General features: G+C 66.7%; 197 protein-coding genes, 1 pseudogene and 2 riboswitches (1 of these 200 running past the window's edge). Of the genes and pseudogenes, 85 read left to right on the forward strand and 113 right to left on the reverse strand.

Going from position 1 to position 230,686, the window contains the following annotated elements:
- Positions 1 to 17 precede the first annotated feature (17 nt).
- Complete coding sequence (locus DIE03_RS03155) at positions 18 to 923, reverse strand: LysR family transcriptional regulator (protein ID WP_124447399.1); 906 nt, start codon at positions 921 to 923, stop codon at positions 18 to 20.
- 118 nt (positions 924 to 1,041) lie between these two features.
- Between DIE03_RS03155 and DIE03_RS03160 the strand changes: the two genes are divergently transcribed.
- Positions 1,042 to 1,623, forward strand: coding sequence for a flavodoxin family protein (locus DIE03_RS03160; protein WP_124447401.1), 582 nt, complete (start codon positions 1,042 to 1,044; stop codon positions 1,621 to 1,623).
- 83 nt (positions 1,624 to 1,706) lie between these two features.
- The gene (locus DIE03_RS03165; RefSeq protein ID WP_124447403.1) at positions 1,707 to 2,762 is read left to right on the forward strand and encodes an aldo/keto reductase; all 1,056 of its coding nucleotides are present in this window, start codon (positions 1,707 to 1,709) and stop codon (positions 2,760 to 2,762) included.
- A 279-nt stretch (positions 2,763 to 3,041) separates the two neighbouring features.
- On the opposite strand, the gene DIE03_RS03170 is transcribed toward DIE03_RS03165, so the two are convergent.
- On the reverse strand, positions 3,042 to 3,869 hold the full coding sequence (locus tag DIE03_RS03170) for a tetratricopeptide repeat protein (RefSeq protein WP_124447405.1): 828 nt from the start codon (positions 3,867 to 3,869) through the stop codon (positions 3,042 to 3,044).
- A 48-nt stretch (positions 3,870 to 3,917) separates the two neighbouring features.
- Here DIE03_RS03170 and DIE03_RS03175 point away from each other — a divergent pair, with 48 nt between their 5' ends.
- On the forward strand, positions 3,918 to 4,193 hold the full coding sequence (locus DIE03_RS03175) for a hypothetical protein (protein ID WP_124447407.1): 276 nt from the start codon (positions 3,918 to 3,920) through the stop codon (positions 4,191 to 4,193).
- A gap of 119 nt (positions 4,194 to 4,312) precedes the next feature.
- On the opposite strand, the gene DIE03_RS03180 is transcribed toward DIE03_RS03175, so the two are convergent.
- Both DIE03_RS03180 and DIE03_RS03185 read right to left on the reverse strand, forming a co-directional pair.
- Positions 4,313 to 4,588 carry a hypothetical protein gene (locus tag DIE03_RS03180; protein ID WP_124447409.1) on the reverse strand — a complete coding sequence of 92 codons (276 nt, stop codon included), beginning with the start codon at positions 4,586 to 4,588 and terminating at the stop codon, positions 4,313 to 4,315.
- 253 nt (positions 4,589 to 4,841) lie between these two features.
- Positions 4,842 to 6,389, reverse strand: coding sequence for a sensor domain-containing diguanylate cyclase (locus DIE03_RS03185; protein ID WP_124447411.1), 1,548 nt, complete (start codon positions 6,387 to 6,389; stop codon positions 4,842 to 4,844).
- Positions 6,390 to 6,888: 499 nt separating this feature from the next.
- On the opposite strand from DIE03_RS03185, the gene DIE03_RS03190 reads away from it, so the two are divergent.
- The 3 genes from DIE03_RS03190 to DIE03_RS03200 are packed head-to-tail and all read left to right on the forward strand — an operon-like array spanning position 6,889 to position 11,716.
- Complete coding sequence (locus DIE03_RS03190; RefSeq protein ID WP_124447413.1) at positions 6,889 to 9,768, forward strand: xanthine dehydrogenase family protein molybdopterin-binding subunit; 2,880 nt, start codon at positions 6,889 to 6,891, stop codon at positions 9,766 to 9,768.
- Entirely contained in the window at positions 9,765 to 10,460 is a 696-nt protein-coding gene (locus tag DIE03_RS03195; protein WP_124447415.1) for a (2Fe-2S)-binding protein, read from the forward strand. Before DIE03_RS03190 ends, DIE03_RS03195 begins: the two co-directional genes overlap by 4 nt.
- Complete coding sequence (locus DIE03_RS03200; protein WP_124447417.1) at positions 10,457 to 11,716, forward strand: cytochrome c; 1,260 nt, start codon at positions 10,457 to 10,459, stop codon at positions 11,714 to 11,716. Before DIE03_RS03195 ends, DIE03_RS03200 begins: the two co-directional genes overlap by 4 nt.
- 89 nt (positions 11,717 to 11,805) lie before the next feature.
- On the opposite strand, the gene DIE03_RS38110 is transcribed toward DIE03_RS03200, so the two are convergent.
- On the reverse strand, positions 11,806 to 11,973 hold the full coding sequence (locus DIE03_RS38110; RefSeq protein ID WP_185658090.1) for a hypothetical protein: 168 nt from the start codon (positions 11,971 to 11,973) through the stop codon (positions 11,806 to 11,808).
- A gap of 202 nt (positions 11,974 to 12,175) precedes the next feature.
- Between DIE03_RS38110 and DIE03_RS03205 the strand changes: the two genes are divergently transcribed.
- Entirely contained in the window at positions 12,176 to 12,649 is a 474-nt protein-coding gene (locus DIE03_RS03205; protein WP_124447419.1) for a hypothetical protein, read from the forward strand.
- A gap of 141 nt (positions 12,650 to 12,790) precedes the next feature.
- Here DIE03_RS03205 and pal read toward each other — a convergent pair whose 3' ends face one another.
- The 3 genes from pal to DIE03_RS03225 all read right to left on the reverse strand — a co-directional run bounded on the left by pal (position 12,791) and on the right by DIE03_RS03225 (position 16,127).
- Positions 12,791 to 13,282 carry a peptidoglycan-associated lipoprotein Pal gene (pal, locus tag DIE03_RS03210; protein ID WP_124447421.1) on the reverse strand — a complete coding sequence of 164 codons (492 nt, stop codon included), beginning with the start codon at positions 13,280 to 13,282 and terminating at the stop codon, positions 12,791 to 12,793.
- Between the two features lie 356 nt (positions 13,283 to 13,638).
- Complete coding sequence (locus DIE03_RS03220; protein WP_124447423.1) at positions 13,639 to 14,850, reverse strand: porin; 1,212 nt, start codon at positions 14,848 to 14,850, stop codon at positions 13,639 to 13,641.
- A gap of 254 nt (positions 14,851 to 15,104) precedes the next feature.
- The gene (locus tag DIE03_RS03225) at positions 15,105 to 16,127 is read right to left on the reverse strand and encodes an ABC transporter substrate-binding protein (RefSeq protein ID WP_124447425.1); all 1,023 of its coding nucleotides are present in this window, start codon (positions 16,125 to 16,127) and stop codon (positions 15,105 to 15,107) included.
- A 138-nt stretch (positions 16,128 to 16,265) separates the two neighbouring features.
- Positions 16,266 to 16,387, reverse strand: a riboswitch (guanidine-I (ykkC/yxkD leader).
- Between the two features lie 434 nt (positions 16,388 to 16,821).
- Positions 16,822 to 16,955: riboswitch (guanidine-I (ykkC/yxkD leader) on the forward strand.
- Between the two features lie 57 nt (positions 16,956 to 17,012).
- Here DIE03_RS03225 and DIE03_RS03235 point away from each other — a divergent pair.
- The 6 genes from DIE03_RS03235 to DIE03_RS03260 all read left to right on the forward strand — a co-directional run bounded on the left by DIE03_RS03235 (position 17,013) and on the right by DIE03_RS03260 (position 25,952).
- A complete protein-coding gene (locus DIE03_RS03235; protein ID WP_124447427.1) occupies positions 17,013 to 17,768 on the forward strand; it encodes an urea amidolyase associated protein UAAP1 in 756 nt (251 codons plus the stop codon).
- Between the two features lie 11 nt (positions 17,769 to 17,779).
- Positions 17,780 to 18,436 carry an urea amidolyase associated protein UAAP2 gene (locus DIE03_RS03240; RefSeq protein WP_124447429.1) on the forward strand — a complete coding sequence of 219 codons (657 nt, stop codon included), beginning with the start codon at positions 17,780 to 17,782 and terminating at the stop codon, positions 18,434 to 18,436.
- A gap of 82 nt (positions 18,437 to 18,518) precedes the next feature.
- Complete coding sequence (gene uca / locus DIE03_RS03245) at positions 18,519 to 22,091, forward strand: urea carboxylase (protein ID WP_124447431.1); 3,573 nt, start codon at positions 18,519 to 18,521, stop codon at positions 22,089 to 22,091.
- Entirely contained in the window at positions 22,088 to 23,956 is a 1,869-nt protein-coding gene (atzF, locus tag DIE03_RS03250) for an allophanate hydrolase (protein WP_124447433.1), read from the forward strand. The genes uca and atzF overlap by 4 nt, the downstream gene beginning before the upstream one ends.
- Positions 23,957 to 24,020: 64 nt before the next feature.
- The gene (locus DIE03_RS03255; RefSeq protein ID WP_124447435.1) at positions 24,021 to 24,995 is read left to right on the forward strand and encodes an ABC transporter permease; all 975 of its coding nucleotides are present in this window, start codon (positions 24,021 to 24,023) and stop codon (positions 24,993 to 24,995) included.
- Positions 24,996 to 25,040: 45 nt separating this feature from the next.
- A complete protein-coding gene (locus DIE03_RS03260; protein ID WP_124447437.1) occupies positions 25,041 to 25,952 on the forward strand; it encodes an ABC transporter ATP-binding protein in 912 nt (303 codons plus the stop codon).
- 33 nt (positions 25,953 to 25,985) lie between these two features.
- Here DIE03_RS03260 and DIE03_RS03265 read toward each other — a convergent pair whose 3' ends face one another.
- Positions 25,986 to 26,567, reverse strand: a complete 582-nt coding sequence (locus DIE03_RS03265) for a hypothetical protein (protein ID WP_124447439.1) — start codon at positions 26,565 to 26,567, stop codon at positions 25,986 to 25,988.
- A gap of 111 nt (positions 26,568 to 26,678) precedes the next feature.
- Positions 26,679 to 27,971 carry an NRAMP family divalent metal transporter gene (locus DIE03_RS03270; protein ID WP_124447441.1) on the reverse strand — a complete coding sequence of 431 codons (1,293 nt, stop codon included), beginning with the start codon at positions 27,969 to 27,971 and terminating at the stop codon, positions 26,679 to 26,681.
- Between the two features lie 193 nt (positions 27,972 to 28,164).
- Between DIE03_RS03270 and DIE03_RS03275 the strand changes: the two genes are divergently transcribed.
- The gene (locus DIE03_RS03275; protein WP_124448121.1) at positions 28,165 to 28,311 is read left to right on the forward strand and encodes a DUF3096 domain-containing protein; all 147 of its coding nucleotides are present in this window, start codon (positions 28,165 to 28,167) and stop codon (positions 28,309 to 28,311) included.
- A 33-nt stretch (positions 28,312 to 28,344) separates the two neighbouring features.
- Here DIE03_RS03275 and DIE03_RS03280 read toward each other — a convergent pair whose 3' ends face one another.
- A complete protein-coding gene (locus DIE03_RS03280; protein ID WP_124447443.1) occupies positions 28,345 to 30,147 on the reverse strand; it encodes an alkaline phosphatase in 1,803 nt (600 codons plus the stop codon).
- A 248-nt stretch (positions 30,148 to 30,395) separates the two neighbouring features.
- Here DIE03_RS03280 and DIE03_RS03285 point away from each other — a divergent pair, with 248 nt between their 5' ends.
- Positions 30,396 to 32,873 (forward strand): AsmA family protein, encoded by a 2,478-nt coding sequence (locus DIE03_RS03285; RefSeq protein WP_124447445.1) that lies wholly within the window; start codon positions 30,396 to 30,398, stop codon positions 32,871 to 32,873.
- Between the two features lie 52 nt (positions 32,874 to 32,925).
- Here DIE03_RS03285 and DIE03_RS03290 read toward each other — a convergent pair whose 3' ends face one another.
- From DIE03_RS03290 to DIE03_RS03300, 3 genes are all read right to left on the reverse strand, one after another.
- Positions 32,926 to 33,480, reverse strand: a complete 555-nt coding sequence (locus DIE03_RS03290; protein ID WP_124447446.1) for a phasin family protein — start codon at positions 33,478 to 33,480, stop codon at positions 32,926 to 32,928.
- An 84-nt stretch (positions 33,481 to 33,564) separates the two neighbouring features.
- Positions 33,565 to 33,762 (reverse strand): hypothetical protein, encoded by a 198-nt coding sequence (locus DIE03_RS03295; protein ID WP_124447448.1) that lies wholly within the window; start codon positions 33,760 to 33,762, stop codon positions 33,565 to 33,567.
- A gap of 100 nt (positions 33,763 to 33,862) precedes the next feature.
- Positions 33,863 to 34,330, reverse strand: coding sequence for a hypothetical protein (locus DIE03_RS03300; protein WP_124447450.1), 468 nt, complete (start codon positions 34,328 to 34,330; stop codon positions 33,863 to 33,865).
- A gap of 221 nt (positions 34,331 to 34,551) precedes the next feature.
- Here DIE03_RS03300 and DIE03_RS03305 point away from each other — a divergent pair, with 221 nt between their 5' ends.
- The 7 genes from DIE03_RS03305 (at position 34,552) to DIE03_RS03335 (ending at position 43,169) form a co-directional block, all read left to right on the forward strand.
- Entirely contained in the window at positions 34,552 to 35,214 is a 663-nt protein-coding gene (locus DIE03_RS03305; RefSeq protein ID WP_260434787.1) for a chemotaxis protein CheB, read from the forward strand.
- 398 nt (positions 35,215 to 35,612) lie between these two features.
- On the forward strand, positions 35,613 to 39,698 hold the full coding sequence (locus DIE03_RS03310; RefSeq protein WP_124447452.1) for a CheR family methyltransferase: 4,086 nt from the start codon (positions 35,613 to 35,615) through the stop codon (positions 39,696 to 39,698).
- Positions 39,699 to 39,713: 15 nt separating this feature from the next.
- Positions 39,714 to 40,292 (forward strand): hypothetical protein, encoded by a 579-nt coding sequence (locus DIE03_RS03315; protein WP_124447454.1) that lies wholly within the window; start codon positions 39,714 to 39,716, stop codon positions 40,290 to 40,292.
- 49 nt (positions 40,293 to 40,341) lie between these two features.
- Complete coding sequence (locus DIE03_RS03320; protein ID WP_124447456.1) at positions 40,342 to 40,938, forward strand: helix-turn-helix domain-containing protein; 597 nt, start codon at positions 40,342 to 40,344, stop codon at positions 40,936 to 40,938.
- Between the two features lie 165 nt (positions 40,939 to 41,103).
- Positions 41,104 to 41,697 (forward strand): cytochrome b/b6 domain-containing protein, encoded by a 594-nt coding sequence (locus DIE03_RS03325; protein WP_260434788.1) that lies wholly within the window; start codon positions 41,104 to 41,106, stop codon positions 41,695 to 41,697.
- A gap of 2 nt (positions 41,698 to 41,699) precedes the next feature.
- Positions 41,700 to 42,491, forward strand: coding sequence for a molybdopterin-dependent oxidoreductase (locus DIE03_RS03330; RefSeq protein ID WP_124447460.1), 792 nt, complete (start codon positions 41,700 to 41,702; stop codon positions 42,489 to 42,491).
- A 63-nt stretch (positions 42,492 to 42,554) separates the two neighbouring features.
- Positions 42,555 to 43,169 (forward strand): hypothetical protein, encoded by a 615-nt coding sequence (locus DIE03_RS03335; RefSeq protein WP_124447462.1) that lies wholly within the window; start codon positions 42,555 to 42,557, stop codon positions 43,167 to 43,169.
- A gap of 135 nt (positions 43,170 to 43,304) precedes the next feature.
- On the opposite strand, the gene DIE03_RS03340 is transcribed toward DIE03_RS03335, so the two are convergent.
- The gene (locus DIE03_RS03340) at positions 43,305 to 44,213 is read right to left on the reverse strand and encodes an oxidoreductase (protein ID WP_260434789.1); all 909 of its coding nucleotides are present in this window, start codon (positions 44,211 to 44,213) and stop codon (positions 43,305 to 43,307) included.
- A 129-nt stretch (positions 44,214 to 44,342) separates the two neighbouring features.
- Here DIE03_RS03340 and DIE03_RS03345 point away from each other — a divergent pair, with 129 nt between their 5' ends.
- From DIE03_RS03345 to DIE03_RS03375, 8 genes and pseudogenes are all read left to right on the forward strand, one after another.
- Complete coding sequence (locus DIE03_RS03345) at positions 44,343 to 45,212, forward strand: LysR family transcriptional regulator (RefSeq protein WP_124447463.1); 870 nt, start codon at positions 44,343 to 44,345, stop codon at positions 45,210 to 45,212.
- A 302-nt stretch (positions 45,213 to 45,514) separates the two neighbouring features.
- Positions 45,515 to 46,384 (forward strand): LD-carboxypeptidase, encoded by an 870-nt coding sequence (locus tag DIE03_RS03350; protein WP_124447465.1) that lies wholly within the window; start codon positions 45,515 to 45,517, stop codon positions 46,382 to 46,384.
- A 23-nt stretch (positions 46,385 to 46,407) separates the two neighbouring features.
- Positions 46,408 to 46,503 (forward strand): annotated as a pseudogene (locus DIE03_RS39050) (IS6 family transposase); the annotation flags it as partial.
- A gap of 215 nt (positions 46,504 to 46,718) precedes the next feature.
- Positions 46,719 to 47,618, forward strand: coding sequence for a LysR substrate-binding domain-containing protein (locus tag DIE03_RS03355; RefSeq protein ID WP_124447467.1), 900 nt, complete (start codon positions 46,719 to 46,721; stop codon positions 47,616 to 47,618).
- 164 nt (positions 47,619 to 47,782) lie between these two features.
- Complete coding sequence (locus DIE03_RS03360; RefSeq protein ID WP_124447469.1) at positions 47,783 to 48,532, forward strand: SDR family NAD(P)-dependent oxidoreductase; 750 nt, start codon at positions 47,783 to 47,785, stop codon at positions 48,530 to 48,532.
- A 74-nt stretch (positions 48,533 to 48,606) separates the two neighbouring features.
- The gene (locus tag DIE03_RS03365; RefSeq protein ID WP_124447471.1) at positions 48,607 to 49,932 is read left to right on the forward strand and encodes an MFS transporter; all 1,326 of its coding nucleotides are present in this window, start codon (positions 48,607 to 48,609) and stop codon (positions 49,930 to 49,932) included.
- A gap of 47 nt (positions 49,933 to 49,979) precedes the next feature.
- On the forward strand, positions 49,980 to 50,825 hold the full coding sequence (locus tag DIE03_RS03370) for a transketolase (RefSeq protein WP_124447473.1): 846 nt from the start codon (positions 49,980 to 49,982) through the stop codon (positions 50,823 to 50,825).
- On the forward strand, positions 50,822 to 51,820 hold the full coding sequence (locus DIE03_RS03375) for a transketolase family protein (RefSeq protein WP_124447475.1): 999 nt from the start codon (positions 50,822 to 50,824) through the stop codon (positions 51,818 to 51,820). Before DIE03_RS03370 ends, DIE03_RS03375 begins: the two co-directional genes overlap by 4 nt.
- A 419-nt stretch (positions 51,821 to 52,239) precedes the next feature.
- Here DIE03_RS03375 and DIE03_RS03380 read toward each other — a convergent pair whose 3' ends face one another.
- From DIE03_RS03380 to DIE03_RS03390, 3 genes are read right to left on the reverse strand one after another with little or no spacing between them, the layout of a single operon-like run.
- Positions 52,240 to 52,548 (reverse strand): YciI family protein, encoded by a 309-nt coding sequence (locus tag DIE03_RS03380; protein WP_124447477.1) that lies wholly within the window; start codon positions 52,546 to 52,548, stop codon positions 52,240 to 52,242.
- Between the two features lie 12 nt (positions 52,549 to 52,560).
- On the reverse strand, positions 52,561 to 53,205 hold the full coding sequence (locus DIE03_RS03385) for an FMN-dependent NADH-azoreductase (RefSeq protein ID WP_124447479.1): 645 nt from the start codon (positions 53,203 to 53,205) through the stop codon (positions 52,561 to 52,563).
- Positions 53,206 to 53,256: 51 nt separating this feature from the next.
- Positions 53,257 to 54,087: an alpha/beta fold hydrolase gene (locus tag DIE03_RS03390; protein ID WP_124447481.1), complete on the reverse strand. Its 831-nt coding sequence runs from the start codon at positions 54,085 to 54,087 to the stop codon at positions 53,257 to 53,259.
- Between the two features lie 122 nt (positions 54,088 to 54,209).
- Here DIE03_RS03390 and DIE03_RS03395 point away from each other — a divergent pair, with 122 nt between their 5' ends.
- Positions 54,210 to 55,256, forward strand: coding sequence for a GlxA family transcriptional regulator (locus DIE03_RS03395; RefSeq protein WP_124447483.1), 1,047 nt, complete (start codon positions 54,210 to 54,212; stop codon positions 55,254 to 55,256).
- A 336-nt stretch (positions 55,257 to 55,592) separates the two neighbouring features.
- Complete coding sequence (locus DIE03_RS03400) at positions 55,593 to 56,189, forward strand: plasmid pRiA4b ORF-3 family protein (RefSeq protein WP_124447485.1); 597 nt, start codon at positions 55,593 to 55,595, stop codon at positions 56,187 to 56,189.
- Positions 56,190 to 56,441: 252 nt separating this feature from the next.
- Here the strand turns inward: DIE03_RS03400 and DIE03_RS03405 are convergent, their stop codons facing one another.
- The 17 genes from DIE03_RS03405 to tssJ all read right to left on the reverse strand — a co-directional run bounded on the left by DIE03_RS03405 (position 56,442) and on the right by tssJ (position 84,122).
- Complete coding sequence (locus DIE03_RS03405; protein WP_124447487.1) at positions 56,442 to 61,031, reverse strand: RHS repeat-associated core domain-containing protein; 4,590 nt, start codon at positions 61,029 to 61,031, stop codon at positions 56,442 to 56,444.
- 12 nt (positions 61,032 to 61,043) lie between these two features.
- Complete coding sequence (locus DIE03_RS03410; protein ID WP_124447488.1) at positions 61,044 to 62,309, reverse strand: hypothetical protein; 1,266 nt, start codon at positions 62,307 to 62,309, stop codon at positions 61,044 to 61,046.
- Between the two features lie 14 nt (positions 62,310 to 62,323).
- A complete protein-coding gene (gene tssI / locus DIE03_RS03415; RefSeq protein WP_124447490.1) occupies positions 62,324 to 64,528 on the reverse strand; it encodes a type VI secretion system tip protein VgrG in 2,205 nt (734 codons plus the stop codon).
- A complete protein-coding gene (tssH, locus tag DIE03_RS03420) occupies positions 64,525 to 67,182 on the reverse strand; it encodes a type VI secretion system ATPase TssH (protein WP_124447492.1) in 2,658 nt (885 codons plus the stop codon). The genes tssI and tssH overlap by 4 nt, the downstream gene beginning before the upstream one ends.
- Before the next feature lie 12 nt (positions 67,183 to 67,194).
- Positions 67,195 to 68,286, reverse strand: a complete 1,092-nt coding sequence (gene tssG / locus DIE03_RS03425; protein ID WP_124448125.1) for a type VI secretion system baseplate subunit TssG — start codon at positions 68,284 to 68,286, stop codon at positions 67,195 to 67,197.
- Complete coding sequence (gene tssF, locus DIE03_RS03430) at positions 68,283 to 70,154, reverse strand: type VI secretion system baseplate subunit TssF (RefSeq protein WP_124447494.1); 1,872 nt, start codon at positions 70,152 to 70,154, stop codon at positions 68,283 to 68,285. The genes tssG and tssF overlap by 4 nt, the downstream gene beginning before the upstream one ends.
- 4 nt (positions 70,155 to 70,158) lie before the next feature.
- The gene (gene tssE, locus DIE03_RS03435) at positions 70,159 to 70,707 is read right to left on the reverse strand and encodes a type VI secretion system baseplate subunit TssE (protein WP_124447496.1); all 549 of its coding nucleotides are present in this window, start codon (positions 70,705 to 70,707) and stop codon (positions 70,159 to 70,161) included.
- Positions 70,708 to 70,723: 16 nt separating this feature from the next.
- Entirely contained in the window at positions 70,724 to 71,215 is a 492-nt protein-coding gene (locus DIE03_RS03440; protein ID WP_027791618.1) for a type VI secretion system tube protein Hcp, read from the reverse strand.
- A gap of 71 nt (positions 71,216 to 71,286) precedes the next feature.
- Positions 71,287 to 72,795 carry a type VI secretion system contractile sheath large subunit gene (gene tssC / locus DIE03_RS03445; protein WP_124447498.1) on the reverse strand — a complete coding sequence of 503 codons (1,509 nt, stop codon included), beginning with the start codon at positions 72,793 to 72,795 and terminating at the stop codon, positions 71,287 to 71,289.
- Positions 72,788 to 73,333, reverse strand: a complete 546-nt coding sequence (gene tssB, locus DIE03_RS03450; protein WP_124447500.1) for a type VI secretion system contractile sheath small subunit — start codon at positions 73,331 to 73,333, stop codon at positions 72,788 to 72,790. The genes tssC and tssB overlap by 8 nt, the downstream gene beginning before the upstream one ends.
- A gap of 70 nt (positions 73,334 to 73,403) precedes the next feature.
- A complete protein-coding gene (tssA, locus tag DIE03_RS03455; RefSeq protein WP_124447502.1) occupies positions 73,404 to 74,516 on the reverse strand; it encodes a type VI secretion system protein TssA in 1,113 nt (370 codons plus the stop codon).
- Positions 74,503 to 76,503, reverse strand: a complete 2,001-nt coding sequence (locus DIE03_RS03460; RefSeq protein ID WP_124447505.1) for a serine/threonine-protein kinase — start codon at positions 76,501 to 76,503, stop codon at positions 74,503 to 74,505. The genes tssA and DIE03_RS03460 overlap by 14 nt, the downstream gene beginning before the upstream one ends.
- A gap of 72 nt (positions 76,504 to 76,575) precedes the next feature.
- Positions 76,576 to 77,274 (reverse strand): type VI secretion system-associated protein TagF, encoded by a 699-nt coding sequence (gene tagF / locus DIE03_RS03465; RefSeq protein WP_124447507.1) that lies wholly within the window; start codon positions 77,272 to 77,274, stop codon positions 76,576 to 76,578.
- Complete coding sequence (gene tssM, locus DIE03_RS03470) at positions 77,256 to 80,879, reverse strand: type VI secretion system membrane subunit TssM (RefSeq protein ID WP_124447509.1); 3,624 nt, start codon at positions 80,877 to 80,879, stop codon at positions 77,256 to 77,258. The genes tagF and tssM overlap by 19 nt, the downstream gene beginning before the upstream one ends.
- 1 nt (position 80,880) lies before the next feature.
- On the reverse strand, positions 80,881 to 82,197 hold the full coding sequence (locus tag DIE03_RS03475) for a DotU family type VI secretion system protein (protein WP_124447511.1): 1,317 nt from the start codon (positions 82,195 to 82,197) through the stop codon (positions 80,881 to 80,883).
- Positions 82,198 to 82,212: 15 nt separating this feature from the next.
- Entirely contained in the window at positions 82,213 to 83,610 is a 1,398-nt protein-coding gene (tssK, locus tag DIE03_RS03480; protein ID WP_124447513.1) for a type VI secretion system baseplate subunit TssK, read from the reverse strand.
- Positions 83,607 to 84,122, reverse strand: a complete 516-nt coding sequence (gene tssJ, locus DIE03_RS03485; protein WP_124447515.1) for a type VI secretion system lipoprotein TssJ — start codon at positions 84,120 to 84,122, stop codon at positions 83,607 to 83,609. The genes tssK and tssJ overlap by 4 nt, the downstream gene beginning before the upstream one ends.
- Before the next feature lie 630 nt (positions 84,123 to 84,752).
- On the opposite strand from tssJ, the gene DIE03_RS03490 reads away from it, so the two are divergent.
- Both DIE03_RS03490 and tagH read left to right on the forward strand, forming a co-directional pair.
- Positions 84,753 to 85,139, forward strand: coding sequence for a TssQ family T6SS-associated lipoprotein (locus DIE03_RS03490; RefSeq protein ID WP_124448126.1), 387 nt, complete (start codon positions 84,753 to 84,755; stop codon positions 85,137 to 85,139).
- Positions 85,140 to 85,187: 48 nt separating this feature from the next.
- Entirely contained in the window at positions 85,188 to 86,630 is a 1,443-nt protein-coding gene (gene tagH, locus DIE03_RS03495; RefSeq protein WP_124447517.1) for a type VI secretion system-associated FHA domain protein TagH, read from the forward strand.
- A 57-nt stretch (positions 86,631 to 86,687) separates the two neighbouring features.
- Here the strand turns inward: tagH and DIE03_RS03500 are convergent, their stop codons facing one another.
- From DIE03_RS03500 to DIE03_RS03535, 8 genes are all read right to left on the reverse strand, one after another.
- Positions 86,688 to 87,089 carry a DUF4430 domain-containing protein gene (locus DIE03_RS03500; protein WP_148092900.1) on the reverse strand — a complete coding sequence of 134 codons (402 nt, stop codon included), beginning with the start codon at positions 87,087 to 87,089 and terminating at the stop codon, positions 86,688 to 86,690.
- A gap of 316 nt (positions 87,090 to 87,405) precedes the next feature.
- Entirely contained in the window at positions 87,406 to 88,851 is a 1,446-nt protein-coding gene (locus DIE03_RS03505) for an NAD-dependent succinate-semialdehyde dehydrogenase (RefSeq protein ID WP_124447521.1), read from the reverse strand.
- Between the two features lie 153 nt (positions 88,852 to 89,004).
- On the reverse strand, positions 89,005 to 90,303 hold the full coding sequence (locus DIE03_RS03510; RefSeq protein WP_124447523.1) for a cytochrome c: 1,299 nt from the start codon (positions 90,301 to 90,303) through the stop codon (positions 89,005 to 89,007).
- A gap of 14 nt (positions 90,304 to 90,317) precedes the next feature.
- Positions 90,318 to 92,537: a xanthine dehydrogenase family protein molybdopterin-binding subunit gene (locus DIE03_RS03515; RefSeq protein WP_124447525.1), complete on the reverse strand. Its 2,220-nt coding sequence runs from the start codon at positions 92,535 to 92,537 to the stop codon at positions 90,318 to 90,320.
- Between the two features lies 1 nt (position 92,538).
- Positions 92,539 to 92,994 (reverse strand): (2Fe-2S)-binding protein, encoded by a 456-nt coding sequence (locus DIE03_RS03520; protein ID WP_124447527.1) that lies wholly within the window; start codon positions 92,992 to 92,994, stop codon positions 92,539 to 92,541.
- Positions 92,995 to 93,145: 151 nt separating this feature from the next.
- The gene (locus DIE03_RS03525) at positions 93,146 to 93,445 is read right to left on the reverse strand and encodes a putative quinol monooxygenase (RefSeq protein ID WP_124447529.1); all 300 of its coding nucleotides are present in this window, start codon (positions 93,443 to 93,445) and stop codon (positions 93,146 to 93,148) included.
- 93 nt (positions 93,446 to 93,538) lie between these two features.
- Positions 93,539 to 94,597, reverse strand: a complete 1,059-nt coding sequence (locus DIE03_RS03530) for an NADP-dependent oxidoreductase (protein WP_124447531.1) — start codon at positions 94,595 to 94,597, stop codon at positions 93,539 to 93,541.
- Between the two features lie 234 nt (positions 94,598 to 94,831).
- On the reverse strand, positions 94,832 to 95,452 hold the full coding sequence (locus DIE03_RS03535) for a TetR/AcrR family transcriptional regulator (protein WP_124447533.1): 621 nt from the start codon (positions 95,450 to 95,452) through the stop codon (positions 94,832 to 94,834).
- Positions 95,453 to 95,749: 297 nt separating this feature from the next.
- On the opposite strand from DIE03_RS03535, the gene DIE03_RS03540 reads away from it, so the two are divergent.
- Positions 95,750 to 97,321, forward strand: coding sequence for a hypothetical protein (locus DIE03_RS03540; RefSeq protein ID WP_124447535.1), 1,572 nt, complete (start codon positions 95,750 to 95,752; stop codon positions 97,319 to 97,321).
- A 111-nt stretch (positions 97,322 to 97,432) separates the two neighbouring features.
- Here the strand turns inward: DIE03_RS03540 and DIE03_RS03545 are convergent, their stop codons facing one another.
- Entirely contained in the window at positions 97,433 to 98,452 is a 1,020-nt protein-coding gene (locus DIE03_RS03545) for a DNA-binding protein (protein ID WP_124448127.1), read from the reverse strand.
- Positions 98,453 to 98,976: 524 nt separating this feature from the next.
- Positions 98,977 to 99,834 (reverse strand): phage tail tip lysozyme, encoded by an 858-nt coding sequence (locus DIE03_RS03550; protein WP_124447537.1) that lies wholly within the window; start codon positions 99,832 to 99,834, stop codon positions 98,977 to 98,979.
- Positions 99,835 to 100,158: 324 nt separating this feature from the next.
- Here DIE03_RS03550 and DIE03_RS03555 point away from each other — a divergent pair, with 324 nt between their 5' ends.
- Positions 100,159 to 101,052, forward strand: coding sequence for a hypothetical protein (locus DIE03_RS03555; RefSeq protein ID WP_124447539.1), 894 nt, complete (start codon positions 100,159 to 100,161; stop codon positions 101,050 to 101,052).
- Between the two features lie 47 nt (positions 101,053 to 101,099).
- Here the strand turns inward: DIE03_RS03555 and sctC are convergent, their stop codons facing one another.
- The 10 genes from sctC to DIE03_RS03605 form a co-directional block, all read right to left on the reverse strand.
- Positions 101,100 to 102,884, reverse strand: coding sequence for a type III secretion system outer membrane ring subunit SctC (sctC, locus tag DIE03_RS03560; protein WP_124447541.1), 1,785 nt, complete (start codon positions 102,882 to 102,884; stop codon positions 101,100 to 101,102).
- A gap of 39 nt (positions 102,885 to 102,923) precedes the next feature.
- Positions 102,924 to 104,387 (reverse strand): helix-turn-helix transcriptional regulator, encoded by a 1,464-nt coding sequence (locus DIE03_RS03565; RefSeq protein WP_124447543.1) that lies wholly within the window; start codon positions 104,385 to 104,387, stop codon positions 102,924 to 102,926.
- Positions 104,388 to 104,521: 134 nt separating this feature from the next.
- Positions 104,522 to 105,349 carry a type III secretion system export apparatus subunit SctT gene (sctT, locus tag DIE03_RS03570; RefSeq protein ID WP_124447545.1) on the reverse strand — a complete coding sequence of 276 codons (828 nt, stop codon included), beginning with the start codon at positions 105,347 to 105,349 and terminating at the stop codon, positions 104,522 to 104,524.
- A 6-nt stretch (positions 105,350 to 105,355) separates the two neighbouring features.
- Positions 105,356 to 105,871, reverse strand: coding sequence for a type III secretion protein SctO (locus tag DIE03_RS03575; RefSeq protein WP_124447547.1), 516 nt, complete (start codon positions 105,869 to 105,871; stop codon positions 105,356 to 105,358).
- The gene (sctN, locus tag DIE03_RS03580) at positions 105,871 to 107,217 is read right to left on the reverse strand and encodes a type III secretion system ATPase SctN (protein ID WP_124447549.1); all 1,347 of its coding nucleotides are present in this window, start codon (positions 107,215 to 107,217) and stop codon (positions 105,871 to 105,873) included. The genes DIE03_RS03575 and sctN overlap by 1 nt, the downstream gene beginning before the upstream one ends.
- Complete coding sequence (sctL, locus tag DIE03_RS03585; RefSeq protein WP_124447551.1) at positions 107,214 to 108,020, reverse strand: type III secretion system stator protein SctL; 807 nt, start codon at positions 108,018 to 108,020, stop codon at positions 107,214 to 107,216. Before sctL ends, sctN begins: the two co-directional genes overlap by 4 nt.
- On the reverse strand, positions 108,005 to 108,775 hold the full coding sequence (locus DIE03_RS03590) for a type III secretion protein HrpB4 (protein WP_124447553.1): 771 nt from the start codon (positions 108,773 to 108,775) through the stop codon (positions 108,005 to 108,007). The genes sctL and DIE03_RS03590 overlap by 16 nt, the downstream gene beginning before the upstream one ends.
- A gap of 3 nt (positions 108,776 to 108,778) precedes the next feature.
- Entirely contained in the window at positions 108,779 to 109,573 is a 795-nt protein-coding gene (gene sctJ, locus DIE03_RS03595; RefSeq protein WP_124447555.1) for a type III secretion system inner membrane ring lipoprotein SctJ, read from the reverse strand.
- Between the two features lie 71 nt (positions 109,574 to 109,644).
- Positions 109,645 to 110,037 (reverse strand): type III secretion protein HrpB2, encoded by a 393-nt coding sequence (locus DIE03_RS03600; RefSeq protein ID WP_124447557.1) that lies wholly within the window; start codon positions 110,035 to 110,037, stop codon positions 109,645 to 109,647.
- Between the two features lie 15 nt (positions 110,038 to 110,052).
- Positions 110,053 to 110,625 (reverse strand): HrpB1 family type III secretion system apparatus protein, encoded by a 573-nt coding sequence (locus DIE03_RS03605; RefSeq protein WP_124447559.1) that lies wholly within the window; start codon positions 110,623 to 110,625, stop codon positions 110,053 to 110,055.
- 311 nt (positions 110,626 to 110,936) lie between these two features.
- Here DIE03_RS03605 and sctU point away from each other — a divergent pair, with 311 nt between their 5' ends.
- From sctU to DIE03_RS03660, 11 genes are all read left to right on the forward strand, one after another.
- Positions 110,937 to 111,998 carry a type III secretion system export apparatus subunit SctU gene (gene sctU, locus DIE03_RS03610; RefSeq protein WP_124447561.1) on the forward strand — a complete coding sequence of 354 codons (1,062 nt, stop codon included), beginning with the start codon at positions 110,937 to 110,939 and terminating at the stop codon, positions 111,996 to 111,998.
- A gap of 8 nt (positions 111,999 to 112,006) precedes the next feature.
- Entirely contained in the window at positions 112,007 to 114,100 is a 2,094-nt protein-coding gene (gene sctV / locus DIE03_RS03615; RefSeq protein WP_124447563.1) for a type III secretion system export apparatus subunit SctV, read from the forward strand.
- Between the two features lie 9 nt (positions 114,101 to 114,109).
- Positions 114,110 to 114,760: a type III secretion system protein SctP gene (gene sctP / locus DIE03_RS03620; protein WP_124447565.1), complete on the forward strand. Its 651-nt coding sequence runs from the start codon at positions 114,110 to 114,112 to the stop codon at positions 114,758 to 114,760.
- Between the two features lie 80 nt (positions 114,761 to 114,840).
- Entirely contained in the window at positions 114,841 to 116,007 is a 1,167-nt protein-coding gene (sctQ, locus tag DIE03_RS03625) for a type III secretion system cytoplasmic ring protein SctQ (protein ID WP_124447567.1), read from the forward strand.
- On the forward strand, positions 115,991 to 116,641 hold the full coding sequence (gene sctR, locus DIE03_RS03630) for a type III secretion system export apparatus subunit SctR (RefSeq protein ID WP_124447569.1): 651 nt from the start codon (positions 115,991 to 115,993) through the stop codon (positions 116,639 to 116,641). The genes sctQ and sctR overlap by 17 nt, the downstream gene beginning before the upstream one ends.
- Positions 116,642 to 116,652: 11 nt before the next feature.
- Positions 116,653 to 116,916: a type III secretion system export apparatus subunit SctS gene (gene sctS, locus DIE03_RS03635; RefSeq protein WP_124447571.1), complete on the forward strand. Its 264-nt coding sequence runs from the start codon at positions 116,653 to 116,655 to the stop codon at positions 116,914 to 116,916.
- A 12-nt stretch (positions 116,917 to 116,928) separates the two neighbouring features.
- Complete coding sequence (locus DIE03_RS03640; RefSeq protein WP_124447573.1) at positions 116,929 to 117,762, forward strand: hypothetical protein; 834 nt, start codon at positions 116,929 to 116,931, stop codon at positions 117,760 to 117,762.
- A gap of 164 nt (positions 117,763 to 117,926) precedes the next feature.
- Complete coding sequence (locus DIE03_RS03645) at positions 117,927 to 119,036, forward strand: secretion protein (protein ID WP_124447575.1); 1,110 nt, start codon at positions 117,927 to 117,929, stop codon at positions 119,034 to 119,036.
- Positions 119,037 to 119,066: 30 nt separating this feature from the next.
- Positions 119,067 to 119,297, forward strand: coding sequence for a type III secretion protein (locus DIE03_RS03650; protein WP_124447577.1), 231 nt, complete (start codon positions 119,067 to 119,069; stop codon positions 119,295 to 119,297).
- Positions 119,298 to 119,390: 93 nt separating this feature from the next.
- Entirely contained in the window at positions 119,391 to 119,594 is a 204-nt protein-coding gene (locus DIE03_RS03655; RefSeq protein WP_046547807.1) for a hypothetical protein, read from the forward strand.
- Positions 119,595 to 119,717: 123 nt separating this feature from the next.
- Complete coding sequence (locus DIE03_RS03660; protein WP_124447579.1) at positions 119,718 to 120,173, forward strand: CesT family type III secretion system chaperone; 456 nt, start codon at positions 119,718 to 119,720, stop codon at positions 120,171 to 120,173.
- A 49-nt stretch (positions 120,174 to 120,222) separates the two neighbouring features.
- On the opposite strand, the gene DIE03_RS03665 is transcribed toward DIE03_RS03660, so the two are convergent.
- Positions 120,223 to 121,077, reverse strand: a complete 855-nt coding sequence (locus DIE03_RS03665; protein ID WP_124447581.1) for a methionyl-tRNA formyltransferase — start codon at positions 121,075 to 121,077, stop codon at positions 120,223 to 120,225.
- Positions 121,078 to 121,309: 232 nt separating this feature from the next.
- On the opposite strand from DIE03_RS03665, the gene DIE03_RS03670 reads away from it, so the two are divergent.
- Positions 121,310 to 121,939, forward strand: coding sequence for a GNAT family N-acetyltransferase (locus tag DIE03_RS03670; RefSeq protein WP_124447583.1), 630 nt, complete (start codon positions 121,310 to 121,312; stop codon positions 121,937 to 121,939).
- Between the two features lie 37 nt (positions 121,940 to 121,976).
- Here DIE03_RS03670 and DIE03_RS03675 read toward each other — a convergent pair whose 3' ends face one another.
- The 6 genes from DIE03_RS03675 to DIE03_RS03695 all read right to left on the reverse strand — a co-directional run bounded on the left by DIE03_RS03675 (position 121,977) and on the right by DIE03_RS03695 (position 129,611).
- Complete coding sequence (locus tag DIE03_RS03675; protein ID WP_185658091.1) at positions 121,977 to 122,408, reverse strand: outer membrane protein assembly factor BamE; 432 nt, start codon at positions 122,406 to 122,408, stop codon at positions 121,977 to 121,979.
- 49 nt (positions 122,409 to 122,457) lie between these two features.
- Positions 122,458 to 123,738, reverse strand: a complete 1,281-nt coding sequence (locus tag DIE03_RS38115; protein WP_185658092.1) for a hypothetical protein — start codon at positions 123,736 to 123,738, stop codon at positions 122,458 to 122,460.
- Between the two features lie 106 nt (positions 123,739 to 123,844).
- Positions 123,845 to 124,642 carry a response regulator transcription factor gene (locus DIE03_RS03680; RefSeq protein WP_185658093.1) on the reverse strand — a complete coding sequence of 266 codons (798 nt, stop codon included), beginning with the start codon at positions 124,640 to 124,642 and terminating at the stop codon, positions 123,845 to 123,847.
- 511 nt (positions 124,643 to 125,153) lie between these two features.
- A complete protein-coding gene (locus DIE03_RS03685) occupies positions 125,154 to 125,627 on the reverse strand; it encodes a GNAT family N-acetyltransferase (protein ID WP_124447588.1) in 474 nt (157 codons plus the stop codon).
- Between the two features lie 87 nt (positions 125,628 to 125,714).
- Complete coding sequence (locus tag DIE03_RS03690) at positions 125,715 to 126,809, reverse strand: hypothetical protein (protein ID WP_124447590.1); 1,095 nt, start codon at positions 126,807 to 126,809, stop codon at positions 125,715 to 125,717.
- 237 nt (positions 126,810 to 127,046) lie between these two features.
- The gene (locus tag DIE03_RS03695; RefSeq protein WP_124447593.1) at positions 127,047 to 129,611 is read right to left on the reverse strand and encodes a hypothetical protein; all 2,565 of its coding nucleotides are present in this window, start codon (positions 129,609 to 129,611) and stop codon (positions 127,047 to 127,049) included.
- Between the two features lie 242 nt (positions 129,612 to 129,853).
- Here DIE03_RS03695 and DIE03_RS03700 point away from each other — a divergent pair, with 242 nt between their 5' ends.
- Positions 129,854 to 130,519, forward strand: coding sequence for a cation diffusion facilitator family transporter (locus tag DIE03_RS03700; RefSeq protein ID WP_124447595.1), 666 nt, complete (start codon positions 129,854 to 129,856; stop codon positions 130,517 to 130,519).
- Between the two features lie 203 nt (positions 130,520 to 130,722).
- Here the strand turns inward: DIE03_RS03700 and DIE03_RS03705 are convergent, their stop codons facing one another.
- A complete protein-coding gene (locus DIE03_RS03705) occupies positions 130,723 to 131,913 on the reverse strand; it encodes a LuxR family transcriptional regulator (RefSeq protein ID WP_124447597.1) in 1,191 nt (396 codons plus the stop codon).
- A 280-nt stretch (positions 131,914 to 132,193) separates the two neighbouring features.
- On the opposite strand from DIE03_RS03705, the gene DIE03_RS03710 reads away from it, so the two are divergent.
- From DIE03_RS03710 to DIE03_RS03725, 4 genes are all read left to right on the forward strand, one after another.
- A complete protein-coding gene (locus tag DIE03_RS03710; RefSeq protein ID WP_124447599.1) occupies positions 132,194 to 133,132 on the forward strand; it encodes an alpha/beta hydrolase in 939 nt (312 codons plus the stop codon).
- Entirely contained in the window at positions 133,129 to 134,253 is a 1,125-nt protein-coding gene (gene ribBA / locus DIE03_RS03715) for a bifunctional 3,4-dihydroxy-2-butanone-4-phosphate synthase/GTP cyclohydrolase II (RefSeq protein WP_124447601.1), read from the forward strand. The genes DIE03_RS03710 and ribBA overlap by 4 nt, the downstream gene beginning before the upstream one ends.
- Positions 134,254 to 134,432: 179 nt before the next feature.
- The gene (locus tag DIE03_RS03720) at positions 134,433 to 134,840 is read left to right on the forward strand and encodes a helix-turn-helix transcriptional regulator (RefSeq protein WP_124447603.1); all 408 of its coding nucleotides are present in this window, start codon (positions 134,433 to 134,435) and stop codon (positions 134,838 to 134,840) included.
- 2 nt (positions 134,841 to 134,842) lie between these two features.
- On the forward strand, positions 134,843 to 136,183 hold the full coding sequence (locus DIE03_RS03725; protein WP_124447605.1) for a type II toxin-antitoxin system HipA family toxin: 1,341 nt from the start codon (positions 134,843 to 134,845) through the stop codon (positions 136,181 to 136,183).
- 98 nt (positions 136,184 to 136,281) lie between these two features.
- On the opposite strand, the gene DIE03_RS03730 is transcribed toward DIE03_RS03725, so the two are convergent.
- Entirely contained in the window at positions 136,282 to 137,409 is a 1,128-nt protein-coding gene (locus DIE03_RS03730) for a 4-hydroxyphenylpyruvate dioxygenase family protein (RefSeq protein ID WP_124447607.1), read from the reverse strand.
- 357 nt (positions 137,410 to 137,766) lie between these two features.
- Between DIE03_RS03730 and shiA the strand changes: the two genes are divergently transcribed.
- The 3 genes from shiA to DIE03_RS03750 all read left to right on the forward strand — a co-directional run bounded on the left by shiA (position 137,767) and on the right by DIE03_RS03750 (position 141,306).
- Positions 137,767 to 139,074 carry a shikimate transporter gene (gene shiA, locus DIE03_RS03740; protein WP_124447609.1) on the forward strand — a complete coding sequence of 436 codons (1,308 nt, stop codon included), beginning with the start codon at positions 137,767 to 137,769 and terminating at the stop codon, positions 139,072 to 139,074.
- A gap of 206 nt (positions 139,075 to 139,280) precedes the next feature.
- Positions 139,281 to 140,582 carry a UDP-N-acetylglucosamine 1-carboxyvinyltransferase gene (locus DIE03_RS03745; protein ID WP_047903294.1) on the forward strand — a complete coding sequence of 434 codons (1,302 nt, stop codon included), beginning with the start codon at positions 139,281 to 139,283 and terminating at the stop codon, positions 140,580 to 140,582.
- Positions 140,583 to 140,937: 355 nt separating this feature from the next.
- Positions 140,938 to 141,306 (forward strand): DUF4440 domain-containing protein, encoded by a 369-nt coding sequence (locus DIE03_RS03750; RefSeq protein WP_124447611.1) that lies wholly within the window; start codon positions 140,938 to 140,940, stop codon positions 141,304 to 141,306.
- Between the two features lie 51 nt (positions 141,307 to 141,357).
- Here the strand turns inward: DIE03_RS03750 and DIE03_RS03755 are convergent, their stop codons facing one another.
- Positions 141,358 to 141,585 (reverse strand): AbrB/MazE/SpoVT family DNA-binding domain-containing protein, encoded by a 228-nt coding sequence (locus DIE03_RS03755; protein WP_124447613.1) that lies wholly within the window; start codon positions 141,583 to 141,585, stop codon positions 141,358 to 141,360.
- A 152-nt stretch (positions 141,586 to 141,737) separates the two neighbouring features.
- Between DIE03_RS03755 and DIE03_RS03760 the strand changes: the two genes are divergently transcribed.
- A complete protein-coding gene (locus DIE03_RS03760; RefSeq protein ID WP_124447615.1) occupies positions 141,738 to 142,508 on the forward strand; it encodes an IclR family transcriptional regulator C-terminal domain-containing protein in 771 nt (256 codons plus the stop codon).
- Between the two features lie 30 nt (positions 142,509 to 142,538).
- Here DIE03_RS03760 and DIE03_RS03765 read toward each other — a convergent pair whose 3' ends face one another.
- The 6 genes from DIE03_RS03765 to DIE03_RS03790 form a co-directional block, all read right to left on the reverse strand.
- Positions 142,539 to 144,839 carry an ATP-dependent DNA helicase gene (locus tag DIE03_RS03765; RefSeq protein WP_124447617.1) on the reverse strand — a complete coding sequence of 767 codons (2,301 nt, stop codon included), beginning with the start codon at positions 144,837 to 144,839 and terminating at the stop codon, positions 142,539 to 142,541.
- Entirely contained in the window at positions 144,836 to 146,530 is a 1,695-nt protein-coding gene (locus tag DIE03_RS03770; RefSeq protein ID WP_124447619.1) for a VRR-NUC domain-containing protein, read from the reverse strand. The genes DIE03_RS03765 and DIE03_RS03770 overlap by 4 nt, the downstream gene beginning before the upstream one ends.
- A 97-nt stretch (positions 146,531 to 146,627) precedes the next feature.
- Positions 146,628 to 147,506: a MipA/OmpV family protein gene (locus tag DIE03_RS03775; protein WP_124447621.1), complete on the reverse strand. Its 879-nt coding sequence runs from the start codon at positions 147,504 to 147,506 to the stop codon at positions 146,628 to 146,630.
- A 205-nt stretch (positions 147,507 to 147,711) separates the two neighbouring features.
- Positions 147,712 to 148,023 carry a hypothetical protein gene (locus DIE03_RS03780; RefSeq protein ID WP_041492268.1) on the reverse strand — a complete coding sequence of 104 codons (312 nt, stop codon included), beginning with the start codon at positions 148,021 to 148,023 and terminating at the stop codon, positions 147,712 to 147,714.
- A 14-nt stretch (positions 148,024 to 148,037) separates the two neighbouring features.
- A complete protein-coding gene (locus DIE03_RS03785; RefSeq protein WP_124447623.1) occupies positions 148,038 to 148,235 on the reverse strand; it encodes a hypothetical protein in 198 nt (65 codons plus the stop codon).
- Between the two features lie 90 nt (positions 148,236 to 148,325).
- Positions 148,326 to 148,625, reverse strand: a complete 300-nt coding sequence (locus DIE03_RS03790) for a hypothetical protein (RefSeq protein ID WP_124447625.1) — start codon at positions 148,623 to 148,625, stop codon at positions 148,326 to 148,328.
- Positions 148,626 to 148,768: 143 nt separating this feature from the next.
- Here DIE03_RS03790 and DIE03_RS03795 point away from each other — a divergent pair, with 143 nt between their 5' ends.
- The 3 genes from DIE03_RS03795 (at position 148,769) to DIE03_RS03805 (ending at position 150,327) form a co-directional block, all read left to right on the forward strand.
- Positions 148,769 to 149,017: a hypothetical protein gene (locus tag DIE03_RS03795; RefSeq protein WP_124447627.1), complete on the forward strand. Its 249-nt coding sequence runs from the start codon at positions 148,769 to 148,771 to the stop codon at positions 149,015 to 149,017.
- A gap of 338 nt (positions 149,018 to 149,355) precedes the next feature.
- The gene (locus DIE03_RS03800; RefSeq protein WP_124447629.1) at positions 149,356 to 149,787 is read left to right on the forward strand and encodes a CBS domain-containing protein; all 432 of its coding nucleotides are present in this window, start codon (positions 149,356 to 149,358) and stop codon (positions 149,785 to 149,787) included.
- A gap of 30 nt (positions 149,788 to 149,817) precedes the next feature.
- Positions 149,818 to 150,327, forward strand: coding sequence for a PRC-barrel domain-containing protein (locus DIE03_RS03805; protein ID WP_124447631.1), 510 nt, complete (start codon positions 149,818 to 149,820; stop codon positions 150,325 to 150,327).
- A 6-nt stretch (positions 150,328 to 150,333) separates the two neighbouring features.
- Here DIE03_RS03805 and DIE03_RS03810 read toward each other — a convergent pair whose 3' ends face one another.
- Positions 150,334 to 150,957, reverse strand: a complete 624-nt coding sequence (locus tag DIE03_RS03810) for a DUF4142 domain-containing protein (protein WP_124447633.1) — start codon at positions 150,955 to 150,957, stop codon at positions 150,334 to 150,336.
- A 49-nt stretch (positions 150,958 to 151,006) separates the two neighbouring features.
- Positions 151,007 to 152,974, reverse strand: coding sequence for an ATP-binding protein (locus DIE03_RS03815; RefSeq protein WP_124447635.1), 1,968 nt, complete (start codon positions 152,972 to 152,974; stop codon positions 151,007 to 151,009).
- 372 nt (positions 152,975 to 153,346) lie between these two features.
- On the opposite strand from DIE03_RS03815, the gene DIE03_RS03820 reads away from it, so the two are divergent.
- Positions 153,347 to 154,384 (forward strand): sigma-54-dependent Fis family transcriptional regulator, encoded by a 1,038-nt coding sequence (locus tag DIE03_RS03820; RefSeq protein WP_124448128.1) that lies wholly within the window; start codon positions 153,347 to 153,349, stop codon positions 154,382 to 154,384.
- Between the two features lie 28 nt (positions 154,385 to 154,412).
- Here the strand turns inward: DIE03_RS03820 and DIE03_RS03825 are convergent, their stop codons facing one another.
- Positions 154,413 to 156,212, reverse strand: coding sequence for a methyl-accepting chemotaxis protein (locus tag DIE03_RS03825; protein WP_124447637.1), 1,800 nt, complete (start codon positions 156,210 to 156,212; stop codon positions 154,413 to 154,415).
- A gap of 246 nt (positions 156,213 to 156,458) precedes the next feature.
- Entirely contained in the window at positions 156,459 to 156,713 is a 255-nt protein-coding gene (locus tag DIE03_RS03830) for a DUF3562 domain-containing protein (protein ID WP_124447639.1), read from the reverse strand.
- Positions 156,714 to 157,278: 565 nt separating this feature from the next.
- Between DIE03_RS03830 and DIE03_RS03835 the strand changes: the two genes are divergently transcribed.
- Positions 157,279 to 157,719, forward strand: coding sequence for a hypothetical protein (locus tag DIE03_RS03835; protein ID WP_124447641.1), 441 nt, complete (start codon positions 157,279 to 157,281; stop codon positions 157,717 to 157,719).
- A 539-nt stretch (positions 157,720 to 158,258) separates the two neighbouring features.
- Here the strand turns inward: DIE03_RS03835 and DIE03_RS03840 are convergent.
- The 9 genes from DIE03_RS03840 to DIE03_RS03885 form a co-directional block, all read right to left on the reverse strand.
- Positions 158,259 to 159,194, reverse strand: coding sequence for a universal stress protein (locus DIE03_RS03840; protein WP_124447643.1), 936 nt, complete (start codon positions 159,192 to 159,194; stop codon positions 158,259 to 158,261).
- A 209-nt stretch (positions 159,195 to 159,403) separates the two neighbouring features.
- Positions 159,404 to 160,786, reverse strand: coding sequence for an amino acid permease (locus tag DIE03_RS03845; protein WP_124447645.1), 1,383 nt, complete (start codon positions 160,784 to 160,786; stop codon positions 159,404 to 159,406).
- Between the two features lie 501 nt (positions 160,787 to 161,287).
- On the reverse strand, positions 161,288 to 161,902 hold the full coding sequence (locus DIE03_RS03855) for a hypothetical protein (protein WP_124447647.1): 615 nt from the start codon (positions 161,900 to 161,902) through the stop codon (positions 161,288 to 161,290).
- Positions 161,903 to 162,071: 169 nt separating this feature from the next.
- Positions 162,072 to 163,808 (reverse strand): ShlB/FhaC/HecB family hemolysin secretion/activation protein, encoded by a 1,737-nt coding sequence (locus DIE03_RS03860; RefSeq protein ID WP_260434792.1) that lies wholly within the window; start codon positions 163,806 to 163,808, stop codon positions 162,072 to 162,074.
- A gap of 104 nt (positions 163,809 to 163,912) precedes the next feature.
- Complete coding sequence (locus tag DIE03_RS03865; RefSeq protein ID WP_185658094.1) at positions 163,913 to 164,413, reverse strand: SMI1/KNR4 family protein; 501 nt, start codon at positions 164,411 to 164,413, stop codon at positions 163,913 to 163,915.
- Position 164,414: 1 nt separating this feature from the next.
- On the reverse strand, positions 164,415 to 173,987 hold the full coding sequence (locus DIE03_RS03870) for a hemagglutinin repeat-containing protein (RefSeq protein ID WP_124447651.1): 9,573 nt from the start codon (positions 173,985 to 173,987) through the stop codon (positions 164,415 to 164,417).
- A gap of 540 nt (positions 173,988 to 174,527) precedes the next feature.
- Complete coding sequence (locus DIE03_RS03875) at positions 174,528 to 175,553, reverse strand: DedA family protein/thiosulfate sulfurtransferase GlpE (protein WP_124447653.1); 1,026 nt, start codon at positions 175,551 to 175,553, stop codon at positions 174,528 to 174,530.
- Positions 175,554 to 175,738: 185 nt separating this feature from the next.
- Entirely contained in the window at positions 175,739 to 176,245 is a 507-nt protein-coding gene (locus DIE03_RS03880; RefSeq protein WP_124447655.1) for a cupin domain-containing protein, read from the reverse strand.
- 363 nt (positions 176,246 to 176,608) lie between these two features.
- Positions 176,609 to 177,079: a universal stress protein gene (locus tag DIE03_RS03885; protein WP_124447657.1), complete on the reverse strand. Its 471-nt coding sequence runs from the start codon at positions 177,077 to 177,079 to the stop codon at positions 176,609 to 176,611.
- 320 nt (positions 177,080 to 177,399) lie between these two features.
- On the opposite strand from DIE03_RS03885, the gene DIE03_RS03890 reads away from it, so the two are divergent.
- Together DIE03_RS03890 and DIE03_RS03895 are read left to right on the forward strand one after the other, a co-directional pair.
- On the forward strand, positions 177,400 to 179,502 hold the full coding sequence (locus DIE03_RS03890; protein WP_124447659.1) for a PAS domain S-box protein: 2,103 nt from the start codon (positions 177,400 to 177,402) through the stop codon (positions 179,500 to 179,502).
- The gene (locus tag DIE03_RS03895) at positions 179,499 to 180,146 is read left to right on the forward strand and encodes a response regulator transcription factor (RefSeq protein WP_124447661.1); all 648 of its coding nucleotides are present in this window, start codon (positions 179,499 to 179,501) and stop codon (positions 180,144 to 180,146) included. The genes DIE03_RS03890 and DIE03_RS03895 overlap by 4 nt, the downstream gene beginning before the upstream one ends.
- Positions 180,147 to 180,200: 54 nt before the next feature.
- Here DIE03_RS03895 and DIE03_RS03900 read toward each other — a convergent pair whose 3' ends face one another.
- The 7 genes from DIE03_RS03900 to DIE03_RS03930 form a co-directional block, all read right to left on the reverse strand.
- On the reverse strand, positions 180,201 to 180,605 hold the full coding sequence (locus DIE03_RS03900) for a lysozyme inhibitor LprI family protein (RefSeq protein WP_124447663.1): 405 nt from the start codon (positions 180,603 to 180,605) through the stop codon (positions 180,201 to 180,203).
- 307 nt (positions 180,606 to 180,912) lie between these two features.
- Positions 180,913 to 181,242, reverse strand: a complete 330-nt coding sequence (locus DIE03_RS03905; RefSeq protein ID WP_124447665.1) for a DUF4148 domain-containing protein — start codon at positions 181,240 to 181,242, stop codon at positions 180,913 to 180,915.
- Positions 181,243 to 181,466: 224 nt separating this feature from the next.
- A complete protein-coding gene (locus DIE03_RS03910) occupies positions 181,467 to 182,342 on the reverse strand; it encodes a PilZ domain-containing protein (protein WP_124447667.1) in 876 nt (291 codons plus the stop codon).
- Positions 182,343 to 182,421: 79 nt separating this feature from the next.
- Entirely contained in the window at positions 182,422 to 184,998 is a 2,577-nt protein-coding gene (locus DIE03_RS03915) for a penicillin-binding protein 1A (protein ID WP_124447669.1), read from the reverse strand.
- A gap of 174 nt (positions 184,999 to 185,172) precedes the next feature.
- Positions 185,173 to 186,180 carry a trans-3-hydroxy-L-proline dehydratase gene (gene lhpH / locus DIE03_RS03920; RefSeq protein WP_124447671.1) on the reverse strand — a complete coding sequence of 336 codons (1,008 nt, stop codon included), beginning with the start codon at positions 186,178 to 186,180 and terminating at the stop codon, positions 185,173 to 185,175.
- 68 nt (positions 186,181 to 186,248) lie between these two features.
- Positions 186,249 to 187,370: a branched-chain amino acid ABC transporter substrate-binding protein gene (locus DIE03_RS03925; RefSeq protein WP_124447673.1), complete on the reverse strand. Its 1,122-nt coding sequence runs from the start codon at positions 187,368 to 187,370 to the stop codon at positions 186,249 to 186,251.
- A gap of 127 nt (positions 187,371 to 187,497) precedes the next feature.
- A complete protein-coding gene (locus DIE03_RS03930; protein ID WP_124447675.1) occupies positions 187,498 to 188,235 on the reverse strand; it encodes a FadR/GntR family transcriptional regulator in 738 nt (245 codons plus the stop codon).
- A gap of 262 nt (positions 188,236 to 188,497) precedes the next feature.
- On the opposite strand from DIE03_RS03930, the gene lhpI reads away from it, so the two are divergent.
- The 3 genes from lhpI (at position 188,498) to DIE03_RS03945 (ending at position 190,801) form a co-directional block, all read left to right on the forward strand.
- Entirely contained in the window at positions 188,498 to 189,433 is a 936-nt protein-coding gene (lhpI, locus tag DIE03_RS03935; RefSeq protein WP_124447677.1) for a bifunctional Delta(1)-pyrroline-2-carboxylate/Delta(1)-piperideine-2-carboxylate reductase, read from the forward strand.
- 167 nt (positions 189,434 to 189,600) lie between these two features.
- Positions 189,601 to 190,005, forward strand: a complete 405-nt coding sequence (locus DIE03_RS03940; RefSeq protein WP_124447679.1) for a response regulator transcription factor — start codon at positions 189,601 to 189,603, stop codon at positions 190,003 to 190,005.
- A gap of 16 nt (positions 190,006 to 190,021) precedes the next feature.
- A complete protein-coding gene (locus tag DIE03_RS03945) occupies positions 190,022 to 190,801 on the forward strand; it encodes a helix-turn-helix domain-containing protein (protein ID WP_124447681.1) in 780 nt (259 codons plus the stop codon).
- 14 nt (positions 190,802 to 190,815) lie between these two features.
- Here the strand turns inward: DIE03_RS03945 and DIE03_RS03950 are convergent, their stop codons facing one another.
- From DIE03_RS03950 to DIE03_RS03975, 6 genes are all read right to left on the reverse strand, one after another.
- Positions 190,816 to 191,142 (reverse strand): metal ABC transporter ATPase, encoded by a 327-nt coding sequence (locus DIE03_RS03950; protein WP_124447683.1) that lies wholly within the window; start codon positions 191,140 to 191,142, stop codon positions 190,816 to 190,818.
- A gap of 153 nt (positions 191,143 to 191,295) precedes the next feature.
- Positions 191,296 to 191,535, reverse strand: coding sequence for a UDP-glucose 4-epimerase (locus DIE03_RS03955; protein WP_124447685.1), 240 nt, complete (start codon positions 191,533 to 191,535; stop codon positions 191,296 to 191,298).
- A gap of 16 nt (positions 191,536 to 191,551) precedes the next feature.
- Positions 191,552 to 191,842: a DUF1488 domain-containing protein gene (locus DIE03_RS03960; RefSeq protein ID WP_124447687.1), complete on the reverse strand. Its 291-nt coding sequence runs from the start codon at positions 191,840 to 191,842 to the stop codon at positions 191,552 to 191,554.
- 111 nt (positions 191,843 to 191,953) lie between these two features.
- Complete coding sequence (locus DIE03_RS03965) at positions 191,954 to 192,352, reverse strand: DUF488 domain-containing protein (RefSeq protein ID WP_124447689.1); 399 nt, start codon at positions 192,350 to 192,352, stop codon at positions 191,954 to 191,956.
- 175 nt (positions 192,353 to 192,527) lie between these two features.
- On the reverse strand, positions 192,528 to 193,730 hold the full coding sequence (locus DIE03_RS03970; RefSeq protein ID WP_124447691.1) for an amino acid aminotransferase: 1,203 nt from the start codon (positions 193,728 to 193,730) through the stop codon (positions 192,528 to 192,530).
- A 46-nt stretch (positions 193,731 to 193,776) separates the two neighbouring features.
- The gene (locus tag DIE03_RS03975) at positions 193,777 to 195,162 is read right to left on the reverse strand and encodes an amino acid permease (RefSeq protein WP_124447693.1); all 1,386 of its coding nucleotides are present in this window, start codon (positions 195,160 to 195,162) and stop codon (positions 193,777 to 193,779) included.
- A gap of 324 nt (positions 195,163 to 195,486) precedes the next feature.
- Between DIE03_RS03975 and DIE03_RS03980 the strand changes: the two genes are divergently transcribed.
- The 3 genes from DIE03_RS03980 (at position 195,487) to DIE03_RS03990 (ending at position 197,467) form a co-directional block, all read left to right on the forward strand.
- Positions 195,487 to 195,960 carry an Lrp/AsnC family transcriptional regulator gene (locus DIE03_RS03980; protein ID WP_069748155.1) on the forward strand — a complete coding sequence of 158 codons (474 nt, stop codon included), beginning with the start codon at positions 195,487 to 195,489 and terminating at the stop codon, positions 195,958 to 195,960.
- A 305-nt stretch (positions 195,961 to 196,265) separates the two neighbouring features.
- Positions 196,266 to 196,979, forward strand: coding sequence for a M35 family metallo-endopeptidase (locus DIE03_RS03985; RefSeq protein ID WP_260434793.1), 714 nt, complete (start codon positions 196,266 to 196,268; stop codon positions 196,977 to 196,979).
- Positions 196,976 to 197,467, forward strand: coding sequence for a hypothetical protein (locus tag DIE03_RS03990; protein ID WP_124447695.1), 492 nt, complete (start codon positions 196,976 to 196,978; stop codon positions 197,465 to 197,467). The genes DIE03_RS03985 and DIE03_RS03990 overlap by 4 nt, the downstream gene beginning before the upstream one ends.
- Positions 197,468 to 197,537: 70 nt before the next feature.
- Here the strand turns inward: DIE03_RS03990 and DIE03_RS03995 are convergent, their stop codons facing one another.
- Positions 197,538 to 198,395, reverse strand: a complete 858-nt coding sequence (locus DIE03_RS03995) for an EamA family transporter (protein ID WP_124447697.1) — start codon at positions 198,393 to 198,395, stop codon at positions 197,538 to 197,540.
- 401 nt (positions 198,396 to 198,796) lie between these two features.
- Here DIE03_RS03995 and DIE03_RS04000 point away from each other — a divergent pair, with 401 nt between their 5' ends.
- Both DIE03_RS04000 and DIE03_RS04005 read left to right on the forward strand, forming a co-directional pair.
- Positions 198,797 to 200,470 (forward strand): phospholipase C, encoded by a 1,674-nt coding sequence (locus DIE03_RS04000; RefSeq protein ID WP_124447699.1) that lies wholly within the window; start codon positions 198,797 to 198,799, stop codon positions 200,468 to 200,470.
- Positions 200,471 to 200,566: 96 nt separating this feature from the next.
- On the forward strand, positions 200,567 to 201,988 hold the full coding sequence (locus DIE03_RS04005; RefSeq protein WP_124447701.1) for a cytochrome-c peroxidase: 1,422 nt from the start codon (positions 200,567 to 200,569) through the stop codon (positions 201,986 to 201,988).
- A 24-nt stretch (positions 201,989 to 202,012) separates the two neighbouring features.
- Here DIE03_RS04005 and DIE03_RS04010 read toward each other — a convergent pair whose 3' ends face one another.
- The 5 genes from DIE03_RS04010 to DIE03_RS04030 form a co-directional block, all read right to left on the reverse strand.
- The gene (locus DIE03_RS04010; protein WP_124447703.1) at positions 202,013 to 202,753 is read right to left on the reverse strand and encodes a class I SAM-dependent methyltransferase; all 741 of its coding nucleotides are present in this window, start codon (positions 202,751 to 202,753) and stop codon (positions 202,013 to 202,015) included.
- Positions 202,754 to 202,830: 77 nt separating this feature from the next.
- Entirely contained in the window at positions 202,831 to 204,141 is a 1,311-nt protein-coding gene (locus tag DIE03_RS04015) for an FAD-binding oxidoreductase (protein ID WP_124447705.1), read from the reverse strand.
- Positions 204,138 to 204,893, reverse strand: a complete 756-nt coding sequence (locus DIE03_RS04020) for an amino acid ABC transporter ATP-binding protein (RefSeq protein WP_124447707.1) — start codon at positions 204,891 to 204,893, stop codon at positions 204,138 to 204,140. The genes DIE03_RS04015 and DIE03_RS04020 overlap by 4 nt, the downstream gene beginning before the upstream one ends.
- On the reverse strand, positions 204,890 to 205,546 hold the full coding sequence (locus DIE03_RS04025; RefSeq protein WP_124447708.1) for an amino acid ABC transporter permease: 657 nt from the start codon (positions 205,544 to 205,546) through the stop codon (positions 204,890 to 204,892). The genes DIE03_RS04020 and DIE03_RS04025 overlap by 4 nt, the downstream gene beginning before the upstream one ends.
- Positions 205,547 to 205,634: 88 nt before the next feature.
- A complete protein-coding gene (locus DIE03_RS04030; protein WP_124447713.1) occupies positions 205,635 to 206,411 on the reverse strand; it encodes an ABC transporter substrate-binding protein in 777 nt (258 codons plus the stop codon).
- A gap of 160 nt (positions 206,412 to 206,571) precedes the next feature.
- Between DIE03_RS04030 and DIE03_RS04035 the strand changes: the two genes are divergently transcribed.
- A complete protein-coding gene (locus DIE03_RS04035; RefSeq protein WP_124447715.1) occupies positions 206,572 to 207,363 on the forward strand; it encodes an IclR family transcriptional regulator in 792 nt (263 codons plus the stop codon).
- A 54-nt stretch (positions 207,364 to 207,417) separates the two neighbouring features.
- Here the strand turns inward: DIE03_RS04035 and DIE03_RS04040 are convergent, their stop codons facing one another.
- The gene (locus DIE03_RS04040) at positions 207,418 to 207,870 is read right to left on the reverse strand and encodes a type VI secretion system amidase immunity protein Tai4 (RefSeq protein WP_124447717.1); all 453 of its coding nucleotides are present in this window, start codon (positions 207,868 to 207,870) and stop codon (positions 207,418 to 207,420) included.
- 295 nt (positions 207,871 to 208,165) lie between these two features.
- On the opposite strand from DIE03_RS04040, the gene DIE03_RS04050 reads away from it, so the two are divergent.
- The 4 genes from DIE03_RS04050 to DIE03_RS04065 all read left to right on the forward strand — a co-directional run bounded on the left by DIE03_RS04050 (position 208,166) and on the right by DIE03_RS04065 (position 212,271).
- A complete protein-coding gene (locus DIE03_RS04050; RefSeq protein ID WP_124447721.1) occupies positions 208,166 to 208,876 on the forward strand; it encodes a GntR family transcriptional regulator in 711 nt (236 codons plus the stop codon).
- Positions 208,877 to 208,944: 68 nt separating this feature from the next.
- Positions 208,945 to 209,751 (forward strand): SDR family oxidoreductase, encoded by an 807-nt coding sequence (locus DIE03_RS04055; RefSeq protein WP_124447723.1) that lies wholly within the window; start codon positions 208,945 to 208,947, stop codon positions 209,749 to 209,751.
- Positions 209,752 to 209,786: 35 nt separating this feature from the next.
- Positions 209,787 to 210,719 (forward strand): 3-keto-5-aminohexanoate cleavage protein, encoded by a 933-nt coding sequence (locus tag DIE03_RS04060; RefSeq protein ID WP_006482842.1) that lies wholly within the window; start codon positions 209,787 to 209,789, stop codon positions 210,717 to 210,719.
- A 223-nt stretch (positions 210,720 to 210,942) separates the two neighbouring features.
- Positions 210,943 to 212,271, forward strand: a complete 1,329-nt coding sequence (locus tag DIE03_RS04065; RefSeq protein WP_124447725.1) for an MFS transporter — start codon at positions 210,943 to 210,945, stop codon at positions 212,269 to 212,271.
- A 62-nt stretch (positions 212,272 to 212,333) separates the two neighbouring features.
- Here the strand turns inward: DIE03_RS04065 and DIE03_RS04070 are convergent, their stop codons facing one another.
- The 4 genes from DIE03_RS04070 to DIE03_RS04085 form a co-directional block, all read right to left on the reverse strand.
- Positions 212,334 to 213,656 (reverse strand): TIGR00366 family protein, encoded by a 1,323-nt coding sequence (locus DIE03_RS04070; protein ID WP_124448132.1) that lies wholly within the window; start codon positions 213,654 to 213,656, stop codon positions 212,334 to 212,336.
- 211 nt (positions 213,657 to 213,867) lie between these two features.
- Positions 213,868 to 215,202 carry a chloride channel protein gene (locus tag DIE03_RS04075; RefSeq protein WP_124447727.1) on the reverse strand — a complete coding sequence of 445 codons (1,335 nt, stop codon included), beginning with the start codon at positions 215,200 to 215,202 and terminating at the stop codon, positions 213,868 to 213,870.
- A 165-nt stretch (positions 215,203 to 215,367) separates the two neighbouring features.
- Positions 215,368 to 216,609 (reverse strand): cytosine deaminase, encoded by a 1,242-nt coding sequence (gene codA / locus DIE03_RS04080; RefSeq protein ID WP_124447729.1) that lies wholly within the window; start codon positions 216,607 to 216,609, stop codon positions 215,368 to 215,370.
- A 74-nt stretch (positions 216,610 to 216,683) separates the two neighbouring features.
- Positions 216,684 to 217,148, reverse strand: a complete 465-nt coding sequence (locus tag DIE03_RS04085; RefSeq protein WP_124448134.1) for a VOC family protein — start codon at positions 217,146 to 217,148, stop codon at positions 216,684 to 216,686.
- 310 nt (positions 217,149 to 217,458) lie between these two features.
- Between DIE03_RS04085 and DIE03_RS04090 the strand changes: the two genes are divergently transcribed.
- Together DIE03_RS04090 and DIE03_RS04095 are read left to right on the forward strand one after the other, a co-directional pair.
- Complete coding sequence (locus tag DIE03_RS04090) at positions 217,459 to 218,601, forward strand: porin (RefSeq protein WP_124447731.1); 1,143 nt, start codon at positions 217,459 to 217,461, stop codon at positions 218,599 to 218,601.
- A gap of 206 nt (positions 218,602 to 218,807) precedes the next feature.
- Positions 218,808 to 219,110 carry a DUF4148 domain-containing protein gene (locus tag DIE03_RS04095; protein WP_124447733.1) on the forward strand — a complete coding sequence of 101 codons (303 nt, stop codon included), beginning with the start codon at positions 218,808 to 218,810 and terminating at the stop codon, positions 219,108 to 219,110.
- A gap of 123 nt (positions 219,111 to 219,233) precedes the next feature.
- Here the strand turns inward: DIE03_RS04095 and DIE03_RS04100 are convergent, their stop codons facing one another.
- Complete coding sequence (locus DIE03_RS04100) at positions 219,234 to 220,181, reverse strand: LysR family transcriptional regulator (RefSeq protein ID WP_124447735.1); 948 nt, start codon at positions 220,179 to 220,181, stop codon at positions 219,234 to 219,236.
- A 202-nt stretch (positions 220,182 to 220,383) separates the two neighbouring features.
- Between DIE03_RS04100 and DIE03_RS04105 the strand changes: the two genes are divergently transcribed.
- Positions 220,384 to 222,567, forward strand: coding sequence for an FUSC family protein (locus DIE03_RS04105; protein WP_124447738.1), 2,184 nt, complete (start codon positions 220,384 to 220,386; stop codon positions 222,565 to 222,567).
- Positions 222,568 to 222,704: 137 nt separating this feature from the next.
- A complete protein-coding gene (locus tag DIE03_RS04110) occupies positions 222,705 to 222,917 on the forward strand; it encodes a hypothetical protein (RefSeq protein WP_124447740.1) in 213 nt (70 codons plus the stop codon).
- A 138-nt stretch (positions 222,918 to 223,055) separates the two neighbouring features.
- Here the strand turns inward: DIE03_RS04110 and DIE03_RS04115 are convergent, their stop codons facing one another.
- Positions 223,056 to 224,165, reverse strand: a complete 1,110-nt coding sequence (locus DIE03_RS04115) for a P1 family peptidase (protein ID WP_124447742.1) — start codon at positions 224,163 to 224,165, stop codon at positions 223,056 to 223,058.
- Between the two features lie 64 nt (positions 224,166 to 224,229).
- Complete coding sequence (locus DIE03_RS04120) at positions 224,230 to 225,636, reverse strand: APC family permease (protein WP_124447744.1); 1,407 nt, start codon at positions 225,634 to 225,636, stop codon at positions 224,230 to 224,232.
- 132 nt (positions 225,637 to 225,768) lie between these two features.
- Here DIE03_RS04120 and DIE03_RS04125 point away from each other — a divergent pair, with 132 nt between their 5' ends.
- Together DIE03_RS04125 and DIE03_RS04130 are read left to right on the forward strand one after the other, a co-directional pair.
- Complete coding sequence (locus DIE03_RS04125; protein WP_124447746.1) at positions 225,769 to 226,569, forward strand: LuxR C-terminal-related transcriptional regulator; 801 nt, start codon at positions 225,769 to 225,771, stop codon at positions 226,567 to 226,569.
- A gap of 137 nt (positions 226,570 to 226,706) precedes the next feature.
- On the forward strand, positions 226,707 to 227,090 hold the full coding sequence (locus DIE03_RS04130; protein ID WP_124447748.1) for a hypothetical protein: 384 nt from the start codon (positions 226,707 to 226,709) through the stop codon (positions 227,088 to 227,090).
- A gap of 73 nt (positions 227,091 to 227,163) precedes the next feature.
- Here the strand turns inward: DIE03_RS04130 and DIE03_RS04135 are convergent, their stop codons facing one another.
- Together DIE03_RS04135 and DIE03_RS04140 are read right to left on the reverse strand one after the other, a co-directional pair.
- Positions 227,164 to 227,469 (reverse strand): panthothenate synthetase, encoded by a 306-nt coding sequence (locus DIE03_RS04135; protein WP_124447749.1) that lies wholly within the window; start codon positions 227,467 to 227,469, stop codon positions 227,164 to 227,166.
- A gap of 92 nt (positions 227,470 to 227,561) precedes the next feature.
- On the reverse strand, positions 227,562 to 229,001 hold the full coding sequence (locus tag DIE03_RS04140) for a cytochrome P450 (RefSeq protein ID WP_124447751.1): 1,440 nt from the start codon (positions 228,999 to 229,001) through the stop codon (positions 227,562 to 227,564).
- A gap of 87 nt (positions 229,002 to 229,088) precedes the next feature.
- Between DIE03_RS04140 and DIE03_RS04145 the strand changes: the two genes are divergently transcribed.
- Positions 229,089 to 230,024 (forward strand): AraC family transcriptional regulator, encoded by a 936-nt coding sequence (locus tag DIE03_RS04145; protein ID WP_124447753.1) that lies wholly within the window; start codon positions 229,089 to 229,091, stop codon positions 230,022 to 230,024.
- 350 nt (positions 230,025 to 230,374) lie between these two features.
- Positions 230,375 to 230,686 carry the 5' portion of a hypothetical protein gene (locus DIE03_RS04150; RefSeq protein ID WP_124447755.1) on the forward strand. 63 nt of this gene lie beyond the right edge of the window, so only the first 312 of its 375 coding nucleotides appear in the window; the start codon lies at positions 230,375 to 230,377; its stop codon lies beyond the right edge, outside the window.

The raw sequence follows: 230,686 nt of genomic DNA on the forward strand, positions 1-230,686 counted from the left end.
CGAACGTCCGCACGCCCTCAAGCGAAATACGGCTCCAGTACCGGTTCGATCCAGTCCATGAACGCCCGCACGCGCGGCGACAGATTGCGCCGATGAGCCACGACGAGCGACGCGGCGAGCGGTTCCGGACGCAGGTCGGGCAGCACTTCCACCAGCGCGCCGCTTGCGACGTGATTCGCGACCCCTGAATAGCCGGCCTGGATCAACCCGATGCCGGCCAGCCCGGCCGCGTGATAGGTCTGCACGTTGTTGACCTGCATCGCGCTCGGCAGCGCAAGCGTCGCATAGCCGTCACCGCTCGGATATTCCCAGCCGGCGTGCCTGGCACCGAGTGTCAGCGAGTAGTGGACCATCCGGTGCCCCTGGCCGAGCAGATCGTCGAGCGTATGCGGCACGCCATGCCGCGCGAGATAGTCGGGACTTGCCGCATTGATCATGCGCAGCCGGCCCAGCGGCCTGGCAATCAGCGTCTCGTCCACGATCGGACCGAGGCGGATCACGCAATCGAATCCTTCCTGCACGAGATCGACGCGCCGGTCGGTGCTCGACAGCTCCAGTTCCAGCTCCGGATGCGCGGCCATCAGTTGCGGGAGCGCGGGCACGACGACGCTGCGTGCCAGCTCGGTCGGCATGTCGACGCGCAACCTTCCCCGGATGCGCGTGCCGTCGCCGGAGAACATCGATTGCAGCGCCTGGACGTCGGCCAGCAGGTCCCGTGCGCGCGAATAGAACGCGCGGCCGTCGTCGGTCAGTTGCACGCTCCGCGTCGTTCGATGCAGCAGCGCAACCCCTACGTCGCGTTCGAGTTGCCGGATCACCATCGAGACACGTCCTTTCTGGATGCCCAGGCTTTCGGCCGCCCGCGTGAAGCTCGCCATTTCGGCGACACGCGCAAAGATCAGAAGCGCATCGAGGTTTTGCATTGTTCACTCACGGAGTAACAGAACGTTCAATCGATCGTCATTTATAACTCAGTTTCGACCCAGTAGAGTGCTTTCCGACGTCGTCACCCGACGACGACCTCAACGGAAGGGCACACGCATGACGCAACACACTTCTCCGGTCAGAACGGCCGTGGTCTACCACTCCGGCTATGGACATACCCAGCGGTTGGCCGCGGCGGTCGCCGAGGGGGCCGCCGCCGCACTCGTCGCCATCAACGCCGACGGCAACCTGGCCGACGACGCATGGGACACGCTGGCTGGCGCCGATGCGATCCTGTTCGGTTCGCCGACCTACATGGGCGGGCCCAGCTGGCAGTTCAAGAAGTTCGCCGATGCGTCGTCGAAGGCATGGTTCGACGGTGCATGGCGCAACAAGATCTTCGGCGGCTTTACCAACAGCGCGAGCCTGAACGGCGACAAGCTCAATACGCTCGAGTACTTCGTCTTGCTGGCCGGGCAGCACGGGGGTATCTGGGTGAGCATGGACATCAAGCCGGCGAACCTGAAGGCGTCGGCGCGCGACGACCTGAATCGCATGGGCTCCTATATCGCGCCGATGGCGCAGACGCCGGCCGATGCGTCGCCTGACGAGATGTCGCCGGGGGATCTCGAGACCGCACGCCGCTATGGCGCCCGCGTCGCGGCGATCGCCGGACAGTTTCGGGCCGGGCAGTCCTGAATCAATTGAAGTCCTGGCATGTGCGGCGCGCCGGACCGGCCGCCGCCGCATTTTTTTCGAGCCGAGCCTGAAGGAACACGACCATGAAATACAAGCGACTGGGCCGCACCGGCCTGTATGTCTCCGAGCTGTGCCTCGGCACGATGACGCTGGGCGGCAATGCGGATGCCGGCATGTGGGCGGCGATCGGCACGCTGGATCAGCGCGACGCGACCCGGCTGATTTCCCGTGCGCTGGACGCGGGCATCAACTTCATCGATACCGCCGACGTCTACTCGTTCGGCCAGTCCGAACGCCTCGTCGGACAGGCGCTCCGGGACCTCGGCGTCCCGCGCAACGAGATCGTGCTGGCGACCAAGACGGCCGGTGCGATGGGGCCGAAGCCCAACGACCAGGGCGCGTCGCGCGGCCACATCATGGATTCCGTGCAGCGTAGCCTGGAACGCCTCCAGGTCGACCATATCGACCTTTACCAGATACACGCCAACGATTCCGTCACGCCGATCGAAGAGACGTTGCGGGCGCTCGACGACCTGACGCGCCAGGGGCTGGTTCGCTACGTGGGCGTCTCGAACTGGCGCGCCGGAAAAATCGGCAAGGCGCTCGGCCTCAGCCAGGCGCTCCATGCGACGCGCTTCGAGACGCTGCAGGCCTACTATTCGATCGCCGGACGCGACGTGGAACGTGAATTGGTGCCGCTCGCGATCGACGAGCAGATGGGGCTGCTGGTCTGGTCGCCGCTCGCCGGCGGGCTGCTGTCGGGAAAGTTCGGTCCCGGTGCGCCCACCGAGGAAGGCGCGCGACGCAGCCATTTCGACTTTCCGCCGGTCGACCTGGAACGCGCGTGGCCGTGCGTTGCCGCGATGCGTTCCATCGCCGACGCGCATGGGGTATCGGTTGCGCGGATTGCGCTCGCGTGGTTGCTGGCGAAGCCGCATGTCACGAGCGTCATCGTCGGCGCCAAACGGGTCGAGCAACTCGAAGACAATCTCGGCGCGGTCGATGTCGTGCTGAGCGAGGACGAGCTTGCGTGTCTCGATACCGTGAGTGCGTTGCCGGCCGCGTACCCCGGCTGGATGATCGAGCGCCAGGACGCGGGCAGGGTGCCGCGGGCTTTTATGGGCGTCGCGTTGAAATGAGACGGTGATGTCACGTTCGAGCCGGGTGATTGCAAAACCGCCCGGTGTCGAACATGAGGGAGGCAATCCGGTTGGGAGGCGGCGCGCACGAGCGGTTGGTGACGGCCAGCTTCGGTCATTTACCTGAGCGCTTGGATGGGTACTCGAACGTCACGCCGATGCGGATCGCTAACCTCTGTCGGTCGATTGCGGCCTCCGCGCCATCCGTTTTTGCGGACAGTCGCTCGGAATCCGATGCCGCTTTCCGCGTATGACTGCTTCCGCGCGAGCAGCGCTTCGCTATCCCTGCAACGCCCACGCAAGATTTTTTTCGGCATCTTTGTTGCCTTGTTCCGCGGCGCGGCGAAACAACTTGATCGCACGCTCCTTGTCACGGGGCACTGAAATTCCGAACCAATAGAACTTGCCCAATTCATTTTCGGAGAAGTCATCTCCCAGCTCGGCGGCCTTTTCGTAGTCTTTAAGCGCTCGTTCCGACTGTTTCATGCCTTGATAAATGGCGCCCCTTCTTGAAAGAGCGTAACTGTTGCTCGAGTCCATGCTGATCAGCTTCGACAAAGGTTCAACTGCTTGCTCGTACTTGTTCTCGCGAACGAGTACGTTGCTCATTTGTGTCAGCATGTCCCGGTCGTTCGGCATCAGCGCGAGCGCCTGGGCATAGGCCTTTTCTGCGCCGGAATCGTCTCCGTCGCGATACATGACCCATCCTCTATCTGCAATGGCCATCGCTTCGAACTCTCGTAGCGCCGCTGCCGGTAGAGAGGCCCGCCGACACTCATCGACAAAGGCCGCCATCCGTTTAGGGCTCCCGCCCCATCTTGTCTGTATCGAAATGAGATAGGTACGCCTGACCACGATGTTCCCGGGGTCCTTTTTGATGGACTGGTCGAGCAGTTCGCGGCTTTCCTTGTTCGTGCCAGCAAGCGCCTTCCAGATCTCGATCTCCTCCATATATGACACGGTGGGCTTTGCAGTCAGTCCAGTCGACTTCGACAGATCGCGCAGAGCCATGCTGTGATAGGCCCGCATTCCGGCGAACTGTCGCTCGTTGGTGCTCCGGGCATATGCGCTGCCGCGCCTGACCCATCCCATCGCCTCGTAGTACATTCCGCGCGCCAACAACGCCGCATACGATTGCGGAAACCGAGCAACCCATTGATCGAACTTTGGTTCCAGGTCGGGGTCGGCGAAGTAAAGGGCACGGAATGCTTCGACTACTCGCTCGTCGCTTATCGAGCCATGCTCAAATGCCTGCTAAACGGCGGTCATTGCATGATCCAGCTCGGCAAATCGGCCTTCCTTGAGCAGGGCGAGCTTCTGCGTCGCATCGGGCGCAGTCGTCTCCGCCGTGCACTCGACAGTATGAAACGCGAGCCATATCCAGCTACAGAGCAAGATTCTTCGAATCATTTCAGGCGCCTGTACCAGTGAATGCGAGCCCACGCGGATGTTGCAGCGATGAACACATGCCGGCGCGCGGGCCGGCTGCGTTCGTGTGTTGGAATTCGCGCCGATCCCTTGCCGCAACAGGGCCGGCGCGTGCAACCGGCTTACCGTCCGGATGTTTCAGCTTCGAGACGTCCTTCTTCCCACAGTGCCCAGAAACGGCTGCCGGCACGATACGGATTCGCGCGTCGCGTGCCGTGATCGGCGACGCCCTGGCGGAACGCGCCGTACAGCGTCAGCGGCGGATTGTCGATGCAGGCGGTTTCGCGTGCGGCCGGCACGCGGCGTTCGGACACGAGCCGGCGGATCAGCGATGCGCCGTCGATCACATCCAGTTCGTCGACGGTTTCGCTGCGGCTGAGGACTTCGACGGTATTCATGTTGGGTCTCCCTGACAACCTGTTTCCCTGACAGGGAGCAATAAGAGTGCCAACCACGAAAAGCCTTGCGCTGCGTCGATCGTGCCGGCTTCTGCGGCCAACGTGACGCGCGGCGAGCAGCGATGTTACGGAACACGTCACGTGACACGCGCATGCGCGACGCCACGTGCGAACGCGCAAGGTGTTTCGGAATTGAATCGTCGGGAGGAAGCGGCAGGCAGGAAAAAGACGGAGCGGTGCGTGCGTCGCCGGGTCAGCTCGCGGCGACCGGCGCCACGCGGCGGCTGCCGCTCGAGTAGAAGCAGTAGATGCCCTTGCCGGCGGACTTCGCGTCGTACAGCGCGCTGTCGGCCTGGCGGATCAGGTCGTCGGGCGAGCCGTGCCCGTCGTCGAGCGCGATGCCGATGCTGATGCCAATGGAGACGGTCTCGCCGATCGACAGCGCGTACGGCGCCGAGATCTGCCGGATGATCCGCGCGGCGAGGATCGAGCATGCCTGCATCGTCGTGTCGTCGATCGCGACGACGAACTCGTCGCCGCCGATGCGCGCCGCGAGCTCGCCGGGCGGCAGCGTCTTGCCGAGCCGCTCGGCGACCTGCGTGAGCACCTCGTCGCCGGCCTGGTGACCGAAGCGGTCGTTGATCGCCTTGAAGCCGTCGAGGTCGAGATACATGACGGCGAACGCGGGGCTCGGCAGGCGCGGCCGGCGCGCGAGCCTCCGCTTGAGCTCCGCATGCAGTTCGTGGCGGTTCGGCAAACCCGTCAGCGCGTCGTGCCGCGCGAGGTGCCGGATGTGCTGTTCGGTCCGGCGGCGCGTCGTGACATCCTCGACGATGATCACCGCATTGCCGTCCGGCACGCGATGGCGCGTCAGTTCGAGCTGGCGGCCGTCGTCGAGCACGATGTCGAACGGCACCGGTTCGACGCGGCGCAGCCACGCGTCGCATTGGGCGGCGAGCCCGTCGCCGGGACCGGTCACGGCGCTCGCGCCGAGCGCGGCAACGACGTCGGGCAGCGGCGTATCGAGCATGATTTCGCGCGGCGAGCCGAACAGCTGCGCGGTGCGCCGGTTCGCGACGATCACGCGGCTGTCGCCGTCGATCATGCACAGGCCATGCGGCATGTAAGTGAGCGCGGCGTCGAAGTGCGCGACGAGCTCGGCGTTGCGCTGGCGTGCGGCGAGCAGCGCGACGAGCACGCGATAGTGGCGCTGGACGACCGTGCGCATCGCGGCGAGATAGATCGCGAGCGGCGGCAGCAGCAGCCACGCGCCCGAGCGGTGGGCGAGCAGCGCGCCGACACCGATCGGCAGCACGCCGAGCGTGACCTGCGTCATCGCGAGCCGCGGCAGCGCCGAATTGCGTGACGCGATCCCGCCGAACACGCCGCCGGCGACCATCACCGACAGCGTGCCGAGCTCGACGTCGACGGCCTGCACGCAGCCCATCACGCCGAGCCCGAGCACGAAGCACGCGACGAGCGAGACAGGCGCATAGCGCAACGCCCAGTATTCGGCGCGGTCGTCGCCGGCGTTGCGCTGCACGGTGTACGCGCGCGCGATCGCGAGCCTCGCGATGAGCAGGCCGAAGTCGGCGATGAGCCAGGCGAGGCACCAGAGCTGTTGCAGCCGCATCAGGGCAACGGCCGCAACGAAGCTGCTCGCGAGCCCGGACAGCGCCATCGGGCGCACGTCCTCGAACAGCGTCACGAGCATCGACGGGCGCAGCGCGGCCGTCACGCGGTGGTTGCCGGAGGCGGGAGTGGCGAGAACGGAGTTCAGGAGAAAGGTCCTGACTGCCATGGTTTTTGACCTCGACACGATGTCGCGATGGCCGGCGGCGCCCGCACGGCACGTGGCGGAAGCGCCGGCCCGGCCGGATGCGCACGACATTACCATGAAAGATGGACGGCGCGGCAGGGCGGGAGGACCCGATGCCGAGCCGGCTGCTGGTCGTCAACCACGCCGGCGAAAGGCTTGCGCATCCGTCGGCGCGGGGGCAGCATCGTTGCGAACGGGACGATGCGCGGCGGCCGACCGGAGACCGGCCGCGATGCATGGCGCGCATGCCTGCCGCATGCCGTCGATACGTCCCGGGCCGGAGCGAACCGGGGTAAACCAGGCGATGTACGCCCCGCGACCGCCCGCCGCAGGCCGGCTGAATCCCGTTATAAGGAATTCAATAAGTATTTCATGCGGGAAATACTATAGGCGATATATCTAAAACAATGCCAGAATGCGCGCCGCTCCGAACGTCGCGACACCCGATCGCCGTCCGAGCCGCATCAGGAGGTTCCCCCCAATGAAAAACCACGGCCTGTCACGGCGGGGTTTTCTGAAAGCCAGCGTGCTGGCGGGCGTCGCGGTGTATGTCGCGCCCCTGGGCAGCCGCGCATTCGCGGCGCTCTTCGAAGAAAAACTCCTCACCCCTGTCAAATGGGATAGCGTCACCGGCATCCCCCAATCCCGCATCGACGGCATCGCGAAGGTCACGGGCTCGAAAGTGTTCGCCCGCGACGTGCGTGCCGCCGACATGCCGCACTGGCCGCAGCAGCAGTCGCATGCGCTGATCCTGCGCGTCACGCAGGCCGATCGCACGTACGAAGGCTTCGACCTGTCGCTGCTCGGCGACGACCTGAAGCCGGACCGCGTGGTCACGGCCGACGATCTCGCGCGCGACGGCGTCGCGTTCCCGACGTTCTACGGCGACGACATGCTGTTGCCGGCCGGCAAGACGCCCGCGTATCTCGGCCATGCGGTCGCGATCCTGATCTATCACGACTTCGCGCGCTTCCGCTTCGCGAAGAACGCGCTCAAGTTCCGCGACGACGTGATCCGCTACGGCGCGGTCACGGGCCCGCTCGAGCGCGACCCGTGGGGCACCTTCCGTTACGTGCGCGTGGGCGGCAAGACGGCCTACGACGACGACGTCTATTCGAGCCTGAAGGACGCGCCGATCTTCCCGAGCATGATGCGTAAGCACCTGCCGGTTTGGCCGGACGGCAAGGAGCACGGCAAGCTCGACGAGCAGGGCATGTTCCTGGCCGGGCAGATCGCCAGCGAGCTCGACCATCCGTCGGCCGACTGGCTCGTGTTCGATCGCGAATACAACACGCAGTCGGTCGATACGGCCGCGCTCGAACCCGACAACGCGAACTGCTGGTACGACGCCGCGACGCAGTCGCTGCACCTCGTGGTGCCGACGCAGTCGCCGCTCGAAGTGTCGGAGAACGCGGCCGCGATGGTCGCGAAATGCCGCTTCCCGGTGAAGAAGCTGTTTGTGCATCCGTGCTACACGGTCGGCTACGGCTCGAAGGATCACTTCAACGTGCCGTTCTACGGCCTCGTCTGCGCGCTGTATGCGGACGGCCGTCCGGTGCGTTTCGCGAACGACCGCTACGAGCAGTTCCAGACGTCGCTGAAGCGCCACGCGTTCAAGATGCACTACCGGATCGCGGTCGACCGCAACACGGGCCTGCTGCAGTCGTTCAAGGGCGACTTCGAGGCGAACGGCGGCGGCCGCTCGAACTTCTCGCCGTCGGTCGCGATGGTCGGCGCCACGGCCGCGCAATCGATCTACTACTTCCCGAAGAGCGACCTGGCCGCGGTCGCGATCGCGTCGCGTGCGATCGACGCCGGTTCGGCACGCGGCTACGGCACGCTGCAGAGCATGGCTGCGACCGAGATGGCGATCGACGAGATCGCCGCGCAGCTGAACCTCGATCCGATCGATTTCCGTCTGCGCAACGCGCTGCGTTCGGGGATGAAGAACACGCAGGGTGCGATTCCCGCCGGCGCGCTGCGCGTCGACGAGGTGCTGGAGCGCGCGAAGCAGCATCCGCTGTGGACGCATCGTGTCGCGCGCAAGGCCGAATTCGAGGCCGCGAACCCGGGCAAGCGCTACGGCGTCGGCTTCGCTTGCGTGCAGAAGGATTTCGGCACGGGCGCGGAAGCGTCGTTCGCGAAGGTCGAGTTCGACGAGAACGGCAAGGTGTCGCTGCAGCACACGGCTGCCGAGATCGGCACCGGGATGTCGACGTCGCAGGCCGTCGCGGTCGCGAAATGGCTGGGCCGTCCGGCAACGGAAGTGCGCGTAGCCGTGACCGAATGGCCCGACCTGCCGGTCGAGACGAGCGGCGACCCGTACCTGATGTCGCAGGCCGACCAGGATCGCCTGAGTGCGAACCCGCGCTGGTCGCCGGGCTATGCGTCGCCGTCGAGCGCGACGAACTCCGCGTACTACTTCACGCACAGCACGCGCGAAGCCGCACGGGCGGTATTCCGCTACGGCCTGTGGCCGGCCGCGATGTCGATCTGGACGCGCGGCCTCGGCGGCGGCCAGGCCGCGCCGTACGCGATCCGCATCGAGGATGCGCGCTGGGTCGACGGCAAGCTGACGGCCGACGGCCTCGAGCCGCTGACGTTCGAACAGCTCGCGAAGCAGGCGCATGCGCTCGGCCTGCCGACCGGCGCCGTCGTGCACGTGTTCAATCGCTGGCAGTGGACCGACGCCGAGTTCGACGTGGGCGGCACGGTCGAACGTCTGCCGATCGACGGGCTGTCGCTGCGCATCGGCGCGCCGAAGACGGGCGCCGACAACGGCCCGCTGCCGGGCACCGCCGCGCCGGCCGGCGCGACCGCGATGCGCGGCACGCTGGCGCCGACCGCGAACGGCTACCGCGTGCTGGACCGCAAGCGCGTGTTCATCCCGCCGACGAGCCGCAACAACGCGGCCGTCACGTACTACACGGCGGTCGGCACGCTCGTCGAGCTGGCCGTGCACGAAGCGACCGGCAAGGTCGAACTGCTGACGCACCACTCGATCATGGAGTGCGGCAACCAGATTTCGCCGCAGCTCGTGTCGGGCCAGTTGCAGGGCGGCCTCGCGATGGGCATCGGCCATGCGCTGCACGAGTACCTGCCGCTCTACGAGGACGGCCCCGGCAACGGCACGTGGAACTTCAACCGCTACCAGCTGCCGCGCGCGTCCGACGTCGCCGTGTGGACGCAGACGGGCGACGTGCTGCCGCCGCTGTCCGAGACCGATCCGCCGAAGGGCGTCGCCGAAGTGGTGATGATCCCCGTCGTCGGCGCGATCGTGAACGGCATCGCGCATGCGATCGGCCATCGTTTCACCGATTTGCCGGTGACCCCGCAAAAGATCCAGGAGGTGCTCGCATGACGACCGCCCAAACCGCGGCTTCGGCCGCGAGCGCCAGCGCGGCTGCGACCGGCGCTTCCGCGCCGGCGGCAGCTTCGGCCGCACCGGCATCCGTTCCTTCCGCGCCGGCATCGGCTCCGGCCGCCGTCGAGCGTCTGCTCGTCCGGTTCCAGCAGAAGCCGCTGTCGGTGAACATCAACGGCAAGTCCGTCGGCCCGATGCAGGTGCCGGAAGGGCTGATGATGATCGAGTTCCTGCACGAGTACGCAGGCCTCACCGGTTCGCGGCTCGGCTGCGGGCAGGGCGTCTGCCACGCGTGCGTCGTGATCGTCGACAAGCCGGACGGCACGAGCGAGGAAATGCGCACCTGCATCACCGGCGCGCACTTCTTCCACGGCCGTTCGATCCGCACGATCGAAGGCCACGCGAAGCGCAACGAAGCCGGCGAAGTGGTCGAGCTGTCGCCGATCCAGCAGAAGTTCCTCGAGCACTTCAGCTTCCAGTGCGGCTACTGCACGCCGGGCTTCGTCAACGCGGCGACCGTGCTGATCGAACGCCTGAAGCGCGAGCCGGTCGCGAAGGCCGACGTCGAACGCACGATCACCGAGGCGCTCGACGCGCACCTCTGCCGCTGCACGGGCTATGTCCGTTACTACGCAGCCGTGAAGGACGTGATTTTGACGACGCCGGGACTCGTCAAGGAGTCCGCATGAAGCGCACACTCGCTCATCGTGTCGCGCGGGCTGCGGGCCTGCCCGCGCTCGCCGCGGCCTGCGCGCTGCTGCTCGCCGCGTGCGGCGTCCACGACGCGCCGGCCTCGAACGCGGCTTCCGGCGCGCCCGGCGCCGACCAGGTCGCGCGCGGCCGCTATCTCGTCAAGGCCGCCGACTGCGCGGCGTGCCACACCGCGAAGGACGGCGCGCCGTTCGCCGGCGGCGCGGCGCTCGAATCGCCGTTCGGCACGTTCTACGGCTCGAACATCACGCCCGACAAGGATCACGGGATCGGCAGCTGGAGCGCGGACGATTTCTACGCCGCGCTGCACGACGGCAAGGCGCCGGGCAAGCGCCTGTATCCGTCGATGCCGTACACGTCGTACCGGCAGCTCACGCGTGCCGACGCCGACGCGATGTACGCGTACCTGATGACGGTCAAGCCCGTCGCACAGGAAAACCGCGCGCACGACCTGAAGTTCCCGTACAACCTGCGCTTCGGCATGGTGTTCTGGGACATGATGTTCCTGAAGGACAGCCTGCCGGATGCGTCGGCCGGACGATCCGCCGACTGGCAGCGCGGCCGCTATCTCGCGGGCGCGCTCGGCCACTGCGCGGAATGCCACACGCCGCGCGCATTCACGGGCCAGCTCGACGGTGCGAAGCCGTTCGCCGGTGCCGCGCTCGGCCGCGTGGCGGCGCCCGACATCACGCCGGCGGGCCTCGCCGCGCGCGGCTGGACGGGCACCGACCTGCAGGCGTTCTTCGGCGTCGGCATCGCGCCGCAGGGCTCGGCGTTCGGCGAGATGTATCCGGTCGTGCACCTGAGCACGCAATACCTGGCGAAGGACGACCTGCGCGCGCTGTCGGTGTACCTGCTTGGCGACACGCCGCCCGCGCCGCAACCGGTGAAGCCGGTATCGGCCGATGCCGCGCAGCTCGCGGCCGGCCGGTCGGTGTATCTCGCGGTGTGTGCTGGCTGTCACGGCTTCAACGGCGAGGGCAAGCCGCACGTGGCCGTGCCGATGAACGGCAACTCGACGGTACGTCAGGGCGATCCGCGCAACCTGCTGGTCGCGATGCTCGACGGCATCGGCGAGCAGAAGTTCGCCGGTTTCGAGAACCTGCAGCCGATGCCGGGCTTCGCGCACACGCTGAGCGACGACGAGCTTGCCCAGCTCTCGAACTACCTGCGCGCGACGTGGGGCGGCCAGCCTGCGAGCGTCACGCCGGCCGACGTGAAGGCGATGCGTTAAGTCGTGCTGCGGGGCGGGGCGTCGTGCGCGAGGCAGCCGGTTTCCGGCGCTTGCGTGCGGCGCGCCGCGCCGCTTTTTTCGGTGGCGCTTCAGTAGCCGCCGCCCCCTCCGCCACCGCCTCCACTGCCTCCCGAGCCGCCGCCGTACCGGCTCATACCCGGCCCTTGCGACACGCCGCTGCCGGACGACGAACATCCCGCCGTCAGCGCGAGCACCAGTGCCGCGATCAGCGCCGCGGCCAACGTTGCCGATTTCATTGCAATCTCCTCGCAACGCGCAGGTCACAGGAAAAGGCGGTTCGCATGAACCGCGCGACTGCGCGATGACGAAACGCGGCGGGCCGGCCGTTTATTCCATGCTTTTTGCGTATCGCCGTGCGCGAAGGGGCCGGAATCGAGGCATGGCGCGGCGACTTGGTACACTCCGGCACGCCGCCATTCCGATTCCGACTACAGAAAAATGAGTGCTACCCTCGAGCGCCCCGGGCGCCATTCGTCCAGCCTGTCCAGTCGTGCCGTGTTCGGCTGCCTGACGTTCGCCGTCGGCGGCCCGCTGGTCGCGTCGCTCGTCTGGCCGGCGGTGATGCTGATCGCATGGACGTTGATCGACGGCCCGTCATGGGACGTGCTGAAAGTCAGCGCAGGCATGGTGCCGCTGATCTTCTTTGCGTCGTTTCTGTTCGGCTATTTCCTGCCCGCGATGGTGACCGGCGGCATCCTGGGCGCGATCGGCACACGCATCCGGCGGCGCTGGTTCGTGTTGCTGGGCATGGTCGTGGGCGCCGGCACGATGATCGGCTACGTGCTGCTCGTCGCCTGGATGCTCAAGTCGGACAAGGTGGGCGATATCAACGCGATCGCAACGCTCGATGCAATCGTGACGTCCGCGGTGCTGTCGCACTGGCTGCATCGGCGGCTCGAACGCCGGCGTTGAGTGCGGTGCGCCGCGCATCGCGCGCTTGACCGACGAGCGAGCACGATCCGGCAGACCGGACGGCACTGCGCGGCCGTGACGACGGTCAACGGCCTGCGTGACTTTCCCTCATGCGGGGGCCGCCGTCGCGGCGGCAGCAGATCAACGATAGACGAGATCGGCGCGACGGTTCTGCGCCCACGCATCCTCGTCATGACCGAGCGCGACCGGCTTTTCCTTGCCGAGACTGACGGCCTCGAGCTGCGTCGCCGGCACGCCGAGCGTCTGGAGCGCGCTGAACACCGCCTGCGAGCGGCGCTGGCCGAGCGCGAGGTTGTATTCGGACGTGCCGCGTTCGTCGGTGTTGCCCTGGATCAGCACATGCCGTGCCGGATGGCTGCGCAGGTAATCGGCGTGCGCCTGCAGCAGCGACTGGAACTCGGGCTTCACGCTGTACTGGTCGAAGTCGAAATAGATGCTGCGCTTCGCGAGCGGGCTGTTCGGATTGTCGAGATCGTCGGCCGTCACCGTTGCGACGGCTTCGCTCGACGGCGTCGGCGGCGTGCCGGCGTTCTCGGGCGTTTTCGCCGCGTTGTGGCAACCGGCCAGTAGTACGAAGGTTGCCAGGACCGCAAACCGGTTCATTTTGCTCATCGTTCTTCTCCAGCGGTTGACTGCGTTGAAAGCGTGGCGCATGCCGTCGGCACGCGCGTATCCGGCCGCAATGGCGCGAAAAGTCCGGCTTCGTCGACGTGATGCGTGTTCGTAAGCCGGCGGTGCGCCATATGAAAGGGTGTTGCGTCCGGAGCGCCGAAATACGGCGTCGCTGCAAACAGATTAGGAAAAATGTCACATCGCGACCAGTTTCTTCGCATTTTTTGCGCGGACGCGACAGTCGGGCAGGCATTCTTGCTCTCGGCGGCGCCATGCGGTCCAGGCTGCCACAACGAAAAGGCCGCGCACGGGCGCGGCCTGATGGGGGCGAGTCACGACGATCGCACGGCGCGCCGTCAGAACTTGTGCCGCAGTCCCAGCGCGACGACCACCTGATTGCTGTTCGCCGAAGGCGTCAGCGTCCAGACCGTCGCATTGAACGCAGGAATGCCGTTGCCGCCGCTCACGCTCTGGTAAACGCCTTCGAGATACGCGTCGGTGCGTTTCGACAGCGCGTAGTCGGCCTGCGCGACGACCTGGCTCCATTTCGGGCGCGTCTGGCCCGTGCGTGCGTCGAAGCGGCCCATCGTGTACGTGTACGCGGCGGCGACGCTCAACGCACGTGTGACGAAGTAGCGCCCGTCGACCGTGAAGTTGTCGAAGACCAGCGATTCGCCCTTCAGCGGCGCGATGTTGCCGCCCTGGAGCACGCCCGTCACGCCGTCGGTGGTCGAGTGCGACCATGCGGCGCCGACCGAATGCGGCCCGAACGCATAACGGCCGGCCATGGCCCAGATCTGCTGGTTGCCGCCCGTGATCGTCGCCGATCCGTCGACCGTGCTCAGCGCACCGTCCGGGTTCGGCGAGTTGCGGTCGCGGCTGATCTTCAGGTAGCCGGCGCCGAGCTTCAGCGGCCCGTTCGCATACGACACGCCCGCGCTCAACGCCGCGTTGTTCGCGAACTGGCCGGCCGTGTTCGAGAAGCCGACCATCGCGCCGAACGTCAGCCCGCGAACCGTCGGGCTCGTGTACTTCACCGCATTGTTGATGCGGATGTTGCGGTTCGAATCGTCGTTGTCGTACGGATGGACCGCGAGATTGCCGCCCCAGCCGGGGCCGGACGCGCCGAGCGGCGTCACGAAATCGAGGATCAGGTCGTACTGGCGGCCGAAGGTGAGCGTGCCGGCCGTCTTCGAACTCACGCCGACCCACGCCTGACGGCCGAACATGTCGACACCTTTCTGCGACAGCTTGCCGTTCGTGCCCGAGAAGCCGTTCTCGAGCGCGAAGACCGCGGCCATTCCGCCGCCGAGATCTTGGCGGCCGCGCAGCCCCCAGCGCGACGCGTTCAGTGCACCGCTCGTCAGCGCGACGGTGCCGCTGCCGGGTGAGCCCGCACCGTGCGTGCGCTGGTTGGTCGCATAGGTGATCGACGTATCGATCAGGCCGTAGAGCGTCACGCTGCTCTGTGCGTGCGCGATGCCCGGTGCGATGGCGGTCAGGCATGCGGCAATGACGGTCCCCGCGACGCGTGCGCCGGCATGCTGGTTAATCTGGTAGGAATGCATAGGATTTTTTATCGTTGGCCCGGCACGATGGCGGGCGGGTCGCGTCGGCGGACTGGCCGACGGATCGAGCGGCCATTATTGGAGATCGTGCGGCGGTCGATTAAGGCGCTGCACAGGAAAGGTCCTGTGCGGAATCGAGCAGAATCGCGGGGAGCGGGGAAGCCGGCCGTCGTTCGGCCGGCCGGTGCATGCGGTGGGCGATGTCGCGGCAAGCGCCTCTTGCCTGCTGTCCGCGACACCGGCTCGGGCCGTGGTCAGTGCGGCGCCACCAGGCGCGGATCGATGTACGCGTCGATGTCCTGCGACTGCTTGTACACGCCGTTGCGCACATTGAACGCATTCGCGTTGTGCGTCGAGCCGTAGATCGAATCCAGCCCGTCGCCCTTGCGGAACGCGCGTTTCGCGGCAGCCTCGTCGAGCAGGTGCGTGCCCTTCAGCAGCGGCAGGTATTGCTCGGGCGCGAGCCCGACGCGGGCCGACATGATCCTGACCGCGTCGGCCTGCGTCTTCGGATCGTTGATGTACGCGACGCAGCGATACCAGACCTTGATCACCTTGGCCCAGTCGGCCCGGCGCGCGGCGAGGCTCGCGGGCGCGACCGTGATCGCGTCGTAGATCAGCCCCGGTGCATCGGCCGACGTGAAGATCGCGCGTGCGCCCGGTGCGCGTTTCAGCGCCTCGCCCGCGTTCGGCTGCCAGGCGGCCACCGCGGCGATGTCGGCCGACGAGCCGAGCACCTGCGGCAGCTCGTTGGTCTTCGCATTGACCAGCGTCACGTCGCCGTCCTTCAGGCCGTGCTTCTGCAGCGCGGTTTCAAGCAGCAGGTGATCGACGAGGCCGAGCTCGACGCCGACCTTCTTGCCCTTCAGCGCCTCGACGCTGCGCAGCGGCGGCTTCGCGACGATCATGTCGTTGCCGGCGGAATAGTCGGTCAGCAGGATCATCACGTTCTTCGCGCCGGACGCGCCCGTCACGAGCGCATCGCCGTTGGTGGCCGCGACCGCGTCGAGCTTGCCCGCGGAAAACGCGTCGAGCGACGCCGAGTAATCGAACCATTCGAAATCGACGTCGACGCCGGCCTCCTTGAACCAGCCCTTGTCGAGCGCGACCTGGAACGCGACCCAGCCGGGCCAGTCGCTATAGCCGATCTTCAGCGGCGCGGCCGCGTGCGCGGCGGGCGCCGCGAGCAGCGTCGCGGCCGTGGCGGCGGCGCCCAATGCATGACGGATGGAACGGAAGGACAGCAGGCGGCGAAGCGCCGGGGCGGGACGGGTCATCGTGTTTCTCCAGGAGACCGGGATCGGGATCGTCGATACGGACCGTGCCTGTGCACGGTCCGGCCGCGTGGCCGGTTCCTGCGGATGCGGAACGAACGAAACGGCCACGGAGAGGCGCGACGGCCGTTGCCATCGCCAATCTCCCGGGCTTTTGTCCCGCCGTGTAGCGCGTGCGCGCCCGCTCTCGCGATCGGGCAAACACGTGCCGGGCTGCTCTCGGACCAGACGTTCGATGAACCGGAACCCTAGCACCCCTAAGATGCGACGCCGCCGCACCTCTCGGCGTCATGCCGAGCGAGAACCGTGCCAGCGACGCGCGACGAGGGCGGTTCAGCGTCGGCGCGCGGCGCGCTGCAGCTCGATGAAGCGGGCGGAGAAGAGGGCGGTCAGCACGCGCCGGAGCAGGTCGAGCTTGTTCATGAACGATGGCGTATCGAGTGAGGGTGCCTCCGTCGATGCAATGCCCGTGCCACTGCGGATCGTGCCGTGCCTGCGCGTGCGGCACGCACTGCAGCGGTGCGGGATCGCGTTCGCTTGGTGCGCCGCACGCCCGCGGCGCGGGCAAGCGGCCGCCGCAATGTCGTGCACGCAGCGCGTCCGCGCACCGCCGCACCTTGTTGTGCGGCCATTCCGTCCACGCTGGCACGAAACTCGCTTAATCGTTGCCCGAGAGGTGCGAAGCAATTTGCATCATCTTCAGGATCGCTAGGGTTCCGGTCGTGCGGCGTTCGCGCCGCACGATGCCTGGTCCGAGAGCAATCCGGTCTTGCCTTCGCCTCGATTCGAGGAAACGGCGAGGCTCCACGGAGGGATAAAAGCCCGGGAGGTCGCGATGTCGTTCGGTCGCCCTCTCACGCCTTTTATCCAACCGACCACGGAGCCGCCATGTCGCCGAGCCCCCAAGCCGTCCTCGCCCCACCGCCGCACGTCGCGTGGGAAACGCTGATTCCCGCCGGAACCCACTGGTCCGGCATCCTGCGCCGCGGCCTCGCGCTGCGCATCGTCGATGTCGAAGGCGGCGCGAACCTGTCCGCCGTGTTTCATCGCCAGGAAGACCCTCTCGAACGCTACAACATGGCCGATACGCTGAAGGCGCAGCACACCGCGCATCTCACGCGCGGCCATGCGCTGTACACGGACATGGGGCGCGTGATCGCGTCGATCACGGCCGACACGCTCGGCTGGCACGACCCGCTCGGCGGCGTCGGCGACGCGCGCCTGTTCGCGCACAAGTACGGGACGACGACGTATCAGGCCGATCGCAACGCGATGATCCGCAACGGCCGCGACAGCCTCGTGCTCGAACTCGCGAAATACGGGCTGTCGGCGCGCGACCTCGTCGCGAACGTCAATTTCTTCAGCAAGCTCGAGACGCGCGACGACGGCGCGCTCGACTTCGTCCCCGGGCATTCGACGGCCGGCAGTGCCGTCGACCTGCGCTTCGAGATGAATACGCTCGCGGCATTCTCGACCGCGCCGCATCCGCTCGATCCACGCGCGGACTATGCGCCGAAGCCGGTGAAGCTGATCGCGTACCGCGCGTATCCGGCGGACGGCGCCGCGCCCGAAGACGATCCGTGCCGGCACGCGTGCGCCGAGAACACGCGCGGCTTCATCAACACCGACCGCCTGTTCGCGTAAGGAGCCGAGCCATGCCGATCATCGAAAGCCGACTCGACACGCGCGACGCGATCCACGACGTCACGCTGAACGCGGGCGAACCGTGGCTGCACGACCTGAAGCGCGGGCAGGTCTTCCGCATCCTCGACCTGGAAGGCAACCAGGCCGTCGACACGCTGTTCTACCGGTCCGACGACCCGGAGGAGCGCTACAGCGCACAGGACACGATCCGTGCGCAGCGCAACCTGTACCTGAGCGCCGGCAGCGTGCTGCTGTCGAGCCGGGGCAACCCGATGGCGACGATCGTCGCCGACACCTGCGGCCGCCACGACACGCTCGGCGGCGCGTGCGCGGCCGAGAGCAACACGGTGCGCTATGCGCTCGACAAGCGTCACATGCACAACTGCCGCGACAGCTTCCTCAATGCGATCGCGCACTGCACGTGCGGCGCGGGCGCGCGGCTCACGAAGCGCGATCTCGTCGGCAACGTCAACTTCTTCATGAACGTGCCTGTCACGCCGCTCGGCCGGCTGACGTTCGAGGACGGCATTTCCGCGCCCGGCAAGTACGTCGAGATGCGTGCGGAGATGGACGTCACGGTGCTGATCTCGAACTGCCCGCAGCTCAACAACCCGTGCAACGGCTACAACCCGACGCCCGTGCGCCTCACGATCTGGGAGGCGGCATGAACGACCGCCACGCTCACCTGCCTTGCATGGGACCGGAGGGCGCGCTGACGCGCTGCTCCGGCGCCGCTCAGCGGGAGGCAACATGAGATTCGCCAAAGTCCTCGTCGCGAACCGCGGCGAAATCGCGTGCCGCGTGATCCGTACGCTGAAACGGCTCGGCATTGCGTCGGTCGCGATCTACTCGGATGCCGACCGCGATGCGCGCCACGTGACGCTCGCCGACGAAGCCGTGCGGGTCGGCCCCGCGCCGGCGGCGGAGAGCTACCTGAACGTCGCGGCGATCCTCGCCGCCGCGCGCGAGACCGGTGCACAGGCCGTGCATCCCGGCTACGGCTTCCTGTCCGAGCATGCGGGCTTCGCCGATGCCTGCGAAGCGGCGGGCCTGCGCTTCATCGGGCCGCGCGGCGACCAGATGCGCGCGTTCGGCCTCAAGCACACCGCGCGCGAGCTCGCGGCCTCGCAGGGCGTCGCGCTGCTGCCGGGCACGGGCCTGCTCGACGACGTGGCGACCGCGCTCGCCGAAGCCGGCGAGATCGACTATCCGGTGATGCTGAAAAGCACGGCCGGCGGCGGCGGGATCGGCATGTCGCTGTGCCGCGACGCCGCGCAGCTCGAGGCCGCCTTCGAATCCGTCGTTCGGCTCGGCAACGCGAACTTCGCGCATGCGGGCGTGTATCTCGAGAAGTTCGTCGAACACGCGCGGCATATCGAAGTGCAGATCTTCGGCGACGGGCGCGGCGAGGCGATCGCGCTCGGCGAACGCGACTGCTCGGTGCAGCGCCGCAACCAGAAAGTGATCGAGGAAACGCCCGCGCCGGACCTGACCGATGCGGAGCGCGACGCACTGCACGCGAGCGCGGTGCGACTCGCCCGCGCGGTCGGCTACGCATCGGCCGGCACGGTCGAATTCGTGTTCGACGCGAGCACGCGGCGGTTCTATTTCCTCGAAGTGAATACGCGGCTGCAGGTCGAGCATTGCGTGACCGAGGCGGTCACGGGCATCGATCTCGTGGAATGGATGATCCTGCAGGCCGAAGGCGACCTGCCGCCGCTCGACACGCTCGCCGTCGAGCCGCGCGGCGCGAGCATCCAGGTGCGGCTCTATGCGGAGGACCCGCACAAGCAGTTCCTGCCGAGCGCGGGCCTGCTCACGCACGTCGCCTTTCCGGACGACGTGCGCGTCGACGGCTGGATCGAAGCGGGGACCGAGGTCAGCGCGCATTACGATCCGCTGCTCGCGAAGCTGATCGTGCGCGGCGATACGCGCCGCGACGCGCTGGCCGCACTGCAGGCCGCGCTGGCGCGCACCGAGCTGTACGGGATCGAAACCAACCTCGACTACCTGCGCGCGATCGCCGGCTCGGACACGTTCGCGCGCGGCGCGCCGACGACGGCTTTCCTGTCGCGCTTCGCGTTCGCGCCGCATACGATCGACGTGCTCGACGGCGGCGTGCAGACCACCGTGCAGCAGGCGCCCGGGCGCGTCGGCTACTGGAGCGTCGGCGTGCCGCCGTCCGGTCCGATGGACGACCGCGCGTTCGATCTGGCGAACGCGCTGCTCGGTAATGCAAGCGACGCGGCCGGGCTGGAATTCACGATGGTCGGCGCGACGCTGCGCTTCAACACCGCGACGCTGTTCGTGCTCGGCGGCGCACCGCTCGCGGCCGCGCTCGATGGCGAGCCCGCGCCGTTCTGGCAGGTGCTGCGTGCGCGGCCCGGTTCGGTACTGAAGCTCGGCGGCGTGACGGGCGCGGGCGTGCGCGCCTGCCTGGCCGTGAAAGGCGGGCTGCAGGTGCCCGACTATCTCGGCAGCAAGGCGACCTTCACGCTCGGCCAGTTCGGCGGCCACGCGGGGCGCGCGTTGCGCAAGGGCGACGTGCTGCACCTGCATGCGGACGCGGGGCGCGGCGATGCCGGCGCGACGCTGGCCGACGCCGACATCCCCGCCTTGACGCACGCGTGGACGCTCGGCGTGCTGGACGGCCCGCACGGCGCGCCGGACTTCTTCACGCCGGACGACATCGCGATGCTGTACGGCACGCAGTGGACGGTCCACTACAACTCGAGCCGGACCGGCGTCCGGCTGCTCGGGCCGAAACCGCAATGGGCGCGCGCGGACGGCGGCGAGGCCGGCCTGCATCCGTCGAACATCCACGACAACGCGTATGCGATCGGCGCGGTCGATTTCACCGGCGACATGCCCGTGATCCTCGGCCCGGACGGTCCGAGCCTCGGCGGCTTCGTGTGTCCGGTGACGGTCGTGCGCGACGAGCTGTGGAAGCTCGGGCAGTTGCGCCCCGGCGATACCGTGCAGTTCGTGCGCGCCCGCGTGCCGGCCGGCCATGCCGCGGCGACGGCCGGCACGCCGGACGATTGCGTGCTGCATCGCGACCCGTCGGCCGGCGGCGGCATCGGCGTCGTCTACCGCCGCTCGGGCGACCGCAACGTGCTGGTCGAATACGGGCCGCTGATGCTCGACCTGAACCTGCGCTTTCGCGTGCACGCGCTGATGTGCTGGCTCGACGCGCACCGGCTGCCCGGCATGCTGGACCTGACGCCGGGGATCCGTTCGCTGCAGATCCAGTTCGACGCGCGGACGCTGCCGCTCGCCGCGCTGCTCGCGCATCTGCAGGCCGCCGAGCGCGAACTGCCCGACGTGGCCGACATGCGCGTGCCGAATCGCATCGTGCACCTGCCGCTGTCGTGGGACGACCCGTCGACGCGTGTCGCGATCGAGCGCTACATGCAGTCGGTGCGGCCCGACGCGCCGTGGTGCCCGAGCAATATCGAGTTCATCCGGCGGATCAACGGGCTGGCCAGCATCGACGACGTGAAGCGCATCGTGTTCGATGCGCGCTATCTGGTGATGGGGCTCGGCGACGTCTACCTCGGCGCGCCGGTCGCGACGCCGATCGATCCGAGGCACCGGCTCGTGACGACGAAGTACAACCCGGCGCGCACCTGGACGCCCGAGAACGCGGTCGGCATCGGCGGCGCGTATTTGTGCGTGTACGGCATGGAAGGGCCGGGCGGCTACCAGTTCGTCGGCCGTACCGTCCAGATGTGGAACCGTCACCGCACGACGCGTGAATTCGAAACCGGCAAGCCGTGGCTGCTGCGCTTCTTCGACGAGATCCGTTTCTACGAAGTCAGCGAGGCCGAGCTGACCGCACTGCGCGCGGATTTCATCGCGGGCCGCGCGGCGCTGAGGATCGAGGAATCCGTGTTCGACCTGGGCGCGTACAACCGCTTCCTGCGCGACGAGGCGGAATCGATCGCGACGTTCAAGGCCACGCAGCAAACCGCGTTCGAAGCCGAGCGCGACCGGTGGCGGGCGGCCGGGCACGCGGAGTACGTCGGCGAGGCGGAGCAGGGTGACGCGCAGGCGGCACGCGGCGCGGGTGCGCTCGACGACACGCAGCGCGCGATTGCCGCGGACGTGTCGGGCAGCGTGTGGAAGGTGCTGGTGGAACCCGGCGAGCGCGTGACCGAGGGGCAGGTCGTCGCGATCGTCGAATCGATGAAGATGGAGGTGGCGGTGACGGCAACGGAAGACGGCATGATCGAGACGGTCGATTGCGCACCGGGCGTGGCTGTGGTGGCCGGCCAGCGGCTGATGGTGCTGAAGGCGGGTGCCGCCGAGGAGGTCGCATGAGCACGACGCCACGCTCGCTCCTGCCCGGGCTTCGCTCGATGGCCGCGCTGCGGGCGCGCTACGAGGCCGGCCACCTGACACCGCATGCGCTCGTCGACGCGATCGCCGCGCATTTCGACGCCGGCGATCCGCATCACGCGTGGATCCGGCCGCTGACCCGGGCCGAGATGACGGCCTACGCGGACGCGCTGGCCGGGCGCGACATCGCGTCGTTGCCGCTTTACGGCGTGCCGTTCGCGATCAAGGACAACATCGACCTCGCCGGCATCCCGACGACAGCGGCCTGTCCGGCGTATGCGTACACGCCGGCACGCAGCGCGCCCGTGGTCGAGCGGCTGATCGCGGCCGGCGCGATTCCGGTCGGCAAGACCAATCTCGACCAGTTCGCGACCGGGCTGTCGGGGCAGCGCTCGCCGTACGGCGCGTGCCGCAACGCGCTCGATCCGCGCTACGCATCGGGCGGGTCGAGTTCCGGGTCGGCGGTGGCGGTCGCGCTCGGCGTCGCGACGTTCTCGCTGGGCACCGACACGGCCGGTTCCGGGCGCGTGCCGGCCGCGTTTCACGGGCTCGTCGGGCTCAAGCCGACCCGCGGCGTACTGAGTACGCTCGGTGTGGTGCCGGCCTGCCGGTCGCTCGATTGCGTGTCGGTGTTCGCACATTCGGCGGCCGACGTACGGTCGGTGTTCGCCGCCGCGCATGGCACGACCGAAGGCGATCCGTACGGGCGCGCGTGGCAGCCGCTGCTGGCGGCCGACGGGCTGCGTGCGGACGCGGCACGGCCGCTCGCGCAGTCGGCCTTCGGCGTGCCGCGTGCCGACCAGCTCGAATTCTTCGGCGACGCATCGTACCGCGCGGCATGGGGCGCGGCGCTCGAACGCCTGCGGGCGACCGGCGCGCGGATCGTCGAGATCGACTTCAGCCCGTTCCTGGCCGCAGCACGGCTGCTCTACGAGGGGCCGTGGGTGGCCGAGCGGCTCGCCGCGCTCGGCGCGTTCGCTGCGCGGGAACCCGAGGCGCTGCATCCGGTGATTCGCACGATCGTCGGCGGCGCGTCGCGCTTCAGCGCGGCCGACGCGTTCGCCGCGTTCGACCGGCTCGCGACGCTGCGCGTCGAGGCTGCCCGCGCATGGAACGGACTCGACGCGATCGTGATGCCGACCTCGGCCACGACCGCGACCGTCGATGCGCTCGAAGCCGATCCGATCGCCATCAATTCGCGCTTCGGCTACTACACGAACTTCGTCAACCTGCTCGACCTGTCGGCGATCGCGGTGCCTGCCGGTTTCTGCGCGACCGGGCCGCACGCGGGGTTGCCGTTCGGGATCACGTTCGTCGGCCGCGCGCACGACGATGCGCGGTTGCTCGATCTCGCCCAGGCGTGGGGCGGCGGCGATCCGGCTGCCGGCGACGCACGGGCCCCGGCGATCGTTGCGCCTGCCGCATCCGCCGGCGTGGTGCGCGTGGCCGTCGTCGGTGCGCATCTGCGCGGCGAGCCGTTGAACGGGCAGCTCACGCAGCGCGGCGCGCGCTTCGTTGCCGCGACGACGACGGCGGCTGCCTATCGGCTGTACGCACTGTCCGACGCGGCATCCGGCGGCGGGGTCGCCAAGCCGGGGCTCGTGCGCGTGCCGGACGGCGGCGCGCCGATTGCCGTCGAGATCTGGGAGATGCCGGTCGCGGCGTACGGCAGCTTCGTCGCGGGCATTGCGGCGCCGCTCGGCATCGGCACGCTGACGCTCGCGGACGGCGCGCGCGTGCAGGGCTTCCTGTGCGAAAGCGCGGCGCTCGACGATGCGACGGACATCACGCGGTTCGGCGGCTGGCGGGCTTACCGCGCACACGCCGCGAGCAGCGCGCTGCAATGAACGCCCGGTCGCGCGATGCCACGAGCGTCGCGCGGCCGGCACCCGAAACGATACGGAGATTCCCATGTCAATGACCCGCAACACGACCGGATGGCTGGCCGTGCGCCGAGAGCTGACGACGCGCGGCAAATGGACGCTCGGCCTCGCGTCCTTCCTGCTGCCGTTCGCCGTCTGGTGCCTGATCAGTTATGTGCCGTTCGTCTGGCATCCGCAGATGCGCATCACGAATCCCGGCAGCGTCGACTATTTCCAGACCGGCATGCAGATCGACCGCGACGTGTTCGACGACGAGCTCGCGCATGCGCGGGCAACGCACGCGGCCGTGCCGGAAGGCGTGCGCGCGAATCCGGTCTACCTGCCCGCGCCGCACGAGGTGCTGCGCGCGTTCTACACGGCATTCACGACGCCGCCTGCCTCGCGAGACGGCGTATGGTTGCACGAGAGCCTGTGGCACAGCATCCGGATCATCTTCTGGGGCTTCGTGATCTCGTCCGCGATCGGCGTGCCGCTCGGCATCGTCTGCGGCACCTTCAGCGCGCTCGCGCGGCTGCAGGAGCCGTTCCTGGAATTCTTCCGCTACCTGCCCGCACCGGCGTTCGGCGCGCTGATGGTCGCGATCCTCGGGATCTACGACGCGCCGAAGATCGCGATCATCGTGATCGGGACGCTGTTCCAGCAGGTGCTGATCGTCGCGAACACGACGCGCAAGCTCGAATACGGGCTGTTCGAGGCCGCGATGACGCTCGGCACGAAGAAGCTCAAGCTGCTCACGCACGTCGTGATTCCCGGCGTGCTGCCGGACCTGTATCGCGACCAGCGGATCCTGCTCGGCTGGGCGTGGACCTACCTGATCGTTGCCGAACTCGTCGGCACGAGCTCGGGCATCACGTGGTACATCAGCCAGCAGGCGCGCTACCAGCATTTCGACAACGTGTATGCGGCGATCCTGATGATCGGGATCATCGGCCTCGGCACCGACATCGTGCTCGGGTTGCTCGGCCGCAAGCTGTTTCCGTGGGATCGCACGCTGAAAGCGTGACGCCCGTTGATTCGCATCCATCGACCGATTTCCGCAGAGGGCATCATGCAGAACCCGCAAGCCGTTCCCGATTACCTGATCCAGTCCGACGCGGTGCGCGAGCGCTTCGCGCGGCTGAAAACCCGCGACGTGATACTCGACGTGCGCCACGTCGGCAAGCGTTTCACGACGCCGCAAGGCGAGTGCGTCGCGCTCGACGACATCAGCTTCCGTACGCACCGGCGCGAATTCGTGTGCGTGATCGGCCCGTCCGGATGCGGCAAGTCGACGTTGATCCGCATCCTGGCGGGGCTCGACGCGCAGACGAGCGGCGAGGTGCTGCTGGACGGCCAGCCCGTGCAGGGGCCGGGCGCCGATCGCGGGATGGTGTTCCAGGGCTACACGCTGTTTCCGTGGCTCACCGTGAAGAAGAACGTGATGTTCGGACTCCGGATGAATGGAAGCAGCAGCGGCGAAGCCGAGCGTGAAGCGCTGCAATGGCTCGATCTCGTGGGGCTGACGCGTTTCGCCGACGTGTATCCGCACCAGTTGTCGGGTGGGATGAAGCAGCGCGTGGCGATCGCCCGCGCGCTCGCGAACCGCCCGCGCATCCTGCTGATGGACGAGCCGTTCGGTGCGCTCGATGCGCAGACGCGTGCACGGATGCAGACGCACCTGCTCGACATCTGGCGCAACATCGACGTGACGATCCTGTTCATCACGCACGATCTCGACGAGGCGATTTTCCTGGCGGACCGGATTCTCGTGCTGAAGGCGAATCCGGGGGGCGTGCAGGAACTGATCGAGGTGCCGGTGCCGAGGCCGCGCGACTATTCGCAGGTCAATTCACCGGCGTTCATCGCGACGAAGGCGCGGCTCGAAGCGCTGATTCATCCGAAGGAGGCCGTGTCTGCCGACGACGACGGCGTACGGCCGCACATGATCCGGATGACGGATGTGTCGGACAACGTCGAGTAGGCCGCGACGGGCACGGCCGGCGCGCGCTGCGAACTAGCCGCGGGCGATCGCCAGTGCCGCCGCGACATCGCCCCGGCGATACGCGGCACGGACGGCCGCGGCCGTGGCCGCCACGGCGTCGGGTGGCGGCAGCCTGCGCAGGCGCACGGCCACGCGCGGCAGCGACGCGAGCTGTTGTCGAAGGTCGACGATCAGCCGGGCACAGGGGTACCGCGACGACGACGCCTCCCGGTGCACGGCGGCTTCGGCCAGGCCGGCCGCCCACGCGACACCGCGATGGTGCCTGGCCTTGTCGAGATGCGGCAGATAGCGCGTGTTGCCCGACAACGCGATCAGCAGGGCGGCCCAGTGCGCGCCGCGCCATCCGAGCGGCGGCAGGTCGCATGTCAGGTCGGCCAGCAGCGTGTCGTCGAGCACGGACAGGCTCTGCTGGCACAGGTAGTGGAAGTCGAGCGGCTGGCAGCGGACCAGCGGGTAGTCGCGCAGCACGTGCCCGAATGCGATGCCGGCCTCGACGGCGCCAGCCAGGAACGATTCGGCCGGCGCCGGGCGGTTCAGGTGCAGCGTCGACACGGATCGGAACAGCCGGACGATGTCGTCGGGGTGGTAGTGCATGGCGAATGTCTTCGTGGTGGCCCGAAGCAACGTTAGCAGATTGCGTGCGAGGGTCACGCCGGTGACGGTGGCTGCGTTGCGGCTGCGCCTCGGTCGGACGCACAGCCGGTGTCACGAGGGCACCAGCATACCAACGGCTGCGAGCGCCATGACGAATGTGGCAGACCACCCACCCCAGGCAAGCGGTCCCTTGATCGCGAATTCGCCCATGACTCGTTTGCTCTGCGCCATCAGCATCATGACGACCATGATGGGCGACGCAGTGACGCCGTTGATGACGGCACTCCAATAGAGTGCCCGGATCGGATCGAAATGCATGAAAGTCATCGCCAGGCCTCCGGCGACCGCCAACGCAATCACGGCATAGAACGGCACCGCGACCGGTGCCCGCAGCGCGAGGCTGTTGTGCCAGCGGAACGTGCCCGCCATCGCGTATGCCGTTGAACCGGCCAGCACCGGTAGCGCCAGCAGGCCTGTACCGATGATGCCGAGCGCAAACAGCACGTACGCAAACTGGCCGGCAATCGGCGCGAGCGCCCGCGCGGCGTCCGCCGACGTGTTCACGACGATATGGTGCGCATGCAGTGTGGCCGCCGCCGTCAACACGATGAAGAAAGCGATGATGTTCGAGACGCCCATTCCGAACCAGGTGTCGAAGTTGATACGGCGCAGTTGTGCGGGCGCCTGATGGGGGACTCGGCGTAGCGGCTGGTCGCGCGGCACGGCCAACAGCTCCTCGACCTCCTGGGAGGCCTGCCAGAAGAACAGATACGGGCTGATGGTCGTGCCGAGGACTGCGACCACGGTGGTCAGGTAGCCCGAGCTTATCTGGATGTGCGGCAGTATGATCGCCCGGCCCACCTCGGCCCATGGAATCGGGACGACCAGTGCGACAGCGACATAGGCGAACAGCACCAGCGCGGTCCATTTGAGCAATCGCGCGTATCGCTCGTACGGAATCAGAATCTGCAGCACGACCGACACGAGGCCCAGCGAGACGACATAAAGGTGTTGAGGCCCGGCAAGAAGCAAATTGGCGGCCGCACCCATTGCCGACAGATCGGCCGCGATATTGATCACGTTGGCGATCGTCAGCAGTGCGACTGCACCATCGAGGAGCCACATCGGATAGTGGGTTCGGATGTTCGACGCGAGACCTTTACCGGTCACCCGCCCGATACGCGCGCTCACCAACTGGATAGCCGCCATGAGCGGATAGGTGAGCAGCAGGGTCCAGAGCAGTTCGAAGCCGAACTGAGCACCGGCCTGCGAATAGGTCCCGATGCCGGACGGATCATCATCCGCTGCTCCGGTCGTCAAGCCCGGACCGAGGCGGCGAAGCCAGCTCGGATCGTTTTCATCCGCGGTCGCGGATTCGTGCTCGCCCAGACGTTGATCGTTCATCGCAGTTGCCCCCTATTTGACGGGGCCCCGCAATTGTCATTCCCGTCGAAGCGAAGACTTGTATCAGTCGAAAAACGACAGTGGTCGCATCGCTGTCAGCCGCCAATTTGAAGAAGCGATGCACCATGCGTTGCGCCGGGCACGCAAATCGCTCCGAAGCGCAAACAAAAGCTGCTTGTCAGGAGGCAACGCCATGCACGTATTCACCAACCTGAGCCCATTGGTCTCGCTGATCGCCGGAATTCTTATTCTGGTGGTACCGCGCCTGCTGAACTACATTGTCGCAATCTACCTGATCGTCATTGGATTGCTCGGGCTTTTTGGCGGACATTACCACTGACGAGCCGCCTGGGGCGGCCCTGTGCTATGCCATCTAGATGTGCTCGACGCGTACTTCGGCCGAGTCCCTGGGAACGGTCAATCGTGTGCGACGAAGCAGTGCATCCGCGGGCGCCGTGCCGTCCGGGTTTAACGGCTTCACCTTGTTGAACGTGACGGAGAAATGCTCCGGCGTGACGGTGGCCGATGCATAACCCTGCGCATCGTGGTCGGCATGGCACAGATCGGGGTTGTTCGCCATCAGGAAGCTGTCGAGTCTGCCTGGGGTGGCCACCATCGTCGCCAGCGGTGTGCCGGTCCATACTGCTTTCAGGTTGGAATAGAAGGACGAACTGCTGATGCCGGCGCAAACGAAATCGACGATGACCGGCACCCCCGTCGCGGGATCGGGGTCGTCCCGCACGACGCCGCATTGAAATGCATGCAGATCGCCGGTGATCGCGACCACGTTACGGATCTGGTGCTCCCTCAAGTAAGCGAGCAGTTCGTGCTTGTGTGCGGGATAACCGTCCCAGGCGTCGCAATCGGCCACGAGGCGCGCCGCTGGTGTCTTGGGCGCGCCCGGCATCTGGAACCACAGACGGTTCAGCATCACTTCGTTGCCCCATACCTTCCAGGTTGCGGGCGAGTCCTTCATCATGGCTTTCCACCATAGTGTCTGTTCCGGGCCCAGCATCGACGGCGGGCGACCAAGCCGCCTGGTATCGCTAGCCTCGTATCGTTGCAGCACATCCTGCTGCACGAAATAGCGCGAGCCGGCTGCGTCGTCTCCATGCACCGGGTCGTGCCCATGCAGGCGCGCGATAGCTGCCTCGCTGACGACATGATCGTCGCGATACAGCCGCTCGTCCGTCATCACGAGGTGCATCAGCATGCCGAAGCGAAAATCGCGGTAGATGCGAATGTTCGTGTACGACGGATTGTCCGGATCGAATCGCACATCGCCCCAATCCACCGGCATGTACTCTGCCCACGCGCGACTGGCGCTGCGGCGGCGCCGGGTTTCCTGCCGCTCCTCGTTGGTATAGACCTGATGATCCTGCCAGCAGTCGTCGGAAAATTCGTGGTCGTCCCAGATCGCTATCATCGGAAGGCGCTGGTGCAGCATCTGCAGGCGCGGATCGGTGCGATAGGTGCGATAGAGCGTCCGGTAGTCTTCGAGCGTATCGGCATACGCGCGGCCGTCCGCGAGCAGCTTTCCGTCGGGCAAGCGCAGCGGAGGGTGCGCCGGCTCGGCACGGCCGGGAGGAGATGTCCCGACCGTTTCATAGATGTAGTCGCCCACATGCACGAAGAAATCGAGATCGCGCTCGGCGGCCAGCAGCGTCATCGCTTGCCAATGGTTGACGCTCCAGTCCTGGCACGTGAGCCACGCGAAGCGAACCTGTTCGTTTGCCTCGGTGACTTCCGGCGCCGTACGCGCGATACCCGTCATGCTGACGTCGTTGCCGGCGACGAACCGGTAGTGGTAGGTAGTCTTCGGCGAGAGCGCCGTCACCTTTGCGCGCACGGTGAAGTCGTAGGTGGCCAGCGCCGTCAGCGGTACGCTTGCGACGAGCGTCGAGAAATCCGGCAGGGTCGACACTTCCAGTCGCAGCGGCACCGCCCGCGCGACACCTTTTGCGCGTGGCGTGCCGCTCCCGGGTACCGGCACGCATCGCGTCCAGAATACGATCGAGCGATCGTGCGGATCGCCGCTGGCGACACCTTGCGGGAATCGATCAAGGTTCTTGCGCGCGGCACCGACAGGTATGACCGCCGGTGAGACGCTGTGCGGAGCGGTGGCAGCCGCAATGGTAAAAAAGACCGACGACTCGAGGAAACGGCGACGATCCATTGATCCTCCCGATCGACATGTCATGGCCGCAGCAGGCGTCCGTTTCTCTCGCTCGACATGCTTGGCACTGCCGCACACCACGAGCAGGCGGAGAAGTCGATTCGTCACATTACTGCGACGATCGACGTGCGAACAGTCGTGAGAACCCCATTTCGACGTGCACGTCGATATCGTCAGACATCTCCATCCGATGCGCATTCAGGAACACGAATTGCGCGACACCGTACAGCAAATTCGGGGAGTGAGACATGCACATCGGCCACACCGTCGGCAAGGCGGCCGCGTGGCTTGCCGCGATCGTCGCGCTGGCGCTTGCAGCGCTGGTTGTCGTCATTGTGACGTTCGACTGGAATCGGGCCCGCCCTTGGATCGATGACAAGGTGTCGGACGCGATCGGGCGGCAATTCGCGATCAACGGCGATCTGAGTGTCGGGTGGCATAAGCCCGTGGCCGAGCGAGGCTGGCGCGCATGGGTACCATGGCCGCGATTCACCGCTCGCAACGTCACGATTTCCAACCCGGACTGGGCGCGGTCAAGGTATTTCGTCGCGCTGGACGCGATCAGCTTCGAGGTCGAGGCGCTGCCGCTGATGGCACGCCGCATCGTGATTCCGGCGATCGATCTGGTCAATCCTTCCGTCGACCTCGAACGTCTCGGCGACGGGCGAGCCAACTGGACGTTCAAGTTCAAGAAGCTCGCGCAGCCGGGCCAATGGACGCTCGATCTGCATCAGGTCGCGTTCGCCCGAGGCAGTCTCGGCTACTACGACCAGCAAAAGCGATTCGATCTGAGCGCGACGATCGACACGCTTGGCCAGCCGATCCCGTTCGGTGTCGCGATGAAACAGCAAGAGGCGTTGGCGCGCCATGAATCGGCAAAGGCCGTCGGGCCGGCGGGTCAAAAGAAACTCGCGGCCCAGGCGCACGCCGGCCAGGTGCAACCGGTGGTTCCGGCGTCGGGTGCCGATGCGGCGTCCCGCGCATCGGCAGCGGCTTCGCAAGCGCTGGCCGCGGCGTCGCGTACCGCAGGGATGAAATCCGGCACCACAATGGCCCCGGCAGCATCGGGCGCACCGGTTGCATCGAACGCCTCCGCGGCTGCCGCACCGGGCGCAACGTCCGCTGCGACGACGAGTGCATCGGCGGGACCGGCGCCGGCGGAATCTGCTGGCGCCGGCACTTACATGATCGGCTGGACCGTCAAGGGAACCTACAAGAAGAGCAATGTCGCCGGCACCGGCAAGATCGGCAATTTGCTGGAGGTGCAGGGCACGTCGCGGCCATTTCCGGTGCAGGCCGACATGCGCTTTGGCGATACGCATCTGGCGTTCGTCGGCACGCTGACCGATCCGGCTCACCTGGCCGCGGTCGATCTCCGGCTTTGGCTCGCAGGCACCACGATGGCCCATCTGTATGAAGTCACGGGCATCACGTTACCCGAAACCTCGCCTTATGCGACCGACGGCCGATTGATCGGCCAATTCCGGGCGTCCGGCGATGTCTTCAAGTACGAAGACTTCACGGGACGCGTCGGCGGCAGCGATCTCAACGGCACGCTGGTGTACGTTTCGCGCGAACCGAGGCCGCTCTTGTCCGGCACGCTGGAGTCCAGGCTGTTGCAGTTCTCCGACCTTGCACCGCTTATCGGCGCCGACACGAATGCCAGGAAGGCGCGGCGCGGTGCCGCAGTCGCGCAGCCCGCGAACAAGTCGTTGCCTGTCGAGACATTCCGAACCGACCGCTGGAAGAAGATCGACGCCGACGTTCGATTTACCGGGCGACGCATCGTCAAGACCTCGAGCTTGCCGATCACCGACCTGTCGACCCACATCGTCATGCGTGACGGGGTTCTGATGCTCAACCCGCTGAACTTTGGCGTCGCGGGCGGGACGCTGGCTTCCAACATTCATCTGGATGGCAGCGGCGTGCCGCTCAAGGGGCGATTCTCGCTGCAGGCGAGACACCTGAAACTCAAGCAGCTGTTCCCGACATTCTCGGTGATGCAAACGGCGCTCGGCGAGGTCAACGGCGATGCCGAGTTGTCAGCCACCGGCAATTCGCCGGCGGCACTCGCGGCGACTTCCAACGGGGAAGTGAAGACATTGATCACCGACGGCACGGTGAGCCTCCTGCTGATGGAAGCTGCAGGCCTGAACGTCGCCAACGTGGTTTACGAGAAATTGTTCGGCACTCGCGACGTAAAGATCAACTGCGGCGTGGCCGACCTGGTGGCCACCAATGGCGTGCTCGACTCGCGCGTGTTCGCACTCGACACCGACGATGCGGTGATCGGAATGGAGGGCAACGTGAACCTGCGGGACGAGACCATGAATCTGACGCTGCATCCCCATACCAAGGGGTTCAGGGTGATATCGCTGCGCTCGCCGCTGTATGTCACCGGGTCCTTCAAGCAGCCGCACGTCGGCGTGAAGGCAGGAGCACTGATCGCACGTGGCGGTGCGGCGATCGGGCTGGGCTTGTTGAATCCGCTCGCAAGTCTGCTCGCGTTGGTGCAACCGGGCCGCAGCAGCCCGTTGCCGTGCCGGCAGATGCTGGCCGACATGGAGCGGCGCCCGACGGCGCCGCCGCCGGGAATCCGAAAGGAGAAGAAGCCTCCACCGGCGTACATGAACGCGCTGTCGGCTGCGTCGGCAGCCTCCGCGCCGACTGGTGCCGAACCCGGGTATGCGGAGCGCGCGAGCGGGGCTTCCTCTCATAACCGGTAACACGGCTGGCAAGATCGCCTGCGACAACCTGTCGAGGCGCTTGCATCGACTGCTATCGCTTTGCCGCGTGCTGTTCCTCGTCAACCGCACGTTTGGCGTGCTTCGACGCTGCCACGACGGCGACGTCGAAATTGCCGCGCGCGGCTTCGGCAGCTTGCTGGCCCGTGCTGCCGAGGGTCCGGTACAGCGAATTCGCAGCGACGATCGCGGAGTTCCAGGCCGCTACGGTTGCCTCGGAGCCGGACGGCGCGAATTTTGCCGCATCATTGACGAACGCTTGTATCCGATGCACGTATTGATCGCTGCCGGCTTGGGCGACTTCGATCACGTCGGCATGGCAGGACGACACGATACCGAGCCACTCGCTGTTGTAGGACTGAAGCTTCTCGGCCAGCGGCTCGGTGAGCGCGCGCTGGATGGGCGTCCAGTCCTGCGGTGTTTCAATCGCGCTTTCGGCGACCGCCCACGCGTCCTTCAGCGACGATCGTGCAAATCGCGCATTGAGTTCGGCCAGTTTCCCGACTTCATCGAGTAACGCGCCAGCCAGACCGAATACGAAGTCGAGATTGGCGTGTTGCGCGCTCGAAACCAGCTCCCGGGTTTTCATGATCGACGATCTCCTGAATGGAATTGGGTGCCGCTGTTTGATCGCTTCGTCGGCCCATGCGTCGCTGCACTGGCCGGGTGCCGATCAATACGTTTGCGTAACGATGCGAAGCAGTGTTTCGCCGTTATGCGTCATGCGCAGGCGATGCGCGCCGGAAGCAAGTGTCTCGAGTTCCACGAGTTGTTGCTCGCGCAGCGTGTCGAATTCTTCGCTGCTCGTGTCGATCTGGTCGGGTGAAGCCTTGACCAGCATGAGCGCGGCGATTTCATGAGGGCTCAGCATGCTTGTCTCCTGGATGGCTGGATACGCAATCTTTACCGCTTCGCCCCGAATGGGCCGGGAGGGTATTACCTGGCAGAAGCGGCTTGCGCGTCGCATGCAATCAGTCTCGTTTGGAATGTGCGACGTGGCGGGTGATATCCCTGACCAGCGTCAGCCTCGGATGTGAACGAACGATGGCGATCGAATTCGCTGCCTCGCGCATACGATCCTCGTTGGGCTCCCGTGTGACCGAAGAATTCGTCACCACGGCCATATGAAACAGCGTGACAGTCAATTGCAAGGATGAATCATCGAGCATCGTCTTGATGTCGTCTGCAAGCAGCAAATCCGATCCGACGATATCGACCGTCATCGATTCGATGCCCGACCGCTGGTCGACATGCATGCCCCAGCGGCATACGCGTATGCCGCTTCGCCACAGGCATCGCCACACCGTGATGACTTGCAGCTTGCCTGCAGCAGCGCGAAATGAAAGTCTCTGGACGACCATTCCTTCACCTGTGAAGTAACGAAACCGGCAGGGAAACGACCGTTCCAAGCTTATGTCAGCCGCGATGGGAAAGTACATCGCAAACAAATGTCCGTATATCGTGCTTTACGGACATCGTATCGGATGATGAACGAGAGCAGAATGCGACCCGAAATCGGACGCGCCGGAGGTGCGGAACAGGAATTGCGGCAGCTATTCTTCTGAGCTGTATGGACGCGTGGTGAATACGTTTTCAATGAAGTGACGAATGCACCGGCGATCCAGGTCTACACTTGAAGCAGCGGGAATAGGGGGGCAAAGTGGCTCATCGGGACTTCATCGCAATCGGTACGTCGTCGGGTGGTGTCGATACGCTCTGCGCGCTGGTTTCTCGACTTCCGCGCAACTTGCCGGCCGCGGTCGCGATCGTTCTGCATATCGGAGCGCACGACAGTTTCCTGCCATCCCTCCTGAGTTCGGCCGGCCCGCTTCATGCAGTGCACGCAAAAGATGGCGATACCTACCTGCCGGGCAGAATTTACGTGGCTCCGCCGGATCGGCATCTGATCGTCGAAGGCGAGGTGCTGCGCCTCACGCGCGGCGCCAAGGAGAATTTTGCAAGACCGGCGATCGATCCGCTGTTTCGCAGCGTCGCGGCCGAAATGGGGCGGCGCGCCATCGGGGTGATCCTGACCGGCCTGCTGGACGACGGTGCCGCTGGCCTCGATGCGATCCGGTTGTGCGGGGGCGCCACGATCGTCCAGGATCCCGCGGAAGCGTTTGCGTCCGACATGCCGCTGCATGCCGAGCCTTATGCGGATTTCGTCTTGCCGCTCGACGGGCTGGCACGGCGGCTGATCGAACTGACGGCGAGCCCGCTGAGCGGATCGGCTGACAACGAGATCGCCAGACAACGCGCCGTCGAGCACATCGCCAAAAAGCAGCGCTCATGGATCGCCGACCGCCGGCGCTCGACCCACTGAACCGCCTTGCGGAGTCCACTACGCCGGCCTGAACGGGAGGCGGCGATACGCTTTCGCGACTGACGAATTCAGGCCGGTTCCGCTATTGGCGACAGACAGGGCACGCCACATTCGCCGTTTCCCCTGTCCCGATGCAAGCGCGAAGATGTCGAGCGTGCGCCAAGCGAAAGGGAGATGAAACGTCGCATGCTCGATGCGCGTCCCGGCGGATCCAGCCTCGAGGCTTCGCGGAGGCGTCAAGAGGAAGCCGCACACCCCGCTGGCGACGCGGCAAAATTCTTGCAGTCAATGCTGTTGGAGCGATAATAGCGATCCACGCGTATCTTGGCGCAAGCGGGCCATGCGCCTGCCCGACCTTGGCCGCGAACACGATTATTCTTTCAACAGGACACGCAGCGATGTCGAAAAGACGCGGGCAGACTCTCCCGGGCCAGGCAAATCATCCTGTCGTCGGAATCGGCGCGTCGGCTGGCGGTTTGGGTGCGCTCCTCGAGTTCTTCGAAGCCTTGCCGGCGCGCACGTCGATGGCATTCGTCGTGGTCATGCATTTGGCACCGGATCATGAAAGCAATCTGGCCAGCCTGTTGCAGAAGGCCACCGGAATGCCCGTGCTGGAAGTCACGAGTGCCACGCCGATCGAGCCCGACCACGTCTACCTGATCGCGCCCTCCCTCGAACTGACCATGGTCGACGATTTTCTGCGCGTCGCTCCCCATCGACCGGAAGAGGGCGGCCGACGGGCTGCCGTCGATCTCTTTTTCCGGACGCTCGCTGAAGCCCATCGCGCACGCGCAATCGGCATCGTGCTGTCCGGCGCAGGCTCGGACGGCTCCGTCGGGCTGTCGAGGATCAAGGAAATGGGCGGTATCACCTTCGCCCAGGAGCCGGCGGAAGCGGAATACGACAGCATGCCGCGCAGTGCCATCGCGACAGGCATGGTCGACTTCGTGACCACCGCCGCGGAAATGCCGCAACGGCTGATGGACCTGTGGGTGACCGCGAAGGAAATCCACCTGCCCGTCACCGAAAGCGAGGAGCGCCAGGAAGAACTGGTCAACGAGGCAGCCGAGCGTGCATTGCGCGAGATCATGATCATCCTGCGTATGCGCACCGCGCATGATTTCCGGCATTACAAGCGGGCGACAGTACTGCGGCGGATCGAACGCCGCCTGCAGGTCAACGGCATCACCGATCTCCAGGCGTACCGCGACTTTCTCCATCTGCATCCGGAGGAAACCCAGGCGCTTCTGCAGGACATGCTGATCAGTGTCACGAACTTCTTCCGCGACAAGGAAGCGTTCGATGCACTGGACCGCGACGTCCTGCCCCATTTCTTCGAAGGGCGCGGTGAGCAGGATCGCATTCGCGTGTGGTCGGTTGGCTGCGCGACCGGGGAAGAGGCCTATTCGCTCGCGATGTTGCTGCAGGAGCGGTCGCTGAAATCAGCCGAAGGCGTTTCGTTCCAGGTCTTCGCGACCGACATCGACGAGCGGGCCATCTCGTTTGCACGCACCGGCTTGTACCCCGATTCGATTCTCGCCGACGTGGCGCCGAACCGCGTGCGCCAGTTCTTCGCGAAAGACGCCGCGCACTACCGCGTCAAGAAAGAGCTGCGAGAGCACATGCTGTTCGCGCATCACAACGTGCTGAGCGACCCGCCATTCTCGCGGCTCGACCTGATCTGCTGCCGCAATCTGCTGATTTATCTGGACCGGGAAGCGCAGATCGAAATTCTGAAGATGTTCCACTTCGCGCTGCGTCCCGGTGGCGTGCTGTTTCTCGGCAGCTCTGAATCGGCCGACAGCGTGAGTTCCATGTTCTCGGTCGTCGACAAGCGCAACCGAATCTACCGCGCGAACATGGCAGTGCGTGGCGATACCCCGGTGCCGGTCGCCATTTCCGGAACGATGAGCGCACGGCCCGTCGTGACGACCATTCAGCCGCCGGGCCGTCGCCGCTTCTCGTTCGGCGACTTGCACCAACGCCTCGTCGAGCAGCACGCGCCGCCTAGCGTGCTCGTCAGCCGCGATTCCGAAATCGTTCACCTGTCCGATCGGGCTGGACGCTTCCTGCGATATTCCGGCGGCGAACCCTCTCACAACATCATTGCGGTGGTGCGCCCCGAATTGCGTCTCGAGCTGCGCACGGCGATCTATCAGGCACTGCACACCAATCGCAGCGTCGAGGCGCGGCGCGTGAGGGTCGAGCGCGACGCGCGCTCGTATTTCGTCAATATGACCGCGCGCCCCGTGCATGATCCGGAGGCCAATGCGGACTTCGTGCTGGTGCTGTTCGACGAAGTCGAAGACAGCATGAGCGGTTCCGAAACCGCGACGGTCGACGTGCAGAAAGACCCGATCATCAGCCAGCTCGAACGCGAGCTGCAGCGCACGAAGGAGCAGCTTCAGTCGACCATCGAGCAATCGGAAACGTCCACGGAAGAGTTGAAAGCATCCAACGAGGAGTTGCAGGCGATCAACGAGGAGCTGCGTTCGGCGACGGAAGAACTCGAGACCAGCAAAGAAGAGCTGCAGTCGATCAACGAAGAGCTGACCACCGTCAATGCGGAGCTCAAGTCGAAGGTCGAGGAAACCGGCAAGATCAACGACGACCTGCAGAATCTGATCGCAGCCAACGATATCGGCACGATCTTCGTCGACCGGAATATCTGCATCAAGCGCTACACGCCGCGGGCGACGGACGTTTTCAGCATCATTCCGTCGGATATTGGCCGATCGCTGCTGGACATCACGCATCGGCTCGAGTACGACAAGCTCTCCGACGACGCGGCCGAGGCTTTCGATTCGCTCCGCCTGATCGAGCGTGAACTGCGGAGCAACGACGGACGCTGGTATCTCGCGCGCTTCGTGCCCTACCGGACAACGGAGGACCGAATCGACGGCGCGGTGCTTTCCTTCATCGATGTCACTGACCGCCGAAGGGCGGAAGACCGGCTGCGCGAAGGTGAGCGGCTGATGCGCATCGTGGCCGAAGGCACCAAGGACTACGCGATCATCACGTTCGATGACAACGGCATCGTCACCAGCTGGAATGCCGGCGCGGAGCGGATCTTCGGGTATACCGAGGCCGAAATGATCGGGCAGTCTGCCGATCTCCTGTCGACCGAAGAGGATCGTACCAATCAGGTTGCACAGCGCGAATTCGCGGAGGCCCGGCTGAACGGACGCACCGAAGAGGAACGCTGGCATCTGCGCAAGGACGGCACCCGCTTCTTTGCGAGCGGGGTGCTGTCGCGCCTCGACGAACCGGGCATCAGCGGGTTTGCGAAGATCGCGCGTGATCTCGGGGAATTCGCGCCGGCGGCCATGGCTGGCCGCCATGCGCCGGCCGAGCCGCTTGGCGAAACGGGTGAACGGAATGAGGTGCGGCGCCGCGACGAGTTCCTTGCCGTGGTGTCGCATGAACTCAAGAATCCACTCAACCTCATTTCGGCGAGCGCGGAACTGATCGCGCGCGCGCCGGAATCCCGGCAAAACCTGAACATTTCGCGTGCCGCCGATACGATCCGGCGCACCGTCATCGGCCAGGCGCAGATCATCGACGATCTGCTCGACATTTCGCGCGTGCGAACCGGGAAGCTGTCCGTCGTGCGCACGCCCGTCGACATGCGCGAAATCGTGAAGCGCGTCACACATGCCGTCCAGGACGAAGCGAGCCAGCGCGGCCTCGCACTCAACGTCGCGATACCCGCCGCGCCCGTCATCATTCATGCCGACCTTACGCGCATCGAACAGATCGTCTGGAACCTGATCAGCAATGCGCTGAAGTTCACCAGTCGCGGGTCTGTGGACGTGTCGCTGCAGGTTGACGAGCATGAGGAGGCCGTACTGCGTGTGGCTGATACCGGGAACGGCATCGAGGCTGCATTGTTGCCTCACGTCTTCGACATGTTCCGGCAAAGCCGGGATTCGAATGCGCGCCGCCCGGGTCTCGGAATTGGCCTTGCACTGGTCAAGGACCTGGTGAACCTGCATGGCGGCATCGTGCAGGCGGAATCGAAGGGTGCGGGTCTCGGTGCGGCGTTCACGGTAACGCTGCCGACGCACCGCGTGCTCACCGACGCGCATTCGACCAGAAGAGGACCGGTCGAGTCCTTGCAGGGCTTGCATGTGCTGATGGTGGACGATGACGCGGACACGGTTGAGACGTTCAAGCTCCTGCTGGAAGGCGAGGGTGCCATCGTCCGGACGGCAATGAGCGGTGAGGAGGCATTGTCGACGCTCGACGGTCATGTGCCGGACGTCGTGCTGTCCGACATCGGCATGCCCGGCATGGATGGGCTGGTCTTCGTTGAAAAGCTGCGCGAAGCGCCGGCACTGAAATCGGTGCTCTGTATTGCGCTGAGCGGCTACGCTCAGGACGAAGACGTGAGGCAGGCGGAGAAGGCTGGCTTCGATGCTCACCTGAAGAAACCAGTGTCGCTTGACGACCTGATGGCCATCTTCACGCGGCTTCGCAGTTAACACGCGAAACAAGACATGGAGGAAGGGATCGACAGCCACAACGGGAAGGCAAAGGCACGCTTCGACGAAGCAGACCGGCGGCTCGGGGTGGCCGAGGCGCGCATCCGGGCGCTTTTCGCCAATCCGCTCGCGGACGAGGCCCTCAAGCAATCTGCGCTGGAAGCCTATCGGGAAGCACGTCTGCTCTGGTTGAGTGCGGACGCCGTATTGCGCAGTTCATCGGTCACCGACAAGCCGCTGCGGCTCGCGGGCCGCCGCATCGTGATTCTTCGAGGAAACGCGCATGTCGGGGAATCGGTTGCCCTGTTGTTGCGGCTGCGCGGATTCAGCACGACCGTGGTGCCCGCGCACCGCGCCGAAGAAGCGATTTCGCATGGCCCGGCCTCGGCGGTTGTCGTCGACGTGGAGCGTGATCCCGACAACGCTTGCAAGTTCGCTGTCGACACGGTCAGCTTGCACCCGCGCACGCGTATCGTCGCCATGGTTCCGCCGACACTGGGAAGCTACGCGTGGCGCGGGTTCGATGCCATTCTCGTGAAACCGGTTTCGATCGACGCGATCGCGCACGCGATCATGGGCGATAGCGGGGCGTAGTGACGGAGGCGGTGCATCCGCCGGCAACCTTGCACGCATCGGAGGGCGGATGAGCCGTACCTTTCTTTACATCAACAGCCCGATCGGGAGTCTGTTCCCCGAGCAGGAGCTGATTGCGTTCGACAAGGCCGGCCACACCGTCGTACTCAATCGCGTCGCCATCGACCGCGTCCCACCGTATGTCACCGCAGCCGAGCGACCGGAACTGGCTGGTACCCTGAGGCGCGCCGTACCTGGTGACTCGCTGGTGGTACTGGAAATTGCTGCGCTCGGCTGCAGCGCACGCGACGCCCTTTCGACTCTCATGCAATGCCGCAACAGGAGGATCGTGGTCCAGTGCGTCGAGGTCGGCAACGTCGATCTTGCGAGCCGCCCCGAACCGCCGGCGATCAAGATGCTCCGTGCGGTGATCCGACTGGAGACCTCGGTCAGGAGCCAGCGTGGCAAAACGGGTGTGAAATCCGCACAAGACAACGGGCAGCGCGTCGGTCGGCCATCGTCGCTTGGCCGGCAAGATCGCGAGCGCGTGATGCGCTCCCTCGACAAAGGACTGTCGGTGAGCGAGATCGCACGCAGGTTCGGGACGTCGCGTCAGACCATCATGCGGATCCGGGCATCGTTTTCGCTTACGGCTGAGGAGCACTGATAGTCCAGGAGTTCCGCCGTACCCCCAACGTACCCGCGGCTGCCCGACCGGGGTCGGTCGTTCGACCGATACCGGTACGTCGACGCAATTGCGATCCTTCTCGTCACGCGCATGTCACCACGGCATGGCGCGTGCACCATCCGCAAGGTTACGAGGAAGTTCGCTTTGAGACGCTCGACGATTCATCCGCTGTGGGTTCGTCTTTTCCACTGGCTCAATGCCGCCGCAGTCATCGCCATGTGCCTGAGCGGCTGGCAGGTCTACAACGCGTCGCCGATTTTCAGGGCGGTCACGTTTCCGCCTTCCATCACGCTGGGAGGCTGGCTGGGCGGTGCGCTCCTCTGGCACTTCGCGGCGATGTGGATCCTGGTCGGCAACCTGTTCGCCTATCTCGTGCTCGGCATTGCAACAGGGCGGTTGCGCAGGAAGCTGTTGCCGCTCGGCATGCGCGCGCTCCTTTCCGACCTCGCCGCCGCGCTGCGCGGAAAGCTGGTCCACGATGATCCCGCCCGGTACAACGCCGTGCAGAAATTCGCGTATCTCGGCGCGCTCGCCGATATCGTGCTGCTCGTTCTCTCGGGGCTCGCCATCTGGAAACCGGTGCAGTTTGCGGTCCTGAGGACAATGATGGGCGGATTCGACAACGCGCGCATCGTTCATTTCGTCGCGATGAGCGTGCTCGTCGGTTTCTTTGCCGTTCACGTCGTGATGGTCGCGCTCGTTCCGCGCTCACTGCTCACGATGATTCGAGGGCGCTGATCATGAATGAACCCAAACGTTCGCCGCGTGCCGACCGCGTCGCGCAGCTCGATTCACATGCGATCGTCAAGGATGCGCGCAACGCACTCCAGTCGACGCAACGCCGCCTGTTCGGCAAGCGGATCCTTACGCTAGGCGGCCTGATGCTGCTTTCCGGCTGCGACCTGACCGACGACCAATCGGTCAATACGATGCTGCGCCGCGTGTCGTCGTTCAACGACGACGTGCAGGCGGCGCTCTTCGATCCGCGCAAGCTTGCGCCGACGTATCCGGAGTCGATGATCACGCGGCCCTTTCCGTTCAATGCGTACTACGACATCGACCAGGTGCCGGACGTGGATGCGGCGAGATATCGGCTCCAGCTCGGCGGGCTGGTCAAGGGCAAGCGTGCGTGGACGCTCGACGAGCTCCATGCGCTGCCGCAGGAAAGCCAGGTTACGCGGCATATCTGCATCGAAGGGTGGAGCGCGATCGGGAAGTGGGGCGGCGTGCGATTTTCCGACTTCCTGTTGCGCGCCGGCGCCGACACCACCGCGAAGTACGTCGCGCTGCATTGCGCCGACAACTACTGGACGAGCATCGACATGCCGACTGCGCTCCATCCGCAAACACTGCTGACGCTCACCTATGACGGCAGCGTCTTGCCGGCGAAGTACGGCTTCCCGATGAAGCTGCGCATGCCGACCAAGCTCGGCTACAAGAATCCCAAACACATCGTCGCCATCACGGTGACCAACGCATTCCCGGGCGGTTATTGGGAAAACCAGGGATACAACTGGTTTGGCGGCTCCTGAGCTTCCGGCCCAGGAGCCCGCGCCGGTGACGTTCTCGATCGCAACCTCTTCACAGGAGCATTCATGTCCATTCGACTCAAACTCGTTGTCTCCGTCGTCGCGGCTACGCTGGCCGGCACTGCGTTCGCGCAATCCGCCGCGGTCAAGCCCGAGCGCATTCGCGGCGACATCGTCTCGTTTTCCGGAGACAGTCTGAAGGTACACCGCCGCAGCGGCGATACCGTGCTCATCAATATCGCAGCGTCGGCCAACGTGAACGCGGTGAAAGCGATTCAGCTTTCCGATATCAAGCCCGGTTCCTACGTGGGCGCGGCAGCCATGCCGGGCGAGAACGGCAAGTTGATCGCGAAGGAAGTGCTGGTATTCCCCGAAGCCGCGCGCGGCATGGGTGAAGGCCACTACGCATGGGATCTCGGCGCGAACAGCTCGATGACGAACGCGAATGTGGATACCGTCGTTCAAGGCACGAGCGGGCGAGATCTCAAGCTTTCGTACAAGGGCGGCAGCAACACGATCAACGTGCCGCCCGACGCACCGGTCGTGACGCTGGTCCCGGCGACGCGCGCCGATTTGTCGACGGGCAAGAAGATCTTCGTCGTGGCTACGCCGGGCAAGGACGGGGCGTACGACGGACGCCAGATCGTGGTCGAGAAGGATGGGGTAGCGCCTCCGATGTAAGCCGGCCGCCCGGCGAGCGACTTGTCGTTCGCCGGCGTGCAACCGGACGGCGGTTGCCGAACCGATGCTCGAGGACCGGCCGCGTGTCCGCGCTTCGTTTTGTTTCGGGCCGACCGTTGCGTCGGCCCGGGACCGTCAATCGAAGTCGGTCGCGATGGAGCGCGCGCGCCACGCGTCGATGTCCTGGCGGAACGCCTTCAGCTTGCGCTCCGCAATTGCATGGGCACTCGGTCCGATCGGCAGGTGCAAGGGTGGATCGTCCGAGTCGATCGCCTGGATGATCACCGCGGCGGCTTTGGCCGGATCGCCTGCCTGATGTCCGTCGTTGCTGTCGCGATAGCTGCGCGCGGAGCCCGCGGTTGCCGAATAGGCGCTGATTTGCTGCTTGGCGACCGCGATCGAGCGCCCCAGGAATTCGGTTCGAAACGGGCCGGGCTCCACGATGACCACGCGAATGCCCATCGGTTCGACTTCCTGCGCAAGGGCCTCCGACAGGCCTTCGACTGCGAACTTCGTCGCGTTGTAATAGCCGCGGCCCCCCGAGCCGGCGATGCCCGCACCGGACGACAGGTTCACGATCCTGCCGCCTCCGGTGCGCCGCATCAGCGGCAACGCCGCACGCGTCGTCTCGATGAGCCCGAACACGTTCACATCGAATAACGGCCGGTATTCCTCCGGCGTGCCTTCTTCGATTGCGCCCATGAAGCCATGGCCGGCGTTATTGACGAGCACGTCCAGCCTGCCGAACGTTTCGGTCGTCAAGGCAATGGCCGCTTGTATCGTCTCCGGCTTCGTCACGTCCAGTGCTGCGACACGCAGCGTGTCCGGATAACGCCGTGCCAGATCGCGTAGCGTTTCCGGCGTACGCGCCGTTGCCACCACGTGGTCGCCGCGCGCGGCTGCCGCGCGTGCGAGATGCAGGCCGAAGCCGCCGGAGCAGCCGGTAATCAACCAGGTTTTGTTCATGTGTTTCTCCTTTTGCTCGATTCCGCGTTTCGATACGCTCGACGGGGCACGCCGACATGCGTTTGCCCATGTCTTCACACTCCGCAGACGCCGGCCCCGAGCGGGCCGGTTCGATTGATGAACACCACCATGGTGAGACGTACACAATTGTTTGTGAATGGTCGTTCTTGTATATTGAGCGTACATTTTTGAACGAAGGTTCCTCGCATGGAATGGAGTGATGTCCGGGTCTTTCTGGCCGTCAAGCGGGGCGGATCTTTCGGTGCGGCAGCCCGAGGCCTGGGTGTGAGCCATCCGACGATCGGCCGCCGGATCAAGGCGCTGGAGGATGAAGCCGGGCAGGCGTTGTTCCGCAGGACCGCGGATGGGCTGGTGCTCACGGACGCCGGGGATACCGTGCTCGGCATGGCCGAAGCGATGGAAAACGCCGCGCTGGCCATGGAGCGGCGTCTGGCCGGTAATCACGATCGCCTCGAAGGCATCTTGCGCATCTCGTGCGCAGAGTGGTTCGCCGGCTACGTGCTGACGCCTGTGCTGGCGGAACTGGTGCGCCGTCATCCGGCCGTGGTGCCGGAAGTGATCGCGAGCTACCGATTGCTGAGCCTGTCGCGTCGCGAGGCCGACCTGGCGTTCCGGATCGTTCCTTTCACCGAACCGGACATTGTCCAGCGCCGCCTGATGACCGTTCCGTACGGTCTTTACGGCACGGCCGAAACCATACGTGCGTTGCGGCGCGATCCTGCTTCGGTGGGGTTGATCGTGATGAACACGGCGCAGTCTCATTTCCCCGACGTCGCCTGGCTGCTCGACAGGTTCCCGCAGTCGCGGCGCGTGTTCACCAGCACGAGCCGAGCCGTTCAGGCCCGGATGTGCGCGGCAGGCATGGGCATCGCGGTGCTGCCGCGACCGCTGGGCGACGCGGTACCGGCAGTGCAGCGCATCGAGACGCCGGAACCGCCTCCATCCAGAGACATATGGGTGGGTTACCACCATGACCTTCGGCATATGGATCGCTTGCGCGCGATGCTCGATATCGCCGATACGATGCTGAGCGAATCACCGATTGCCGCTCGCTGAATCGAACGTCGTGGTTCGCGCACGTATCCGGTACGGCAATGCGGATCGGCAAAGGCCACGTCCACGTGGTCGGGGAGGGCGGCGCGCGAGTTCGGTGCCCGGGCCTGTTCCCGGTGTGGGATCCGCATCGATCGGCCGGCGATTTTGCATCGACTGTGATTCTCAAGCGGTGGAAGCGAATCGGATTCGCGGGCGACGGAGAATGGCCTCTCCCCGCGTTCAAGGTCGCCTCGCAGGTGTGAGCGGCTCGCGAGAGGTGTCAGGTATATTCAGCGGGTTCTTATCCTCACGGTATCCGTTCAATGGAATCGAGACGCAAGACAGTGCGCATCGTCGCGCCCGCGGGTGTGCCCGATCCGCAAGGAATCGAGCGCGGCATCGCGCTCGTCGAAAGCTGGGGCTTCAAGGTCACGACGAGCGCACATCTCGGCAGCCGGTACCGCTATTTCGCCGGTACCGCCGAGGAGCGCGCGGGCGATCTGCGGCGCGCCTTGATGGATCCGTCAATCGATATCGTCTGGCTCGCGCGAGGGGGATTCGGTTGCGCGCATTTGCTTGAGCACCTGCCGGACGAGATCGCGACGCCGAAGACGATCATCGGTTTTTCCGACGCGACGTCGCTATTCTGCGCGCTTGCAGACCGGCCCGGCGTGCGCTTGTTGCATGGTCCGACGTTCCACAGCCTGGCGACCAATGTCGACGACGCGACGCGTGCCGACATGCGCGCCGTGCTGACCGGTGGCAAACGCGCGCCGCTGAGCCTGCGGCATTTGTCCGGCGCCCCTGATGCGGTGCGGGGACGTCTGTGCGGCGGCAACGTGACGGTGCTCGCGAGCGTCGCGGGTACACGCTGGTCGCTTCGCTCACGCGACGCGATCGTACTGCTGGAGGACGTGACGGAATTCGGCTACCGGCTCGACCGCAGCCTGACGCAACTGCGTCTGAGCGGTGCGTTCGACGGGGCCCGCGCGTTCGTGCTCGGGCAATTCACGCGCTGCCCGATCCCGGACGGCGCGGATTTCACGCTCGAGCAGATGCTTGTCGACGTGCTGGGCGGCTTCGGCCTGCCGATCTACTCGGGTCTGCCGATCGGACATGAACACCGCAACATCACTTGGCAATACGGCAACCAGGCTGCCATCGAGAACAGCGCGATCCGGTTCGTCGCGTAGCGTCGAATCTGGAAGGACAGGAGCGTGTAGTGCTCGGCGGCACCGAAGTAATGCATATGATCCGAAAAGGGCAAATGAAGTCGACTCGCAAGAATCAGACAACTGCGGAGCAATTCTATTATTCACAAGGGTTCCGGGCTTCCGGGCGACTGCGAACCGGCGAAGTGACATCTTTACTTCGCAAACCGTGACAACTTTGTTTTGGTCTATGGCGCACGGAGGTCCTCCCGCGCCCTAGAATTGACACTTGATATATTGGACTGGCTTTGCTTGGATGATCGCTCGAACGCGATATCGCTTTGCCGACGTTCTGCAAATTTCCCAAGACTCCAACATGCGTATCCCGCCGCTCAAGGCCATCATCGCGTTCGAAAGCGTTGCCCGGACCAAAAGCGTCAATCGCGCGGCGGAAGAACTCGGCCTGACCGCGTCCGCCGTCAGCCATCAGCTCAGCAACCTCGAATCGCAGATAGGTCAGCCGCTGTTTCAGCGCTCGGGGCGCGGCCTCGTGCTCACGCCGACCGGCGAACGCTACCTGGCCGACGTCACGGGCTCGCTCGCCGATCTCAGCCGCGCGACCGAGCGCGCGTCGAGCCGCACCGAAGTCGATATCCTGCGCGTGCATTCGAGCCCGAGCTTCGGGCTGATGTGGCTGCTGCCGCGGCTGTCGTCGTTTCAGGAGGCGAACGGCGATATTCAGCTGAACCTTGCGTGCTCTTACGAAAACGTGTCGTTCTCGAATGGGTTCTACGATATCGATGTCCGGCACGGCTACGGCAACTGGGACAACCTCGAGGTCCGAACCGTGCGCGGCGAGTTCATCGCGCCGCTCGCGTCGCCGCGCTATCTCGAACGGCATCCGGTGAACACGCCGGAAGACCTGCTCGCACATCGGCTGATCTATTCCGAAACGCCGCTGGTCCAGTGGAAGCAATGGTTTGGCCGGACCGGCGTACCGCTTGCCGCCCAGAAGACCTTCGACTTTTCGTTCGACCGCTCGTACATGTCGCTCGAAACCGCCGCGCTGGGCCTCGGCATCGCGCTCGAAAGCCTGATGCTTGCATCGGTGAAGATCCGAGAAGGGCTGCTGATGCCGGTGTTCGACGCCGCCCATGCGGTGGAAGTCAGCGCGCATCACCTCGTTTACCCGCGGCAGAACGCGGAGCTGCCGCGCGTGAAGCGCTTCCTCGCGTGGATCGAGCGCGAGGTCGCCACGCAGGGCGGGGCAAGCTGAACGTCGCGCATCGGGCCCGCGCGCGATATTGCGTTGCAGCACGCCGCGGTGGACCGCGCGGCGACATCTGAAATTTTCTCAACTATGGCTGAGCGTTTCCGCGTTGATGCGAGTGTCGGGCGAGCCGACACTCTGTACACACACATCAATACAGGAGACGAACGATGTTGCTCGACCATAAGACCATCATCGTGACCGGCGCCGCGTCGCCACGTGGAATCGGCAAGGCCACGGCTCGCGCACTGGCGGCCCACGGCGCACGCATTGCGATCCTCGACCTGCGCCGAGAAGACGCGGAGGCCGCCGCCGCCGATCTCGGCCCGGGCCATCTCGGCCTGGCCTGCGACGTAACCGACCGCGACGCGTGCGTGTCGGCAGCCCGGGCAACGCTGGAGCGCTTCGGCCGCATCGACGGCCTTGTGAACAATGCCGGCATCACACAACCCGTGCGGACGCTGGACATTGCCGCGCGCGACTTCGATGCGATCGTCGACGTGAACCTGCGCGGCACGCTGTACATGTCACAGGCGGTGCTGCCGGCGATGAAGGAGCAGCGCGGCGGCAGCATCGTCTGCATGTCGTCGGTCTCAGCGCAACGCGGCGGCGGCATCTTCGGCGGCCCGCACTACAGCGCCGCGAAGGCCGGCGTGCTCGGCCTCGCGAAGGCGATGGCGCGCGAATTCGGCGCTGACCATATCCGGATCAATTCGATCACGCCGGGCCTGATCCAGACCGACATCACGGGCGACAAGCTGACGCCCGCGATGCGCGAGGACATCATCAAGGGCATTCCGCTCGGCCGCCTCGGCGAGGCCGATGACGTTGCCAATGCGTGCCTGTTCCTGCTGAGCGATCTGTCGAGCTATCTGACCGGCATCACGCTCGACGTCAATGGCGGGATGCTGATCCACTGAAAACGGCGCCGCCACGCGTGCGGCGCCGCCCATCATGCACCCGGGACAACCCGGGGCCGTGGCAGGAGACAAACATGAGAGCAAAGTATCCCGCATCTCCGGTTCAGCCCGAGATGCTGCACCGGGACGATGCGCAGACGTTCGAAGCGGCGACCTATGCGAAGGTCGCGCGCCGGCTGATCCCGTTCCTGATGTTGTGCTATCTCGGCGCCTATCTCGACCGCGTCAACGTCGGGTTCGCGAAGCTGCAGATGCTGAGCGACCTGCGTTTCAGCGAGACGGTGTACGGGATGGGCGCGGGCATCTTCTTTCTCGGCTACTTTCTGTTCGAAGTGCCGAGCAACCTGATCCTGCATCGCGTCGGTGCGCGCCGCTGGCTCGCGCGCATCATGCTGACGTGGGCCGTGATTTCCGCGAGCTTCGTGTTCGTGAAGTCGCCCACCGTGTTCTACGTGCTGCGGTTTCTGCTCGGTGTCGCCGAAGCGGGTTTTGCGCCGGGCGTAATCCTGTACCTCACGTACTGGTTCCCGGCGGCGCGTCGCGCGAAGGCATTGTCCCTGTTCTTCATGGCGATTCCGCTCGCCGGGATCATCGGCGGTCCGCTGTCCGGCGCGATCATGCACTCGCTGCACGGCACGATGTCGCTGGCCGGCTGGAAATGGCTGTTCCTGCTCGAAGCGCTGCCTTCGCTCGTGCTGGGTGTCGCGATCCTGCTGTATCTCGACGACGGCATCGATTGCGCGAAGTGGCTGACCGACGCAGAAAAGTCCTTGCTGACGCGCAACGTCGCGGCCGACGCCGCGCACACGACCGCGCACCTGTCGATTCGCGCGTTCGCCGCGGACCGTCGTCTGTGGCTGATGGCAGCGATCTACTTCTGCGTCGTGCTCGGGCAGTACGGCCTCACGTTCTGGCTGCCCACCATCATTCGCAAGGCCGGTGTCGCCGATCCGCTGTGGGTGGGGCTGTTCACTGCGATTCCGTATGCGTGCGCGATCGTCGCGCTGCCGGTGATCGGCATGAGCGCCGATCGCCGTCGCGAGCGCCGCTTCCATCTCGCGGTGCCGATGCTGGTCGCGGCGGCCGGCTTCGCGACATTGCCGCTGCTCGGCAGCGTCGGCGCGTCGATCGTGTGCCTGAGCATTGCGTCGGCCGGCATCCTCGCGTCGTCGTCGCAGTTCTGGTCGCTGCCGACGGCGCTGCTGGGTGGAATGTCGGCGGCAGCGGGAATCGCCGCCGTCAACTGCTTCGCGAACCTGGCGGGCTTCTTCTCTCCGGCGATCGTCGGCTGGCTGAACGATCTGACCGGCAAGTCCACCGCGGGGCTGCTCTTCATCTCCGTCGCGATCACGGTCGGCGCACTGCTGGTGTTCTTCGTGCCCCGATCCGTCAATCGCTGATTCGTTTTTTCCTCCCCATTCCTTCCGACCCGATACTGGAGTAATCGATGGATACCGAAACCATCCATGAAGCGGTCACGCTCGCCGAGCGCGCGTACCGCATCCGCAGAAACGCCGTGCTGATGGGTGAAGTGCAGGGACAGGGCTATGTCGGCCAGGCACTCGACATCGCCGACGTGCTGGCCGTCGCGTACTTCGGCGCGATGCGCTATCGCCCCGACGATCCCGAGTGGGAAGGGCGCGACCGCTTCCTGCTGTCGAACGGCCACTACGCGATCGCGCTGTACGCGGCACTGTTCGAAGCCGGCATCCTGCCGGCCGACGAACTCGAAACCTACGGCAGCGACGACAGTCGTTTGCCCATGTCCGGGATGGCGAGTTATACGCCCGGCATGGAGATGTCCGGCGGCTCGCTCGGGCAGGGCCTGACGATCGCGGTCGGCCGGTGTCTCGGCCTGAAGCGCAAGGGCTCGGATGCATTCGTCTATACGCTGTTCTCGGACGGCGAACTCGACGAAGGCGCGATCTGGGAAGGGTTGATGTCGGCCGCTCACTGGAAGCTCGACAACCTGATCGCGATTGTCGACGTGAACAACCAGCAGGCCGACGGTCCGTCGACGCAGGTCATGGCGTTCGAGCCGCTGGTCGACAAGCTCGAAGCGTTCGGCTGGTATGTGCAACGCGTGGACGGCAACGACATCGATGCGGTGAAACGCGCGTTCGACAACGCACGCCTGCATGACGCGCCGAAGCCGCGCATCATCGTTTGCGACACGAAGATGGGGTGCGGCGTGCCGTTCCTCGAAGCACGCGAGAAGAGCCATTTCATTCGCGTCGATGCGCACGAGTGGAAGCTCGCGCTCGACGCACTCGAAGCAGGGAGACACGCATGAGCACCGTCGACAACAAGCCGCGCCTGAAGACTTCCGCGATGATCGCGTCCATCGCAGCCGACGGGCAAGCGACCCGCGCCGCGCCGTTCGGCCATGCGCTCGCGAAACTCGCGCGCACGAACGGCAATGTGATCGGCATGACCGCCGATCTTGGCAAGTACACCGATCTGCACATCTTCGCGAAGGAATTTCCCGAGCGTTACTACCAGATGGGGATGGCCGAGCAGCTGCTGATGGGGGCCGCTGCCGGATTCGCGCACGAAGGTGCGCAGCCGTTCGTCACGACCTACGCGGTGTTTGCAACGCGCCGGGCGTACGACTTCATTCACCAAGCGATTGCCGAGGACAATCTCGATGTGAAGCTGGTGTGCGCATTGCCGGGGCTCACGACCGGCTACGGGCCGAGCCATCAGGCGGCCGAGGATCTGGCGCTGATGCGCGCGATGCCGAACATGACCGTGGTCGATCCGTGCGATGCGCTGGACATCGAGCAGATGGTGCCGGCCATCGCCGCGCACAAGGGGCCGGTGTACGCGCGCCTGCTGCGCGGCAACGTGCCTGCCGTGCTCGACGAATACGACTACCGTTTCGAACTGGGCAAGGCGAAGCTGCTGCGTGACGGCAACGACGTGCTGCTGATCTCGTCCGGGATCATGACGATGCGTGCGCTCGAGGTGGCGAGGGCGCTTGAAGCCGATCGCGTCGATGTCGCCGTGCTGCACGTGCCGACGATCAAGCCGCTCGACACGGCGACCATCGTTCGCGAGGCGGCACGCAGCGGACGCATGGTGATCGTCGCCGAAAATCATACGGTGATCGGCGGGCTTGGCGAAGCGGTCGCAACGGCGTTGCTCGGGGCTGGTGTCGTCGTACCGTTCCGCCAGATCGCGCTGCCGGATGCGTATCTCGCCGCGGGTGCGTTGCCGACGTTGCACGACCGCTACGGGATCTCTGCCGGCGCGATGCGAGCGAATATCAGGACCTGGCTCGGATGACGAATCGGAAGCGCGGGCATGCCGGGTGAATGGCATCTCGCGCGGCGACGTGGTTGTGGCTGTCTTCCGGATCCTGCCGTATGCGCTCAAGCAAGCCGGCGGTTCGCTCGGGAGCGTCGATGCGAATGGACATCGACGGCCTGGATGTCTCAGCAAAGAGCCGGTCAGCGTGGCGACTCCGTCAGACGTGAAGAAGCGCCCGATCGATGGCTGGCGGGATGCATTGCCGCGCGTGCCGGACCACGCTGGAACGGCGTGTCCGTCGCGCCCGTGGAAGGATCGAAGTCTGGGCGAGAGGCTGATGTGGGCCGCGAAAGAGTTGCGGCACTTCGGCTATCGCCCGGATGTCGGCTCACGGTACGATTGGTCACAGAATTCCGCCGCGTGTAAGCGTGAGCACGTCCCGCAAATGAAGCCCATCATATCGACCTTGCGCCTGCTGCCCAGCGTGCAGGAAAACCTGCCGCACATAGGGCAGGTTCGCAGCAATGAGCGTCGAACGTGGCCAACCCGTGAATATGGAATGGGTCTTCGGCAATCATTTTCTCGATATCCCGTGGTTGGCCCGCATACGCGAGCACGAAGCCGCCGTTCTCTTCATGCAGCGGACCCGCGGCAAGGATATTTCCCGCCTGGGCGTATCTGACGAGCCATGCCTTGTGAGCATCGAGATGCGCCTGGATCTCTTCAATCGGACGGACGTAGCCGAGCTTGATGGCGAACAGCATAAGCGACCTCTGTTACTGGATGGTTTGCGCACCGGACGTGCGTACATTGACGAGTACCTCGGTCAGGGACGCCCTGGCGAGTGCGATGCCCTGGTCCCGAGCGGCTTGACCTTTCGATACCCCCTCTGCCCGTACGAACCGGACGTCGGTGATGCCCAGGAAACCGAGGAACGCTTTCAGGTAGCTTTCCTGGAAGTCCATGTGCGCGAGCGGTGCTTCCGCGTAAAACCCGCCGCGCGCAGAGGCCACGATAACCTGCTTGCCGCCCGCCAGGCCGACCGGGCCGTTTTCGGTATACCGGAACGTACGCCCGGCCTGGGCCACGCGATCGAGCCATGCTTTCAACTGGCTAGGTACCGAAAAGTTGTACATCGGCGCACCGATGACAATGACGTCGCTCGCCAGAAACTCTGTGACGAGTACTTCGGATAGCTGATGTTCGTGTGCGGTGGTGTCGTCGAAAGCACCGACGTCGATCTGGCGAAATCCGGCTGCGATCGGACCGGTGAGATGCCGGATTTCGTCGCCGACGAGATCACGGTACGTCACCTGCGCCGATGGATGCTGCGCCCGGAGACCAGCTACCACGACCGCGGACAGTTCTCGCGTGATGGAGCTGCTGCCGAGTATGCTCGAATCGAGATGAAGGATGTTCATTGAAGCCTCGCTGACAGGGGAGGAGGGAAGCGCGTCGAAACGTGCTGGAATTCATTGCGATGCCTTCCGGGCGGCTAGATCGATCAGCCTCGCGACTTCGTCCGGGTGAGACAGCATCGACATGTGGCTGGAGCGAATCGATGTGACGGTTGCGCCGATGTGCTGCGCAATGGCTTGCTGGACGGCGGGCTTCAGCGCATTGTCGTTGGTGGTTCGCAGATACCAGACAGGCTTGTCGTGCCATGCCGCGTGCTGGATCTTCGCGGTGAAGCAGGCCGCCGCGACAGGCTGCTGGACCGATGCCAGGACTCGAGCCTGTTCAAGCGGAACGTCTGCTGCCATGACGTGCTGAAACGCTCGTGCATCGTCGAGCCAGATCAGCCCCTGGGCGTCCGGTGTGAGACCGGTCATCGGCGCGTTGAGGCGTTGCAGAAGGTCGGCGACGGACTCACCGTTGTCCGGTACCAGCGCGGACAGATAGACCAGGCCTTTCACATTGGCAGCATTGCCTGCTTGCGTGATGACCGCGCCGGCCCAGGAATGGCCCACCAGCAGGACGTCGCCGGTTTGCCGATGCAGGACGCTCTCGGTGGCGGCAACGTCGTCTGCCAGCGAAGTGAGCGGGTTTGGCACGGCAGTGACGCGGTAACCCATGCGCTGCAGCCTGACGATCACCGGGCTCCAGCTCGATCCATCCGCAAAGGCGCCATGCACGAGGACGATGTTGCGCACAGCCGGCGCTGTAGTCGCTGCCGCATGAGCCGTCGTCAGCGTCGCCGTGAAGGCCACGGCAGCAACCAGTCGGCTGAACCATACGGATCGACGGCGCGCTCTTCTCTGAAGGAGCGAGTCCGGGCAGTCGTGAAGCAATGGGGGTTTCATGTGAAAGCGAATCGTTGAGAAGACGTGCCAAATTTATCTGGCTTTAACGAACCGTTGAAGGTGGCAAACTCGCCAACATTCATGCAAAATTCGCCAACACTCCCCGAGACACGGAGCGCGCCGTGCGCATAGGAATCGTTGCAGTCGAGGGCAGCCTGCTCTCTGCCATTAGCGGCCTTGTTGACCTGTTCTGGATGACGGAGCAGGCGTTACGTGCACCACCCGCCGATGCGTCATATGACCTTTCTGGCCAAGTCCACCCAACCTTCGAGACCATCGTCGCAAGCGCGGATGGGAAGGCCCGGTGCGACCCGCAGGGCCGGTTGATTCCGGTCGACGCTTCGTTTCGGGAATTGACGCATTGCGACGTGGCGCTTGTCACAGGCATGGCGCTGGGGCCGGACCGGCTTCCCCCTGTATCCGCATCGATCAGCCACGCGGCAACATGGCTGCGAGAGCTTCATCAGGCCGGTGCACTGGTGGGCGCTGCGTGTGCAGGTACCTTCGTACTGGGAGAGGCCGGGTTGCTGGACGGAAGGCGTTGTACGACCACTTGGTGGCTCCACCATGCGTTCAGGCAGCGGTTTCCCAAGGCATGCGCGGTTTGGGGCACTGCAGTGGAAGAGCAGGATCGGATCGTGACGACAGGCGGTCCGCTGTCCTGGGTGGATCTGGCCTTGCACGTGATCAGACGCGAGGCAGGGCCCGATGTGGCCCGTCTCGCGGCAGATATCTCCGTGGCCGACAGCTTGCCGCTGCCGCAACTGGTTTATGCGCCCCGCGGGTTCGTCAATGCCACCGACCCGCTGCTTCTGCAAGCAGAGCAGATCGTTCGCCATGCTAGCCCCGGATTGTCCGCTGAAGCGCTGGCGAGCGCGCTAAGTCTCAGCGAACGGACACTGCATCGGCGGCTGAAGGGCTTGACCAACGAGTCACCCAAAGGGTTCATTACCCGCGTGCGGATCGAAATGGCCTGTGTGTTGCTCGAGCGGCCGGGAGCGAGCATTAAGCAAGTCGCATCGCAATGCGGCTACAGTGACGAAACATCATTCCGACGGGCCTTCGGTCAACTTACCAGTATGACGCCGGCCGATTACAGGCGCTGGGCGAGTGGGCGAAACCCAAGACGTTTGCGCCCATCCCACGATAGCGACCTGGGCCGGGAATGACGCTACCGCCGAGGGGCCTGGTCGCGGCATTTCGCTGCAGCTAGGGACGTTACACATCGATTTGAAGCACTTCGACGGTCGACTGACTTCGCCTCTGGCGATCCGATAGAACTTCAGGCGGATCACTTTGCCGCTGGTCTGCTAATGCCATCGTCGCTTTTCGTGAAGGAGGCCGGTAAGTACTCCGATGGCTTGGGCGCGATTGAAAAACTGGCGGAGGTCTGCAAGGCTTCACTCACTGCGTCGGCAAACGATGTCGGATTCTCGCTCCCAAGTAGATCCTGGCGAATCATCCTAGGGCGATAATAGTGCGGATTCCCGTTCTCCGGAGATCAAATGCCGAAATCGTTCCAGCGCTTCACCCTCAAAGTGACGCTTCAGCACATCGATCCACCCATCTGGCGTCGGATCGAAGTCGAAGGAACTGAATCGCTGCGCAAGCTGCATCACATTCTGCAAGCAGCTTTCGGGTGGGAAGACACCCATCTCCACGACTTCCTGATCAATGGCATGACCTACGCCATGTTCGAGATCGATGACGTGGCGGACTTCGCTGACCCGGGCACGACTGCAGATGACCGGAAGATTCGTCTGCAGGCGATCCTGAAGCCAGGTTCGCGCTTCGTCTACCGATACGACTTCGGGGACGGCTGGAATCACACCGTCGTCGTCGAGAAGACGGAAACGATCGAGGGCCAACCGTGGGGAGAAGCCCAAGTCATTGGCGGCGCCCGTGCTTGTCCGCCGGAGGACGTTGGCGGTCCATCGGGCTATGAGCGGTTCCTGAATGCGCTTTCCAACGATCCGGACAGTGAAAAGGCAGAGCGTTATCGAAACTGGATCGGGTCCGGCTTCGACGCGGAATTGTTCGATTTGCGTGCTGCCAATGCAGCGCTGTTGCGCATGGCTTCCAACCGTTGGGGCAATCGGTAACTCGGACTGCGTCAAGACTCTGGGCGGAATGAAGACGGTGCGGCTGGACTTCATGACTCTAATGAGACTGCCGTATGTCTATAGAACCTTAGCGCAACGCCGATAAGTACCATCTACTGAGCTCAGTGTTGCGCTGAAGCGGCTGATCTGCGGCGCGGAACGCAACACCTCAAAATGTACCAGTTGTTATGTCGATAATTCACGTTATGTAAAATAACGAGGGCCCAACTTTCACGCATCGGCCGATGCCGATCACGGTTGTGACCAGCCGGTGCTTTTCGGCGCGTTGGCGACCGTGCCCGCCGGCAAGTATCCGTATTCCTCCCATTCTTCAGCCGTTCTCGTATGTACTGGGACGCCGCCGATTTCGACGACACCATTGCGAGTGACGATGACTCCGTGCCTTTCACCAAACCAATTGTCCATTTGATTTTCCCAGGCGTCCTGCAAACCGAGGAGTTCCGGTTCGCCTGAATGTTTGCTCGTGACGTGTCCGGCTTCGATGGTCGGCCCATTCGCCCAGTCGATGAGATCTTCGTGCTTGCGCGAAGGCGGACGCGTGAATGCCTTGATCCTGTTGCCGGCGGCGTCTTGTCCGAGCAGAAACCGCAACGGATGATCGGCTTTGGCCCAGATTTTTTCCAGCGCCCATTTTCTGAATTCGCTCTTGCAATCAGTCCCGTGCGGATCGATCCACGAATACGGATTGGGGGCGAACATGTAAGGATTGCGCCCGCCTTCGAGGCCGATCGGATCCGGGCTGATGAAACTCCCGGTTGCGGGATCAAAGTAACGGTGCCGGTTGTAATGCAGACCTGACTCCTTGTCGAAGTATTGCCCTTGCAATCTGAGCGGCTGGCCAGCAGCCGCTATCGTGACGAGTTCCGTCGCGGCTCCCGTCGGGCTGTAAGATGCCTCCCAGGCAACCTTGCCGTGGAGGTCATGCATTCGCACTGGCGCGCCGTTTGGATCGTTCTGAAAAAAATACGTTACGCCGGGTTGTGGTAACGAGCCCGTGGTCGATGTCGCCTCCTTTCCTGCAATCAAGTCGGTATGTACCGTTGCAAGCGTTCGGAATGTTCCCGGGTAATGCACCCATTCACGTGCGTAACCCGGCGCGGGTGCCGATCCTGGTGTTGGCTCCGTTTGATGGCCGCTCGCGCGCTCTACGGTCGTATATTCGCCCACGAGCGTATTACAGTCCCAGAAGAAGCGACTGATGTGTGATGGAGATATCGATTTTTCGCCGCCTGGCGATTCCACATTCGTTATTTTGCGCACGCGTCGCTGAAATGGATCGTACTCGTAATGTGCACGGATGCGAGCCGGCAGTCCTTGTGCGTCTGGAACATCGAGTCGTACCGCGACCAACTCCTCCAGTTGCCCCGCTGCATCCCAATGCAGCGTCATCTCCTGACTGCGGTTGTGTCGCCGTATCAAGTTTCCCGCTCGGTCGTATTCGTGGTGCTGTCCGTCGTATTCGCCTTCACGGACCCAGATCCCGCCTAATCCTGGATTCGTGGCACCTGCCGCGAGGCGTTCGCGGACTCGCGTTTTCAGCAGATCGCCGGCAGGATCGCGCAACAAGCGATTGAGACGTCCGAAGGGATCAAGATGCTCGGTCAGACGGCCCAGAGGATCATATTGAAAGTATTCAGTATTGCCGCGAGCATCGCGTTTTTCGACCAACTCGCCATTCGCATCGTACAGGTACTCGCTTGTGAGCAGCGTGATGGCCCCGGCCGAGGTCAACAGAATCTGGGACGCAAGCCGGCCGTTGGATTCATATGAGAGTTCGCGCTGCAAGCCGGCACTCAAGTGCTCGGTTCGAGCCTGACCGAGCGGATCCCGGTCGATGACAACCGGCGCGGCGCCGTCGATCTGGATAGAAGCCACTGCATTTGACGCATCGTACGTATAACGTACGACATGCTCGATGATGTCGCTGCCGGCAACAAGTCGAGTCGCGCGTTCGATTCGGTTGCCCGATGCGTCGTATACGCTGGCGATCGTAAAGGCACTGCCCTGCTCTACGTCATACTGACATTCTTCCGTCACCCTACCGTCTTCGTCATGGCGGATTTCGACACGACTGAACAGGTTCTGCGCGAGCACCAGATCTCCGTTCGAATCGTACGAAAAGCAATCGCTGGATACGCCGTCATCACGTGTCGGGTTTACTGCGCGCTTCTGGATGAGACGGCCGGATCGATCGTAAGCGTATTCGATCGTTTGCCCGAGCGGGTCGATGCTGTGAAGCAGTTCGCCGGCCGTGCCGTAACGATAGCGACGCGTTTGTCCCCAATAGTCGGTCTCTTCGACGATACGTCCCAGTGCATCGCGCACGAGTTGATACAGTTCCCCGCGCTCATTGACGACACCGATCAACTGTTGCTCGGTGTCGTACCGATACTCCACCACGCTCCCATCTGGTGCCAGCCGTTTGCGCATCTGACCCAGCGCCGCATATTCCATTTGCGTAACCTGGCCGTTGGGGTCACGATAACGCGTCAGGTTGCCATCGGCGTCATACTCAAGAAGTATCTCCCTGGCGCCAGGCTCGATTGCTCGAGTCAGATTACCGTTGCGGTCGAATTCGTAGCAGCTGACCTGATTTATCGCGTTGATTTTTCGGGTGACGTTGGCCCGTGCGTCGTGGGCATAAGTCGTATGGTGGCCGAGCGCATCGATGACTTCGATCAGATTGCCATCGTTGTCGTAGGAAAAATGCATCGTTGCGCCGCGGGGTTCCGTATGCGATATCAACTGCCCGTGCGCATCGTAGGCATACCGTGAATTTGCACCTGCAGGCGAAATCTGTCTGAACAGCCTGCAGCACTCGTCCCATTCGTACCGCCATTGCCGCCCACCCGGAGCCGTGATGGATACCACGCGCTGATCCGCGTCGTACGATGCGCGCACGACACTCCCGTCCGGTCGCGTTCTCGCAAGCAAATTGCCATACAGGTCGTACTCCCACGAGGTGGTGCGTGCAGTTGGATCGACGCTTTTGCTAGTGCGCCATTGCGTATCGTACAGGTAGCTCGTGACACCGCCGAGAGGATCGATTCGGTACACCGGCAAGCCGCGCTCGTTCACCTGCAGGATTGTCAGGTTTCCTCTGGAGTCGGTGATCCTGGTTTCGTGACGATCGATATCGTAGTCGAAGCGATAGTCGAAAATCCCGTTATCGCCCCATGCATGATCGACACGCCATACTTCGTCATCATGAAGTCTATGAGTGTAGTAAAACGAAACGCCAGCGGGGGTCGAGTGGCACGACAGCCGATGACCTTCAATGTACGCGAATTGATGCGGCTGTCCCATTGCATCGATCACGGAAACGAGATTGTCGTTCCGATCGTGCTCGTAACCGACCAGTGGATGAGCGCGACCGTTGGCGTCGATCAATATCAGCGCGTTGAGCAAATGTGCCTGCATCCTGGTCGGGCCTGTTGTGTCCGATTCGCACCAGATCGCTCGTCCACTTGCCCCGTTACGCATCCACTCGAGCAGGCGGGTCAGCGTGCCGTCCGGCCTTCGCTCGAACACCCAGGCGTTACCGTTGAGGTCTGCGATTTTTGCGACGGGTAGCGTCAACGCAGCATTTTCCCCAGACATTGTCTTCACCTGCTGCCGGTGGATGGGCAAGACGAATTCGTATTCGATTCCGGCGCGCGTTCTCATGACGAGCCGCTCGTCGCGTCGATATAGTGCATATCCATACTGCCAGTCGTAGACGCGCGCAGGCCAACCGGCCGAGCCCGGCATCGTATCGAATGCCGTCGCGTGTTCAGGGAGATATGCCGCAACGCCCGTTGCGTCGCCGGTGTGCCCAAGCAGTTCCAGTCGAATGTCGGCCGGTGTCTGCCAGCCGGCGCCGATCGCCCCTCGCCACGTATCGTGACTCGCGTAGCGCCGGCTCCAGACGAGCGGTAACCGTCCGGCTATCGTGAAGTCGTGTTGCTCGACGATCACCTCGCCGGTAATCGAATCGACGGGCTCCGCATCCAGTACCTTGCACCGCAGGAACCCCGGCTTCAGATGCAATTTATCCGCCAGCGTCTTCGCCCACTCCGACCCGCGAAACGCCTTGAACAGCCCCTTCGCCAGCGCTGCCATGTTGACGATCGGCGGCCCGCCCACCAGCACGGGGCGTCCGGTCGGAATCGGTAGCATGAACGACGTCGGCAACGACAGGTGCTCGCGCTTCGTATGCGCGCCGTTGTGCATCGGCGGCTCCAGCCCGACCGCCCAGCAGCTCATCGCCGGCAGTGCCAGGAATGCCAGCGGATCGTTGTTCGCGAGCACGGTTTTGCTGCCCATGTACGCTTCCGCGTCGTTCGACGGATCCGGGTCGGGCGGCGCGAACGATTCACCGAGCGGAAAATGCAGCGATGGTGCATGAAAGGCATGCGTGCCTGCTGTCGCCCGCAGCATCCCGTTCACGAAGATCGGCCGCCCGGCGACACTGCCCATTCCGACGCCTGCACCCATCGCGTTCGCGACGCCGGCAGCGATTGCCGCGCCCTTCAGTGCCTGTGCGACGGTCGGATCGCTTGCCAGCTTTTTTGCTTCGTTGGAGACCGAAGTGACCGCGTCGTCGAGTTTTTTGGCGTCTTCCGGATGGTGTTCGAGATAGTCGACCGCCTTTTCCTCGATGATCGTGAAGGCGATCGAGCCGATGACGCCCAGTGCGGCGTTCACGTACTCGCGCAGGTCCAGCATGTACCCGATATGGGGGTGCGGCAGGAACACGGGCGTCGGGCTCGGCGCGACAAGCACCGAATGCAGGTCAACGCCGACGACCGGATCGAGATGCTTGACCGCTGGCAATTCCATGGGCGTCCCCGTTCAGCGGCTGCCGCGCAACGCGGCGACTTTCTCGCCGAGTTCGGCCCTGCGCCGGTCGAACGCGTCGACCTGCGAAACCATCCATTCGACGACGAGCGGCAGATTGCTGTTGACGCGCATCGCATCGTTGAGCATCAATCCCGCGTCGAGCGCGTTGAAGCCGGCTTCCAGCGCATGCTCGTGCTCCCCTGCCCGCTCCCAGGACACGGCGCTCATGCGCCACGCTTCGACGGTCATCAGTGCATCGTGTGCGGCTGTCGTGGCAGCCGCTGCGCGCTCGTAGCAATAGGCGGCGCGCGCATGATCCTTGTGCGTCAGATGTACGCTCGCTTCGCCGAACAAGCCGTTCGCGACGAGCTTGTGTCCGACCGGATGACCTGCCTCGACCGCGCGCATGCCGCTGCCGGCCGCACGCTGATAGGCGTCGATCGCCTGTTCACGGTCGCGCCATTTCAGGTAGGCGGCGCCGGCGATGAGGTGCACGACGACGCATTGGTCGAACCACTCCTCGCGCTCGGCCACCTTCAGCGCCGCGGTGCGGAGTTCCTCGAGACGAGCGGGACTACCACCTTCGATCGTCTCGCTCATCGTAACGAACAACCGCCGGAATTCGCCGCTTGCGCCGCGTTCACCGGATTCGGCCAGCAGCTCGCGCGGCACGCTGGCCATCGAATATCGACCGTGCACAATCTTGACGAGCGTCGGATGATGCTGGACCAGCGGGGCGAACGGCTCGATGTTGGTCCGGAGCACGACAAAGCGCAGATGCTCGGCGAGCGGCGGCGATGCGGCGACGGTGGACAACAGGCGATCGATCCACCGTACCCAGGCGGCTTCGTCGTCCACGCGGGCCGGCGCAAGTACGAAAACCAGCGCGGGGAACACGTCCGGGTGATGTTCGATCAGGCTGTTGGCCACTGTCAGCAGATACCCCACCGGATCCGCGCCATCGAAGAACGGCGGCTGCCAATCGGCGCGCATCCCCGGCGCACCGGACGCGTCGCGGCAGCTGTCGTAGAAGGCAATCAGTTCGTCGGTTAGCACCTGTGCGTAGCCAGCCTCGTTCGTGAACGCCGCATGCATCGTTCGCACCGCGCACGACGTGTCTTCCTGTGCCTGAAAATACAGCCGTACCAGCGGCGTATCCGCTTTCTCCGTATGCCAGACCATCAACCTCGCGGTCTTGTCCTTCGCGAAACTCATCCAGTCCGTATGCGCATCCATGAACCTGCGTTCCACCGGATTGGTCGGCTGCCAATTCTGCATTCGTGCGGCCTCCGTCAAGGATTCAGCTTCAGGACCGTGCCTTCGACCGTGTGCTCGCCCGTAGCCGACGACGTCACCTTCGTCCCGCGCACGCTGTGGCTCTCGGAGCCAGTCGACGCGACATTGACGCCCTGGATCGTGATCGTGCCGTCGCTCTTCATCACGATGCTCGACATCCCGCAGACGAGCGAAAGCTGGTCGCCGGCGTTGACGAGCACCTGATGCTGTACGTTCGTCGTGTGGTTCGCGCCGACGTTGACGGTGTGTTCGCCGCCGACCGTGTGCGTATGCGCGTTCGCGATCGTCGAGGTGCGCGCACCGATCTCTTCGGTATGCGTGGATGCGACCTGCGTCTTCATGTCCTGTGATGTCGTGTGATAAAGCTGCCCGACGTTCAGCGTCTTGGCCTCGCCGATCGTCTCGGTCTTGCCTTTCGCGACCGTCTCGTTGTGCACGCCACCGATGGTCGCATCTCGATTGGCGGCGATCGCCACGGATTCGTTCTGTCCAACAGTCCGCGTGCGATTCCCCGTCACCCCATGCGTCTCGTTCGCGCCGATCTGCGCGACCCGGTTCTGCCCGATATTGACCGTCTCGTTCTGCCCCACACTGCGTTGCCGGTTGTTCTTCACGTGCATCGTTTCATCGTTCCCGACCGTATGCGTATGGTTGTTCCCCACCGACAGCGTGTGATCGGCCTCCGTCTCCGCATCGAAATTCCGTTCCGCATGCATCCACAGCTGCTCGGCGCCCTTCTTGTCCTCGAACCGGAACGCATTCGCATGGTCGGTCGTCCCGCCTGGTGACGATCGCGACAGCAGCCCGCTCTGCGTCGCACTCCCCGGCAGTCCCCACGGCGGCATCTTCTCGCCGTTGAAAACCCGCCCGGTGACGATCGGCTCATCCGGATCGCCATTGAGAAAATCGACCACCACCTCATCGCCCACTCGCGGAATCTGCACACCGCCGAATCCACCACCGGCCCAGGGACTCGACACCCGCACCCAGCACGACGAATCCTGATTGCTCTGCCCGTACCGGTCCCAGCGAAACTGCAGCTTCACGCGCCCGTACTGATCCGTCCAGATTTCCTCGCCCGGCGGCCCGACGACGGTCGCCGTTTGCGGGCCGTTGGTGCGAGGTCGCGGCGTATCGCGCGGCGACCGGTAAGGCAAGCTCGACGGCTGCACGAGCATCATCGTCTGATGCACGACGGCCGCCGCACCTTGGTCGCTCGCATACGCGTTCTCCTGAAACCGGTACTGGCATCGCACGATCAGGTACTCGCGGTTCTGGTCCGCTCGCGGGCAATGCGCGAGCGTGAACAGGTAACCCGGCGCGGCACCGAGCACGTCGGTATCCGCACTCGCCCGCTCGTGTTCGGCCTGCTGTTCCTCGAGCCTCACGCGGCTGTAATGGGCACCGGGCGCGTCATCGCGATAGCCGCCCGGCCATTCGAACGACGCGAAGCTGTCGTGATCGTGACCACGCGGATCGACCTTCTGCGCCGAAAGATCGGCGCGCGGCTTCGTATAGTCGTAGTCGGTGGTCTGGTGCTTGCCGACACTGACCTCCTGCGCGGGCAGCCAGCCGTTGATATGCTCCTCGTCCGCGATCGCGGTGCGGTCGCGCGCGATGTACGGAATCGTCTCGTAGCCTGGCAGCGCGGTATGCGACGACATCGCGTCGCCGAGCATCAGCGTATGCGTGTCCTCCGCATGCCGGAACCAGTAATAGATGCCCTCGAACTCCATCAGCCGCGACACGAACGCGGCATCGGTCTCGTTGTACTGCACGCAATACTCGCGCGGCGCGTACGTTTCCGCGAGATGGTTCTCGATCGGAAAGCCGTACGTCGACAGCACTTCCTGCACGATCTCGGGCACGGTCTTGTGCTGGAAGATCCGGCAATCGGAGCGTCGCGTCGCGAGCCACAGCCATGGGCGCACGATCAACTCGTAGCCGTAATGCCGCTCCGCGCGGCGGCCGGCGAGCGATGCGCGGGCAACGATGCCGCTCAGGTAGCGTGTCGACTGGTCCTGCTGCTCGATGCGCACCGTCACGGGCTTGCCGAGCATGTCCTTCAGCGACAGGCTATGGCTGTCGGCCAGCGCCTCGATCCGGAATTCGAACAGCCGGCCGAGTTCGTCGCTGCCGTCGAGCGTGTGGAATTTCAGGTCGTCGCCGTGCGGGCTGTCGAGGGTGAATACGCGATTCACGTCGTGACCTCCTCGTCGAACCGGTAGGCAAATTCGCCGTCGGCCGCGCTCACCTCGATCGAGGCCAGCACACGCCCTTCGAGCATGGCCTGCAGGATCGCGCGGCTGATGCGCGGCATCACGGTATGCGTGAGGATCGCGTCGACCAGGCGGCCGCCGGATTCGATGGTCCGGCAGCGTTCGACGATCAGCGCGGTCGCCGCGTCGGTACAGTGGAGCCGGATGCCGTGATGCGTGTCGATCCGCTTCTCGATGCGCCGCAACTGCAGTGCGACGATCCGTGCGAGCGTCGCGTCGGTGAGCGGGTAATACGGCACGACGGTGAGCCGCCCGAGCAGCGCGGCCGGAAACACGTCGAGCAGCGGCGCGCGCAGCGCATCGGCGAGCGTTTGCGCGTCGGGCAGGCGCTCGGCGTCGCGGCATAGCGCCATCACGCGATCGGCGCCGACGTTCGACGTCAGCAGGATCACGGTGTGCCGGAAATCGATGTCGCGTCCCTCGCCGTCCTCCATCCCGCCCTTGTCGAACACCTGGAAGAAGATCTCGTGCACGTCGCGGTGGGCCTTCTCGATCTCGTCGAGCAGCACGACGCTGTACGGCCGCCGGCGCACGGCCTCGGTCAGCACCCCGCCCTGCCCGTAGCCGACATAGCCGGGCGGCGCGCCCTTCAGCGTCGACACTGTATGCGCCTCCTGGAACTCGCTCATGTTGATCGTGATCGCGTTGTGTTCGCCGCCGTACAGCGTGTCGGCGAGCGCAAGCGCGGTCTCGGTCTTGCCGACGCCGGACGGGCCGCACAGCAGGAACACGCCATGCGGCTTGGTCGGATCGTCGAGCTTCGCGCGTGCGGTCTGGATGCGTTCGGCGATCAGTTCGACCGCATGCCGCTGGCCGACGACGCGTTCGCCGAGCGTATCGGCAAGCTTCAGCACCGCCTGCGTCTCGTCGCGCACCATCCGGCCGAGCGGAATGCCGGTCCAGTCGGCGACAACGGCCGCCACGGCGTGCATGTCGACGGCGGGCAGCACGAGCGGCGTATCGCCCTGCAGGTTGGCCAGCGCCTGCTGGGCGGCGGCGAGGCGCGCCTGCGCGGCGGTACGGGCGTCTGCATCGAGCGCGTGGGACGGATCGTCGTCGAGCAACACGGCACGCGATTCGACGACCGCCGCCAGCGCGGCTCGTTCGGTTTGCCAGCGTGTGTCGAGCCGGTCGAGTTCCGCCTGTGCAACTGAAATCTCGGTGTCGATCACATCGCGCCGTGTGGCATCGCCGGTACCGAGCGCACACTCGCGCCCGATCCGTTCCTGCTCGACGCGCAGGCCGTCGATGCGGCGTCGTGCATCCTCGACCGGTGCCGGCACCGCATGCTGGCTGACGGCAACGCGCGCGCAGGCCGTATCGAGCAGGCTGATCGCCTTGTCCGGCAACTGGCGGGCGGGAATATACCGGTGCGACAGCGTCACGGCAGCCTGCAGTGCGTCGTCGAGCACGAGCACGCGGTGATGGGCCTCGAGTTTTGCAGCCAGGCCGCGCAGCATCGTCAGCGCGGCCGCTTCTTCGGGTTCGTGCACGTGGACGAGCTGGAACCGCCGCGTCAGCGCGGGATCCTTCTCGATGTACTGCTTGTACTCGGACCACGTGGTCGCGCCGATCGTGCGCAGCAGGCCGCGCGCAAGCGCCGGTTTCAGCAGGTTCGCGGCGTCGCCGGTGCCGGCTGCGCCGCCCGCGCCGACGAGCGTATGCACTTCGTCGATGAACAGGATCGCCGGCCGCTCGGACGACATCGCTTCGTCGATCACGCCGCGCAACCGGCTCTCGAACTCGCCCTTCACGCTCGCGCCGGCCTGCAGCAGCCCGATGTCGAGCAGGTACAGCGCGACGTCGCGCAGCGACGGCGGCACGTCGCCGGCGGCGATCCGCAGCGCGAAGCCTTCCGCGACGGCCGTCTTGCCGACGCCGGCCTCGCCGACCAGCAACGGGTTGTTCTGCCGGCGCCGCAGCAGGATGTCGACGATCTGGCGGATCTCCGCGTCGCGGCCGACGACGGGGTCGATCTCGCCGGCCCGTGCACGGGCGGTCAGGTCGACGGCGAAGCGTGCGAGTGCGGAGCCTTCGGCGGCGGTCGCGCCACGTGCAGCGGTGTCACCACGCCGAGCGGATTGAGACGCCGGCTGCGCCTCCGGCGACCCGTCGACGATCGATTCGAGCGCGTCGGCGAGCACGTCGGGCACGATTCGCTCGAATTCGCGCGTGATCGCCACGAGCACGTTGCGCAACTGCGGCGTCTTCAGTATTGCGAGCAGCAGCACCGCGCCGCGAATCCGCGTCGCATCGTATTTCAGCGTCGCATAGACCCACGCGCGCTCGACCGCGTCGTCGATGTGCGCCGACAGGTCCGACACCGATCCCGCGCCGCGCGGCAGCTTGTCGAGCGCGGCGACGAGCCCGCGGTCGATCGTGGCTTCGTCGATCTCGAAGCGTCGCAGCACGCGCTGCAGGTCGCCGTCGGGCCGCTGCAGCATCTGCTTGAACCAGTGCGCGAGTTCGACGTACGGATTGCCGCGCAGCCGGCAGAACCCGGTCGCCTGCTCGAGCGTCTCGTAGAGGAACGGATTCAGTTTTCCGAACAGGTTGACGCGGCCGATATCGGACATGACGGCTCCCGGTTAGGCGGTTTCGCGATGAAGGGGCGTGCCGCCGCGCCGCACGTCGTAGCGGACGACGAGGTCGCGGGCCGGGCCCGGTTCGAGCCGCTGCCCGAGCCACGCGGTACGGCCGATGCCCTGCGGCTCGCCGAGGGCGAGCGCCGGCACCGCGTCGGCCGCCAGTTCGAGTTGCACGTCCCAGTCGAATTCGATGCCGACGTATTCGCGCACCCATTGCGCGAGCTGGCGTGCGTGCGGACCACCCGGCAGGAAGCGGCGGTATGCGTCGAGCGACAGCGGGCCGAGCACGATCCGGAACCGCGACTGCGCGTCGCGCACCGCGATGCCGAGCGCGACGGCACCGACGCGCAACGTCGGCCGTGTCGCGCGGATCGTGCAGCGCTGCGAGCGCTCGATCGCGACCCACTGCGGCACGTGCTCGACGATGCGCGCGTCGACGCCGAAGTGCCGGCGCAGGATCTGCACGAGGCCTTCCGGGTTGCGCGTATGCCGCACGAGATGGCCCGCATGGAAATAGCGCGCATGCGGCGCGAGCGTGTCGGCGTCGGCCGGTGCGTTCGGCTGGTCGCCATGCGCGGCCCGCCCGATCAGGCTCGCGACATAGCCGTCGAATCGTGCGCGTCCGGGCCGATCGAGGCTCACCGTCGGCTGTGCGTCGGCCCATGCGCGGTAGAACAGCAGGATCAGCCGGTGATGAAACACGTCCGCGAATGCGGCAAATGTCGGGTCGTCGTGCTGCGCCGCGCGTTCGTATGCGTATTCGGTCAGGTGCGTCGGCAGCGGCCCGTTCGGGCCGAACAGCCCGAACCCGTGGATCGCGATGCGCGGCGGCATGGTGCCGCCTTCGTCGTGGACGCCGGCCAGCATCGACGCGGCGAACGCGAGCGACGGCTGCTGCCCGAGCCGCACCGGCTCGTCGCGCGGCCGGGTGGCGCGCCCGAGCGGCGGGCGTCCGGGCGACAGCGCGTCGAGCCAGCGCAGCGCCTGGAACAGGTCGTAGCCGTGCGGCGCCGCACGCAGCCGCGCCCACCACGCGTCGCGGCGCGCGGCTTCGGCGGCCGGCTGGATACCGGATGACGGTTCGCGCTTCATATGGCCGGCCGCCTGCCGATACGCGCCGGCCAGCGCGCGAGCGTGCCGCGCTGCGTGCTGGTCAGCACGCATTCGGCGAACGCGTTGATCGAGACATGCCGCGCGAAGAACTGTTCGAGCACCGCGCCGAGCAGGAGCGGGCTGTCGCCGGAAAATGCATGGTCGTCGACGGTCACGTCGACCTGCACGCCGCGCCCGAACATCAACGGCCCGGATGCCGGCAGCCGGCGGAACACCGGCGAGAACGCGACGCGCTGCACGCCGTCGATCTGCCGGCGCATCGCGGCGTCGGCGGGATCCGCATGCAGGCCGAGCAGTTCGCGCAGCGCATGCGCGCCCTCGTCGTCGTCGAGATCGGTCAGCGTGTGGCGCGCGAGCCCGAGATGGCGGATCAGGCGCCATGCGGTTTGCGCATCGGCGATCGGCGGCCGCGGCCGCGACGGGCCGCGGATCGCGACGACTCGCTCGACCGGCGCCGACACGCGCAGCGTGAACGTGTTCGCGTCGCCGGGCGGCTGCAGCAGCACGAGATCGCGGTTCGTGCACAGCGTGTCGGCGGACAGGTAGCGCATCGTCTCGTCGTACGGCGCGCACTGGCTGTCGACGAGCGACACGTAGGTTTCGCTGCCGACGTAGCCGGTGCGCGTGCCGTTCGAGCGTGCCTGTGCGGACACCAGCCGCGGCTCGCGCCGCACGGTGTAATACGCGCCGTAATTGCCGTCGTCGCCGGAGAACGACGCGTGAAACGGCCGGAATTCGCGCGACTGGCCGTCGTCGCGCTGTTCGCTCGCGAGCCGTTGCACCGCATAGACCTCGTAGTCGAGCGGCCGGCTGCGGTCGACGACGACATGGTGTTCGCGTGCGCCCGGCTGCAGCGGAATGCGGTCGGCGCGGCGCGCGAACAGGTTCACGGCCGGCGTGCAGTTCAGCGCGAGATGGCGCGCATCGACGGCCGCTTCGAGCGCAGCGTCGTGCCGGTCGAACAGCACGGTCAGCTCGCACTCGTCGCCGGTCGCACGCGCGAGCGCGGCGAGCAGCCCGCCGATGCTGAAGAACAGGAAGCGCGCCGGAAACGCGAAATACTCGCGCAGCAGCCGGTAGCCGTGGAAGCTGCGGCCGTCGTCGGGCAGGATCGCCTGCGCCGGATCGAAACCTTCGTGGACGATCGCATCGGCGTCGAGCGTATGCAGCCAGCGCGGGGGCTGCCCCGGGTCGTGGCACACGACGCCGAGCGCATGCGCGGCGATCAGTTCGAGCAGATGCAGCGCATCGCGCTCGGGGCCCGCGAGATGGAACGTCAGCCGGTCGAGCGGCAGTTGCGACAGCTTCGCGCCACCGCGCGCCTTCAGCCGGATGCGCAGCGCGCCGCGCACGTCCTGGCGGGCGGCGACGGCGCCGCGCGGCAGCCACGACGGCGCACCTGTGACGGTCGCATCGGTCAGTTCGAGCGGCCACAGCGTCAGATCGTGCGCGGTGCGGAATTCGCACGCGGTCTGCTCGGACGCAACCGGCCGTGCGCGCAGCGCGGTGCCGGCCGGCAGCCGCCAGCCCTGCGCGAGGCTGCCTTCGTTCAGCATCGGCGCGAAGCGCACGATTGCCATCGACGGCAACGGCGCGATATAGCCGGGATACACGGCATCGAGCAGCGCCTGCGTGAAGCGCGGGAATTCGGCGTCCATCTTCAGCTGCACGCGCGCGGCGAGGAAGCTGAAACCTTCGAGCAGCCGCTCGACGTACGGGTCGGGCGGCCCCGATTCATTCAATCTCAGCCGTGCGGCGACCTTCGGGAACTGCTGCGCGAATTCGCCGCCGAGCTCGCGCAGGTAGGCGAGTTCACGGTTGTAGTAGTCGAGCAGGCGCGTATCCATCACGTCAGCCTCCCGCCGCCGATTGCAGCGACATCGCGCCCGTCTCGAGATCGAGGTCGGAGCGCAGCACGAATTCGAGCGGATGCGGAATCGACCACAGCGTGCCGCGGATCTCGAACAGCAGCACGTTGTGGCGCCGTTCGCCGGCGCGGCCGCCGGGCGCGTCGGTCACGCTGCGGACCTCGATGCTGTCGGGCGCGATGCGCGGCTCGAAGCGGACGATCGCATCGCGGATCGACGCCTCGACCGACATCCGCTCGACACCCGACATCGGCTTGCCGACGAGCGGCCGCATCCCGTAGTTGAGCACCGATGCCTGTGCGTGCGCGAACGCCGACCAGTCGACGAAGCCGTCCTCGCCATTGCGCGTGTTGAGCAGCCACGCGAGATCGCGCAGCACGGCCGCACGCAGGCGTTCGGTGCCGATCCATTGCGCGCCGGGTGCTTCGGCGGCGCGCTGCGGTGCGTCGTCGGTGAGCCGGTCGAGCAACGCCGGCTGCAGCCGGTCGCGCAGGTTGCCCTCCCGGCCGTCGTGGGTTCGCGGGTCGTCCATGGTCGTCTCCGCGCCGTTACATCTCGGTGTTTTCCTTGATGTTCCAGCCGACCGTCACCTCGGCGCCCTTGCCGCCGTTGTCGTTCTGCTGCCAGTACTGCTTCTTCACCTTCGCGGCCTGGAAGCCGTAATGCATCATCAGCCGGTCGGCGACGTCGCCCGGATCGATACCCGCGACCTGCGCGGACGTGACGAGCACCTCCTGCAGCGTCACGCGCATGAACTCGACCTGCGTGCCGCCGGTCTTGCACGCGGATATCTCGACCGACGACAGATGCTTGCCGTTCGCGCAGTTCTTGATGATCGCGGGCGCGCCCTTATCCATGTACGCGGCGACGACGAGATCGTTGAAGCTCGCCTTGCCCGCGTTGCCGCCGCTGCCGCTCGCCATCGCGCCCGGCTGGCTCGCGCCCCACGTGAACGACTGGATGTCGGTCCAGCCCTTGTGCTGCGCGTCCGCCGATTCGCCGGTCACGCCGTCCACTTTCATAAACATTGCCACGCCCATTGCCGTCTCCGTTTCAGTGCGATGTCAGGATGAATGCCGCGGTGGATACCGATCGTTGCCCGCTGCGCCGCTCACTCGTTCGCCGCCTTCGCGGTCGGCAGCCGTGAGATGAGCCGCAGCGACACGGTGAGCCCTTCGAGCTGGTAGTGCGGACGCAGGAAGAATTTCGACGTGTAGTAGCCGGGGTTGTCCTCGACCTCGTCAACCACCACCTGCGCGGCCGCGAGCGGCTTGCGCGCCTTGGTTTCCTGCGACGAGTTCACGGGGTCGCCGTCGACGTAGTTCATGATCCAGTCGTTCAGCCAGCGTTCCATGTCGTCGCGTTCGCGGAACGAGCCGATCTTGTCGCGCACGATGCACTTCAGGTAATGCGCGAAGCGGCAGCACGCGAACAGGTAAGGCAGGCGGCCGGACAGCCGCGCGTTCGCGGTCGCGTCGGGGTCGTGGTACTCGGCCGGCTGGTACAGCGACTGCGCGCCGATGAACGCCGCGAAATCGGAATTCTTCCGGTGGACGAACGGCATGAAGCCGTTCTTCGCGAGCTCGGCCTCGCGGCGGTCGCTGATCGCGATCTCGGTCGGGCATTTCTGGTCGACGCCGCCATCGTCGGTCGGGAACGTGTGGCTCGGCAGCCCTTCGACGGCCCCGCCCGATTCGACGCCGCGGATCGACGAGCACCAGCCGTACTGCTTGAACGAGCGGTTGATGTTCGCGGCCATCGCGTACGCCGAATTCGCCCACGTGTAGCGGTCGTGGTTCGCGGCGTCGGTGTCTTCCTCGAAGTCGAATTCGTCGACCGGATTGGTGCGCGCGCCGTACGGCAACCGTGCGAGAAAGCGCGGCATCGCGAGGCCGACGTAGCGCGAATCCTCCGATTGCCGCAAGCTGCGCCACGCCGCGTATTCGGTGTTCTGGAAGATCTTCGTCAGGTCGCGCGGGTTCGACAGCTCCTGCCACGAATCCATCTGCATCAACTCGGGCGACGCGCCGGCGATGAATGGCGCATGGGCCGCCGCCGCGATCTTCGACAGCTCGCCGAGCATCTCGACGTCCGGCGGGCTGTGGTTGAAATGGAAGTCGCCGACCAGGCAGCCGAACGGCTCGCCGCCGAACTGCCCGTATTCCTCCTCGTAGATCTTGCGGAACAGCGGGCTCTGGTCCCACGCGACGCCCTTGTAGCGTTTCAGCATCCGTGCGACCTCGTTGCGTGATGCCGGCAGCGCCTTGATCTTCAGCAGTTCGTCGGTCTCCGTGTGCGTGACGAGGTAATGCAGCCCGCGCCACGCGCCTTCGAGCGTCTGGAATTCGTTGTGGTGAAGGATCTGGTTGATCTGTTCGGACAGCTTGCGGTCGATCTCGGCGATGATCTGCTTCACGCTGCCGTACGCGTCGTTCGTCATGCCGACCGTATGTTCGAGCGCCTGCTGCGCGAGCGTGCGCACGGCGCGCTCGACCGACTCGCGCGCCTCGGCCGTCTTCGGCTTGAATTCCTTCTGCAGCAGCGCCGCGAATTCACCGTGCGCGACGGCCGGCTGCGCGGGCGGGCGCGCGTCGGCGCGGGACTGGACGGGATCATTCATCGCGGGCCTCCGGTTGGGTCGCGTCACCGCCCTGCGCGGGTTCGCGCACGAGCGTCTTCAGCAGGTCGGGATCGTTGATCGCGCGCTCGATCAGCTGTTCGGCGCCGTGCTTGCCGTCCATGTACGACAGCAGGTTCGACAGCTCGGTGCGCGCCTCCAGCAGCCGGCGCAGTGCGTCGACGTTGCGCGCGATCGCGGCCGGCGAGAAATCGTCGATCTGCTCGAACGTCATGTCGACGTTGAGCATCCCTTCACCGGTCAGCGTGTTCGGCACCTGGAACGCGACGCGCGGCGCGACCGACTTCATCCGCTCGTCGAAGTTGTCGACGTCGATCTCGAGGAACTTGCGCTCCGGCAAATCCGGCAGCGGCTCGGCGCGCTTGCCGGCCAGGTCCGAAATCACGCCCATCACGAACGGCAGCTGCACCTTGCGTTCGGCGCCGTAGGTCTCGACGTCGTACTCGATCTGCACGCGCGGCGCCCGATTGCGCGCGATGAACTTCTGTCCGCTGCCCGCTGCCTTGGTTCTGTCCGTCATCGTCCACTCCTTCACTTCGATCAGGTTGCGCAGGTCGTTGCCGCCCGCGTGGCGGCTTCCCTCGTACGGTTCATTCGCTCCGCTCGCCGCTCAGCAGGTCCAGCTTCGGCAGGCTCTCCGGCGCGAGATCGCGGATGATTGCGTAGAAGTCGAGCGCGAGCAGCCGCTGGGCGCGCCGCAGCAGCAGCGGCGCAGGATGACTCGGCTCGTGCAGCTCGAAATAGCGGCACATCTTGTCGAGGCCGATGCGGACGTCGTCGCGGCTCGTGACTTCGGCGTCGCGCCACGCGTGAGCGTTCGGCGGAGCCGCCGGTGCGGCGGTTGCCGCGCTGCCGGGCGTGGCCTGCCGCGCGGGCGTCGCGCCGGCCGGTACGTGCTGCGACGCCTCGGGCAGCGGGACTTCCTGCACGATCCGCCGCAACGCTTTTTCCGCATCGCCTTCGTCGGGCGCCCATTCGGGGCCGAGCTTGCCCGCCACGCACGCGCGGATCGCATCGAGCGATTGCAACGCGGTGCGTGTGGCGTCGAGCGGCATCGTGCCGTCGTCGCGTGCGGCCGACAGCGCGGCGATCAGGCTTTCGCGGCTGCCGGTCGCGGCGGCGCCCGTTTCGTCACGGCCGTCGAGCAGCCGTTCGGCGTCGCGCACGCTCGGGCCCCCGTCGAACAGCGGCTGGCGGCGCGCCGCGCGTGCGCAGTCGTGCGCGCCGGCCACGTCGGCGAGCGCATTCATGCGCGGCGTCGGGTCCGGCTCGCCGTCCGCATCGAGCCGCGGATGCAGGTCGTCCCAGCGGTGTTCGAGCAGCATCGCGACGACCGCGAGCGCGTCCGCATAGCCGGGAATGCCGTGCTGCTCGGTCCAGCTGCGCGCGAGATACGCGACGACGCGCAAGTCCCTCGTGCGGGCGGACAGCGCGAGCGCAAGCCGCTCGACCGTCCGCCAGTCGGGCGCCTCGGCCGGGATCACGGTGTCGCCGTACTGCTGCTCGGCGCGCGGCGTCGCGCGCTCCTGCAGGCGCAGGAACTCGGCGTCGTATTCGAGGTTCGCGCCGCACGGGGCATCGGGCGCGACGTCCGCGAGCAGCCGGCCGATCAGGTCGGCGCGCGGCGACGCCGGCACGCCGGGCGATGCCGCGGAAGATTCGGCGGCGGCCAGCGCCGCCTGGCTGACGTCATTCGAATGCATAGTCGATGTTGACCGGTTTGCTGCCGAAATCGATCGCGACGGTACGATGCAACGGCGGCAGCGCGCCGTTGCGGATCTCGATCACGTAGACGCCCGGCGTCAGCGACACCGAACGCAGCGGCGGGCTCGCGCCGCGCCTTGCGCCGTTCACGTAGATGTCGCCCCACGGCCGCACACTGAAACGGACCTGGACGGTTTCCTGCGTCTTCGGAGGACGCGGTTGCGATTCGGCCGTCGGCGCGTTGACGGCGGCGACGGCCGTCTCAGCTTCCGACGGCGCCTTCGGCGCTTGAGTCGGTGCTGTTGCGGGTGTCGCGGCCGCTTCCGACGGCGGTACGTTGACGACGCGTTCCGACGCGTCGAGGCTGCCGGCCGGTGCGATGGTCGAACTGGCGCCGACGCGCGCCGGGGGCGGGTTCGTGACGGTCGTCGCGACCTGCGGCGCCGGCACGGCGGCTTCGACGGCAGGCGCGCTGGCCGGTGCGGCGGCGACGGGCGGCGGCGGAACATCCGCGGACGATCCGGCCGGCAGGCTCGACGGCGGCACGACGGTCGGTGTCGGCCCCTGCTGGGCCAGCGTAGGCTCCGCGGTACTTGCGGGCGGTGACGTGCCGGCGAGTGGCTGGCTCGCGGCGGGCGCGGTGTCGTCAGCGACGCGGGACGGACGCGACAGATAGGTCGCGGCGAGGCTGACGGCGATCAGCGCAACGACTGCGGCGCCGACATAGGCCGGCATGCGGCGGTTGCGCGATCCGGCGGGTGCCGCCGCACGCGGGGTGCCGGTCGGCGGAGCAGCGCCGCCGGACGACGCGGCGGGCGAAGCGGAGGCGGTTTCCTCCGTTGTCGACACGTTGTTCGAGCGCACGGGTTGCGAAGCCTGCGTATCCGACCCGGCCCCGCCCGAAGCGGTCCCGCCGTCACCGATCGTCGACGCCGCCGACGACGCGGTACCGGGAGCCGCGGTAGCCTGCCCTTCCCCGCCCTTGCCGGCATCGCCCGCCGGCGGCACGACTGCCGCGCCATACGCGCTGCCCGTCCGGTCGAAGTCGCGCAACCCGAGTTCCGCCGCGAACGCCGCGACCGATTCCGGCCGCTCCGGTATCCGCAACTGCAGCGCATGATCGACCGCCGCGAGAAATGCCGGGCTGTACACCTCGCCGGCCGGCAGTTCGCGCGACGCGAGCGGCCGGTAGGTGTCCTTGATGCTGCGCACGACGGCCGCGGGCGGCAATTCACCGGTGATCATCGCGTGCATCACCGCGCCGAGCGCATAGAGGTCGGTCCACGGCCCCTGGCTGAACGCGGGATCGTCGGTGTACTGCTCGATCGGCGCGTAGCCCGGCTTGATCATCATCGCGCCGTCGTCGACCATATCGCCGATCCGTTTGCGCGCCGCGCCGAAGTCGAGCAGGATCGCGCTGCCGTTCGGGCGGATCAGCACGTTGTCGAGCGCGACGTCGCGATGGAAGCACTGCGCGCGATGCAGCGTGTCGAGCGCGCCGAGCAGCGCGCCGACGATGTTGCGCAACTGCGTCTCGCTGATCCGCATCCCGCTGTCGAGCAGCTGCTTGAGCGTGCGGCCTTCGTAGAACGGCATCACCATGTACGCGGTGCCGTGGCTTTCCCAGAAGTGCAGGACCTTGACGAGCCCCGGATGATCGAACTGCGCGAGCAGGCGTGCCTCGTTGAGGAACGCGCCGCGCCCCGCGTCGAACGCCTGCGCGAACCGCTCCGAACGCAGCGACACCGTATAGTCGCCGCCGCGCGTCGCGAGCATCGACGGCATGTACTCCTTGATCGCGACCGCGCGCCGCAACGTGCGGTCGAACGCGCGATAGACGATGCCGAAACCGCCAATGCCCAGCACCTCGTCGAGCTGCAGTTCACCGAGGCGATGGCCGAGCGGCAGCGGCCGCACCGTGAATTCGGATGCGTCGCCGCGTGTCGCCGTGTCGTGCTCGTTGTCTCTCGATCCAGCGTCCTTCATGTCCACCACCTCTCGAAACTGCGTCCTTTCCGCCTGCCGCGCGTGGCGGCCCGTCGACCGTCACCCGGGCCGCTAACTGCCGCCGAACAGCGTCAGGAACAGTGCGTTGTCGGGCGTGCCCGTATGCGCATGCGTGCGCAACGGCGATCCGTCCGCGCGGTTGGTCCACCAGAAGCTGGTGCCGCCGTGCGGATCGAAATAGCCGGACAGCCCGGGCCAGGCGGCCGGCGCAGGCTGTGCCGGCAGCGCTGCCGGCGTGCCGTCGAAGAGGTCCGCCGCATCGCGGCCGACGTCGGGCGCGAGCCGCACGCGTTCGAGCGTCTGCTCGAGATCGCCCGGCGCGCGCGCATGGCGGATCGCGTCGAGCAACGCATGGCCGACCTGCCAGTAGAACGCGTCGGCAGTGTCCGGCAGCCCGTTCCGGTAATCGGCCGCGCGTGTCGGCAGCGTGACGATCACCGGGTAATAGCGCCCCACGCGGTCGCAGCTCGGCGCGAGGCAGCCCGACTGCACGCACGACGCGCCGGCGCCCGCGGGGATCAGGAAGTTCCAGACCGGCGCGACCGTGTAGTGGCGCTCGATCTCGTCCGTGCCGCGCTGGCGCATCGCAGCCATCCCTTGCTGGAGCCAGCGTTCCCACCACAGCGCGAGCGCATGCGGCAACCGACTGTTCACGAAGTCGCCGGCGCCGGGAATCTTCCCGTACCAGGCCGGCGCGTCGCCGTCGGCGCGCGCGAGCGGCGGTGTCGGGCTCATGGCTTCGGAGGGCATGTAAAGGACTCCATCTGGGGCAGTCGGAACGGGTTGCGGACACTGCCTGCATTCACCTGCAGCACGATCGGTTTGCCGTCGACCGTGAAGCGCGCAATCATCTGGTCCGAGCCGCGCCCGGCCGACACGGCCGCGCGATCGAACAGCCGGTGCAGCGCCCACGGCCCGTCGGTCGAGAGGCCGTCGGTCGCGCCGGCCTGCCCCGACACCTGCAGCCGCACCTGGTTGCTGCCGCGCGGGCCCGGCCACTCGACCGCGCTCTGCACGAGCGGGCCGTGCGCGTAGCGGACGATCTGTCCGTCGACGTCGAGCACCATCTCGGTGATCGACGGATCCATTTCGAGCGGCTGGATCTGCGCCTTCAGCTGCGCGGTGCGCGCGCCGCCGCCGAAATAGACGTCGCGGATCACCGCGGCCTTCTCGAACGACGCCAGCATCGCCGCGGCCGACGGATCGGCGTCCGCATTGCGGTTCGCGAAGCGCCACGGGTGCGACGTCGTATCGACGATCGACTGCAGGTTCTTCTGGAAGAAGTCGTCCATCAGGCCGCCCGGTGCGAACATCTGCGCGAAATCGGCCGGCGCGACGTCGCGCGACGATCCGCGCGCGAACGGATAGCGGCCCGCGATCGCCTGCCGACAGAAGTCGCCGACGTTCGCGCCGGCACGCTGCGCGACGCTGCGTTGTTCGACGGTCGCGACGCTGCCGTTCGCGACGTTCGACAGGTCGTCCAGCACTTCGCGGAACGGTGTCGGCAGGCGGCCGGCCTGCGCGCGCAGCCGTGCGGGGGCGTCCGATGGCGGCGGTTGCGCGCCGCTCCTCAGCGCGTCGTCGGTGGCCGTCAGGTACGTATACAGCGCGTCGATCGACTTCAGCACCGCATCGAATGCCTGCGACTGGTCGCCGCCGCCCGGTGCGAATGCCCGCAACCCGGCGAAATGGCTGTCGACCACCTGCTCGGGGCTCGCGGGCGCCGCCGCCGGGTTCGCGTCTCTGGCCTGCCCCGCGAAGATCTGCGACAGCGAGCTGCGCGCCTCGTCGACCTTGTCCTGCGCACGCGACGCCAGATTGCGTGCGCCGCCCGGCGCGTCGCCGAGCGCGGTGTCGCGCGCGAGCGCCACCATCAGCCGCGTGAGCGGCGAATCGGCCGACGACAGCGCGCGCGCGACCTGGATGCTCTGCGCGAGCGTTGCCGTGCGTTGCAGCCTGATGTCGGCGAGATAGTCGTCCCAGATCTTCAGGTAGTCGTTCAGGTAGAGCTGGCGGATGTCGCGCGCCCACGCGGCCGCGTCGTTCGGCCCGGGGATCTCGGACAGGCCGAGGTTCAGCACCCACACTTCCTCGCGCCCGTACGCTTCGACCTCGTCGGCCAGGCGCGGCGCGAACACGTTGCGATAGCCGCTGCGCGTATGGAAGCCCGGCACGCCTTCCGACAGTGGCTTGCCGCTCTGGCGGCGAAACACCAGCGACGCGTCGGGGCCGACCGCGCGCGCGACGCTGAAGTCGAACGCCGACGTCGCCGGGCGCAGCGTGCGCGTGAGCTGCCGGTACAGCCGCTGCGAGAGCGGCACCTGCCGCAGCCGATCGCGCACGTCGGCTACGAGCCGCTCGTTCATCGGATACGGCGACACGGCGACGCGGCTGCCGAACAGCGCGGCGAGATGCGCGCGCAGCGCCGAACGTTCGGCCGGCGAAAAATCGGGCGGCAGCGAGCGTTCCAATTCGAGGTCGACGACGGCCTGCACGAACGCGGGATCGTAGTGCGCGCTGTCGTACAGCATCAGGTACGCCTTCAGCGCCGCATACGCGTATTCGGTTTCGTCGGGCCGCGCGTCGCGCAGCGCGGCTTCCATCCGGCTCGCGGCGATCGGCAGCAGCACGTCTTCGAGCGCGCGCCGGTACACGGCGTCGACGGCCTCGTCGATCTTCTCGCCCTGGAACAGCCCCCACCGGTACGCGAGCGGCGGATGCTGCAGGTCGACGCCACCCGCATTCGCGAGGCCGCCGAGCGCGTCGAGCACGGGCAGCAGCCGTGCGATGTCGGACGCATCGGAGAATTTCGCGCCGGCGATCTGCGCATCGACGGCCGGCACGCGCGCGGCGATATGGTCGAGATACGCACGGTTGTTCGCATAGCTGCGCAGCCATGCGGCCAGCACGGCCACGCACGCCAGCGCGAGCAGCACGTAGCCGGCGATCTGCAGCGCGCGCCGCTTCTGGTGCCAGCGCAGGTCGCTGCCGGCGAGCGCGGCTTCGCGGAAGATGTGCTCCTGCAACAGCGACTTCAGGAAGAAGCTGCGCCCGGTCGACCCGACCTGCGCGACCGGCGGCACGCCTTCGATCTTCAGGAAGCGCTTGATGCCGCTCATCACGCGATCGAATGCGGTGCCCTCCTGCGTGCCGCTCGTCAAGTAGACGCCGCGCAGCATCGGCATCGGCTCGTAGCTCGACACCGAAAACACCTCGGCGACGAACTGGCCGAGCATGTCCTGCAGATCGGCGATCTGCTGCGGCAGCAGGTACGTCATCTCACGCTGGCGCGCGTCGGTCTGCGCAGCGAGCAGTTCGGGCAGCCCGTCGTTCAGCCGCTGGTGCAGCAGCCGGTATTCGCGGTCGAACGCCGCGCGCAGGTCGAAGCCCGGCGCCTCGCTCTGCGCGAGCGGGAACGTGAAGCCCCACACCTGCGCGCATTCCGCGCGGCCATACGCACCGAAATATTCGGCGAAGCCGGCCAGCAGGTCCGCCTTCGTCACGAGCAGGTACACGGGAAAGCGGATGCCGAGCTGCGCGCGCAGTTCGAGCAGCCGCTTGCGCAGCACCATCGCGTGTTGCGTGCGCTCGGCTTCCGACGCGCCGAGCAGGTCGGCGACGCTGATCGTCAGCATCGCGCCGTTCAGCGGCTGGCGCGTGCGGTATTTCTTCAGCAGCTCGACGAAGCCTTTCCACTCGGCCTCGTCGAGCGCGCGATTGCCTTCGTGCGTCGTGTAGCGGCCGGCCGTGTCGATCAGCACCGCGTCGTTCGTGAACCACCAGTCGCAATGGCGCGTGCCGCCCACGCCGCGAATCGCCGCGCGGCCGAACTGCTCGGCGAGCGGGAAGCTGAGCCCCGAATTGACGAGCGCGGTGGTCTTGCCCGAACCGGGCGCGCCGATGAACACGTACCACGGCAACTGGTACAGATACTGGCGCGACATCCGGTCGAACCAGCGCGGCAGGCCGTGGCGCACGGTGTCGGCCTGCCCGAAGCGGACTTTCTTCAACAGCGTCGCTGCTTCGTCGAAGCGGCTGCGCAGCTCGTCGAGCTGCGCCTTTGCCGGATCGTCGGCGGTGGCCGGCCCCGGCGCGGCCTCGCGCAACTGGTTCAGCAACTGCGCGTTGAGGCGGCCGGCGTGCCAGCTGCGCCATGCGACGCGTGTGCCCCACGCGATGAACAGCACCGCGATCGTCAGCCCGCGCGCCCAGCCGCTTTCGAGCGGCCGGACCTCGGCGAACGCGAACAGCGGGCCCGCGAGCCACACGAAGCACGCGAGCATGACGAGACCGGCGAAGGTCCAGATTTCCCGCGACGGCAAGGGCCGGACGAAACGCGCGACAGCCTGGTTCATTTCAGTTCGCCCCCTGCGTCGCGCCGGAGACACTGCCGGGTGCCGGCAGCAGCGTGATCTCGACGCGCCGGTTCAGTGCCCGGTTCGCGGGCGAATCGTTCGGTGCGACCGGATCGAGCGTGCCGCGCCCTTCCGCCGCCAGCCGCTCCGGATGGTCGAGCCGCGCGGCGATCATGGTGCGCACGGCTTCCGCGCGTTCGCGCGACAGGTCCCAGTTCGACGCGAAGCGCGCCGTATGCACGGGCGTGTCGTCGGTATAGCCGGTCACGCGCACGTTGCCGGGCACCTTGTTCAGCGCATCGGCGACGCGCGCGAGCACCGGCGCGTAACGGTCGATCACCGACGTCGAGCCAGACTTGAACAGCCCGTCGCCGCGCAGCACGATCACGCTGCGATCGGCATCGTCGCGCACCGACACGAGGCCGGCCGCGATCTCGGGCGCGAGGAACTTCGCGATCCGCGGTGCCGGCGCCGGGCGCGGCGGCGCCTGCGCGGGCTGCAGCTTCGGCACGTGCAGCGCGTCGATCGACGCGAACAGCCGGTCGGAATGCCCGGCGAGCGCAATGCGCAGCCCGACGAACAGGCCGAAGCCGATCAGCAGTGCGAGCGCCACGCACACCCACAGCGGCACGACGAACCGGCGGGCGACGTCGCGCGTGACGACGTCGCGCCAGTGCGGGGACAGCGCAGGCTCGAATTCGCCGCGCACCGAGCGGATCGTGAGCGCGAGCTGGTGGCGCAGCGCGTCGAGCTGCGCATGGCCGTTGTCGAGCACGCGATAGCGGCCCTCGAAGCCGAGCGCGAGACAGAAATACAGCAGCTCGAGCAGGTCGAGATGCTGACGCGGCTGCTGCGACAGCCGTTCGAGCAGGTGGAAGAACTTCTCGCCACCCCAGGTCTCGTTATGGAACGACACGAGCAGGCTGTGCGACGACCACACGCTGCCGCCCCACGGCGTCAGAGCGGCCGCCTCGTCGAGCGCCGTGCACAGGCAGTAGCGCGCGCCGATGATCGCCTCGGACGGCACGCCGGCTGCCTGCGCGCGTGCCTCGAACTGCCGGATCTCGACCACGAGATGCTCGCGCAGCCACGCCGGATTCGGATGGTGGACGGTCGAGCGGATCTGCGGCACCAGGTTGAGCAGCGGGTTCGCGGCCGCGACGAGCGGGTTCGTGCCGCTCGCGGCCCAGCGGCCCGGCCGCGGCTGCGTGGCCGTCGGCCCGGCCGTGCCCGACGCGGCAGCCGGATGCATGCCGCCCGGATTCGGCGGCACGAATCCGCCCGCACCGGCGGAGATCGGATCGGAAGAAGAATTCATCGCGTCGCCCCGGCGTCACCCGCGTATCGCCCAGAACTCCATCGAGAGTCCGGGGAATTCGCCGGCGAAATGAAATGCGAGACCGCCGGAACGCGCCAACTGCTTCCACAGGTCGCTGCCCTTGTCGATCTCGAAGTACGTATGGCCCGCGTGATACGGGATCTGGCGCGGCGCGACCGGCAACTGGCGCATCGTGATGCCCGGCAGCTGCAACTGCACCAGATCGCGGATCCGCTCGACGGGCCCGAGCTTCGCCTGCGCGGGAAAGCGCGTGCGCAGGCTGTCGGCCGGCACGTCCGCGCGCACCGCGAGCACGAAGCCGGCCGTGTCGCGCAGCACGGGATCGGCCAGCGTCGCGACGCGGATGCCGTTGCCGGCATCGCGCAGCTCGATCTGGATCGCGTTCTGTTCGAGCACTGTCGACAGCGACCGCCGCAGTTCCGCGATCAGTTCGGCAAAGCTCGTGCGCAGGTCATCGTGCACGTAGACCGCGAGCGACTGCGGGCGCCGGCCGGCCGCCGTGAACGTGCTCAGGTCGCACGCGAGTTTCAGCCAGTCGCAGAACAGCGTTTCCGGATGCGTCGCCACATGCTGCTGCGCATGCCAGGTCAGCGCGAGGTAACGGTTCACGAGTTGCAGCAACAGGAAATCCGCGACTTCCGACACGCCGCCGCGCCCCGGTTCCGACAGCCGTTCCCCAAGCGCCTCGCTGCGCTGCGCAAGCAGCCCGTGCAGCTCGCGTGCATAGGCGAGCAACACGGGATCGCGCTGCGCGACGAGCCGCGGCGGAATGTAGCCGTCGTCGACCAGCAGCCGTGCATCGGTGCGCCGCTCGACGATCCGCGCGACGCCGAGCGCGTGCCAGTCTCCGGTCAATTCGGCTTCGAGCATCAGCCGCACGTTCAGGCGGCCCGTCTGCAGCAGCGCGGGGCCGAGCGCAACCGCGTTCGCGTCGGCGACTTCGTATTCGCGCACGACATAGCGCGCGACGTCCGCGTCGGCGCTCGCGCTGCTTCCGCCGTTTGCGGCGCCTGCGCCGAACGACACCTCCTCGCCCCCGCCGCGCCACAGCGGCAGCGCAAGCACGACGAGCTGGTCTTTCGCGTCGCCCGGTACGTCGAGCGGCTCGGGGAGATCGTCCGGATGCGACAGGTCGAACGGCGTACCGTCGCGCATCACGCCCGATGCGGCGCGCAGCGCGACCTTGCCGAACGCCAGTTGCTCGCGATCGATCTCGAGCGTGTCGAAGCCCCAGTAGAAGCCTTGCAGCGGCAGGCAGCGCAACGCGACGTAGCGTTCCCAGTGCCGTTCGAGCTGCTGGAAATGCTGTGGGCGCAGGAACATGCCTTCGGTCCACACCACGCGCTGGCGCAGCGCCGCAACCGGCGTCGCGGACATCGTCGGTTCGGTCATGGTCGCCCCTGCGGATTGTTCAGCGCGACGCCGCCGTTCCGGACCGCGATCGACAACTTCAACTCGCCCGGCGACGTCTGCCAGAACTTGTACAGGTTGAGCTGCTTCGCGCGCGGCAACGGTACCGTCAGCCGCCAGCGGTTCCTTTCGAGCATCCGGTATTCGGCAACGACGCCGATCGCGCCGGCCTCGACATTGCCGCGATAGTGCAGCGTGCGCGACTCGCCCGGCCGCAGGATCACGCGGTCGGTGCCGAGCAGGTCCGCGCCGAGCACATTCTCGGGCTTGTCCTGCAGCGAGAAGAAATCCGCGCTGTCGAATCCCGACGCCGCGCGAAGCTGGAACACCTTCAGTACGATCGGTGAGGGCTTGCGATTCATGTCGGGGTTGACGTCGGGCGCCACGTCGACCGTGATCGCATACGGCACCGCGGCCGCGTGCTCCGTCGCGCCGCACCCCGGCAGCAGCAACGCGCATCCCCATACGATGAAACTGCTCGACCGCCATTGCATATTCCACCCTCGCCACCCAATAGCCGTGCGCCGGTTTCCGAGTGCGAAACCGGTTGACCGGATTAAAAAAGGGACAATTAATTGACTGGTAATTATGTGACTGGCATGTCCATCCATTGAAAATGGTATCGGCAAATTGTTCTTGTCTGAAGCCGGGTCAAATCATTCGAGTTTTTCGAAATTCGATTTGGCTGGATGATTGGCAATTGAATTGATATGAATCATTTGACGGAAAAGTTAATCCAACCGGTTCGCCTGGGCGGCCCGGTTCTATTGCGTCGACGTCTTTCGGATGGGCTCGGAGGGTACGAGCCGGCCGGCCGCCGGACAAGGGCTGTGCGGCGCTGATGATGGGCCAGGCTATTCGTGTTGCCCGAACGGATGTCCCGTTTTCTCCGGCATTGACGAGCGCTGGCCAAACAACTGACAAATCCGAAAAACACAGCGAACTATAGATCGTTTTTCTGGATTAACAAGCACTGAAATTCGTAGTCTATTTTCAGGTTTAAATGGAATCGGATCGGCGATTTGAAACAAAACGTAACAGCACCATCGATGCCGATGATTGGCACTAGAATCCAACAGCACTTGCGAGCCCTCTTCCAATTACGCGAATTCTTAATTTCAATAATGAAAGGACGTGCATCGATCGTTCTTTTCCTTGGCGCGCTGCTGCTGGGGGCCGGCGGATGCAGCACGTCGCCGACGCAGTCGGCCGCGCATGCAACGGTCGACAGCGCGCGTGCCGCATACGCCGCTGGCGACTACGGGCGCACGATCGCGCTCTTGAGCCACGCGAAGGAGATCGACGGCGCCGACACCGAGACGCAGGTCGCCGCGCACAAGCTCCTGGCGTTCAGCTATTGCGTGACGAACCGCATCGCGCCGTGCCGCGCCGAGTTCTCGAAGATTCTCGACCTCAACCCGCGCTTCGACTTGTCCCCCGCCGAGAAGGGGCATCCGATCTGGGGGCCCGCGTTCGAATTCGCGCGCCGCAGGCATGCGGCGTCGTCCTGAGCGAACCGGTTTCCACGCGAGCGCTTCATCCACCGAGCGACGTATGACATGCAACTGATCGTGATCGAACATGCCGGCGAGCCGGTCGAAAACGACTCCTACGACGCCGTCGTGTTTCATCCGCCGGGCGGCACCATCGGCCGCGCGACCGACAACCATCTGGTGCTGCGCGACGACACCCGGCAGATTTCGCGGCTGCAGGCGCTGCTGCAGGTCGGTGACGACGCGTGCCTGCTGAAGAACCTGAGCAGCGTATCGACGATCGAGGTGAATCGCGAACCGGTCGGTTATGCGCAGGAGCGGCCGCTCAATACCGGCGACATCATCCGTATCGGGCCCTACGTGTTGCGGGCCGAACGCGACGACGGCGGCGATGGCGACGACGCGCCGGTCATCGACATGGCCCCCGATACCGGTGCGCCTGTCGACGTGCGCGGTGCGGCCGGGGCGGCCGCGGCGGCGCCCTCGCCTTTGCCGAAAGGCGCCGGCAACCGGCTGTGGGGGCTGCTCCAGGATCGCCTCGCGCCACGCGGCAAGGCGGCGGATGCCGCCGCACGGCCCGGCAGTCCCGCCCGCCCGGATGCGCCGCAGCCGGCGAACCGCGCGGCCCGGGCCGCGCCGCCCGCGCCGTCGCAGCGCGACCTGAACCAGTTGTCGATCGATCCGCTGGATCTGTTTGCGCATGCGTCGGGCGATCCCGGCGGGCCGAGCACGGCGCCGCCGGCCGGGCACGGCAACGCGGATCGCGACACGTCGCACGCGACGCAGGCCGACCATGCGCCCGAGTGGACGCAGCACGTGCGCGTTCAGCCGGCAGCCACGCGTGCCGACACACGGCCGGCCGACGAGCCGGCGTCACCTGCCGCGCATGCCACGCCGGCGCCGCCGACACCCGACGAGCTGCTGAACGCGTTCTTCGAAGGCGCGGGGCTCGATACGGCCGCCGAATCGCACCAGTGGTCGGCCGAACAGCTGTACATTGCGGGCCAGCTGCTGGCGCTGTTCGCGAACGGCACGGTCGAACTGCTGTCTTCGCGCAGCATCCTGAAGCGCGAGGTGAAAGCGCACATGACGATGCTGCTCGACCGCGAGAACAACCCGCTGAAACTGCTGCCGGACGGCGGAGCGGTGCTGCGTCAGATGTTCGGGCTGCCGCTGCCGGGTTTCATGTCGCCGCAGAGCGCGGTCAGCGACGCGTTCCAGGATCTGCACGCGCACCAGATCGGCATGGTCGCCGGCATGCGCGCCGCGCTGATGGACCTGCTCACGCGTTTTTCGCCGCAACGGCTGCGCGAACGCGACGACGCGATGCGCTGGTACGAGAAGCGCGTGCCCGCGCTGTACAAGGCAAGGATGTGGGATCGCTACGCGGCGACCCATCGTGATACGGTGTTCGCGATCGAGGACGATTTCGCGTCGGTATTCGGCAAGGCGTTCCTGGCCGCGTACGACGCGGAAGTGGAAAGCTATCGCGGCAGCGGGCGGCATTGACGAAGCGGATGCACGGGAAGACGATTCGCCTTCCCGCCGGTGCCGCATCCGCAGCCGTCAGGCCAGCGGCGGATGAACGGCCTGCTTCAGGCCGCTCGAGTAGTGCTTGTAGTCCCAGGCCACGCTATCGCCGGGTTGCAGCGTGTAGACCGCGCACGAGACGTCGGGCATCTTACCGTTGACGAAATACACCCACCAGTAGCCGTTTCCGCCCTGATTCGCCTGCACGCCGCCCAGGGCCGTCACGAACAGGCTTGCGCCCGATCCCTGCGATTGCGGGTTGAGGGCGGGCGACACGCCGTCGGCGGTCAGGAGATCGAATACGGTCGTCACGCCGGGCGCAATTGCGATGTTGTCGTTCGCTTGCCAGGGTGGCGCGTGATATTCGGAACCCCAATCGACGAATTGATTTGCTACCGAATTGGCCATGACGATATCCCCATAGTGGTGGTTGACCAAACTGCTCCCGCTTTGTGTTTTGCGTTGTGCGTCGAAAGCACCGGTGCGTGGCCCGGGTGTCGGAAAGTCATGGAGACGGCATGCCGATCGCCCGGTCACGGGCGCAGCCTTTCAGTTCGCGCGCGGCTATCGTTCTTCTGCTGCCGGCGCTCCTGCCGTCCGCGAAATCGTGCAGCCGTATTGATCTGAGGATAGGCGATGGGTCAATGCTTCGCAATGCAGTCGGCGTCCGCGGCGGAACCCGTTGCGGGCCCTAAAAAAAACCGCCGCCCCCGACAGTCGCGGGAGCGGCGGCATCGCCATGCACGGCCGACCGTCAGACCGCCATCACGGTAACCGACTTCGTGACGAGGTACGGCTCGAGCGCTTCCGGCCCGCCTTCGGACCCGTAGCCCGAATCCTTCACGCCGCCGAACGGCATTTCCGGCCACGGCGTCGCCGGCTGGTTGATCCATAGCATCCCGACTTCCATGCGCTGCGTGAGCAGGTGCACGTTCGCGAACGAACGCGTGAACGCGTAGCCGGCCAGACCGAACGGCAGACGGTTCGCTTCGGCGATCGCATCCTCGAGCTTGTCGAAGCCGCGAATCGCCGCGACCGGGCCGAACGGCTCGTTGTTGAACACGTCCGCGTCGAGCGGCACGTCCGCGATCACGGTCGGCGCGAAGAAGTTGCCTTCCGAGCCGATCCGCTCGCCGCCGGTCTCGATGCGCGCACCGACCTTGCGCGCGTTGTCGACGACCGATGCCATCGCCGTGAGGCGGCGCGGGTTCGCGAGCGCGCCGAGCGTCGTGCCTTCCTCGAGACCGTTGCCGACCTTCAGCCCTTCCGCATGCTTGACCAGCGCGCGCGTGAATTCGTCGCGGATGCTGTTGTGCACGAGGAAGCGCGTCGGCGAAATGCAGACCTGGCCCGCGTTGCGGAATTTCGCACCGCCGGCGGCCTTCACCGCGAGCGCGACGTCCGCATCCTCGGCGACGATCACCGGTGCGTGGCCGCCCAGCTCCATCGTCGCGCGCTTCATGTGCAGGCCGGCCATCGCGGCGAGCTGCTTGCCGACCGGCGTCGAACCCGTGAACGTGACCTTGCGGATCACCGGGTGCGGGATCAGGTACGACGAGATTTCAGCCGGATCGCCGTACACGAGGCCGATCACGCCCGCCGGCACGCCTGCGTCGACGAACGCGCGCAGCAGCGCGGCCGGCGATGCGGGGGTTTCCTCCGGCGCCTTCACGAGGAACGAGCAGCCGGTCGCGAGGGCCGCGCTCAGCTTGCGCACGACCTGGTTGACCGGGAAATTCCACGGCGTGAACGCCGCGACCGGGCCGACCGGCTCCTTCACGACCGTCTGCTGCGCGCCGAGGTTGCGCGGCGGCACGATCCGGCCGTACACGCGGCGGCCTTCGTCCGCGAACCATTCGATGATGTCGGCTGCCGACAGCACTTCCACACGTGCCTCGGTGAGCGGCTTGCCCTGCTCCTGCGTCATCAGCTGCGCGATCGCGTCGGCACGTTCGCGCACCAGTGCGGCCGCCTTGCGCATCGTCGCCGCGCGCTCGTGCGCGGGCACCTTGCGCCACGCTTCGAAGCCGCGCTGCGCGGCGGCGAGCGCCCGGTCGAGATCGGCGATGCCCGCATGGGCCACCTTGCCGATCGGCTTGCCGGTCGCCGGGTTCACGACGTCGATCGTCTTGCCGCTCGCGGCGTCGACCCACTCGCCGTCGATCAGCAGTTGCGTATCCGTATAAGTCACGTTAGCCATCCAGACACCCCTACATTGCGTCGATAAAACGCGCGCTGCCGCGAACGGCCGCGCGCCGGTTGACAGAAAGAGCGAGGCCGCCGGGGCAGGCACGCACCCGGTGGCGTCGACGGCAGGCACGGCGGCCCGCCATCGTTGCGCAGCGTGCCGCGCTTAGTGCGCGGCCGCCGTCGCCTTGCGGAGTTTCGCGACGTCCGCCGCCTGCACGGCCGGTGCGCCGTTGTTCCAGCCGGCGCGCATGAACGTCAGCACGTCGGCGATCTGCTGGTCGTTCAGCTGGTTCGAGAACGCCGGCATCGGATACGCGGACGGCACACCGCCGATCACGAGCGTGTCGCTGCCGTTCAGCGTCACGTTGATCAGCGACGATGCATCGGCTTCGAGCACGTTCGGATTGCCGGCGAGCGGCGCGAGCAGCGGCGCATAGCCGCGCCCGTCCGCACCGTGGCAATGCAGGCAGTAAGCGTTATACACCTTCGCGCCCGGATCGGCTGCCGGCCGGCCCAGCGCCACCTGCGTCGGCTTCGGATCGTAACTGTACGGCGGCGCGCCCGTGCCGCCTGCGGCCGGCAACGATTTCAGGTAGCGGGACATCGCCGCCAGATCGTCGTCGGTCATCGCCTGCGTGCTGTGGTTGATCACGCTCACCATCGAGCCGAACGCGGTCGCGTGCCGGTTCGCGCCGGTCTTCAGGAACTGCGCGACGTCGGCCTCGTTCCAGCGGCCGAGCCCCGTGTTGTGCTCGCCGGTCAGGTTCGACGCGAACCAGTTGTCGATCGGCGCGCCCGACAGGAACGCCGCGCCGCCTTCGTCGAGCGCCTTCTCCTGGAAGCCGACGCCGCGCGGCGTGTGGCATGACCCGCAATGCCCGAGCCCCTGCACGAGATAGGCGCCGCGGTTCCACATCGCATCCTTGTCCGGTTTGTCGGCATAAGGCGTCGTGTCGAGGAACACCATGTTCCACAACGCGAGCGGCCAGCGCATGTTGAGCGGCCACGGGATGTCGGACGGCCGGTTCGCCTGCTTCACCGGTTCGACGCCGTGCATGAAGTACGCGTACAGCGCCTTCACGTCGTCGTCCTTCAGCTTCGCGTACGACGGATACGGCATCGCCGGATACAGGTTGTGACCGTCCTTCGCGACGCCCTTGCGCAGCGCGCCGGCGAACTCGGCTTCGGTATAGCCGCCGATGCCGGTTTCCGGGTCGGGCGTGATGTTGGTCGTGTAGATCGCGCCCATCGGCGTGACCATCTTCAGGCCGCCCGCGAACGGCGTGCCGCGCGGCGCGGTGTGGCACGCGACGCAGTCGCCGGCTTTCGCGAGATAGGCGCCGCGCGCGACGAGCGCGCTGTCGGCCGGCGCCGTCCCGGCAGCGTGCGCGGCCGTGCCGGCCAGCAGCGCGGACAAGGCAAGCAGCGACGCGCGGAGCGTGTTCAGCGTGAGGTTTCGCATGATCGTCGTCTCCGTCAAGCCGTCTTCAGCTGGTTGCCGACCGGGAGCTTCCGCAGCCGCGTGCCGGTCGCCGCGAAGATGGCGTTCGCCAGTGCCGCCGCGGTCGCGGCCGTGCCCGGCTCGCCGATCCCGCCAGGCGCCTCGCCGCTTTTCACCAGATGGACCTCGATCGGCGGCACCTCGTTGATCCGCATCATCCGGTAATCGGTGAAGTTGGTCTGCACGACGCGGCCGTCCTCGATCGTGATCTCGCCGTACAGCGCGCCGGTGATCCCGAAGACGATGCCGCCCTGCACCTGCGCCTCGATCGTGTTCGGATTGACGAACATGCCGCAATCGACCGCGCACACGACGCGCTTGACCTGCACCTCGCCGCCCTCCACCGCGACGTCGATGACGATCGAGAAGAAGCTGCCGAACGCGTGCATCACCGAGACGCCGCGCCCTTGCCCCTTCGGCAGCGATGCGCCCCACCCGGCCGCCTTCGTCGCGATGTCGAGCACGTTGCGGGCGCGCGGCGTCTTGTCGAGCAGCGCGCGGCGGTATTGCACCGGGTCGGTCTTGGTCTGCGCGGCGAGCTCGTCGATGAAGCTCTCGACGACGAACGTGCTGCGCGTCGGGCCGACGCCGCGCCAGAACGCGGTCGGCACGTGGCGCGGCTCCTGGCGCACGTAGTCGACGAGCTGGTTCGGCAGGTCGTACGGCAGTTCGGACGCAACCTCGACCGCGTCGGGATCGACGCCGTCCTTGACCGCGGGCGGCGCGAAGCGCGCGAGGATCGACGAGCCGACGATCCGGTGCTGCCACGCGACCGGCTTGCCGTTCGCGTCGAGCCCCGCCGAGATCCGGTCGTAGTAGCACGGCCGGTACATGTCGTGCTGGACGTCCTCCTCGCGCGTCCAGATCACCTTGACCGGCGCGTTGACCTGCTTGCCGACCTTCACGGCCTGGCCGATCATGTCCGTTTCGAGCCGCCGGCCGAAGCCGCCGCCGAGCAGGTGGTTGTGCACGACGATCTTGTCCGGCGCCAGGCCCGTCAGCTGCTGCACGGTATCGCGCGCCCGCGTCGGCACCTGCGTGCCGACCCAGATCTCGCAGCCGTCGCCGCGCACGTGCACCGTGCAGTTCACGGGCTCCATCGTCGCGTGCGCGAGCAGCGGCTGTTCGTACACGGCGTCGACGCGCGTCTTCGCGTTCGCGAAGGCCTTGCCGACGTCGCCTTCCTTGCGCGCGACCGCGCCCTTGCCGTTTGCCGCCGCCTGCGCGAGATCCGCGAAAAGATCCTTCGTCGACACCTTCGCGCCCGCGCCTTCGTTCCACTTCACGACGAGCGCCGATGCGCCGCGCTTCGCGGCCCACGTGTGATCGCCGACCACCGCGACCGCGTTGTCGACGCGCACGACCTGGCGCACGCCGGGCAGCTTCTTCGCGGCCGTATCGTCGACGCTCGCGACCGTGCCGCCGAACACCGGGCTGTTCACGATCACTGCGTACAGCATGCCGGGCAGCCGCACGTCGAGCCCGAACTGCGCGGTGCCGTCGACCTTCTCCGGCGAATCGAGGCGCTTCGCGGGCGTGCCGATCAGCTTGAAATCTTCCGGCTTCTTCAGCGCGACGTCCTTCGGTACCGGCAGCTTCGCCGCGGCATCGGCCAGCTGGCCGTACGACGCGCGCCGGCCGCTCGGCGGATGCTGCACTTCGCCGTTGGCCGCGCGGCAGCTGGCCGGATCGACGTTCCATTGTTTCGCGGCCGCCGAGACGAGCAGCGTGCGTGCCGTGGCGCCTGCACGGCGCAGCGGTTCCCATGCGTAGCGTATCGACGTCGAGCCGCCGGTGAGCTGGCCGCCGAGCAGCGGATCGAGGAACAGCTTCTCGTTCGGCGGCGCATGATCGAGCGTCACGCTCGACAGCGACACTTCGAGTTCCTCGGCGATCAGCATCGGCAGCGACGTATAGACACCCTGCCCCATCTCGACCTTCGGCATCACCAGCGTGACCTTGCCGGCACGGTCGATCTGCACGAACGCGTTCGGCGCGAACACACCCGGCTGCGCGGGTTCGGCCGCATCGCCGCCGATCACCGAGCGACGTGCATCGTCGCCCGCCGCCGGCAGGCTGAAGCCGAGCAGCAGGCCGCCGCCGGCCGCCGCGCCGAGCGACATGCCGAGTTTCAGAAACGACCGGCGCGATACGCCCGCCGTAGCCCGACCTGCTTCGATCAGTCCTCGCGACATGTCAGGCCTCCTTCGCGGCTTGTTTGACGGCCGCGCGAATCCGGTGATACGTGCCGCAACGGCAAATGTTGCCGGCCATGGCCGCGTCGATGTCGGCGTCGCTCGGGTTCGGGTTCGACGCGATCAGCGCGGTGGCGGCCATCACCTGCCCCGACTGGCAGTAGCCGCACTGGACGACGTCGAGCTCGCGCCACGCCTGCTGGACCTTGTGGCCGGCCGGCGTCGCGCCGACGGCCTCGATCGTCGTGATCTTGCGGCCCGCGACGGCGGCGACCGGCAGCACGCACGAACGCGCGGCAACGCCGTCGAGATGCACGGTGCACGCGCCGCATTGCGCGATCCCGCAGCCGAACTTGGTGCCGGTGAGGCCGACGACGTCGCGCAGCACCCAGAGCAAGGGCATGTCGTCGGGAGCGTCGACCGGGCGGGTTTCGCCGTTGATGTTGAGGGTGATCATTCAGCCTCCGGGGCCGTTGTATTGGGGGAGCGGCGCGAACGACGCGCGCTGCGTCATGTGGTCGTCGTCATCGCCGTTGCGTCGTGCGCAACGGGTGCCGCGCGGCCCGGGTGCGGGCGAGCCGCGGCGGTGGTGTTGCGGGCTGGCGTCGTTACTCGGCCACGTCGATGGCCGACAGCACCTTGATCACCGGCGGTGCGGTGAACCAGTCGGCCGACTTCGTGCGGAATTCGCCGAAATACGGGCTCGCGAGATGCGCGTCGAACGCCGCCTGGTCGTCGTAGATCTCGTACAGATGCAGGTTCGGCGAACCGTCCTGCTCGCGGAACAGGTCGTAGCGCCGATTGCCCGGTTCGGTGCGCGTCCTGGCGACCATGCTGCGCAGCTCGGCCTCGGCGGCCTGTGCGTGTTCGGGTTTCAGGAACAGCGAAGCAATCACGTGAAGTGCCATTTTTCCACTCCTTTGAAAACGGAAACGAGCATGCCACAAGCCGGCGTTTCGCGACGCCAGCATGCAGCGGTTGTATGTCGTCGAGCGGAGCGATCAGGCCAGTTCGTCGGGGCCCACGCGCACGACGACCTTGCCGAAATTCTTGCCGGCGAGCAAGCCGATCAGCGCTTCCGGTGCATCGGCGAGATCGGGGACGACGTCCTCGAGCGTCTTCACCTTGCCCTGCGCGACCCATTCGCTCATGTCCTTCAGGAACGGCGCATAGCCCGTTGCATAGTGATCCAGGATGATGAAACCCTGCATCCGGATGCGCTTGCGCAGGATCGTGCCCATCAGTGCCGGCACGCGGTCGCGGCCGGTCGACGTCGCCTTGTCGTCGTACGCCGCGTCGTTGTAGTGCGCGATGATCCCGCACACCGGCACGCGCGCATGGTCGTTCAGCAGCGGCCACACCGCATCGAACACGGCGCCGCCGACGTTTTCGAAATAGACGTCGATGCCGTTCGGGCACGCCTCCTTCAGCTTCGCGGCGAACGCGGGATCGCGATGGTCGACGCACGCATCGAAGCCGAGCGAGTCGGTCACGTACGCGCACTTGTCGGCGCCGCCCGCGACGCCGACCACGCGGCAGCCCTTCAGCTTCGCGATCTGGCCGACCACCGCGCCGACCGCGCCGCTCGCGGCCGCGACGACCACGGTTTCGCCGGCCTTCGGTTCACCGATCTTCAGCAGCCCCGTGTACGCGGTGAAGCCCGGCATGCCGAGCACGCCGAGCGCGTACGACGGATGCGCGAAGTCGCGGCCGAGCGGAATCAGGTCGCGGCCGTCGGACAGCGCATAGTCCTGCCAGCCTGCCCCGGCGACGACGAGATCGCCTTCGCGGAACGCCGGCAGGTTCGACGCCACGACGCGGCTGACCGTGCCGCCGACCATCGGCTGGCCGAGTTCGGCCGGCGGCGCATAGGACGGCGCGTCGCTCATCCGGCCGCGCATATACGGGTCGAGCGACAGCCAGACCGTGCGCAGCAGCACCTGGCCGGGGCCGGGCGTCGGCACGTCACCGGTTTCGGCGCGGAAGTTGTCCGGCGTCGGCGCGCCGACCGGGCGGGAAGTCAGGATGATCTGGCGATTTGCGGTCTTGCTTTGCGGCATGTGAGCCTCCGTCAACAGGAATGAACGTGCTTCGTGGGCACGATCGGATCAGGGATGGACCAGCAGAAGATGCGCGCCCGCGGCCGAGTCGGCACTCGGGCCGTCGAGGTCGCACGCGTGCGGTTGGAGTAGTCGGGACAGCGTAACGCGGCGTGATGCGTTCGTCATGAATGATTGAGTAGACCAGTCGTCTAGAATCGGGGCAAAAACAAGGCGCGCCAGAGCGCGCCCCACTTACGGTTGCGTACCGCCCTGCGCGGCCTGCGGCAGGTTCAGCATGCGCCGCGTTTCGACCATCGCCCTTTCGAGCGGCTGGCGGTTGCGATGAATCTTTTCCAGCAGCGTCGCGCCCAGCCACAGCTCGTACAGGATCGCGGCCGTGTGCGACGGATCGTCGACCGCACGCAGCGAGCCGTCGGCCAGCCCGGCCTCGATGCCGCCCGCGAGCCGCTCGATGATCTGGCTCGTGCCGCGTCGAAGCACCGTGCGCATCGCTTCCGACAGGTCCGACACTTCCGCGCCGAGCTTCACCGCGAGGCACTTGCCTTCGGGATCGTCCGCGCATTGCGTGTGCAGCCAGTTGCCCCAGTACGTCATCAGGCGCTCGGCGCCCGTGCCGGCCTGATGCTCGAGCAGGTTGTCGAGATGCGCGAGATAGCCGTCGAAATACGATTCGAGCAGCGCTTCGCCGAATGCCTCTTTCGAGCCGAAGTAATGGTAGAACGAGCCCTTCGGGATGCCCGCCGCGGCGAGAATCTCGTTCAGACCGACCGCCGAAAACCCCTTGTGGAGCATGATCGGCTTCGCGATATTCAGGATGTGCTGGCGAACTTCCGCGCCTGAAGATGCATTCATGATGGCGTATGTTAGCAACGATTAGACCGGTCGTCTAGCAACGTCGAACCGGCATGTTGAGCGGCACTTTACCCGATCCCCGCCGGGTGCCCAATGCCCGGCCGGCGTTCCCCTGCACCGCGCCGTGCGCGGCGTCACACGAGCGACTCGGTTTCGTCGCAGGCGTTTCATCGATCTCCCGCTTAAATACGCGCGGCGCATGTGCCGGCAATCGCGAAAACGCGGCCGGCATTGCACACGTGTGCAATGCGCCGGACCGTCGTTGCCTCCTCTCGAACCCGTGACCAGGAACGCTCCATGACCGCCTCGAAACCCGCCCGTCCGCCCGCGCCGAACCGCCGGCGCTTCATCCAGCGCGGCGCCGCGCTGACCCTGTCGCCGCTCGTCGGCACGCTGGCCGCCTGCGGCGGCGACGGCAATACGACCTCCGCGTCGTCGCTGGGTGCGACCGGCGCCGCGAATACCTCCGCGCGCAGCTACGGCATCGCCGATCGCTCGATCACGATCAACGTCACCAATGCGATTCCGTCGACGACGCTCGCGTTCGGCAACGCGGCGAGTCAGAGCGGCTCGACGCCGCAGGCTTCGCAAGCGTCGATTGCGACCGGACAATCGACGGCCGTCGGCGCATCGAACAGCTGGGGCGATTGCACGGGATCGTTCAGCCTTGCAGGCGGCGACGCGTCGTTCGCGATTGCGTACACGCATCCGTTCGGCTCGCAGCCGACCACCGTCAGCGTCTCGCCGTCGGCCGGCTACGTGTCGGGCGCCGACGCCGCGACATTTCCCGGCCACGACTCGGTCGCGAACCTCACCCTGTATCGCGGCGTCGCGACCGCGAACGGCGCATGGGTCGTCCCGCTCGCGCAGCTCGCGACGCCGCCGTCCAACAACTGCCAGGATTTCGCGAACAGCATGTTCGGCAGCAACGTGCGCACGGCCGCGGCCATCCAGTCCGCGTACCAGGGCACCGGGTCGCTCGGCTATGTACCGCCCGCCGATTTCACCGGCGGCCAGCTTGCGGGCTTCGTCGCGCAATGGGTGCGGCGCTGGCAGGACGGCGCGTCGTACACGGTGCTGCCCGCGGCCGATGCGCAGCTGGTCGACGCGCTGAAGCAATACGTGTCGAGCGCATCGAACGCCGGCCCGCTGACGATGTGGGTGCCGCAGATCGCGTGGCAGGCCGGCACGGACCCGGCGGTCTTCGCGCTGACCGGCTATCGCGCGTTTCCGTTCATCGACGCGCAAGGCAACTGGGTGGCGGCGACGTTGTCCGCGTTCCTGACGCTGCTGGCTGCCGGTTCGCACCTCGTCGCGATCAGCGCGGCGAGCGACCTGCCCGCGGGCGTCACGATGCAGGCGTTCGACAGCTTCATGGGCGCAAGCGGGCTGACGGCGTCGACGGATATCGGCAACTCGCACTACGCGTCGGTCCTGAACACGACGGGCCGCTACTACCTGAGCGTCGGCAGCGATTTCGCGCCGGTGAACTGCGGGCTGATCCTGTCGTTCCTGTACGGGCGCACGGTGAACAACCTGCTCGCGGGTGCCGGCACGTACAACACGTTCATCCAGCTCGAGGGATGGCAGGCCGGCGGCTCGCGTCACAACGCCGACTACGCGACGTATCAGCAGACGCTGTGGAACATCTCGACGTACGGGGCATCGGCGTACAGCGAGAAGCGTGCGACGTCGATCTTTCTCGCACCGGCCGGCTGGACGCCGCAGGTCTACCAGACGACGCGGATGATGCCGTACGTCGGCGCCTATGCGCAGTCGAACGGCACGCCGCAGGGCTGGCTGAATACGTCGCTCGTGACGATTCCGGCCGATGCGCCGCCGCTGCCGTCGAAGTATGTGACGAGTTGAGCTGGATCGGGCGGGCAGGCGTTCGGGCGCGCGGGATCGGGTGCGCTTGCCTGCCGCCTGGCGCCTTTGGCGTGTGCCGACTTCGGTCGGCGCACGTTTGCGGTTGCCTCGTCAGCGCGGCGCTTCGCCGGCGCGCTTTCTCGTGCGGGCCGTGCGTGCTTCCCGCTGCGCGGCCGGTGCCGTCTTGACGCCGCGCAGCGGCGCCCGGCGGGCGAGTACGGCCATCTCGCGCCTCAATGCGTCGAGTTCCCTGCCGCGTGCCGCGTCGGTCGCCTGTGCGCCGTCGAGCTGCCCCTGAAGCACGCCGCATCGATGCAGCGCGTCGCCGAGTTGCGCCTGCAGGTCGGCGATGTCCTTCCGGTGTTGCGCATCGCGTTGTTCCGTACGCGAGGCGGACGCGTCGAGTTCCTTTTGCAATCGCGCGGCCGTGAGCCGCTCGCGATCGATCTCGTGAAGCGCCCGCTTTTCCGACGCGCGCAAGCGTTCCTCGGCTCGGCCCGCGTCGTCGCGCAAGCGGTCGAGCTGCGTCGTGAAATCCGCGCGTGCCTGCGCGAGTGCGCGGTCGCCTTCCGCGTTGTCGGCCTTCAGGCGCTCGATATCCGCTTGCAGCGCGTGTCGCGATGCTTCGTCGGCCGCCCTCGCCTGCTCCAGTTCCTGGATGCGCACCTGCGCGGCCAGCAGTGCGGCCGTGCGTTGCTCCAGCGCCGTTTCGGTGCGGGCCAGCTCGGCCTGCAGCGTCGCGACTTCCGCTTTCGCCGCGACCCGTTCGGCTTCGACTTCCGCGCGCAACGTGTCGAGCGCGGCCGCTGCGTCGGTGCTCGACCGGTTCCACAGCGCGGCGACCAGTTCGCCGGCTGCCGCCTGCAGATCGGCCGGCAGGTCGGGATGGTCGATGCGGACGCGGCTCTTCTCGCGCAACTCGGCCCAGAACTCGCCGAGGACGGCCGTCGGCGTGCTCATGCTGCCCTTGCGGACGAGCTGGTACAGGCGGTTGGCCGTGGGCGTGATGCCGAAGCGGAAGAACAGCAGCGCGCAGGCTTCGCGGTACAGCTCGCGGGTTTTCGGGAAGGCGGCCTTGAGGCGCTCGATTTCGGCGGTCAGGCGGGGTTCTTCGGCGGCGAGATCGAACATGGCGGGTTTCGGCTGGAATTTCGTAAATAATATAACGTAAACCGTTAAATATCCAATCATTCGAATCTTATGATTTGACATTATTTCTATAATGTTGAACTGACGGTTTGCTCGGCCTTGCCTGCTGTTTGTCGCGAGCGATACCGGCACGGCGGGAACAAGCTCGTGCGAGGTCGTGTGAGGGAGCGCTTTCGCCGCAGCGAAAGGCATGTGGTGGCGGTGTGCCGGCGATGCCCTGTCGCGTTGCCGCGTGATGGCGCCGCGACGTGCATTCGTCTCGTCGTGGTTGAACGGGCGCGTGCCGCGCACCTCTCGCGGTGCGGCTGGGCGCCGCCGCTCTGTCAGGGGGATGCGGATGATGTCCCGTGCGGCGTCCGTGCGCGGTCAGGCATCACATCGCAGGCTGGCCGGTCACGATCGCGGCTGGTGTGCCGCCGCTGCAGGTGAGGCATGGAGCAAGTCGAGGCCGGCGGACAAACGGACCACCGCCACCCCGTGCCGCCGCGCCGAACCGCGAATACGCCTCAGAGGCCTTCGTTCAGGAAGTTCTGCGCGTACTGGAGCCGGTTGTCCATCTGCGGATCGGTCGCCTGCTCGTAGTCGGTGTCCCAGACCTGCGCGGCCTGCGACACGTTCGTCGTGTTCTTCAGGTCGGAGATCGTCTTGCTGTACGGGCCGTCGAGTTCCTGGTTCATGTAGCCGATGTTCGCGTCGAGGCTGCCCGGATCGAGGTTGTGCTGCTGCGCATACGCGATCTCGCCCTGCTTGCGTGCACCGCCCCATTGCGCGAGGCCCCAGCCGTTCGCGTTGTCGTCCGCGAAGTTGCCCGACGGTGCGCCTTCGGCGCCGCCCTGGTTGACGTTCGGCTTCAGCCCGCTTTCCTGCTGCAGGTTGCCGAGCACGCCCGCGATCTGCGTGTCGTTCAGCCCGTAGCGGCTGCGCAGGTCGTCCGCGATCGCGTTCGCCGCACCGCCGCCGGTGTTCGCGGGCAGTGTCGACGCGTTCTGGCCGTGCGGCTGCCCGTCGCTCTGTCCGCCTTGCGGTTGCGGCACGCCGGCATTCGCCGGCGGTGCATTGTTGGCCGGCGGCACGTTGTTCGACTGCGGCCCGTTCAGCGAGAACGAAAGCGGTGTGCCGTTGCCGCCGCTTCCGCTGCCGTCGTCGCTCGCGAGCCGTATCGACGGCATTCCTCCCGCGCTTCCCCCGCCGGCAGGCTGCGTTCCGTCGGCGGCCGACGCTTGCTTGAGCGCGGCGAACACCGCCTGCAGGATCTGCTCGAGTTGGGCCAGCACCTGCGCGATCTGCGCCTGGTTCGAACCGGAATCCTGCGAAGGGTCGAAATTCGTCGACCCGGTGGAATTCACACTCACTGACAAGGACATGACTGCCTCCTTCCGGGAATCGCTTGACGGGCCACTTCGACGGACTATAGGCCGCGTGGCGGGCGGCCCGCGCGGCCCGTGCGAAGCAGGCGACGGGTTTGCGAATCGGAACGGGGCGCGGCGCGCAGTCGGCGCCATTGATGCGAAGTCGTGGCCGATCGTTTTCCCCGTGTCGTGGCGGCACTTCGCACCGTGCGCCGGCGTTTCGTGTCGTGCCGCACGCACGCTGCACCGAGGCATACAGTCGAATGGCCAACTGTGCCGGCCGGCGCCAAGCGCGCGACGCGCACCTACCCTGTCCACTCCCCGCGGAGAACAGCGACCATGATCACCATCACCCTCCAGGGCAACGCCCCGATTTCCGGGGCTGATTCCACGTCCGATGCCGGATCGGCGGACAACCCCGGTTCGCAGCAGGTCGCGCAGATCATCCAGGAACTGATGGCGGCGCTCAAGAGCCTGTTGTCGGGGCAGAACGGCGACGATTCGTCATCGTCGCCGGCGGTGGGCGGCACGGGCCGGTCCGCCCCGCCGCTGGCCAACTACGAGGCGTTGCCGCAGACCTCGCCGCCGAACGGCCAGAATGCGCCGATCGAACCGAACACGCAGAATACACAGCACGCCCGAAACGACCAGACCCAGCCGGCCGGCGGGCCAGCTTCCGGAAGTCCGGCAAAACTGTCGACCAACGCCGGCGGCGTGGCGCAGGCCGGTGCGATAGAAGGCATCGACCCGGCGTCGACGCAAACCGTCAACACCGGTACGGGCAACGACAAGACCTTCAACGTCACCAACAACACGAACCGGCCCGAGTCGTTCACGTACTCGGTGCAAGGCCAGAACAAGGCGACCCTCACGCTCGCGCCGGGCCAGACCGGTACGTTCGTCGGCGGCTCGCACGACATCGGCGTGCGGATCTCGCCGTCCGACGCGAGCGGCAATACGCATCCGAACGAGGTGCTGTACGAAGACGGCGGGGCCGACAACGGTCAGGCATCCGGTGCCGGCAATCCGGACGTCAGCAAGGTCGACGGCAACAAGGATTTCGCCGGCAACGACGAGAACATGACCGTGACGCTGTCCGACGGGCGCACGGCCGGCGACGGCGACGCGATCCGCCCGTACCTGTACTCGACCGACGACGCAGCCGCGATGGGCCTCGCGGGCGACCCGAGCAAGACGGTCAATATCGTGATGTCGGACGCCGCGAAGGCTTGATGACGCACGGCGAGCGCCGCACCGGCGCACGCCTCGCCGGGCCGCGGTCAGAAATGAATGATCCGCGGCGTCAGCAGGAACACGCGTTCCATGTGCTTGTGCGATCGATCGGTATTCCGGAACAGCGCGCCGACCAGCGGAATCCGCGACAGCCACGGCACCCGCGCGACGCCGTTCGAATCCTTGTCGGTACTGTAGCCGGCGATCAGCAGGCTCTCCCCTTCGCCGACGAATGCCTGCGTGTTGATCTCGCTGCTCGTGATCACCGGCAGCGTATCGACGAGGTCGCCCGTGAGCTGGCCGTCCTCGATGTGCACGTCGAGCTTGATCCGTGTCGCACCGTTGTCCTGCACGACCATCGGCAGCACGCGCAGCGACGTGCCGGTCGACACCGAATACAGGTCGCCGGACGTATAGCCCTGCACGCGCACGAAGAAGCGCGTCTTGTTGTCCATCACGGCCTCGACGTTGTCGAGCGTCGCGACCTTCGGGCTTGAATCGATCTTCGCCTCCGACGTCGATTCCAGCGCGGTGATCCGCGCGAGCAGGTAGCGCCCGGCGTTGCCGAGCACCGCGGTGATCGCACCGCCGACAGGCGTGGCCGCGACGGACGTGGTGCCGTCGGCCAGCGTCGTCACGCCGAAATTCGGGTTGATGTTGCCGTTGTAGCCGTTCTGCTGCATCGTGCCCGAGCCGGTCTGCAGGTCGACGTGGCTGTTGTGCGCGCGCCAGTCCACGCCGATCTGCCGCAGCAGGTCGTCGTCGATCTCGATGATGTGCGCCTCGATCTCGATCAGGTTCGGGCGCGCGTCGAGCTTCTCGATCAGCGGCGCATAGAGCCCGATGCGTTGCGGCGTGTCGCGGATCAGCACCGAGTTGGTGGTCGGATCGGCTTCCACCACCGGCAGGCTCCGGTCGCCCGGCCCCGGGTCGGCCGCCATCGCGCTTCCCGCCCCGCCCTGCGACGCATCCGTGACCGCGCCGTTCCTCGCGCCACCGGACTGGCCGCCGCCGAGCAGGCCGCTCACGAGGCTGCGCGACGTGTCGCCGCCCGCCATGCCCGGCGGCAGCGGCGGCACCGGCGAGCCGCCCGTGGTGCCGCCGCTCGCATCGGTCATCGGCGAGAGCCGCTCCAGGCCGCCGATCGCCGGCGCGGCATTGCTGCCGCCCGCGCCGGACTGCTTCGAATGATAGAGATTCGACACGACCGTCGCGACGCCCGGCACGACCACGTTCTTGCCGTCGAGCTGCACCTTGTGGTCGGCCGCCCACGCGCTGCTCAGCTTGAACGCGCGCACCACCGTGCCGTTCGAGCGCTGCATGTTCTCGTCGAGATGCTTCGCGACGCCGGCCACCATCTGCACGTATTGCGGCGGCCCGCTGATGATCACGGTGCGCGCGCTGCTGTCGTAGGTCAGCGGATAGCGCTTGTCGTCGAGCCGCATGCCGCGCAGCGTAGTGTTGAGATCGTTGATCGATGCGTTGTCGAGCCGGACGATCTGCCGCGTGACGTCGTTCGCATTACTGATCGACATGACGCTGCCGTCGTAGAACCACACGAAGCCGAACGTCGCGGCGAGCGTGTCGAGGATCCGCTGCGGCGGCATGTCGAAGCGGCCGGTCACGGTGCCCTGGACGTTGTCGGCGATCGATGCCGTCACGCCCTGGCTCGCGAGCAGGTCGCGCAATACGTCCTTCAGGTCCTTGCCTTCGGCCGTCACGTGGGCGACGCTGCTGCGCCAGCGCACCGCGTCCGCGTGCGCGGCCGCCGTCGCGCCCATGCCGATTACCCACACGGCCCACGCCGCGCAAAATATCGCCTTCGATCTCATCGCTGTCGCACACCCGTTACGGAAGGAAAAATCGGTTCGTTATCGTTCGAGCGTGTGCGATGGCGCTTCGTCGAACTGCTTTCGATAGCCGTTGATCAGCGTCGAGCGGTTCTGCACGCCCCAGCGGCTCGCGGTGGCCAGCACGCCGCCGTCGGACGCCGAGCCGTCCACGAGCTCGGCACGGATCCGCTCCATCCGCTGCCGGCGGATCAGCTCGGTCGGCGACATGTTCAGGAATTTCTTGAACGCGCTTTGCAGTGCCCGCTCGGTCACGCCGACTTCCGCGGCGATGTCGCGCACGGACAGGTCGGCGTGCTCGAGGTTCTCGAGCAGGAAGCTGTATGCGCGCCGATAGCGGGCCGGCAGGCGCGCGCCGATGTCGTCGAGCTGCGACGTCTCGCGGATCTTGCGTTCGAGGAACGGCACGCGGGCCGACAGCGCTTCGCGCAGGCATTCCATCGAGGTCAGCGCATAGCGGCTGTAGAACTGCTGCGCCTCTTTCAGCCGCCCCTGCGCCTGGCGGGTCTTGGCCACGCAGTACAGGTATTCGATCTGCCGGTGGCCGGCCACGCCGGACTGCGCGGCGCCGTACAGCGGCTCGAGGATCATGTCGGCGACCTGCGCCGCATCGCACGCGAGCATCGCGAGCGCGATCTCGAGCCGCAGCGTCCGCTGGTAGTCGCGCAGGTTGTGGTCGCGCGCCCAGTTCACATGCTTGAGCAACCCGTCGACCGCATTCCGGTCGGCACCGGTCGCGCTGCGCAACTGGCATAGGTAGTCGACGCGGGCGCGCAGCACGGGAAGATGCACGCTCGCGAGGTCGATCCTGCTTTGGGCGCTGTCGAGGTACTCGTGCAGCGACGCCCGCGCGGCGCGGCCGTGCATCGAGCCGGACTGCCAGTAGACGTGATCCTGCAGCGACGCCGACGAGCGCAGCGCGCACTGCATTGCGATGTCGAGCTTCAGCGCCGCGAGCAGCTCGTGCCATGCCGGCAGGGTCGATTCGGGCGCCTCGCGGGCCAGTTCGCGCAGTTCGTCGAGTTCGCCGAGCGCTTCGCTGACGCGCCCCAGTTCATGGAGCACGCAGACGATGCCGACGCGGACTTCGAGCACGCGATCGATCGGGATGTCGTCCTCGTCGGCCGCGCGGCCGAAACAGGCCAGCGCGGTGTTGAGCCGGTAGCGGAAGAATGCCTGCCACGCGGTGTTGCGGCAGGACTCGGCGCGCATCGCCTGCCGCGACGCATGGCTGAGGCGCTGGGCGGTGCGATAGGCCTCCTCGGCTTCCACGTCGCCGCCGGTCAGCAATTGCATGTCGGCGTGCAGTTGCAGCGCGTGGGGCGGATTGCGCGGCGCATCGGCCTCGTCCGCCCAGCGACTGGCCAACTGGCGGGCGACGCCGATGTCGCCGTTGAACAGCATGGTGCCAAAACGTTCCCGCCCATTGGCGAAATCCGGGGTTCCCAGATACGCGGCAAGCGGGAAATAAAGTGTCGAGAACATAGCTGACTCCAGTGCGTGCCGGCTTGTCAGGCCGCCTTGGAGAACAGCGTAGCGGAATGAAATATGAAGAAACTCAATTAATCTAATCTTTCGCGTGGTTTTGAGAAAGATTGAGTTTGAAATGAATTAGTAAACTAATGTTTATCTGCGTTCCCATGATTTGAGAAAATTCCATTCCACTGAGCCTCGAGGGAATTCAGGGCCAGTTGGCCATGCACCTGGTCGACGAACAAGCCGATGAAGATCGCCAGCATCGCGATCGCGACCGCGGCCTTGACCGGCTGGCTCAGGCTGGAAATATCCAGCTTCGACGCGGATTTCGACACGAAGCCGAAGGCGACGTCGACCAGCACCAGGATGAACAGCAGCGGCGCGGCGAGCTTCGCGATCGACTGCATCAGCGTATCCGTCTGCCGCAGCACGAAAGATTCCACGATGTCGCCGGCGATCGGCGCGCCTTTCGCGACCGGCCACCAGCCGTACGATTCGTAGAGCGTGCCGAGCAGGAACGTCATCCCGCCGAGCGCCCAGAACGCCATGATCGCGACCTGCTGCAGCAACGTGCCGACCGGCGTGCTCTGCTCCTGGCTGGCCGGATTGGTGATCTGGATGTTGTTGTGGCCGGTCAGGTCGTCGATGTAGACGCCCACGCTTTCCGCGACCCAGAACACGGTCGACGCCGCATAGCCGAGCACCAGCCCGATGGCTGCCTCGCGCAGCATCACTTCGGCGAGGAACAGGCCGTGCAGCGATTCGATGAACGCGATCGGCTGGCCCATCGCGACGTATGCGCTGAACACGATCGCGATCGCGTTGCGCACGGTGCCCTGGATCACGCCATCCGCGGTCGGCGGAAACACGAACATCAGCACGAACAGCCGCAGCGAGCAGACGCCGGTGACCGTCAGGTAGCCGATGAAGAGGCCATGCAGGCCGACGAGCGGTTCGAGCGTCTGGATCATCCGGTGTCATCCCTGGGCGGCACGCGCCCGGATGAACCGGGACGTGGCGATTTCCTCGTTTTCTTCGTCCTGCGCGTCCTCGCGCGCGAGATCGAGCGCCCGGCGGATGGCCGCGATCCGTTCGCTGCACTGGTCGATCCGCTGCGTATTGCGTGCGATGTCGCGCTGGATCCGTGCGATCTCATTCTCGACGCCGTCGATCAGGCCGTCGAGCTGCGACAGTTCCGCGACCATCGCGCGCCTGCGATCGGTCACGACGCCGATGTACCGCACGCACTGGTTGAACGCGTCGATCGAAAAGCCTTCACTGCCGCCCGTCATCTGCGCGACGCGCGCCTGGTAGCCGTCGATCACCCGGGTTTCGCCGTCGATCTGCTCGACCTTCGCCGCGCGGCGTGCGAGCAATCCCGCGCGTTCGTCGTGGCGCGCGGCGAGTTCGCCGCGCCACGTGTCGATCTCGCGCGTGCGGCGCGCGTTCGCGTGCGCGAGCGCGGCGATGCGATGGCGGTTGGCGTCCGCCATCAGCCAGCGGTCAGCGCATGCAGCCGCGCCTCGGTGTCGGCCAGCGCGACGATTTCGTCGGTGCGCTGCGACAGGAACGCCTTGATCGCGTCGTGCCGTGCGATCGCCTCGTCGGCGAGCGCATTCGCCCCCGGCTTGTATTCGCCGATCTGCAGCAGCATCTCGATCTCGCGGTACTTCGCCATCAACGCGCGCACCCGCGCGGCCGCGTCGACATACGGCGCGGGCATCACCTGCGACATCACGCGCGACAGGCTGCCCAGCACGTCGATGGCCGGATACTGGTTGCGCGCGGCGATGTCGCGCGACAGGATCATGTGCCCGTCGAGAATCCCGCGCACTTCCTCCGCGATCGGATCGCTGCCGCTCTCGTCTTCGGCGAGCACCGTGTAGAGCGCCGTGATCGAGCCCGTCGCGCCCATCCCGGCACGCTCCAGCAGGCGCGGCAGTTCCGCGAAGATGGACGGCGGGAAGCCGCGCCGGGCCGGCGGCTCGCCGGCGGCCAGCCCGATTTCGCGCCCGGCGCGCGCGAAGCGCGTGAGCGAGTCCATCATCAGCAGCACGCGCAGCCCGCGATCGCGGAAGTATTCGGCGATCGCCGTCGCCACGTAGGCCGCCTTCGCACGCTCCATCGACGAACGATCGGACGTCGCGCAGACGACGACCGAGCGCGCCATGCCGGCCGGCCCGAGAATCAGCTCGACGAATTCACGCACCTCGCGGCCGCGTTCGCCGATCAGCGCGATCACGTTGATGTCGCAGTCGGTGCCGCGCGCGAACATGCCGAGCAGCGTGCTCTTGCCGACGCCCGCCGGCGCGAAGATGCCCATCCGCTGCCCTTCCGCGAGCGTCATCATTCCGTCCACGACGCGCACGCCGGTTGCCATCGGGGTCTCGATCATGCGCCGGCTCATCGGCTCGGGCGGCGACGCGAACACCGGCTGCAGCGTGTCGGATTCGATGTCGGGGCCGCCGTCGACGGGATTGCCGAGACTGTCGATCACGCGCCCGAGCAGCATGTCGCCGACCTTGACGGCGAGCGACCGGCCGAGCCCGACGACCTGGGTCGAGCGCGAGATGTCCGTGAGTCGCGAGAACGGCGACAGCAGCGCGCAGTCGCGCGTGAAGCCGATCACTTCCGCATGCTGGAGCAGCGCGCCGGCCGGCGTGCGCAGTTCGCACAGCTCGCCCAACGACACGTCGAGGCCGCCGACCTTGACGAGCGTGCCGATCACCTCGATCACCTTGCCGGTGCGCAGCACGCCCGGCCTCGCGAGGATCTCGCGCTCGATCTCGTCGGTCAGGCGCTCGAAGCCGAGCGTCCGGTCGAACCAGCCGTCCTTCATCCCGACACCTCGGCCGTCGCGGCATCGCCGCTTGCCGCTTCGTCATCGTCCGTGCCGGCCTGGTCGAGATGGATCGAGCGCTTCAGCGCACGGGCGACGGCGCTGCGCATGGCCCGCAACTGGGTGTTCAGGCTCGCATCGACCGAGCCGAAATCGGTCTCGCAGACACATGCGCCCGGCTCGAGTTGCCGGTCGGCCACGATCGACACCGGAATCGGCCGGCCGAGCTCGCGCCATTTCGCCGCGAGCTGGTCGAATGCGGCGCGCGCCGCGTCGTAATCCTGCGGATTCACCGCGACGCGCAGGTAGGTGGAGTTGTCGATGATCCGGTCGACGGTCGACAGCGCGCGCTCGAACAGCGCTTCGCGATCCATGCTCTGCACGATGCTCTCGACCGCCGACGCGATGATGTCCGCCAGCCGCTCGCGCATGCGGACCTGCAGGCGGCTCTGCGCATCGGTCGCGTCGGCGAGCCGCTCCATCCATTCCGACAGCGCACGGTTCGAGCCCTCGCGGTAGCCGCGCTGTTCGGCCGTTTCGTAGGTGTCGCGCGCGGCGTCGAGCAGCAGTTCGGCCTGTTCCTCGCCCGCCGCGACGATCGCGGCGGCCTCGGCCTGTGCCGCCTCGAGCACCCGCGCGCGATCCGCGTCGAGCTGCGCGTAGGCTTCGGCGATCGACAGCAGATGGCCGAACGTCTCGCGCCGGACCACGTCGCCGTGCACGCCGAACCGTACCGCCGGCGCGCCCTCGCCGCCGTCGTCGGTGCCGGCCGTCAGCCGGCTGCTGTTCAGCCAAATAACCATGCCCACTCCCGAAGCAATTCAGGCAGACGACGAAACAGCCGGGCCGTGCCCGCTTCGTCGTGCTGCGTCGGCAACGCGTTGAGCCATGCAGGCACGTCGATCAGGCGCGGCAACGCGAGCCGCGACAGCGGAAACGGCAGTCCGGCCGCGCCTTTCAGGTCGCGCAGCACCAGCAGCATCCCTTCGATCGCGAGCGCCTGCGCATCGAGCGACGCGAGCGGCGGCATCGCGACGGCGGCGAGACGGGCCGCGTCGTTTGCGCTGTCGGTGTTCGGCCCGCTCATCAGCACGTCCACGTCGAGCCCCGTCCAGTCGGCGAGCCGCCGTTGCGCATGGCGGTCGATCAGCCGCCGCACCTCGCCGCGGCGCAGCAGCAGCGCGCGCATCCGCCAGATCCGCAGCGTCAGCGGCGCGGGCGCGACGTCGAGCAGGCACGCGTTCGGTTGCGGCGCGACGGCCGCGCCGACGCGGACGAAGCTGCCCTGCGACAGGTCGGCGAACGCCGGCGGCGTCACGCCCAGCGCGCGCACCAGTGCGCGCGAGCATCTGACGACGGAGCCGGCCGGCGCACCGGCGAGCAGCGGCCGCCAGTCCTGCAGCCGTGCTTCGGGCACGCCGAGCGACGCGGCGATCCACGACGGGTGGACCCAGTCGGCGACGCCGTCGACGTTGTCGCGATAGCGGTCGAGCGCCGTCGCGACGCGCACGGCCGGCACGCCGGCGTCGAGCCCGGCGGGCGCTGCGAGTCCTGCCATCGCCTACGGCTCCTTGCGGGCCGGCCGGAACCGCCCGGCGAATGCGTCGAGCCAGCCCTGCAGCGACGGCGCGCCGCTGTTCGCGCCGCGTTTCGCGCCGAACCGGTACGCGGCAAAGCCGGCGCCCGCGAGGAGCGCCGCGAGCGCGGCGCCGAGCACGACCATCCACCACGGGTTCGACGCGGGCGGCGGGGTTTTCGACAGTTCGACCGGATCGGCGGCGACCGTCGTGACGCTCACGTGGTCGTAGGTCAGCCCTTCGACGCTGTGCATCACGAGCGTCTTGATCTGCGGAATCAGCGTGTTGATGTCCGCGTCCGGCCGGTACTTGATGAACACGGCGGCGGACGACGGCTTGATCTCCTGCGCGAGCGGGTCGTTGTTCGGCAGCACGATCTGCACGCGCGCGACCAGCACGCCGTCGATCTTCGACAGCGTCGACGACAGTTCCTGCGAGATGCCGTACACGAAGCGCACGCGCTCCTCGGTCGGCGTCGACACGAGGCCGTCCTTCTTGAACAGCTCGCCGAGATCGTTGAACTTGCTGTGCGGCAGCCCGCGCGAACGCAGCACCTCCATCGCACGCACGACCTGCGCGTCGTCGACGTCGAGCGTCCAGTTCTTGCCGCCGTCCGGGCTGGTCTTGCTCGCGGACACGCCCTGCTCCAGCAGCGCGACCAGCATCTCGTTCGCGTCCTGCTCGGTGAGACTGCCGTACAGTTCCTTCTTGCATCCGCCGAGCAGCGCGATGCACAGCGCGACGACCGCAATGCGTGCCGCGCGACGATTCGACTTCATGGGATTGCCACCCGCCCTTCGGGCACTGCCGTTCGCGACGTTCCGCTCCGCACGCCGGCGGACCACGGGACTCATTGGTTCTTCATCAGCGTCTGCACCGACGACTTCGACGATTCCGCCAGGCTCATCTTGACCTGCATGTTCATCTGCATGCTGGTCATCTCGTACATCATCTGGATGGTGCGGTGGGTCATCTCCGTCATCGACATGCCCGGCAGGTCGGCCGTCAGCTTGCCGACATCCTCGATCGTGTGCCGGAACTGCACGTCCTGCGCCTCGATGGCTTTCGACACCGACGACGACAGATGGCTGCCCGCGTGCTCGGGCGGCGCCATCGGCGCGCGCGCCATCAGCGCCGTGAACTTGTCGCCCAGTTCGGTCGTCGCGGGGGCGGCGGTCGCGGGCGTCGCCGCCGTTGCGTCGAGGGCGGCCGGTGCGAGCTGGCTGACGGGATCGATGGACATGTCGGTGCCTCCCGATTACGCGCGCAGGAATGCGCCGCCGTGGAACATCTCAGCCGCCGGCGCGGAGTCGTGCCGTGCGGTGTGCTCCGGCTCGTCGGCGCTGGCGCCGGCTTCCTCGAGCGATGCCGGCGCGACGAACGGCTGGCCCGGACGATGCTCGCGGATCGCGCGATCGACCTCGTCCTTCACTTCGAGCGCCCGCACCAGCGCGCGCGTGTCCTTGTTGTCCGGGTCGTCCGCGAGCGCCTCGGTCGCGATCTGCCGCCACGACGGATCGCTCATCGACGACAGCGAGAACGCGAGCAGCGCCTTCGCATAGCCGAACTTCGGGCGCATCTCGATCACCCGCAGCAGCACCTGGTTCGCTTCCTGCCACTGCCCCTTCGCCATGCGAAGGAGGCCGTCGAGCGCATCGATCTCGACCACGCGCGGGCGCAGCAGCCGCAACGCGTCGATCACCTGCTCGATGTCGAACAGGTCGACGTGCGTGTTCGGAAAATTGTCCAGCAGCGCCACGGAGACGGTCTCGATCAGCCCGCCAATGAATTCGGGGCTGCAGTTCAGGTACTCGGGCGTGTCTACGGTCATGGCAACGCACTCCTGCGAAGAAAGGGAAACGGGCCGGCCGGTCGTGCAGCGGGCGGCGCGCCGTCGGATGCATGCCGACGCCTGCCAACATAGCAATTCCGCCCGGCCCCGCCGCCGCGCATGCGAAGCCAGCACGCACGAGGCGAAGCGCGCCCGGCAAGCCGCCTCGGCCGGCTACTCGCTTCGGCATGCGCCGCGCCGCTTCGCATCGCGCCCGCCTGCCGCGCACGGCGGGCGCTAAGGTCGTCGCAGCGGCGCGAATGCGCGCCCCTTTTGATCCGATCCGGCCGAGATGTGCCGCGGGCCTATCCATGAGCGACGAAAAGACCGAACAGCCCACCGACAAGAAACTCGAGGACGCGCGCAAGGACGGCGAGGTGTCGCGCAGCACCGACTTCTCCGACGCGCTGTCGATGGCCGGTGCGCTGATCGCGCTGGTCGCGACGGTGCCGCTGTTTCGCGACGGGCTGCACGAGCTCGTGTCGATCCCGCTCACGTTCGTCGGGCAGGACCGCACGCTGGAGCGCATGCACGCCGACCTGTTCCGGCTCGGCGGCACCGCGCTGAAGCTGATCGTGCCGTGCGTGTTCGCGGCCGCGCTGGCGTCGACGGCCGGCTCCGTCGCGCAGGCCGGCTTCCGCATCGCGACCAAGCCGGTCACGCCGAACCTGCAGACGGTGAATCCGGCGAGCGGCATCAAGCGGATCTTTTCCGCGAAGAGCCTGATCGACTGCGCGAAGATGGTCGTGAAGGCGATCATCCTCGGCTGGGTGATGTGGCAGTCGATCAAGTGGCTGTTCCCGCTCGTGGTCGGGTCGATCTACCAGCCGCTCGGCGGGCTGTCGCTGATGTTCTGGGACATGCTGGCGAAGCTCGGCGCGATCTCGGTCGGCATTTTCCTGCTGGTCGGCGCCGTCGATATCAAGCTGCAGCGCTTCCTGTTCATCAAGAAGATGAAGATGAGCAAGGACGAGGTGAAGCGCGAGCACAAGGAACAGGAAGGCAGCCCCGAACTCAAGGGCGAGCGCCGCCGCCTCGCGCGCGAGCTGGCGAGCACGCCGCCGAAGCCGCGCGTGGGCCTGGCCAACGTGCTGGTCGTCAATCCGACCCACTTCGCGGTCGCGGTGCGCTATGCGCCCGACGAACACCCGCTGCCGGTCGTGATCGCGAAAGGCATGGACGCCGACGCGGCCTCGCTGCGGCGTGCGGCACGCGACGCCGGCGTACCGATCATCGGCAACCCGCCCGTTGCGCGTGCGCTATACAAGGTCACGCTGAACCAGCCGATCCCGGAAGAGCTGTTCGAGACGGTCGCCGCGATCCTGCGCTGGGTCGACGCGATCGGCTCGCCCTCCACCCCATCCCTTCACTGAGCGATCCGATGTTCAAGGCCCTCAAGTTCCCGGCAGGCGGCGAAATCGGCATCGCACTGCTCGTGACCGCGATCATCTCGCTGATGATCCTGCCGCTGCCGCCCGAGCTGATCGACATCCTGCTCGCGATCAACATCACGATCAGCGTCACGCTGCTGATGGTCACGATGTACGTGCCGGACATCGTGTCGCTGTCCGCCTTTCCGTCGCTGCTGCTGTTCACGACGCTCTACCGGCTCTCGCTGAACATCGCGTCCACCAAGTCGATCCTGCTGCATGCCGAGGCCGGCAACATCATCGACAGCTTCGGCAAGCTGGTGGTGGGCGGCAACCTCGTCGTCGGGCTGGTCGTGTTCATCATCATCACGACCGTGCAGTTCATCGTGATCGCGAAAGGCTCGGAGCGCGTGGCCGAGGTCGGCGCGCGCTTCACGCTCGATGCGATGCCCGGCAAGCAGATGAGCATCGACGCCGACCTGCGCGCGAACCTGCTGAGCCCGGAAGAAGCGCGCCACCGCCGCGCGACGCTGGCCATCGAGAGCCAGCTGCACGGCGGGATGGACGGCGCGATGAAGTTCGTGAAAGGCGATGCGATCGCCGGCCTCCTGATCACGACCATCAACATCGTCGCGGGCATCGCGGTCGGTGTCGCCTATCACGGGATGAGCGCGGGCGAGGCGGCGAACCGCTTCTCGGTGCTGTCGGTCGGCGATGCGATGGTGTCGCAGATTCCGTCCCTGCTGCTGTCGGTCGCGGCCGGCGTGATGATCACGCGCGTCGCGGACGAGCGCAGCCACAAGCCGCGCTCGCTCGGCGAGGAAATCGGCCGCCAGCTCGGCTCGAGTTCGCGCGCGCTGTATTTCGCCGCGCTGCTGCTGCTCGGCTTCGCGCTGGTGCCGGGCTTCCCCGTCGTGCTGTTCCTGCTGCTGTCGGCGATCCTCGCGTTCATCGCGTACAAGCTGAACGACCGGCAATCGGCGCACGCGCCGGCCCAGGACGGCTTGCAGGCGATGCAGCGCTCGGGTGCGAAGGCCGATACGCCCGCGATCATGACGCGCGCGCCGCAGTTCGCCTGCCCGATCGGCGTGCGGGTCGCCCCCGACCTCATGCAGCGGCTGGTGCTGCCCGTGCTCGACAAGTCGTTCGGCGCGGAGCGCGCGCGGCTGCAGGAGGAACTGGGGCTGCCGTTTCCCGGCATCACGATGTGGACCCATGCGGGCCTGCCGGCGATGCATGCGGAAATCCTGATCCACGACGTGCCGCACGTGCTGGTCGAGCTGCCGGCCGGCATGGTCATGCTGCCGGAGCCCGAGCGCGTCGCGACGGGCACGCCGCTGTCGCCCGAGGACGTGCAGCAGCGCGATGCGCTGGTCGCGAAGGGCGAACCGCGCCCGCCGATCGATCCCGGCGGCCGGCCGACCCACTGGGTCGACGCGCGCGAGGCGCCTGCGCGCATTCCGGCATGGGGCGCCGAGCAGGTCATCGCGCACGCGTCGGTCGCGCTGATGCGCCACCATGCGACGCAGTTCCTCGGCATCCAGGAGGTGCAATGGATCCTGGAGCAACTGGGCGAGGATCACCCGGGGCTCGTCGCGGAAGTCCAGAAGGTGCTGCCGCCGCAGCGGATCGCCGACGTGCTGCGACGCCTGCTCGAGGAACAGATCTCGATCCGCAACGTGCGGACCATCATGGAAAGCCTGATCGCGTGGGGGCCGAAGGAAAAGGACATGCTGATGCTCACCGAGTACGTGCGCGGCGACCTGTCGCGCTTCCTCGCGCATCGTGCGACGCGTGGCCGGCGCACGCTGCCCGCCGTGCTGCTCGACCTGCCGATCGAACAGCATATCCGGCAGGCGATCAAGCAGACGCCGACGGGCAATTTCCTGGCGCTCGCGCCGGACGAGATCGGCCTGCTGATCGACAAGATCCAGGCGGTCGTCGGGCCGCAGCCGACCGACGGCGTCGCGCTCGTCACGTCGATGGACATCCGCCGTTACGTGCGCCGGATGATCGAGGCGAAGCTGGGCTGGCTGCCGGTGTACTCGTACCAGGAACTGGGCGAGCACGTCGACCTGCGCCCGATCGGCCGCATCACCGTCTGACGCCGCGCCGTGTCACGCATCGACAGCCGCGACGCGCGAGCGCTGCCGCCCCCGGACGACGCGAGCCCGCGGTCCGCGCGCGGCGCGCGCCGGTTCGACTACGCGGCGCTGCTTGCCGCGCGCCGGACCGTGGTGCGACCGGTGTCCGATGCGCCGCCCGCGTCGCGCCACCAGGACGATCCGTCCGCGGAACCCGATCCGTCGTCCGCGCGGGCGGAGCATTTTCCGCTGATCTCGAACGAGCGCGACACGCCTGCGCCGGACCCGGCGCCGACGTCCGCCGAGCTGGCCGAATCCCGGACCATCGCCGCGCGCATCGCGAGCGCCGCCGCGCCGATCGCGACGGTCACGCTGCAGGAACAGCGCGATCACCTCGGGCTGCTCGGCGTGCTGTCGCGCGAGATCGCGGCGTTCTGCGGCGATCCGGCCGTCGCGGCCGGCGGGCAATGGGAAGCCCATGTCGTGCTGAACGACCGGATCCTGGCGTCCACCGAGCTGCACGTGTCGCTTTCGCATTTCGACCTGCAGCTTCGGTTCGATACGCAGGATCGCGAAGCACGGCAGTTACTCTTGGCCCACAGCGTCGCGCTCGAGCAGGAACTCGACACGATGCTGCGGGCATGGGGGCAGCCGCGGACCGTCCGTCTCACGGTGTGGTAGCCGGCCCCGCGTGAATTGCCTCGAGCGCGGCGCCCGGCGGGCGGCCTGCGCGGGCCAACGGCGGCATTTTCCGGCTACGGATGAAACTGATTCGGCATTCGATCACTCCCGGCGGCGCAGCGTGCGCGCCGCTCGTCCCGCCACCGCTCGACGCGGCGAGCGCGCACGCGTCGCGCCGGCTGTTCGATGCGCGCCTGCCGGTGTTCCTGCGCGACACGCTCGGCGTGCGCGATTTTCAGTGCCGCTTCGCGACCGGCGCGCCGGACTATGCCGACCCGGCCATCGCGGAGCTGCGGATCGACACGCCGGCCGGCCCGGTGAGCGCGCACCTGCTGCTCGATCTCGAACGCTATCCCGCGCTGTCGGTTTGCGCGTGGTCCGAAGCCCAGGCCGCCGAGCAGCGCACGAGCCCCGAGCTGACGCTGCGCAATGCCGTCGCGAACGTGCTGTGCGGGCCGCTGCTGGGCTGTCTCGACAGGCTCGGCCTGACCGGTGCGCAGGTCGTCGCGGTCAGGCGCGGCACGGGGCCGGCGCCGCGTCCGCACAGCGTGAGCGTCGCGCTGTCGCTCACGCTGCGCGACCAGCGGCACGACGCGCTCGTGCAGCTGCCGGGCCGCTGCATCGAGTGGCTGGATACGTGCCTGGCGCGCACCGCGCGCGCCGGATGGTTCGACGCATCGCTGCGCTTGCCCGGCAGTCTCGTGCTCGGCGTGAAGGCGCTGTCGGTCGACACGCTGCAGAGCCTGCGCGGCGGCGACATCCTGCTGCGGGTGGCCGATCCGTCGCTGGACGCCGCGTGGCTGCACGGCGCCGGCGCACGTGCGGACACCGCGCCGCATCCCGTCGCCTTCGCGACCTGGGGCAGCGCGGGTCTCGCGCATGGCCGGGCAGCGGTGGCCTTGCAATCCCGAACGATCACTTTGTTGAAGGAACCCGTGATGACGGAAACCACCGTCCTGGACACACCGGAAGCCGGGCTCGACGCGCCCGATGCCGAACGCGCCGTCGAAGTGGGCGAACTCGAGCTGCCGGTGCAGTTCGTCGCCGATACCGTTGCGCTGACGATCGACGAGGTGTCGTCGCTCGCACCCGGCTACGTCATCGAGCTGCCGACCGCGATCGCCGACCTGACGCTCAAGCTCGTCGCGCACGGCCAGGTGATCGGCTACGGCGAGCTGGTCGGGATCGGCGAGCACGTCGGCATCCGCATTCTCCGCATGGCGCACGAGCATGGTTCAGTACAGTGACCTGTCCGGCCTGCTGCTGATCGTCGTCGCGATCGGCCTGCTGCCGTTCGTCGCGATGGTCGTGACGTCGTATGCGAAGGTGGTCGTCGTGCTCGGCCTGCTGCGCAACGCGCTCGGCGTGCAGCAGGTGCCGCCCAACATGGTGCTCAACGGCATCGCGATCCTCGTGTCGGTGTACGTGATGGCGCCCATCGGCATGATGGCGGCGAAGACGCTGAGCGGCCAGACGATCTCGCCGCAATCGTCGCAGGCCGTGATCCAGGCGGCCGACGCGGCGCGCGAGCCGTTCCGGCAGTTCCTGATCAAGCACACGCAGGAGCGCGAGAAGCGCTTCTTCATCCGCTCGGCGTCGATCGTGTGGCCGCAGGAGGAAGCGCAGGCGCTGAAGGAAACCGACCTGATCGTGCTCGCGCCGGCCTTCACGCTCACCGAGCTCACCGATGCATTCAAGATCGGCTTCCTGCTCTATGTGACCTTCATCGTGATCGACCTGATCATCGCGAACGTGCTGCTGTCGATGGGGCTCAACCAGGTATCGCCGACCAACGTCGCGATCCCGTTCAAGCTGCTGCTGTTCGTCGTGATGGACGGATGGTCGGCGCTGATCCACGGGCTCGTGCTGACCTACAAGTGACCGGAGCCCCCATGGACGTCGATTCGCTGGTTCACGTCGCCACCCAGGGCATGCTGCTGTGCCTGACGGTGTCGTTGCCGTTCGTGATCGCGGCCGCCGCGGTCGGGCTCGCCGTATCGTTCGTGCAGGCGATCACGTCGCTGCAGGACCAGGCGCTGCCGTTCGCGGTCAAGCTGATCGCCGTGACGATCGTGCTGGTGATCGCCGCACCGTTGTCCTGCGCGGCGATCCTGCATTTCGCGAACGAGATGATGCGAACGGCGTTTCCCAACTGACGCGAGGCCCGGATGACACGTATCGGCCCCCACTCCGCCGCGCTCGCCCAGCAAGCGGCGGCCGCGCACAAGAAATCGGCGAAGCCGTCGCGCGCGAAGCCGGCCGGACAATTCGCGACGCTGTATCGCGGCACGCGCTTCGCGCACGGCGGCATGCAGGCCCAGCAGAATGCGGTGCAGGCGCAGCGCGCGAAAAAGATGGCCGCGCGGCTCGCGCGCCGGCGCCGCACCGCACGCGGCAAGCGCGGCGCCGGGGCGAGCGACGGTGCGGACGGTGCCGACGCCGCCAGCGAACCGCCTGAACTCGAGGTCGGCGGCGACGAGCAGGGCCGCCAGGGCGGACACGGCGGCGGGCGCGGCAACCAGGGCGACGACCAGGACGACGCGAACGAAACGGAACGCGTCACCACGGCCACGTTCAGGACGGGCCGCCGGCCCCAGGCCGCACCGGTCGCGTCGCAGCATGCGGCGGAATTGCCGCCCGCCCCTGCGACCGGCCTCGATCCGCATGCGCTGCGCGACGCGTGCGCCCACGAGTTGCTCGCATTGCAACGCACGTTCGCCGCTCAGCCGGGCGCCGGTGTCGCCGCGCAGGTGCAAGCGTGGTCCGTGCGCTGGCTGCGCGTGCAGCAGTCGGGCGTCGCGTTGCCCGCGGCCGACCTCGAGATGTTGCGCGCGCAGCCGCCGCAGCGGGACGCAGCGGGCGGCGCCGCGCCGCTGCCGGAAGCGGCGCGCGACTTCAACGTGCTGGCCGGCCTGCTGCTGCGCCAGTTCGACCGCCCGCGCACGCCGCGCCAGTGCGCGCAGGCGCTCGACACGTTGCGCGCGCTGCGGCGCATGCCGTAGCGCGGCGGCGCCCGACGCTTCGTTCGACACGCGAAGTCTTCGCATCCGCGGCCGGCCGCGCGCTTTTAGCCTCTACATTCACAGCGAGACGGACGATTCGCGCCCGTCGTGCACGGCACCGCCGCTTCGGCATACGGACCTGATATCGATTGAACGCTTCGCTCATGAAACAGCTACGGATACTGACGGGATTCCATGCGGGCGCGATGCTGCAGCTCGCGCCGGGTCAGCATCGGGTTCATGGCGGGGCCGATGCGGATATCCGGCTGACGGACTGGACCGGCGCGGACGTGACGCTCGACGTCGATGCGTCCGGCGTCGTGCGCGCGATCACGCGCGCCGACGCGCCGGACGGCGCGCCCGCGGACGCCGCGGCCGAACCGGAAACGGTGATCCTGGTCGACTTCGTGCCGATGCGGTTCGGCGAGACGATCCTGTGCGTGGGCCCCGACGACGTGCCGTGGCCGTCGGACCTCGACCTGCTGTCGACGCTGCTGACCCGGCCGGCCGACGCGCGCGTCGACGCCGAACGGCGCAAGCGGCGCCGCTACTACGGCGCGCTCGTCGCGTGCATCGCGATCGGCATCGTCGCGGGCACCGCCGTGCTGCTGACCACCACGCCCGACAGCGAGGCCGCGCTGCGGCACGGCGCCGACTACCGGAGCACCCGTATCCAGGACGCGCTCGCGGCCGCGCACATGACCGAGCTGCAGGTGCGCACGGTCGGGAACACGAGCGTCGTGACGGGCATGGTCGCCAACCTGGCCGACGACCAGCTCGTCCGCTCGACGCTCGCGAAGATCGCGTCGAAGGATATCGTGCGCAGCTACGACGTCGCGCAGAACGCGGTGCACAGCATCGAGGATTCGCTCGGCATCGCGGGCGTGCGCGTCAAGTACCTGGGCAACGGCGAATTCGCGATCACCGGCACGGTCGACAGCAAGGACGCGCTCGACAAGGCCGTCACGCGCGTGCGCGCCGACCTCGATTCGAACATCCGGCTGCTGGTCGTGCAGGCGATCGAGCATCCCGGCCAGGCCGCGCCGGTGACCGGACAGTATTCGGAGATCGTGTCGTCGGACGCGGTGCAGTACACGCAGACGCCCGACGGCGTGAAGCACATCTACGTGACGGATGAGCCGGCCGATCCGGTACCGGCATCCGGCGTGCCGGTGGCCTCCGGCCCGGCGGTGCCATCCGTCGACAGCAGCACGATCACGCGCAGCGCGGAGCAGGTGCGCGCCGCGCCCCACCCGGCTGCGCCGGACTCCTGAATTTCCACCGACCTCGACAGGACACGCGACATGTACGAGCCGATTACGCCCTACGCCAAGCAGTTCGACAACCTTTCCGCGATCGCCAGGGACCCGAACGCCGCGCCGACGATCGACGGGATCCAGCGCGCGCTCGCCGAGATCGCGGAGAACGTGAACAACGCAGCACCCGGCGCCGACATCGACAACAGGAATCGCGCGACGCTCTACCGTGGCCTGCTGGCGGCCTCGCGCGTGATCCAGCAGATCCGGCACGCGTAGCGCGCCCCGCTTCCGTTCTGTTCCGCTGCGGCCGTGGCCGCTCGAGAACGGTTTATCCGCAGTAACCGTCGTCACTTCACAAGGAGAATCACCATGGCAGGCGCATTGGCAGGTGCAGGTGCAGCAGTCGCGAGCATTGAACAATCCACGGCGGCACAGACCGCGATCACGCAGGCGAGCTCGGCGGCAGCCACCGCCCAGGCATCGAACAACGCCCAGCTGAATGCGGCGACGGCGGCAGCCAACGCCACCAATTCGGCAACCGGTTCGCTCAAGGACATCGCGAAGAACCAGTAACGCGCTTCGCACGCCGCACCGCGGCGCCCCCGCCGGCGCGACAGGCCAGCCCGACCCGGTCATCCGGCGGGCTCCGGCGCGCCGGCCTTTTCTCATTCCCGCTTTCGTCGCGTCGTCCCGCTCATGAACGATCCCCGCTATCTCGAACTCGTGGCCCAGTTCTGCGCGGTCGTCGGTCTTCACGACGTCGGCTACGTGCAGGAAACCGGCTCGGTCGAGGTCGAAGGATTCGAGGTGCGCCTCGAGCACGTCGAGCGCGACCAGGAGGCGATCTACGCGAATTTCCACTTCGGCACCGTCACGGCGGGCCGCACGCTGCATATTTTCCGGCTGATGCTGGAAGCCAACCTGCTGATCTACGCGCAGGACCAGGCGCAGCTCGGCATCGACGCCGACACGGGCTCGATCGTCCTGATCCTGCGGCTGCCGTTCGATCCCGATTTCAGCGGCGCGGATCTCGCGGACCTGCTCGTTCACTATGCCGACCACGGCCGCTACTGGCGGCAGAACATCATCGAGTCGAGCGACGAGATGTTCGAAGGCATCGCGTCGGGCGAATTCTTCTGGCTGCGGGCGTGACCCCGTGACCGGCCGACTCGCGCCGCCCGGACGCGCCGCGCGCAGCGGATCACGGCCCGATGTCCGCGCGCCGGGACAGGCTCAGCGCGCTCCATTCGAGCAGCGCGACGAAGCCGTCCGGTACCGCGATCACGGTCCAGCGGCGGCTCACGTGTGCGATCGTGCCCGGCTCGCAGGCATGCCGTTCGTGCCAGCCGACGGCGCGCCGCACGTAGAGCACGCTGCCGCCGACCTGCGCGATGCATTCGTGCAGCCCGTTGGCCCGGACCTGCGTCATCACGCGATCCACCGGCTGCGTGAAATCGAGCGTGCGGTCGGCCTCCGACGGCTTCGGCCAATGGCTGCCGCCCGCCTGCGGCATGCGCGCGGCCCACAGCGCGTCGAAGCGGTACGCGACCTGCCGCGCGAGCCGGCAGCCGGCCATCTGCACCTTGAGCTGCAGGCTTTCGTGGCATTCGTCGGCGGCGAGCGCGAAGCGCTCCTGCACCAGGATTTCGCCGGTGTCGAACTCCGGCGCGATCCGGTGACAGGTCACGCCCCATTCGCGGTGACCGTCCAGGATCGCGCGCATCAGCGGATACGGGCCGCGCGCCTCCGGCAGCGGCGCAGGATGGAAGTTGATCGCGTGCCGGACGTACGGCGTCCAGTCCGGAATCCGCCAGCCGTATCCGGCGACGACCAGCACGTCGCAGTCGAGATCGCGCAGAGCGCGCAGCGCCGCCTCGTCGATTCGCGACAGGTGCAACGGCAGGCCGTGTCGCGTCGCATGCGACACGATCTCCTCGTTCGAATTCACGCGGTCGTCGGTCACGAAGCTGAACAGCGATACGGGTGTCCAGCCGGCGCTCACGAACGTCTCGAGTACACCGTGAAACAGATCGAATCCCGCGAGTGCGAAGCGCATGCGATATCTCCATCGGAGGAACGGCGGCGATCGCCGCCGCCCACGCGGCCGGTCATGCGGCGCCGTGCATCCGCCAGCATGTCATGGCGTGCCGCGTCCTCCGTGCCGCGCGGCGAACCCGGCGCCACCTGCGCGAAGATATTCCGTGGCGCACATGCCGGTTCGCGCGTTCGCGCCGCGGCGCACGCCGTTGCGCAACACTGACAAGACCGATCGATGACGAGCGATCATCATGCGACTCCCCCCGTTGACCCACCTCGAAACCGAATGGCTGATACTCCGCCCGCTGGTGCCGGGCGATGCGCCCGCGCTCTTCGAGCAGATGCTGAGCGACCCCGAAACGATGAAGTACCTGCCGATCGGGCGTCACGGCGATCTCGCGCAAACCCACGCGTATATCGACGAAGCCCGCCGCGGCTGGCGTGACCGGACGCTGATCCGCTATGCGTGCGAGTGCCGCGCCACCGGGCAGCTCGCGGGCGTGATCGAGCTCACGCCCGACCTGCCGTGCGTGCGCCTGTCGGTGATGATCGCGAAGCGCGGCGGCACGCGGCGCCGGCGCGCCTGCCTGATGGCGCTGCAGGAGTTGCTCGGCTGGCTGCTCGGCCAGCGCGGCGTGCAGCGGATCTATGCGCACTGCGTGACGGGCGGTCCGGCCGGCCACTGCATCGAGCGCCTGGGCTTCCGATGCGAAGCGGTGCTGAAGCGCCACGAGCCGCAACCGAATCGCGACCTGGACGCGGCGGATTGCCTGCTTTACGTGTTGACCCGGCATGCTTGCCCGGCCGTCCCGGCACCCGATGCCGGGACCTGGCTGCGCGACCTGCTGCGCGATTCGTCCGGCGGCCGCGCACGGCTGTGATGCGGGCGCGGTCGCCCGCCGAGCGGCCTGCGCCGCGCTACGACGCGTCTGCCGGGCTCGACGCCGCAGTCGCGCCGGGCGTCACGTATTGCGCGCACGCGGGGTCTTTCCAGTAGGTTGCCTGGACCAGCCGGTGCGTATCGAATTGCACCTGGTACTGGCACGTCGCATATTCGCCGGGGCGGCCGGTTCGCAGTTTGAAGAGGTAGTTCCACGCGCGGACGCCGAAGGTGCCTTCGCTGAAATGCGGCTCGTGAATCAGCAGGTACACCTGGTTCTCGGTGATCCCGGGCACGACTTTCCGCAGGTCGCGCACGCTGACTTGCTTGCCGCCGGCGACCCACGCCGTGCCCGGGTCGGGAAACACCGGCGCGCCGTTTGCCGCGGATGGCGAGGTCGCGCTGCAACCCGCCAGCAGCATGCCGCCCAGCCACGCGATCGCCGCGCCCTGCATCGTGTCGATTCTCATGTCGAAGCCGGAAATTCCGAAGGTTGAAAAGGAAGAAAGCACGCCACGCTCATCCGCCGCGCCGCGCGCATCCCGCACGGCAGTACCAGCGGCAGCGCAGGCTGCGACGATGCGGGCAACTGCCTGCCGGCGCGCGCGGGCGCCGTTCGTCCAGCCATTCGCGCGCCTGCACCACATACCGCACGACGTTCACCACGCCCGCGGCTTCGTTGCCCGACGCGACGGACGACGGATCGCCCGCGTCCGCGCCGGCGCCGCTGCCGATGCCGGCTTCGTCGGACGACGCGGATGGCCGCACAGCACGGGACATCCACCCGCGTTCGACGAGATTGGCCTCCAGTGCACGCACACCGGGCAGCGCCGCGCCGTGCGCGGCCAGCGACCGCCCGGTCGCGGCCGCGAGCGTGCCCGCTCGGCGCACCGTCGCATGCGCGTAACGGTTGGCCGTGCCGGCGGCGTCAGCCAGCACATCGCGTGCGGAACGGGCCGGCGGTACGGCGTCGCCGCGGCGTGCCGTCGACATCTGCGGCATCAGCGGCGTGGCGGTTGCCGGCTGCGTGGACGCACGGCGTTCGGCACCGGACGGCGCGTGATCGGCGGTCGCGGCGAGCCGTTCCGTCTGCGCGGCGGGTGCCTCGGCGCCGGTACGCGGTGGCGTTGCGAGCGGCGCTGCCGGTCCGGCGAAGGCCGTCGCGCCCGCTGGCGCACGCATCGTGTCGCCGGCTTCGCCAGCGTCGCCGTCGACGTGCGGCCCGACGTCGTTCGCGCCTGCCATGGGCGGCGTCGGTTGCGCATCGGCTGCCGACGGCCATGCGGTTTCGACACCGGGCTGACGAAGCAAGTCGGCACCCGGCAGCAACGCAAGCGGCAGCGCGCCTTCGGGTGCAACCGGGTCCGGCGCCTGCCGCTGCTGCGCGTCGCCGCCTGCATCCGGCACGATGGCCGGGACGGCATCGTCGCCGGCCTGCGTGTTCCCCATGAGTGCAGGCAGCAGGATGTCCGTCTGCGTACTCTGGCCCGTGCCGGGCGCCACCGACCCTGCCACGCCACCGCGCATGCCAGGCACCGTGCGCGGCCACGGCGCGCCGTCGCGCGCGGGCCCTGGGGCCGTGCCTGCGGGCCCGCCCTGCGCCTGCCCGCCACCGGCCGCGTCCTTCAGTCCCGCGCCCCCGCCACCGATCAGCGCGAGCAGGCTCAGCACGACGTCGCCGTCAAGCTGCACCTGCACCGCATCGCGCGGGATCTCCGCCGGCGTGCCGTCGGGCCCGCGGGCGTCGTCGGTCCGGGCGGCCTCAGTGGCCGCGCGGTGCGATGGAATGTGCGAAGGCATGGAGGCGAACCGCGGCGAGCAGGATTGCGCGCGCTGTCGTCCGGCGACGCCGCGGCAAGCGGCGCGTCCCGGCTCGATCGATCAACGCGCGCGCTCGTGTCATGCGTCAGCGCCCGCCGGTCGCGTGCCGCGCGACCGGCGCATCGAAGTCGTCGGCATACGCCGGCACCGGCATCGTCGTGCGTTGCCGTACCGGCGCGGCACGATGCTCGCGCGTCTGGATGAAGATGCGGTAGCCGACGGCATACATCGTGCGCAGGTAGACGCCATGCTCGCCGTTCAGGCTGAGCTTCTTGCGCAGCTTGTAGATGTGCTGTTCGAGCGAACGGCTGACGACGTCCTCCGGGCTGCCCCACACCGCGCGCGCGATCTCGCCGCGCGCGACGTACTTGTCGAACTGCGAGAACAGCATCCATGCGATCGCGAACTCGCGCGACGTGAGCCGGATCACGTCGCCGGCCACGCTGACCGTCGACGCGTGGCGATCGAGCCGGTACGGGCCGCACGTCAGGCGCTCGCGGTCCACGCTGCTGCGCGTGCACTGGAGCCGGCGGCTGGTCAGCCGCAGACGCAGCAACAGTTCCGGCAGGCTGATCGGCGCGAGCACGATCTCGTCGGTCTCGTAGTGCAGCAGGTCGACGGCTTCCATGCTGTCGTTCGGCGAGCAGATCAGGATCAGCGGCGCGCGCTGGACGCCGTGGCACGCGCGATGGACGAGCACGGGATGCTGCGGATCGATGCCCGCCTCCATGCTGATCAGGATCGCGTCGAACTCGCGACGCGTGAGCGCGCGGGCGAAGCTCGTTTCGTCGTCGAACCGTTCGACGGCGATGCCGTTCGCGGCGAGATGGCTGCAGATTGCATCGCGCCGCGTCATGTCTTTGGAGAAAACCGCGAGATTCATTATCAGCTCGTTCCCTGGATGAGCAGGCAGGAAATGCGTCGTCCATGCCGGCCGGCGAGCGGCGTCATGCGAGGAGCGATGCCATGGTTCCGACTGCGGCAACTGGACGCCCCGGCTGTCGCGACAGGCTGCGTCGGCGACAGCGGATGCGATGGATGCAACGTACAGCTCCGGCTCGGTTATCCGGATCGTGAGTGGAGAATGTCTGGCCAGGCGGCGAAATATGCCGCGAATAGGGATATATCGCGCCGCCTTGAATTCGTCTTGCATGCAACAATCATCGGTATTGGATACCAATGAATGAATTCCTCCGGAAAGGATTCGATCTGTTTATCTTTAATAAGTAAACAAATGAATATCGATTCGATAAAGCCGTTTAAACCGACCCTATAAGTCGCAATGAAAACGATTATATGGATTTATGCTGACTCCTTCATGAACGGCATCCGCATCGCGCGCCGTACAGATGCATTCGTGTCGCCGCGATGGCGTTCGCCCGACCCGCATCGCATCACGCCTCCGCGCACTCCTGCTGCGCCAGGTCGCGGTTCATCGCCGCGAGGTAGCGGCCGTCGAGGAAGCGGCACTCGTGCTTCAGCATGCCGTAGAGGATGAAATCGGTCCGGTCGGACGCCCCCTCGCGGATCACGCCTTCGCGCCGGAAGCCGAGATTTTCGTCGAGCTGCTGCGCGGCAAGGTTGTCGGCGCGGACATAGCCGCTGATCCGGTTGCAGCGCAGCAGGATGAACGGAAAGCGGAACGCCGCGCAGACGAACCCGGGCGTGATCACGTGCGGCGAACCGGCCACCGCGAAATGCATCGCCACGTTGGGGCCGTTGTAGGCCTGGTACACCACGCCCGCCACGAGCCGGCCGTCCTTCTCGAGGCCGATCGCGTCGTCGTAGTTGGGGTAGCGCGCTTCCCCCGTCAAGGATGCGACGAACTGCATCACGTCCTCGCTTCGATCCAGAATGAGCCGTCTCATGCCAATTGCGATTGCCCTGCGGCGAGGCGCATCGCGCCTGCCGCGTCGTCAGTCATGTCCAGGCCGCGGGTGGCCGCGGCCGCCACGTCAGACGGTGACCGTCTGCCCCTGCGGATCCACCGGCCCGAGCCCGAGCTGGCTGAGTTTTTCGACTTCCTTGCCGGTCGCGGCATCCTGCGCTTCGCCCTGGCTGCCGCGCAGGTCGCCGGCCGACACGCTGACGTCGGACGCATCGATCGTCTCGCGGCCCTGCGGCTGGTGCTTGCCGTTCGTCGAGCCGGTATTCAGGATCTCGGCTGCCGTGCTCTTGCCGCTGTCGAACGTGATCGAGCCGTCCGCGTTCTGCTTGCCGATGCTCTTGCCGCTCTTGTCGTAGATGTTGCCCTGATCGTCCATCTGCACCTGCACGGTACCCTTGTCCGTGCTCAGCTTCACGTTGTGCAGCCCCTCGCCGGCCTGTCCGGAGCCGCCCAGGCCGACCGGGAGCCCGCCGTTCGCAAACGGCGAGCTGCCCGATTGCGGCACGGTGCCATTCGGCGACGCGCCGTCGCCGAGCGTGATCGTGATGGTCTGGCCGCCGGTCGGCGAATTGCCCACGCCGATGTTGACGTCCTGGCCGCCGGGCACGCCGTTGGCGCCGTTCGCGTTGAACGCGCCGCCGTTCTGCGGGTAGTTCACCGGAATCGTCGAGCCGCCATCCGTGCCGCCGGCGCCGCCGCTGCCGTTGCCGTTCGGGCCGCGCAGGTCGCCGGCCGACACGCTGACGTCGGACGCATTCATCGTTTCGCGGCCTTGCGGCTGGTGCTTGCCGTTCGCCGAGCCGGTGTTCAGGATTTCCGCCTCGGGGCTCTTGCCGCTGTCGAACGTGAACGAACCGTCCGGGTTCTGCTTGCCGATGCTCTTGCCGCTCTTGTCGTAGATGTTGCCCTGGCTGTCCATCTGCACCTGCACGGTACCCTTGTCGGTGCTCAGCTTCACGTTGTGCAGCCCCTGACCCGCGCCGCCCAGGCCGTTCGCGCCGTTGCCGCCGGCCGGCGGCTTCAGGAGCGCGGCCAGCGAACCGGCATCCAGCGTGAAGCTCGCCGGCTGATTGGCCGACGATGCACCATTGGCTCCGGAATTGCCGAAATCGGTCGGCGTGGTCGTCGACGGACTGACGGTAATCGTGATATTCGCGGCCATATCGGACACTCCTGTCTTTGATTGGAAGTATTTACCCGGCTTGCATTTCGTGCGGTCAATATAGGTGAGTGACCGACGCGACACGAGAACCGGTGCGTATCGACGCGCATAAATACGAAGCGAAATATCGATTAATGCGCGTCATAATTACCTGATCCATTCTCATAATCATGAAAAAATGACTGCCCTTCCTGCAATCGTCCGTTTCTTCGCCGATCGTCGGCCATTGCCGCGACCCTAGCGCCGCCCCATCGCCGAACCGAGCGCCGATTCGAGACGGTCGGTCGGCGACTGCGCCATATGCCTGACGACCGGATCGGGATCGTTCTTCATCTGCTTGGCCTGATCCTCGTCGAGCGGCTTCTGCGCGACACCGCCGGCCGCGGTGCGCAGATGCGCGATCGCCTCCATCTTCGACATTCCGAGATCGCGCATCAGCTGCAACGCCGACGCAATGTCGCTGCCGCCGTCGGACCGCCGGTCCTCGTCGACCGCCTTGCGATAGAACTTCTTCAGTTCCTTGTGACGCACACCATTGCTCGCCTCCAGATAGGCAGGCGCCAGCGAGTGCCGGCCATGGCTCTCTTCGAGCATGCCGACCACGCGCGCGGCCGCATGCTTCTTCACGAGGTCGACCTCCTGCTTCTTGTTGTCGGTCGACTTGTTCTCGTTGAACCTGTCGAACTTGATCGGCAGGAGGCGTCCGATGCGCTGCTGGTTGACGGTGTCGCGAATGCCGTCCCAGGCCTCCTTTTCCGTCGCATCCGGCTCGCCGTCGAGCTGCTTTTCGAGCCGGTTGCGCATCGCGCCGTCGGCGATGGCCGCCATCTTCTTGTCGCGATAATGCTGCTTGAGCGAATGGGCCGCCTTGCGGTTGTCGAGCAGGTCGCGCCCCGACAGGATCGCGCCGCCCGCGATCGCCGCGGACGCGGCGCCATGCGTGCCGACCGCCAGGCCGACGCCGGCCCCGATCCCCACGGCCGACATGGTCGTCCTGATCGCGGAGCGGACCACGCGGTTCTTGCCCTGGACCTCGGCGATGTAGCGCCCGGTCAGCACGTCGAGCATCTTCTCCCGCTGCGGGCCCTCGGACTGGCCCAGGATCGCCACCTTGAGGTCGTAGCGGGACTGGAAATCGGTCTTTCCCGCGATTTCCGACAGCGGCACCTCGCGGCCGCCCGTCTTGATCTTCGGGTCGTCGGCGGAGGCCGGCCAGTTGCCCAGTTGCTTCTGGTAGCGGCTCTTGCGCATCGCGGACGTGCCCAGTTCCTGCGCCGCGTAGACCGTATTCACGCCTTCGTGCGCCAGGGCCAGCGCGGACGCCGGCGACGACGTCAGGTGCGCCTTCGTCAGGCCCTGCACGATCCCGCCTTCGGGTTTCGTCTTGTTCAGCAACTGCGGCAGCGCGTTCTCGTTGTCGACCCGGATCCAGCGCCCGAATCGGCGCAGCGCCTTCGCGCCGACGGTAGCGTTCGGCACGAGCTGGCCCAGCGCTTCGCCATGCGGGCGCGGCGCCGCGTCCTGCTTCCCGGTCTGCGTCGTTCCGTCCGCTTGCTTGTCGGGCGGCGTTTCGCCGCTTTTGCTCGGGGCCAGCTCGCCCGGCGGCTTGGTCGTGACGGGCGCGGCCAGCGGCGCCGTCGAGCCCGGCTGCGGCTTCAGTGTCGTCGCATCGGTCTCGCCGGCGGCGGCCTTGTCCGAGGTGCTGGTGATCGCCTCGAAATGCCCGTGCTGGTCCCACACGACGACACGATGCGTCGGCGCCTGCCCCGCTTGACGCTGGCTGCCGTGGAACTGGCCGATCGTCGTGACCGGATGCGCGTCCTCGACGCCCGCCTGCACGACACCGACCTGCATGTCGACGCCGAACTTCTCGTTCACGAGCGAGACGAGTGCCGCGCCGTGCCCGCCTGCGTTGGTGTCCAGCAGCAGCATCCGGCCCTTCTCGTCCGGGTGCTGCGCGTCGAAGTCGGTGCGGATCTCGCTTACCGCCTGGTCCAGCGCCGGACCGTCGAGGTCCGGCTTCGCGCACTGCACGAGCGAGTAGATCGAGCAGTTGTTGCCGCGTCCGCCGTTGCGGATCGGCTGCATGTCCTGGCCGGCCAGCGCCGCCTCGAAGCGCGCGTTGGGCGAGCGGGTCGCTTCGAGTTGTGCATCGCGCGCCGCTTGCGGCACGTCGGCGACCACCGGCGCGTGCTTGTCCTTGTTGGCAGACGGCTTGACGGACGGCGTGTCGAGGTCGACGGCTTCGCCGAAAAACGTGTCGAATACGCGACCGAGGCGCGCCACGTGGTCGCCGGTCGCGGGCGCGGCGGCCGTCTCCGCCGCCTTGGCGGTCTTGTCGGTTTTCGTGACCGAAGTCGTCTCGGTCTCCGTCTCGTGCAGCGTGGCCGCGACGACGGCCGGCACGTGCCGGGGCTCGGACGTCTCGACCTCGCTCGTCTTGTCCGTGATCGACGCGGGCCGGCTCTTCGATTTCAACGAAGCGAGCGATGCATTCGAGCGCGGCGTCGGCGATTTCCGCACGGTGAAGCCCGTCGTGCGTTCGCTGCCCGGCGTCGCGCCGCGCTGCGCGACGCCATCCAGCGCCTTCAGCGTTTGCGCGCCCCAGTCGGACGGCGATTCCCGCGTCTGCTCCGCCGACTTGCGCGGCGAGCGCGTCTCCAGCCCGGCGAGCTGCGGTGGCGGCGTTGCGCCCGGCGCCGCCTTCTGCTTGCCGGGATCCGGCGCCTTGCGTTCGCCGGACGTCGTCGAGGGTTCGGGCTGCCGTCGCTCGAGCACGGCGTTGCTGATCTTTCGGAACATGGGGGTCTCGCGGCAGGATCGTACTGCGCGCTACGTTGGCACAGCGCGGGCGCGGATCCGGCCACGACACGAAGCGAGCACCATTTTCACGAATGCCGTTCATGCTCGTCGAAGTCGGCGCGCCTGACGCATGCGTCGCCGCGGCACCGAACCGGTCCCGCGATTCCACCGCTGTCACCGATCTGCCACCGTCGACCGGTAGCGTTCGGGGCTGACCCACGCCATCGACGGACGAATCCGCCATGCAGTGCACGTCGCGCGCCACGCCCCACGTTTATGCGGCCACGTCCCGCGCCCTCGCCGTCAGTCTCGCGATCAACCTGCTGCTGCTCGCCGCCGAGACGGTTGCGGCATGGTCCGCGCATTCGTCGGGGCTGCTGGCGGACGTCGCGCATGCGGCGATCGACCTCGCGGCCGATGCGCTGATCCTCGTCGCGTGCCGACTCGACGCCCGCCTGCCGCCCGAGCGGCGCCCGACCTTCGAACCGCTCGCGCTCGCGGGCCTCGGCGCGCTGCTCGTCGCGACCGGCGCGCAGATGATCTGGCACGCGACGACCCGGTTCGATACGCCGCCCGTCGTGCAGCCGGGTACGGCGACGCTCGCGCTCGTCGCCGTCACGCTCACCGGCAAGGCCGCGCTCTCGTACTGGATGCTGCGCAAGGCGCGCGAGACGGGTTCCGCGCTGCTCGAGGCGAGCGGTTGGCATGTGCGTACCGATGCGTTTTCGTCGTTGCTGGCGGCGCTTGCAATGAGCGCGGCACTGGTCGGCTTCGGCCGCCTCGACGACGTGGCCGCGCTCGCGATCGGCGCACTCGTGATCCGCACGGGCGCCGCGTTCATCCGGCGCGGCTGCGCGCAGTGGCCGGCGCTGGCCGAGTGGGCGAATCGCTCGACGCGCGGGTCGTGAACGTGGTGGGTATCGCCGAACGTCCGATGCATGCTGTCGGCTCGGTCGGCTCGAATGAAGAAGAGGCTCGCGCGGCGCGAGCCTCTTTTGCATGATGCCGTCGTTGTCGCGCAACCCGCGATGCGTCGACTGATGTCGATGTATCGCCGGACGAGTGCGTTCGCTTCCGATGTGCCGACATCGGCATCAGCACCCGCATCCGCCTAGCCGAGCGGCACGACGCTCCCGAGCAGGATCCGCACGAGCGTCGCCTGCCGCGTGACGCCCGTCTTCGAGAAGATCGCACGCAGGTGCGTGCGTGCCGTGTTCTTGCTGATCCCCGATTCGTCCGCGGCTTCCTCGAGTGTCAGCCCGTTCGTCAGCAGCAGCGCGAGCGACGTCTCGGCCGGCGTCAGGTCGAACAGCTTGCGGATGATTTCCTGCGCGCCCTGCGGCTTGCGGTCGGGGTCGCGCAGGAACAGCGTGACGGCCGGCCGCCGCTTGTTGTCTTCCGACCAGTCGGACAGCAGCACCGTGCGCACCAGCAGCCCGAGGCGCGGCTTGTCGAAGCTGCGCGTGATCGGCATCGCCTCGACGGTCGCCGCGGCCGTGCCGTGGTGGCCCATCACCGCGTGGCGGATCAGCCGCTTCAGCGTGCGGTTTTCCTGCGCGTCGGTCGCTTCGATCGTGCCGCGCGCAATCGTCAGGCCGTTGTTCTGCTTGAGGATCTCGTCGGCGACGCTGTTCATGTCGATGATCGTGCCGTTCTCGTCGAGCGCGATCGTGCCGACCTGCATGCGGTCGATCGCGTTCGCATAGATCGAGCGTTCGACCTCGGCCGAATCGAGCCGCGAATGCAGTTCGACCGCGCGCTTCAGGTGCGGCAGCAGCAGCGCGCAGATCGCCTTGTCGCGCGCGGAGAACTGCTTCGCCGCATGGTTGCGGCAGACGCGGAAGCGGCATTCGACGCCCGATGGCGTGCGCAGGTCCGCGCCCAGGATATAGCGCACGTCCTGCGGCTTCAGGAACTGCTTGTACAGCTCGCTCGACAGCCAGCCCGTGTCGCCGAACACGTCGTCGACGGTGACCACGCGATCGGCCGGCAGGCCGACGAACGGATCGAGCGAATAGTAGTAGTTGTTGTACGACGCCTCGCCGTCGCCCGGGACGACCGGGCCGAATTCCGACGCGTGCACGGACAGCGGCGCGCGGCGATCGCTCGCGGCCGCGCGCAGGATCAGCGTCACGTAGTTCGCCTGCAGCCAGCGACGGACGAGTTCGAGCGCGCCGGCCCACGGCGGCGTCTCCAGCGGCCCCTGATAGATGCGCGCCATCAGCTCGCTGAAATCCGCGACGCCGATATCGGCCTCGTCACTGGTTGCCTGGCTCTCTTGCGGAGCCCATCTCGTCTCCATCAGCACGCTCCATCCTCCATACGACATGTATCCGGTGTGACCACCCGCGCCGCCATGATTAAGACGCGTCTAAATTCCAGCGTCATCGGGAGATTCACTGAATGGCGAGAATTGGCCATCCGCGCGTGTGAACCATCGTCCAATCGGATGATGTGGCGCCCTGCCTGCTGCGCTGGAATGCCCGTCAGGCCGTACCGGCAAGCATCCGGTGCGGACTCAGGGAAAACCGCGACACGGGTTTACCTGATTCAGACCGCATTCGATTCAGACAGGAGTTCCCATGCCGCTCGACCCTCAGGCGCAGGCGCTGCTTGCCGCATTCGCCCAGGCCCCCGCGATCGATTTCGCGCAGCTCACCGTTCCCGCCTACCGTGCGAGCCTCGCCGCGGGCGGCGCCTTCGCGCCCGGCGATGCCGTCGCCGCCGAAGAGGACTGGCAGGTTCCCGCCTCGGGCCGTCAGTTGTCCGCACGGCTGTATCGGCCCGACGCCGACGGGCAGTTGCCGCTGACCGTGTTCTTCCACGGAGGCGGCTTCGTGTCGTGCGGCATCGACTCGCACGCGAACCTGTGCCGCAGCCTCGCGCAGCGGGCCCGCACGCTCGTGCTGTCGGTCGACTACCGGCTCGCGCCCGAAGCGCGCTTCCCGGCTGCCGCGCACGACGCATGCGACGCCGTGCGCTGGGCCGCGGCCAGTGCACGCGATCTCGGCGCGCGCGCCGGCGCGGTGGCCGTGGCCGGCGACAGCGCCGGCGGCAATCTCGCGGCGGTCGCCGCGCTGCAGTTGCGCGGCTCGGGCATCGCGATCGCGCATCAGTTGCTGCTGTATCCGGTCGTCGATTGCGCGACCGAGCATCCGTCGTATCAATCGCTCGGCGACGGCTATTTCCTGACGGCCGACATGATGCGCTGGTTCAAGCATCACTATTTCGACGACGGCGCCGATCGCGCATCGCCGCTTGCCAGCCCGCTCGCCGCGCCGGACGTCGCGGGCGTCGCACCGGCGACGATCGTCAGCGCCGAATTCGATCCGCTGCGCGACGAGGCCGAAGCCTATGCGCAGCGTCTCGCGCAGGCCGGCACGCCGGTGACGCTCGTGCGCTGGCCGGGCCAGTTGCACGGTTTCGCGAGCATGCTCGGCGCCGTCGACGCAGCCGACCGCGTGCTGACGTTCGGCGCCGCCGCGCTGCGCCGCGCGTTCGACGCCGCGGAGGCGCAATGACGCTCGCCGGCACGCGGGAGATCGTCGACGAGCTTCGTGCGGGCCGCATGGTCCTGCTCGTCGACGAAGAGGATCGCGAGAACGAAGGCGATCTCGTGATCGCCGCCGATCACGTGACGCCCGACGCGATCAATTTCATGGCGCGCTTCGGGCGCGGGCTGATCTGCCTGACGCTGACCGCCGAGCGCTGCGAGCAACTGCGGCTGCCGCCGATGGCCGACCATAACGGCACGCCGTTCGGCACCGCGTTCACCGTCAGCATCGAGGCCGCCGAAGGCGTGACCACCGGCATTTCGGCGGCCGATCGTGCGCATACGATTCGCGCGGCCGTGCGGGAAGGCGCGCGCCCCGACGATCTCGTGCAGCCCGGCCACGTATTCCCGATCGCCGCGCGCCCGGGCGGCGTGCTCGTGCGCGCGGGCCACACCGAGGCCGGCTGCGATCTCGCGGCGCTTGCCGGGCTCACGCCGGCGTCGGTGATCTGCGAGGTGATGAACGACGACGGCACGATGGCGCGCCTGCCGGAGCTGAAGACGTTCGCCGCGCATCACGGGCTGAAGATCGGCACGATCGCCGACCTGATCCACTACCGCCGCGAGCACGAATCGCTGGTCGAACGCGTCGGCGAGCGGCCGCTGCATACGCCGTGGGGGCGGTTTCGCGCGATCGAGTATCGCGACGCCGTGCACGGCGCGCCGCATCTCGCGCTCGTGCGCGGCGAACCCGATCCCGCGACCCCGGTGCTGACGCGCGTGCACGAATGCCATTCGCTGCTCGACCTGCTCGACGCGGAGCCGTCCGCGCATTCGTGGCCGTTGCATGCCGCGCTGCAGCGGATCGACGCGGCCGGCTGCGGCGTGGCGGTGCTGCTCGATTGCGACATGCGCGGCGACGCGATGCGGATGCCGGCCGGCAACGGGCACCGCGACGGGCGCGTGACGGGGATCGGGTCGCAGATCCTGCGTGACGTCGGCGTGCGGCGGCTGAACGTGCTGTCGAGCCCGTTCCGGCTGCCGGCGCTGTCGGGGCACGATCTGGAGATCATGGCGTTCATCCCGCTCGGGGACGACGATCCGGAAGGTGCGCGGAGCGCACACGCGAATCCGCTTCGGGCGGCTTGATGCGTCGATGCGCGGGCGTCGTGCGCGGCACCTTGCGGGAGATGGCCGGCTGGCTCTACGCGTTACAGGTTATCGTTTGTTTTTTGTAAATACAGCCTTTGATTTGTATTTTGACGATACATACCATAGACTGTATTTTCCGATTACAAACGATCGCCTGTTATCTCGTGGAGCGCCCGATGGCTTTTCCCGTCCAGACCCTGACCCAATTACGCCCGATACTCGTCGGCTTCCGAAAGTCCGCGGGGCTCACGCAGGCGCAACTGGCCGCCCGCGTCGGCGTCACGCAGCAATCCTACGCGCAGCTCGAAGCCAATCCGTCGGCGGTCAGCATCGAACGGCTTTTCAAGGTGCTGAACGCGCTCGGCGTTCGCATGACGCTCAGCCTCGACGAACGGGATGAATCGGCGAAAGCGGCCGATTCCGCTTCCGCTGTCGCTGCCGCGCCGGCGGTTCGCCAGCCGGCCGCGAGCAAACGCGGCACCACGGCCGCCCAAAGCCCGGCCGGCACTACGGCCGGCGTCGCGCGAAAACGGCCGGCAGCGACCCGAGCCAAGCCGCGCGTTTCGAAGCGGGAGGACTGGTGACGATGGCCACCCGCGCCCGCCACGACCGGCTCGACCTGTGGATGAACGGTATTCCGGTCGGCTACTGGGAGATTCGGCGCGGCATCGAGCGCCTCGTCTACCTGCCCGACTGGCTCGACGATCCCCAGGGGCGACCGTTGTCGCTGTCGCTGCCCTTCACGCCCGGCAACCAGCCGCACCAGGGCGCGGTCGTTGCCGACTACTTCGACAACCTGTTGCCGGACAGCGAGCCGATCCGCCGCCGCATCGCGCAGCGTTACCGGCTCGGATCGACGGCGCCGTTCGCACTGCTCGCGTCGATCGGCCGCGATTGCGTCGGTGCGATCCAGATGCTGCCGCCAGGCGAGACGCCGGTCGATCTCGAGGCCATCAGCGGCGTCACGCTCGACGACGCGGCCGTCGCCGATGTGCTGCGCCATGCGACGGCCGCCCCGCTGCCCGGCCGCGCGGAGCCGGACGGCGACTTGCGCCTGTCGATCGCCGGCGCGCAGGAAAAGACCGCGCTGCTGCGTCAGCGCAACCGCTGGTTGCGGCCGACGGGCAGCACGCCGACGACGCACATTTTCAAACTGCCGCTCGGGCGCGTCGGGAACATGCAGGCCGACATGCGCACGTCGGTGGAAAACGAATGGCTGTGCGCGAAGCTCGTCGCGGCGTACGGCCTGCCGGTCGCGCCGTGCGAGATCGGCCGGTTCGACGACCAGAAGGCGCTGATCGTCGAGCGCTTCGACCGGCGGCCGTCGCGCGACGGCTCGTGGCTCCTGCGGCTGCCGCAAGAGGACATGTGCCAGGCGACCGGCACGCCGTCCGGCGCCAAGTACGAATCGGACGGCGGCCCCGGCATCGACACGATCATGGGCATCCTCGCGAATTCGGCCGACGCCGCGCACGACCGGACGAACTTCTTCGTCGCGCAGCTCGTGTTCTGGGTGCTGGCGGCGATCGACGGCCATGCGAAGAACTTCAGCATCGCGCACCTGCCCGGCAACACGTACCGCAGCACGCCGCTGTACGACGTGCTGTCCGCGCATCCGATCATCGGCACGCGCCGCAACCAGATTCCGCCGCGCCGCGCGCGCCTTGCGATGGCCGTGTGCGGGAAGAACCGGCACTACGTGATCGGCGAGATCCAGCCCCGCCACTGGATTGCGCAGGGCCGGCGTGTCGGGCTGACCGAGGACGACGTGCGCGTCGCGATGGCCGCGGTCGTTGCTCGCACGGAACCCGCGATTGCCGAGGCTGCCGCGCAGATTCCTGCGGATTTCCCGATGGACGTTGCGGATGCGATCTTCGACGGCATGCGCCGGCAAAGCCGCAAGCTCGAGGCGGGCGATATCGCGTGACGGCCGCCGACCTGTGAGGCTTGCCGTGCAATGCGTGAGGATTGCCGTGTAACGTGTAACGCGTGACGCCCGATGCCTGATGCGGTCGCCGCGGCCGTTCAGCCAGCGTCGCGCGCGCGGGCGAGCGCCGCGAGGTTCCCTTCGCCGAACCCGTGGTGCCCCTGGCGCTGCACGATCTCGAAGAAGATCTCGCCGGGCTTGCGCTTCACGAAGGTCTGGAAGAACAGCTTAGGCACGCCGTCGCTGCCGATCTCGCCGTCGACCAGCACCGCCCGGCGGCGCAGCGCGTCGAGATCGACGCCGTGCCCCGGCAGCCGCGCATCGACGTCGTCGTAATAGCGCGCGGGCGGCTCGATGAATTCGACGCCGTTCGCACGCAACGCATCGACGCACGACAGGATGTCGTCGGTGGCGAGTGCAACGTGCTGCACGCCCTCGCCCGGATGGTCGGGCAGATACGCATGCATCAGCTCGGTGCGCCGCGTGCCTTCCTCGTAGACCGGAATCCGCACCGCGCCGCACGGCGATACCATCACGCGCGATTCCTCCGACACATGCCAGTGCGCATCGATTTCGTGGATCTCGCGAAAATGCAGCAGGTCGTGGTAGAAATCCAGCCACTCCCGCATGCGCCCCGCGCCGACGGTTTGCGTGAAATGGTCGACCTGCTGCAGGCCGACGCCCGCGCAGTCGAGATCGGTGTGCGCGGTCGCGATGTCGATCGGCCGGAAATCCATGTCGAAGATCGAGATATCGCCGACGCCGCCGCGCTGGCCGTCCCGCCCGCGCCAGCGGTCGACGAAATACAGGTGCGAATCGCCGATGCCCTGGATCGCCGGGATCTTCAGTTCGCCCACGCCCACCTTTTCGCCCTCGAACGCCCATGCGCCGAGCTCGATCGCCCGCTCGAACGCGCGCCGGGCGCTCGCCACGCGCAGCCCGATCGCGCAGACGCCCATTCCGTATTCCTCCGCATAGCGCGCAGCGAACGAATCGGGCTCGGCATTGATCAGGAAATGCATCTGCCCCTGCCGGTACAGCGTGACGTTCTTGCTGACATGGCGTGCGATCGCCTTGAACCCGAACTGCTCGAAGCGCTGCGCGAGCGCTTCCGGCACGGGCGCCGCGAATTCGACGAACTCGAGGCCGGCCATCCCGAGCGGATTGGCGGCCGGATCGGCAACAGGCGGCGTATCGCTGGACAGGGGGTGGGAATTGCCGGGCATTCCAGTCTCCGAGGGCATGCGGTCGATGGGGACGGCGCCCGTCGCGTGCGGCCTGTGCGGCCGACGGAACGACCGCGCATCCGCCCCGAACGGGCAAATTGTCGATGCTGCAGATTTTAACCAGATCGTTCACGGCGGCACACCCTGGCCGAACGGGATATCGCCACGCCGCTTAGTGCAAACCCGGAAATCGTTCGATAATCGCACGAACTTGAACGATAATCGCGCACTTTGTCCGATTGGCCAATTGCCGCCATGCGGCGTGCGCCCTATTCTCCGTTCACCCATCGACTTCAATTCAGCATCGGACGCGGCGCCGCCACGATTCCACGATGCGCCGAGCCAGGAGACACCGCCATGACCCCAACCTTCGACACCCTCGACGCCGCAGCCGGCGCCCGCGCGCGCAGCCAGGCCCGCAAGGCCGCGATCGGCAGCTTCGTCGGCGCCGTCGTCGACTGGTACGACTTCCTGCTGTACGGGATTGTCGCCGCGCTCGTATTCAATTCCGAGTTCTTCCCGAAAGTCAGCCCGACGATGGGCACGCTCGCCGCGTTCGCAACGTTCGGCGTCGGCTTCCTGTTCCGGCCGCTCGGCGGCGTCGTGTTCGGCCACTACGGCGACCGGCTCGGGCGCAAGCGGATGCTCGTGCTGACCGTGATGCTGATGGGGCTGTCGACGGTCGCGATCGGCCTGCTGCCTGCGTTCTCGACGATCGGCTGGTGGGCGCCCGTGCTGCTGGTGCTGATGCGTGCGATCCAGGGTTTCGCGGTCGGCGGCGAATGGGGCGGCGCGGCGCTGATGGCCGTCGAGAGTGCGCCGAAGGAGAAGAAGGCGTTCTACAGCAGCGGCGTGCAGGTCGGCTACGGCGTCGGCCTCGTGCTGGCCACGGGCATCGTGTCGATCCTGAGCCACACGCTCGGTGAAGCGGCGTTCAAGTCGTGGGGCTGGCGCCTGCCGTTCGTGTTCAGCATCGTGCTGGTGCTGATCGGGTTGTGGGTGCGCAAGAACATGGACGAGTCGCAGGAGTTCGTCGAGAAGGTCGAGCACGGCAACCGCAAGCTGCGCCTGCCGGTGCTGGAAGCGCTGACGCGTCATCCGAAGGCGTTCCTGCTGATCGTCGCGCTGCGGCTCGCCGAACTGTTCACGATGTATATCGTCACCGCGTTCGCGCTCAGCTATTCGACGACGAACCTCGGCATGTCGCGCGACCTGTTCCTGAATATCGGCCTGCTGGTCGGCGCGGTGAGCTGCGTGACGATTCCGTGCTTCGCGTGGCTCGCCGACCGCTACGGCCTGCGCCGCATCTACCTGATCGGCGCGCTGATCGGCCTGGCGTCCGCGGTGCCGTTCTTCGTCGCGCTGGAGGCGCGGTCGATCGCGTGGATCGTGATCTTCTCGATCCTGCTGGCGAACGCCGCGCACGACATGGTCGTGAGCGTCCAGCAGCCGCTGTTCACCGAGTTGTTCGGCGCCGAATACCGCTACAGCGGCGCGGGTGTCGGCTACCAGTTCGCGAGCGTCGTCGGCGGCGGGTTCACGCCGTTCATCGCGGTCGGCCTCGTCAGCGTGGCCGGCGGGTCGTGGCACCTCGTCGCCGGTTATCTCGCGGTCGGCTGCCTGATCTCGCTGGTGGTCGCCGCGCGGATGCGGGCGGCGCAGTGATGGCCTGACCGGATGGCCGGCCGGATTCGCGGCCGGCCATTTCTCCGTGCCGGCAGGCAATCGTCCGGCCGAATCGCATGCAGCCAACGTCAAACACCGTCAATCGCGTATCCCGATCCCCTTTTTTCCCCTCTGAACATTCCACGCCGCCGGCCGACCAATGGCATCATATGGGCCTACGTCAGTCACCGATACGCCCCCATATCATGTCGAATCTCATCGTCCACGGCGGCACTCCGCTGCGCGGGGACATCAAGCCGTCCGCGAACAAGAACGCCGTCCTGCCGATCCTGTGCGCCACCCTGTTGACCGATCAGCCGCTGCGCCTCGTCGGCGTGCCGGACATCACCGACGTGCGCAAGATCCTCGACATCTTCCGCACGCTCGGCAGCGACGTGTCGGTCGATTTCACGACGGGCCTGCTCGAACTCCACCATCGCAACACGAAGTTCGATCCTGCCGTCCACCGGCTGCCCGAGGCAATGCGCTCGTCGATCATGCTGATTCCGCCGCTGCTCGCGCGCTTCGGCGTCGCGCGCCTCGAGAACGACGTGAAAGGCTGCACGCTCGGCGTGCGCGAGATCGATCCGCACGTCGAGGTGTTCGAGCGCTTCGGCGCGCACATCGAGCGCACGCCCGATTCGCTGATCGTCCGCACCGACGGCCCGCTGACGGCCAACGACCACTGGTTCGACTACGCGTCGGTGACCACCACCGAGAACTTCGCGCTGTGCGCGACGGCCGCGAGCGGCACGTCGACGCTGATGAACGCGGCGTCCGAGCCGCACGTGCAGGAGTTCTGCCAGTTCCTCGCGATGATCGGCGTCACGATCGAGGGCATCGGCACGTCGCGGCTGTGCGTGACGGGCGGCGGCAAGCTCGGCGGCGGCGAGTTCCGCTTTGCCGAGGACTTCCACGAGATCGCGACGTTCCTCGCGCTCGGCGCGATCACCGGCGGCGACATCACCGTGCGCAACTCGTCGCCCGAGCATTTCCCGCTGATCGACCGCACGTTCGCGAAGTTCGGCGTCAACGTCACGCACCGCGACGGCTGGTCGCGTGCGGAACGCGACGGCCCGCTGCGCGTGCGCCGGCCGTTCACGCAGAACATCCTGACCAAGGTCGAAGCCGCGCCGTGGCCGTACCTGCCGGTCGACCTGCTGCCGATCTTCATCGCGCTCGGCGTGCGCGCGGAAGGCAGCGCGATGTTCTGGAACAAGGTCTACGACGGCGCGCTCGGCTGGTCCGGCGAACTGTCGAAGTTCGGCGCGCACGTGCTGCTGTCCGATCCGCACCGGCTGATCACGTTCGGCGGGCTGCAACTGACGCCGGCACGCGTCGAAAGCCCGTACATCATCCGTGTCGCGATCGCGCTGCTGATGGTGGCCGCGAGCATCGAAGGCCGTTCGGAAATCATGAACGCGCTGCCGATCCGCCGCGCGCACCCCCATTTCGTCGAGAACCTGCGGTCGGTCGGCGCGAACGTCGAGTGGACGAGCAGCGAATGATGCACTGAAGGATGCGGCGCGCGTGACGGTCGCGTCGCATCCGGTTCCTCGGCTTTTCATGCTTTATCGGCCGCTTCTATGCGCGACCGCGCAGCGTTCTGCCATCGATTCCCATCTGCTCTCGTCAGCGCACTGCGTGCTGCTTCACTCCTCTTCCCCGCTGTCAGCGCCAGCCCGACGATGCGTCATCGGGACGTCTACTCCTGCTACCCGTCGGCTTTTTCCCGCGCGCGAAACAACCAGATTCAGACCTGTCCAATTGCCGAAATGTGCGCCCGGCCATAGGCTTCCTTCCCGACCCCGCGGATAGCGCCAAAACCGTGCACCCGCGCTCCAGCAGGAAAATGCACAGCCTATGGAACCCCGATTCACCCTGGCGCAGATGCGCGACGTCTGGATCGATGCGTATCGTCACGCCGATATCGAGCAACTCGATTTCATCGCGAGCCCACACTTCTTTGTCCAGCACAAAGCTTACATTCGCACGAAAGCGCAATTCCTTGCGCGAATGCGCGTCGCCGCGGCCGAACGCGCATCGGACACGGGTATCGCATATCAGGACGAAACCATGCAAATCGTCACGCGCGGACAATGGGCGACGATAACGGGCATCGGATCGGTTCGAATCAACCAGGCGATCGATTCCCGCTTCGATTTCGTCGAGGACTGGTGCGTGATGGGTGCGCGATGGCGCATTGCCGCGCTCCGCCATGAACACAAGTAACCTGGACCGCGTCGCAGTTGCGTTCCGGCGCTTGAATGGGTCGAGTCAGATCTACTCGTTTGCGTCGTTCCGCCTGAACCTGAAACCGCCAGGCAGCTTGCCTCTGAAACGCCTCAACGGCAGCAGAAGCGCTTCGGGACGCGCGTTGCGGCTCTCGGCCAAAGCGCCGGCACGGTGAACGACGATTTCGACTTCGTCGCCTTCACGCAGCCCCAACACGTCGACCAGACCGGCCGGAAGGCGCACCGCCAGGTTATTCCCCCACTTTGCAACCCGCATACGATCCTCCTTGAATAGATGTCGCCGACTCTATATCTGCCGCTATCCGGCGGACAAGGGGATGGCCGATCAACCAATCGCCCGTTACCCCACAACTCGCGCGATAATCGCCCACTCGCGCGCGAATACCGCGCACCCACCGCCCCCCGACGATGAAAAAGCCCGAACTCGACCGACGCGACTGGATTGCCGGCCTCGAAAAAGGCCTGATGATCCTCGAAGCCTTCGACAGCCAGCACGCGCGCATGACGCCCACGCAGGCCGCCGCGCGCACGGGCCTCACGCGCACGGCCGCGCGGCGCTACCTGCTGACGCTCGAAGCGCTCGGCTACGTGTACACCGACGGCAAGCTGTACGGCCTCACGCCGCGCGTGCTGCGGGTCGGCTGGTCGTACTTCGATTCGGCGCGCCTGCCGCGCACGGTCCAGCCCTATCTGCAGCAACTGAGCGCGTCGCTGAACGAATCGGCGTACGTCAGCGTGCTCGACGGCTGGGAACTGGTGTTCATCGCACGCAATGGCGTGTCGCGCGTGATGACGACGGGCTTCGTGCTCGGCGCGCGCGTGCCGGCGCCGCTGACGTCACCCGGTGTCGTGCTGCTCGCCCATCACCCCGATCGCGAAGCCGTGCGCGCGTGGCTCGACGCAGCCGAACTGCCACCGTTCACGCCGCACACGATCACCAACAAGGCGCGGCTGCTCGAACAGGTCGACCAGGCGCGCGACGCCGGTTTCGCGGCGATCGAGCAGCAATTGCAGGTCGGCGTGCGCGGGATCGCGGTGCCGCTGAAGAACCGTCACGGCGAAGTGGTCGCCGCGCTGAGCACGAACATGCCGATCGGCGCGGAGACCGCCGACGCGGCCGTGCGGCGCGTGCTGCCGCACTTGCAGGAAGCCGCGCTCGCGATGCTCAACGTGCTGTAGCGCCAGGCCGCCTCGCCTTCGCCTGCACCGTCACCCGATCCGCCACCAGCGCGGCAGCAGGTCGCGCACCTCGCGCCTGCGATAACGGTCGTCGATCAGGTGCACGACGCCTTCGTCGTGCTCGGTGCGGATCACGCGCCCGGCCGCCTGCACGACCTTCTGCAAGCCCGGATACAGGTACATGTAGTCGTAGCCGTTGCCGAACCGCGCGTCCATCGCACGCCGCATCTGCTCGTTGACGTCGTTGACCTGCGGCAGCCCGAGCGTCGCGATGAACGCGCCGATCAGCCGTTCGCCGACCAGGTCCACGCCTTCCGAAAACGCCCCGCCCAGCACCGCGAAACCGACACCGCGCCCGCCCGCGTCGAAGCGCGCGAGAAACGCGTCGCGCTCGCTTTCGGCCATGCCGGGCGCCTGCGCCCACACGGGCACGTCCGGATGGCGTGTCTGCATCAGCGCCACCACGCGCCCGAGATAGTCGAAGCTGCTCAGGAAGCCGAGGTAGTTGCCGGGCCGTGTCGCGTATTGCGCGGCGATCAGGTCGGCGATCGGTTCGAGCGACCGGTCGCGATCGCGCCAGCGGGTCGACACGTGACTCGCGACGCGCACCGTCAGCTGCTCGGCGCGGAACGGCCCGTCGACGTCGAGCCAGCCCGTATCGCCCGGCAGCCCGAGCGTGTCGCGATAGAAATGGAACGGGCTCAGCGTGCCCGAGAACAGCACGGTCGCGCGCGCGGCCTCGTAGCGCGGGGCTAGAAAGCCGGCCGGAATCACGTTGCGCACGCACAGCGTCGACTGGACGCGGCGGCGGCGGGCAGCCGTCGCGACACCGTCGAGCGCCGGCTGGCGCGGCATCGGCTCGCCGAGCAACGTCGCGTCGAAGATCGATGCGCTGTCGAAGGCTTCGGCGAGCACGCCGAACTGGATCGCCTCGAAATGAAACCGCAGCAACGCGTCGCCGTTCGCGCGCGGCGCGTCGGTCAGGTGTTCGCCGATCGCCGCGACGAGGTTCTGCACGGCCGATACGATCGGGCCCGGCACGTCCGGATACGCGGCATAGCGCTCGGTCTGCGCGCGATTGATCGTGCCCCACGCGCGGGCAAGCCGGTCGAATGCCTTGCGCAGCGCCGCCGGCGCGGCTTCGCGGGCGGCCGCGAACGCGAACGGATCGAGCGACGCGCTGTACATCTTGCGCGCGCGGTCGAGCAGGTTGTGCGCTTCGTCGACGAGCACGCCGACACGCCACTGGTTTTGCTGCGCGAGCGTATGCAACATCGCGCTGCCGTCGTAGTAGTAGTTGTAGTCGCCGATCACCATGTCCGACCAGCGCGCGAGCTCCTGCGACAGGTAGTACGGGCAGACGTCGTGCGCGAGCGCGGCCGTGCGCACGGCGTCGCGATCGAGCAGGCCGGCCTCGATCGCCACATCGCGCGCGGCTGGCAGCCGGTCGTAGAAGCCTTTCGCGAGCGGGCACGATTCGCCGTGGCACGCGCTGTCCGGATGCTCGCACGCCTTGTCGCGCGCGACGAGTTCCAGCACGCGCAGCGGCAGCGCGGGCGTGCCGGCGCCGAGCGTCGTCGCCGCTTCGAGCGCAAGCGCCCGGCCGGGCGTCTTCGCGGTCAGGAAGAAGACGTGGTCGAGTTCGCCCTCGCCGCACGCCTTCAGCAGCGGAAACACGGTGCCGAGCGTCTTGCCGATGCCGGTCGGCGCCTGCGCCATCAGGCAGCGTTCGTCACGCGCCGCGCGATAGACCGAGACCGCCAGTTCCCGCTGACCGCTGCGGAACTGCCCATGCGGAAAGGCAAGTGCGCGCAGCGCCGTGTCGCGCGCGGCGCGATGGGCCGACTCGCGTTCGGCCCAGCCGACGAAGCACGCGCACTGCTCGGCGAAGAAGGTCGCGAGCGTGCCGGCATCGAGCGTTTCCGTGAGTACGGTCTCGCGCTCGGACACGATGTCGAAATACACAAGCGCAACGTCGATTTCCTTCAGGCCGCGTGCGTCGCACAGCAGGTGCGCGTAGACCTTCGCCTGCGCCCAGTGCAGCGCGCGATGGTTGGCCGGCATCGCATCGAGGCTGCCGCGGTAGGTCTTGATTTCCTCGACGCGGTTCGCCACGGGATCGTAGCCGTCCGCACGGCCGCGCACGGTGAGCGTGCCCCACGTGCCCGTCAGCGCGATCTCGGTTTCGTAGCGCGCGCCGCGTTTGGACGTGACCGCACCGTGGCCGGCGATGCCTTCGAGCGCCGTCGGCGCGGGCGTGAAGCGCAGGTCGAGATCGCCGCGCCGCGCGGTGAATTCGCACATGGCCCGCACCGCGACGACGTAGCTCATGCGGACAGCCCCGCCGCTTCGGCGTGCGCCACGCCCTCGCCGGCCCATTCGACATCGACGACACGCACCGGCATGCCGTGCGCGACGCAGTATGCAAGCCAGCGTGTCTGGTTGTCCTGCAGCCGGTCGCCGGGGCCTTTCACCTCGATCAGCTCGTAACGGCGCTCATCGGGCCAGAAGCGGACGAGATCGGGCAGCCCCGAACGGTTGCCGCGGATATCCGCGAGCAGGCGCGTGAACCACAGCCGCAAGTGCTCGGGCGGCAGGCACGCGAGCGCTTCATCGAGCAGCGCGTCGGTCAGCACGCCCCAGAACACGAACGGCGATTGCAGCCCGGCCTTCGTCGCGAAATGCCGGCGGATCGTGTCGCGGTACGCGCCCGAATCGAGCTGCGCGAAACACGCGTCGAATGCGTCCGCACGGCGCGCGGCGAAATCGGGCGCATGCAGGTCGGCCGGGCCGCGCTGGAACGGATGGAAGAACGCGCCGGGCACGGCCGCGAACACGGGCTCCCAGCACAGCAGGCCGAACAGCGAATTGATCAGCGTGTTCTCGACGTAATGGACCGGCGAAGCCGGCTGCGCGAGATGGTCTCGCACTGCGAATTCGACGCTGACGAACGCGTCGGGACGCGTGAGCACGAGTGTTTCGCGCGGTGCGCCGGCAGCGGCGGCCGCGCGTTCGACACGCTGGCCGGCACGGCGCTGCAGACGCGGCAGCATGCGCTCGACGCGCTGACGCTCCTCGTCGCTCTCGAAGCGGCCGCGCGCATCGAGCGCCAGCGCGAGCGCATCGTCGTCGCGCCCGCAGCGCTCGAGCACGCGGATGCGCCGGTGGCGGCTGCCGGGCCACGCACTGCGCGCGTAGGCATCGAGCGCGGCATCCCAGTCGGCGCGGCGCTCGCAGGCCTGCCCGAGCGCGAACAGCAGCTTCGCGCGACGCGTCGCGAGCCACGGCTGCGCGCAACCCACTGCGTCGATCGAGCGCATCAGGTCGTCGAACGGCAAGTCGTCGGGCCACACGTCGAGCGCGTCGCGACACGTCTGCAGCGCGAGATACGCATCGACGTCGCCGCGCTGCTGGAACGCACGCGACGACGGCGCGATCGGCACGCTTTCGTACTGGAACACGCCGAGATCGGCGAGCACGAATTCGCTCCAGTCCTGATGGAGATTGCCGAAGAACATCAGCCGCAGCCGGTCGCACAGCGCGCCGACCGTCACGCGCAGCACACGGTCGCCGGCCTGCGCGCACCACGCGTCGAGCGGCTGCGCGGTGTCGTGCGCGGGCCGCAGCCGCTCGAGCCATTCGGGCTTGCGCTCGCCGGCATGCGCGGCGAGCGACGGGAAGATGCGCAGCAGGTCGGCCTTGGTCGACAGCGCGAACAGCTCGTCGAGCGTCAGCGCGGGCGCCGGGTCGACCCAGCCGAGCGCGACGAGCGGCGCGGCCGCGTCGAGCGTGCTGCCGATTTCGTCGTACGCGAGCTTGCTCGCGCGGAAGTCGGACCCGCTGCGCATCAGCATCCGCACGAGCAGCGCGCGAGACGGCTGCGGCAGCGTCGCGAACTGCCGGACGAACGCGTGCTCGTGCGCGTCGAACAGGTCGTCGTAACGCTCGCCGAGCCAGGCCAGCGCGCGTTCGAAATTGGTCAGGTAGTAAAACGCCGGGGGCGTCGGCGAAGCAGGCGTCACGGAGATCGATCACTGTACGTTTGTACAGGTCGGAATCATATCAAATGTGACGGCAGATGCCGCGTGCGACATCCGCCCGCCGCTGCCCCGACTGTCGTCAGAACTGGTAATTCACCGACATGTCGAACACGCCGTTGGTCGACTGCTGCGTGATCGGGCTGCGCGCCGCGCGGCCGACGAGTTGCTCGATCGCGCCGTCCATCGTGACGAACCAGTGCTTGTTCACGAACCACACCATCGTCACGCCGAGGCCCGCCGACTTGATCCCCGCCCCCGACGAATAGGCCGGCAGCCCCGAGCGCGCGGCGGCGCCCTGGCTCACGCCGAACCAGCTGTTCATGTAGCGCGAATCGGCGAACGACACGGTCGGCCCCGCGAACCAGAAGAAGTTTTCGTTGCTGCCCGGCATCGGCATGTACGCGGACAAATCGCCGGTCCAGCCGTTCGAGCCGCCGATGCTGCGCCGGACATCCGCGCGCAGCACGAGCGGGAATTCCTTCGAGATCACGTAATCGCCCGACAGCTTCATCACGGGCGCCGCGTTGATGTTGTCGAGGCCGTTCAGGTGGCCGAGATCGTCGGCCGAACGGCGCCCGAGGTCATAGCCGACCGACAGGCTCACGCGCCAGTTCGGCCCGCGCAGCACGTTCGCGCCGAGCCCTTCGCCGGTCGACAGGAAGAACAGGTCGCGATAGCGGATGTCAAGGTTCGGGCCGCCCATCACGCGATAGCGGTCGGAGCCCGCATAGCGCGGCTGCAGCGTCATCGCGGCGCCGACGCTGACCTGCCACGTGGAGACGGTCGGATCAAACAGTTTCTCGAGCGGCACGCCCGCCGAGTACTGCCACTCGCCGAGCGGCGAAGGCGTCTGGGCCGACGCATCACGGGCGCCGGCCGCCGTGAGCGCCGCGCAGGCCGACAGGCCGGATACGAACCGGCGTGCGCCGGGTGAAAGCAACAGGCGAGCAACAGTCATCAAGGCGTCTCCGTCGGTTGCGCGAAACGGACCTGAAGGAAAGCGCGTCGCGCCTCTCCGGCTACCGCGGCTGGCAGCCTGTGGCGCGAACGTAGCGTGCGCTGAATTAACGGACATCCTACGCGACGCGCGCGAGAGACGCAAAGCGCCCGCCGCGGGCGGGCACCTTGCCGCTTTCCGGATTGAAGGGGGTGGCGTTGCCGGATCAGAAACGCTCGACGTGATAGTCGCCGGCCAGCGCGGCCGGGCTGCGCGTCGACATCATCCGCGAGAACCCGTCGGCGAGCCGTCCGAGCGCCAGCTGTTTCTGGCTGGCGTCCCAGTGCGTATAGGTGTCGTACGCGGCATCGTCGAACGAGACGGTGACGGCCACCGGGCGACCGCTCGCGCGAAAGCCGATCTGCAGCACGCCGCCCGGCAATTCCTCGATGTGATAGCGCAGCGAGCGCGATTCGAAATAGCGGCCCAGCACCTGAGCGATCGCGCGCTTGTCGGGTGATTGAACGTGGATGTCCATGAGGGTCCTCCTTTTCAGTATTCGCGCGGCCGGTGGTAGCGCACCGCTCCACCGGGCATCCGCATCGGCGGCGGATGCGACGGCGGGTCGCCCTGCGGCAGCCCGTCGGGCACGGGCGGGTCGACCGGATCGTCGTGCCCGGGCGGTACCGGGTCCGGGTCGACGTCGGGGGTCGTCGGTTCGGGGCGGTGCAGCATGGATGGCGTCTTCATGTCACTCCTGCGCGACGGCGCGCGCCTCTCGATGGCGCTGCGACCGCGCGCAAGCAACGTGCCCGCCCGTTCCGCCCGGACGCGGCCCGCTCAGTCGTCGTAGGCCGCCATCACCAGCCACATCGTGCGTCCCTCCGCGGTCAGCCGCACCGCGAGCGCGAACGGATCGGCCGGCGTGCAATGCGCGATGAGCGCCTGCTGCGCACGCTCGGGGCCGTCATAGACGATGTCGTTCAGCTCGCGCACCTCGTCCTTGCCGTCGAACATGCGCCGTTCGGGCCGATAAACCAGCGATTCGCGCTTCCACGCGGCGAAACGCGCGCGCACGCTGGCGAATTCGCCGCCGCATACGTTCGCGTCGTAACGTATCCTTTCCCTGGTTGCATTCATCACGTTGTCCTCTTGTCCACGCCGACAGCGCGCGGCGCATGTCCCGCGCACCCGTCCGGCTTCTCCGGCGCGCAAGCGTCGTGCCGTCGGCCCCTGACGGGCACGCCGCTTGCGCACGCATTGACCAGCAAGGAGGTTCGACCATGACCGCTTACGCCACCGGCCGCCACGACGCCGTGTCACCGGCTGCCGGACTGTTCCATCTCGCCACGTCGCGCCCGCCGTCGAAAGACAAGACGGAAGAGCGCATCGACGAAGGGCTCGAGGAGACGTTTCCGGCCAGCGATCCGCCCGCCGTCGGCGGCGCGACTCGCATCGACCCCGCCAAACCGTCCGGCGAACCTGAACGTCGCGCGCCGGACGACCCTTCCCCGCCCCGCGATCACGGCTGACGGCGGCACCCGGCTCGCGACGCGCGGCGGCGCTTCAGCGGGTCGGACCCATTCGGAGTGATCTGATGAAACGCCTTGAACGCAGATGGCATGAAATCAGCGGCGCCGCCGGCGTCGCTGCACTGGCCGCCATCGAAAGCGCAGTGGTGCTGGCAATCGTCGTCGTGACGGGCATCGGCCACTGATATCCCGCAGCGCCCGTCGCGGCAGCCGCCGTGGAAGATGTACAAGCGGGCTGGCAAATTTCTCCGTTGCCCGGCCGTCGAGGCCTGGCGCAGGCAGAGTGCGTGCGGCACGGCATCTGCTCACGAATCGTCCTGCTCACGAAGGAGGCGTTCATGTATCGCGTCAACGAGATCATGTCGCGCGACGTGGTGTGCGTCGCACCGACCGACACGATTCGCCATGCGGCCGAACTGATGCAGCGCTTCGACATCGGCGTGCTGCCCGTTTGCGACGGCACCGAACTCGTCGCGATCGTCACCGACCGCGACCTCGCAGTGCGCGCGCTGTCGCACGGTCATTCATTCGATACGCCGGTGCAGGCCGTGGCATCCGCGCCCGTGCAGTGGTGCGTCGAGGACGACGGCGTCGGCGACGTCCAGCAGCGGATGGCCGACGTGCAGCTGCATCGCTTGCCGGTGCTCGACCGCGACCGGCGGCTGGTCGGGATCGTGTCGCTCGGCGACATCGCGACGCGCGCGGGCGGCCCCGAGCGCGACGAGCTGGCCAATACGCTCGAGGACGTGTCGCTGCCGCGCAGGCGCTGACCGCACACGGCTTCTACCTGGAGGTGAACGATGACAACGGACACACCGTCGCGCGCCGACACGCGCATCGTCGGCGGCCAACGCCGCCCTGCCGGCGGCGGGCCGGGGCCCGACGTGATGGCCGCCCGGACACTCGCGGGCGATCGCGTGCTGACGATGGACGGCGACGATATCGGCAAGGTGGCCGACATCATGCTCGACGTGCGCGCCGGCCGGGTCGCGTATGCGGTGGTCTCGTCGGGCGGCGTGCGCGGGCTCGGGCTCGGCGACAAGCTGCTCGCGGTGCCGTGGAACGCGCTCGTGCTCGACGCCGAGCGCAAATGCTTCGTGCTGCCGGTCGCGACCGAGCAGGTGCGCGACGCGCCCGGCTTCGACCGGGACCGCTGGCCGGCGATGGCCGACCCGGACTGGGCCGAGGCGCTGCATGCGTACTACGGCAGTTCGCCGTACTGGCTGATCGAGGAAGGCGAATCGGCACTCGACGCGCCGCCGCACGAGGCGTCGCCGGACAGTCCCGAGGACGGCAAGCGGCAACGCTGACGCCGCTCAGTGCGCGGCCGCTACGGTCCGCGCCAATTGCCGCGCAGCGGCCAGGTGCGCGGCCAGCGTCCCCAGTGTGCCGGCTGCGAACGCGCGAAGCTGCGGATCGCGGCCGTTCTTCGCCTCGTCCTGGTAGAGCCGGATCGCCGACTCATGCGCACGCGGGCCCGCCAGCGCGACGTACGCCGTGTCGAACGCGTGGCCCTCCTTCATTCGCAACGCCGTCACCGCCGGATCGACCAGCATCCGCGATTGCACCGGTACGCCCTTTTGCGCACCGATCTGCCGCAGTTCGCTGGCGATGCGGGCGTGATCGTCGGCCATCCGGCGCGCGAACGCCTTCACGTCGGGGTTCGACGAGCGGTCGAGTGCAAGCTGGCTGGCCTGCCGTTCGACCTTGTCGAGCATGCCCGCCTTGTCGACGAACTCGGCGTCGATGCCGGTCGGCCGTTGCGTCATGCCGGCCTCGTCGGCGGTCGCGCCCGGGCGGACGACACCCGGTGCGACCTGCACCGACGAAGCGGGCGGCGTCTGCGCCCGCGAACACGCGAACGCCAGTGCGCCAACGGCGGCAACCAGTGCGATGGCCGTCCGCGGGCGGCTGTCCCTTTTTCTCCGGTTCGTAGTCATCCGGACCTCCGTATGTCGTGACGGAGCGGGCCGGCCGCGCAGGTTGCCGTCAGCCGCGCCCTTTCCCGCCGTGCGCATCGTCGTCGTGCGCGACGTCGGCGATCACGCTCGCGAGCGTCGGCATGTCGACAGGCTTGCACAGGTACGCATCGAAGCCGGCGGCCAGCACGCGGTGGCGGTCGGCCTTGCCGGCGTGCGCGGTCACCGCGACGACCGGTAAATGCCCGCTGCCGTCCGGCAAATGGCGGATCCGGTCGAGCAGCCAGAAGCCGTCGCCGTCCGGCATCGCGAGATCCGACAGCACGACGCTCGGCGGATGTCGCTGCACCTCGTCGAGCGCGTCGTGCCCCGACTGCGCGGTCGACACCTGCGCGCCCATCGTCTCGAGCGCCGCGGCGAGGCTCGCGCGCGAGGTGGCGTCGTCATCGACGACGAGCACGCGCTGGCCGTCGAGCGCCACCGCGTCCGACGCGCCTGCGGGGCGCGCAAGGCTCTCGGCCGGATCGTCGACGTCCCAGCCGGCCGGCAGCGTGACCGTCACGGTCGTCCCGCGTCCCGGTCCGTCGCTCGTCGCGACGACGTTGCCGCCATGCAGCTGCGCGATGTTGCGCACGATCGACAGGCCGAGCCCGAGGCCGCGCTTCGGTGACGCGAACGCGCCTTCGGGCCGGCTGAAGGTGTCGAACAGATGCGGCAGGTATTCCGGCGCGATCCCTTGGCCGGTGTCGGCGACCGACAGCCGGACGCGTTCGCCCGCACGCGTCAGCGACACGTTGATGCGCCCGCCCGGCGGCGTGAACTTGATCGCGTTCGACAGCAGGTTCGACAACACCTGGCGCACGCGCTCGCCGTCCGCCGGAATCACGCAGCTCGGCATCGCGTATGCCGCCGACAGCTCGAGCCCGTTCGCCTGCGCGGTCGCATCGAGCTCGCGCGCGGCATCGCGCACGACGCGCACCAGGTCGACCGGCACGCGTTCGAGACGCAGCCGTCCCGTCGCGAGCGACGACGCGTCGAGCAGGTCGCCGACCATGTGCGACAGCGACCGCGCGCTGCGATCGATTGCCTCTACAGCCTGTTCCGCGAGCCCGTGCCCGCCGACGTTGCGCAGCACCTCGACCCACCCGTAGATCACGTTCAGCGGCGTGCGCAGCTCGTGCGACACCGTGGCCAGCAACTCGTCCTTCAGCCGGTTCGACGTGTCGGCCTGCGCCCGCGCGTCGCGGGCGCCGCGCAACGCGCGCAGGGTGCGCCGCTCGTTGCGGCGGCGTTCGCTCGCTTCGCGCAGCGTCATCGACAGGCCCGTGCAGTTGCCCTGCGCATCGACGATCGGCGACGCGGCGAAGGTCGCGCGAAAACGGCCGCCGCCATCGCGCACACACAGCACGTCGAGCGGCCCGACCGGCGCGTGCAGGTTCGCGAACGTGGCGGGCAGCGGATGCCGCCGCCGCCAGCGCGGCGCGAGCATCGTCGCGACGTCACGTCCGCTCGCCTGTGCGGCGTCGATCCCGAAGATTCGTTGCGCGGCCGGATTCCAGCTCGTGATCCGGCGCGCGGTGTCGACGCCGACGATCGCCTCGGGCGACGCGTCGACCACCCGGCGCAACAGGCCGTCCGGTTCGCGATGCGGCGCGCGTGCGGCCGCGTCCGCGTCGCCATCGTCGTCCGCGGCGTGCAGGCGATCGTTCGCGATCAGCGGCTTCACCGCCATCACGAGCACGCACTCGACGAAGCCGATCGCGACGAACGCACCGGCCTGTGCGAGCACCGAGGCCAGCGGCGCATCGCGCCACCACAGCGCGCCGATCACGGCCACGCTCGCGACGGTCGCGGCGAGCCCGCCACCGAACGACGTCAGCCAAGCGGCGGCCGCAACGCCTGCATAGAAAGGCAACGGCGCGAATGGCGCGTGCTCGCCGACGACGTGAATCGCCCACGCCTGCAGCGCGGACGCCAGCCCGACGGCCAGCACGACCCATGCACCCTGCCGCAACAGTTCATGAGTCAGGGTCTTCATTGCATCCTTGCCTCGCACCGGCTCCCGTCGTGCCGCGGTTCGGCCATCCGGGATGGCCGCCGAACGTGCCGGGCGGGCTTGGAGTCGGCAGCAAGCGATATGCCCGGGACGGACATGACGCGGCGTTCAGGCGAAGCATGACGGGACGGCGCAGGGTGCCGTGCTGCAGGCCGTTCGGCATCGATCGCGGCTGCCCGCTGCTTGTGCGGAACGCGATCGCAACCGTCTTTTTCAATCCGCATCCTGTAAAAAAGCACGGGGCGGCGCAGCCTGTCCCTTCCGGCGGAAAGCCCGATGGACGATGCCTTCTGTCCCCGTCATGGACATTGGAAATTACTATTCCGCGGCACCTTCGCGGCCGTTTCGCTGTCGATGATAAATATTGCAATGAACGGAACTCGTGATGCCGATTTTCAAAACGGCCCGCTAATGCCGATGGGTGAAACCGCAAACCGGTCGAAGCAGCGCGCAGACGGCCGCCGGCTGTCCGGCCGGTCCTCCGCGATGCGCACGCTGCAAGGCCGCATCGAGAAAATCGCACCGACCCGCGCCAGCGTGATGATTGCCGGCGAAAGCGGGGTCGGCAAGGATATCGTCGCGCGCCGGCTGCACGATCTGAGTGCGCGGCGCGACGGCCCGTTCGTGCCCGTGAACTGCGGCGCGATCCCGCCCGATATCGCCGAGGCGCAACTGTTCGGGCACGAGAAAGGCAGTTTCACCGGCGCGGTCGCACAGCGCGAAGGCTTCTTCGAGGCCGCGCGCGGCGGCACGCTGCTGCTCGACGAGATCGCCGAAATGCCCGCGGCGCTGCAGGTGAAGCTGCTGCGCGCGCTCGAGTCGAACGCGATCGTGCGGGTGGGCGGCACCAAGCCGATTCCGCTCGACGTGCGCATCGTGTCGGCCACGCGCCACAACCCGGCCGAAGCCGTGCGCGACGGCCGGCTGCGCGAGGACCTGTTCTACCGGCTTGCCGCGTTCGCGCTGTACGTGCCGCCGCTGCGCCAGCGCGACGGCGACGTCGAGACGATCGCGCAGGAATTCGTCGACACGCTGAACGCGCGGCACCGCTCGCACAAGCGGCTGACCGACGCGGCGATCGCGGCACTGCGCGCGTACTCGTGGCCCGGCAACGTGCGCGAGCTGCACAACACGATCGAGCGCGCGTACATCCTCGCGGACGAAGGTATCGACGTCGCGCTGCCGAAACAGCCGATGCCGCCCGACCGCACGTCGGAGAGCGCGATGGCGCTGCCGCTCGGCGCGACATTGCATCATGCGCAGCAACGCTTCATCGCGGCCACGCTGCGCCATTTCGACGGCAACAAGCCGCGCGCGGCCAAGGCGCTCGGGATCAGCCTGAAAACGCTCTACAACCGGCTCGCGCTGATGCGCGACGACGGCCGCTCCTGAGCGGTGCGGCCGCGCCGCCAGGCCGCGGTCATGCGACCTTGAACCGCCCGACCGTCGTCGCCAGCGCATTCGCCTGCGACTGCAGCGCGGTCGCCGCGGCGGTCGACTGTTCGACGAGCGCCGCGTTCTGCTGGACCATTTCATCGAGCTGCGTGACCGCGCGATTCACTTCCTGGATGCCGCGCGTCTGCTCGTTCGCCGCGTGCGTGATCTCGGAGATGATGGTCGTCACGTTCGATACGTTGGACACGATCTCGCGCATCGTGTCGCCGGCCTGGCGCACCTGGCCGGAACCGGCCGACACGCTCGCGACCGTCGATTCGACCAGCACCTTCACTTCGCGCGCGGCCTGCGCGCTGCGTTGCGCGAGGCTGCGCACCTCTTGCGCGACGACCGCGAAGCCGCGGCCCTGCTCGCCCGCACGCGCCGCTTCGACGGCCGCGTTCAGCGCGAGGATGTTGGTCTGGAACGCAATGCCGTCGATCACGCCGATGATGTCGCCGATCCGGCCCGATGCTTCCTCGATCTTCTCCATCGTCGCGACGACGTCCGACACGACCACGCCGCCGTGCGACGCGATCCGCGACGCAGCCGCCGCGCGCTCGTCGGCCTGGCCGGCGGCTGCCGCCGACTGGCCGACCGTCGCGGTGATCTCTTCCATCGACGCCGCCGTTTCCTCGAGGCTCGCCGCGGCCGATTCGGTACGCGACGAAAGATCCTGGTTGCCGGCCGCGATCTCGTTCGCGGCCGTGCGCACCGATTCGCTCGCGTCGCGGATCTGGCGCATCACGTCGTTCAGCTTGTCGACGAAGCTGTTGAACGAGCGCGCGATGTCGGCGACTTCGTCGCGGCCGACGGCCGGCAGGCGCTGCGTCAGGTCGCCGGCGCCCGAGCCGATCGCGGCCATCGCCTGGCGCACCTGCGACAGGCGGCGGAATGCCGTCGCGGTAATCGCGCCGATGATCAGCGACGCGACGCCGACGATCACGACCAGCGTGATCAGCGACGCGGTCAGCAGCGAGCGCATGCCGGCCGTCGCCTCGGTCTTGTCGAGCAGCACCAGCGCGTACCAGTCGGTGCCCGGCACGGGCCGCGCACGCACCAGCTTCGCGTCGCCGCCGACGCTCACCTCGACGGGCGCCGTCGCGGCCGCGATCGTGGCCGCGCTCGTCGCACCGAGTTCGGGCGACACGTCGGCGACCGGCTTCAGCGTGAGCTTCGGGTCCTGATGCGCGACGACGTGGCCGCTGCTGTCGATCAGCATCCCGAAGCTGGCGGGCGTCGGGCGGATCGATTTCACGTTGGCGATCACGCTGTCCATCGCGACGTCCGCGGCGACGACACCCTTCAGCGCGCCGTCACGCAGGATCGGCACGGCGAACGTGACGACCAGGTTGCCGGTGCCGGCATCGACGTAGGGCGGCGTGACGACCGGCTTGCCGGCCTGCGCGGCCTGCTTGTACCACGGGCGGCCGGTCGGATCGTAGTCGGGCGGGATGCCGGTCGGGTCGGAGAAGTGGAACGCCTTGTCGGCATAGCCCGCGTAGACGTTCGTGAAGCCGCCGGCCGTGGCCATCTGCTTGAACACCGGCAGCGGATCGGGCGTGAGTGCCGCATCCTGCAGCGACGCGATCATCCGGCTGCGGGTGGCGACCCAGTCGGCGATCCCGACCACGTGGCCGCTCGCGACGGAAGTCAGGTTGCGGTCGATCGCATCGTTGTTGTACGAGCGCGCGATGAAGTAGTTGATCAGCGTGGTGGCGACGAGCGCGAATACGACGATGGAGACGCACGCGGCAAGAATGCGGGCGCGGATGGACGAGAGCATGGCAACGACTCGGTAAGGGAGCGCGAACGCCCGGTGGACGAATTCACCGGGTAAACGGCATTCGCGCCGCTTACTTGAGGCCGTCGTGACAATTCAATGAAACATATGACAAAAAACGTCGGCGGCTGTCAGCCGATCGTCAGGTCGCGGGCAGGCGGGCCGATGCGGCAGGAACCGCCGGCAACGCGCTCGGGCGCGATTCGGCCGCGGCCGGCGACGTATCGTGTCAGCCGCGGCAATCGCCGGTCACAGGCGGACACTCGGGTGCGGATCGGATTCCGCCGCTGACGCACCAGCCTGCGTGTCGGCGTCGAAATCGTCCCGCCGGCGCATCCGTTCGCGCAGGTTCCGGATCGCGAACACGTGGATGTAGTCATGCACGCGCGCGCCGGACGACAGCACGCGCACTTCATCGTCGAGCATCGCACGCAGCTGATCCGCGCCGATCGCGCGCTGTTCGGCGGCTTCCTTCAGTGAATCGAGCAAATTGTCCTTGGACATCGACGGACTCCTGACAGTCGAGGAATAAAGAAACGACGGTACTGGAAGCTTAAAGACTGGTCGACCGCTCGGCGTGCGATGCGCCGGCAGGTGTTTGCGCGCGATCAACGACACGTTGCGTGCCGCCGTGCCGATCCGTCCCCGAACCGGCCGCGCTTGATTCGCGGCGCAAACTGCCCGCGAACGAGACTGGAAGCCCTGCCGCGCCACCCCGGGGCGCGGCACCGGTCGACAGGCGGGCCGTGGAACCGCCGCCGACGCCGATGCACGGAAGAAGTTAGACCGACCGAAATCATGCGTCAAGCGGCGCCCGCCGCGCCCGGTTCATTCGTCGGAACACGCCGGCCGGATCGTTGGCGGGCCGGACGATCGGCCAATCGGCCGCGGCGCTTGTCAGCGGATTCCGATACGCGCCGCGCAATACCTGACAGCGACTTCAGCGCGCGCCGCTTGGCAGCCTGCTGCCGACCCACGATACTGATCCCATGAACAACGCGTTCATACCGGTTCATCGCCCAGCCTGCCATCGAGCAAGGCGCGCGGGGTCCGGCGCAGGAGACCAACCATGGCACAACGCAACTTCCCGGGCCGGGACGGCCAGCGGCGCGCGTCGGGCAACACGCGCGCCCTGCCCGCCCGGACCCGTAACGTATCGGCCGGCGACCGTCCGTCCGACGATCTCGACACCTTGCTCGCGCTCGCCCGCGAAGCCGGGCTGCTCGTCACGCTAGACGGGCAGATCGGCCGCGAAAAGTACCAGAGCGTCGCGGGGTCGATCCTCGCGCTGCAGCGGTTCGCCGCTGCGCTCGGCACGCGACAGGCGCGCGATGCGCCGGCCGAGTCGGAGCCACGCCGCAAGGCACGCCCCGGCTGGCCGCATGCGAACCGGCTGCGCAGCCACACGTGCAGCGCATGCGGGCCGATGCACGTCGTGCGGCCGCGCTCGCGTGTGCGACGCGGCGTCGTCCGCCGGCACGACCTCTGCTCGATTCTTCGGACCACCTGAACCCGCGCGCAGCCGACGCACGGCACGGGGCCGTGCGATGGCTGCGCGCCGTGATACCTCCGCCGTGCGTGCCGCAGCCGCGTGAATACGGCGGTGCCGTGCCGGCGTCGACCTTCGCCGCGATCCGTCTCGACGCGATCGCGCGCTCCTGCGCGCCGTCCTGAACGGTCGCACTCAAAACAATACCTGCGGGGAAAGTGATCCGACGGGGCCAGCCACGCGGAAAGCGGACGGGGTGCGAGCACCCCGCCCGTCCTCCAAGGCAGCCGTCGGCTGCCTACCCTCGTGCCAGAGAGTTCTCGGTCGGATGACACGCCATGCAAGCGATGGCGCGGCTCCTGTAATCGACGTGGCGACTCGAACGCCCGCTCGATCCCGATCTGCCGGATCAGCGGTTTCGATGCTTGCGTGCGGCTGTCGTCGTACGTGCACGACAGACCGTCGCGATCGCCGGATGTTCCGTCACTGTCTCACGCGATGCCCATGCCGTTTCTGATGCAGGTCAATCGACCTCGGCTTTGTACGCGATGCCGCGCCGTTCACGCCGCGCCGCGCACGAGCAGTACCGGCACTTGAGCAAGGTGCGCCACGCGGCGTGCGACGCTGCCGATCAGCCAGGCGGCGATGCCGCGCCGGCCATGCGTGCCGACCACCAGCAGTTCCGCACGCCAGTGCACGGCATCGCGCATCAGCGCGTGGGCCACATCGTCGCTGGTCGGACGCGTTTCGACGATGCCGCGCTTGGTCGGATTCCCGGTCGCGTGGAACAGCGGCGCGATCTTCGCGAGCGCATCGTCGCCCTCCGCACGGTACGCATCCTCGAGCGCACGCACCGGCACGATATCGGTCAGACGAACCGCGCGATCGATCACGTAGGCGGCGTACAGCAACGTCGTCGGCGCCGCGAAACCGAGCCCGACGCGCGCCGCGTGCAGCGACGGTTCGCTGCCGTCGACCGCGAACATCAGCCGCTGCAGCGCGCCGTCCGACGGCCGTGCATAGGCGGCCGGCACGATCAGCAGCGCGCAGCGCGCGCGCTTCGACAGCGTGTCGGACATCGCGCCTTCGATGAGCCGCAGCAGCCCGTGATGCGGATTCGCGCCGACCACCAGCGCGTCCGCCTGCCATGCCGCCGTGTCGTTCACCAGCGCATCGGCGACCGTGCCGCCCGTGACCGACGTATCGACGATGACCTGCTCGACCTCGATGCCGCTGTCGGCGAACAGTGCGGCGACGCGCGCGTTGACGGCGTGCGCTTCGCCCATCATCTCCTCGCGCGCCGACGTCAGCAGTGCGTCGACGCGGGGGATGTCGGGCAGGACGAGGCGCGGGTTGTCGATTGCGCAGACGATGCGCAATCGCATGCCGGGACGCAGCAGCGTGCGCGCGTAGCGTGCGGCGGACAGCGATTCGGGCGTGGGATCGACGGCCAGCGCGATCCGTTCGAGCGGCGGGATGGAATGGGCAGGCTGCATGGCGAAAGCCTCCGTGCGTGCGCGTCGTCGCGGAACGACGACGGGAGCCTCGCGTGGAAGCGGTGCGCGGCGGCCGGGCAGTCGCCGCGGTCGCCGCGATCGGCGGGTAGCCACGCGAAGCGCGGACAAGCGATTCGTTCAGCATAGGTCGTCCTGCCCGCCGGCGCATGATCGCGATCAACGATCGCGCGACGCCCTGCGCTCGCCGCTTACGACTTCGTCGGGACCGACGCGGCCGGACGGTTCGCGTAGAACAGCGCGTACGCGATGCCGAGCAGCACGATCCACACGGGCCCGATCACGAGCGCGACGCGCGTATCGGGCGTGAACGCCATCAGCACGACGACCAGCGCGAGAAAGCCGAGCGCCACGAACGAGCCGAGCGGATAGAACGGCACGCGGATCGGCAGGCGCGCGATCTTGTCGGCCGACAGCGTGCGGCGAAAACGCATCTGCGCGATCAGGATCACGCACCACGTCCAGATCGCGCCGAACGTCGACACCGACGTGAGCCACGTGAACACGTGCTGCGGCGCGAGATAGTTGAGCAGCACGCCGATCAGCAGAAGCGCGACCGACACGATCACGCCGTACACCGGCACGCCGCTGCGGTTCACGCGGCCGAGCATGGCCGGCGCCTGGCCCTGCTGCGCGAGGTTGTAGAGCATCCGCGCGGTGCTGAACAGGCCGCTGTTGCACGACGACAGTGCCGCGGTCAGCACGACGAAGTTGATGATGCCGGCGGCGGCCGGAATGCCGAGCCGCGAGAACGTCATCACGAACGGGCTGCCCTGCGTGCCGATCTGGTCCCACGGATAGAGCGACATGATCACGAACAGCGCGCCGATGTAGAAAATCAGCACGCGCCAGAACACCGAGTTCACGGCCTTCGTCAGCGATTTCTCGGGGTTGCGCGCCTCGCCGGCCGTGAGGCCGAGCATCTCGACGCCGAGATACGCGAACATCACGATCGGCAGCGCGGCAATCACGCCGTCGATCCCGTTCGGCATGAAGCCGCCGTGCGACCACAGGTTCGAGATGCCGGTCGCGACACCGCCGTTGCCGATGCCGAACGCGATCATCAGCCCGCCGCCGATGATCATTAGCACGATCGTGACGATCTTGATCAGCGCGAACCAGAATTCGAATTCGCCGTACAGCTTGACCGCGATGAAGTTCACCGAGCCCATCGCGATGAGCGCCGCGAGCGCCCAGATCCAGTTCGGCACGCCCGGGAACCACATGTGCATGTAGACGCCGACCGCCGTGATTTCCGCCATGCAGGTGACGATCCACACGAACCAGTAGGTCCAGCCGGTCAGGTAGCCGGCGAGCGGCCCGAGGTAGTCGCGTGCATAGCGGCTGAAGGCGCCGGCGACCGGATTGGTGATCGCCATCTCGCCGAGGGCGCGCATGATCAGGAAGATCGCGATGCCGCCCAGCAGGTAGGTCAGCAGGATGGCCGGGCCGGCCGTGCGGATCGCGGTGGCCGAGCCGAGGAACAGGCCGACGCCGATCGTCGCGCCGAGCGCCATCAGGTTGATGTGCCGTTCTTCCAGCCCGCGGTGCAACTGGTCTTCTGGTTGTTTCAAGTCCGTCTCCTGGCAGCCGCGAGCAGGCCGCCGTCATTGTGTCGATGTCAATGCGCGGCCGTTCATGCCGATTTTGGCAACCGAAAACGAAATAATCCCTGCTGTCGATTTCTGAATGAGAAATGACATGGATGTTGCGTCAATCCGATTGGAATCGCCGCGGATTATCCGTCATTCCCGGAACAATCCGGAAGACGGATCGGGCTTTCACGGAATACGCCCGAGCGGCCCGTGTGACGCGGCTGTGCGCGTGTCGGGCGACAACGGAATCAATCGATTTCGGCGTGAACGAACACGCGTCGAAAGTGCGCAATCAAGCGCACGCAATATGCAGGCGGGATTATAGGGAGGATCGGAGGGTTCGCGCTAGGCGATTTTCAAGAAATCGTCATGCGTGAAACCGGGAGCGGAATTCGAATGCGCGCGGAATCGCGCGCACATTTATTTTGACAGCGTCGCACGTACGCTTCTTGATCGAGTCCAAGTAAATTCGGCGTGAAGTTACGCCCACAAGCGCCACCACTTCTTTTTTCGCGCTGGAACCTGCGCGAAACGTGGCCGCTCCGGCGGGCTGATGATGTCAGCCTCGTCCAAGGGTTGTCCATCATCGCGCCACCCCTTAAAACGTGGCGCATAACAATCCAATTCGTTTCCAGCGGCCCTGATACCGGCACACACTTTGTCGAAAGCCGCAACGCCAGATACCCCCGTCTCATCGCCATCCGCAACGCACCAGCCATTCGATTCCGCAGCCAAGGCCGCTACGATCAAATGCTGAAAATGACGTGCGCCGAGCGGCGTACCAGCACTTGTGCGCGAATACGCAACGTGTTCGAACTTTCGTACGCCCCGAGGGGCGTACGAAAAACTGTCCGAAGTGCGACGAAAAAACTCGTAGCCGAATCCTGCGAAAAAAGCCGTTTCGCGCTCGATTCGCGGAAAGTCAGGCGGAATTTCCAGAACTGCGAGCCAAAGCGTTCCGTCGCCGGATGTTGAACGCAGGCTTCGTCCGGGCGGCAACTCGATCTTGTACCCGTGCGCCGCAAGTCTTTGCAGCACACGTCGATCTAGATCGAATTGGTGAATGCCCAAGTAAGCGTGGACCTCGAAACTCATACGCTTGTGCCCCGAAGAATTGAATAACGCGGTCGGTGTCCATTCGGACAGTAACCTCTATACAGCTTTCGACCCGGACCATTCGCGCGACAGCAATCGAAAGCCGTTCGCAGACACAGCTGCGTCGAGCGCACGAAATGCCTCATCAGGTTTACGATATTTCGCCATTTCAAAACTGCGCCGTCACCTGAAATCCGACCGTCACGCGTGCAGTCGGAAATCCAGACGGTTTGTATACCGGCGTACCGGCGAACAGGTCGTAGCCGTACCCGCCGAAGCGTGTCGCTACGCTGCCTTTGACGCCAATTACCGCCCCGGCCAACTGCGTACCGACCAACGCAACCGGCTGCGGTCCCCAAACGCGACCGTAATCCAATCCTGCATAAATCGCCTGTCCGGTCTGTCCGATCGGCATCTGCAGCTCGTTGCGCCAGTAGAAACCGCGTGCCGCAGCCAGCATCGTTTCGCCGTCGAAACCGCGAACTGTGTAGCGACTGCCGATCGTCAGATCATCGATGTAGTACAGCGAGTTCCCGGTATATTGGCCGTGGATACTCGTCACGTATCGGAACGGCTGCTTCACGATCGCGAACGGCACTGACAGGTTCGCATCGAGTACCGCCATCTTGAAGCGGTAAGTCGGACCGCCACCGGCAGCAAGAATGTCGTCCTGCGCACCCAAGCCTCCGACACCCTGTCGGTACGCCAGCGTGCCGTCGAACTGCGCCCCGTCGAAGTAGTGACGGTCGGTCAGGCCGAATTCAACGAACGTGTTGTTGCGCCGCTGCTGCGGGATTTCCGTATCTTCGATGAAGCTTTGACCGAAGCGACGGGACAAGCGGACATAGCCGCCGAATACGTCGTTCTGGCTACGGGCAAGCACTCGTGCCAGTTTGAAATCGATCGTCTTCGAATTGCCGCTTGCAACGAATGTTTGATTCACGCCAGCGATTTGCTGGTAGTACGTGTTCGTGTATGCCGATAAGGTCGCGGTCCAGTACCCCCAAGGGATCGAGTAGAAGCCGTTCCAGCCGTGTGAACCAAGGCGCTTGTCACCGAGTTCGAGATCCTGGCTCACGCCGACGTTGAAGATGTCGTTTAGCCCGAGCGGGTTATCGATGCCGATCGACAGGTTGCCTTGCAGCTTGCCGGTCGCGCGCGTGCCCGAGTTGTCGATCGACGCAACGACTGTCCACGGCTTGCCACGCTTCACATCGAGCACGACATCGCTTTCGCCCGGTACGTCGCCCGGAACGATCTGCATCGATACGTCTTGACTCTGTACGCGCTTCATCTGCTCCAAACCCTGCTCTAGGTCGCGCAGGTTCAACAGCTCGCCGTCGCGCGTCGGAAACGCGGTTTTCCATGTGCCGCGTAGTTTTTCGTTAGCGAAACGCACGTGGCGGATCGTGCCGGGGATCAGTGCGACTTTCAGCGTGCCGGACGACAAATCCTGTTCAGGCAGTAGCACGCGCGTCGTGATGTACCCGCGCGAAAGAATGTCTTGCGACAACGCTTTGACAAGCACATCAAGCCCTTGCTTGCCGACGCATTGGCCCGTGTAGTATTCGAGCCATTTTCGCGCGAATGCGAAGCGATCGAGTGGCAGCGTGGACGCACCCAGCCCTTTCACCGGTGCGGGTAGTGAATCGGGAACATCGAGCGTGAAACGATCGATGCGGAAGCACGGCGTTTCGACCGGCAACGCAGGATACGCTTCGGCGTGCGGCACTTCCGAACGCATGGACGGAGCGCGCACCGCCGCGTCGCGTTGCTGCGCGTCCCGTTGCTGCTGTGCTTGTCGGTCCTGCTCTGCATTCGCACGCGCGGCGGCCGCTTGGTCGGCAGGCGTAGGCGCTTGCTGTGCCTGTACCGCGAACGTTATCAATGCCGCGAGAGGCAACACCGGTAACCGTTTCGTTAATTTTATTTTCACCTAACCCTCGACCTGCTATCTCATCGACAGTCGCTTTCAATGAGAGACATAATTAATACATTAACGTGTCGCAATTAACTCTCGCCTTTAATTTGCTTAAGGAAGTCAGGATCAATCCAGACCTCACCAACATCATTTGGATCAAGCTCAACGTCGTCCACAGAGAATGGGCGAAGTACGTCAAGAAAGTTCGATAAAGAGGGGGCGATCTTTGTAAGAGCCTTCACTCCCGGCACCTCATGGTCAAAGAAATACACCACCCCAAATTCGCGTTCCCTGATCGAAAAACAAATATAATTCCCTCCCGATGCGTAAGCAAATGGGATAAATTTCTTCGGTCCGGTTTGTTCAATAAGAGATTTGCAATAGATTATTTTATCAAAAGGAATAAATTGACTTACCCCTGCGTTGTTACCCCCGGGAATATCGAATATATTCTCTTGGATGTAAGCGCCATTCATTGTCCCAAGCAGGTCAATATATTCTTGAGGCAAACTCACCTTTATGGTTGCCTCAAGATTTTTGATTGCATCCGACGATGGCGCAGGCAATGCTTTGCGAGCCTCAATTTTCACGTCAATCTCCCGGCGGTTGAAGGACAGCGGACCCACCTGTGTGGCGCACCGCATTATGGAGGTCTTGTGGTATCAAAAGCATAGTCTGACCATTTTCGACGTGGTGCCAAACATAGCCTTCGGGAGTTTCCGATAGTCCGACCTTCTTATTGGCAAGAGCTTCATCAGTTCGATAGTTGCCCGTCAAGTTGCTGATGTCTGTTTTAGCCTTCGCGTAGGGCAAAAAATCAGGGAACCCCTGCGAATTAAATTTAATCCCTTGCGGATACTTCTGCTGAATCTCAGGCGACAGCTTGTCCATCGGAAACTGCTGGTCCGCGTATTTGCTATTAATTGGGTAGCGCCCGTTAACCAGGGGTAACCCATTGCGTCCAACGCCAGTAATGGCCGCCGCCACGCCGTAGCCGGCACCCGGTGATGCTCCGATTCCAAGCTCCGCAATCAGCTCGGACCCCTGCAACGACTTGAGCGCATCCATGCCAGCATAGCGCGTGTAGCTCTGAAGCGCTGCAGTACGGAGCGACATCAAATTCGTGTCGGACGACTTGAGATTCAGCAGCTCGTCCATCTCGGCGGCAGACAGGCTCCCGGTATTCCGAAGCTTCTGTTGCAGTTCGTTTTCGCGAGCACCGTATTCGACTTGCTGCTGCCGAAGATCGGTAAGCACGGCCTTACATGCGTCGGCACTGGCGCAGTCTTTTACCTTGGCTTCGTTCGCTTCCCAGAGCTTGCCATACTGCTGCTTGACCTTCTGGTTACACACCGACGGATCGGCTGCCGTCGAACAACTGATCTTCGCCAACGAGCGTGCGGTCTGCTCAGGCTGCGTGAGGAAGTTGTTTTCGACTTCCGTTTGTCCCGCCGTCGTTGCTGTCGCTGCGTTCAGTCCGCCAGCGGTGGCAACGCCCGCGACAATACTGGAAATCAGGTTCCCCTTGGCCTGCTTCTCCGTCGCGGTTTCGTTCGGACTATCGGTGAACAGATTGCTCAACAGGCTCGACGTCGCTGCCCCCATCGCACCAGCGCCACAATTCTGACTACTTGCAGCCGCGCCAGCACAGGCCACGATCGCATGCATTGCTGCGTGCAGCGGACTGCCTTCTGTGACCGCGCCCGTCTTGACAAGATCACCAATGTACGACGCGCCCTGTTGTTGCAAGTAGTTCACGACGCCGGCTTGAACAAACTGTCCGCTGCTACCCGTAACGTTACCGCCTGCTGCTGCCGTCAACGCCGACAGTACCTGCCGGTAGGTCCCACCCGGCCCCCAATCTGCCATCAACTGATCGGCTTTCTGCTGAGCTGCTGCCCGTTGTTCGGGCGTCAGGTCGAGATTCTTCGATGCTGCTTTTGCTGCATCCGCTTCCTTTAACCGATTATCGACAAACGTGCCAGCCTGATTGATGAACTGACTGGTGATATCAAACCCGGCCTGCACCTTGTCCTTGTCGAAAATCGGCGCGAGCGTGCCGCCCGTATTCGACGTATCACGATTGACGCTCGCGACTGTCTCGTCGGCGGACTTGCCGGTCATCTGCTGTTGCTTCGCGTTGTCGGTGATCTTGAGCGAACCGCCACTGATCCCGCTACGCGTGGTTGAACTCGCATTGTCCGATGCGCTCAGCGCAATCGGGGGAGTAGCGGAAAATCCGCCGCGATCCGGGAGGTTCGTGCCGGCAACCGGATTTACGTTATCAGCCGTTCCCATTTGGTTCTTGCCGATGCCGCCGCCGTAACCGCCAGAAATCCCGACCGACGACGCGTCGTACGACGCGTGATTCTGGATATCGCTCGTCGTCAGCGTCGCCGTCGTCAGGCTGTTCTTGCCGTCCTGTACAGCCTTGTCGTTACTCGCGATCACGCCGCCTTTCAGGTCCGTATTACCCTTTACATCGACCTGGTAACCGCCGTCGCCAGCCTTGATGCCCGACTGTTCGGCGACGGACGCGTAGTCGCTGTTCATCTTCTGCTGACTGATGTTGCCCGATACACTCGACGGGCCGGCGCACAACGGCGGCACGCACACGCTGACCGATACGCCTGCGCCTTGTTGCTTCGAATTGTAATGGTCAGTGTCCTGCAAGCTCTCGACGTTCAGGTTGCCGCCCACGTCCGCGACGACTTGCTTGCCGGACGCGACCGCGCCCTTGATGTTCGTATCGCCGCCGGATTGAATCGTCAGCGTGTCGCCTGCCGTGACGTGCGTATTCGTCCAAGCGGTTGAATTGCCATCGGTGTTTCCTCGATTGCCCGCGACGCCAGCCGTGAATGCAATCCCATTCTGCTTGCCGCCCCCAATCGACACGCCGACACCGAAGCTTCCGCCACTATTCTTCGATGACTGGCTGCTGGTACTTTCAGCCGCTTCCAGATTCACCTTGCCGTCTGCGGCAAGCTTGGCGTTGCCACCGGCCGAAATCGTACTACCGATCACGTCGATATTGCTATCGGCACCAGCGCCCGTTGCCTTTATCGATACGTTGCGGCCAGCCGACACCGTACTACCGACTGCCGTACTCGCTTGCGATTGCGACTGGTTGTCGCTCTTGCTCGCGCCGACGGAAATATTGATACCGACGGTCTTGCCGAGTGCCGACGGATCGCCGCCGCCCGTTGCATCATAGGCGTTCTTCGCAGCGAGGCCCGTCGTTGCGGCCGCCAGCGCGGTCAGACGTGCATCGCCCTTGGTTTTGCCGGCCGCTTCGACCATTTGCCTGCCGGTCTGTGCCAAGGCGATGACGGGGCTGGTCACGCCGACCGTCACGCCAGCCTGTCTGTATTGCTGCTGTTCCGCCTGACTCATCGTGTCGTAAGCCGAATCGATCTTGACAGTCTTGCCTTCGAGCGACACGTCATTACCTGCGTGCAACGTGCTACCGGTAGCGTTCAGGTTGCTTCCGGCGGTCACATTCAGATTCCCGTTCAAGGAACCGACCATGCTGCCGGTGTTCGTGACTTCCGTCGAATGCTGCTGATCCGTCATCGAGCGCGTGCCGATCGAAACCGACATGCCTCCGTTCGACATGAGGCCCGATTCCTTTTTCTCGAAGCTGTTCGCCGACTTCAACGTATCCTGCGAAGTCGTGATTCTGACGTCACGCGCTGCGTTCAGATCGACATCGTTTGTGCCGACAACGTTGCTGCCCTGAACCGTGATGTCCTTGCCGGACTGAATCCTGACGGTATCGCCCGATACGGTGCTCGCGACACCGATGTTAGCTTGCGTGTCGTGCGATTCCTTGGTGGTCGAACCCGATACGAAACTGCCGCGCTTCGTCTGGACGTTCTTGTAGCTGTCGTGTTCCTCGCGGCCTTCGTTGATCGTCACGTTACCGCTGCCGGCAATCGTCACACCGCCCGGCGTCGCGCTGTTGGTACCCGACGTAACCGACGAGCCCGTCAAAGTGACATTGCCTTTCGACGCATCAGCGATGTTGATGGCCGACAATGCTGCATTGCGACCAGCCAAGAAGGTCGTGCCGACAGCGGTTTCGTCGTAGGTATGATCGACTTCCTTGCGTGCGCGCCCGTCGGTCGCGACGTTATCGAGCTTGGTGGTATCGGCGACCGTCGTCGCTGTGAGATTGCCTCCAGCCATCACCGACAAATCTTTGCCGGCCGAAACGGTCGCACCCTTGAGCGTCGTATCGTTTCCGCTCTGCATGACAAGATTGCCGTCTGCCTTGATGCCGCTCGCCACATTTTTCGTGGCGGATTCTTCCCAATGCCGTTGATCGTTCAATCTCATCGATTGGTTCGTGGTTGACTGAACCGTATCGATGTTGATGTTACGGCCAGCCATTGCCATCGCATCGCCGCCAGCCGACAGATTTGCACCATGAAGCGTCAGGTCGCGACCAACCTGAACGGCAAGATCACCCGTTGCCGCGATCGTGCCTTGCTGGCCGATCAGGCTCGTGCTGACCTTGCTTGCACCGGATGCGCCAGTTGCGCCCACGGCATCAACCAGCGTCGTGTTGACGATATCGCGACCTGCCAGAACGGCAACCCGATTGCCGGTAATCTGACCCGACGCGTTGACCACATCGTTGCTCGCCGACACGACCGTCGCGCCGTTCGTGCCGCTGCTCGCAATCGTACCGCCACGATTCAAAATGTCGGTCGCCGTCAGCACGGTTTTCGTTCCGCCCTTGATCACGCCGGAATTCGTTGCGCTACCCGTCGCATGAATTTCCACATCATCCGCTGCGATCAACGCACCAGTCGGTTGCAGATCGTTCGCATGCGTCTGCGCCATGTAGACGACAGGCGCCAGCACGTGCGTCGTGCCGCCGTTCGGCAACGTTACTGTCTGATCGACCAGCCACACGATATCGCTCGTCAGCGCATCCATTTGCGCGGCCGTCAGTGCCATCCCCGGCACCAGGCCGAACTCTTTTGCGTAATTCGCCCCGTTCGTCATCAACGCACGATATTCATCCTCGGCACTCGCGTAACCCGGCAAGAAAGTGCGGCCCGTCAGTTGCGTGATCTGATTGCGCACCATCTGCTGCTCATACATCCCGTCACCGAGGCGCTTTTCGATGCTCGCCGGGTTCAGGTTCAACTGGCCGAGCATGTAGTCGCTCGAAATGAAGTTCGTATAGCTCGTCAGGCGCGGATCGGTCACGATCAAGTACGGCTGGCCGGGTGCATCGTGAATCGAATAAAGACCGCTCGTCGGCAACGTGATCGGCAGTGCGCCCGACGCATTCGCGACCGATTGCTGCGCGCCAACCGGTGTCGATGAGCCGCCTGCGGCACCGACCGGGGTCAGCTTGCCACCAGATACGCCCGCATTGGCCGAATTATTTCCAAGCGTGCCGCCGGTTGCGCCAGTCGAAGAATTCTGCGCGGTGACGTTCTGGTTGTTGACATCCTTCGCGTCGATGATCACCGACTGGTTGGCGATGATCGTGCCGCCTGTTCCACCAATGGCAACCGGCGTGTACACCTTCGAAGGCTGAACGATCGTGCCGCGATCCTGCGTCGTATCCTCGTTCCACGCGTACATCGATACGATGTTGTCGGTCTGATACTGATACAGTGTCCGCCCAACGTTGTTCACGACCGTACCGCCGTAGCTGCCGGACCCTGCACTGCCGGACACATCCGAATCGCCGATCTTGATCGACCCGCCCGCCGCGATCGAGCTGTATTCGTTGTTGATCGTGCCGACGTTCTTCATCACGATGTTGTTGCCCGCCACGAGTTGCGCTTGCTGCGCCTGGCTTGCAATCTTGTCCTGCTGAACCGTGGTCGTCGTGTCGCGCCAAATTTCGACACGCTGATAACCGTTGTGGCCATCGCTGCGCGTCTTGTATTCCGAATCCGGAACGTAGTTGACGCGCGGATCGTACGCATCCCAATAGTTGACCGTAACCGTACCGTCCGCATTGGTCGTCAGCGTGTTGTAGTAAATCGTCTGCTGCTTGCCGTTCACGTTCACGACCAACACCTTGTCAGTCGCGCTAGGCCCGGACGTTTCCGATACAACCTGAGAAGGGCTATAGGTTGACGTGAGTGGCGTCTTGTAGCCGTTGACCCACATTGCCTGCGAGCATCCGCCGTTCGGATCCGCATTCATCGTCGCGCACACGATGTACTTCTGACGCTTGGTTTCGTGCTTGCTCGTCGTGCTCGTGGTTTCAGTGGTCACCACGGGAGCCGGACGCGTATTCGTGAACGTACCGGCTGCGAGCTCGACATTACCCTGCGCTTCGATCGTGGACTGATCGTTCAAGACATTTTGCGTACGGTTCGCGAGAAACCCGTTCGCGTCCCGCTGACCGCTCGCGGCGATATTGATATCGCCAACGCTGAAGACATTCGCGCCGCCCGTGTTCGACAACTGGTTGGACGCGTACAAATTCACCCGTTCGGCTGCGGCGATCACCGCCGCTGCACCGCTATTGTTGATCGTGCTCGCATTGGCGGTGACTTCGCGGCCGATGATCGTCGCGGTGTTGTTCAGCGTCGTGCTGTTGGTCGTAACCGTATCGCCTTCGATGCGACCTGCGTTATCGATCGTGCCGCCGTTCGCGTTGACCGTCGTCGTGCTGGAATTCAGATCAGCGCCTGCGTGATTCTCCACGCTCGCAGCATTCACCGTCAGTGCGCCGTTCGCATCCAGCACGCCTTGGTTCGTCAGCTTGCCCGACGTGGAAAACGTGAGGTCACCGTTTGCATGCAACTTATTCGCCGTGGTCTGCGTGTAGTCGCTACCGAGCGTCACCACACCATTTCGGCCCGCTACGATCGATCCATCACCGCTCAACGCACTCGCGGTCAACGTCAGGTCCTGATCGCTGCCGATAACGCCGTTCTGGTTGGAAAACGTGCCGGTCTGGATTGAAATACTGCCGCCACTGCCTGCGTCGTTGCCGATTTTGCCGGACGTGTTATCGATTGATGCCGTGTTCAACGACAGTGCGCCGTTTGCACGGATCGATCCGGCCTGATTCGACAACGCAGCGTTTGCCGCGCTCAGCTTGAGGTTGTTCGCGGCCGACAGTACACCACTCGCATTACTTACGTTATCTGCAACGTTCAACGTCAGATCGTGGCCGGAGAGCGTCTGACCGCCTTGTGCATTCGTCAACGTTTGGGCGGTCAGCGTAACATCGCCATTACCGCCGATCGTGCCCGCCCCCGCTTTGCCGGACGCGTTCGTGTTCGTGATCGACGCGCCGCCATCGATCGTCGTTGCACCGCTGCCGATATTCGCGATACGTCCGTCGCTGTTGTCAACGCTGGAACTCGAGACGGCGAGCATGGATGTTGCGCCGTTCGCTTCAATTTGGCCCGCGTTATTAATCACGGCACCTTGCGCGCGAAGCGACAGATTGCCATTCGACTGAACAAGACCAGCGCTATTCGCAATTTGACCGTTCGACTGCACGGACAGCGATTGCGCCGCCAGCAGCGACCCGTTCGAATTATCGACACTGCCAGCAGTCACCGATACATCACCGTTGCCGCCGATCGTGCCGTTCGCGGTGTTGGTCAGCGCATTCGTCGTCGTAACCGACAGCGCGCTCGCGCCCACGTTTTTAAGCGAACCTCCATCATTCGCGAGACTGTCGGCCGTCACTGAAACGCCGTTGTTCGCTTCGAGCGTGCCCGCACGGTTATCGATAGCGCCTTGAGCCTTCAACGCAATGCTGTCCGCACCGACGTAGCCGCCCGCATGGTTATCGAGCGACTGCACATCGAGCGCCGCCTGTCGCTGCGCGGCCAGCGTACCTGCGCTATTCGATACGGCTGCAGCTTTCAGGCTCAACGCGCCATTGGTCGCGATCGTGCCGCCTTGGTTCGACAATGCGCCAGTCGAAATCGACAGCGCACCGCTTCCGGCGTGAGTAATTTTCCCGTGGTCGTTGATCAGCGTTGCGGGCGTCAGGTTCAGGTCGGTGCTGTTGGTCTGAATAACGCCGTTGCTCGAATTATCGAGTGTGTTCGAGACGGCGACATTCATTGCGCCGGTCCCGGTTTGTGTCATGGTGCCGCCGTGGTTCGATAAATTCGTCGCCCCGAGCGACAACTGCGCTGCCTGTACCGAACCCGCATCGTTGCTCAGCGTCGCGGCATTCACGGTCGCGGACTGTCTGGCCGTGATGCTGCCAGAACCGTTCGTCAACTGCGCACCCGCATTGATCACTGCGTTTTGTGCAGCCGACAACGTACCGCTGCCGTTGTCGAGGGATTGCGTGCCGACATTCAGATTTGTTTGCGCACTGACCGCGCCGTGGTTCACGACGCTGCCCGATTGAATCGCCACGCCGCCGTTGCCACCGATGACACCGCCTTGGGCGCCGAGTGCGGTCGTACCGGCTGCATTCGTCAGTTGCTCCGTCGTGGTAATGGACAGACCGTCCGAATTCAGCGACGTAACGCGACCTGCGCTGTTGTCCAACGCGCTTCCCGAAATATTCATTCCGGCCGCGCTCTGGATCGTGCCCTGGTTGTTCGCGATTGCACCGCCGCGCACCTGCATCGCATTTTCCGAAACCAGCGTGCCGCCCTGATTCGCGATTGCGCCGTCCGACTGCACGTTCAGCGGACCTTGCGCCGAGATCTTGCCGCTTTGATTCGAAATGCTGCCTGCGGTCAACGTTGCGTTGCCTTGGCTCGACAGCGTGCCGCGATCGTTGATCAACGCACCCGCTGCGTTCGCATTGAGAGCGCCCAGCGCACTCGTTGTCGCATTCGAGAGGTTCAGATCCCCGGCGCTTGCGCTCAGCGACACGTTACCGTTCGCCGCCGTCTGGCTACCCGCGAGGCTCACGGCAGCACCTGAAATCGACGCGCTCCCACCCGCAACGTTCTGGCCGGTCGCCGTCAATTGGCCGGTGCTCGACAGATTCAGATCGCCGCTTTTCCCGACGAAACCATCGTTATTTACACCCGCGCCGAGCGTCCCGGTCGAATTGATGCTACCTGCACTGACCGTCGTATTTTGCTGCGCGGCGAGCGTGCCGCTGTTCGACAATGTACCGGCTGCTGAAACGTTTGCGCTCTGTTGCGCATACGTCGTGCCGCTGTTTTGAACACTGTTTGCGGTTGCCGTGAGATTTCCGCTCGCAGTCGTCTTGCCCGTGAGTACGAGTTGGCCGTTGGATTGCAGCGTCAGGTCGCCCGCTTGTGCCGCGATCGTCCCGGCGTTCGCGACACCGACACCGTTCTCGTTCGATACAAGAAAGACCCTGTTCGCGTACATGCCGCCGAGTTGGCTCACGTCGATTGCGATCGTCGGTGCCGCACCATCGCCAGCGATCGGTGTCGCCGCCAGCGTGTCGTGGTTGACTTGGTTCGCACCTGCGACGACGTTCAGATTCTTTGCGTAAATGGCTGCATTGGCCTGCACTGCGCGCGAAATCAAGTCGACCTGATCGACATTCGATGCATTCAGGCCAGCACCGCTGACGGAAATCAGGCCGCGCGACACGTTGAATCCACCGAGCGATCCATCGGCGCCGTAATACGGCGTGCCGGTCGTGAGAACGGCTCTCGACGTATTGATGAATCCGCCGCCGTCAACCTGAATACCGGCACTGTTCGACAAGATCATTTCGGCACGATTACCCGCGACCTCGACGTAACCTCGCAGTTGCGACGGCGCATTGCTGTTGACCTGGTTGACGATGATCCGCGCAGACTGGCCCGCACCGAAATTGGGGTTGCCGTTGATCATCCCCGCCTGCTGCGTGTTGACGATCGTCGGCGAGTTGTTCAGGATCGCGCCTGGTTTTTGTACGTCGAACTGGTTGTACGTGTTCACCGACACGCCAGCGCCTGACGGTGCGGCAATATTCACCTGCGGGATGCCACTCTGCGTCTGAATTACATGAGTGCTCGTTCCCGGAGTCGGTGCGATTTGAGCGAAACTGAATAGCGGCACACCAAACAGCAATGCAGCCGCCATCGCGATCGGTTGCCAAACGATCCGCAGGCCCGATGGCGTGCTCACGCCTTTGGAATTCCCGGCTGCATGCGGCGACGTACCGTTTTCCTGAACGACCATCATCGCGCCCCGCGCGCGATTGAACACAACCCGATAGCATTTCTTGTTCATTCTTCGTTGACGCGCACTGCGCCCCTGCTTGCGGTCTTATTTGAATTCAACGTCGCCAAGACCGAACGTAATTCGCCGTCTGGTCTTGAACGCGCTTGCAACGGATAGTCAGAGCGACAACGCCTCTCATGCATGTCGCGACTGCGAAACAGTGTTCGCAACTGGTCCCCTCTTATCCGCTGCGCGATCCTAGCAGAAGCGATTACCGCACACTGTCAGAAATGATTAACGCGACGCGAGGAGCATCGGCCTTCCCTGCTCCAGCAGGCAGAGATATTAAAAAGTTCTGAATAGTTAATATTTTTATAATGTTTTCAGATTGTTAATTCTGAGGCGGGATGCGATTTTATTGAGATAGGTGCGACGCAGTTTTAGATGCAGCGTCAATCGACCGATCGCGACCGGATGCTCATGACATTGTTAGCCGAACGATTGCGAGATAAGCGGCGATAGCGCCGCGAAATTCGCTTGCCTACAATATATAAATCAAGATAGAAAAATATGCGCTCTCGAGCGCCGAAACCAGCAACGCTGACCGCATCACTTCGACAACGTCGCCCGCACCGTATATTCGCCTTCGAGCGCGCCGTGTTCGGGCCGCACGAAATACCGCGACGAATCCAGATCGGCCGGCAGCGGCTCGACCGGATAACCGTGCTTCTCCCACGCATCGAGGCCGCCCTTCAGCGCGCGGATGTTGTGGATCATCTTCTTGCGCTGCATCTTCGCGATCAGGCGCTTGGCCGTGGCCTCGTTCGGGCACACGCAGTAAACGACGATCGGCCGTTTCAGCATTTCCGGGTCGAGCAGGTCCGGCGAATCGAGATCGACCGGCACGGCGCCGGCGATCCGGTACGGCTCGCGCTCGCGGATCGCTTTCGGCCGCGCATCGAAGATCAGCGGCGGCTCGTCCGACGTCATCATCTCGACGAGCTGCGGCGGCGAAATGCGCACCTGCGCGAGATAGCGGCGGAACTGCACGCGGCGCACCCAGCGGTACAGCAGGAACGTGATGAAGATCGCGAGGAACGCGTCGAGGATCGTGCCGCCGCTCGCGCGCACCCACAGCACGAACTGGACGATCTGGTCGTGAATGGCCGCGCCGCCGACCAGCCAGAACGCGGCCCACAGCGACGCGCCGGCCAGGTCCCAGAACAGGAACACGCCGACGCCGATCGCGGTCGTGCCGAGCAGCGGCGCCGACACGAGGCCGAGGCCCGGCAGGAACTTGGACAACACGAGCAGCGGCGCGCCGTATCTTTCGAATACGTTACGGGCGAAGCGCAGCGTCGTGTCGAGCGACAGCGAGAAGCGCACGAGGCCGTTCAGCAGGCGCCGGCCGCGCGTGCGGCCCATGAAGAACCACAGCGAATCGGCGAGCATCGTCGCGCCAATCGCCGCCGCGAACATGCTGACCCACGACGCCTGCCCCATTGCCGCCATCGTGCCGCCGAGAATCAGCATCGGCACGGCCGGCACCGGCACGCCGAGCTGCGTGATCAACACGCTCGCGAACACGGCCCACGGGCCGAGCGACGATGGAATAGCGATGGGAAAGTGCCACACGGCGGCGCTCCTGGAAGACATGCGGGCCGCGCGACAGGGCCGTCGGTACGGCGGCGCAACGGCCGCCGCGGCACGTCCGCGACCGACCGGTGCATCCTGCGCATTCTAAACGGGTTTGGCCTCGACCGCGCGGAACACGGGAGATCGGCACGGGCTTTGCGCGCGGCGTGACGCGACCGTGACCGTCACACGTCGGAGCGCTGCGCGAGCCGCGCGACGTGTTCCGCGTAGTCGGGAAACGCGGCGGCCAGCGCGGCCGCATCGGCCAGCTCGAATTCCGCGAACTCGAAGCCCGGCGCCACCGTGCAGCCGACGAGCGCGACATGCTCGGGCGACGCGCAGCGCGCACCGAACCAGCTCCCGGCCGGCACGACCGCCTGGAACACCGTGCCCGGATGCGTGAGCGGGTTGCCGAGCCGGTGGATCGTCAGCCCGTCGTGCTCGTCGAGCACCCACACTTCGATCGGGTCGCCCGCATAGAAATGCCAGACTTCGTCGGAGCGGATCCGGTGCCACGACGAATACGCGCCGTCGCACAACAGGTAGTAGATCGCGGTCGACGCGGCGCGTGGCGCACCGTCGGCCGGACGCACCACCGAATCGGTCGCGCGGTAGGTTTCGCGGAAATAGCCGCCTTCGGGATGCGGCTGCAGGTCGAACTGGCGAATCAGGTCGGGGGCGGAGATCGGCATGGCGGATGACGTCGGTAAGGTAGAAAACCGGCATCCGGCAGCCGGCCGGGTTCATCACCCGTTCGACCGGTTCCAGCCGGATGCTCCTGCGTCGATCGCCGCGGCCATGCGCACGGCGAACAGGCGGACACCGGTCGATGCTGCCAGAACTGCGTGTCGGGATGCAACCGTGCGCGTGCAATCGCGGGCATGCGGGTGCGTCACGAGCGCCCGCTTCCGGCTCGCCGCGCTTGCGGCGACAGGCGCGCTTTCACGCGACGCGCCGGTCAGCGCGTCGCGCGTTGCATCGGGCAGACAGCCGACGGATGGGCGCTGCTGCGTGCCGCTCACGGCGGTGCATGCCGCTGCGCCGCGACGCATGCGCTACGCGGCCGCCGTCGCCCCCGGCTCGTTGTGGCGAACCAGCAGCACGGGTCGGTCTGCCGCGCGCAGCAGCGATTCCGCAACGCTGCCGAGCAGCAGCCGGCGCAGGCCGTGCCGGCCGCTCGTGCCCATCACGATCAGGTCCGCGTCTGCTTCGGCCGCCGTGCGCATCAGCACGGTGGCGACATCCTCGCCGTACGCGTCGAGCGCGCGCACGGTGCCGGTCACGTGCTGCTGCGCGAGCACCGCTTTCGCGTCGTCGAGCACCGGCGTCACGGCATCGGTCGCGGCCGCATCGCGGTCGCGCTCGGCCGCGAAGCCCGCATCGACGTCGACGAGTTGCGGCCGGTGCTCGACGACATACGCGCAGGTGACCTCACCGCCCGACGCCGCCGCGATCCGGATCGCCTCGTTGAGCGCGAGACGCGCGCTCGGGCTGCCGTCGAGCCCGACGAAAATCCGCTTGTACATGGTCCGTCCCTCCGACCGGGCACGCGTCGCGCATCGCGCCACGGCGGCCCGTTATCGCAAGCCGGCCCGGTGCCGGCTTGCCTGCCGAACAGTCTGCCCCACGTGCCGACGCGCCTCTTGACGCGCGTCAAGCGCGGCCGGCGTGCCCGCTGCTTCACGCCGTTCACCGCAAATTCAGCTGACCCTATTACAAAAAACATGTAAAACGCGCACAATTTCATCTTGAAAACAGACGTTGCACGCAGCCGGTGCGAGTTTTCCCCGGTTTTGCCGCGCGGCCCGAGTGCCCGGGCCGCCAGAACGACAGTAATGATCATTGAATGACCGCCGGTGGAACCCCAACGCGTGACGCCCGACGGCCCACGCGCCTCCAGACCATGTTACGCCAGCCGCTCGCGGCTGGCGTCGTCGCGCTGTGCGCCGGCGCCGTGCTGTCGCTCGGCGTCGCGCTGCTGGTGCGTGAGCAGTGGCAAGGCGCCGTCCATACGCGCTTCGAACGCCGCACCACGCACGTGACCGCGATGCTGCGCCACGAGCTGCAGTCCGGCGTCGCCGTGCTCGAAGGTGCACGCGGCGCGTTCGGTCTCGTCCCGGGCATGACGCCCGAGCAATGGCGCCGCTATGCGGAGACGCTCGATCTCGACAGCGCCCGCTCGCCGGTCCGGCAGATCGGCTATGCGCCGCTGTCGCCCGCCGCCCGCAGTGCCCTCGCCGGCGCGAAGCCGTTGCCGGCCGGTCCGCTCGCGGCCGCGACGCTCAGCGCGCCCGCGTCGAATTCGCCGGTCGTCCGCTTCGGCGCGTCCGACGCCGCGCCGCTCGCACGCACGCTGCAGAGCGGCGACATCGCGCTCGGCGTCCACCCGGCCGACGACGATACTTCCCGCGACGCCCGCACGCTGACGCTGTTCCTGCCCGTGACCACGTCGCCGCATGCGGCCGTCACGCCGTCCGGCACGCGTGAGGCCGGCGTCGACGGCATGCTGTTCGCGGCGCTGAGCCCGCGGCGCCTGGTCGAGCGCGCGCTCGACGCGGAACGCGGCATCGACCTGTGGATGACGGCCGGCGGCGATCCGCGCGCGATAGTGAGTGTCGAATCGACGACCGACGAAGCGTCGGCGTCGCCCGACCTGATGCGGCGCACCGACGTGCTGAATTTCGGCGGCACCGCGCTGACGCTCCGCTACTCTGCCGACGGCCGCCCGAGCGCGACCGGCGCACAGCGCGCGGCCGGCACCGTACTCGCCGCGGGGCTGATCGCGTCGTTCGCGTTCGCGGCGCTCGTCCATGCGTTGCTGCGCGGCCGCGCCGATGCCGGCGCGAGCACCCGCGGCATGCTCAACGAGGCACGGATGATGGGCATTATCCGTTCGTCGATGGAAGCGATCATCACGATCGACGAGAAGCAGACGGTCGTGATCTTCAATCCGATGGCCGAGCAGGTGTTCGGCGTGTCCGCGATGGAGGCGATCGGCGCGCCGCTGTCGCGCTTCATCCCCGAGCGATTCCGCGCCGCGCACGCGAAACACGTCGACCAGTTCGGCGTGACGGGCGTGTCCGAGCGGCAGATGGGCCGTCAGCGCGTGCTGTTCGGGCTGCGCGCCAACGGCGAGGAATTCCCGATCGAGGCGTCGATCTCGCAGATCCGCGACGCGTCGGGCAAGCTCTACACCGTGATGCTGCGCGACATCACCGAGCGGCAGCGCGCCGAGAACGCGCTGAAGCAGTCGCGCGAGGAATTGCGCGAACTGTCGGCGAACCTGCAGAACGTGCGCGAAGAAGAAAAGACGCGGATCGCGCGCGAGCTGCACGACGACCTCGGCCAGCAGCTCACCGCGCTGAAGATGGACCTCTCGGTCGTCGAGCAGCAGTTGCGCGTGCCCGGCCGCACGCAACCCGACGAGGACGTGCAGACGCACCTGCAGGGCATGCGACGGCTGATCGACGCGACGGTCGCGTCGGTGCGGCGCATCGCGGCCGACCTGCGCCCCGTGATGCTCGACGATCTCGGCCTCGTGCCGGCGATCGAATGGCTTGCGAACGATTTCACGAACCGCTACGGGATCGATGTCGAGCGTCACATCGAAACGGGCGGCCTCACCTTCACCAGCGCGGGCGCGACCACGCTGTTCCGCATCGTCCAGGAAGCGCTGACGAACGTCGCGCGCCATGCGGATGCGACGCGCGTCGCGCTGCGGCTCGACATCGAGGAAGGCTTCTGCGTGCTGCGCGTCGCGGACAACGGCCGCGGCGCGGCGCCCGGCGCGCCGGCCCACGAGGACAAATCCTTCGGCCTGATCGGCATTCGCGAACGCGCACACATGCTGGGCGGCACCGTGACGATCGACACCGCGCTCGCGCGCGGCTTCTCGATCACCGTCGCCTTTCCGCTCAGTACCGTCCAACAGGAAACGCTCATCACATGATCAAGGTGCTCATCGCCGACGACCATACGCTCGTACGCGACGGTCTGCGGCACATTCTCCAGAACGCCACCGGATTCGAGGTGGCCGGCGAAGCCTGCGACGGCCCGTCGACGATCGCGCTCGTGCGCTCGACCTCCGCGCAGGTGCTCGTGCTCGACCTGTCGATGCCGGGCCGCAACGGCGTCGAACTGATCAAGCAGATCAAGGACGAGAAGCCCGCGCTGCGTGTGCTCGTGCTGACGATGCATGCGGAACAGCAATACGCGGTGCGTGCGTTCCGCGCGGGCGCGTCCGGCTACCTGACGAAGGAAAGCGCGAGCGCCGAACTGGTCGGTGCGGTCACGAAGGTGGCGTCGGGCGGCGTCTACGTGAGCCTCGCGATGGCCGAGCAGTTCGCGCAGAGCCTGAACGAGCCGGCCGAGACGCTGCCGCACCAGCGGCTGTCCGATCGCGAATTCGACGTGTTCCGGCGGATCGCGGCCGGCCAGACACTGACCGAGATCGCGAACGCGCTGTGCGTGAGCGCAAAGACCGTCAGCACCTACAAGACGCGGATCCTCGAAAAGATGCAGATGCCGCACGAAGCGGCGCTGGTGCGGTACGCGATGCGGCACAAGCTGCTCGACGAAACGGACGACGTGTAACGGACGACGTCTAGCCGCAAAAGGCGAGCGTGGCCGGCGACTGGTGCGCGGGGCTTACTTGCCGGGCACCGGGCACGCGAGATCGCCTTCCTCGCAGGACAGATAGCCCTTCAGCGTTTCGGTGCGCACTTTCGTCAGATCGTCGAGACAGGTCGACACGACCATCGGATACGCGCTGCCGCCCTCCGCGTTCGCGCTGGAGAAACCGCACTCGGCATCGCGGTAGGCAATCCACGCGCGTTGCGCATTCACGAGTTTGTCGGCCAGCGGCCGCGCATCGCGCAGGCGCCCGGTGACGGCCTGGTATGTGCGGTTCAGCTCCCCGTCGGATTTCTTGTACGCGCGATCGGCGCATGCCGTCATCGCCGCCTGATCCGTCGCGTCCGCGCAATTCGCCTGCGCATGGGCGACGTTTGCCAGCAGCGCCAGCGAGCACAACAGACCGGTCAAGACACGCATGGATGCTCCTTGTTGTTCGTTGAAATGTGGAACCCGGTGCGGGCCGGTTGCCCTGCCGCGCCTCGGCGCGCGGCGACACCGTCCGCGATGCTAGCGCACGCGCGGACGCTTGTCAGCCGGCGCCTTGCGGCGCCGCGCTGATGACGATCGCCGGCATTGCGTGAGGCATTCATTCGATACGCGGCCGACGCGGATGCCGGACCGTGATGCCGATCGGGCGCGGAAATGCAAAACCCGCACACGGCGGCTACCGTGTGCGGGTTCGGGGGAAGCGGCGAGCCGGACACCCTCGCGGGTGCCTGCCGGCTTAGTGGCCGAAGTATACCGACGAGCGATCGGCGGCGGCCGGCACGACCACGCGCTGGCCCGACTGCGACGTGGCGGCGGCATTCGCGCCGTAGCCCGTTGCGTCGGCTTGTGCGCCGGTGTTCTGCGCGGCGGCGATCTTGGCCTGGGCGGCCTGGATGTTTTCCGGGTAGTTGATCCAGTCGTTCGGGTTGTAGCCGGCCTTTTCGAGCTGGACCAGTTCGGCGCGCACTTGTGCGCGCGTCAGCGGTTGCTGGTTCGACTGTGCAAACGAGACGACCGGTGCGGCCACCAGGGCGGCCAGTGCAACTGCCTTGATCAGCGATTTCATGATGCGTTACCTCCAGGATTGTTTTGTCAGGCGCTTCGGACTCGGGGTCGTTGCGCATGAGTAGAAGTCTAGGAGGCGCGACTATCAGGGTAAATACTTAAATCGCAAATTCAGTGTTGACGGAAACCGTACAATCTCGCGGAAATAAGCCGAATCATCAGACGATTATCGACGTTCGCGCACCGAATACCGCGATACGGTACGCGGCACGCGCCCGCCGCGCGTCAGCGCGGGCGATCGGTATCCGCCGACGCCATCAGCCGGTCGAACAGCAGCGCCTTCAGGCGGACCAGGTCGCCATCGGCAGTTTCGACGAACGCCGCGTGATGCAGCGTCAGCGCCGGCGTCACCGGGTCGGCGTGCACCGCGCGTACCGTGCCGTCGAGCGCCAGCAGCTCGACGCGGTCGCCCGCCGCGTACGGGAGCAGTACGCGCAGCGACTCGCCGGCGGCGGCAATCGTCCGGTCGACGGCAATCGACAGCCCGCTCAGGCTGATGTCGCGCACCATCCCGATGCCTTCCGCCTGGTCCGCGCCGCCCGCACAGCAGGCGGCTATCCGCACCGGCACACGCGGCTCCGCGCGTGTGCGCAGCCGGTCGACGAAACCGGGCGGCGACAGGATCATGAACGGCGCGGCGCCCGATGCCTGCACGGCCTCGACCGTCGCGCCGAAGCGCGACACCGCGGCCCGGCCGATCGCCACCGCCTCGATGTCGTCGCCGCGCGCGAATTCGAGCACGGCCGCCGGCTGCGGCTCGACGAACAGCGCACCCGACGCAGCGACGCCGATCAGCCGGCAGCGCTGCAATGCGCGGGTCGTGCCGACCCGGCGGCGAATGCCGATCGGGGCGCCCGCCGACAGCCCCATGCGCGTGGCCGGCGCCGCCGCGCCCTGCTCGCGCGGATCGGCTTCGGCGTCATCGCGCCGGCGCACGGGCCGGAAATGGTCGAACAGGAATGCATGCTGCGCGGCGTCGCGCAATGTCGTGCCGGCCGGCAGCAGCGCGGCGCCGTCGGCGTCGTAGAGATCGAAGCCCAGCGGAACGCCGGCGGAGAGATCGTCGCGCACGAGCGCGACATAGTCGGTGGGAAGCCGCATCGGAGAGGCGCGGAACGACCGCGCGAGCTGTCGTGACAACTTGATTACGGCAGCATCGCGCGAAATCTGAACGGCTTCGTTACTGCGACGCGCCGCTCGCGTCGGGAGCGGGCGGCGCGGACGGCTGGGCCGGCACGGCGGGAGGCGCTGTCTCGATGCCCGCGCCGCTGCCGCTCGTCGTGCCGGCGCTCGCCGGCGGTTGCGCGGGCTGCGGTTGCGAGGCGCCCGCCGACAACGCGGCGGCCGAGGCGGCCACTTCGGACGCCGGCACCCATTCCTCGACGATGCCGCCGGACGCGACTTCAGGCGCCGACGCGGCCGATGCGGCCGACGCCGCGCCTTCGTCGACCTCGGGCGGACGCTCGATACGCTGCGTCCTGACGGACGCCGGCGCCTTCTTCGACTCGGGCGGGAACCACGTGTCGAACAGGTCCGTCGCGCGCTCGCGCAGCGAGGCGAACCAGCCGGGCGAGGGCTCAGTATCGAATTTCGCCTTCGTGTCGACGATCCGGGCGCGTTGCGCGCGCTGGAAGAAGTCGCCGACGATCGGCAGCGCGCTGTGCGCGCCCTGCCCCCAGTAATCGCTGCGCAGCGTCACGCGGCCGTCGTCGAAACCGACCCACGCGCCGGCGACGAGGCCCGGCTGCATCAGGATGAACCAGCCGTCCGCGTTGTCCTGCGTCGTGCCCGTCTTGCCGGCCACGTCGCCGCGGATCCCGAAGCGCGTGCGGATGCTGCCGCCGGTACCGCGCGTCACGACGTCGCGCATCACGTCGAGCAGCGTCTTGTCGGATTCGGCGTCGAGCGCGCGCTCGGGCGGCGCCGACGCGTATTCGGCGAGCACCTCGCCCTGGCGGGTCTCGATGCGCGTGACCATCTGCGGCTCGACGTACAGCCCGCCGTTCGCGATCGTCGCGTACGACGCGACCATCTCCTTCAGCGTGACGGGGCTCGTGCCGAGCGCGAGCGACGGCACGCGTTCGAGCGGGCTTTCACGCACGCCCATGTCGCGCGCGAGCCGCGCGACGGCAGCCGGCCCGACCTTCTCCATCACCTGCGCGGTGATCCGGTTGCGCGACAGCGCGACGGCGTCGCGCAGCGTCATCGGCTTGCCCGTAGGCGGCACGTCGTCGTTCGGCCGCCAGATCTCGCCGCCCTTCAGCGGGATCTCGACCGGCTGGTCGACGAACGTGTCGTCCGGCTTCATTCCGCTCGCGAACGCGACGCCATAGACGAACGGCTTGAACGTCGAGCCCGGCTGGCGCCGCGCCTGCGCGACGTGGTCGAACGGCTCGCTGGTGAAATCGCGGCTGCCGACCCACGCACGAATCGCGCCGTCGCGCGGATCGATCGCGAGGAAGCCGGCCTGCACGTCGGTCTTCGCCTTGCACAGCGCGCGCATGAAGCCGCGGTCGGCCGCGAGCAGCTTCATCGCGGCCGCGTCGTCCTTGCCGGCGTCCTGCGCGGCCTTGTACTCGGGCGACTCGCGCATGAAGGTGCGGTACACCTCGTTGTCGGTGCCGCAGCCCTCGCGGCCGCTCCACGCGTTGTTCGCGATGCCCTGCAACTGATTGCCCTGCAGCGTGAGCGCCTGCGTCGCCATCTGCTGCAGCCGCGAGTCGATCGTCGTGCGCACGATCAGCCCGTCCGAATAGATGTTGTAGTCGTTGCGGTCGGCCCACGCGATCAGCCATTTGCGCAACTGCTGCGCGAAGTGCGGCGCCGGCCCCGGCGGCTCTTTCTGGCGCTCGAAGTCGATGCGCAGCGGCCGGCGCTGCAACTGCGCGAACTGCGCGGGCGACAGCTTGCCGTACTTCACCATCTGGCCGAGCACCGTGTTGCGGCGCTGCAGCGCGCGCTCGGGGTTCAGCACCGGGTTGTAGTAGCTGTTGCCCTTCAGCATCCCGACGAGCGTCGCGCTGTCGAGCACGTCGAGCTCGTCGGCCGACTTGTCGAAATAGGTCCGCGCGGCCATCTCGACGCCGTACGCGTTGTACAGGAACGGCACCGTGTTCAGGTAGGTCTCGAGGATCTGGTCCTTGCTGTAGACCGCCTCGATCTTCAGCGCGGTGATCGCCTCCTTGACCTTGCGCGTGAGCGTCGGTGCGCGGCCGATCTCGTCCGGATACAGGTTGCGTGCGAGCTGCTGCGTGATCGTCGAGCCGCCCTGGCGGCTGCCCGAGAACGTATGGAGCGCGGCCGACGCCGTGCGCTTCCAGTCGAGGCCATGATGCTCGTAGAAGCGGTGATCCTCGGTCGCGATCAGTGCGTCGACCATGTGCGGCGAGATCTGCTTGAGCGACACCCACTCGCGGTTCGACGGCTTGAATTCGGCCAGCAGCTTGCCGTCGGCGGACAGCACCTGCGCGGGCTGGTCGACGCGCGCCTTGCGGATGTCGCCGATGCCCGGCGTGAACGGAATCAGCACGACCACGTACACCACGAACAGCGCCGGCACGGCCGCGCCCGCGAGCAGCACGCCACGGCGCGTCGGGTGGCGGACATGGTGCCACACGGCGGCGGCGAGAGGCTTGACCCGTGCGGCGGCGGCAGCCGCGACGGGTTGGGCGCGCGCGACCCATCTGGCACAGAAAGCACGCACTGACGACACGTTTCGGCGATTCACGCGGGTGGAGCTCGGCTGAAAAGGGTGCATCGTACCAAACTCGTGCGGTGCGCCGGCCGGCAGCGGCGCTGCACGCGCATGCACCGCGCGCCCTGGCCGGCGTTTCGCACGCAAAAAAGGCGCGTGCCCCGCAACGGGAACGACGCGCCAAACCTGGTACTGCAACCGGAAAACCGCGCGACGGCGGCCGATCGGCGCCGCTGTTCAGCGCACGAGGAATCCGTAAGTGAGCGGATCGCGCTCGTCGACGATCCAGTTGGCGAACCCGCAGATATGCGCGCTGCCCTCCACTTCCGGGATCACGGCCGGGATGTCGCCGACCGACGTTTCGCGGAGCACGCGCCCCTTGAAGACCGTGCCGACGATCGATTCGTTGACGAGCGTGTCGCCCGCCGCGAGCTGCCCGCGCAGGTACAACTGCGCGACGCGGCCGCCGGTGCCGGAGCCCGTGGGCGAGCGGTCGACCTCGCGATCCGCGAACACGCAGCAGTTCGCCTGAGTCGAGCCCGGATGGCGCGGCGCGTTCGCGATGATCGTGCCGTAGATGTGGTTGATCTCCGGGATCTCCGGATGCACGACCGGGTACTTCGCGTTCGCGGCGGCCTTCACTTCCGCGCCGAATCGAATCAGTTGCTCGACGGCCGGCTCGCGCACCGGCAGGTCGAACGGCGCGCCGTCGACGTAGAAATAGAATGCGCCGCCATAGGCGATGTCGCCGGTCACGGTGCCGAACGACGGCGTCTCGACCGACACGTCGCGCTGCCAGATGAACGACGGCACGTTGACGAAGCGCACCGGCCCCGCATGCTCGCCGTCCCACTTCACGAACGCCTCGATGAAGCCGCACGGCGCGTCGATGCCGACCCGCGTTTCCGGCACCGTGCGCTGCACCCAGCCGAGTTCGACCGCGGCCGTCGACAGCGCGATCACGCCGTGGCCGCAATGGTCGCTGTAGCCTTCGTTGTGCACGAAGATCACGCCGAAATCGGCATTCGGCGAGACCGGCTCGGTCAGGTAGCCGCCGTACATGTCGGCATGGCCGCGCGGTTCGAACATCAGTGCACGGCGGATCTCGTCGGCATTCTCCTTGAGCCACGCGCGGCGCTGGACGATCGTGTCGCCGGGCAGCCGCGGCAGCCCGCTCGTGACGATGCGGAACGCTTCGCCGCCCGTATGGACTTCGACGGTGGAAAGGGATCGGGAAATTTTCATGTCGAATCGGATGCGTTGAAACGAAGGACGGCGGGCCGGCCGCCGTCCGGTCACAGGCAGTGGCGCACTTACTTCGAATACGGCTCCGGCAGGCCGTTGCGGATCACGTAGACGGTGGTCGGCGCACCCTTCAGGTCGCCGTTTGCGTCGAACGAATAGGTGCCGGCGACACCCGTATAGTTCGACTTCGCGAGCTGCGCGATCAACTTCGCCTTGTCGGTGGTCGTGCCGGCCTTGACCATCGCGTCGGCGAGCAGCTTCATCCCGTCGTAGTAGTTGACGCCGTAGACCTGCGTATCGGTGTGATACGTGTCGTGGTACTTCTTCAGGAATTCGCGGCCGGCCGCCGTCTTCTCGAGCGCGACGCCGCCCTGCGCGCAGTAGACGATCGACGCGGCGTCGCCCGCGACCTTGCCCATGTCGGCCGAGCAGATGCCGTCGCCGCCGAGCAGCTTCGCGCGCAGCCCGCGCTGCTTCATCTGCTTGGCCATCGGCGCGCCCTGCGCCGCGTAGCCGCCGAGGAAGATCACGTCGGGGTTGCCGGCCTTGATCTTGGTGAGAATGCCGAGGAAGTCGGTGGCCGACGAGTTCGTGTATTCCTGGTCGACGATCTTGATCCCGTTCGCCTTCGCGACGTTCATGAACTGCTCGGCGACGCCTTGCCCATACGCGGTGCGATCGTCGATCACGGCGGCCGTCTTCGCATTCAGCGTCCTGGCCGCAAACGTGGCCATCGTGCCGCCGAGCTGCTCGTCGCTCGCGCCGATCCGGAAGATGTTCTTGAAGCCCTGCTTCGTCAGCGCCGGGTTCGACGCGACCGGCAGGATCGGCACGCCCGCAGTGGAGTACACGCGCGACGCGGGGATCGCGACGCCCGAGTTGTAAGGCCCGAGCACCGCGACGACACCCTTGTCGACGAGGTTCTGCGCGACCTGCACGCCGGCCTTCGGATCGGCCTGGTCGTCTTCGGAAACCAGTTTGAACGTGACGGCCTTGCCGGCGACCTTGATGCCGGCCTTGTTGAGTTCGTCGACGGCGAGCCGCGCGCCGTTTTCATTGTCCTTGCCGTTCGCGGCCTGCGGGCCCGTCAATGGCGCCGAATGGCCGATCATCACGACTTCCTGCGCGTACGCGGAAGTCAGCGCGCCGGCGGCAACGGCCACCGAGAGCGCGGTAACGAGGTGTCGCATGGTGTCTCCTGATTGGTTTTGTGTGAAACCAATGTAGGACACGCGTGGTCACATCGCAAGCAATTTCAAAATAATTCCGGGATTTTGGTCATATTTAAGACCAGAACGAATTCGCGCGGCGGCGCGCCTACTTCGGCGCGATGTCCCGCCGTACACGGCGGATGTGCTGCTCGACATAGAACGCGGCCGCATCGGCGTCGCCCGACACGATCGCCTCGTAGATCAGCCGGTGCTCGGACACGTAGAGCCGGATCCGGCCCGCGTCGTAGATGCCGTCGTCCTTCAGGCGCTTCCACAGCGGCTGGTCCATCGTCTTCGCGACTTCGTCGGCGATCTTCACCATCAGCGCGTCGCCCGTCATCAGCGCGAGCTGCCGGTGGAACAGCCGGTCGCTCTCGTTCCAGAGCGCGCGCTGGTGCGGATCGTCGACGTCGGTGATGGTTTCCATCTGCGCGAGATAGCGCTCGGCACCGGGATCGGCGCGGCCATGGGCAGCCGCGAGACGCGCGATCGCGGGCTCCAGGATCAGCCGCACGTCGAGCGTCGACGTCGGGCTGAAGTCGGCCTCCGACGCCGTGCGCGTGTCGCCGCGCTGCGCGAGCACGTCGAGCGGCGCCGCGACCACATAGGTGCCCGAATTGCGCTTCGTGAACACGAGCCCTTCGTTCTGCAGCGCGCCCAGCGCTTCGCGCACGGCCGGCCGGCCGACCTGGAACAGCCCCGCGAGTTCGCGCTCGGACGGCAGCCGCGACTCGGCTGCATAGCGGCCGGCGCGGATTTCGTCGCGGATCTTCTCGGCCACCTGCTCGTAGATCTGCAGCGGCCTGAAACCGCCTTCGAGTGATTCGGGACGCGCGGACATCATCGTATGGCTCCTGCCCGTTCGCGGGCGTGGATCTGGAATGGGTTCGCACTATACCGGAGCGGCACGGGCAACGCGCCACCGCGGTCCTTCTGGACAGATATTAGAACCAAAATCAGCCGTTCGCTTTATTTTCTGGGTTGCAGGTGCGCCAGCAGGTGGTATAGATTCGATCCACACTGCCCTGTGTCACGGTTTCCGGCAACCCCTGGCGGGCGCGGCATGCGCCCGTCGTTCACGCTCACCGACGCCTGCGACGTACACGATGACTGCCCTTTCCCCGATTCCCGTTTTCGATGCGGCCGACACGGCCGCGCTGCTCGCCTACCCGGCGCTGCTCGCCACGCTCAGGCAAGCCGTCGCCGAGTATGCGGCGGGCGAGATCGTCAGCCCCGAGCGCCTGGTCGTACCGCTGCAGGCCGGCGGCGTCATGCTGTCGATGCCGTCGAGCGCGCGCGACCTCGCGAGCCACAAGCTCGTGAACGTATGCCCCGGCAACGGCGCACGCGGCCTGCCGACGATCCTCGGCCAAGTGACCGCGTACGACGCGAACACGGGCGAGATGCGCTTCTCGCTCGACGGCCCGACGGTCACCGGCCGCCGCACGGCAGCCGTCACCGCGCTCGGGATCCAGGCGCTGCACGGCGCCGCGCCGCGCGACATCCTGCTGATCGGCACCGGCAAGCAGGCGGCCAATCACGCGGAAGCGCTCGCGGCGATCTTTCCGGAAGCGCGCCTCCACGTGCGTGGCACGAGCGCCGGCAGCGCGGCCGCGTTCTGCGCGGCCCACCGCGCGCAGGCGCCGCGGCTCGTGCCGCTCGACGGCGACGCGATTCCCGATGCGATCGACGTCGTCGTCACGCTGACGACGAGCCGCACGCCCGTCTACCGGGAAGCCGCGCGCGAAGGCCGGCTGGTGGTCGGCGTCGGCGCGTTCACCGCGGATGCCGCCGAGATCGACGCGAACACGGTGCACGGCAGCCGGCTCGTCGTCGACGATCCGGCCGGCGCGCGCCACGAAGCCGGCGACCTGATCGTCGCGCGGGTCGACTGGCAGCACGTCGCGTCGCTCGCCGACGTGCTGAACGGCACCTTCACGCGCGGCGGCCCGCTGCTGTTCAAGAGTGTCGGCTGTGCCGCGTGGGATCTGGCCGCGTGCCGCACGGCGCGCGATGCCCTCGCGACGCGCACGGCCGGCTGAAGGGCACCGGCGCCCTTCAGCCGCGTACGCGGCCTCGCACTGCCGAGGCCGCCCCGGCGGTTTCCCGTACGCGTTGTAGGAAACGCCCTACAACGCGTCGAAGCGGCCTACACCAACTTCCAATTCGGCCGATTTCAATTTCGGCGGCGCAACACGATACTGCCGGCATGAATGCCAGCCTGTCACCCGCCGCGCTCAGGGTGTTTCTCGTCGATCACGCCGTCGCCGTCCGGCAGCGCATTGCGCTGCTCGTCGGCGCGATCCGCGGCGTCGCCGTCGTGGGCGAAGCGGAAGACGGCCAGGACGCGTGGACGCACATCTGCAGCAGCCGGGCGGAGGTCGTGATCGTCGACGTGCGGCTCGCGGACGGCAGCGGCCTCGACCTGATCGGGATGCTGTCGAAGGTCGCGCCGCGCATCGTCACGATCGTGCTGACGAATCACTCGGCACCGGCATTCAGAGAGGCATGCGCGACGGCGGGAGCCGACTACTTCTTCGACAAGACCGTCGAATTCGACGCCGCATGCCGTGTCATCGAATCCCTGGTGCACGCTCGCGTGCACCGCCCCTGACGAGCCGGAGTGACTTATGTCCACAGCCACCGCCTGCGCCGCCGACGTCTCCGTCGTACCCCGGCCCACGATTCCGCTGCGCACGGTCGCGCGCGCCGACGCCGCCAAGCATCCGGCCGCCCGCTGCTCGGCCTGCGCGATGCGCTCGATGTGCCTGCCGCCGCACCTGACGGCCGCCGAATACGGCCGCCTCGACGCGATCATCTGCACGACCCGGCAGGTTCGCCAGGGCGACGCGCTGTTCCGCATCGACGATCCGTTCCAGAGCATCTATGCGGTGCGCGCGGGTTCGTTCAAGACGGTGATGATGCATCGCGACGGCCGCGAGCACGTGACGGGTTTCCAGATTGCCGGTGAAACGCTCGGCATGGACGGCATCGGCGGCGGGCAGCATTGCTGCGACGCGATCGCGCTGGAAGACAGCGTCGTGTGCATCATCCCGTTCGGCGCGCTCGAAGCGGCGTGCCGCGAGATGAAGCCGATGCAGCACTTCCTCTACCAGATGCTGAGCAGCGAGATCGTCCGCGAATCGAGCCAGATGCTGTTGCTCGGCACGATGTCGGCCGAACAGCGCGTCGCGCATTTCCTGCTGAACCTGTCGTCGCGGTTCGAGGCGCGCGGTTATTCGGCGACCGAGTTCAACCTGCGGATGACGCGCGAGGAGATCGGCTGCTATCTCGGGATGAAGCTCGAAACCGTCAGCCGGATGTTCTCGCGATTCCATCGCGAAGCGCTGGTCGAAACGCGCGGCAAGCGCGTGCGCATCATCGACGCGCAAGCGCTCGCGCGGGTCTGACGCGCGACACCGGATCATCCGCGCAGCGCCACCGTTGCGCCGCCCGCCTGCCATGCGATCAGCGCCTGTTCGGCCTGTGCGAAGGCGCGGCGCAGCGCATCGTCGACGTCATTGCCGACGCACGGCGGCAGCGGCCTGAGCGCCGCGTCGTGCATCACCAGGTCGAGCCGCACGTCGTACAGCCGCGCCCCGTCGGTCGCCGCGCGCGATTCGATCGCGAGGTGGCAGCCGTCGATCAGCGCGCGGAACCGTTCGAGGCGCACCAGTTGCGCGCCGGCCTCGGCTTCCACCGCGGCGGCCCCCGTGAATCCCAGGCAGGCGATCTGCATGCCCACGCCCATGTCGTGTCTCCTGACGGGGCCGCCTGCTCGTCGACCGCCTTGCTTGTGCCGCCCGCATCACGATGCGGCGGCACGCGTTTCCCGTGGCGTGGCGCGATGCTTCGATCGCTGCCCGGCCGGCCATCCTCCCGCGCCTTCGCCGGCGCGGGCCGTTCATACGTTGAAAACCTGCGACGACTTCATCTCGATCCATGTCATGCCGGCCCGCAGCCCTTCGATCATGGCCTCGCGCTCGGTCGGATACGCATGGCTGTGCTCGAACGTATGATGAAACCGCGCGGCGCCGGCGCCGTGCTCGACGGACACGCGGCAGCGGAACTCGCCCGATTCGCACGGGCGCGTCTCGACTTCGACCGACCAGTCGCGTTCGTGAATGTTGCCCTGCAGTGTCATGCGCCCTCCTGCGGTATCAGTCTTCGAGCCGGAAGTGACCGCTGTGAAGCAGCACCGGCCGGCCGCCGATTTCCTCGAGCATCCGCCGTGCCATCGCCTCGATCGCCGACCGGTGCCCGTCGAATGCGGCCAGCAGGTCGCGTTCGAGCAGCGACCGCGCGCCGAAATGGTCTTCCAGCGCCTCGGCCGTGACCGCGCACTGTACGAAGCGCCCGTCGACCAGCGCCGAAAACGCGACGACCAGGTCGCGCGCGCAATATTCGGGCGGCTCCGGCGGAAAAGTAATGTGCATCTGTCGGCCTGTCATCGTCGTGATGGCTCCATGACGAGAGCATAGTGGCGCGCGCGGCCGCGCGCTTGACCCACGTCAAGCGGTTCGCTGCACCGCACGATCGCCGTGCGGCAACGCGACGCGGCTTCAGCCCGCGTCGGGCTCGATCGCCGCGCCGCGCTCCGCGAGCAGCTCGCGCAGCACGCTGCGGTGGCAATGGCGCTCGTCGTCGCAATAGCAGCCGATCGAGAACGCCGTGGTGGCCGACAGCGCCGCCAGCAGGTCCAGCACCTTCGCCGGATCGCCATGCGCCATCTCCGCGCGGAAGTGGCGCTTGAACGCCTTCCATTCGGCGTCGGTTTCGGCGGCTTGTGCCTGGGCAACGAGTTCGGCGCTCGGCGACAGCGTCGGCAACCATACATCATAGTAGTTGCGCGACGCGAATTCCGCCTTGGGAACGCCACGCGGCGGGCGCCGCACCGTGCCGATCCGCAGGCCCTCGCCGGCCGCGCGCGGCGTGCCGAGCTGGATGATCCGGATGCCCATGTCGCTCCTTTCGTGTTGCGTCGGATGCCGTGATCGTACCGCCGCAAGCGCGAGCGCGTGTGCCTCCGTCGGCCGGCGCACGTTGCCGCCGCGCAAGAAAAAAACCGGCTGCTCCCGCGACGGGAAGCAGCCGGCTCCTCCAGCATCGTTCGTTGCGCGCCGGGGCGCGCCGCGCTCAGACGCCGCTCTTCAGCACCTTGCCGATCGCATCGGCGACGATGCCGACGTTCGAATCGTTCAGGCCCGCCACGCACATCCGGCCCGAACGCAGGATGTACACGCCGTGCACTTCGCGCAGCGCGTCGACCTGCGATTCGGTCAGGCCCGTGTACGTGAACATCCCGCGCTGCTTCACGTAGCGCGTGAGCGCCTCGCCGCTGACGTGGTCGCGCAGGCCGTCATGGATCGACTGGCGCATCCGCGCGATGCGGCGGCACATCGCCGACAGTTCCTCTTCCCACTGCTTGCGCAGCGCCGGCGTGCCGAGCACGGCCGCGACGACCTTCGCGCCGTAGGTCTGCGGGTTGCTGTAGTTCGAGCGCACGGCGCCGGCCAGCTGGCCGAGCACGCGGTCGGCCGCGGCCGCATCCTCGCAAACGACGCTCAGGCCGCCCACGCGCTCGCCGTACAGCGAGAAGTTCTTCGAGAACGAGTTCGCGACGAGCGTCGGCACGCCGCGGCGGGCCAGCTCGCGCACCGCGAACGCGTCCGCGTCGAGGCCCGCGCCGAAGCCCTGGTATGCCATGTCGACGAACGGCAGCAGCCCGCGCGCCTCGATCACGTCGATCAGCTTCTCCCACTGGCCTTCGTCGAGGTCGACGCCGGTCGGGTTGTGGCAGCACGCATGCAGCAGCACGATGCTGCGCGCCGGCAGCGCGTCGATCGCCGCGAGCATCGCGTCGAACTTCAGGCCGCCCGTCGCTTCGTCGTAGTACGGATACGTGTTCACCGTGAAGCCGGCGCGCTCGAAGATGAAGCGGTGATTTTCCCAGCTCGGGTCGCTCAGCCACACCTGCGCATCCGGGAAATAGCGCTTCAGGAAATCGGCGCCGACCTTCAGCGCGCCCGAGCCGCCGAGCGTCTGCACCGTGGCGATACGGCCGGCCGCGCGGGCCGGGTGATCGGCGCCGAACACGAGCGCTTGCACCGCGTCGCGGTACGCGGCCAGGCCGACCATCGGCAGGTACGGCTTCGGGCCGCTCTCGCGCTGCAGCGCGGTTTCGGCTTCGCGCACGGCGCCCATCACCGGAATCCGGCCTTCGGCGTCGAAATAGATCCCGATGCTCAGGTTGACCTTCTGGTCGCGCGGATCTTTCTGGAAGTTTTCGTTCAGCGTCAGGATCGGATCGCCCGGATACGCGTCGATATGTTCGAACATGGCTTGAGTCGGTCTCGTTTGGAAGAATGATCGGTCGTGGCCTGCGTCAGCGTGCGGACACGCCGTCATGCACCGCATAGCCTGCATTCTTCTGACGGAAGCGATACCCGACCGCGAGCACCGCGAGCCAAACCGGGATCAGGTACACCGACAGGCGGAGATCCGGCGTCAGGTACATCACGACGAGAATGCCGGCCATGAATGCCAGGCACAGGTAATTCGTGAAAGGATAGCCCAGACTGCGGAAGGAAGTCTCCTCCCCGGCTGCACGCTTGGCCTGGCGGAACTTCAGGTGGATCACCGTGATCATCGCCCAGTTGATGATCAGCGCCGACACGACGAGGCCCATCAGCACCTCGAACGCCTTGCCCGGCATGAAGTAGTTGACCAGCACGCACACGCCGGTCGCGAGCGCCGACGCGCCGAGCGCCGCGAGCGGAATGCCGCGCTTGTTCACCGAGCACAGCACCTTCGGCGCATTGCCCTGCTGCGCGAGGCCGAACAGCATCCGGCTGTTGCTGTACACGCCGCTGTTGTAGACCGACAGCGCGGCCGTCAGCACGACGACGTTCAGCACGTTGGCCACCACGTTGCTGCTCAGTGCGTGAAAGATCAGCACGAACGGGCTGCCGCCGGTGACGACCTTTTCCCACGGATACAGCGACAGCAGCACCGCGAGCGCGCCGATGTAGAAAATCAGGATGCGGTAGATGACCTGGTTGGTCGCACGCGGAATGCTGCGCTTCGGATCGTCGGCCTCGGCCGCGGTGATGCCGATCAGCTCGAGCCCGCCGAACGAGAACATGATCGCGGCCATCGACATCACGAGCCCCGACACGCCGTTCGGGAAGAAGCCGCCGTGCTGCCACAGGTTCGCGACACTTGCTTCAGGCCCCGCATGGCCGCTCGCGAGCAGCCAGCCGCCGAAGCCGATCATCCCGACGATCGCGGCGACCTTGATGATCGAGAACCAGAATTCCGTCTCGCCGTACGACTTCACGCTTGCCAGGTTGAGCAGGTTGATCGCGACGAAGAACACCAGCGCCGACACCCAGGTCGGGACGCCCGGCCACCAGTACTGCACGTAGATCCCGACGGCCGACAACTCGGCCATGCTGACGAGGATGTACAGCACCCAGTAGTTCCAGCCGGACAGGAAGCCGGTGAAGTGGCCGACGTATTTGTTCGCGAAGTAGCTGAACGACCCTGCGACGGGCTCGTCGACGACCATCTCGCCGAGCTGGCGCATGATGAAGAACGCGACGATGCCGGCCACCGCGTAGCCGAGCAGCACGGACGGGCCCGCCATCTTGATCGTCTGCGCGATGCCGAGGAACAGCCCCGTGCCGAGCGCGCCGCCGAGCGCAATCAGCTGGATGTGCCGGTTCTTCAGCCCGCGCTTCAGGCCGTCGCTCTCGTTTCCAGAAACCATGTCTTCTCCATTCTGCCCGCCTCCGCCGGAAGCGGTGCGGCGCGCCTCGGTGTGCCGGGCGCTGTTTTTGCTGTGCCGGCAGCCGTTCGTGGGGCCACCGGGTTGGGGGACTGCAATCTTCGTGTGGCGGCGCCCGATTCGCGTCGGCGTGAACAGGCGCCAGACCGACTGCCGACTTGTCGCCCGCGCCGCATTGCTGCGGCCGCACACGAAAATCCGGGGTCAGTTTAGCGTTGCGACGACGAAATCGGGTTGCGTAACCGGTTCATGCAAACCCTACATTATGAGATAAGATTGCGCTCGGGAGACAAATAAGGAAACAAAATGCCTGAACCGGTTCTCGATCGTATCGACCGACATTTGCTTTCGATCCTGCAGGAGAACGGCCGTGCGTCGAACCTCGACCTCGCGAAGGCCGTCGGCCTGTCTCCCGCACAGACATTGCGGCGCCACCGGCGGCTGGAGGAGATCGGCGCGATCCGCCGCTATGAAACCCGTCTGTGCCCCGACACGCTCGGCTTCGGCGTCACGGCCTTCGTGCACGTGACGATGGAGCGCGGGCATATCCGCGACCTGTCGAAGTTCCAGAAACTGGTGTCCGATCTCGCGCAGATCCAGGAGTGTTTCTCGGTGACGGGCGACATCGACTACGTGCTGAAGGTCGTCGCACACGATTTGAAGGGGCTGTCGCGGTTCCTGCTCGAGACGCTGATGCGGATTCCCGGCGTGAGCGGCGTGCATTCCAGCGTGTGCCTCGACGAGATCAAGTGCACGAGTGCGATGCCGGTGGAGGCTTGACCTCCGCACGTGGATTCTCGGCGGCCGCCATTTGCGCGCCCGGCATCCGCAGAACGTGGTCGCCCCGAATAGGCTCGAATCCCCCGTCGGCCTATTCCCACCTCGCGTAGCACGCCTCGCAGCTCATCGGCATCGAGCGTAACGATCTCGTGTTCGTATGCGCGCGGCGCGCTACAAGCGACGGACGGATTCAATCAAAATTTCGAATACGTCCGATGGACAATAATCGCCCGTCTGGCGACCCTAGAGCATTCCTCAAGAAATCAGCTTGACTCTTGAAAATCCATGCAAAGGGGTGCTGACGCATGACCAATTTTTTCGACAAAAAACCGTACGACTTCGACATTGACGACAGCGAGGATTGGGTTTTGGTCCATTCGGGTGCCATCACCAACACCAACCCCGGCTCAATGGTGTATGTGTCGATCAACACGACTCCCATATGCTCGAATATGAGTAACAGGGAATTTCGAAAGCTGATCATGAAGGCGCGTGATGCAGCAATCTCTCTGATACTACAGCGCATTGAGGGTGTCACAGCTTGGGACAAGGCTGAACAAGCGCGGGCTCGACTCTACTTCGGCCGCTCCGACAATGATGTCAGATCAGTCCTTGCCGCTGGCTTGCCCAGACTACTCAATGCGATGCGGGAGCTCGCGCCGGAGAAGATCGTCCGATGGGACGACTCCATGAACAGACGCCTTACCTGCGGTGTAGTACCCGACAGCGGTAACAACATCGCGGGGGTATGCAAGCCGGACTCCGAGAAGCGGATCATCGCCATCTATTCAAAATTCTGCACAATTTCAAACGGAGATCTATGGACGGCATCAAAGGTTAAAACACTTATCCATGAATGCACGCACTATGTCGACACATTCAACTCCGACGACATCATATATTCCGACACAGAATCCGGGCTAAGGGCTTTTGCAGAAAACAATGCCGACGTCGCCATTAGAAATGCGGACAGCATTACGGGATACATCGCAACCTTCGACAAGAGAATCATGGAATGAGAGTCCATATCAAAGCCGTAATCTCCGGTATCTCACGGGTGATCGCACTGTCGGCATGCGCCGGCATCTTTCCAGCACATGCATGCACGATTGGGGAATCGGTGCGAATCCCGTTACCGCTCAACAGCGTCGACGTGACCAATGCTGACAGGCTGAAAATCGCAAATGCTGTAATCGAGGCGCGAAAATGGCCGGATGCAGAAATTCAGGCCGTTGTCATATCCGGTGCATATGCGACGGAACGGAACGGCGAGCGTCTGAAGACCGAGCGAGCCAAGATCGCGAGCGAATATCTGAAGCAACTTGGGATCAGGAGCGAACACATCCTCATCGACAAAAAAACATTCACCGATGCCATGGTGCGGAACAGCGACGGAACACTAACCCTGTACCAGCTCGACATCGAACTAACCCCCCTTTGCCGAGGCGGGTGTCAAAGGCTTTGCGACGACCCGCGCGTTACACCTCGAAGCAAGGCGATTCTGTGATGGGCAATGACGATTTGTCGGCTGCGCGCGTACGTTCACGGCGTCCGAACGGGGCCATCTTGGCGTTTGCTCACCGCACCGCTTCAAACACACTGATCAGCAACGCCCCCGCGGCGATCACCGCGCATCCGGCCGCCCGGCGCGGCGTCAGCCGTTCGCCGAGATACAAGCGCGCAATCAGCGCAGCAAACACCACGCTCGTCTCCCGCAGCGCCGACACCGGCCCCATCGGCGCGCGATCCATCGCCCAGATCACGATGCCGTACGCGAGCGCCGCGAACACGCCGCCGCAGGCGGCCTTCGCCGTCTCGCCGCCCTCCTGCGCGAGCCGCAGCGGCCCCGCGCGCAGCCGGTAGTACGCGGCCATCATCACGCCCGTCGACACGAACATCCACGCGGTATAGCCGACCGTGTTGCCGCTCTCGCGCACGCCGATCCCGTCGACCACGCTGTACGCCGCAATCGACACGCCGGTCGCGAACGCCGTCGGCAGCACCTGTCCCATCCGGTGCGTCGCGTCGCGCCCGCGCTCCAGCCCGATCGCCAGGATGCCCGCGCAGATCAGCACGAGCCCGCCCTGCGCGCCGGCGTTCAGGTGTTCGCCCGCGAACGCCGCCGCGCCGAGCGTGACGAGCAGCGGCGCGGTACCGCGCGCAACCGGATACGCGACGCTCAGGTCGCCATGCTCGTAGGCGCGCACGAGCAGCAGCGTATAGACGACGTGGATCACGGCCGACGCGACCACGCAGAGCCAGCTCGCCGGCGTGATCGGTGCGGCGACAGGCAGGAACAGCAGCGCGAATACCCCGATCGCGATCTGCAACACCGTGGCCGAGCGCAACCGGTCGCCGCTGCTGCGCACCAGCGCATTCCATGACGCATGCAGGAACGCCGCGCACAGAACGGCGAACAGAACGGGGATCGGCACGCTGAAACCTCCCTGGCGATCGGGAATCACGCGACGGGCGCGACAGGCGCTCATCGTATGAATGCGTCACCGGATTGTCAAAAAAGCGCCGCCCAGCGTTGCGTGGCCGAACTGGCTGGCCACGCCCTTTCGCCCGCCCTGCATGGCTCCCGCGGCAGCCGCCCGCTCGCCGCCGAATGTGACGCCGAGGTGGCACACGGCCCGCCGCTTTCCATTTTCTTTCGCCTCGCGCCACGCCGTAATGAAATCGATACCGCAGCGCAACCGTCGCGAAAACACTCCGTCCCCATATCTTCATATGCGACTGTTCCAATGCGCGTGCTCCCTCACGAGCTCCGCGCCGAACCGATACGGCGACGGGGCCGCTCACCACCATCGCTGACCTTACCTGGAGTTTCCCGATGTTCCGTCAAGCCTTGCTCGTCACTGCCTGCGCGGCCGCAGCGCTGGCGCTGTTCGCCTGCGGCGGCAGCGACGACCCCACGTCGACGCCCGCCGTGTCGTCGCAGGACGCGCTGCAGACCGCCACGCCGATCAAGCACGTCGTCGTGATCTATGGCGAAAACATCTCGTTCGACCACTACTTCGGCACCTACCCGAACGCGACGAACCCGTCGGGCGAACCGGCATTCAACGCGAAGTCCGGCACGCCGACGCCGAACGGGTTGACGGGCACGCTGCTCACCGCGAACCCGAACTTCACGAACACGGCCAACGGCACCGATGCGGCGAACCCGTTCCGCCTCGACCGCACGCAGGCCGCGACCGCCGACCAGAACCACGCGTACACGGCCGAACAGCTGGCCGAGGACAACGGTCTGGCCGACCTGTTCCCGAAATACACCGGCAAGGGCTCGTCCGGCGGCGCCGGCGCGTTCGGCACGAAGGGCCAGGTGATGGGCTACTTCGACGGCAACACCGTGACGGCACTGTGGAACTATGCGCAGCGCTTCGCGATGAGCGACAACACGTTCACGACGGTCTACGGCCCGTCGACGCCTGGCGCGCTGAACGTCGTGTCGGGCCAGACCAACGGGATGCAGATCGTCAAGACGTCGAAGCAGCCGTCGACGCTCGCCGCGACCTCGTACTACATCAACGACGGCCAGGGCGGCTTCACGATGATCAACGACGTCGACCCGGGCTTCGACGTGTGCTCGAGCACGACCGACCAGGCGATGATGACCGGCAAGAACATCGGTGACCTGCTGAACGGCGCGAAGATCACGTGGGGCGGCTTCATGGGCGGCTTCAACCTGTCGACGACGAACGGCAACGGCACGACCGGCTGCGCGCGCAGCACGGTCGCCACCGCCGTGAACGCCGCGACGGCCGACTACATCCCGCACCACAACTGGTTCCAGTACTACGCATCGACCGCGAACCCGCAGCACACGCGCCCGAGCTCGGTCGCCGCGATCGGTTCGAGCTTCCAGGCCGACGGCAAGACCGCCGAACCCGCGAACCACCAGTACGACACGGACGACTTCTTCGCGGCCGTGAAGGCCGGCAACTTCCCGTCGGTCAGCTACCTGAAGGCGCCGGCCGCGCAGGACGGGCACGCGGGCTATTCGGATCCGCTCGACGAGCAGGCGTTCGTGACGAAGGTCGTCAACTTCCTGCAGCAGCAGCCGGACTGGCAGAACACGGCCGTGATCGTCACCTACGACGACTCGGACGGCTGGTACGACCACGTGTACACGGCGCCGACGCACGCATCGTCGGACGCGGTCGACCAGGTCAACGGCAGCGGCAAGTGCGGCACGGGCGGCACCACCGGCGTGAACGGCGCGACCGTGAACGGCCGCTGCGGCCCGGGCGTGCGCATTCCGCTCGTCGTGATCTCGCCGTACGCGAAGCAGAACTACGTCGACCACACGATGCTCGACCAGGCGTCCGTCGTGCGCTTCATCGAGGACAACTGGCTCGGCGGCCAGCGCATCGGCGGCGGCTCGTTCGATGCAACGGCGGGCGACCTGCGCAGCCTGTTCGATTTCACGTCGAAGCCGAACACGACGCCGCTGTACCTCGACCCGACGCTCGGCACTGTCCTGAGCGCCGCACCGGCGATCTGACCGTCACGGCATGACCCGCATGGCCGGCGCCTCACGCGCCGGCCGTTTCCATTTCAACGCACCGCTTCGTGCGGCGCACGATTTTCGACCGACAGCATGACAGCTCGCCCTGCGTTTTCGTCTCCCGACACCTCCGGCGCCCCCGCGCCGCGCGCCCCTTCCCGCCTGCTGCGCCGCGCGGCGTTCGTGCTCGGTGCGGCCGTGCTCGGCTATGGCGCGTTCGCGATCGCGTTTCCCGCGCAGGTGCCGGCGGCGATCGGCACGGTGGTCGCCGACTGGACGGGCGCGAATCCGCATCCGGTCGTGCTGCAGCGGCCGGCCGCGCAACCGCTGTCGGCGGTCGCTCAGCTCGGGCGCGCGCTGTTCCACGATCCGTCGCTGTCCGCGTCGGGCAAGCAGTCGTGCGCGTCGTGCCACAGCCCCGATCATGCGTACGGCCCGCCGAATGCGCTCGACGTGCAGCCGGGCGGCCTCGCGATGACGCAGCAGGGCTATCGCCCGCCGCCGTCGCTGATGTACCTGTACCGCCAGCCGAACTTCAGCATCGGCCCCGATGCCGGCGAAAACGATGCCGCGCCGAGCGTCGCGCAGCAGGCCGCGTCGGCGGCCGGCGTCGTCAAGGCGCAGAAGGTGGCCGGCACGTCGGCCGCGCCGCAGCTCGTACCGCAGGGCGGGATGTTCTGGGACGGCCGCGCCGACACGCTGCAGCAGCAGGCGTTCGGCCCGCTGCTGAATCCGGTCGAGATGGCGAACGCGAACATCGATGACGTGGCGCACAAGCTCGCGCAGTCGTCGCACCGCACGCAGTTCGAGAAACTGTTCGGCGCACGCGTGTTCGACAGCCCGCAGCTCGCGGTATCGGAAGCGATGTTCGCGATCGCGCGCTACCAGGTCGAGGATCCGTGGTTCCACCCGTACGACAGCAAGTACGACCGCTGGCTCGAAGGGCGCGCGCGTCTCACCCAGGCGGAACTGCGCGGGCTGCGCCTGTTCAACGATCCGGACAAGGCGAATTGCGCGGGATGCCACCTGTCGAAACCCGGCAAGGACGGCTTGCCGCCGATGTTTACCGATTACCAGTACGAGGCGCTCGGTGCGCCGCGCAACAAGGCGCTCGCGCAGAACCGCAACCCGGCGTTCTACGATCTCGGCGTGTGCGGGCCGTTCCGCGACGACCTGAAGGACCAGACGCAGTATTGCGGGATGTTCCTGACGCCGACGCTGCGCAACGCGGCGACGCGCCACGTGTTCTTCCACAACGGCGTGTTCCATACGCTCGACCAGGTGATGGCGTTCTACAACGAGCGCAGCATCTCGCCGCAGAAGTTCTATTCGCGCGGCGCGGACGGCAAGATCGACGAGTACGACGACATCCCGCCGAAATATCGCGCGAACGTCGACGTGACCGATGCGCCGTTCGACCGCAAGCCGGGCGACAAGCCGGCAATGACGGCGCAGGACATCAAGGATATCGAAGCGTTCCTCGGCACGCTGAACGACGAGCCGGCGCAGCACTGAGCGCCGGTCGAGCGCCGCACCGCATCAGCGGCGCGCGCGGATGCACAGGAAGGCCGGCGCCAGCGACAGCTCCGCGTGGAGCCGTTCCGACGCGGCCTTCATCTCCGGCAGCGGCTTCGGTTCGACGAACCGGTCGAGCCGCCAGCCGCCGTCGGCGACCGCATTCAGGATATCGGCGAGCGGCCGCCGCCAGGCCTCGACATAGGGCCGCGGCTCGCCGAATCCCGACCAGTGGAAACCGAAGCGCGACGTGTCGAAGTACGTACCATCCCCGCGCGTGCGCTCGTCCATCCAGTCGCGCATCGGATGCGCCATCGAGAACACGAGCGTCGCACCGGGGCGCGCGACGCGCCGGAATTCGCGCAGCGTCGGCGCGAGATCGCGCACGTAGTCGAGCGCGAGCGAACACAGCACCTTGTCGACGGATGCGTCGGCCAGCCACGCGAGCGGCGCCTCCAGATCGCCTTCCACGACATCGACCGCGAGGCCGTCGCAGCGCGTTCGCGCGAGCGCGATCATCTCCGGCGTGACGTCGAAGGCCTGCACGGTCGCGCCGCGGCGTGCGAGGTGTTCGCTGCAGATGCCGGGCCCGCAGCCGGCATCGAGCACCGTCAGGCCGTCGACGTCGCCGAGCAGCGCCATCGTCGCCGGCCGTTCATACAGCGCGTTGTGCGCCTTCGTCGGCGCGAGATCCGCATAGCGTTGCGCGAAGCTCGCGTAAGCGCGGCGGCCCAGCGGGTCGTTCAGGTCGTTAGGTTCGGTCATGTGGTATCCGTCGGTCGAAACACGGCAGCCGATTCTGCCCGATCGGATGACGGATGGCGACTGCCGTCGCGCCTGCATCAGGACAGGCTGTCGAGCAACCGATACCACGCGACCCCGGCCGCGATGTAGAAGCGCTGCAGCCCGTGCAACGGAATGGGTCGGATCGGCGAAACCCGGAACGGCAGCGGCAGTTGCACGTCGCCCGACAGATGCGCGGCCAGATGCTTGCCGAGCGTCGTCGCCATCGCGATGCCGCGGCCGTTGTAGCCGAGCGCGATCGTCACGCCCGGCGCGGGCTCGTGCACGTGCGGCAGGAAATCCGCGGTGATCGCGACGCGCCCCGCCCAGCGGTATTCGAACCGGACGCCCTTCAGTTGCGGATACAGCAGCGTCGTCGCGCGCTCGAGATGACGCCAGTCGCTCGGCGCGCGCGGGTCGGCGAACGGGCCGCGCCCACCCATCAGCAGGCGCCCGGCCGCGTCGCGGCGGAAGTACAGCAGCAGACGCCGCGCATCCGATGCGACCTCGCCGCCGGCGAGGATGTCGCGACCGAGCTCCGGCGCGAGCGGTTGCGTCGCGACGATGAAACTGTTCGCGGCGATCACCGACTGGCGCAAGCCGGGCCACAGCCCATCCGTGTAGCCGTTGGTCGCGATCACGACGCGCTCGGCCGACAGCGTTGCGCCGCCTGACGTCACGATCCGCCAGCGGCCGTCGGCGCGCGTCAGGCCGACGGCGCGCGTCGACCCGTGCACGACGGCCCCGCTCGCCTGCGCGGCGCGCACGAGGCCACGCGTATAGCTGAGCGGCTGCACGCTGCCCGCGCGGCGATCGATCCAGCCGCCCGCATACGCCGGCGTGCCGAGCCGCCGCGCGACGTCGTCGCGGCTCAGCACGTCGACCGGCGCGCCGCGCGCGGCCCATTGCTGCGCGCGACGGGCGACCGTGTCGAGCATCGCGGCGGTCGGCGCCGGCTGGATCCAGCCGTGGCGACGCGCATCGCAGTCGATTCCATGCCGCGCGATCAGGTCGAACACCGTGTCGGCCGCGCCGCCGACGATGCCGGCAAGCTGCTCGCCGGCCTCGTCGCCGAACCGACGGACCAGTTCGTCGGGGTCGTATTTCAGCCCGGGAATCACTTGCCCGCCGTTGCGGCCCGATGCGCCCCAGCCCGGTTGCGCGCCGTCGATCACGCGGACGTTCACGCCGCGTTCGGCCAGATGAAGTGCGGTCGACAGGCCCGTGAAGCCCGCGCCGACGATCGCCACGTCGCACGACACGGACGCGTCGAGCGCGGGCGTATCGGGCGCCGGCGCGGCGGTCGCCGCCCACAGCGAATCGGGCCACTGCGCGTCGGGCCGTCCGGGTGCCGCGTTCGTTGCGCTCATGTTCGATCCGGGTGGTCGGCGCCGTCCGACGCCAGCAGGCGGCGCAGGAATTCCTGCGTGCGGGGATGGGTCGGCTGCGTGAGCACGTCGCGCGCCGGTCCGCTTTCGCAGATGGTGCCGTCGTGCAGGAAGCACACGCGATCGGCCACTTCGCGGGCAAATCCCATTTCGTGCGTGACGACCACCATGGTCATCCCGTCGCGCGCGAGCCCCCGCATCACGCCGAGCACTTCGCCGACGAGTTCGGGGTCGAGCGCCGACGTCGGCTCGTCGAACAGGATCGCCTGCGGCTCCATTGCAAGCGCGCGTGCGATCGCGACGCGCTGCTGCTGCCCGCCCGACAGTTCCGACGGATACGCATTCATCCGGTGCGACAGCCCGACCTTGTCGAGCAGCGCGCGGGCCTGCTCGCGCGCCTGCGCGACCGGCATGCGCCGCACGTGCACGGGCCCTTCCATCACGTTCTCGAGTGCCGTGCGGTGCGCGAACAGGTTGAAGCGCTGGAACACCATGCCGACCCGCATCCGCAGTTCGTGGATCCGCTTCGAATGCGCGTCGACCTTCACGCCGTCGATCGTGATCGCCCCTTCGTCGTAGGTCTCGAAGCCGTTGATACAGCGCAACACGGTCGACTTGCCGGAACCGGACGGCCCGATCAGGCATACGACTTCACCCGCCTGCACGTCGAGGCTCACGCCCTTCAGCACCGCGTGCTGCTGAAACCGTTTATGGATGGAATCGATCCGGATCATGCGCCTCTCCTCAGTGCGAGCCGCTTGCCGAGCCGGTTCACGCCGAACATCAGCGGCAGGCCGAGCGCGAGATACAGCAGCGCGACGAGCGTGTAGACGCTCATGTTCTGGAACGTCGACGATGCGATCAGCTGGCCGGCGCGCGTGATCTCGGCGACCGTGATCGTCGACGCGACCGACGAATCCTTCAGCAGCATCACCAGCGTGTTGCCGTACGGCGGCAGCGCGATGCGGAACGCCTGCGGCAGCACCACGCGCCGCATGATCATGGGGCCGCGCATGCCGATCGCGTGCGCGGCTTCAATCTGACCGTGGTCGATCGCCTCGATGCCCGCGCGGAAATTCTCGGCCTGATACGCCGAATACGCGATGCCGAGGCCGAGCACGCCAGCCTGGAACGCCGACAGTTGCACGCCGAGATCAGGCAGCACGAAGTATATGTAGAACAGCTGCACGATGATCGGCAGCCCGCGGATCACGTTGACGATCGTGCTGCCGGCCGTCGAGACGGCACGATTGCGCGACACCTTCATCAACGCGAGGATCAGCCCGAGCACCGAGCTGAGCACGAACGCGCATGCGGTGATCTCGATCGTGACCACCGCGCCCTTCAGCAGGATCGGCAGGAAATCGATCGCGTTCTGAAAAAACATGAGGTCTCCTGTGCGAAGGCCGAACGGCCCGCCGCTGGGGATGCCCGCGACGCGCGGGCGATGCCGGTCGGGAAGCGAATGCCGACGCTCAGCTCATGTGCCACTTCTGCAGGATCTGCTGCAGCGTGCCGTCGGTCTTCATCTTGCGGATCGCGCCGTTGAGCTGTTCGAGTGTCGCGGTGTCACCCTTGCGCACGATGAAGCACACCTGCCCCTTCACGACGCTCTGGTATTCCGGCACGAGCCGCACCTGGCGATTGACGCCGTGCTCGATCTGATACGCGACGATCGGCTGGTCGGCGAAGCCGGCCTTGATGCGCCCGAGCGCGACGTCGCGCATGATGTCGGCGATCGAGTCGTAGGTCCGGACTTCCTTGAAGATGCCCTTCTTGTTGAGCGCGTCGACGAACGCGGTGCCGACCTGCGCGCCGACCACCTGGTCCTTGAAATCGTCCATCGACGTATAGCGGCCCGGGTCGTCCGCCTTCACGATCAGGCCTTCGCCGAACGAATAGACCGTGTCGGAGAAATCGACGACCTGCTGGCGCGCCGGCGTCTTCAGCATCGCGGCCGAGATGATGTCGATCTTCTGCGTGGTGAGCGACGGGATCAGCGCCGAGAACACGGTCTGCTGCACGTCGACGCGAAACCCGGCGGACTTCCCTGCCGCGGTAATCGCATCGACCATCATCCCCTGGATCGAATTGCTCTTGACGTCGAGAAACGTAAACGGCACGCCGGTGGCCGTCGCACCGACCTTGAGCGTCGGCTCGGCCGCGACGGCGCCAGCCGATGCCGTGGAGAGTGCGATACAGGTGGCGAAACCGGCGGCCAGTGCGCCGAACCGCTTGATGAACGGAACCATGGTGACTCCCTCTCGAATAATCCGGTGCGCCGGCCGGTCGCTGATCGACACTGCGACGATGGCTTGATCTTAAAACGAATCAAAAACATCGCAAATAGATTTTTGCGTATCGATATTCGATACGCTATGATGTAACATCGAATCGATTCCGCCCTTCGCCATGGAAACGTCGCCCGACCAAGCAAACGACCTCCTGTTCAACCAGTCGCTGGAGAAAGGGCTGAACGTGTTGCGCGCGTTCAGCGCGAAGCGACGCACGATGACGCTGGCTGAAGTGGCCGACGCCGCCGGCATGACGAAAAGCTCGGCGCAGCGGATGGTCTACACGCTCGAGAAGCTCGGCTACATTCGCAAGCATCCGGTCACGCGGCGCTACCAGCTCACGCCGCACGTGATGCGAATCGGCTTCAACTATCTCGCGGCCGATACGCTGATCGACGTCGCGAATCCGTTCCTGTCCGAGCTGACGAACCTGACCGGCGAAACCACCAACCTCACCGAGCCGGACGAGGACGAGATGGTGTACGTCGCGCGTTTCGTGTCGACGAAGTTCGTGCCGATCCACATGCCGATCGGCAGCCGCATCCCGATGTACTGCACCGGCAGCGGCCGCGCGTTCCTGAGCGCGTTGCCGCCCGGCGACGCACGCGCGCGGCTCGACGGCATGGCGCGCACGCCATATACGCCGCGCACGGTCACGGCGCTCGACGATCTCGTCGCGCTGCTCGAAGGCGCGCGGCGCGAAGGCTACGCGACCAACCAGGAAGAATTGTTCATCGGCGACATGTCGATCGCGGCGCCCGTGCTCGGCAGCCAGGGGCAGCCAGTCGCGGCCGTGCACGTGGTCGCGCCGACGAGCCGCTGGACGTTCGACGACGCGCGCCGCAAGCTCGCGCCGGCGGTGATCGACTGCGCACGCGGGATCAGCAATTCGATACGGACGCTTGAGTAGCGACGGTGAAATGGCATGCGGCGCGCCGTTGCGTGGCGCAACGGCGTTCGACCGCTACTGCGGCTTCGGCGGATGCTCGGCCCGGTAGGTACGGTTCGGGCGCGATACGAGTTGCTTCGTTGCAGCGTCGAGTTCCTTCCCGTGATACAGATCGATGCACTTCAGGAAGTCGAACTTCACGTCCCTGACCTCCGGTTCGACAACCGGATTCCGATAGTCTCGAGCCAGATACTTCGCGACCAGCGCATGAATGACGTCCGGCGCGCGTTCCATGTCGTAGTCGGTCCAGTCGCGCAACGCGCTGGTGCTGCTGCCGATGTCCTTGCTCGCGCCGGGCGCCTGCTTGTATGCGGTAGCCAGGCACTCCGCGAGCACCATGTCCTTGAAGTTCTGGAGATAAGTTCGTGAGCCTGCCTCAGGTGCCGCTTGTGCGGCTTCCTTCGCCACGACCATCGCCGGTTGAAATGCGATGCACGCCAACGCGGCTGCGATCCGGACTCCCCTCATGACAGGCTCCAAAAATTTGCGCGATCGGAACGATACCGCGCGGCCGGTTCGTTGAAGTAACAATGGTCGCGCCCCGGATGCTCGCCTCCATCGCCTTCCCCCAGCCGGGCCTCTAGGATCGAATCAAACCCCGACGCGGAAAAATATTGCCGACTGTCGCCGCCAGCCTCTTCGCCCACCCCACCCCGCGTTTTCCCCGATGCCGTTCGACTTGACTCGCCCCCTCCGATCGTCAACACTTCGCACATCGCAAGTGTGATCACAGATCGCAGATCAAACCTCGGAGAACCCCGTCTTGGCGCCTCGTATCGTCCCGCCCGCACTGAAAGCCATCGAACAGGAAACGATGGCCGACAAGGTCTACCAGCAACTGCGCGAAGCGCTGATGAGCGGCCGTTTCGCGCCTGGCCAGGCGCTGAGCCTGCGCAGCGTCGCCGAGGCGGTCGGCTCGTCGACGATGCCCGTGCGTGCTGCGCTCACGCGGCTGCGTGCCGAACGCGCGCTGGTCGACGGCCCGAATCGCGCGCTCGTCGTGCCGCCGATGACGCTCGACATGCTCGACGAACTGCGCGACGTGCGGATCGCGCTCGAAGGCTGCATCGCCGAGCGCGCGTGCGGGCGGATGACCGACGCGCAGATCGCGGCCGTACGCAAGACCTGCGAGACGATGCAGGCACACGTCGAGGCCGGCCGCTCGCGCGCCTACCTGCAAAGCAATTTCGCGTTCCACAGCGCGATCTACGCGCATGGCGCGAGCGAAAACACGCTCGCGATCGTCGAGAACCTGTGGATGCGCGTCGGCCCGTTCCTGAACATGGTCGCGCTCGACATCCCGCACATGCGGCGCTCGATGGACGCGCACCGCGCCATCGTCGATGCGCTCGAACGGCGCGACGGCGCGGGCGTGCGGGCCGGCATCGCGCTCGACATCGGCGGCGCCGCACACGATCTCGCCGAGACGCTGCGGGCCGAACAGACCCCGCGGACCGTGAACGCGAAGCCGTAGCGGCCGCTTGCGACGGCCGCCCGACACACGAGCGACCGCAACGACATCAACGATGGAGACAACCCGGCATGACAGCTTCCGATCTGCTGAAACCCTATGACGGCCTGCGCGTCCTCGTGACGGGCGGCGCGTCGGGCATCGGTCTTGAAATCGCGGACGCGTTCGCCGAGTGCGGCGCGCACGTGCATGTATGCGACGCGTCGCAAGCGGCGATTGCGGCGCTCGCCGACCGGCCGCCGCGTGCCGCGGCCGGCGCGATCAGCGCGACGCTGGCCGATGTATCCGACCCGGCCGCCGTCGAGCGCGTGTTCGCCGACGTGTCGACCCGGCTCGGCGGCCTCGACGTGCTGGTCAACAATGCGGGTATCGCCGGCCCGACCGGCGGCATCGACGAAATCGACCCCGTGCAGTGGGAACAAACTGTCGCGATCAACCTGAACGCGCAATTCCAGTTCGCGCGCCGCGCCGTGCCGCTGCTGCGCGAATCGAAACACGGCGGCGCGATCATTGCGCTGTCGTCGGTCGCCGGCCGGCTCGGCTATGCGTTCCGCACGCCGTATGCGGCCACCAAGTGGGCGGTGGTCGGCCTCGTGAAGAGTCTCGCGATCGAGCTCGGGCCGCTCGGCATCCGCGTGAACGCGATCCAGCCCGGCATCGTGCGCGGCCCACGGATGCGCCGCGTGATCGAGGCTCGCGCGCAGCAGCTCGGCATCGGCTACGACGACATGGAGCAGCGCTATCTCGAGAAGATCTCGCTGCGGCGCATGACCGATCCGGCCGAGATCGCCGCGACGGCGCTGTTCCTGTGCTCGCCGGGCGGGCACGGGATCACGGGGCAGGCGATCTCCGTCTGCGGCAACGTCGAAGTGCTCTGACGCACCCAGAATCGTTCATCGAAAGGAATCCATCCGTGGCAAACGCTCGCAAAGTCATCATCACCTGTGCGCCGACCGGCGCGATCCATACGCCGTCGATGTCGCCGTACCTGCCCGTGACACCACACGAAATCGAAACCGCCGCGGTCGCGGCCGCGCAGGCCGGCGCGGCGATCCTGCACCTCCACGCACGCAATCCGTCCGACGGCAAGCCGACCCAGGATCCGGCCGTGTTCGCCGAATTCCTGCCGCGCATCAAGGCGCAGACCGACGCGGTGATCAACCTCACGTCGGGCGGCAGTCCGCACATGACGGTCGACGAACGGCTGCAGCCGGCGCTGCATTTCCAGCCCGAGGTTGCCTCGTTGAACATGGGCTCGATGAACTTCGGGCTGTACCCGATGCTCGAGCGCTTCCGCGAGCTGAAGCATCCGTGGGAGCGCGAACATCTCGAGAAAAGCCGCGATCTCGTGTTCAAGAACACGTTCGCGGACATCGAGACGATCCTCACGCGCTGCGGCGCGAACGGCACGCGGTTCGAATTCGAGTGCTACGACATCTCGCACCTGTACAACCTCGCGCACTTCGTCGATCGCGGGCTCGCGAAACCGCCGTTCTTCGTGCAAAGCGTGTTCGGCCTGCTCGGCGGAATCGGCGCGCATCCGGAGGACCTGATGCACATGCGCCGCACGGCCGACCGCCTGTTCGGCAGCGATTACGTGTGGTCGATCCTCGGCGCGGGCCGCAACCAGATTCCGCTCGCGACGATCGGCGCCGCGCAAGGCGCGAACGTGCGCGTCGGGCTCGAGGATTCGCTGTGGATCGCGCCCGGCAAGCTCGCGGAATCGAGCGCCGCGCAAGTCCTGAAAATGCGTCAGGTGCTCGAAGGCCTGTCGCTCGAGATCGCGACGCCGGCCGAGGCGCGCGCGATGCTCGCGCTCAAGGGCGGCGACGCGGTGAATTTCTGATCGCCGGGTCGCCACCCGAACACCCGCATCCGCAAGCGCAGTGACAAGGCGCCGGCCCGAGCCGGCCGGCGCCAGGACGCCCTTGATCGCCCCGCTCCGTTCGAGCGCCGCCGGCGCGGCTCCGTCGACTGCCCATCCGCTGCCTGCATCGCAGCGGCATTTGCCGAACGCGGCGCGCCGTGCTTGCCGTGCGCGCCGGTTCGCTTTTACCGGAGTCGTCCGTATGTCCACTCATCACGCTCAGGCCCTGTCGTCCGCCGCGACCGACGCGAACGCGTCGCTGAACCGGCTGCTGTTCCGAAAACTCATGCCGCTGCTGATCGCCGCGTATGTGATCAGCTTTCTCGACCGCACCAACATCGCGTTCGCCAAACATTCGATGGGCGTCGATCTCGGCATTTCGTCGGCCGCGTACGGGCTCGGCGCGGGGCTGTTCTTTCTCACCTACGCGCTCTTCGAGATTCCGAGCAACCTGATCATGCATCGCGTCGGCGCACGCTTCTGGATCACGCGGATCATGATCACGTGGGGCGTGCTGTCGGTCGCGATGGCATTCGTCCGCGGCGAGACGTCGTTCTACGTGATGCGCTTGCTGCTCGGCGTCGCCGAAGCCGGCCTGTTTCCCGGCGTGATGCTGTATCTGACGTACTGGTTCGGCCGCGAGGAGCGTGCACGTGCGACGGGCTATTTCCTGCTCGGCGTGTGCATTGCGAATATCGTCGGCGGGCCGCTGGCCGGTGCGCTGATCGAACTCGACGGCACGCTCGGCTTCCATGGCTGGCAATGGCTGTTCGTCGTCGAAGGCATTCCGGCGATCCTGCTCGCGTTCGTCGTGTGGACACGCTTGCCGGACCGGCCGAGCGCCGCGCCGTGGCTCGCCCCGGAAACCGGCCGCGCGCTCGAGCGCAAGCTGGCCGCCGAACAGGACGCGGGCGTGGCCGCGCACGGCGGCCACGCGTTCGGCGCCGCGCTGCGCGACCCGCAGATCTGGCTCGCGATCTTCGTGTACTTCTGCCACCAGTTGACCATCTACACGGTGATCTTCTTCCTGCCGGGGATCATTGGCGCGTCGGGGCGTCTGTCGCCGGTCGCGGTCGGGTTGCTGACGTCGCTGCCCTGGCTCGCCGCCGCGCTCGGAGCCGGGACGCTGCCGCGCTTCGCACGCGAGTCGCGTCATTCGCGGCGGATGCTGTGCGCGGGGCTCGTCGTGATGGCGGCCGGAATGATCGGCGCCGCGCACGCGTCGCCGTTGGCCGGGCTGCTCTGCGTATGCGTGGCCGCGTCGATGTTCTTCGTCGTGCAGTCGATCGTGTTCACGTTTCCGGCGTCGCGGCTCGCCGGCAGCGCGCTGGCCGGCGGGCTCGGGCTCGTGAATACCTGCGGGTTGCTCGGCGGCTTCGTCGGGCCGACCGTCGTCGGCGCGATCGAACAGGCGACCGGCAACGCGAAGAACGGGTTGACGCTGCTGGCGGTCGCGCTCGTTATCGCGGCGTTCGCGAGCCTCGCGTTGCGTCACGGGCACGAGCGCGCCGACGTGCGGTCGCGCGGCTGAAAGGCAGGCTGGAATCAAGCTGGGGGGCGGGCGCCGCCCCGCCCGCCTCTCGCCTGACGACGTCAGAACAGATACATCCCCGCGACGAACACCACGCCCGAGAACAGCAGCGTCGTCACGCAATACCCCATGATGTCGCGCACGCCGAGCCCCGCGATTGCCAGCGCGGGCAGCGCCCAGAACGGCTGCGCCATGTTGGTCCATGCCTCGCCGTACGCGATCGCCATCGCGGCCTTGCCGAGATCGGCGCCAAGTGCCTGCGCGGCCGGCATCACGAACGGGCCCTGCACGACCCAGTGGCCGCCGCCCGACGGCACCGCGAAATTGATCACGGCCGAGCTCAGGAACGCGAGCAGCGGGAACGTGTGCACGTTCGCGATATCGACGAACCACTTCGTGATCACGCCCGCGAGCCCCGAGTGATCCATCAGCGCCTGGATGCCCGCGTAGAACGGGAACTGGATCATGATCCCCGACGCGCCACGCGCCGCGCCGGCCACGGCGCGCGCATAGGCCATCGGCGTCCGGTGCAGCAGGATGCCGGCCGCGAGGAACGCGAGGTTCACCGTGTCGATGTCGAGCGCGAAACCCTTCTGCACGAAGCGCAGCACGAGGAACGCCGCACACAGCGCCGCGACGAAGACCGACAGCACGCGGCTTTCCTCCAGGCGTTCCGCGAACGTCGCATCGGGCCCGAGCGCGCGCTCGACGCTCGGCGGCTCGGCGAGCAGCGCCGGATCGACGCTGACGACGTCGCCCGGCTTCGGCATCATCATCCGCGCGAGAAACGGCAGCATCACGATCAGCCCGATCGTGATGAACGCGTTGTAGCCGGTGAAGATCGTATCCGACACCGGAATCAGCCCGATGGTCTTCTCCATCGGATTGCCCTTCGTGGCCGCAACGAGCGGGACTGATCCCGACAGCCCGCCGTGCCAGCTCAGGAAGCCCATGTAGGCCGACGCGACGAGCAACCGGTAGTCGCTGCCGGCCACGCGGCGCGCCACTTCGCGTGCGAGCATCGCGCCGAGCACGAGGCCGAAGCCCCAGTTGATCGCACAGGCCAGCGCCCCAACGAACGCCACGAGCATCACGCCCTGCCCGGGCGTGCGCGCGGTGCTCGCGAGCGCGACGAGCATGCGCCGCACGGGTGGCGAGCTCGCGAGCGCGTGGCCGGTGACGAGAATCATCACCATCTGCATCGAGAACGCGAGCAGGTTCCAGAAGCCCGAACCCCACATCGTCGTGAGCTGCACGGGCGTGTTCGGCGTGAGGCCGAACGCAAGTGCAAACGTGACGATCGTCAGCAGGATCGCGAAAATCAACGGGTCGGGCAACACGCGGTGAACCACCTGCGTGAAGAAGCGGGAAATGCGCTGGATCAACTTGAGCTCCTCGTTTCCTGATAGGGACATCCGCGCGTATCGTTGTTGGTGGAGGCGCGGAAACGCGCGGATTCTTGCACAGAACCGGCGGAGGCGCTTTGGAGCGCACGGTCACGATCGCGTCGTGTCAGGTGTCACAACAGGGAAACGAGAAAAACAGAGACAGGCGGCACGATCTGCGCCGCCTTGGAGAGTCATGGCCGACCGCGCATCAACGCACCGCCGTCACCGGCGCGCTCGCGTTCGCAACCGCCCTCGCCCGTTGCTCGACCACCCGCTGCACGAACCGACACGCGACGAGCGAACCGGCCACGGCCAGCAGCATCGGCACGAGGCTGTCGTGATTCGCGCGCGTGAATTCGAGCAGCAGCACGACGGCCGTGATCGGCATCTGCATCGACGCGGCCAGGAACGCGGTCGCGCCGATCAGCGCGCATCCGCCGAGCGATGCGCCCGGCCACACGAGGCTCCACAGCCCGCCGAGCACGACACCGAGCAGCGCGCCGTTCGCGAGGCCCGGCGTCAGCAGCCCGCCTTCCGCGCCGGCCCGCAGGCTGCCGGCCTCGATCAGCACCTTCAGCACGAGCAGCGCAGCGGCAACACCGATCGTCAGCGTCCCGTCGAAACCGAGCGATGCCGGCCCCTTGCCGTTGCCGAGCAGTTGCGGAAAACGCATCGCGAGCACACCGATCACCGCGAAATTGACCAGCGCGAACACGGGCAGCCGCCAATCTTTCGGCGCGTCCGCTCGCGCACGCGTCGTGAGCCGCACGAAGCCGTACGCGGCGAAACCGAACAGCGGCCCGCAGACGATCGACCAGGCGACGAGCGGCGTGCTCAGCACGAATGCCGGCACCGTGTACTGGTGCTCGTTGCCGAGGCCGATCCACGCGACGACGGCCGCGATGGCCGATGTCACGACCGCCACGACCAGCGCACGCAGTTCGAACGTGCCGAGCAGCACTTCGAGCACGAAGACCGCACCGCCGAGCGGCACGTTGTAGACGGCCGCCAGGCCCGCGCCGGCGCCGCACGCGACCATCAGCCGGCAGTCGTCGGGCGTGAGCGCCGCCGCGTGCGCAAGCCGCCCCGCCAGCAGCGAACCGATCTCGCGCGGCGCGACTTCGCGGCCGAGCGGCGAGCCGAGCGCAACGGTGACGATCTGCAGCAGCGCGTGAACCGTCGTGCTGACGAACGGCATCCGCGGATCGGCCGCACGCACGGCGCGGCGGATGCTGACAAGCGGCCGGCCATACCGGTAAAGCGCCCACCAGCCGCCGCCGGCGACGATCCCGCAGCCGACCAGCACCGCGAGCCGGCGCAGCGGGTCGGCCGCGGTCACGCCAGTGAGGAAGCTCTCGGACCCGATCACGTGCGCGATGCTGTAGCCGTACGCGACGTGCTGGATCGCATGCAGCAGCAACGCGAGCAGCATGCCGCCGAGGCCCGCGCCGATGCCGGTCAGGACCGTGACGACGGCCAGACGCGCGAACGGGCTGGCGGGCGGCGGAGAGTATGCGGGAGCGGACGGGAGATCGAGGCGCATGGGGTCGGCGAACGAAGATCGAAAGGACGGTGCACAAGTTGCACGTCGTCGTCAGGACCGAATCGTAGGCCCGCGCCCATCATGAGACAAACGTATTTTTCGAATCGACTGATGTATTTTGCGAATACTTGACGGCCAGCGGGCCACGATGGCCCGCCTTCCGCATCAATCCGGATACGCGATGCGCTCCGGCTCGCGCCGCATGATGACCTTCCCGTGGCGCATCGACAGCGTGGCTTTCGCCTGCCGCCGCACGGCTTCGTAGTCGCTGTCCGCGTCGAGCACGACGAGATTCGCCGGACGCCCGACCGCGATGCCGTAGCCGTCGCCGAGATGCATCGCCGTCGCGCTGTGGTCGGTCACGAAGTCGAGACAGCGCTGCAAGTCCTCGTAACCCATCATGTGGCAGATATGGAGGCCCGCATCGAGCACGCGCAGGATGTTGCCGTTGCCGAGCGGGTACCACGGATCCTTGATCGAATCCTGCCCGAAGCACACGTTGAGCCCGGCGCGGTCGAGTTCCGCGACGCGCGTGACGCCGCGCCGCTTCGGAAACGTGTCGAAGCGCCCTTGCAGGTGGATGCTTTCGGTCGGGCACGAGATGAAGTTCAGGCCCGCGCGCTTCAGCAGCCGGAACAGCTTCGAGCAGTACGCGTTGTCGTACGAGCCCATCGCGGTCGTGTGGCTCGCCGTGACGCGCGCGCCCATCCCGCGCACGCGCGCCGCTTCGGCGAGCACTTCCAGAAAACGCGAATGCGGATCGTCGGTCTCGTCGCAATGCACGTCGACGAGGCAGCCGGTGCGTTCCGCGAGATCCATCAGGAAGCCGATCGAGCTGACGCCCTGCTCGCGCGTGTTCTCGAAATGCGGAATCCCGCCGACGACATCCGCGCCGAGGTCGATCGCCTGCTCCATCAGCGCGCGGCCGCCCTCGAACGATTCGATGCCTTCCTGCGGAAACGCGACGATCTGCAGGTCGATCAGCCCGCGCGCCTCGTCCTTCACTTCCAGCATCGCCTTCAGCGCGGCGAGCGTCGGATCGGTCACGTCGACGTGCGTGCGCACGTGCTGGATCCCGTGGTCGCGCAGCATGCCGATCGCCGCATGCGCGCGTGCTTTCGTGTCTTCGTGCGTGATCGTCGCCTTGCGTTCGGACCAGCGCTCGATGCCTTCGAACAGCGTGCCGCTCATGTTCCATGCCGGCTCGCCTGCCGTCAGCACGGCATCGAGGTGGATATGCGGCTCGACGAGCGGCGGAATCGCGAGACGGCCGCCGCCATCGATATGGTCTGGGTTCGTCAACGCGATCGGTGCAGTTTGCGCATCGATCCGCGCGATCGTGCCGCCGTCGATGCCGATCGTGAACAGGCCGTCGCGGCCGCGCAGGCGTACGTTGAAGAGATTCATGTGGGTCCGGTCGTCAGGCGGCCGCGGCGGGCCGCATGTTAAGGAAAAGGAATGCGGGCGACGCGCGCAGGCATTTACCTGAAGTCGTCGATCTTCAGGCCGGTCGCCGCGCTCATCTCGTCGTTCGTCACGTCGCGCACGTGCTTGCCGAAGGTCCACACATGCCGGCCGGGGTCACGCGCGCGATACACGCGCTCACCGTAAAACTGGTCGGCCGGCACTTGCAGGATCTCCGCGCCGGCGGCACGCGCACGTTCGCAATGCGCATCGATGTCCGCATCGTCGGGAAGATGCACATGGACATTCTGCGTATTGCGATCGCCCGTGTCTTCCGGCGACGCGACGAAATCGGCCCATGCGCCGCCGACCATCACGATGCCATCGCCGAACTTCATCTCGGCATGCGCGATATTGCCGTCGGGCGTGGTCACGACGATGAAGCGTTCGAAGCCGAAGGCGCGCTCGAGCCAGTCCAGCGCGGCTTTCGGATTGCGGTAGCACAGGGCGGAGCTGAACGACGGACGACGGGCAGTAGCCATGGGTTGTCTCCGGATCTCGGCATCGGAGTGTCCATTCTCCGCGTCCGCCGCGCGGCGATCAACTCCGTCCTTGGCGGCCCGCATGTTGTCGATGCGCGACATGCCGCCTGCGGCCAACCCGCGGGGCGCGGCGGGCGGCGGGCGAGAACGCCCGGCGTGCGGCCCTCGCGTCGCTTTGTGAAGGCGGTATGACGGACTCTTGCGCAACGCGCAAAGGAGCGCTCGCATCCCGGTACCCCGGAATCGGGCGACCGCGCCCCTACACTTGCGCCGAACTTTTGTTTCCCGTCCCACACGCAGGAATTTCACCATGAAAAAAACCCTGATCGCCGGCGCATGCACCGCCGCCCTGTTCGCGCCGCTCGCCCACGCGCAAAGCTCGGTCACGCTGTACGGCCTGATCGACGCCGGCATCGCATATACCAACAACGTGAACGGCGCGTCGCAGTGGCGCATGGCCAGCGGCACGGTCAACGGCAGCCGCTTCGGCGTACGCGGTACCGAGGATCTCGGCGGCGGCCTGAAGGCGCTGTTCGTGCTCGAAAACGGCTTCAACGTGAACAACGGCGGGCTCGGCCAGGACGGCAAGCTGTTCGGCCGCCACGCGTATGTCGGCCTCAGCCAGGCCGGCTACGGCACGCTGACGCTCGGCCGCCAGTACGACACGATGGTGGATTTCGTCGCACCGCTGTCCGCCACGGCAGGCGACTTCGGCGATGCGGGCTTCGCGCATCCGTTCGACAACGACAACCTGAATCACTCGCTGCGCATCAACAACGCAGTCAAGTACACGAGCGAGTCGCTCTCCGGTTTCAAGGTCGGCGCGATGTACGCGTTCTCGAACTCGACGAGCTTCAGCGCCAACCGCGCGTACAGCGTCGCGGCGAGCTACACGAACGGCCCGCTGAAGCTGGCCGGCGCGTACCTGCAGATGAACGGCACCAAGGGCTCGACGAGCGCGAGCCCCGGCGCGACCGATTCGGCCGAAGCGAAAAGCGTGAGCCAGGGCGGCTGGTCGATCGGCTCGGACCGCATGCGCACGTACGGCGGCGGCGTGAGCTACATGTTCGGCCCGGCGACCGTCGGCTTCGTCTACACGCGCTCGCAATACGACAACACGGGCTCGTTCGGCTCCACCGGCCAGGTCGCATTCAACAACTACGACGTGAACGTGCGCTATGCCGTGACGCCGGCCGTCAGCCTCGGCGCCGCCTACGTGTACACGGACGCCAGCGTGTCGAACCCCGACAGCAAGCACGGCACCGATCCGAAGTGGCACCAGGTCGACCTGCAGGCCGTGTACAAGCTGTCGCGCCGCACCGACCTGTACGCGGAAGCGATGTTCCAGCATGCGTCCGGCCGCGGCTACCAGGCGTTCATCAACACGTCGGGCGGCGCATCGAGCACGGCGAACCAGGTGGTCGGCACGATCGGCATGCGCACGCGCTTCTGACCAGTGTGATGCCGCGTCGCCCGCCGGCCTCGAACCCTGAGTTCGTTCGCCGCGGGCGACAGGCGCCAATGTTGTTCCATCTGGAAGGCAGCCTGCCTGGAATCGGGGTTTTTGCGCGTGCAGCCGCTACGTAGACTGGCGTCGAAGGCTCGGGCCATGCGTCGCGCATCGATCCGGCCACCCCACCCCGTATTCAGGAGAACCTCGTGAAATCGCTCGTCGTTACCGCCGCCGCTGCCGTGCTGCTTGCCGCACCGGCCCTGTCGTTCGCCCAGCAGGCACAGTCGCCCGTCACGCGCGCGCAGGTGCTGCAGGAGCTGATCGATCTGGAATCGGTCGGCTACAACCCGGCGCATGGCGAAGCCGACAACTATCCGGAGGACATCATGGCGGCGCAGGCACGGCTGCAGGCGAAGCGTCTCGCCGAACACAAGGCGGCGCAGGCCGCGTACGGCCCGGCCGGCCAGCCGGCAACCGAATCCGGTGCGGCAGCGAAGCCCGCGCCGTGACGACGTGACAAAGCGCCTCGCCCGCGTGAAGGATGTTCAGCGGGCAAGGCGTGTAGCGCTCATGCGTGAAGAAGCCGGCATCGAAACGACTATCGAAACGACGCACGCGTGTGCGCCCGGCGTTCAGGCAGCCTGCGGTTCGCGATCGATCGCGCTCAGCATCTCGACGTCTCGCGCGATCATGCCCGGCACCTGCGCACGCAGCATCTCGACCCAGGTCCGCACCTTCGCATCGACGAAGCGGCGTGACGGATACAGCGCGTACACGTTCATCTTCTGCAGGATGTGCGCGGGCAGCACGCGGACGAGCGTGCCGTCGCGCAATGCGTCGATCGCCGAGTACAGCGGCAGCATGCCGATCCCGATGCCGTCGCGGATCGCGAGTGCGAGCGATTCGGCCGTATTGGTCTGCACCGGCCCCGCGACGTGAATCTGCTCGACGCCCTCGGGCCCTTCGAGCACCCATTCGTGCGTCGGGAACGCGGGCGTACACAGCGTCAGGCAGGCGTGCGCGGCGAGATCGTGCGGACGGGCCGGCGCGCCGTGCCGTTTCACATAGTCGGGCGACGCGCACAGGATGCTGAACGTCGAGCCGAGCAGGTGCGACACGAGTTCGGAATCGGGCAGCGACGACGCGGTCACGACGGCCATGTCGCTCGTGCCGTCGAACAGGTCGGGCATGCGCTGCGACAGCGACAGCTCGATCGACACGTCCGGGAACTGCGCGTGATAGCGCGTCAGTGCGGGCAATACATAGTGATGGCCGACGCTCGCGAAGCTGTGCATGCGCAGCACGCCGGCCGGGCGCTCGTGCGCGCAGCTCGCCTCTTCTTCCGCGCGGTCGACGTCGGCGAGGATCTGGCGGCAGCGCCGCAAATAGCTTTCGCCGGCCGACGTGAGCGCGAGACGGCGCGTCGAGCGATTCATCAGACGGGTGCGCAGCCGCGCCTCCAGTTCCGACACCGCGCGCGACATTGCACCCGTCGTCGAATTCAGCGATTGCGCGGCGGCCGTGAAGCTGCCCGTCTCGACGACGCGCGAAAACACCCGCATGTTTTGTAGGGTATCCATTCCTGTGAGCAACCTGTAGCGGAACCGCTATTTTCCTCCACGGGATGCGACAGATTGTTACTCCGGCTGCAACTATCGTTTCCCCGCAGCTGCGTTAATGCGCAAGCGCCGCCCTCCTACAATCGGCGCCTCACCAGTCGAACGGACCCGTTCGGACGCGCCGCGGCATCGTGCCCCGGCCCCGTACGAGCCCCCTCTTTTCATGAAGCCACAACCTGCGATCGCGCGATCTTCCATCGAACCGGACCGATGGAGGCGATGGCTCGATCCGCTCGGCAACGCGGCGCGAGACTGGGCCGTGACCGACGGGCTGATCTGGCTGCATCTCGCGAAAACCGTGCTCGCGGCGCTGCTTGCGATGGGCATCGCGATGCGTCTCGAGATGTCGCAGCCGCGCACCGCGATGACGACTGTGTTCGTGCTGATGCAGCCGCTGTCGGGGATGGTGTTCGCCAAGAGTTTCTATCGCGTGCTCGGCACGGCGGCCGGCCTCGTCGCCGCGCTCGCGCTCGGCGGGCTGTTCGCGCAGCAGCCCGAGCTGTACATGGCCGGCATCACGCTGTGGATCGGCAGCTGCATCGCGCTCGCGGTCCGCAACCGCCATTTCCGCTGGTACGGCTTCGTGCTCGCCGGCTATACGGCCGCGCTCATCGGCCTGCCGGCCGTGATGACGCCGCAGACGCTGTTCCAGTCCGCGCTCACGCGCGCCGCGGAGGTCGCGCTCGGCATCGCGTGCTCGGGCGCGGTCAGCGCGCTGATCCTGCCGCTCAGTTCCGCGAAGGCGCTGATGCGCTCGTTGAGCGCGCGCCACGCGACGTTCGCCGCGTTCACTGCCGGTGCGCTGTCGGGCGACGTCGCGCGCGGCGATTTCGAGCGGCGCTTCGCCGATTTCGTCGACGACATTGTCGGCTTCGAGGCCAACCGCGCGTTCGCGTCGTTCGAGGATCCGCACATCCGCGCGCGCAGCCGCCGGCTCGCACGGCTGAACAGCGAGTTCATGAACGCATGCACGCGGCTGCATGCGCTGCACCAGCTCGTCAAACGCCTGCGTGCGAACCATTCGGACGCAGTGCTCGATGCGCTCGCGCCGCATGTCGACGCGCTCGCGCTACGGTTCGCGGCACTGCGCGACGAGCGGCCGCGCGGCGTCACGCCGGCCACCGGCGCGCCGCTCGAACTGCGCCGTTTCCACAGCGCGCTGCCCAAGGCGGCCCGTGCGTCGCGGCGCACCGTCGAAGCGCATGCGGCCGGCGGCCTGCTCGATTTCGACACCGCGATCGAACTGCTGTACCGCTTCGTCGGCGAATACCTCGGCTACGCCGATACGTACGCGTCGCTCGACCAGGACGATCACGCGTTCGAGCGCTCCGTCACGCATTACGCGGTGAAGACCAATTCGTTCTTCGTCGGCTTCGCGTTCCTGCGCACCGTCGTCGCCGTCGGCGCGATGAGCGCGTTCTGGATCGCGTCCGAATGGCCGAGCGGGTCGCTCGCGGTGATCGCCACCGCGATCGCGTGCGCGCTCAGCTCGACGTCGCCGCGTGCGCCGAAGTTCGTCGCACAGATGAGCGTCGGCGCGGCGTTCGCGACCGCCGTCGGCTACATGTTCCTGTGCTACGTGTATCCGAACATCGACGGCTTCCCGCTGCTGTGCGCGACACTGGCGCCGGTACTCGGCCTCGGTGCCTTCCTGGCAATGCGTCCCGGCCTGTCCGGCTACGGGATCGGCTTCGCGGTGTTCTTCTGCCTGCTCGCAGGCCCCGACAACGCGATCGCCTATACGCCCGAGGTGCTGATCAACAACGGGCTGGCGATCGTCGTCGCGATGCTCGCGTGCTCGCTCGTATTCGCGGTCGTGTTTCCCACCCACATGCCCTGGCTCACCGGCCGCATCGCGCACGACCTGCGCCGCCAGGTCACGCTCGCGAGCAAAGGCGCGCCGGACGGCCTCGCGCAGCGCTTCCAGTCGAGCACCCACGACCTGATGGCGCAACTGCGCACGCTCCTCGTGCGGCGGACACGGCAGCACCGCGACGCCATGCGCTGGATGCTGTCGACGCTCGAGGTCGGCCATGCGGTGATCGACCTGCGCGACGAGCTGCATGCGTTCAGTGCATCGAGGCCGCCGCAGACGCTGCGCTGGACCGCGTCGATCGATGCGGTGCTGCACGAGCTGCCGCGCTTCTTCGACGATCCGACGCCCGGCCATCACGCACGCACGCTGAAATCGGTGAATCTCGCGATCCGCGCGGCGCAGCACACGCTGCAGGCATGGTACGCGGTGCCCGATGCGCGCCGAAGCATGCAGCGGATCGTCGGCTGCCTGCACTTCATGCGCAGCGCGCTGCTCGACAAGGACGCACCGTTCAACCGGCACCGCCATTGACGATCGGTGCGGGCGCAACGGGATCCTTGTTCCGGATGGAAATAAGCTCTACAGCCGCGGTGATTAATCTCTAAGCAGTGCGAGCCTATAGTTTCCTCACTGCCAGCGCGACTGGCACTCACCCAGGAGAAACCAAAATGAAGCCGCTGCACCTCGCCCTCGTTGCCCTGTCGCTCACCGCTGCCGTCGCCCACGCGCAGCCGGCGCCGGCAGACGCCGCATCGCAACAGGCGAACCGCGCCGAAGCCGTCAAGGCCGCGGGCCGTGTCGATCGTTCGCAATCGAAGCAGGAAGACCCGAACGCCTGCGTCGGCCCGGTCAGCTTCTGCAACATCTACTTCGGCAGCTGAGCGTGACGCCGCGACGTCACGGCCAGGCCCGCATCGCCCGCACGGCATGCAGCGCATGCGCGGGCGGACGGCGGTCCGGCCGCTCGCCGCATCGCCGCCCCCTCTCACGCCGCTTCGATTGAAGCGGCGCTTGCCGTTTCAGGCGCCGCGCCCCGGCCGCCACCCCACTTCGCGCAACGCATCCAGCAGGCGCGCCTGCCCGAGCCCTTCGACCCGCGCACCGCGCGACTCGACGTTGCCGCCCGCGACCAGCGCATTCACGATCGCTTCCTCCACCGCTTCCGCCGCCGCGACGAACAGCGCGGAAATATGATCGTTGTTGACCATCTTCAGATCGGTGGTCGGCGCGCCCTTGCTGCCGTAGTTCGTGGCCGGCAGGCCGTCGTTGCCCGTTGCAAACGCCAGGAAGATGTCGCCGCTCGAATCCTCGGTACCGCCGCCGACGCGTGCGAGCCCGACGCTCGCACGCTGCGCGAGGCGCGTGCATTGATGCGGCAGGAGCGGTGCATCGGTCGCGATCGTCACGACGATCGAGCCCATGCCCGGCTCGCCTCCGGCTGCCTGTTCGCGGAACGGCGAATGCACGTGCCGCAGCACTTCGCCCACCGGGTAGCCGGCAACGCGCAGCATCTCGCGCACACCGTAGTTCGCCTGGACGATCGCGCCGACGGTCCAGCCGCCCGCGTCGGCCGCGAGCACGCGCGACGCGGTGCCGATGCCGCCCTTGAACTCGTGGCAGATCATCCCCGTGCCGCCGCCGACGCCGCCTTCCGCCACCGGCCCCGACTGCGCGGCCGCCAGCGCGCGCTGCACGTGCGCGGCGCTCACATGCTGCCCCCAGATGTCGTTCAGCAGCCCGTCGTAGGTTTCCATCACGACCGGCATGCACCAGTACACGCGGCCGGCCGCCGCTTCGCGCTCGTTCGCGATGAGCGCATCGCGCACCGCGCCGACGCTGTGGGTGTTGGTATAGGCGATCGGCGTCGTCAGCAGGCCGGCCTCGCGGATCCATTCGAGGCCTGTCGCGTCGCCGTTGCCGTTCAGCACGTGCACGCCCGCGAAGCACGGCGAATCGTGCGCGGTGCCCGCGCGCGGCTCGATGACGGTCACGCCGGTGCGAATCGACGCGTCGCCGTTCTCGACGTTCAGCGTGCAATGTCCGACCCGCACGCCCGGTACGTCCGTGATCGCGTTGAAGCGGCCCGGCGTACCGAGTCCGATGCGGATGCCGAGATCCCTCGTGCGCATGATGCAGTTCCTCCAGTCTTTCAGTGGTTCGGTATGTCGATGTCGCCAGGTGCCAATCCTGCGCTCAAAGCGCGCGGAACGCTTCGCTGTGGCGCGCCCACACCGCGTACATCACGAGTGCGGCGACCAGCAGCCCCGCGATGATGATCAGGTCGGTCGACTTCGTCGCCGTCGCCAGCGTCGTGTAGAGCGTATAGGCGGCACCCGCCACCGCGACGAGCGGCGTCACGGGCCACAGCGGCATCCGGTAATGATGCTCGACGTCGCGGCGCACGAACCGGCTCGCGAGCGCGGCCAGCCCGACGACGAGGTAGATCAGCAGCAGCAGGTCGACCGTGAACGCGGTCAGCTCGTCGAGGCTCGACACGAACACGAGCCCCGCCGACGGCACCGCCAGCGCGATCGTCGCGAGCCACGGCGATTCGAGGCGCGGATGAATCGTCGAGAACGCGCGGTTGCAGGTGCGCGACCAGAGCGCGTGCCGGCCGCTGCTGTACAGCAGGCGGCCCATCGTTATCACGATCGCGATGATCGCGTTGAACACCGACAGGAAGATCCCGCCGCTGACCACGCGCGACACGGCCGGGTTGCTCAGCGAGCGCACCACATAGCCGATCGGGTCGGCGCTCTTCGTCAGTTCCGTCAGCGACGGCGCGCCGAGCACGATCGCCGTGAGCGGCACCAGTTCGACGACGAGGATCACGAGCAGCGAATAGATCACCGCCTTCGCGACGTTGCGGTTGCCGCCGCGCAGGTCTTCCGCGAGATAGGCGGCCGAGCCGAAGCCGTTGTAGCAGAAGATCGCGGTGCCGATCGCCGGCACGATGGCTGCGAGCGTCGCCGGCACGAGCGCGTTGCCGCTCGCGACGACCGGTGCGATCAGCACGTCGGCGCCGCGATGCGGCGAACCGAAGCCGAGCCCCGCGATCAGCATCAGCACGCCGATCTCGACGACCAGGAACGCGCCGGTGATCCACGCGTTCGTCTTGATGTTCAGCATGCCGAGCAGATAGCTGAGCAGCACGATCGTCAGCGCGACCGACTGGTTGCTGAAGTGCGTGCCGAGTGCGTTGTTCAGGTAGGGCGCGGCGCCGCTCGCGAGCACGGCCGGGATGAACACGCTGACGGAGAGCACCGTGATGAAGGTCAGGTAGCCCGGCAGCGTGCCGAACACGCGCTTGGCCATCACGTACTCGCCGCCTGCGCTGCGGTGCGCGGCGCTGAGTTCCGCGTAGCAGAGCGCGAACGCAAGCGCGAGTACGCCGCCGAGCACGAACGACAGCACGGCACCGCTGCCCGCCTGCTGGATCGCGAACGGCGCGATCACGAAGATCGAACTCGCCGGCGTCACGCCCGATACGGTGATCATCACCGCATCGCGGACGCTGAGCGTCTGCGACAACGCGCGCGGCGCGTCCTCCGTTGCAGGCGCCGCTTGCAGGCTGCCCGTCGATTCCGACATCATCGCCATTTCGTGCTCCTTTGTTCCTTTGCCGCCTTTTTTTGAACACCCATACTCGGGCCCGATTGATTGCGTGGCAGTCTAGGAAGCCAATTTCAGGACCGCTATTCCCCCTTCGTGTTACGCTCTTCCGGTGGTGGTATGGATCGTCTCTTTTCCGAAATCGCGATGCACCAGGCGCTCGGCCGCGCAATCGATCATCTCGGCCAGCCGCGCTTCTGGCGGTTCCTGGTGCTGCTGCTCAATGAAATGGTGCCGTTCGACAACGCGCTCGCGACCGCGGTCGGCCGCGATGGCGTGCCGCTCGTGCTCGACGAATACGATACGGGCGGCACCGACAGTGCATCGCCCGTGCCGCTCTACCTGAACGGCGTCTATCTGCTCGACCCGTTCCTGCAGGCCGCGCACGACGGGCTCGCCGACGGCTGCTACCGGCTCGAGGAAGTCGCGCCGGACCTGTTCCGGCAGAGCGAGTATTTCCTCAGCTACTTCCGCGATGCAGTCGGCGACGACGAGATCCAGATCCTCGTGCGGCCGAACGCCGACACGCTGCTGTCGCTGTCGCTCGGTGCGGCCGCACGCTTCGACGTCGAGCCGCTCGGCAAGCTGACGGCCGCGATGCCGTGGGTGCTCGCGGCAATGCGGCAGCACTGGCGGCTGGTGGGCGATGCCGCGCGCGCGACGCCCGATGCCGATCTCGGCGCACGCGTCGAACAGGCGCTTGCGCGCTTCGGCGCGGGCGTGCTGACCGACCGCGAGATGTCGATCGCAAGAATGGTGCTGCGCGGCAATTCGTCGAAGGCGATCGCCGAACGGCTGGCGATCTCGCCCGAAACGGTGAAGGTGCATCGACGCCATCTGTACGCGAAGCTCGGCATTTCTTCGCAGCCCGAGCTGTTTTCGCGGTTCATCCAGGCGCTGGGGGAAGATGCGGCCGGGTGAGCGCATCGACCGGGACGGATGGCAACGGGCACGGAATCGGGCACTATCCGTCATGCGCCGCATGTCGCGGTCATCCGCCGAAGCCGGTGTGGATACCCGGTCACAACACGATTGCCCGAAAACAGGAATCCCGACGCATGTCACTCATTCCGCTCATAGGAATCGGCTGGCTGTTTCTGTGCGCGATCAGCGCCGCATCGATCGTGCTCGTGCCGCCCGTGGTGCTGGTCGCGTGCCTGATGGGCAAGGACGTCTGGTCGATCCTGACGCGCGGCCGATTGCAGTTCGCGTTCCTGGCCTACCTCGGCTCGGCGCCGGTACCGGCGGTCCTCACGTTCCTGCTGGAAGCCGGCGCCACGGCCGGCAACGCAGGCGGCGTGGCATCCGACAGCCTGACCGCATGGAACGAGCGGTGCTTGTTCGTGTTCCTGGGCGCGGCGGCCTTGTGCGGCCTGCTGTTGCTGTTGCGACCGAAAAACCGGCAAGCGGCAAACGTCGAGCCGTCGCAGTCTGCGCGATAGCGGCCACGCGGAACGCCGCGCCATGCCGGCCGCCCGGCTTCCGGGCAGCGGCACGGTCTTGCGCGGCCTCCTGCTACTTCCACTTCGCGCCGAGTTGCGCGAGCCCTGCGTTCCGGAGATCGTCCGGCAGCATCACCACGCGGAACTCGCAGTCCGCATTCAACATCAGGAACCACGGCTCGGCGAGTGCCGGGATCTGCGACGGGTCGTCCATGTCGACGATCACGACCGCCCCGCGCCCGCCGTTCTGCTCCGTGAAATACACGGCCTCCGGCTTGACCGCTTCGAGTATTCGCGAGATCACGTCGCCGACGCTGCCGTCGCGCACCAGCGTGTTGAACGGCTCGTGAGGGATTCGTATGTTCAGAAGCATGCGCATGACCATCCTCCTTGGGCTCCGCCCGGCCTGGGCCCTTCAAGCATAGGTGTTGCGCGATGCTGGCCGGGTCGAATCGAACGCTCATGCCTCCATCATGAAGCGGCCGCATCGGCCGTCAGCCCCGTCGGCGCGATCGCCAGATGCAACGCCTGCTGCGGCCGCAGCGTCACGTTCAACACGGGTCGCGGCGGCGCCATTCCGGGCGGCACCGACAGCACGTACCGCTGCAGGACCATTGCGGCCACAACCGTCATCTCCGTCATCGCCAGATGCTGCCCGAGGCACACGCGCGGGCCCGTGCCGAACGGCATGTACGCGCCGCGCGGCAGCGGCGGCGCACCGTCGGCGAAACGCTCCGGACGAAACGCGTCGGGCTCCGGAAACCACCGCGGATCGCGCTGCATCAACTGCAGCGGCAGCATGAACAGCGTGCGCGCAGGAAACTGCCATCCGCCGAGCGCGATCGGCCGCGCGGCGCGGCGGCTGATCAGGATCGGCGCGGACGGATACAGCCGCAGCGTTTCGTCGAGCGTCTGCGTCAGGTAGCGCAACGACGATCGCGTCTCGGGGGACGGCGCGCGACCGCCCAGCACGCGGGACACCTCGTCGCGCGCGGCGGCTTGCACCTCCGGATTCGTGGCCATGCACCATGCCCACCAGGTCAGCGCCCCGGCCGTCGTCTCGTGCCCCGCCAGGAACGCCGTCACGCATTCGTCGTGCACGGCCTGCAGCGGCCATTTCCGCGCATCCGCCCGATGCAGCCGCAACAGGCGCGACAGCAGATCATCCGGCCACGCAATCTCGGGCCGGTCGAGGCGCGCATGGAGTTGCCGGCCGACCAGCCCGTCCAGCACCGCCATCGCCCGCACCTTGCCGCGCTTCCACGGCACCCAGTCCGGCGTGCTTGCCGGCACGTAGAACGCCGCGTTGGCCGCCGCGCTCACCACGCGCACCGCCTCCTCGGCCGCGCGCGCATCGTCGCCGATCGTTTCGGAGAACATCGTGCGCATGATCACGTCCATGGCCAACGACGTCAGCGCGCTTTCGATCGGCCAGTCCGGATCGCGTGCGGGCCACTGCGCGAGTGCCTGGCCGGCCGTCGCCGCGATCGCCGGAACGAAGGCCTGGACCGGCTTCGGCATGAAGTTCGGCTGCAGCGCGTGCCGCTTGTCGCGCCACGCGTCACCCTCGGCGACCAGCACGCTGTGGCCGTGGACCTGCGCGAATACGCGGATCGCGCGCTCCCAGCGCCCGAGCGCATCGTGATGCGTGACCAGCAGCTCGCGCACGAGCGCCGGATCGGTCACGACCACTGCGTGCTCGGGCCATACGCGCAAGTGCACGACGTCGCCGTACGCGCGCCGCCAGCCGGCCAGCGTGCCGATCAGGTCGCGCGACATCGCACGCAGCAACCCCCACCCCGTCAGGCCGGCACGCGGCCCCGGCGGCCATACGCCGGGCGGGTGAAGCACGGGCGCCGGTGCAGCGGCGCCCGCATGGAATGGACATTGGGAAGAGGATCGCGGGTTCATGCGCAGGATTGTCCGCGGCGGCGCGCCGGCGGTCTTGAACGCAAACGACATCGACACGCATCCGGCCGATGCCTATACTCCGGCGTCATGTTCTCCGGACCGACATCGATCCTGCCGTCCTGCCCCGATCCGCTGGCGCGCGCACCGCGTGTGACGAACGGCGGGCGGTCGCCGCATGCGCGGCTGCATCCCGCACCGGCCGCGCTGCAGGGCGCGGTGGTCGCGATCGTCCTGTACGACACGCGCGGCGTCGCGGCGAGCGACGCGCAGCGGCTCTCGCACTTTCCGGCCACGCCGCTCGTCTGCGTGTCGTGGTACCGGGATCTCGACGCGGGTTTCATCTCGCACACGGCCGACGGCCCGCAATGGCGCCCCTTCGACGCGGCGGCGACGCTGTCGGGCAGCCATTCGGCGCCCACCGTCGCGTGGGCGCCGACGGGCGGGCTGATCGGCATGATCTGTTTCACCGCCGATGCGGCGCGGACCCTGTTCGGTATCGCGCTGCCGGACATCCACGACCGCGTGCTCGACGCACACGCGTGCCTCGGCCGCGACTGGCACGCGCTGCTCGATGCGCTGCTCGGCGCGGAGCGCGACGCCGAGGTGCTGGCGGCGATCGATCGGCATCTCGCGCCTCGCTGGCAGGCGCTACGGCCGGCGACACCGCTGTCGTCGCTCCGCGACGCGGGGCGCAGCTGGGTCGAGCGCCTCGCGCTGCAGGCGCGCGAATGGCGCGGCACGCACAGCCCGCGACAGGTCGAACGGCGCATCAAGACCTACAGCGGCCGATCGCTGCGCGAATGGCAGGCGCTCGTCAGGACGGAAGGCGCGTTCTTCGCGGCGCGCGACCGGTTCGAAGCCGGCACCGCGTTCAACTGGGCCACGCTGGCGCTGGACGAAGGGTTCGCCGACCAGGCGCACCTGAGCCGCGAGGTAAAGCGCATCACGGGATTTTCGCCGAGCGAGTTCACGCAACGCTTCATCGAAGACGAGTCGTTCTGGATGTATCGGCTGTGGGTGTGACACGCGGCGGCCGGATTCCGGCGTATCGTCCCGACCGTCGTCGCGCAAGACGCTGACGCATCGGCGCGCATCCTGCGTTCGGGGACGGACGCGAATATCCGCTCCGCTCGGCGGCGATCACGCTGCCGTTGTGCGACGAATACACTTCGGCCGATACGCCCCCCGTTCTTCTCGCAGCCCTGCTCAAAACCGCCTATCGTGAAGAAGACGCCCCGTTTGCCGCCATTCGACCTTGTGTCGCTCGCACGGGCGGCGACGGCATCGCGTTCCGGCACCATTCATCGCGATCCCTGCGCACGCTCGCCCGTGCACACGATCGCGGCCGCCCACCGGACAACCAGGAGGCACACATGAAAGCCGCGCTGCTCGTCAGCTCCGCCCTGCTCGCCATTGCGTCCGCTTCGGCCTCGGCCCAAGGCTCGATCACGAAGGCCGAAAACGGCGCGCTCGTCGCCGCAAACGGCATGACCGTCTACACATTCGACCAGGACAAGCCCAACGCCGGCACCAGCGCCTGCACGGGCCAATGCGAATCCTTCTGGCCGCCGTACAAGGCCAGCGCGACCGACGTCCCGGTCGGCCCCTACACGATCGTCAAGCGCGACGACGGCAGCCCGCAATGGGCGTACAAGGGCAAGCCGCTCTACTTCTTCTCGAAGGAC

The sequence above is a fragment of the Burkholderia sp. Bp8992 genome (genome assembly GCF_003853705.1).
Lineage (GTDB): Bacteria > Pseudomonadota > Gammaproteobacteria > Burkholderiales > Burkholderiaceae > Burkholderia.

Coding starts and splice junctions, on each gene's coding strand:
- DIE03_RS03155 (WP_124447399.1), bottom strand. CDS start 923: ATGCAAAACCTCGATGCGCTTCTGATCTTTGCGCGTGTCGCCGAAATG.
- DIE03_RS03160 (WP_124447401.1), top strand. CDS start 1,042: ATGACGCAACACACTTCTCCGGTCAGAACGGCCGTGGTCTACCACTCC.
- DIE03_RS03165 (WP_124447403.1), top strand. CDS start 1,707: ATGAAATACAAGCGACTGGGCCGCACCGGCCTGTATGTCTCCGAGCTG.
- DIE03_RS03170 (WP_124447405.1), bottom strand. CDS start 3,869: ATGTACTACGAGGCGATGGGATGGGTCAGGCGCGGCAGCGCATATGCC.
- DIE03_RS03180 (WP_124447409.1), bottom strand. CDS start 4,588: ATGAATACCGTCGAAGTCCTCAGCCGCAGCGAAACCGTCGACGAACTG.
- DIE03_RS03185 (WP_124447411.1), bottom strand. CDS start 6,389: ATGGCAGTCAGGACCTTTCTCCTGAACTCCGTTCTCGCCACTCCCGCC.
- DIE03_RS03190 (WP_124447413.1), top strand. CDS start 6,889: ATGAAAAACCACGGCCTGTCACGGCGGGGTTTTCTGAAAGCCAGCGTG.
- DIE03_RS03195 (WP_124447415.1), top strand. CDS start 9,765: ATGACGACCGCCCAAACCGCGGCTTCGGCCGCGAGCGCCAGCGCGGCT.
- DIE03_RS03200 (WP_124447417.1), top strand. CDS start 10,457: ATGAAGCGCACACTCGCTCATCGTGTCGCGCGGGCTGCGGGCCTGCCC.
- DIE03_RS38110 (WP_185658090.1), bottom strand. CDS start 11,973: ATGAAATCGGCAACGTTGGCCGCGGCGCTGATCGCGGCACTGGTGCTC.
- DIE03_RS03205 (WP_124447419.1), top strand. CDS start 12,176: ATGAGTGCTACCCTCGAGCGCCCCGGGCGCCATTCGTCCAGCCTGTCC.
- pal (WP_124447421.1), bottom strand. CDS start 13,282: ATGAGCAAAATGAACCGGTTTGCGGTCCTGGCAACCTTCGTACTACTG.
- DIE03_RS03220 (WP_124447423.1), bottom strand. CDS start 14,850: ATGCATTCCTACCAGATTAACCAGCATGCCGGCGCACGCGTCGCGGGG.
- DIE03_RS03225 (WP_124447425.1), bottom strand. CDS start 16,127: ATGACCCGTCCCGCCCCGGCGCTTCGCCGCCTGCTGTCCTTCCGTTCC.
- DIE03_RS03235 (WP_124447427.1), top strand. CDS start 17,013: ATGTCGCCGAGCCCCCAAGCCGTCCTCGCCCCACCGCCGCACGTCGCG.
- DIE03_RS03240 (WP_124447429.1), top strand. CDS start 17,780: ATGCCGATCATCGAAAGCCGACTCGACACGCGCGACGCGATCCACGAC.
- uca (WP_124447431.1), top strand. CDS start 18,519: ATGAGATTCGCCAAAGTCCTCGTCGCGAACCGCGGCGAAATCGCGTGC.
- atzF (WP_124447433.1), top strand. CDS start 22,088: ATGAGCACGACGCCACGCTCGCTCCTGCCCGGGCTTCGCTCGATGGCC.
- DIE03_RS03255 (WP_124447435.1), top strand. CDS start 24,021: ATGTCAATGACCCGCAACACGACCGGATGGCTGGCCGTGCGCCGAGAG.
- DIE03_RS03260 (WP_124447437.1), top strand. CDS start 25,041: ATGCAGAACCCGCAAGCCGTTCCCGATTACCTGATCCAGTCCGACGCG.
- DIE03_RS03265 (WP_124447439.1), bottom strand. CDS start 26,567: ATGCACTACCACCCCGACGACATCGTCCGGCTGTTCCGATCCGTGTCG.
- DIE03_RS03270 (WP_124447441.1), bottom strand. CDS start 27,971: ATGAACGATCAACGTCTGGGCGAGCACGAATCCGCGACCGCGGATGAA.
- DIE03_RS03275 (WP_124448121.1), top strand. CDS start 28,165: ATGCACGTATTCACCAACCTGAGCCCATTGGTCTCGCTGATCGCCGGA.
- DIE03_RS03280 (WP_124447443.1), bottom strand. CDS start 30,147: ATGGATCGTCGCCGTTTCCTCGAGTCGTCGGTCTTTTTTACCATTGCG.
- DIE03_RS03285 (WP_124447445.1), top strand. CDS start 30,396: ATGCACATCGGCCACACCGTCGGCAAGGCGGCCGCGTGGCTTGCCGCG.
- DIE03_RS03290 (WP_124447446.1), bottom strand. CDS start 33,480: ATGAAAACCCGGGAGCTGGTTTCGAGCGCGCAACACGCCAATCTCGAC.
- DIE03_RS03295 (WP_124447448.1), bottom strand. CDS start 33,762: ATGCTGAGCCCTCATGAAATCGCCGCGCTCATGCTGGTCAAGGCTTCA.
- DIE03_RS03300 (WP_124447450.1), bottom strand. CDS start 34,330: ATGTACTTTCCCATCGCGGCTGACATAAGCTTGGAACGGTCGTTTCCC.
- DIE03_RS03310 (WP_124447452.1), top strand. CDS start 35,613: ATGTCGAAAAGACGCGGGCAGACTCTCCCGGGCCAGGCAAATCATCCT.
- DIE03_RS03315 (WP_124447454.1), top strand. CDS start 39,714: ATGGAGGAAGGGATCGACAGCCACAACGGGAAGGCAAAGGCACGCTTC.
- DIE03_RS03320 (WP_124447456.1), top strand. CDS start 40,342: ATGAGCCGTACCTTTCTTTACATCAACAGCCCGATCGGGAGTCTGTTC.
- DIE03_RS03330 (WP_124447460.1), top strand. CDS start 41,700: ATGAATGAACCCAAACGTTCGCCGCGTGCCGACCGCGTCGCGCAGCTC.
- DIE03_RS03335 (WP_124447462.1), top strand. CDS start 42,555: ATGTCCATTCGACTCAAACTCGTTGTCTCCGTCGTCGCGGCTACGCTG.
- DIE03_RS03345 (WP_124447463.1), top strand. CDS start 44,343: ATGGAATGGAGTGATGTCCGGGTCTTTCTGGCCGTCAAGCGGGGCGGA.
- DIE03_RS03350 (WP_124447465.1), top strand. CDS start 45,515: ATGGAATCGAGACGCAAGACAGTGCGCATCGTCGCGCCCGCGGGTGTG.
- DIE03_RS03355 (WP_124447467.1), top strand. CDS start 46,719: ATGCGTATCCCGCCGCTCAAGGCCATCATCGCGTTCGAAAGCGTTGCC.
- DIE03_RS03360 (WP_124447469.1), top strand. CDS start 47,783: ATGTTGCTCGACCATAAGACCATCATCGTGACCGGCGCCGCGTCGCCA.
- DIE03_RS03365 (WP_124447471.1), top strand. CDS start 48,607: ATGAGAGCAAAGTATCCCGCATCTCCGGTTCAGCCCGAGATGCTGCAC.
- DIE03_RS03370 (WP_124447473.1), top strand. CDS start 49,980: ATGGATACCGAAACCATCCATGAAGCGGTCACGCTCGCCGAGCGCGCG.
- DIE03_RS03375 (WP_124447475.1), top strand. CDS start 50,822: ATGAGCACCGTCGACAACAAGCCGCGCCTGAAGACTTCCGCGATGATC.
- DIE03_RS03380 (WP_124447477.1), bottom strand. CDS start 52,548: ATGCTGTTCGCCATCAAGCTCGGCTACGTCCGTCCGATTGAAGAGATC.
- DIE03_RS03385 (WP_124447479.1), bottom strand. CDS start 53,205: ATGAACATCCTTCATCTCGATTCGAGCATACTCGGCAGCAGCTCCATC.
- DIE03_RS03390 (WP_124447481.1), bottom strand. CDS start 54,087: ATGAAACCCCCATTGCTTCACGACTGCCCGGACTCGCTCCTTCAGAGA.
- DIE03_RS03400 (WP_124447485.1), top strand. CDS start 55,593: ATGCCGAAATCGTTCCAGCGCTTCACCCTCAAAGTGACGCTTCAGCAC.
- DIE03_RS03405 (WP_124447487.1), bottom strand. CDS start 61,031: ATGGAATTGCCAGCGGTCAAGCATCTCGATCCGGTCGTCGGCGTTGAC.
- DIE03_RS03410 (WP_124447488.1), bottom strand. CDS start 62,309: ATGCAGAATTGGCAGCCGACCAATCCGGTGGAACGCAGGTTCATGGAT.
- tssH (WP_124447492.1), bottom strand. CDS start 67,182: ATGTCCGATATCGGCCGCGTCAACCTGTTCGGAAAACTGAATCCGTTC.
- tssG (WP_124448125.1), bottom strand. CDS start 68,286: ATGAAGCGCGAACCGTCATCCGGTATCCAGCCGGCCGCCGAAGCCGCG.
- tssF (WP_124447494.1), bottom strand. CDS start 70,154: ATGGATACGCGCCTGCTCGACTACTACAACCGTGAACTCGCCTACCTG.
- tssE (WP_124447496.1), bottom strand. CDS start 70,707: ATGGACGACCCGCGAACCCACGACGGCCGGGAGGGCAACCTGCGCGAC.
- DIE03_RS03440 (WP_027791618.1), bottom strand. CDS start 71,215: ATGGGCGTGGCAATGTTTATGAAAGTGGACGGCGTGACCGGCGAATCG.
- tssC (WP_124447498.1), bottom strand. CDS start 72,795: ATGAATGATCCCGTCCAGTCCCGCGCCGACGCGCGCCCGCCCGCGCAG.
- tssB (WP_124447500.1), bottom strand. CDS start 73,333: ATGACGGACAGAACCAAGGCAGCGGGCAGCGGACAGAAGTTCATCGCG.
- tssA (WP_124447502.1), bottom strand. CDS start 74,516: ATGCATTCGAATGACGTCAGCCAGGCGGCGCTGGCCGCCGCCGAATCT.
- DIE03_RS03460 (WP_124447505.1), bottom strand. CDS start 76,503: ATGAAGGACGCTGGATCGAGAGACAACGAGCACGACACGGCGACACGC.
- tagF (WP_124447507.1), bottom strand. CDS start 77,274: ATGCCCTCCGAAGCCATGAGCCCGACACCGCCGCTCGCGCGCGCCGAC.
- tssM (WP_124447509.1), bottom strand. CDS start 80,879: ATGAACCAGGCTGTCGCGCGTTTCGTCCGGCCCTTGCCGTCGCGGGAA.
- DIE03_RS03475 (WP_124447511.1), bottom strand. CDS start 82,197: ATGAATTCTTCTTCCGATCCGATCTCCGCCGGTGCGGGCGGATTCGTG.
- tssK (WP_124447513.1), bottom strand. CDS start 83,610: ATGACCGAACCGACGATGTCCGCGACGCCGGTTGCGGCGCTGCGCCAG.
- tssJ (WP_124447515.1), bottom strand. CDS start 84,122: ATGCAATGGCGGTCGAGCAGTTTCATCGTATGGGGATGCGCGTTGCTG.
- DIE03_RS03490 (WP_124448126.1), top strand. CDS start 84,753: ATGAAAGGACGTGCATCGATCGTTCTTTTCCTTGGCGCGCTGCTGCTG.
- tagH (WP_124447517.1), top strand. CDS start 85,188: ATGCAACTGATCGTGATCGAACATGCCGGCGAGCCGGTCGAAAACGAC.
- DIE03_RS03505 (WP_124447521.1), bottom strand. CDS start 88,851: ATGGCTAACGTGACTTATACGGATACGCAACTGCTGATCGACGGCGAG.
- DIE03_RS03510 (WP_124447523.1), bottom strand. CDS start 90,303: ATGCGAAACCTCACGCTGAACACGCTCCGCGCGTCGCTGCTTGCCTTG.
- DIE03_RS03515 (WP_124447525.1), bottom strand. CDS start 92,537: ATGTCGCGAGGACTGATCGAAGCAGGTCGGGCTACGGCGGGCGTATCG.
- DIE03_RS03520 (WP_124447527.1), bottom strand. CDS start 92,994: ATGATCACCCTCAACATCAACGGCGAAACCCGCCCGGTCGACGCTCCC.
- DIE03_RS03525 (WP_124447529.1), bottom strand. CDS start 93,445: ATGGCACTTCACGTGATTGCTTCGCTGTTCCTGAAACCCGAACACGCA.
- DIE03_RS03530 (WP_124447531.1), bottom strand. CDS start 94,597: ATGCCGCAAAGCAAGACCGCAAATCGCCAGATCATCCTGACTTCCCGC.
- DIE03_RS03535 (WP_124447533.1), bottom strand. CDS start 95,452: ATGAATGCATCTTCAGGCGCGGAAGTTCGCCAGCACATCCTGAATATC.
- DIE03_RS03540 (WP_124447535.1), top strand. CDS start 95,750: ATGACCGCCTCGAAACCCGCCCGTCCGCCCGCGCCGAACCGCCGGCGC.
- DIE03_RS03545 (WP_124448127.1), bottom strand. CDS start 98,452: ATGTTCGATCTCGCCGCCGAAGAACCCCGCCTGACCGCCGAAATCGAG.
- DIE03_RS03550 (WP_124447537.1), bottom strand. CDS start 99,834: ATGTCCTTGTCAGTGAGTGTGAATTCCACCGGGTCGACGAATTTCGAC.
- DIE03_RS03555 (WP_124447539.1), top strand. CDS start 100,159: ATGATCACCATCACCCTCCAGGGCAACGCCCCGATTTCCGGGGCTGAT.
- sctC (WP_124447541.1), bottom strand. CDS start 102,884: ATGAGATCGAAGGCGATATTTTGCGCGGCGTGGGCCGTGTGGGTAATC.
- DIE03_RS03565 (WP_124447543.1), bottom strand. CDS start 104,387: ATGTTCTCGACACTTTATTTCCCGCTTGCCGCGTATCTGGGAACCCCG.
- sctT (WP_124447545.1), bottom strand. CDS start 105,349: ATGATCCAGACGCTCGAACCGCTCGTCGGCCTGCATGGCCTCTTCATC.
- DIE03_RS03575 (WP_124447547.1), bottom strand. CDS start 105,871: ATGGCGGACGCCAACCGCCATCGCATCGCCGCGCTCGCGCACGCGAAC.
- sctN (WP_124447549.1), bottom strand. CDS start 107,217: ATGAAGGACGGCTGGTTCGACCGGACGCTCGGCTTCGAGCGCCTGACC.
- sctL (WP_124447551.1), bottom strand. CDS start 108,020: ATGGTTATTTGGCTGAACAGCAGCCGGCTGACGGCCGGCACCGACGAC.
- DIE03_RS03590 (WP_124447553.1), bottom strand. CDS start 108,775: ATGGCAGGACTCGCAGCGCCCGCCGGGCTCGACGCCGGCGTGCCGGCC.
- sctJ (WP_124447555.1), bottom strand. CDS start 109,573: ATGAAGTCGAATCGTCGCGCGGCACGCATTGCGGTCGTCGCGCTGTGC.
- DIE03_RS03600 (WP_124447557.1), bottom strand. CDS start 110,037: ATGTCCATCGATCCCGTCAGCCAGCTCGCACCGGCCGCCCTCGACGCA.
- DIE03_RS03605 (WP_124447559.1), bottom strand. CDS start 110,625: ATGACCGTAGACACGCCCGAGTACCTGAACTGCAGCCCCGAATTCATT.
- sctU (WP_124447561.1), top strand. CDS start 110,937: ATGAGCGACGAAAAGACCGAACAGCCCACCGACAAGAAACTCGAGGAC.
- sctV (WP_124447563.1), top strand. CDS start 112,007: ATGTTCAAGGCCCTCAAGTTCCCGGCAGGCGGCGAAATCGGCATCGCA.
- sctQ (WP_124447567.1), top strand. CDS start 114,841: ATGAAACTGATTCGGCATTCGATCACTCCCGGCGGCGCAGCGTGCGCG.
- sctR (WP_124447569.1), top strand. CDS start 115,991: ATGGTTCAGTACAGTGACCTGTCCGGCCTGCTGCTGATCGTCGTCGCG.
- sctS (WP_124447571.1), top strand. CDS start 116,653: ATGGACGTCGATTCGCTGGTTCACGTCGCCACCCAGGGCATGCTGCTG.
- DIE03_RS03640 (WP_124447573.1), top strand. CDS start 116,929: ATGACACGTATCGGCCCCCACTCCGCCGCGCTCGCCCAGCAAGCGGCG.
- DIE03_RS03645 (WP_124447575.1), top strand. CDS start 117,927: ATGAAACAGCTACGGATACTGACGGGATTCCATGCGGGCGCGATGCTG.
- DIE03_RS03650 (WP_124447577.1), top strand. CDS start 119,067: ATGTACGAGCCGATTACGCCCTACGCCAAGCAGTTCGACAACCTTTCC.
- DIE03_RS03655 (WP_046547807.1), top strand. CDS start 119,391: ATGGCAGGCGCATTGGCAGGTGCAGGTGCAGCAGTCGCGAGCATTGAA.
- DIE03_RS03660 (WP_124447579.1), top strand. CDS start 119,718: ATGAACGATCCCCGCTATCTCGAACTCGTGGCCCAGTTCTGCGCGGTC.
- DIE03_RS03665 (WP_124447581.1), bottom strand. CDS start 121,077: ATGCGCTTCGCACTCGCGGGATTCGATCTGTTTCACGGTGTACTCGAG.
- DIE03_RS03670 (WP_124447583.1), top strand. CDS start 121,310: ATGCGACTCCCCCCGTTGACCCACCTCGAAACCGAATGGCTGATACTC.
- DIE03_RS03675 (WP_185658091.1), bottom strand. CDS start 122,408: ATGAGAATCGACACGATGCAGGGCGCGGCGATCGCGTGGCTGGGCGGC.
- DIE03_RS38115 (WP_185658092.1), bottom strand. CDS start 123,738: ATGCCTTCGCACATTCCATCGCACCGCGCGGCCACTGAGGCCGCCCGG.
- DIE03_RS03680 (WP_185658093.1), bottom strand. CDS start 124,642: ATGAATCTCGCGGTTTTCTCCAAAGACATGACGCGGCGCGATGCAATC.
- DIE03_RS03685 (WP_124447588.1), bottom strand. CDS start 125,627: ATGAGACGGCTCATTCTGGATCGAAGCGAGGACGTGATGCAGTTCGTC.
- DIE03_RS03690 (WP_124447590.1), bottom strand. CDS start 126,809: ATGGCCGCGAATATCACGATTACCGTCAGTCCGTCGACGACCACGCCG.
- DIE03_RS03695 (WP_124447593.1), bottom strand. CDS start 129,611: ATGTTCCGAAAGATCAGCAACGCCGTGCTCGAGCGACGGCAGCCCGAA.
- DIE03_RS03700 (WP_124447595.1), top strand. CDS start 129,854: ATGCAGTGCACGTCGCGCGCCACGCCCCACGTTTATGCGGCCACGTCC.
- DIE03_RS03705 (WP_124447597.1), bottom strand. CDS start 131,913: ATGGAGACGAGATGGGCTCCGCAAGAGAGCCAGGCAACCAGTGACGAG.
- DIE03_RS03710 (WP_124447599.1), top strand. CDS start 132,194: ATGCCGCTCGACCCTCAGGCGCAGGCGCTGCTTGCCGCATTCGCCCAG.
- ribBA (WP_124447601.1), top strand. CDS start 133,129: ATGACGCTCGCCGGCACGCGGGAGATCGTCGACGAGCTTCGTGCGGGC.
- DIE03_RS03720 (WP_124447603.1), top strand. CDS start 134,433: ATGGCTTTTCCCGTCCAGACCCTGACCCAATTACGCCCGATACTCGTC.
- DIE03_RS03725 (WP_124447605.1), top strand. CDS start 134,843: ATGGCCACCCGCGCCCGCCACGACCGGCTCGACCTGTGGATGAACGGT.
- DIE03_RS03730 (WP_124447607.1), bottom strand. CDS start 137,409: ATGCCCGGCAATTCCCACCCCCTGTCCAGCGATACGCCGCCTGTTGCC.
- shiA (WP_124447609.1), top strand. CDS start 137,767: ATGACCCCAACCTTCGACACCCTCGACGCCGCAGCCGGCGCCCGCGCG.
- DIE03_RS03745 (WP_047903294.1), top strand. CDS start 139,281: ATGTCGAATCTCATCGTCCACGGCGGCACTCCGCTGCGCGGGGACATC.
- DIE03_RS03750 (WP_124447611.1), top strand. CDS start 140,938: ATGGAACCCCGATTCACCCTGGCGCAGATGCGCGACGTCTGGATCGAT.
- DIE03_RS03755 (WP_124447613.1), bottom strand. CDS start 141,585: ATGCGGGTTGCAAAGTGGGGGAATAACCTGGCGGTGCGCCTTCCGGCC.
- DIE03_RS03760 (WP_124447615.1), top strand. CDS start 141,738: ATGAAAAAGCCCGAACTCGACCGACGCGACTGGATTGCCGGCCTCGAA.
- DIE03_RS03765 (WP_124447617.1), bottom strand. CDS start 144,839: ATGAGCTACGTCGTCGCGGTGCGGGCCATGTGCGAATTCACCGCGCGG.
- DIE03_RS03775 (WP_124447621.1), bottom strand. CDS start 147,506: ATGACTGTTGCTCGCCTGTTGCTTTCACCCGGCGCACGCCGGTTCGTA.
- DIE03_RS03780 (WP_041492268.1), bottom strand. CDS start 148,023: ATGGACATCCACGTTCAATCACCCGACAAGCGCGCGATCGCTCAGGTG.
- DIE03_RS03785 (WP_124447623.1), bottom strand. CDS start 148,235: ATGAAGACGCCATCCATGCTGCACCGCCCCGAACCGACGACCCCCGAC.
- DIE03_RS03790 (WP_124447625.1), bottom strand. CDS start 148,625: ATGAATGCAACCAGGGAAAGGATACGTTACGACGCGAACGTATGCGGC.
- DIE03_RS03795 (WP_124447627.1), top strand. CDS start 148,769: ATGACCGCTTACGCCACCGGCCGCCACGACGCCGTGTCACCGGCTGCC.
- DIE03_RS03800 (WP_124447629.1), top strand. CDS start 149,356: ATGTATCGCGTCAACGAGATCATGTCGCGCGACGTGGTGTGCGTCGCA.
- DIE03_RS03805 (WP_124447631.1), top strand. CDS start 149,818: ATGACAACGGACACACCGTCGCGCGCCGACACGCGCATCGTCGGCGGC.
- DIE03_RS03810 (WP_124447633.1), bottom strand. CDS start 150,957: ATGACTACGAACCGGAGAAAAAGGGACAGCCGCCCGCGGACGGCCATC.
- DIE03_RS03815 (WP_124447635.1), bottom strand. CDS start 152,974: ATGAAGACCCTGACTCATGAACTGTTGCGGCAGGGTGCATGGGTCGTG.
- DIE03_RS03820 (WP_124448128.1), top strand. CDS start 153,347: ATGATAAATATTGCAATGAACGGAACTCGTGATGCCGATTTTCAAAAC.
- DIE03_RS03825 (WP_124447637.1), bottom strand. CDS start 156,212: ATGCTCTCGTCCATCCGCGCCCGCATTCTTGCCGCGTGCGTCTCCATC.
- DIE03_RS03830 (WP_124447639.1), bottom strand. CDS start 156,713: ATGTCCAAGGACAATTTGCTCGATTCACTGAAGGAAGCCGCCGAACAG.
- DIE03_RS03835 (WP_124447641.1), top strand. CDS start 157,279: ATGGCACAACGCAACTTCCCGGGCCGGGACGGCCAGCGGCGCGCGTCG.
- DIE03_RS03840 (WP_124447643.1), bottom strand. CDS start 159,194: ATGCAGCCTGCCCATTCCATCCCGCCGCTCGAACGGATCGCGCTGGCC.
- DIE03_RS03855 (WP_124447647.1), bottom strand. CDS start 161,902: ATGAGTTTCGAGGTCCACGCTTACTTGGGCATTCACCAATTCGATCTA.
- DIE03_RS03870 (WP_124447651.1), bottom strand. CDS start 173,987: ATGAACAAGAAATGCTATCGGGTTGTGTTCAATCGCGCGCGGGGCGCG.
- DIE03_RS03880 (WP_124447655.1), bottom strand. CDS start 176,245: ATGCCGATCTCCGCCCCCGACCTGATTCGCCAGTTCGACCTGCAGCCG.
- DIE03_RS03885 (WP_124447657.1), bottom strand. CDS start 177,079: ATGTACAAGCGGATTTTCGTCGGGCTCGACGGCAGCCCGAGCGCGCGT.
- DIE03_RS03890 (WP_124447659.1), top strand. CDS start 177,400: ATGACCGCCGGTGGAACCCCAACGCGTGACGCCCGACGGCCCACGCGC.
- DIE03_RS03895 (WP_124447661.1), top strand. CDS start 179,499: ATGATCAAGGTGCTCATCGCCGACGACCATACGCTCGTACGCGACGGT.
- DIE03_RS03900 (WP_124447663.1), bottom strand. CDS start 180,605: ATGCGTGTCTTGACCGGTCTGTTGTGCTCGCTGGCGCTGCTGGCAAAC.
- DIE03_RS03905 (WP_124447665.1), bottom strand. CDS start 181,242: ATGAAATCGCTGATCAAGGCAGTTGCACTGGCCGCCCTGGTGGCCGCA.
- DIE03_RS03910 (WP_124447667.1), bottom strand. CDS start 182,342: ATGCGGCTTCCCACCGACTATGTCGCGCTCGTGCGCGACGATCTCTCC.
- DIE03_RS03915 (WP_124447669.1), bottom strand. CDS start 184,998: ATGCACCCTTTTCAGCCGAGCTCCACCCGCGTGAATCGCCGAAACGTG.
- lhpH (WP_124447671.1), bottom strand. CDS start 186,180: ATGAAAATTTCCCGATCCCTTTCCACCGTCGAAGTCCATACGGGCGGC.
- DIE03_RS03925 (WP_124447673.1), bottom strand. CDS start 187,370: ATGCGACACCTCGTTACCGCGCTCTCGGTGGCCGTTGCCGCCGGCGCG.
- DIE03_RS03930 (WP_124447675.1), bottom strand. CDS start 188,235: ATGATGTCCGCGCGTCCCGAATCACTCGAAGGCGGTTTCAGGCCGCTG.
- lhpI (WP_124447677.1), top strand. CDS start 188,498: ATGACTGCCCTTTCCCCGATTCCCGTTTTCGATGCGGCCGACACGGCC.
- DIE03_RS03940 (WP_124447679.1), top strand. CDS start 189,601: ATGAATGCCAGCCTGTCACCCGCCGCGCTCAGGGTGTTTCTCGTCGAT.
- DIE03_RS03945 (WP_124447681.1), top strand. CDS start 190,022: ATGTCCACAGCCACCGCCTGCGCCGCCGACGTCTCCGTCGTACCCCGG.
- DIE03_RS03950 (WP_124447683.1), bottom strand. CDS start 191,142: ATGGGCGTGGGCATGCAGATCGCCTGCCTGGGATTCACGGGGGCCGCC.
- DIE03_RS03955 (WP_124447685.1), bottom strand. CDS start 191,535: ATGACACTGCAGGGCAACATTCACGAACGCGACTGGTCGGTCGAAGTC.
- DIE03_RS03960 (WP_124447687.1), bottom strand. CDS start 191,842: ATGACAGGCCGACAGATGCACATTACTTTTCCGCCGGAGCCGCCCGAA.
- DIE03_RS03965 (WP_124447689.1), bottom strand. CDS start 192,352: ATGGGCATCCGGATCATCCAGCTCGGCACGCCGCGCGCGGCCGGCGAG.
- DIE03_RS03970 (WP_124447691.1), bottom strand. CDS start 193,730: ATGTTCGAACATATCGACGCGTATCCGGGCGATCCGATCCTGACGCTG.
- DIE03_RS03975 (WP_124447693.1), bottom strand. CDS start 195,162: ATGGTTTCTGGAAACGAGAGCGACGGCCTGAAGCGCGGGCTGAAGAAC.
- DIE03_RS03980 (WP_069748155.1), top strand. CDS start 195,487: ATGCCTGAACCGGTTCTCGATCGTATCGACCGACATTTGCTTTCGATC.
- DIE03_RS03985 (WP_260434793.1), top strand. CDS start 196,266: ATGACCAATTTTTTCGACAAAAAACCGTACGACTTCGACATTGACGAC.
- DIE03_RS03990 (WP_124447695.1), top strand. CDS start 196,976: ATGAGAGTCCATATCAAAGCCGTAATCTCCGGTATCTCACGGGTGATC.
- DIE03_RS04000 (WP_124447699.1), top strand. CDS start 198,797: ATGTTCCGTCAAGCCTTGCTCGTCACTGCCTGCGCGGCCGCAGCGCTG.
- DIE03_RS04005 (WP_124447701.1), top strand. CDS start 200,567: ATGACAGCTCGCCCTGCGTTTTCGTCTCCCGACACCTCCGGCGCCCCC.
- DIE03_RS04010 (WP_124447703.1), bottom strand. CDS start 202,753: ATGACCGAACCTAACGACCTGAACGACCCGCTGGGCCGCCGCGCTTAC.
- DIE03_RS04015 (WP_124447705.1), bottom strand. CDS start 204,141: ATGAGCGCAACGAACGCGGCACCCGGACGGCCCGACGCGCAGTGGCCC.
- DIE03_RS04020 (WP_124447707.1), bottom strand. CDS start 204,893: ATGATCCGGATCGATTCCATCCATAAACGGTTTCAGCAGCACGCGGTG.
- DIE03_RS04025 (WP_124447708.1), bottom strand. CDS start 205,546: ATGTTTTTTCAGAACGCGATCGATTTCCTGCCGATCCTGCTGAAGGGC.
- DIE03_RS04030 (WP_124447713.1), bottom strand. CDS start 206,411: ATGGTTCCGTTCATCAAGCGGTTCGGCGCACTGGCCGCCGGTTTCGCC.
- DIE03_RS04035 (WP_124447715.1), top strand. CDS start 206,572: ATGGAAACGTCGCCCGACCAAGCAAACGACCTCCTGTTCAACCAGTCG.
- DIE03_RS04040 (WP_124447717.1), bottom strand. CDS start 207,870: ATGAGGGGAGTCCGGATCGCAGCCGCGTTGGCGTGCATCGCATTTCAA.
- DIE03_RS04055 (WP_124447723.1), top strand. CDS start 208,945: ATGACAGCTTCCGATCTGCTGAAACCCTATGACGGCCTGCGCGTCCTC.
- DIE03_RS04065 (WP_124447725.1), top strand. CDS start 210,943: ATGTCCACTCATCACGCTCAGGCCCTGTCGTCCGCCGCGACCGACGCG.
- DIE03_RS04075 (WP_124447727.1), bottom strand. CDS start 215,202: ATGCGCCTCGATCTCCCGTCCGCTCCCGCATACTCTCCGCCGCCCGCC.
- codA (WP_124447729.1), bottom strand. CDS start 216,609: ATGAATCTCTTCAACGTACGCCTGCGCGGCCGCGACGGCCTGTTCACG.
- DIE03_RS04085 (WP_124448134.1), bottom strand. CDS start 217,148: ATGGCTACTGCCCGTCGTCCGTCGTTCAGCTCCGCCCTGTGCTACCGC.
- DIE03_RS04090 (WP_124447731.1), top strand. CDS start 217,459: ATGAAAAAAACCCTGATCGCCGGCGCATGCACCGCCGCCCTGTTCGCG.
- DIE03_RS04100 (WP_124447735.1), bottom strand. CDS start 220,181: ATGGATACCCTACAAAACATGCGGGTGTTTTCGCGCGTCGTCGAGACG.
- DIE03_RS04105 (WP_124447738.1), top strand. CDS start 220,384: ATGAAGCCACAACCTGCGATCGCGCGATCTTCCATCGAACCGGACCGA.
- DIE03_RS04110 (WP_124447740.1), top strand. CDS start 222,705: ATGAAGCCGCTGCACCTCGCCCTCGTTGCCCTGTCGCTCACCGCTGCC.
- DIE03_RS04115 (WP_124447742.1), bottom strand. CDS start 224,165: ATGCGCACGAGGGATCTCGGCATCCGCATCGGACTCGGTACGCCGGGC.
- DIE03_RS04120 (WP_124447744.1), bottom strand. CDS start 225,636: ATGGCGATGATGTCGGAATCGACGGGCAGCCTGCAAGCGGCGCCTGCA.
- DIE03_RS04125 (WP_124447746.1), top strand. CDS start 225,769: ATGGATCGTCTCTTTTCCGAAATCGCGATGCACCAGGCGCTCGGCCGC.
- DIE03_RS04130 (WP_124447748.1), top strand. CDS start 226,707: ATGTCACTCATTCCGCTCATAGGAATCGGCTGGCTGTTTCTGTGCGCG.
- DIE03_RS04135 (WP_124447749.1), bottom strand. CDS start 227,469: ATGCGCATGCTTCTGAACATACGAATCCCTCACGAGCCGTTCAACACG.
- DIE03_RS04140 (WP_124447751.1), bottom strand. CDS start 229,001: ATGAACCCGCGATCCTCTTCCCAATGTCCATTCCATGCGGGCGCCGCT.
- DIE03_RS04145 (WP_124447753.1), top strand. CDS start 229,089: ATGTTCTCCGGACCGACATCGATCCTGCCGTCCTGCCCCGATCCGCTG.